This window comes from Flavobacterium sp. YJ01, assembly GCF_029320955.1.
In the GTDB taxonomy this organism is placed as follows: domain Bacteria; phylum Bacteroidota; class Bacteroidia; order Flavobacteriales; family Flavobacteriaceae; genus Flavobacterium.
The window spans coordinates 1441786-1672471 of sequence record NZ_CP119757.1 but is presented as its reverse complement, the minus strand read 5'-3'; the positions used below and the strand labels follow the sequence as shown (position 1 = coordinate 1672471).

Here is a 230686-nt window from a genome sequence, read left to right as displayed (position 1 = left end):
TGATAAAACTGTGTCTTATGAAACTGTCCGCGTGAGGGATAGAAGTGGAAAGCCCACAGCCTGACGAAGGAAGAGCGAGGACTTGCAACGGATAGCCTCCCGATAGCTATCGGGACAGGCATACGCCCAAATTATTGAAATATAGAATTTTAAAAACTTAACATAATTAATGTAAAAAACAATTTTTTATAAAAGTTTTTTATCTACTTTAGCATAACAGAACGGAACAGAACGGTATGCTGAAAGAAGAAGAAAAATTTGAGTTTATAATGAATCACGAAAGTGATATTCCGAAGTACCAGCAGTTGGTGGACGGAATCACAAATTCGATTGCGGAGAATATTTTACAAAAAGGAGATTTATTGCCGTCTGTGAATGTCATCTGCAAAACGTATCAACTTTCGAGAGACACGGTTTTTAAGGCGTATTCGATTTTAAAGGATCAAAAAGTAATCGATTCTGTACCGAACAAAGGTTATTATGTGGCGGGAGAAACCAGAAAAGTGCTTTTAGTTTTAGATACGTTTAAGGCTTATAAAGAGGTTTTGTATCATTCGGTTGTGAATAATCTGCCTGATAATGTGATTATTGATGTGCAGTTTCATCATTATAATATTGATGTTTTTAAAACAATCATTAACAACGGAATCGGGAAGTATTCTAAATATGTGATTATGAATTTTGATCATGCAGCTATTGCTCCGACTTTGTCGGCAATTTCGAATGATAAACTGCTTTTGATTGATTGGAATATTCAGGCTAAAAAGACAAATAATTATGTTTTTCAGGATTTCGGAAAAGCGTTTTATGAGTCTTTGACAGAGGCGGTGGATTTGTTTAAAAAATATAAAAAGATACATTTTATTTATCCAGATTTCACGAATCATCCATGGGAAACAGTGGAGTTTTTTAAGAAATTTTGTGCCGATTTTGGTTTTGAATATGAGGTTATTACCGATCCAAAAAAGTTCAATATCGAAAAAGGAATTGCTTATATCAGTGTAAGCGACAGGATTTTAGGGCACTTTTTAGAACAGTGCAAAGAAAAAGATTTCGAACCTGGAAAAGACGTTGGATTTTTATCATACAACGAAACTCCGATGAAGAAATTTATATATAAAGGAATTTCAGTCGTATCAACTGATTTTAAAGAAATAGGAACCAAAGCAGCGGCATTTATTACGCACGATGAAGAAACGAAGTGTTATGTGCCGACAAAATTAATAATAAGAGAATCATTATAGTATGTATTATATCGGATATGATATTGGAAGTTCTTCTGTCAAGGCAGCCTTGGTAGAAGCTGAAACGGGTAAAAAAGTGATCGTTTTGAATGAACCGCAGAACGAAATGGAAATCCTTTCAATTCACCCAGATTGGGCAGAGCAAGATCCTGAAATTTGGTGGCAGCACATTTGTACGGCAACGAAAAGAGCAATTAAAGAAGCGAATATCGACGCTTCTAAAATTCAGGGAATTGGCATTTCGTACCAAATGCATGGATTAGTAATTGTGGATAAAGACGGAAATGCACTTCGTAACTCTATTATTTGGTGCGATAGCCGTGCGGTTGAAATTGGAAATAAGGCTTTCGCCGAAATTGGAGAAGAAAAATGCATGTCGCATTTATTGAATTCGCCAGGAAATTTTACAGCTTCAAAGCTAAAATGGGTGAAAGAAAACGAACCTGAAGTTTACAATAAAATTGCTAAATATATGCTTCCGGGAGATTACATCGCATTGAAGTTGACAGGCGAAGTAACGACAACTAAAAACGGTTTGTCTGAAGGAATGCTTTGGGATTATAAAGAAAATAAAGTAGCCGATTGGCTTTTAGAATATTACGGAATTGATACTTCATTGACGCCGAAAATTGTAGAAAATTTTACGAATCAAGGAGTTGTTACAGAAAAAGCTTCGGCAGAATCTGGTCTTCCGGCTGGAATTCCGATCGTGTACAGAGCAGGAGATCAACCAAATAATGCGTTGTCATTAAATGTGCTTCGTCCAGGAGAAGTTGCGGCAACAGGTGGTACATCAGGCGTTTTCTATGCTGTTACAGAAACAAATTCAGGAAAAAGTACTCGTGTAAACAACTTTGTTCATGTGAATTACACGGAATCAAATCCGAGAGTTGGAAAATTACTGAATATAAATGGAGCAGGAATCCAATACCGATGGATGCGAAACAATATCGGAAATGAGTCGTATGAAGAAATGAATGAAAAAGCATCTCAGATAAATGTAGGTTCGCAAGGATTGGTTGTCATTCCGTTTGGAAATGGAGCCGAAAGAATGTTCAATAATAAAAATATTGGATCTCATATTTTAAACCTGAATTTTAATATTCATACCAACGCGCATTTATTTAGAGCATCTTTGGAAGCAATTGCATTTTCTTTTGTTTACGGAATGGAATGCCTGAAAGATGATAATGCGACGATTAATGTCATTAGAGCTGGAAATGATAATTTATTCCGTTCGGAAATTTTCTCTAATACAGTTGCAACATTAATTGGGCATGAAATAGAAATTTACAATACAACTGGAGCAGTAGGAGCGGCCAGAGCAGTAGGCTTGACAGATGGTGACTTTGAAAAATTTGGATCAGGAATTACAACAAACGATCATGTAATGACCTTTTTGCCTCTGAAAAACAAAGAGGAATACGAAGCGGCATATCAAAAATGGAAAAAAGAATTAGAATTAATATTAACAAATAAATAAAAAAATCAAATGATAGTTTTAGGAGATAAAGAATACTACAAAGGTATTGGCCAAATTAAATTTGAAGGAAAAGAGTCTGACAATCCTTTGGCATTTAAATATTACAATCCAGACCAAGTTGTGGCTGGAAAAACAATGCGTGAGCACTTTAAATTTGCAATTGCTTACTGGCATACTTTCTGTGGACAAGGTAGCGATCCATTCGGGCCAGGAACGCAACAATTTGCTTGGGACGCTTCATCAGATCCTTATCAAGCTGCAAAAGATAAAGCAGATGCTGCTTTTGAATTCATCAGCAAAATGGGATTCGATTATTTCTGTTTTCACGATTACGATTTGATTGCTGAAGGAGCAACTTTCGCAGAATCAGAAAAACGTTTGGCTTTTATTACAGATTATTTAAAACAGAAAAAAGCAGAATCTGGAATTAAATTGCTTTGGGGAACTTCAAACTGTTTCTCAAATCCAAGATTCATGAACGGAGCAGCTACAAATCCTGATTTTAATGTTGTGGCAAGAGCTGGAGGACAAGTAAAATTAGCGCTTGATGCAACAATTGCTTTAGGTGGAGAAAATTACGTATTCTGGGGAGGTAGAGAAGGTTATATGTCTTTACTAAATACAGATATGGGAAGAGAATTAGACCACATGGCACAATTTTTAGCAATGTCTAGAGACTATGCAAGATCTCAAGGTTTTAAAGGAACTTTCTTTATCGAGCCAAAACCAATGGAGCCATCAAAACACCAATACGATTTTGACTCTGCAACTGCAATTGGATTCTTAAAAAACTATGGTTTAGACAAAGATTTTAAAATCAATATCGAAGTTAACCACGCGACATTGGCACAACATACTTTTCAACACGAATTAGAAGTGGCTGCAAAAGCTGGAATGTTAGGAAGTATCGATGCTAACAGAGGTGATTACCAAAACGGATGGGATACAGATCAATTTCCAAATAACATCCAAGAAACTACTGAAGCAATGTTAGTTTTCTTAAAAGCTGGAGGATTGCAAGGCGGAGGAGTTAACTTTGATGCTAAAATCAGAAGAAACTCTACAGATTTAGAAGATGTTTTCTTAGCGCACATTGGTGGAGCTGATACTTTTGCAAGAGCTTTATTGACTGCCGATAAAATCATAACTTCTTCTCCTTACGAAAAATTAAGAACAGAAAGATACAGTTCATTCGATTCTGGAAAAGGAAAAGATTTTGCTGATGGAAAATTAAATCTTAAAGATCTTTATACTATCGCTCACGAAAATGGAGAATTAAATCTTCAAAGCGGTAAACAAGAATTGTTTGAAAATATCATCAATCAATACATTTAATTGATTTAGATTAATTAAACACATAGAAACATAGATTTTGATTTGTTGAAAAGAGATGAAAGAAAATCTAGATTTTCACACATAGCTATGTGTATTTAAACTAGTGAAACGCCTTTTATAGATGAAGTGAATCTATGTTTCTATGTGTTTAAATTTTTTTTAGTGAGAAACTATCTGAAAATAAATTATGATATGATAGTTATAAAACGTTTTTAAATAAAAACTTCGAAAATGTGTATTAAGATTATGGCTTTTTTACATTGAGATTTACGAAAAATAGATTGAAGGTTTAGTTACTATTTTTTGAAAATCGAAACGAATAAAAAGTCAGTTTGATAAAATAATAAGTGAGTATTTTTTATTGAAGGTTTTTTGAAGAGCAGAATCAATCGAAATGCACATTTTTCACTCACTACAAGATGCAGAGAACTTTGTCAAAGTTTAAAACTTTGACAAAGTTTTTTTTCGCAAAACCACTTTTAACTTAAACCAAAAAACTTATGAAATTTTTTATTGACACTGCTAATCTTCATGATATTGAAGAAGCGCAGGCTTTAGGCGTTTTAGATGGTGTAACCACGAATCCGTCTTTAATGGCAAAAGAAGGTATTACAGGAAAAGAAAATATCCTGAAACATTATTTAAATATTTGCAATATTGTTGATGGAGATGTTTCTGCCGAAGTAATCTCGACTGATTTTGAGGGAATGATTAAAGAAGGAGAAGAATTAGCCACTTTGCATCCTCAAATCGTGGTTAAATTACCAATGATTGGTGACGGTGTAAAAGCCTGTAAATACTTTTCTTCAAAAGGAATTCGCACAAATGTTACATTAGTTTTTTCTGCGGGACAAGCTTTATTAGCGGCTAAAGCTGGCGCGACTTATGTTTCTCCATTTTTAGGACGTTTAGATGATGTTTCTACTGATGGAATGCATTTAATTGCTGAAATCAGAGAAATCTACGATAACTACAATTACCAAACGCAAATACTTTCTGCTTCAGTAAGGCATACCATGCATATTGTAAATTGTGCCAAAGTTGGATCAGATGTTATGACAGGACCGCTTTCTGCAATAAAAGGTCTGCTAAAACATCCTTTAACTGATATTGGACTAAAACAATTTGTTGAAGATGCTAAAAAGATGAATTTATAGTTTTAGAATTCTTTTTTTAAGAATAATTTTTAAATCCCCTCAAGCAATTTTGAGGGGATTTTTTTTGAAATATAAGCAACCGATTGTTTCTTTAATGACTTTGTAAGAAATATATTGTTTAGAGTTTAGTTGCTTGATTTTTAGAAGATAAGCGTCTTACTGCCTTATTTTACAAGGGATGATGATAAATTTGCATTTATTGTTGATATTATCATTTTACGATAACGTTTTAGTGAATTTCTAAAAAATTATAAATTTTAACTTTTTATGTTTTTTTTAAGAATTTGAAGTAATCTATTTATTATCTCTAACGTTTTCGCTCTTCGGAATCTTGTTTTTGATGATTGTTTAATGTTTTTTGATTTTAAATGTTTAAAATGTTTTTTTTGAACGATGTTTTTTTGAAATTGATAAAAAAAATTAACGCAACCGATTGTGTGTTGTTGTTTTTTACATATATTTGTTTTGACAATAAGGGTATAAGTCGTTTGAATTTGCAGTAAATAAAAATGACATAACTCTATAAACAAGAAACTAACTAAACCATACTATTAACTAATTAAACCAATTATTTATGACTAACTTTTTAATTACTAAAAGCAGATCTAAATACTTTAAGAATTTAGGGTTCTTAATTCTCATGCTGGTATTTTCTGCTGCGGTAAATGCGCAAATTACTGTTTCGGGTACTGTATCTGATAGTAGCGGACCAATACCTGGTGTAAATATTATCGTTAAAGGAACCAAAACAAGTACAGTATCTAATTTTGACGGAACATATACGCTTACTTCTATTCCTGCCAACAGCACTTTAGTTTTTAGTTTCATCGGTTATAAACCGTATGAAATTGCAGTAAACAATAAAACTAAAATTGATGCTTTGTTAGAAGAAAATCTAAACGACTTAAAAGAGGTTGTTGTTATTGGATATGGAACGGCGAAAAGAGCAGATTTAACAGGAGCTATTTCTTCTATATCAAGTTCGGCTGTTACACAATCTGTTGCTACAACGATCGATCAGGTTTTGCAAGGTAGAGCGGCGGGTGTACAAATACAGCAAAATACCGGTACTCCTGGAGGAAGTTCTTCTGTGCGTATTCGTGGTATCAGTTCTATTACTGGCTCAAACGAACCAATTTATGTAATTGATGGTGTAATTATAGATGGTAATTCGGGTTCTATAAATATAAATCCGCTTGCAGGAATTAACCCAAATGATATTGCTTCCATCGATATTTTGAAAGATGCTTCGGCAACTGCAATTTATGGTTCTAGAGCTGCAAACGGGGTAATTATAGTGACAACCAAAACAGGAAAAAAAGGAGATTTAACCTTAAACTTTGATAGTTATGTAGGTTGGCAGCAGATGCCAAAACAATTGCAAGTCCTAAATCTTAGAGAATATGGAACACTAAAAAATACTCGTGCAGATTTAGGAATTGTACAACGTGATAATACTTTTATTAGACCAGAATTATTAGGAGAAGGAACAAACTGGCAAGACGAATTATTTCAAGTAGGTTTAATTCAAAATTACAATTTATCTGCTTCTGGAGGTTCTGATACTACTACTTACGCATTAGGAATGTCTTATTTTGATCAAGAAGGAACGGTAATTGGATCTTCTTTTGATCGTCTAACTCTTAGAGGCGTAATTGATTCTCAGGTTAAAAAATGGTTTAAGGTTGGAGTGAACATGAATTTATCTAAAACAAACCAAGTTACTACAGTTACAGATGATTCGGTAATTTTAATCGCTTTGAAGCAAACGCCAAACGTAGCGGCAAGAAATGCAGATGGATCTTTTGACGGACCAGATACAACTGAATTTGTTCAAACCAATCCGTTAGGAATTGCGATGTTGAAAGATAATTACGGAAAAGATTATAGTTTTAGAGGAAATGCTTATGCAGAAATTAGTTTTACAAAAGACTTAAAACTTAGAACACAATACTCTTTAGATTTAGGTTTTGGAAATAGATATACTTTTAATCCGTCATACACTTTTGGAGCTTTATCAAATGAAGTTAGAGAGGGATCAAGAACAAAATCTACTAGCGAAAACTGGATTTGGACCAATACGCTGACTTATAATAAAGTATTTGGAAAACATAATGTGAATGCAATGTTTACTCAAGAGCTTCAGGAAAGAAATTGGGAAAATCTTTATGGCTACCGTTCAGGTTATTTAACAAATGGGGCAACAGATTTAAATGCAGGAGATCCTACAACAGCTAGAAACTCAAATGCAAGTTCAACAAATTCGCTTAGTTCTTATCTTGGAAGATTAACTTATTCGTTTAATGATAGATATTTTTTAACGGGAACAATCAGAAGAGATGGATCTTCTCAATTTGCTGACGGAAATAAATGGGATTGGTTTCCATCTGCTTCTTTAGCGTGGAAAATCTCAAACGAAGGATTTTTAAAAGACAACACCGTTATTAATAACCTAAAATTACGTGCAGGTTGGGGAATTACCGGAAATTCAAGCGTGCCTAACAATGCTTATACTTCTGTTTACGGAACTTCTGCAACCAATTGGGGAAGCGGTCAGATTGCAACCAATACGGCGAATCCAGATTTGAGATGGGAAAAATCGAACCAAACCAATATTGGTTTAGATTTTGGATTCTTCAATAATAGAGTCGAAATTACAACAGATGTGTATTACAAGAAAACAGACGATTTATTATTAAGATTATCACTTCCTGCCTATGTAGGTACAACAGGACAAGGTTCTACAGCTCCGCCTTATGCAAATATTGGTTCTCTTGAAAATAAAGGTTTTGAGTTTTCTATTAATACAATCAACATGGAGAGAAAAGATTTTCTTTGGAAAACAAACTTCAATATCTCTATGAATAGATTTAAAGTCTTGAAATTAAATTCAGAATCAGGAGTTTACGATCAGACTTTACAGCAAGGTTCAGATGTAACAGTTGTTACGCGCAGTGCAGTTGGTCAGACATTAGGACAGTTTTATGGTTATAAAGTAATTGGACGTTTTGAAAAAGCAACAGATTTCTATTATAAAGATGCAACAGGAACCGTAAAACCAACAGCGTTGCCAGAAGGAATGGTAATTGGGGAAAACGGAGTTTGGATTGGAGATTATATGTTTGAAGATGTAAATAAAGATGGTGTAATCAACGAAAAAGATGCTGGATATATCGGAGATCCTAATCCAGATTTTACTTTCGGTTTTACCAATAATTTCTCATTCAAAGGTTTTGACGTAGCAATTATGTTTACAGGATCTTACGGAAATGATGTTTTAAACTATCAAAGACGCTGGTTAGAAAATCCTCGAGAAAATACCAATTTATTAAAATCGGCTTTAGGATATGCGCAATTAGAATTAATTGATCCGAACGGGCCAAACGATTATCGTAACGTTCAAATCGTTGGCGGAGATCCTTATATGCCAAGAATCGGAGCTTCATCAGCATCATCTGCTTCTAACTATCGTTTGAGCAACAGATTTGTAGAAGACGGATCTTTCGTTAGGCTAAAAAATATTTCAATCGGATATAATCTTCCGAAAGATTTATATTCTAAATACGGAATCTCAAACATCAAAGTATACTCAAATATGCAGAATGTTTTGACTTTTACAAAGTATAAAGGATATGATCCAGAGGTTGGTGCAATCAATCAAAACCAACTTTTAAATGGTATTGATAACGGACGTTATCCTTCACCTATGGTAACTACACTTGGATTAACTGTTAATTTCTAAAAACTGCACAATGAAAACAAAGAAAATATTTTACACGGCTCTAATTATTGCATTGCCATTTGTTTGGACAAGTTGCAGTGATCTTTTAGAAGTTGAACCAAATGATGTCATTACAAAAGAAAATTTTTATAAAACAGAATCTGATTTTCAGGCGGCAACAGGACCATTATACAATAAGGTTTGGTTCGATTTTAATGATAAATTTTATTACGGTTTAGGAGATGGTCGAGGAGCAAATATGTATGCGCCTTTCTCAGACTACGTTTATCCATTTACCGATTTAACAGAAACAGGATTAACAGGACCTTTGGTTTCGGCTTGGGGATCATTATATAATGTTGTACAGCAATCGAATAACGTTATTATCGGAATTTCTGGAAGTTCAATGAGCGATGCTATTAAAAACAAATATATTGCCGAAGCTCGTTTTATGAGAGGAACTGCCTATTGGTATTTGGCTTCATTATGGGGAGACGTAATTATCTCGACAGATCCAAGAGAATTGGTTAAAAATCCGATTGTGAATAAAAATCCGCTAAAAGATGTCTACGAATTTTCTATCCGCGATTTAGAATTTGCAGCAAAATACCTTCCTGAATCTGCTGGACAAGCGGGGCGTTTAACAAGATACAGCGCATTCGGAATGTTGTCTCGTGTTTATTTATCATTTTCAGGAATCAGCGATAATCCAAACAGCGGAACTAGAAATCAGCAATATCTTGATTTAGCAAAAAAAGCGGCAGAAAAAGTAATGTCTTCTGGTCCATATAGTTTGATGGCTAATTATGAAGATATATTTATGATTGACAATAACAATAATCCAGAATCGATGTTTGCGCTGCAATGGGTTCCAAATGGAGATTTTGGAGTAAACAATACGCAACAAGCTTATTTTGCATTAGGTTCTGATATTACTGGAGATGATGCCGCTTGGGGATATTGGACAAGAGCATCGTATGATGTTTTAAAAGAATACGAATCAAAAGACCTTCGCCGAAGAGCGACATGGATGGCTGATGATGATTTTTATCCAGAAATTAATAAGTCCAACGGCGGATATACAGTAAATCATAGTAAAGAATTTGTAAACGTTAAAAAAGGAGTTGTAGGATCCACAAAAGACAACTCAAAAATTACCCGTATGAATTCTGCCTTGAATACCAATATGCTACGCTTGGCTGAAGTTTATTTAAATTATGCAGAAGCCGCTTTAGGAAACAATACTTCCACTTCAGATGCTTTAGCTTTAGAGGGCATAAACAAATTGCGTACACGTGCAGGTCTTACTCCAAAAACATCTTTAACTTATGCTGATATTATACATGAAAGAAGAGTAGAATTGGCTATGGAAGGACAATATTGGTATGATTTGGTACGAAGAGCTTATTACAAACAGCAGGAAGTAATTAACTATGTAACGGGACAAGACAGAGGTGTAATTCAACCTATTCTTTATGATGCTGCTACTAATACAGTTTCTATAGATCCGGCAAGAAGCAGTAGTCCGCGTGCCATTGGAGTTATCGATGCGACAATTTTCCTTCTTCCTTACCCAGAATCTGAGTTGGTTCAGAATCCATTATTGAGAGAGAATCCTGTTCCGTATCAGTTTACAGAAGAGAAAATTAAAGACTTATTCTAGTTTCATAAATAAAAAACTAAAAGACATAAATATGAAATATATTTTAAATAAAAAGTATTGGGCACCAATTGCAATTTTAAGCATGATGGTTTTCGGTATGTTGTTTACTTCTTGCGACAACAACGATTCAGAGGGAGCAACAATTACGATCACAAGAGTATTTTTAGAAGACGTAAATTCGACTGTACCAGATAGAGAAGTTACTTTTGCCCGTTTAGGACAGCTATTGCGTATTGAAGGCTCAGGATTTACAGGTTTAAAGAAAGTATACATAAACGGATATTCGACCTATTTTAATGTTGTTTTTGTATCTAATAATTCGATGTTGGTAAGTGTTTCAGCAGATACGCCAATTTTAGAAGCAGATCCATCAGTTAGAAATACAATTCGTTTTGTAAATGACAATAGCGAAACCACATTTAAATTTGAAATTCGTTCAGGAAAACCTGCTATTTCAAGCATTTCGAATACAATGCCAAATCCAGGCGAAACGATTACCGTGTCAGGAAGTGGCTTAACAGAAGTCAGTAAAGTAGTTTTTCCAGGAAATGTTGAAGTAACATCAGGAATTACATCTGATGAAGATGGCGAATTCTTTATAGTTACAGTTCCAAATGGCGTTTCAGATAATGGAGGTTCATTATTTGTTCAAACTTCAAACGGAGGTGTTTATTCTCCAGCATATTTTAACTGCAAAAGAGGAATTATTTTAGATTTTGATGGAAGAGGAACTCAAGGATCTTGGAGTACAGCTACAATTCCGGGTATGATTGCACCAGCAGATCTTGAATCAGCTACAATTGGTACAGGAAATGCTTCGCACGGTAAATATGTACCACATCGTCCTGCACGACTTGCTTCTATCGCCCCAGCAACTGGACGAGCAACAGAAGCTTGGACAGCTGGAACAGGCGTAGATAACTGGAGAACGCAATTAACTCCTTTTATTCCTGCTAGTACACCTCTTGATAAAGTAGCGTTTCAGTTTGATATCTATGTGCCAGATGCGTGGAAAGATTCTGGTTACTTAAAAATATGTACAGTCAATAATTTTAATGCAGGTACATGGGCAGGAGGAGTTTACAATTACATTCCGTGGCTCGTTGATGGAAAATCAGTCGCTTTTCAGACTACAGGATGGATAACTGTAACCATTCCGTTAAATAAATTTTATCAGTGGTCTAAAGAAGCAGCTACTTTCGAAACTGTTCTGACTTACCGTGAAACTACAACGTATCAAAATTTTGGAATTTGGTTTGAAAATGCCGATGTAAAAATGAAAGACGTTCTAGGAACAGAAAGCGCAGTAGAATTTCCATCAAAAGCAACTTCTGTAAAAGTGTATACAGACAACTGGAGAATTGTACCATTAGATACGCCAGTTTACAACGATTTTAACTAACACAGCCACAAAATGAAATACAAATATATCATACCAATAATTGCTTCATCACTAATGATTTTGTCATCATGCGATGATAATTTGATGGAGTGGGGAAAAGACCCAGAACACGGAGAAATAACAGGCGCAGAGCTTCCATTAGCTTTAGTAGAAAAAATTAGCCGTTATGAGCCATTAAAAGTATATTCTGATTTTTCTTTAGGAAACGGAATCGGAATTAGTTTATACATGAGCGATGCCAATTATAGAAAAATCGTAAATGAAAATTTTGATGAGGTTACACCGGGTTACGAAATGAAGCACGGTGCAATGGTAAATGCTAAAGGAGAAATTAATTTTACTAATGTTGATGCTTTTATCGCTGCTACAAAGAGTGCTGGACTAAAAGTTTTCGGACATACTTTAATTTGGCATTCCAATCAAAATGCAAGTTATTTAAACGGAATAATTGCACCAACGGTAATTCCAGGCTCAAGCGGAACTAATATTTTAGACTTAGCTCCTATAAAAGATGGAACCTTTACGGGTTGGGCAAGATATAATGCAGGAAAAGGAATTACAACTGTTGCTAATTCTGGATTAACCAGTACATCAGCAGCCGTTCAATTGGCATCTAGTGCCACATCTTCCGCTGCTTATAATTTACAGCTGATATCTCCAAATGTGCCAATTGTGGCAGGACATAATTATGAGATTTCATTTTATATTAAATCTGATGTTACTGGGAAAGGACGTATTTCATTTAATGCTTCTTTAAATGCTCAATATCCATTTAAAGATTGGATGAATACTGGAACTGGAACTGAAGCTTTCACAACAACTTCTTCTTGGCAACAAGTTAAAATTAAATTGGCTCCAGGCGATTTTAAAACAGGAAGCACAACGTTTCAGTTTAATTTAGATTTAGGATATTTACCAAACGTAACCTATTTAATTGATGCAAATACCTTAGCTGTTGTAGATCTTGATGCTTCAACTGGACCAGTTAATTTAGTTTCTAACGGAACATTTAATTCTGGAATAACTGGTTGGAGCAGAGCAAATGGTGCAGCAGATGCTTTGAGCGCAGGAACTGGAGCGGCAAATGTTTACGAAGGAAGCGGATCAATGAAAGTGGTAAATGCTACAAGTACTGCAACAGAACAATGGAGAACTCAAGTTCAGACTACTTTTACTTCTGCATTAGTAGCAGGAAAAAGTTATACAATTTCGTATATGATTCGATCTGAAGCAGCTGGTTCAGTAAGATGCTCAACGACACCATCATCATTAGCAAATTATCAAGGAGATCAAACTACAACGACTACTTGGAAACAAGTAGAATGGAAAATCACTGCAAAAGGTGGAGAAACTGGTTTTGGTTTCGATTTAGGAGGAGCTGCTGGAACCTATTATATCGACAATGTTTTAGTAACCGACGGAACATCATCTGGCGGAGGAGCAACAGCACCAATTACAATTGAAAAAACAGATGCTGAGAAAACTAAAATTATTGGTGATGCCATGACCGATTGGATTTCTAAAATGATGACACATTACAAAACTGGAGTTTTTGCTTGGGATGTTGTAAATGAGCCAATGAAAGAAGATGGAACTTTAAGAAACGGAACTGAAGGCGACACCGCAACAGACTATTTCTCTTGGGTAAAATATCTTGGAAAAGATTACGCTGTAACAGCTTTCAAATTGGCACGTCAATACGGAAATGCAACCGATAAATTGTTTATTAACGATTATAACTTAGAATCGAGATTAGACAAATGCGACGGAATAATCGAATATGTAAAATATATTGAAAGCAAAGGAGCAACGGTTGACGGAATCGGAACGCAGATGCACATTGGTTTAACGACTGATAAAGATAAAATTGTTCAGATGTTCCAAAAATTGGCAGCTTCAGGAAAATTAATTAAAATCTCAGAGTTAGATATTAGATTAGGAACTGCAACGCCAACAGTAGCACAACAAGCTTCACAAGCAGAAATGTATCAATACGTAATCGATATGTACAAAAAATACATTCCTGTTCCGCAACAGTACGGAATTACAATTTGGGGCGTTTCTGATAATGCAAAAGAACATGAATACTGGCTTCCAAATGAATCTCCAAATCTTTGGGATGCAAACTATGTTCGTAAACATGCATACAAAGGTGCAGCAGACGGACTTGCAGGAAAAGATGTAAGTTTAGGATTTTCGGGTGAGTTAGTAAAACCTTAATAAATTAAAATCTGTTGAGTAGCAAAAAAGCTTTGTCAAAGTTCTAAATTTTGACAAAGCTGCTTTGTTTATTTTTACTATTAAAACAAAAAAGTATGTTTCATATTCTCAAAAAAAGTTTTCTTCTAATTGCCTTATTTTTAATGCATTTTGGGTTTTCTCAAAACATACCTCATCTTCAAAAAAAAGGAAATAAAACACAATTAATTGTAAACCAAAAACCATTTTTGATACGCGGCGGAGAATTAGGAAATTCTTCAGCAACAAGTATGGAAAGCATGGAAACGATTTGGCAAAAATTGGTTGACATGAACCTCAACACCGTTCTTACACCAATTTATTGGGAATTGATAGAACCTGAAGAAGGAAAATTTGAATTCCAGTTAGTAGACGATTTGATTCTTCGAGCGAGAAAAGAAAATTTAAAATTGGTTTTTCTTTGGTTTGGATCTTGGAAAAATAGTATGTCGAGTCATGCGCCGGCTTGGGTAAAATTAAACCAGAAAAAATACCCGAGAGTAAAAGACGACAAAAATAAAAGTCATGAAATTGTAACGCCTTTCAGCGAAAATAACCTGCAAGCCGATTTGAATGCTTTCAAAAAATTAATTAATCATATTAAAGAATTCGATCAAAAAGAGCAAACGGTAATTATGATTCAAGTTGAAAATGAAATCGGAATGCTGCCAACTGCACGCGATTATCATCCTTTGGCAAATGAAGCTTTTAAAAAAGAAGTTCCAAAAGAATTGTTGCAATATCTTCAAAAAAATAAAGAAAAATTGGTTCCAGAATTTTTAGAAATATGGAAGAAAAACGGATTTAAAACATCAGGAAACTGGGAAGAAGTTTTTGGAAAAGGACTTCATACAGATGAAATTTTCATGGCTTGGTATTTTTCAGAATTCACAAACAAAATTGCAAAAGCAGGAAAAGACATTTATCCAATTCCAATGTTTGTAAATGCAGCACTAAATGCACCCGAAAAAAAGCCTGGACAATATCCTAGCGCAGGTCCGTTACCGCATCTTATGGATGTTTGGAAAGCCGCGGGAAATGCTGTAGATTTTTTAGCGCCAGATTTTTACAATCCGTCTTTCAAACAATGGAATGATTTATTTACGCGTCAAGGCGATCCGCTTTTTATTCCCGAACATCGTTTTGATGAAACCGCGCCATTTAAAGGTTTGTATGCAATTGGTCATTACGAAGCAATTGGTTTTTCGCCATTTTCTATTGAATCTGTTACCGATGCAAAAAAAGAACCTTTGGGCAAAATCTATGATTTGATAAAACAATTAACACCAACAATTGAATCATATAAAGGACAAGGAAAAATCGACGGCGTTCTTTTAGACAAAGAAAATAATACGGAAATCATAAAAATGGGCAATTACGAATTCACTTTCAAACATGATTATACTTTAAATTGGTCGGATGGAGCAAAAGCTGAGGTTTGGCCAATGTCAAGCGCGATTATTATTGAAATTGCTAAAGATGAATTTTATATTGCAGGTTCCGGAATTGTGGTGACTTTTAAAACTTTAAAAGAAAATCTAAATGCTGGAATTTTAAAAACCGATCAAGGTAGATTTGAAAATGAAGTTTGGAAAACGATAAGACATTTCAACGGAGATCAAACGCATCAAGGAAGACATTTAAGAATTTCTGTTGGCGATTACGAAATCCAAAAAATAAAATTATATAGTTACGAGTAGTTTTTTTGCCACGAATTTCACGAATTGGCACTAATTTTTTTGCAGTTGTCATTAATTTCACAAATTAAAAAATTCGTGAGATTGTAATGTTACAGACAAAATATGAATTAGTGCCAATTCGTGAAATTCGCGGCGAAAAAAAACGTGGCAAAAAAAACGTATTAAAATGAAAAAAATAATATTAGCATTTTTAATAACCTTTAGCGTCAGCGCGCAAATAAAATTGCCGAGATTAATAAGCGACGGAATGATTTTGCAGCGCGATACCAAAGTCAATATTTGGGGTTGGGCATCGGCAAATGAAAATATTGAACTCGATTTTAAAGGAAAAAAGTACAATACAACAACATCTGAAGAAGGAAAATGGTCGATTCAGCTTCCGTCACAAAAAGCGGGCGGATCTTACGAAATGACTTTAAAAGCAACCAATATAATTGTGCTGAAAAATATTCTTTTCGGTGACGTTTGGCTTTGTTCTGGACAATCTAATATGGAACTTCCGATGGATAGATTGAAAGACAAATACAAAGATGTAATTGCGAAATCGGAGAATTCGAATATTAGACAATTTTTAGTTCCAGATGAATATTATTTTGAAAAAGAAAGAAATGATTTTTCGTCAGGCGAATGGATTTCGGCAAATCCAAACAACGTTTTGCAATTTACTGGCGTTGGTTATTTTTTCGCAACAGAAATTTACGAAAAGTATAAAATTCCAATCGGATTAATAAATAGTGCTTTGGGCGGTTCTCCAGCTGAATCTTGGATTAACGAAGAGGGAATTAAAAAGTTTCCAGACTATTATCAAGAATATCTGAAATTTAAAGACGGGAAACTCGAAAAACAAATCGATGAAAATGATCGAAAAGTAAGTTCAGATTGGCATAAATTAGTAAATCAAACCGATTTGGGTTTACAAAATAAATGGAAAAACACAAACGATATTTCCGATTGGAAAACAATGAAAATTCCAGGTTATTGGGCTGATGGAGAACTTGGAAATGTAAACGGTTCTGTTTGGTTTAAAAAAGAGTTTGTTTTAGAAAAAGTAAAAGAAAATGAAGCAAAATTAATTTTAGGACGAATTGTAGATGCCGATTCTGTTTTTGTAAACGGAAATTTTGTGGGAACAACTTCGTATCAATACCCGCCGAGAATTTATTCTTTCAATGCTGGTTTTTTAAAAGAGGGAAAAAACGAAATTACTGTTCGTGTCATTAACAATTCTGGAAGAGGCGGTTTCGTAGCCGATAAACCTTACGAGTTAGTTATTGGCGATAAAACAATCGATTTAAAAGGAAATTGGAACTATAAATTAGGTTCGAAAATGAATCCCCTTCCTGGACAAACATTTGTAAGATGGAAACCCGTTGGACTTTATAATGCAATGATTTCGCCTTTAAAAAATTATCCGTTAAAAGGTGTTTTATGGTATCAAGGCGAATCGAACACCAAAAAACCTTCAGAATATTTTTCTTTAATGGAAACTTTAATTGATACATGGCGCACGCAACTCGATCAAGAAAAATTGCCATTTTTAATTGTTCAACTCACAAATTACATGGATCCAAAATCGGAGCCTGTAGAAAGCAGTTGGGCGGCTTTGAGACAACAACAATCCAATTTATTAAAAGTTGAAAATACAGGATTGGCAGTGACAATAGATTTGGGCGAATGGAATGATATTCATCCTTTAAACAAATATGATGTTGGAAAAAGATTGGCACTTCAAGCAAGAAAATTCGTTTATGGCGAAAAAAAATTAATTGCTTCTGGCCCAATTTTTAAATCAATGGAAAAGAAAGAAGATCAGCTTATTTTGAGTTTTGCTGAAATTGGAACTGGATTAATAAACAAAGGAGGAAATATTTTAAACGGTTTTGCAGTTGCGGGTTCAGATGGAAAATTTGTCTGGGCGAAAGCAATTATTGAAGGCAATAAAATTATTGTTTGGAATAATGATGTCCGAAATCCAGTAAAAGTTCGTTATGCTTGGGCAGATAATCCTAATAATGCTAATTTATACAATAAAGAAAATTTGCCTGCTTCGCCTTTTGAGGCAGAGTTGAAGTAGTTACAAAGATTTTCTGTAGAGACGCACCGCAGTGCTTCTACATCTAGTATATCGATAAACATTGTGTTAGACGCACTGCGGTGCGTCTCTACGATAAACAGACATAAAATCAAATCTGTGATATTTTAGCCCAATTTTGTCATTTCGAGGAACGAGAAATCACACTAGAAGATCGAGAAAGATTTTCGCTTTTTCTTTGCGGACTTGCGCGTGTGATTTCTCGTTCCTCGAAATGACAAACTTTTGACCTTAAACTTTAAATTCCAAAAATCACTTCAAATTCTCCATCAACATATTCAAAAAGGCTTTAACTGCTTTTTTCTCATACACTTCTTTCAAGGAAATAAGCATTGCAGTTCGTGTCATATTTTGCCCTTTTATTGGAATCGCATGTAAATCTTTTTCGTTTTCAATTGTTGTTTTGGTCAAGATTGTGTGCCATTTTCCTGTTTTAATTAATTCTAATAAAGTTGGAATATCATTGATTTCAATCGTAACTTTCGGATTGAGATTATCCTTTTTAAAAGCTTTATTTATAAATTGTGTTGTGCTAAAACCGCTAGAAGGAAGCGCGAGAGGCAACGAACTCACTTCACTCAAAGAAATGCTTTTTTTATTGGTGAATGAAGTTTCAGCTGAGATAACCAAAGCCATTGGAGACGTAAATAATTCTCTGTATTTGAAATGTTCCTCTGAAGCGATTTCTTCAAAAGTCAGAATTACATCGAGCTCAAAATGATTCAGTTTCTGGATTAATTCCTGAGAAGTTCCAAAAACAATTTCAAATTGAATTTTAGGATATTCTGAACTAAATAAAATCAGCGCTTTAGTAACCACGTGGCGCAATGCATAAGTTACACCGATAGCAATTTTTCCAGTTTCAAGATTATTCAGGTCTTTAATAAATTGAAATCCATCTGAAGCTTTATTTACCGATTGCTGCGCGTAAACGGCAAATAAATTTCCAGCTTCGGTTAGTGTAATTCTTTTTCCGATTCTATTAAAGAGAGGAACTTGTAATTCGTCTTCCAACTGTTTAATTTGTTGTGATAGTGTGCTTTGGCTAATATAAAGTGCGGAGGCAGCTTCTGTAAAGTTTAGTAATTCTTTTGCTTTGAGAAAATATTTAAGCTGTCGAAGTTCCATTTCTAAATCGGTTTTATCGATTGATTATATCGAAAAATAAGGTTTTACAAATATAGAAAATCTTAAGAACTTTGTCGTGTTGTAAAATTACAGAAGATAGAAAAATGAAAATCATAGCTTTACAAGAAGGAAATTACGTTGCAAATGCTCAAAAAGAATTTAAACTTTTAACTAAAGAAACATCAGATTCAGGTTTGAAAATGGCAATTCAGCCTTTTGTGGTTATCACTGATAATGATGTTATTTTATTAGATTTTGGTTTAGGATTTGTAAATAACGAAATTCCGTTTATTCATGAAATGCTTCAAAAGAATAATATTAGTCCGAATCAAATAACAAAAGTTTTGGTTTCGCATCTGCATAAAGATCATATAGAAGGAATTGGTTATTTTGAGAACGGCAATTTTGTTCAAAATTTTCCGAATGCGAAGATTTATATTCAGGAACGAGAGATAGATTTTGCTTTAGAACAAATTAATAATCCGTCGTATGTTTTTGAGTTATTAAATCAATTGAAAAAACTTCCTAATGTTGAGTTACTAAATTCAGATAGTGGAAATATAACCAATGAAATTTTCTACGAAGTTTCGGCAGGACATACAAAATTTCATCAAGTTTTCTGGATAAAAGCCGATGATGAAATTGTTTTTTATGGAGCAGACGATTTGCCTCAAAAAATCTATTGGTCAATGCATGTTGCTTACAAGACTGATTTTGACGGAAAACGAGCAAGAGAATCACGCAAAAAATGGGAACAGCAAGCAAAAGACGAAAATTGGAAAGTACTTTTTTATCACGATATGAAAATACCAGTTTTAGAATTATTTGAAGAGAAAATGGAAGAGGCGAGAATATAGAAAAAAGAATATAGATTGAATAACAGGAAAATAAACAGAACGAAGAAAAGAGGAATTGGATTTACGATTCTTTACAAACAATAAAAAGAAAATTCAGATTAATTATTTAGTCTGAATTTTTTTTTTGCACCAAACAATAAAAACAAAACACTTTTTACTTTTTCTTCTAAAGAACTGCGTAGAATAGAAAAAGCCTTAGTAATTTGTGCTTCAACAGTTTTGATAGAAACATCCAAATGTTCTGCAATTTCGATATTGGTCAATCCTTCTTTTTTACTTAGAATAAAAACCTCTTTGCACTTTGGAGGCAGGTTTTGAATTTCTTTGTTGACAGCATTTAAAACACGTTGAAAAGCTTCAGAATCATCTTCCTGAACAATTCCGTTTAATGCATCGTAATATGATTTTTCTAGAGAAAACAAAGATTGATTCTTTCGATATAAATCGATAAACTCATTGTAAACCAATTTATAAAGAAAACTTTTTAACGAATGATCTGTTTTTAATCTCGTGCGCTGTTCCCAAACTTTAATAAAAACGTTCTGAACAATATCTTCTGCGCTGTAAACATTCTTTACCAGACTGTTAGCATAAACACAAAGTTTATGATGATAAGTATCGATGAGATAGGTGTAAGCGGTTTCATCTCCATTTTTTAGAGATTCAATTAATGTGGTATTATCGCTGTAATCATCAATCTTCATAGAAACAAATATATTAATTTATAAATTTTATGGCTCAAAACTGCGCTTATTTTCTTAAAAATGCTCATTTTTTTCATTTTCTATTTGAAATTTATTACAAATAAAAAACAGAATAAAATGCAAATATAATTTATTTACTTTATAAATTCTATAGAATTAATATAGTTTTGTTGAAAGAAAAGACTTGTGAAAAATAAAAAAATCACTAAAATAAAAAAAACTTTATCAAATTGTTAGGGTTTTGTTTTTTGGCTTCGTAATAATATTAAAAATGACCCAAATGACAGCGAAAAAATCAGAGCGATTAATCGTGAAATTTATCACAAATCAGGCTTCTAAAGACGAAATTGAGCAACTGACAGAGTGGTTAAAACAAGACGAAAATCAAATTGTGTTTAAGGATTTTGTAAAAACCAATTACGCAATCGATACGGCCTTGAATACTTTTGATTCTACAGAAGTTAGAAAACAGCTTTCTGAGAGAATTCAAAAAGAAAATAATGTTTTTACAAAAAGAAGATTTTCATCTTACTATAAATATGCAGCGATTTTAATTGTTGCTTTAGGCGGATTTTATTTGTATAAAAATTCTGGTACAGAACAAGTTAAACAAAATGTTATTATTCCGCGAGTAGACGAAATTGTTTTACAATTAGGTAACGGATCTTCTGAAACAATTGATACTTCTGAAGAAAAAAATGTGACCGATAAAGATGGAAATATTATAGGAAAACAAGAAAAAGATAGATTGGTTTATACAAAAGCTTTTGCAGAAGGAGAATTGGTTTATAATACTTTGAAAATTCCTTACGGGAAAAAATTCGAAGTTCAATTATCTGACGGAACGGTGGTGCATTTAAATTCGGGAACATCTTTGCGTTATCCAGTACAATTTGGCAAAAACAAAAATAGACAGGTTTATTTAACGGGCGAGGCTTATTTTGAAGTAAGTAAAGATAAAGCGCATCCGTTTAATGTAAATGCACAAGAGGTTAATGTTGAGGTTTTAGGAACTAAATTCAATGTTGATTCGTATACTAATAATACAAGTACAGATGTTGTTTTGGTTGAAGGTAAAGTTTCACTTTATAAACAGCAAAAAACAAATCAAGTATATCTGACTCCAGGCTTAAAAGGTTCTAATTTAAAAGGTGAAAATGCAATTAAGACAGAGCAAGTAAACCCTGATTATTACACGGCTTGGGTAAAAGGAAGTTTAGTTTTTAAAAATGCTTCTTTTGCTGAGATTATCAAAAAACTAGAGCGTCAATATAATGTGACTTTCATTAATAAAAATAAAACTTTAGGAAAAGAGATTTTTAATGCCCGTTTTGATAACGAACCAATTGAAGTGGTTTTGAAATATTTTAGTGATAGTTATAAAATTGATTATCAAATAGAAAGAGATGAAATTACAATCAGATAAATTAATTAATAATTCACAATTTACAATTCATAATTAAAAACGCCTATGTAACAAAAATCCAAAAATGAAAAGGATCGTTATAAAAAAACCGGAAAATGCGCCAACATTTCCCGGTAGAGTATATGCGGTCAGTTAATTAACCAACCAACATTAAAAAAACATTTTAAAAGTATGAAAAAACTCTTGAACAAAATCAGGTTTGATAAGCCTTTTTTGAAATTTGATTTGAAAATGAAATTGACCACATTATTTCTCCTAACCGCCTTAAGCGTAATGCATGCCGGAACTAGTTATTCTCAAAAAAATAAGATTTCTTTTAATGTCAGTAATATGACTGTTGCAAAAGTTATCGAAAGACTAGAGTATACTACAGATTATAGATTTGTTTACAATGTAAGATCTGTCGATTTAAATAGAGTAATCGACGTAAATGCAAGTGAAACTTCGATTGACGTAATTTTGAATAAAATTTTTAATAATACCAGTACCGATTTTAAAGTGTCTGGAAACCATATTATTTTGATGCCAAAAAAACTTGCAGCTGACAAAACAGCTGAAGTTAAAAAACCTGAGGCAGATTTTATTGTAAAAGGTAGAGTTACAGATGCAAAAGGAATGCCTTTAGTAGGTGCAGCCGTTGCAGATAATGGTTCTGGAAGAGGTGTAAACACTGATTTTAACGGAGAATATCAAATTATTGCAGTAAGCAGCGAAACGACTTTAGCATTTTCTTATTTAGGATATGTTAGACAAGAAATAAAAGTTGATGGCAGAAGTGTTATCAATGTTGTTTTAAAAGAAGACGTACAGGAATTAGAAGGTGTAGTTTTAAAAACAGGTTATCAAGATATTACTGCAGAAAAAGCAACAGGATCTTTCTCTAGTTTGAAAGCAACAGATTTTAAAGAACAACGTCTAAGTGGTTTAGATAAAATTTTGGAAGGACGTATTGTTGGATATCAGGATGGAAAAATCCGTGGAACGACTTCTATGGCAGCTGGTTCAGCAGTACCTTTGTATGTTATTGATGGTTTTCCTGTTGAAAATACAAGATTAACTCCTTACGCTTCTATAGAAGAAAATCTTCCGAGTCTTAACTTAGAAGATATTGAGACAATTACAGTTTTAAAAGATGCGGCAGCTTCTTCTATTTACGGTGCACGTGCTGCTAACGGAGTTATAGTAATTACTACTAAAAAAGCAAAAGCAGGAAAAACTAATATTTCGTTTTCAAGCAACTTGACAGTTACTCCTTATAGAAATTATACAGCAAACCTTACTGACTCTGGAGATATTATTGATTTAGAAAGAGGATGGGCAGCTGGAAATCCTAATTTAAAAACGGCAAATTCGGCTACTTATGCGCAATCATTGCTAAATAATGCAGCATTTACAAGTTTAGGAATGCAGACTATTTTGAATGGTTATGCCGGAAAAACTTCAATGGCAGAAATGAACAGCCGTTTGGATGCACTTGGTGCTCAAGGTTACAAATACTATGATGATATTGCCAAATATGCAAAACGTGATCAATATTTTCTACAGCACAATCTAAGTTTAGGAAAAGCAACAGAAACGAATACGTTCAATGCTTCTTTAACTTACAAAAGCAATCAGCTGGAAGATATCAATACTGAAAATGAAACAGTTGGTCTTAATTTGAAAAACTCAACACAAATTAACAGCTGGCTGTCTTTGGATTTAGGAAGTTACACTAGTTTTGGAAAAGGGGATACGCAGAGTTATTTTGCTTCAGCACCTGGATTTAAATATCAGCCATACAATCAATTGGTAAACAACGACGGAACAAATTTTGTTTCTACAGCTGCATCTCGTTATAATAATTTTACACTTCAGTCGATGCAGACTTATGGTCTTTACAACATGGACATTACTCCGATGGATGAGTTGGGAAGAAATGGTATCGAAAATAAAAATTTCTTGAACAGAACATACGCTAAATTTAATGTGAAATTCAGTAAAGCATTTACATACAATGCCATGTTCCAATACGAATTTGCTTCAGATCGTGCAAGTCAGTTATATGGTAGAGATTCTTATTATGTAAGAAACAAAGTAAATGGTCTGGTTACAATTGCTAACAACAAAGCAGTTTATAATTTGCCTTACGGAGATATTATAAAAGAAACGAATCAGTTTTCTAATGCTTATAATTTCCGTCAGCAGTTAAACTTCAATCAGACTTTTGCTGAAAAGCATGATTTTTCTGCTATAGCAGGTATGGAAATTCGTCATTCAAAACAAGAGTATAGTGATAACACTCGTTATGGTTATGATGCACAAGCTTTATCGTTTACAAATATTAATCAAGCCGATTTATTAAAAGTATATGGAGCTGTTTTCGGAGGTTATATGTCACAAAACGAATTTGCATTAGAAAAAGAATTGCAGAACCGTTATGTTTCAGTTTACTCAACAGGAGGATATACTTACGATAGAAGATATACGCTTTCTGGAAGTGTACGTTGGGATCGTTCTAATCTTTGGGGAACAGACAGTAAATATCAAAACAAACCTATTTGGTCTGTTGGTGCGGGCTGGAATATTAACAATGAATCATTTTTTAATGTTGATTGGGTAGATGCGCTTAAACTTCGCGGTTCTTATGGTATTGGAGGAAATATTGCAAAAGATACTGCGCCATATTTAACTGCTTTTTACAGTGCTAATCCAAATGTTGGAGGAACGCAGGGAAGTGTTGGCAGACGACCAAATCCTGAATTATCTTGGGAAAAAACAACTACAACAAACATTGGTTTAGACTTTTCATTCTTTAAAAGTAGATTAAGCGGAACCTTAGATTTATATAATAAAAAAGGTCAGGATTTGTTAGCTAGCAGCCAAGGAATTCCAACAGAAGGATTTGGATATTCAACCTATACACTTAATAACGGAGAAATGACCAATAAAGGTATCGAAGTTAGTTTAAGAGGAACATTGGTAAAAACACCTTCATTTTCTTGGGATGCTTCTGTTTTGTATGCCTATAATAAAAACGTAGTTGATTATGTAAATGTAAAAGCTCCGGTATATTATCTTCAATTAGATTATCCTATGTCATTTCCAAGAGTTGGAACAAGTTTTAACTCTATTTATGGATACAAATGGGCTGGGTTAAGTAATACAGGAGTTCCTCAAGTTTATGATGCTTCGGGAACAGCAGTAAAATACAATCCAGGACAGATAGATGCTATTAAAGATTTTGGATCGACAGTTCCTACACACAGCGGTTCTTTCCATACTTCTGCTAATTATAAAAACTTCTCCCTTTCTGCTCTTTTCATTTATGAGTTAGGACATAAAGTAAGAAACACATTCCTTCCAATGTTGGCTAACAATTACAATGGAGCAATTGGAGGTTATGTAACAGATATTACAGTAGTAAACAATCATATTGCAGATCGTTGGAAACAGCCAGGAGACGAGGCTTTTACAAATGTTCCTAGAGTTGTATATGAGTACGAATCAGAATTTAATTCAGAATCCCGTACTATTTATTCGTATGCAGATATTAATATTTTGGATGCTTCAAATGTAAGATTAAGTAATGTTTCATTGGCGTATCAAATGCCAAGTGCCATTATTAAGAAAGTAAAATTAGACGGAGTACGTTTTAATTTAAACGCAGAAAACGTATATACTTTTGCTAAAAGCAGAGATGCTAAGTATATGTTAGGCGGTTTCACCTCTCCAAGTTTTGTTTTGGGAGTAAATGTTAATTTCTAATTTATAAAGACTAAACGATGAAAAATATATATAAAAAAGTTGCGTGCTTATTAGCTTTAGGATTGACTTTTGCATCTTGCGACGATTATTTGAGCGATGTTCCTAAAGGTGCAAAATCGCCAGAAACATTAGCAGATTATGAAGCTTTTTTGCGTGACGAATACAATACGAGATTAGATATTTTAGGAGCTTCACAATTGCTGAATGACCAATTTATAACGGCAGCTACTTTAACCAGCAATAGATTGTATAATGCCAACTATATGTGGGACGAAAATGCTGATCGTATTGCATTAAAAGTATCAGATGAAACTGCTTATTATGGGACTTATGCTGGAATTGCGGCCTTTAATCTAATTATTGAAAATGCATTAACAGCAACTAAAGCCACTGAGCAAGAACAAAGAGTGGTTTGGGCAGAAGCGAAAATAATGCGTGCCATGAACTTTTTTTATGTGACTAATTTTTATGCAGATACTTATGTTGCTTCAACAGCTTCAACAAAATTATCAGTGCCGTTAATTACGAGTGCCAATATTAATGCACCAAGTAAACAAGTTACAATTCAAGAAATGTATGATTTTATTTTGAATGAAGTTAAAGAGGCTCTGCCTTACTTGCCAAAGGTCTCTCAAACAGCATTACATCCAAATTTAGGTGCAGCTTATGCATTTTATTCAAGAGTTTATCAGCAAATGAATAATTATACAGAGGCTTTAAAATATGCTGATTTAGCATTGGCAGAAAATAATCAATTGTATGACTGGGTTGCTTTTTATAATACAAATAAAGCCATTATAGATGTGCCTAATTCGTATACAACATCAGTATCGCCAATGGGCTATACGTATAATGAAAATTATTTTTTCAGACACGGTTCAAGCCGTTCTTTAGGTAGAGAAACAAGTATACCGGTAGAAAGAGCAGCACGCTTTGAGACCGGAGATGCACGTTTAAAGTCACGTTGGAAAATAAGAACAGTAGGTGCTGATACTTATTATTATTCGATATTGTCAGGGATGTATAATTTTGCCGGAATCACAACTGTTGAAGTTTATTTAATCAAAGCGGAGTGTTTGGCACGTGATAATAAAATCAGTGAGGCTTTGGCAATTTTAAATGCAGTTCGTAAAACCCGTATTCTTCCCGCTTCTTATCAGGATATTGCGACAACAGATAAAACAACAGCATTAAATGCTATTTTCAGAACAAAAAATAATGAGCTTCTTAATACATTAACTCCTTATGCAGATGCTCGTCGTCTAAATGCAGAGGGCATTTATAAATTTAGTTTAACAAAAGTAGCAAACGGAACTACCTACACGTTAAAATCAGATTCTCATTTATGGACGTCGCCTTTCCCGCAAGGAGCAACGCAAAATCCAGGAAACGGAACAATTACACAAAACGTAGCTAAATAATAATTCAAAAGCTTCCTGATTAGAATTTTCCGAAAGGGAAGCTTTTTTAAAATATCAATCGAAAATGAATACAATTAAATATAAAATATTAGGATTATGCATCTGCTTGTTTGCAGTTTCAAACAGTAGTATTGCACAAAAGAAAAAAGGAGTAACAACAGCTGCAACTTCATATACTATTGAAGGAAATATTTCTGGTCTTGAAGAAGGAACAGCTGTAAAATTAATTCCTGGAGGAACTCATTCTTCTGAATTGCCTGTTGCCGAAACAACTTTAAAAGATGGGAAATTTACTTTCGCAGGAAAATTAAATGAACCAAGATATTTCTATATATCGTTTGGAAAAAACAAAGGAAGTATTCCTGTAATGGCAGAAAATGCAAAAATAAAAGTTACAGCAATAGGGAATGTTTCAACAGACGAAGGACAGTGGATTAAATTTAAAGATGTAGTGGTTACAGGTTCAAAATCACATGATTTTTATAAAAAAGAAACTGCTTTTAAAGACGAGTTAGACAAAGATTATGTTGCTTATCACGTAGGAATTGATGAATTAAGCAATAAAGTTGGAAAAGCAAGAAAAGAAGGAAACAAAAAAGTGTTAGATTCTCTTTACAGTACAGAACAATGGAAAACTTTTGAAACAGCAGAAAAAGCATTTTTTACAAAAGTAGAAAAAACAACAAAAGATGTAATTGCGAAACACAAAGCAACTTGGTGGGGGCCATTTTTTATGTTGACAAATTACAGCTATTTCACACCAGACCAACAACCGATGTTCGATCAATTTTCAGAAGTGGCAAAGAAAAGCTACTATGGAAAAGTTTTACAAAAAGATTTGTTTCCTGTATCTCTAATAGGAACAAGTGTTGCAAATTTCAATTTGAAAGATAAAGATGGAAAAGCATACACAGCAAAAGAAATCGTGGCTGGAAAAAAATATATTCTAATTGATTTCTGGGCTTCTTGGTGTGGACCATGCCGTAAAGAAATTCCAAACCTGAAAACAGCTTATGCAGAATATGCAGGTAAAGGTTTTGAAATTTTGAGTATCTCAATTGATAAAGATGAAAAAGCTTGGCAAAAAGCTTTAGGACAAGAAAACATGCAATGGCATAATCTTTTAGATGATGATAAAGTAAGTAAATCATTTAATGTAAAAGCAATTCCAGCAACGTATTTAGTGGATAGTAAAGGTGTAATTATCGGAGACAATTTAAGAGGTGCAGAATTGGAAGCGAAATTAAAAGAGCTTTTAAAATCGTAATTAAGTTTTCAGTGACGGTTTTCAGTCACAGTCGAAAATTAGAACTGAAAACCTAAACTGAAAAACAAATAAAAAAATAACAATAAAAAATATCAACATGAAAAGTACAATCTTAAAATCAGGTTTATCTGCACTGGCGCTAATGACCGTGCTGAATTCTTGTTCAAAGAAAGAAGAAGGATTTACAATTAACGGTACCATTGCCGGATTAGATAAAGGAATGGTTTATCTGGAAAACACAGATGAAAAAGGAAACAAAAAAATCGCAGATTCTGCAGTAATACAAAAAGACGGAACTTTTACTCTTAGCGGAAAAGTCTCAGAACCTTTATTGCATACCATTAAATTAAAAGGAGAAGAATATGGTGCTTATTTCCTTTTATCTAATGACGATATAAAAGTAGAAGCTAAAAAAGATTCTATTTATAAAGCGAAAGTTATTGGAGCAACTCAAAATGATATTTACAAATCATATTATGATAATGAGTTCAAAAAAATACAATCAGTTGCAGGTCCAATTTATAAATTATCTGATTCCTTAACGCAAAGCGGAAAAGTAAAATTGACGCCAGAACAACAAACAATGATGGATAAAAAATGGAAAGATCTTGGCGCTTTCGCGGATGATTTAACAGACAAATTCATTAGAAAAAATAAAGACAATTTAGGAGGCGCATTAGTAATCGATGACCGAATTGTTTCTTACGGAACTCCAGAAAAAGTAAAAGAATATTACGCAATTTTATCTCCAGAAATTCAGAAATCATTCTACGGAAAAAAATTAAAAGCAACAATCGATCTTAACGACAAAACGGCTATCGGTGCAGCAGCTTTGGATTTTTCTCAAACCGATGTAAACGGAAAAGTGGTAAAATTATCAGATTACAAAGGCAAATATGTTTTGGTAGATTTTTGGGCATCTTGGTGCGGACCATGTCGTAAAGAAAACCCGAATGTAGTTGTGGCTTACAAAACATATCACGATAAAGGATTTGATGTTTTGGGAGTTTCTTTAGATGATAAAAAGAACCTTTGGGAGAAAGCAATCGAAAAAGACGGTCTGACTTGGACACATGTTTCAGATTTAAAAGGATGGCAAAACGAAGCAGCAGTTTTATACGGCGTAAAAATGGTGCCAACAAACTACTTAATTGGACCTGACGGAAAAATCGTTGCCAAAAACCTTAGAGAAGCTGAACTGCAATCTAAATTGAAAGAAATTTTCAGTAAGTCGTAAAACCTAATTTTTTAACACATAGAAACATAGATTTTTTAGGCTTGAATTAAAGATTAAAATGAGAAATATATTTCTCACACATAGCAAAACTATGTTTGTTTTAATTAGTGAAACGCCTTTTTAGATCCTTTTAATTCTATGTCTCTATGTGTTAAAATCATATAATTTCAATCAAAAAATGAAAAAATACATCTATCTGGGCTTTTGCTCACTAGCTTTCTGCGCCCTAATTTCAGCGCAGAATAAATCGGTTAACTTTAAGAAAATCAAAGAATTGGGTGGGATAGAAGAATATCTTTACCAGCCAAACGGAATGAGTGTTCTGCTGCTGCAAGACAATGCCTCGCCTGTTGCAACGGTGCAGATTGTTTATCGTGTGGGTTCTAAACACGAAGTATTGGGAAACACGGGATCAACGCATCTTTTGGAACATTTAATGTTTAAAGGCACGCCGACTTTCAACAAAAAAAATGGAAATACAATCACTGATGTGCTGCAAAATACTGGAGCGCAACTGAATGCCACAACTTGGTATGACAGAACCAATTATTATGAAACGCTTCCGAGCGATAAAATCGAATTGGCACTTCAAATTGAAGCCGACAGAATGCGAAATTCTCTTCTGACGAAAGAAGATAAGGAAGCCGAAATGACGGTAGTGAGAAATGAATTCGAAAGAGGAGAAAACAATCCGAACAGTCTGTTGGACAAAGAAATATGGGCTTCGGCTTACATCGCGCATCCGTACCATCATTCGACAATCGGTTGGAAATCGGATATTGAAAAAGCGCCGATTGAGGTTCTAAAGAATTTCTACAATACCTATTATTGGCCAGATAACGCAACTTTAACTATTATCGGCGATTTCAAAAAAGAGAACGTTTTTGAATTGATTGAAAAGTATTTCGGAAAAATTACCAAAGCGCCGCACACAATGCCTCAGCCTTACACGGAAGAGCCTCAGCAATATGGACCGCGTAAAATTACAGTTAGAAAACCGGGAGAATTGGGCGTTGTAAATAAAGCCTACAAAATTCCAGGAGCTCTTCACGAAGATCTTCCAGCTTTAGGAATTCTGGCGCAGATTATCGGAAATGGACCTTCTGCAATTCTGAACAAAACTTTTGTTGACACTCGTTTAGGAATTTATTCATACGCAAGCGCAACAGAATTTAAAGAAGTTGGACTTTTTACAATCGGCGTAGGATTTCCGACGACTTCAAAACATGAAGATATTGATGCCAAAATCAGTGAAGTTGTTGCAAAAATTCAAAAAGAAGGCGTAACTCAAGATGAGGTAAATCGTGTTGTAGCAAAAATTAGTGCGCAGACTATTTTAGCCCGCGATGGTTCTGGCGTAATTGCATCTGCTCTAAACGAAGCAATTGCAGCAGGCGACTGGACAGATTATATTACAGGAGTTGACCGTTTGAAAAAAGTAACTCCAGCTGACGTTCTGCGTGTAGCCAATAAATATCTGGTTGAAGACCAAAGCACAACAGGATATTTTATTCCGAAACAGGCTGGAAACCAGAATAGAGATACTGCTAAAGCGAATAATTTTATTGAAGAAAACGGACCGTTTTATTACAGACATCCAGAAAGCGGACAGGTTCACGAAGAAAGTTCAGCAGCAACTATTTCATTAGAAGAAAAAAATAATTCAGAAACTGCTTTTGATGATACTACAATCGAAAAATCAACTTCAGCTTTCAAAAGAGAAAAAGTTTCAGGAATTGATGTGGTTTCGGTAAAAACTTCGGCGAAAGATTTTGTGACTGTTGCAGCGAGCATTTCACTTGGAAATTATGCAAGCGAAACTAAAAATGATGTTATTCCAGCTTTAACGGCTTCGATGCTTTCAAAAGGAACAACGCTTAATGACAAATTCAAATTCTCAGAAAAACTGCAGAAATTGGGAGTTACCTTAAATGTAAATGCTTCAACTTTTAAAATCAATATCGGATTTAAATGTCTGAAGAAAGATCTGGATCAGGTTATTGCTTTATTTGCGGAAGAATTAAGAAATCCGCTTTTTGATGCGAAAGAATTTGAAAACCTAAAACAGCAGTTTATCGGAAACACGCAGCAAAGCCTGAACGATCCTGGCGAAAGAGGCGATATTGCTTTATCGCAGGCTATTTATCCAAAAACAAATCCGAATTACAGTTTAAGCGTTGAAGACAATATCGAAAATATCAAAAAAGCAACTTTGGAAGAAGTGAAAGCTTTCCATAAAAAATATTTCGGAACGGCTTCTATGCGTCTGGTAATTGTTGGCGATACAGACGGAGCAAATCTAAATGCGTCATTAAAAAAATCATTCAAAAACTGGAATGGCGGCGTTACAGAAAAACTGAAATTTGAGGAAGCCTCAAAAGCCGCATCAAAAATAGAAGTGGTTACGATTCCAGAAAAGCCAAGCGCAGAACTGTATATCGGACAATTTACAGGTTTAAAAAGAGCCGATGCTGATTATATTCCGTTTTATATCGGAAATTACACTCTAGGCGCTGGATTTGCAGGACGTTTGATGCAGACAGTTCGCGATAATGACGGACTTACTTATAATATTTCATCTGGTTTGGGAGGAAATATCGAAACTGGAGGCTACTGGTTTGTAAATGCTTCTTTTAATCCAAATTTATTCCAAAAAGGGCTTGACGCAACTATGGTTCAGATTGATAAATGGGTAAAAGATGGAATTACGGCATCTGAATTGGAAAACAAGAAAACCAATCTAATTGGAAGTTTTAAAGTCGGAATGTCAACGACAAACGGAATGGCAAGAACAATTCTGAATTTTATCGAAAGAGGTTTAGAGCCAAATTATATCGAACAATATCCAAATGATATCCAAAAAGCAACTTTGCAGCAGGTAAATGATGCGATTAAGAAATATGTGAAATTGGATAAAATGATTGTTATCAAATCGGGTTCTTTGGATAAAGACGGGAATCCTTTAAAGTAAAGTGTTTAATCTCAATTTTAAGTCCTAGTACAAAGTTTTAAACTTTGGCAAAATTACTGAGACTGAAAACTGCGACTACAAACTAAAAAAAGTCTTTTCATTTCATTTTAAAATCTGAATTAGTAAGCCAAATTTTATAGGAAAGACTTTCAAGAGCTGTCGGCAAGCAGCTCTTTTTTTTAAATCAAACTCAAAAAAACAATGAAAAAAACTATCATAACATTGCTGTTTTTGATCTCCGTAAGTATGTTTGGACAAATGTACAATCCGGTAAAGTGGTCAACATCGGTAGAGAAAATCTCAGACAAAGAATATGTTTTAAAAGCGCAAGCTGTGATTCAATCGGGCTGGCATTTGTACGGACAATACATTGAAGAAGGCGGACCTTCGAGAACTGCTTTTACATTTAAAAATACTAAGAAGAACTTCGAATTAGTTGGAAAAACAACTGAAGAAAAAGGACATGAAGTGGTCGATAAAATCTTCGACATGAAAATTAAGTATTTTGAAGATAAAGCACTTTTTACGCAAAAAATAAAATTTACTGATGCTGTTTCGAATGTTGCAGGAGAAGTTGAATTTATGGTTTGTGATGACAGTAATTGTTTGCCGCCGACTTCGGAAGAATTAACGTTTAAAATTCCAACTGAAAAAAAAGTGGCTTCCGCCGAAGAAACTGCCCTTGCAAAGGAAGATTCGACAATTACAGAAGAAAAAATAGTTGCTCAAACGGAAGAAAAAGCGCTAAATAAAGTGGTTCATTCAACAAAGAAAAATGAATCGAGAGGATTACTTACTATTTTTATTTTAGCTTTTTTATCGGGATTTGCGGCATTATTAACGCCTTGCGTTTTCCCAATGATTCCGATGACGGTAAGTTATTTTACCAAACAAAGTAAAACCAAAGCGGCAGGAATTAGAAATGCTATGATTTACGGAATTTCGATTGTAGTTATTTATGTTTTACTAGGATCAATTGTAACGGCTGTTTTTGGAGCAGATTCGCTAAATGCACTTTCAACAAACGTCTGGTTCAATCTGATTTTCTTTATTTTATTGGTCGTTTTTGCTTGTTCTTTTTTAGGAGCTTTCGAAATTGTACTGCCAAGTTCTTTAGCAAATAAAGTCGATTCACAAGCCGATAGAGGAGGATTAATTGGGATTTTCTTCATGGCATTGGCTTTAGCAATTGTATCGTTTTCTTGCACAGGACCAATTGTCGGAACATTATTGGTTGAAGCGGCATCAAAAGGAGGAATAGCTCCAATCGTTGGTATGTTAGGATTTTCGATTGCCATTGCATTGCCGTTTTCGTTATTTGCCGCTTTTCCAGGTTGGTTAAATGCATTGCCAAAATCTGGCGGATGGCTAAATACGGTAAAAGTAGTTTTAGGATTTTTAGAATTAGCGTTGGCTTTTAAATTTTTATCGAATGCCGATTTGGTTTTGCAATTGCATTGGTTAGAAAGAGAAGTTTTCTTAGCGATCTGGATTTCCGTTTTTGGAATGCTGGCTTTTTATTTATTTGGAAAGATTACTTTGCCGCACGATTCTCCTTTAAATCATATTTCTGTCGGAAGATTAGGTTTCGGATTATTGGTTTTAACTTTTACTATTTATCTAATTCCGGGACTTTGGGGTGCACCTTTAAAATTAATCAGCGGATTTCCTCCTCCAATGCATTATAGCGAATCTCCAGATGGATTGGGCGGTTCTAAAGTTTCGAATGAAAGTTCTAATTCAGCACTTCCTGAAGGAGCAGAACATGGTCCGCAAAACATTATTACTTTTCATGATTATGATAAAGGAATGGAATATGCGAAAAAAGAAGGAAAACCAGTTTTACTTGATTTTACAGGCTATGCCTGTGTGAATTGCCGAAAAATGGAAGAATTAGTTTGGTCAGATCCAAAAGTTTTAAATACTCTAAATAATGATGTTGTTTTGATTTCGCTTTATGTTGATGATAAAAAAGAACTTCCGGATAGCGAACAATATACTTCTGAAACTACAGGAAAAAGAATTAAAACAATCGGAAATAAATGGAGCGATTTGCAGATTAAAACCTATAAAGCAAACGCACAGCCGTTTTATGTAATTGTAGATCATAAAAGCGAAAGTTTAACTGAGCCGTCTGCTTATAATCCAAATATAGAGGAATATTATAACTGGCTTCAAAGCGGAATCAAGAATTTTAAAAAATAGATTTTTTTTAATGTTAAATGAAATGGAAGCTACTTTGAAAACAAGCAAATTAGAACAGTATTTCTCAGAATTTAGAGAAAATACAATTGGCACAAATCATAGTTTTGAATCGATTTATGGAACTCAAAATCTATTATACGCCGATTGGATTGCCAGCGGAAGACTTTATTTTCCGATTGAAGATATAATGTTGCGAAAAATAGGTCCGATGATTGCTAATACGCATTCATTTTCGAGCCAGACCGGAAAAGCATCAACTTACGCGTATCAATATGCAAGACAGTTAATTAAAAAACACGTCAATGCATCTGATACAGATTGTTTAGTTGTAACTGGAACTGGAATGACAGCGGCTTTAAACAAATTGCAACGCATTATGGGATTGCGTTCTGAAGATAATATTTATAACGTAAAATTGCATTTTGATGACGAAAGACCAGTTGTTTTTATAACGCATATGGAACATCATTCTAATCAAGTTCCATGGTATGAAACTATTGCCGATGTTGTGGTTTTGCCTTGTGGCGAAAACAATTTGGTTGATCCGAAAATACTTTCAGAAGAACTTAAAAAATACGAAAGCAGGAAATTAAAAATTGGTTCGTTTACGGCTTGTTCCAATGTCACTGGAATTATTACGCCATATCATGAACTGGCTAAAATAATGCATCAAAATGGCGGTTATTGTTTTGTAGATTTTGCCGCTTCTGCACCTTATGTTCAGATCAATATGCATCCAGAAAATGAAGAAGAACAATTGGATGCCATTTTCTTTTCTCCACATAAATTTTTGGGAGGACCCGGAACTTGCGGAATTTTAATTTTCAATGAAAAACTCTATAAATCTGATTTTCCAGATAATCCTGGTGGAGGAAATGTAAAATGTACAAATCCTTGGGGAGGATTTCATTATAGTGATGCAATAGAAGTAAAAGAAGATGGTGGAACGCCGGGTTTTTTGCAAGTAATGCGAACTGCTTTGTGTTTGGAATTGAAAGATAAAATGAGTATTGAAAATATGAAAAATCGAGAAAAAGAATTGCTAAATCTTTGTTTTTCAGAATTGAAAAAAATACAAGGTTTACATCTTTTAGGCGATTTAGAAACAGAAAGAATTGGCTGTGTTTCTTTCATTGTAGAAAATATTCATTACAATCTTATTGTACGTTTGCTAAATGATCGTTTCGGAATTCAGGTTCGTGGCGGTTGGTCCTGCGCAAGTACGTATGCACATTTTTTGTTGCAAATAGATGAAGAAAAATCAGCTGAAATTACAAATGGAATTCTTCAAAAAAACTTAACAGAAAAACCAGGCTGGGTGAGAGTTTCACTTCATCCGACAATGACCAACGAAGAGCTTTTGTTTATTTGTAATGCTGTAAATGAGGTTGTTATAAATATTGAAAATTGGAAAAAAGCGTACCAATATAATTCCGTAACCAATGAATTTGACAATCTTTTAATAACGGAAACGATTGAAGAGGATGTGAAAGAATGGTTTGTATTATAAATAGATAAAAAAAGAGTAAACCTCCAAAAAGTGGAAGTTTACTCTTTTTAAAATTATTGAGTTTGTGAATTAGTATTCTAAATATAGACTTGTGCGTTTTCTTTCTTTAAAGGTTTTAGTCCTAAATTTTGAAACATCTGCATATCTTCAGATATTCCAGGATTTGGAGTTACCAATAAGGTTTCGCGTTCTCCAGTAAAAATAGAATTGGCGCCAGCCATAAAACACCACGCTTGTTCTTCTTCGGTCATTTCGATGCGTCCAGCGCTTAGTCTAACTATAGATGCGGGCATAATTATACGTGCTGTAGCAATCATTCGCACCATATCCCAAAGAAGCACTTTTGGATTGTTTTCTAATGGAGTTCCTTTTACTCTAGCTAATGCATTGACAGGCACAGATTCTGGATGAATTGGCATTGTAGCTAAAGTTGTAAGCATTGAAACTCTATCGGCAGAGGTTTCGCCAAGACCAATAATTCCGCCCGAACAGACTGTGATTCCAGCTTTTCTCACATTATGTATAGTGTCAAGACGCTGATCAAATTTGCGTGTACTAATTATTTCATCGTAATAGCTTTCTGAAGTATCCAAATTATGATTGTAAGCATATAGTCCCGCTTCTTGCAGGCGAATAGCTTGTTCTTCAGTAAGCATTCCTAAAGTGCAGCAGACTTCTAAGCCAAGATTATTGACACCTTTTACCATTTCAATAACACGATCGAAATCTTTATTATTTCGCACTTCGCGCCAAGCGGCAGCCATACAAAAACGCGACGAACCGTTTTCTTTTGCTTTTTGAGCGTGTTCAATTACGGTTTCTGTCGGCAAAAGAGACTGTACTTTTATATCGGTATGGTAACGAGCTGCTTGTCCGCAATAAGAACAATCTTCAGGACAACCGCCAGTTTTTACAGAAAGTAGGGTACATACTTGTATTTCTGAAGGTTTATGCCATTTTCGGTGTATAGTTGCCGCGTTATAAACTAATTCTAATAAAGGCCGATCGTAAATAGCCTGAATTTCTTCTTTACTCCAATCGTGTCTTATTTCGTTCATTTTTCTATTCTTTAATTTTGAGATTTTTTTGTCGATGATCAAAAGTAATCTCTTGCTTTTTATTGAAAATGAACCGCTTTTTAGATTGTGGATAGTCCGGTTGGGATTTTGATTTTAATTTGAACGAAATTTGTTGAGGTAATGAAGTGATTTAAAAGATTACATTATAAAAAAAACTCCAAAATCTATTTGAGTTTGGAGGCCTGTTTTTTTATCCTAATTTCAAATCATACCTTTCTTCGTTAAATGTTTTTCCCCATTCTTGAACTTCTGTAGATTCAGTAAGTTCAAATCCAGCTATTTTATACATTTGAAGTGCTTTATCTTGTAAACTAGTCGTTAGGAGAAATACATTTTTGAACTTTTTATCTTTACAGAAATCTACAGCTTCTGTCAAAAGTTTTTTTCCAATTCCTAATCCTCTAAATGAAGGATCTAAAAGAAACCATCTCAATTGTGCTTCTGTTTTAGATTGGTGCTGAATGGCGATGCAACCGACAATTTTGTTATTGTATTCTGCCATCCAGATTCTGTCGTTTTCTGGTGAATGATTTTCTAAGAATTTGTAAAAAGTTTTAATAACATATTTTTCAAAATCACTTGAAAAATTGGATTCATTGCCGTAAATAAATCCATGTAAATAAATGATGTAGCCAATATCTCCAGGCTTAATTTCATGACGATACGTAATGTCGCTTCGAGTAGGTTTGCTTTCAGATAAAAGGTTTTTTACAGTCAGCATTGAATTTACGAGATTCTTTTTTTCAAAGAAATTCAGTTTTTCGATTTGATCCTCAATTTTTTTATCAACTTTTGAATGTAACGAATTCAATAATTCTTTTCCAGAATTACTCAGTTCAATATTAATTGCACGTTTGTCTTCTTGCGAGGCAACTTTTAGAATAATATTTTCTTTTAAAAAATGTTTTAAAATTCGGCTTACGTAGCCTTTGTCAAGTTTTAAAATTTCAGTTATTTTTTGTGCTGTAATGTTTTCGCTTTCGCTGATTTCGTAAAGGATTCGGACTTCGGTTAAAGAATAATCGCTATCAAGATAATGCTGACTTAATATGTCTAAATGAGAAGTATAAAAGCGATTGAAACTTCTGATTGTTGAAGTTATAGTTTTCATAATTTTAAAATATTGCTTGATGCAAATATATAAAATTAGTTGCTTTTGTCAACTATGTTTTTTTAGTTTTAGAAATTTTTAAAATAATATTTTCTTATTTTCCTTTAAGTAAATTAATACTTACTGTAGCGATTTCAGAATCTGGAAAGCGCTTAAAAATAGATCTATCAGGAAATAATCCTGCTTCTGCGGCAATAGAATTAAAAACATCTATTTCAACAATATATTGATCAGAAAAGCCATGTGTAGCATCGTAAGCTGTCGCGGGTGTTTTTCCTAAATTGGTGGCTGTTAGATTTGGATTTATGGTATGCAATTCAATTAAAAGCAAACCGAATTTATAGACATAAGGCGACCATTTTTGTAAATGTTCTAAAAGATTATCTTCAACCATATTATTGCTAATTCTTTTTCCTTTGTAAGCAAATGCACCAGTAGATTTGCTGATTCTGTTATAATTAATTTGTTGCGGTTCTTGCCAGATTCGATTATGATCTAAAAAAGTTCTCACGTTGAGTAAATCTTTCAAATCAATATTGTAATTTTCTTTCAAATCGTGCGCTAATAGATCAGGTCTTCCAATATCTCCCCAAATTACTTTTGCCCAAATATCTGCTTTTATGAGATTTGCTCTGGTTACCTTTAGTGCGGTTTGATTATAATCTGCACCAACTAAAAACAACGGATATTCATCAAGCATTTTGCCTCGCAAAGTTTGCCTGTCAATAACTTCAAAAATGTGCTGTAAAAAGGCGCCGTTTCCGCAGCCCATATCTAGAATTCCTTTTGGTTGTTGGTCGATTGGTAAGTTAAAAAGTTTGATAAGAATTTCATCGACAACTTTAAAATAAGTATCATGAGCGCCACCACTTCCCCAAACGTTCATCTCGCGATCAACATGAATTTCGTTTTCTCCTTCTCTAGTTTTTAAAGTATCAGGATTGCCAAAAATCAATTCTTCGATTTTAGCAAAAGTTGGAAGATAAGAAACTGTAACACCATATGCGCTTGCTCTTTTGGCAAAAAACAAACCCGCTTCTGTAAACTGATAATTGCCTTTTTTTTCCAGAAACCAGCCAAGATGCACAAAAAAGTCTAATATTTTTTTGAAATTTTCTGGAAATTTATGGAATTCTTCAGGTCTGAAAGAAGTTTCCATAAAATACTTGTGAAACATTCCATTCATTGCCAGACGCACAATTGTTGGTCCGATTAAATAGCCTTCAGTGTGTTTTAAAATCTGATGTTGAATATTGGTTGTCGATAAATCATCTGAACTTTCAATTCCATATCCCTTTTTATATTTTTCAAAAATAAGATTCAGTTTTTCAAAAGGAGTATCTTCAAACAAACGCGGATGAAACTGAACCGACATTTGAAGCAGTTCGACAACATCTTCGTACAGATGAAACAATGAAAAAGCTATTTCTGTTTTTTCATTTACTGAAATTGTAATTTCTTGTGCTTTATTATCTACTTCATAATCCAAAAATCCCTGAGAAGCTAGAACTCTCAATCCGACATTTAAATAGCCTTCATTTGCTTTAAAAGCTGTTGTAAGTTCTGATAATTTTGTTTTTTCTTTTTTTAAAATAAACTTTAAGACTAATTTATTTTTTAGAGCTATTGCTACTGGAGCAACAACTAATCCGTCAAGATGTCTGAAAATGGAACTTAAAAGTTGTGATTTATCGTTCATAATACAAGAATGAAGGTTACCTTAAAAATAATGATTTTTTTTAAGTTCGCTGTTAAAATATATCTTGGATTATGATTTTTGAGGGAAGTAATTTTTAGCTTTTTAGAAACGAGATTTTAGAATTAAAATTTTTAATTTTTTATTCTAAAGTTTTTTGACTTGAGCTCTCGGTTGAAAATGGTCATATTTAATGTCTTTAAGAATCGTTTTTAATAAAAAAAAACCTCAATAAAAATATTGAGGTTTTAAATTCTTGCGGAGAAAGAGGGATTCGAACAAAACCTTAACATCCCGCTTTTATACTGCATTTCTAATATTTTCTAACTACTGCGCCACGATTCTGCCATCAGGATTTTCGCTATTTTTATAAATATTGAAACTTCTAGATTGGTTTAAATCCGTTTAAATTGACGTTATAATTCTGAATTAATTTAAAGACAAAGGTACATTTTTTTATGATAAATAGTTTTATGTAATTTTGAAGCTGTTTAAGTTAATAAATTGAGCAATCGTTTATAGTAAATTTGTAGCAAAAAAGGTTTTCATTCCATCTGTAATCGTAAAGCTTGACAACTGAGATCTTTTTTTAGGCTTTTTTACAAACTAGTACTGTTTTTTTTTAGGGTCTGGGTTAAGAATCAGAACTATAGCCCTTTATCCAATATTTGTAAAAATATAAATTTTCAAAAAATATTGGAAAAAAATAAAATTATAATTGCTTTATACAGCGAATATAGCAGCCAGGAACTCTTTCTCCTTCCCAATAATCACATTTTAGACCGCTATTATCGGATTCAAGAGTGAAAAATATATTTGCCTTATTTTGCTCTGCGGACTTTGTGGTAGTCCACCATCCGCTACGATAACCAAAATCCTGACTTGGTGAAAAGCCGCCTCTTGAGAAGTCACACGGGCATGCATTAAATTGACTTGAGTTATTTCCTGCAATTGCTTTCCATTTATCATTCATCAGCTTATTAGGGGCTTTGGCATCGCCGCCCAGATAATTTACAAGAAGTTTGTAATCATCAACAGAAGGAATAATCCATCCTTTTGGAGCTAAACCTCGTTTATCATTTACGGCAAAGGTATTATATTGATAGCCACAATTTGACTGTTCTTTAAAATCTTGCAAATCCATATAAGCAGGCTTACCTTGAGTTAAATAATCTATCCATTGCTCTTTTGTTTTTGCCTGCGGTATAGGATCTCCATTTTGAAATCTTGTAACTTTAATATTTTGTGTTGACCACTCTTGATTACCAATCTTTACTGAGGTAATTATTTCGGATGAAGCGTTGTAAATTTCTTTTAAAATACCTGAATTTGTTGAATTGCAGCTAAAAATAAAATTTGTTGGGTTAATGTTGTTACTTCGTTTTAAACATTCCTTAACTGCGATTTCATCTGCTTGCTCCTTAGTTATACCTGTTCCCCATCCGAAAGCTGTTCCATTTTTTGCATCGACGGTTCTATAAGCTGCGCATCCGGTTCCTGAATAACTAAGAACGATAGTGCAGTTTCCTCCCTTTTTTACGCATTCATCGACAGCTTTTTTTTCAGCTTCCGCTAATGTTTGATAATCATTTGACCATCCATAATAAAAGCCATTGTTTCTATCGATAGCAAGTGCACCAAATTTTGTGGCTGTTTTTATTGATGTTGTTGCCTTTACGTTTTTTTTTACTTGAGCCGACGTACACAACGTTATAATTAATAATAACAGCATAAGAGGATTTTTTTTCATTTTAAATTACTTTTTTTGTGATTAATTTTTTATAAAATGTAAGGAAAATTGTTTGTTTTCAATTACTTAGAAACTTTATGAAGATACTGAAAATTTAAAGTTAATATGAGTAGTTCGTTTAAATTTTATAGTAATAAATTTAAAATTTCCACATTCTTAAATAATAGACGTATATAAATTTATGTATATTGAAAATTCTTTAACTTGTTTTTAAATTCTTTTAAAGATGCTTATAAAGCACCTTCGTCTGCAAATGAATAATAGGGTTGAAGATGGATTTTAAAGAAGCGGACGGAAGCGACAAGTAACTTCATCTAATCATGAAAAATTAAATTGATTGTGAAACTCTTTAATTGTCAAATTTCCAAGTGTGGAATGTCTCCTTATAGTGTTGTAGAAATTTTCTATATAGTTATGAATTGACTTTCTGGCTTGTTTTCTGTTTTTGCATTTATGACGATATATTAATTCTGTTTTTAGTGTTTTGAAAAACTCTCCGCCACTGCATTATCATAGCAGTTTCCTTTCCAGTTCATGCTCTGCTTGATCTGGATGTTTTTTGATAGTGCGCAAAAAAAGATTCTGCAGGAATATTGGATTCCCCAGTCCGAATGAAATATAAGGGCCTGGTATAAAACTAAAGGCCGATTAATCATGGCTTTTCTTAAAGCCGCGAAGCTGGTGTCGATTGCTTTCAGGGTTTCGCTTAATGACCAGCCTATAACTTTTCGGTCAAACAGGTCTATGACTTTGATTTTAAAGTCTATGCAATTGTTTTAAGTGATTAATTAGATTTTCTGCATCTTTGCTTAATTTTTTCTCTACATCAATTTTTATGAAATCATTTTTTCGAATAATAATGATCTTATGCTGTCTTAATTTTAGATTTAAGCAGATAATTGTAAGTATGAATATAATTAATGCAACTATTCCTGATTTTTCTGTAAAGTTGGAGATATTAAAAAATACAATTGCAATTAATAAAGCGGTATAATTTGAAAAGTATGTTTTTCTTTTAATAAATCTAATTTTACTGATGTTTTTTAAATGAATAGTTTTCTTTTGATTTAAAATAATCAGTCTTACTTTATCATTATAAATTTCTCCAAAATCGTTCTGATAAATATGCTGCATAATGATTGTAATTAGTTTTTACTGCAGTTTTATACAAAATTGGAGAATATTTTGTAGCAACTGGTTTTAAACATTTTATATTTTATTAATTGTCTGCATTAGGAAAGATTATTTAATACTTCTAAATCATTTACATTTATAGTTCAATTACTGGCTTTTTCGCCAGTAATTGAATTCTATATTTATTTAGTCGGTTATTGGTGGTAATAACCGGCTTTCAGATTATTGATAAATGATTCAATTTACCCTCAGCAGAATAAAATTAGGAATCATAAACTTCCCCCAAAAAAGTTTATCAACAATTACAAATTTGATAATGTTTGTTGGTTTTTATAGAACTATAAAGAAGTAAGATATTCTTTATCGTGAAATTACTTCCTTTTAAAGACTTTGCTAGGTCTTTTTGATTAAATCTAAAGAGGGGATGGAATTGGAAACCAGCAAAGACATATTTTTTGTAGATGGGACAGTGATAATGCTGATGAAATTTTCTAAAATCAGTCGAGTAAAAAAGGTAGGTTAAATGTTATTTTAAAAAAAATTAAAGATTATACTCTATAAGTTCTTTTAATTCCCTAAATACAAATGGCTTTTTTAAAAATTGCTTTACTCCTAAACTGACCCCCATTGCTTTATCTTTCGACTCTATTTCTGCTGAAAGGAATATAACAGGTGTACTAGCATAATCAGATTCAATATGCTGCTCCATAAAACCATAGCCATCAAGTTTGGGCATCATAATATCGCAAAGTATAATATCAGGTTGAAATTCTTTTACTTTCTTTAATCCATCCCTTCCGTCTTCTGCCTCACAAACAATGTGTCCAACAAAAGAAAGCAATTCGCAAATTGTAATTCGTAATGTTTCTTCATCATCAATGATTAATATTTTCGCCATATTCCTTTTACTTTTTTCTTTGGTAGTTTCAGTTCTATGCAGACTTGTGAATTAAATACGAGGAACGACTTCTTTTGGATTATTAGAAAATCCAAATAATCAAAGAACTCCTTTAAAAAAATTAAGAATACATATTTTTTTCTAGTGTATTAATAAATTTAAATATAGCGTATAAAGTATTGGAGTGTGAGGGGTATAGTAACTAATTGCATTTAGGAATAAACTAATATCTGAAAATTTATATTGGTTTATTCTTAAATGCTACGTAAACTTAGAGTAATAATTTAAAAATACAAAAGAAAAAGTTAAATTATTGCTTTTCAATTGTAATAATTATATCACAAATTTTGTTTGAATTTTGTATAACATAGTTGTAAAATGTTAGATTTTTATAGGTTTTGATGAGAAAAATAGAATAGAACACGTATTTTAAAGGTCTTTTAGATAATAAGATGCCTTGTTTTAAAAGCAGCTTTATAGATCTAAATAAGAGATTTGTTGTAGTAAATCCATGCGGATTCGTATGGAATTCAGAAAATATAGATTAAAATTTCTCTTATCATGAAATTTAAAAACGAATTATTAAGATAAGCTTGATAAGTTTTAATTACGATAGGAAAAAATACACTGTTATAATTTATGCTTTGAATAGGCTGCTTTTATTTTTTTTTAATGAATAAGTAAATTGTTAAACACTTTCTGTTTCTATAGATTTTATGAAATCCCGAGGAGTAGTATTAAGATATAATTTAAAACTTGTGGAAAAATAAGATAATGAACTAAATCCGGTTTGGTCAACTATGTATTTGATATTTCTTTCGCCGGAATGAATTAGTTTAACAGCATAGTCGAGTCTAAATTCTCTGATATATTGACTTGCATTTTTATGAGTTAATTTACGTACTCTTTTGTCGAGGGTGGATTTGCTGATGGCAAGATCTCTGGCAAGCTCATTCATGTCAATATTGGTTTTCATTTTTTGAATTAAAATTTCGTTTAATGAAGTAATGAAATCTTTTTCAGAGAGCTTAATTGTAATTTTAGAAAATGGATCTGGGCTGAATTTTTTTTCAATGTTGTTTTTAAGAAAGATTAGATTGTTGATTTTATAGATTAATTCTTGAACTTTGAAAGGTTTTATAATAAAATCAGTAACGCCATTTTTGAGCTGTTTAAATTTTAAATCGTCGTCAATATTGGCAGTAATCATAATAAAGGGAATTACATTAAAGTTATTGTTTTTGCGAATTTTAAAAAACAGTTCCTCTCCATTTAAATTAGGCATCAGCATATCACAAATGATTATATCAGGTATATTTTTATTCAAATAAAACAGAGCTTCCACGCTGTCTTTGAAAAATAGGACATCAAAATTATTTAATTTTAATATTTCTGAGATCGTGGATCCCAGTACTATATCATCTTCAATTATAGTTATTTTAGTTGCTTGTTTTGTCATCGGTTTAATTTATTTTAAATCATTACGGTTATTTTTTAGATTATCAGTATTATTTTGAAAATAAAACATAAAATGTAATACTTTTAGTTTCTTATTTGAAAAATTGATAAAAAGAGATGAAAAAACTACTGTCGCATATTTCTAAAATCAATAATCATCTATTGGAATGCTCTACAATAGATGACGCTTTAAATTTGTGCATTAGAGATATTGGTTTAGAACATAACATGGATAGATGTTACATTCTAAAAAATAAAAATAATAGCGATCTGTTAGGTTTTGATTATGCTTACGCTTACGAATGGTGTAACAATGGTATAACATCTTATATTCATCATTTTGATCTGAGCAAAAGTCTTATAAATGCTTTATTTTCTCTGGATACAATTTTATCCAGAGATAAATTGAGGTTTGGGATAGGTAAAGATATTGATAATAACTTATTAAAAAAGATTTTCGAAATACGCGGTGTTAAATCTTATTTTTTTGCGCCAATTTTTTACGACAATGTATTCTGGGGTTGGATTGGACTTGAAGACTGCACCAATGAACGGATTTGGGAAGAGGATGAAATTTCGGTGTTACAGACCATCATAAAAAGCTTAGGAATTCGTCTTAGCCAAATTGCAACTGAGTCAAAATTAGAGAGAACTATAGAAAATTTTAATTTTTTTATGTCAAGCTCAAGTCAAGCGATGTGGGAATTTGATATTGAAACTAAAAAAACAAATTTTAGTTTGAATTGGTTCGGAATTATAGGATATACTTCTGAGGAAATTCATGAAATTCCTAATTTCTGGGAAAAAATTTTTTCTGCAGCTGATTATGACAAGATTTTTAATGATTTTAAAAAATTTGTATCTGGAAAATTGGAGCGCTTTGAAGGAAACACACAAATTATTCATAAGAATGGACACTCTATTTCAGCACGATACTCGGGTTTGCTAAAACTAAATAAAAATGGAATTCCCAAAAAAGTTATAGGGACATATATGGATATTAGCGAACTGGTAGAAAAAGAGAAACAAGTGCTATTGTCTGAAGCAAAATTTAGGTTTATTGCCGAAAATACCACAGACTTAATCTGCCAGCATTCAAAAGAAGGAAATTTACTTTATGTCTCCAGTTTGTCTAATGACATAATAGGGTATAAGTTTGAAGAGTTGATTAATAAATCTCCTTGGGATTTTATTCATCAAAAAGACTTGGATAATATTAGGAAATATTATCATTCGATTGTCAAAAATAAGGAAATTGAAACCATCACATTTCGGCTTAGGAAAAATGATGGCACCTATATCTGGCTGGAAACGGCAACAAAAGTGATGATGGATTCAGAAAAAAATATTATAGGATTTCAAACTTCCAGTAGAGATATAACCAAGCGTATAAAAGCTGATAAAGAAATGAAAGCGGCCTTTTTAAAAGAAAGGGAGTTCAATGAATTAAAATCTAACTTTGTTTCTATTGCTTCACATCAATTCAGAACTCCATTGACTGTTATTTATTCTAATGCTGAACTTTTAGAGTTAAAGATAAATCATCATGAAAAAGGTCTTTCCAATGATTGCAATGTTATTATTTCTAGAATAAAAAATGAGGTGGAGAGAATGACTGAACTAATGAATAATATTTTAGTCTTTGGAAAACAGGAAGCAAAAAAAATTGAAAAAATAATCCAACCAATAGATCTTAATGAGTTTATTGAAACGCTTACAAAGACCTATTTTAATAAGGATGACGGTGCAAAAATCAAAGTAACAAAGAAAGGAGTAAAGAGAATCCTTTTTACTGATGAGTCATTAATTGTCCATATCCTTACAAATGTCATCAATAATGCATTTAAATACTCAGAGGGAAAACCAGATCCGGAACTGATTATTAGTTACCTAGAAAATACAATTGAGATACAGGTCATTGATTATGGTATGGGAATACCTAAAAAAGATATTCCAAATTTATTTACTTCATTTTTCAGAGCTTCTAATACCAGCTCAATAATTGGTTCTGGATTAGGCTTAGTTATTGTAAAACAGTTTACGGAATTTTTAAACGGGACTGTAGAATTAAAAACCAAAGAAAATTTTGGAACAACAATTAAATTGACATTTCCTTATGAACACCAATAAAATTCTACTTGTAGACGATGAGCCAAATGTTAGAGAAACCATAAAGGAACTTTTGGTTTTTAAAAATTATGATGTCAGAACTGTGGCAAATGGGCGGGAAGCTCTGGATATGCTAGAATATTGGATGCCGGATTTAATTCTATGCGATATGGTTATGCCAGTTATGAATGGGACTGAACTGCATGAAAATATTAGAAACAATAAATCTTGGAGTATCATTCCTTTTATTTTTTTATCGGCAAAAAATGAAATTGATTTAATACAGCAATGTATGCTGGATGGAGCGGATGGGTTTCTAACTAAACCATTTAAAATAAATGAATTAACGCTTATAGTTGTCGCAGGTCTTGAAAGATTTGAAAAAAAACAAAACATCAGAAATAATTTACAGATATTTAAAAAAAAAAGACTTTCTCAGTTAAGTAAATACTGATCTTGATTTAATTTATTTCAGGACAAGTTAGTAGAATTACAGAGGTTTACCGTTCTTAAATTTTCTTTTGAAATAATATCCGAAGCTGTTATTTTAATTCTATACCATTTTTTTTTAAACAGTGCGTACTATTTTAGTTTTCGGAATGGTGTTTTTATTTATTTGTTCCTGTAAATAAACGGTTGAGGAATTTTACTATTATTAAATATATTAAATCAAATTATGAACAAAATTGTTTCACAGAATATCAGGACCATAAGGGAAATGAAAAATCTTACCAGAGATTTTGTCGCTGGTGAATTGGACATGACTTATAGTGGTTACGGTAAAATTGAAAGAGGTGAAATTGATATAACAATTTCTAAAATATCCAAACTGGCAGATATTTTTGGAATTTCAATTTCTGATTTATTATTTTTTGACGTATCATATTTTTTTAATAATGATGCAGAGGATAAATTTGATGGACAATCTGGAAGTGTCAGTAATTCTGGTGTAAAAACCTTGAGAATGCCAAACAGTAGAGTTTTGGATTTTCAGGTAAAAAAAGTTAAAAATAACGGAGAACTTTAAGTTGTAAGTTTAAGGAAAACCACTGAAAAAATGAGGCGGTTTTTTGCTATTGATTTGGAAGATGAAAGAGACTGTTCATGATAGAGCAGTCTCTTTTTTTATTCGCTTGGCTTAAGATCCTATTGCTTGATAGATAAAGCCAATTTTTTGCATTTCTGTTTTGTTTAGTATGTTTCTTCCATCAAAAACAAAAGCAGGTTTCTGCATGGCTTTATAGATTCTCTGCCAGTCATAATCAACAAATTCTTCCCATTCCGTAAGCACAGCTATAGCATGAGCTCCTAGGCAAGCATCATAAGGATTTTCAAAAGATTTTGTACTTTTTGCATTTTCTGCAGCTGATCTGGTTTCTAAATAATCCAAGTCAGCTAAAATTTTCTTTTGGTTTACTTTAGGATCGTAAACACAAATACGAGCCTGCTCATTTATTAAATCGTCTGCTATATAAATGGCTGCAGATTCTCTCGTATCATTAGTGTCTTTTTTAAAGGCCCAGCCTAAAAAAGTAATTTTCTTGCCTGCAACGGTGTTGTAAAGTGTTTTTACAATTCTGTCGGAAAATCTTTTTTTCTGATGGTCATTCATTATAATTACCTGTTCCCAGTAATCTGCTGTTTCATTCAATCCATAGGATTTAGCAATATAAACTAAGTTCAAAATGTCTTTTTTGAAGCAAGAGCCACCAAATCCAACTGAGGCTTTAAGAAATTTTGATCCAATTCTGGAATCCATTCCTATAGCCCGAGCGACTTCGTTTATATCGGCTCCTGTTTTTTCACAGAGTTCAGATAAAGCATTGATCGATGATATTCGCTGTGCTAAAAATGCATTGGCAGTCAATTTTGATAATTCTGATGACCATACATTTGTAGTTACTATTTTGTCCTGCGGGACCCAGTTTGCATATATATCGACTAAGGTTTGTATGGCTTTTTGCCCTTCAGGTGTGTGATCGCCTCCAATTAAAATGCGGTCGGGATTCAACAAGTCAGAAATTGCGGTTCCTTCGGCAAGAAATTCAGGATTAGATAAAATTTGGAATTGGACACCATTACCTGTATTATCAAGAATACTCTTAATAGCTTCAGCAGTTCGTACAGGAAGTGTTGACTTTTCTACTACGATTTTATTGTCTTTTGCCACTTTTGCAATTTGTCTGGCGCATAATTCAATGTATTTTAAATCTGCCGCCATTCCTTTTCCTTTTCCATAATTTTTTGTGGGAGTGTTTACAGAGATGAATATAATTTGAGCTTCTTCGATTGCCTTTTCCACGTCATTTGAAAAAAACAAGTTTTTCCCTCTTGTTTCTGCTACAACACTACTTAATCCAGGTTCAAATATTGGTATATTATCTGTATTTTCATCATTCCAGGCATCAATTCGTTCCTGATTTAAATCGACTACTGTAATTTTGAGGTGGGGGCATTTTTGTGCTATAACTGCCATGGTAGGTCCGCCGACATATCCGGCTCCAATGCAGCATATTTTAGTGATTTCCATTTGATCTGTTTTATAGTTTTTAAATTATTCTGAAAGGATATTTTCCTGATTATTTAATGTGCTATTTTTTTTAATAAGGAGTAGTTTCTTTCGATGAGTAGCTTTTTACCACTGTATTTATGAAAGAGTCAATCGTTTTATTTTCTTACTCTCGAAGTAATAACGATGCATCATTTTAAAGCTTATAAAAGTAATTTCTGTCGTATTTTTTTTGCTTCCTTTAAAGAGTTATATGTTCCAAAATTTGGTTTTATTGTCTTTCATAGTTTCTGTGTTGCCCTTTCGTTTGTAGTAATTTTGTTGCTGTAGAGTTTTAGTTTTTTGATTCTTTGGAAGAAGAAAATGATGAGATTTGGAATGCTATTTCCAAGTGTTTTCTGCAAGAATTATCAACTCTGTATTTTGTCATTTAGAATATTTTTTAGGTAGTTAAAATGTAATTATCTACGGGGAACCCTTGTTCAATTTATTTTTTAATTGTTTTCTGCATGTTTTACCTACGTTCATACAAAAACAGTTTTTCTATATTTTAATCTAAACCAATTATGAAAACAGGAATAACATTTAGTGCCTTTGATCTGCTTCATGCGGGTCATATTAAAATGCTGGAAGAAGCAAAATTAAATTGTGATTATCTTATTGTTGGACTGCAGACTGATCCAACTCTTGACCGACCAGAGAAGAACAAACCGAGTCAGTCAGTTGTAGAACGTTACATCCAGCTCAAAGGATGCAAATTTGTAGATGAAATAGTTCCGTATGCTACAGAACAAGATTTAAAGGATATCCTACAGTCTTTTCAAATTGATGTTCGTTTTTTAGGAGACGAATATAAAGACAGAGATTTTACAGGTAGAGCTTATTGTGAAGAAAAAGGAATAGAGTTCTATTTTAACACACGACATCATCGTTTTTCAAGCAGCGGTCTTCGCAGAGAAGTTTTTCAATTGGAACTTTTAAACGGAAATAAATGATTGCAGCAAGTAATATCGTTCATGTTGTTTTAACGGGGGGAGTAGGCAGCAGATTATGGCCTCTTTCCCGTAAAACAAAACCAAAACAGTATCTTGATTTGTTTGACGGATGCTCCCTTTTGGAAATGACAATTGACAGAAATAAAAGCATCGCCAATAGATTAATCATTGTTGGCAACGTAGAAAATCATTCGTTGAGCTGTAAAGTGATGGAGAAATTTTCTCTTGAGCATTCGCATATTGTTGAGGCTGCGCCGAGAAATACCGCTGCAGCGATTGCTTTTGCCGCTTTTCAGTCTAAAGAAGAAGATGTTTTAATTGTTACGCCTTCAGATCATATTATTAATGGAGAAGAAGAGTATTTGGTAGCACTAAAACAAGCAGTCGAAATTGCAGAGAATAATTATCTAGTCACTTTTGGCATCAAGCCATCAAAGCCTGAAACTGGATATGGTTACATTGAGTTTGAAGGAAATCATGTATTGGCTTTTCATGAAAAACCTAGTTTAGATAAGGCTTCAGATTTTTTAGACCAAGGCAATTTTTATTGGAACAGTGGTCTTTTTTGTTTTAAAGCGGGAGTCTTTCTTCAGGAACTTCAAAAGCAGGAACCAGAAGTTTACAGCAGGGCAAGAACAGCTTGGGAAGCCAATGATTCAGGATTTTTAGATTTTGATTTGTCTATGCAGATTCCTTCCATTAGTATTGATTATGCTGTTATGGAACGCAGTTCTAATATAAAAGTTGTGGCTTCACAGTTTGACTGGTCAGATCTTGGATCGTTTGAATCAGTTTATGATTATTTAGTGAAAAAAGGGCATCAAGCTGACGCTAACGGAAATATTCTAATTGGATCAGCCATACACACTTCTTTTATTGGAGTAGAAAACTGCCTTTTAGTTCATACTCCCGATGCTTTTTTGGTAGTAAAAAAAGAAAATTCTCAAGAGGTAAAACAAGTTTATCAAGAATTGGAAGCTGCTAATTCTCCACTGCTTTAGAATATAAGCAGCAGTTAAAAACAAAATTATTACAACATCAAAAATATTATGACCAATACACCAAAAATAGCTTTAATAACCGGAGTTACAGGACAGGACGGCGCTTACTTAAGTGAATTTTTACTTAAAAAAAATTACATAGTTCACGGACTTAAAAGACGCTCTTCTTTATTTAATACAGACCGAATCGATCATTTATACCAGGATCCGCATGTAGACAATCAGCGTTTTATACTTCATTACGGTGAGATGACTGACAGCACCAATTTAATTCGTCTGATTCAGGAAATACAGCCAGATGAGATTTATAATCTTGCAGCGATGAGCCATGTTCAGGTATCTTTTGAAGTGCCAGAGTACACGGGTAACGCTGACGGATTAGGAACTTTAAGAATTTTAGATGCTGTTCGTTTATTAGGATTGGAAAAAAAGACGCGTATTTATCAGGCTTCTACATCTGAATTGTATGGAAAAGTGCAGGAAGTGCCTCAGACAGAAAAGACACCATTTTATCCACGTTCTCCTTATGCAGTGGCAAAAATGTATGCCTACTGGATTACAGTGAATTACAGAGAAGCTTATGGTATGTATGCCTGCAACGGAATTCTATTTAATCATGAATCGCCAATTCGCGGTGAAACTTTTGTAACCAGAAAAATTACCCGTGCAGTATCGCGCATTGCGTTAGGATTACAGGAAAAGTTTTATTTAGGAAATCTGGATGCCCAAAGAGACTGGGGACACGCCAAGGATTATGTACGTATGATGTGGATGATTCTTCAAGCCGATGAACCAGAAGATTGGGTAATTGCTACAGGAACAACTACAACAGTTCGTGATTTTGTTAAGATGAGTTTTGCTTATGTTGGGGTGGAAATTGAATTTAAAGGTAGCGGTGTTGATGAAAAAGCTTACGTAGCTGCATGTAATAATCCTGATTTTCAAATAGAAATCGGAAAAGAAATCTTAGCGGTAAATCCTCGTTATTTCCGTCCTACAGAGGTGGAATTACTAATTGGAGATGCGACAAAAGCGAACACAAAATTAGGATGGGTGCCTGAATATAATTTACAGGATTTAGTAAATGATATGATGCAGTCTGATATAAAAATAATGCAGAAAGACCATCATTTAGAAGAAGCAGGATATCAAACAATGAACTACTACGAGTAAAATGAATATAGATAAAACTTCCAAAATATACATTGCAGGTCATCGCGGCATGGTCGGATCTGCAGTATGGAGAGCGTTGGAAAACGAAGGTTATCAAAATTTAATCGGACAGTCAAGTAGTGAGTTGGATCTACGTGACCAACAGGCGGTTCAGGCATTTTTTGAAAAAGAGAAACCGAAGGCAGTTATAGATGCAGCGGCAAAAGTGGGAGGGATTTTGGCAAACAATAATTATCCCTATCAATTTATTATGGAGAACATGCAGATTCAGAATAATTTAATTGATACTGCTTTAAAGTCAGGAATAGAGAAATTTATTTTTCTTGGCAGTTCTTGTATTTATCCTAAAATAGCACCACAGCCTATTCAGGAAGATTATTTATTAACAGCAGCATTGGAGCCAACTAATGAATGGTATGCTCTGGCTAAAATTTCGGGCATCAAAGCTTGTCAGGCTGTTCGTAAAGAATTTGATAAAGACTATGTAAGCCTAATGCCTACTAATTTGTATGGGATTCATGATAATTTTGATTTAAAAAGCTCGCATGTTTTACCTGCTATGATCAGAAAATTTCATGAAGCTAAGGAAAATGATCATGCAGCAGTAACACTTTGGGGAACAGGCAATCCTATGAGAGAGTTCCTTCATGCAGACGATATGGCCAAAGCTGTAGTGTTTGCCTTAGAAAACAGACTTCCGGATTATTTATACAATGTTGGATCTGGACAAGATTTAAGTATCAAAGAACTGGCATTGATGATTCAAAGCATTGTAGGACATAAAGGTAAAATTATCTGGGATGATTCTATGCCTGATGGTACACCTCGAAAATTGATGGATAGTTCAAAAATGCAACAGTTAGGTTGGAAACAACAGATTCATCTTAAAGATGGAATTGCAAAAACTTACGAATGGTTTTTGGCCAATGCTGAAAATATAAAAGAAGTTTCAATCGGCCTGTAATTGAATTATGTGTTTCGTTTAGCTGTTCCTTATAAATTATGAGAATACATTTTAAAATAAAGAATTAAAATAAAAGTGAAAACTAATCATTTTCCGTTCTTAAACCGCCTCAAATCACTTGAATACGCATGAATATTTTAGTATAAATTCAATTTAACAATTAAAAGTTATGGATGCAAACAGAGTAATGGTTTATGATAAATTTCATTATTTCTCAAGGTTCTTGAAATATGAGTTTAAGGATATCAATTTTGTTGCCGGGCATAAAGCAGATATTCTTTATGGGCATGAAATGACAGATGATCTTTCATTAGTAGTTTTTGTTTTTTATTCGGAGAATGATTTGATTGATCTTTTAAGGATTAATTCATACGGAATTCCAGTATTGGTCTGTAATCATTGCCCGCAGTTCCTCAATAAATTTAAAAACATACAAAACATTGAAGTGTTAGAATGTCTGGATACAAAAAGGGGATTTAGAAATGATCTTAGACTGCATTTTGAGGAAAAATTTAGTTTGGTTGATGAACAGTCAATATGTAAATAGAACAGCGTACAGCTTTATTTTTTAGGTAAAAATTAGAAAAAATGAACAAGCTAAAAGAGAGAAAGAGAATCAGCATCAGTGATTTGAAAGCAGTAAACAAAAATTTAGAAAGTTTTGCTTTCAGAGTATCACATGATCTGCTTTCGCCGGTTAATGCTTTAAAAATGCTGGTTTCTTTAATTGAAGAAGAAACTAAGGAAGAAAGCACAATGGAATATATCCGAATGATAAAAGACCGCGTAGTTCATCTAGACCAGACGATTCGAAACAATCTAAAAAACTCAAAAGCCGATTATCCAGAACTTCAGATTACTAAAATTCCACTTGAAAAAACGGTTGCAGACGCAGCTGAAATTTTTTCTAATGAAATAAAAACTTTAGGAATTCATTTTCAAGTAAACATTAAAGAACAAGAAGCCTTTTTTTCAGATAGATTCAGATTAAATACGGTATTGGAAAATTTGATTGGCAATGCTGTAAAATATCATAATAAAGAAGTTGTTGGAAAAGTGATAGTTGTAGAAGGTTGTTCAGATGGCAACACGCTTAAAATTTCTGTATCAGATAATGGGATTGGCATTGCCGAGATGAATCAGGACAGAGTATTTGATAAATTTTTCAGAGAATCCAATAATTCTGAAGGATACGGAATAGGATTGCATATTGTAAAACAAACTGTTGAAGCTTTGGAAGGTACTATTAATGTGAAGTCTGCTCAAGGAAGAGGCAGCTGTTTTATTTTAGAATTAAGAAACTTTAAAAATCAAAATTAATACTTTAAAAGGGAATGAAACAGTTGTTGTATATAGCGCCAGTGATAATTGATTTTGAAAAATTAAATGGGGTGTCTAAAAAAATACTAAATCAGTATAAGGTTTTTAGTAAATCTTATAATGTCACGCTAATCTCTTATGGCCCAGACTGTCTTTATTATCTGAATAATAGTTTTTTTGAAACGATTCCTTTAGAAAATACCAATCGAAGACTTAAAATGTATTCTTTTATTGATAAAACACTTTCGGTAAACAATTACAGTTTTATTTACACCAGATACCATTTGTGTGATTTTTTGTTTCTCAATTCCCTGAGAATCTTAAGTAAAAAAAAGAGCAAAATCGTTATTGAAATCCCTACGTTTCCTTACAAGCAAGAACTGCTGAAATGGAAGGGAGGAGCAATGCGTTATTTCATGGATGCTTCTTCTAATTTTTTGCTGAGACTTTATGTTGGTCGAATTGTAACGTATTCTAATGATCATAAGATTTTCGGTATAAAAACCATAAATACCATGAATGGAGTTATTTATGAAAATGTTCTTCCTGTAGAGAAGAGAATTTACAATGCCAATGAAATACATTTAATTTCGGTATCTCTTACCATGAGTTGTCATGGTTATGACAGGTTAATTGAAGGATTAAAGGAGTATTACCAACTTGGAGGCGATATTAATATTGTCTACCATTTAGTTGGAGAGGGAGATGAAATCAAAAAGTATCAGGAATTAGTGGCGAAATACGGCATTGAAAAACATGTTTTATTTTACGGTTTCAAAAGCGGCAGTGATTTAGATGATCTTTATGAAAAGGCAGATATTGCTGTAAATTCAATTGCAATACATCGAATTGGTTTAGAGACAGAAAGTACAATAAAATCAAAGGAATATGCCGCTAAAGGACTGCCTATGATTTCTTCTTATGTTGTGGATGCTTTTTCAATTCAAGACAATGAAAAATATGTACATCAGATAAGTCCTGATGAAAGTCCTGTTAACATTTACGGACTTATAGAATTTTACAAAAAAATGTACCAGAATAGAGATCGTAATATTTCGGAAGAAATCAGGTCAGCCTCTCAAAAAAGATGTGACATGTCTGTTACGCTTCAAGGTGTTGTTGAGTATTTTAACGCAGCAGTTTAAGTTTGAAAAATCATAATTATATTACAATTGGATTAGCGCTGCTGGGTATAATAGAAAGTTATTATATCTATAACCAGCCAATTGCCAGGAAAGGTCTGGAATTACTGTTCCTAATTCCTTTGTTTTTTACCGTATGCATATCCATTTACGGCAGTACAATACTTCGGTATCATAAGCAGGGAATAGGACTTAAAATTTATTACAGCATTGTCGTTGTTCGATATCTTATTCAGCCTTTTCTGATCACGCTTTCAGACGGAAAATTGAATTTTAGGATGCCTGAAGCCAAAGCTGATTCGTATGATATTGCAGTGCTTATTTATGGAATTGAATTATTTATTGCTTGTATTGTCATAAAAAAATGGTTTCCTATTTACATTAAAAAATATCGGAAGAACGATATTTCACATAGACAGCTGCCACTAAATTCTTATGGAAAACGAGTGCTGCTTGTTTATTTTTTATTCCTTTTAGTTCGTTTTAATTCCTGGATGCCGGGGCTTAATATATTAGCATTAAAAGAATCAGTTTCTAAAGTGGCAGTTGTATTTGATGCTACGATTTTTAATAGTATAAAAATCTTCATTTTCATTCTATTGCTTGCTGAGGCAAAAAAATATGCTAGAAACAAAGCTGGTTTTCAGTTGTATTTTGGCTTAGGTGTTATTGCTGCCATCTTTAATTTTATCTCTTATTTTGGGAGCAACCGTTCACTGATATACGAAACAGCGATTGCTACAATTACCATTTTGATTGTAAGTTATCCGCAGTTAAAAACAAAGATTTTGGCAATATTACTTCCGTTTGCCATTGTTATTATGGTTTTGTCTTATGCAAATAAACAATTTGCAGAAGATAATGCAGGTACTTTAGAAAGTGGCGATTCCAACGTGGTAGTTTCCAATTTTATTGAAGAGTATGCCAATGGTTTATGGACTGTTGCGCGGTCTTATCAGGCTTCGATAGGCATCAGTGCCGCAAAGTCGAATGAAGCTTTGATTAAAGATTTTTCAGATGGACTCTCAGGTTTATCAGATTTACCAGGATTTAAGACTTTATCCAATAGTCTGAAAGAACTGCGTTCTTCTTCGGATGTTTTTAAAGATTCATTAAAACAAAGAGATGACAGGGGACAGATGCTGTCGCTTTCAGGAGGTTTTTTAATTATAGGAGGCAATCTACTGGGCTGGCCGGCTCTGATTTTAGGGAATTATATTATGATTATGCTTTTAGTAAGAATGGAAGCCGCCTCTAAAGTCGTTCAGGATCTGTACTATAAATACATGTACATCTGGATGTCCATTCTTATGGGATTAGTTCATTGTTATTGTCTGCAGACCATTATTTTCTGCTGGAGTAAATACATACTTTTTTATTGGCTTGTCTTGTGGGTAAATCGAATCGAAGTTTTAAAACGAAACAAATATAGGAGAGCAGAGTCTCGTGTAGGGAATCTAAATTATAACTGGACAGCTGGGTCTATTGTCTAAAAAAATGAAAAACAGTAAAAAAAGAGTACTCATTGTAGTCAATACACAATTTCCATATGGGAAATCAGAAGATTTTTTATCCAATGAATTAGAATACGCGGCTGGTTTTGACGAAATAGTATGTTTTCCGATTTTAGTTTATGGCGCTAAGACGTTTGAGGATATTATTTATAAGAAGCCCAAAGAGTCCGTAACATTTTACAACAGTGCTCTTTCTTATAAAAGCAAATCAAGAATAGTGAAACTCCTTTTTTTGACTTGCACTAATTCAAAATTTTATAAAGAATTATGGCTTTTGATGCAGACAAATCGATTGACATTAAGAAATATTAAGCAGCTGTTTATCTTTTTGTTTATTGCGAACAATGCTTTAAATGATTTAGAAAAAGTTGTTAAGGAGAAGTACAAAAATTGCGATGTAGTATTATATTCTTACTGGATGTACATTAGTGCTTTTGTAATTATTACATTAAAAAAGAAGTTTCAAAAGACAATCCATTTTGAAAAAAAAATCACACGCTGTCATCGATTTGACCTCTACGAATATGCTAATGCAGGCCGTTATCTGCCCATGAGAGAATACATTTTGTCTGAGATGGATGAAATACATTCGATTTCAAAAGATGGTGTATCCTATTTAAATAAAGAGTTTCCACAATACAACGATAAATTAAAATTATCAAGATTAGGTTCTTTAGATAAAGGCATCAAGATTTTTCCAAAAAGCGAAACACTTCATCTTGTTTCCTGCTCCTGGACGCGTCCCGTTAAAAGAGTATCCGCTATTTTGGAAGCAGTTTCAAAGATTTTTGTAAAGATAGAATGGGTACATTATGGCGATGGAGAAGAATTTGAAAAGATAAGTAAAATGGCAGCTCAGATCGACAATCCTTCAGTAGCTGTAAAATTGATGGGCGCTTACAGTAACGAAAAAATACTTGCGGAATATGCCAATAAAACCTATGATGTTTTTATCAACGTAAGCGAAAATGAAGGCGTTCCGGTTTCTATTATGGAAGCAATGTCTTTTGGAAAAATTATAATCGCAACAAATGTTGGTGGAACGGCAGAGATTGTAGAAAATGGAGTCAATGGTTTTTTACTCGATAAAGATTTTACTAACGAAGAACTGGTTCTTGTACTGACCAAAATAGCCTTATTAGAAGCCGAAGAATTCAATGAGATGTGCAGGCAGTCCAGAAGAATTTGGGAAGAAAGATGTAATGCAGAGGCCAATTATCAAAAATTTTATCAGCAGCTTAAAGTGAATTCTGTACAATGAAAAGAAATACCATAAATATTAATCTGCAGCCTGTAAACAATCAAGGTTCCGGAATTGCTCTGTTTGCCAATAAATTAATAGCCGAATTAGAAAAAAGTAAATTATATAAAATTTTCGGCAGTTTTAATTTTGTGAGAGGGGTCAAAAAAAATGAATTAGAAAGATTCTCCTTTCCAGTAAAATATTCATCAGTTCCCGCTAAAGTTGTGTATTCGAGATTAATAAAAAAAGCACTGCCTTTTTATTACCACAATATGATGCACGGCGAGTCAGATATTAATTTGTTCCTGACTTATAAAATTCCGAGAGTCAGTTACAGCGGTATTGTAATCAGTACAATTCATGATTTAATACCCTTAAGAGTCGCTACAGAAAATGACCAGATACAAATAGATTACAGAAATGATATTGATTATGCAATCCGCCATTCTGATTATTTGATAACAATATCGGAGGCCTCTAAAAAAGACATTCTGGAAGAGTTTTTATACAACAAAAATAAAATTTTTGTCATTCCTAATGGTGTTGATTTTGAGTTGTACAACAATGAAATAGAACAAGAACACTTAACAAAAGTCAAAGAAAAATATCAGTTGCCCAATAAGTTTGTGGTATATCTTGGAGGAATACGCATCCATAAAAATGTAGGTAATTTGATTCGAGCTTACGCTTTGCTTTCTGAAGATATAAGAGCAGAAGTCAGTTTAGTGATTACTCAGGGAAATGAAGATTTGAAAAAGCTGGCAGCTAATCTTAACATAGAAGAGCAGGTTTTTTTTACACCTTACATCGATGAACAAGACAAGCCGGCGGTTTATAAATTGGCTTTGACAATGGCATTTATATCGTCTTACGAAGGTTTTGGTCTGCCCATTATAGAAGCCATGGCTGCAGGAACTCCTGTTATTACTTCTAACGTTTCGTCTATGCCAGAAGTTGCTGGCGATGCAGCAGTACTAGTAGATCCATTTGAAATTGAGGAAACTAAATATGCTTTAGAGCGAATTATAGGAGATGCCGATTTTAGAAAAAAGCTGATTGAGTCTGGTTATGAAAATGCCAAAAAATACAGTTGGACGCATTCAGGTGAAGAATTAGTAAAATTATGTAATACCATATTAAAGCAGCAGTTATGATTCATCTGATTAAAAAAGCAGTACGGTTAAGCTTCAGCCTGCCTAAAACGATCTATTTTAATTTCTGTTTGTTTGAACCTAAAATAGCTATTAAGCTTCCCATTTTGGTAGATTATAGAACTAAGTTCTGTTCGCTATACAGGAATACAGTTGTATTAAATGAAACCCCAAGATTTGGAATGATTAAAATAGGCTGGGGAGAAGGCGCGGTTGGAAATGAGTGCAATCGCTTTAGCTACTGGACTATTAAAAAAGAATGTAAAGTTGCTTTTGTAGGTAGCGCTCATTTTGCAAGAGGAGTATCGTTAAGAGCGGATAACGGTGGACAAATCGTTTTTGGAAAAAACTTTACAGCAAATCAGAATTTCTTCTGTGCTAGCAATACGACTATAACTTTTGGAGATAATGTACTGGCAGGCTGGAATATTCATATTCGGGATGGCGATGGACACCACATTTTTGACCAAGATAAAAATATCATCAATACCAACAGGCCAATTTCGATAGGAAGCAAAGTCTGGATAGGAAGTTATGCGACTGTTCTTAAAGGAGTGGCAATTCCAGACAGCAGCATAGTGGCTTTAGGCTCTATTGTAACAAAATCCTTTTCGGAACCTAACATAATTATTGGCGGCATACCGGCAGTAATGGTTAAGGAGAATGTTCGTTGGGAGAAGTAATCTTATAAAAAAACATAATTTTTAATGACAACAAACAGAACCCGAAGTTCTATAAAAAATTCTGCAGCAGCTTTAATAGGCCAGTTGATCACGATAATTTTAAATTTTGCAGTCCGTACTATATTTATAAAAACTTTAGGAGCGGCTTATTTAGGAATTAATGGATTATTTACCAATATTCTTTCGGTGCTGTCTTTCGCAGAGATTGGATTTGGAACAGCAATTATTTATGCCATGTATGCGCCGTTGGCCGAAAACGATGTAATTCAGGTTTCAAAACTAATGAATTATTTTTCTAAGGTTTATGAAATCATTGGTACAATCATATTTGTTACGGGTTTATTTTTAATTCCTTTTTTACATTTCTTTATCAATGATTTATCAGAATTGCCAAAGGAACTCCCCTCTTTATGGATTATCTATCTGCTCTATTTATTTAATACTTCTATAAGCTATTTTTTTAATTATAAAAGATCATTAATAATTGCCAGCCAGAATGGACATATAGATTCATTAAATCAGCTTTACTTCAATATTATCAAGGGAACTTTACAAATTGCAGTCCTATTTTTATTCCATGATTTTTTAAGTTTTCTGATCATTCAGATTCTGTGCACTTTTTTAGGGAATTATTCTATATCTAAAAAAGCAGACAAGTTATTTCCTTATCTGATCTATTATAAGCATAAAAAAATTGAGAGAAGAGATAAGATTGCCTTGAGACGAAATGTATTTGCGATGTCATTCAGTAAATTAGGTTCTGTTGTCATTACAGGAGTGGATGATTTATTAATCTCAAAATTTGTTGGAATAGTGGCCATGGGGATTTATTCTAACTATTTATTGCTGACCAATACCATTAGAATTGTTTTCATGCAGATGTTGCTGCCAATAACAGCAAGTGTTGGAAATTATGTGGCAGAAAAATCAGATGATGAATCGCATACTTTTTTTAAAAAATTATTTTTTATCAATGCCTATTTTGCTATTTGCTGTTTTATAGCCCTGAGCACATTGGTTAATCCATTTATCCATTTAATTTGGGGAAAACAATACGTTTTTTCTACATTAATAACCTTTCTGATCACATTCAATTTCTATCTGGATAGAATGAGAACTACTTCTCAGATTTTTATAGACGCCAAAGGTTTATTTTGGCCCATTAAATGGAAATCCTTATTTGAAGCAATTATCAATTTATTCTTTTCGTTTTTCTTTTTATTAGTCTTAAAATGGGGAATCGAATCTATAATTATCGCTACAATAATAAGTAATCTAACTACAAATATATGGTGGGAACCCTATGTGGTTTTTAAATATGGTTTCCAAAAAAAAGTCTTTCCGTATTACATTATGCTGGTCAAGTATACTGTTATTCTGGCTTCTTCATATCTAACAGTAAATTATTTGCAGGGTTTTCTTCCGGATAGTTTTTCAGGTTTTTTGGGAAAGGCAGTCATTGCTTTAGTAATTCCAAACATCATTATTGTTCTGGTTTACTTTAAGACAGATGAACTGAAATATTTTATCGCTTTAATACAAAATATAATAAATAAAAAACTATGATCAATAGGCTGTTTTTAAAACTGGCATTTCATATTCTTAAGACCTTTTTGAAGCCTTTTGACGGTAGAATGCCGAGGTTTTATATGAAGGGCTATAACTTCATTTTGAAAATGGTGGGAGTAAAAATGAATGGCCTTCCAAGGTATATTTCAACTCAGGTAAGATTTGATGATTTTAATAAAATCTATTTATCGGAACGTGTGGTCATCTCCGAAAAAGTGATTCTGCTGACACATGATTATTCCTTAACTACTGGTCTTATTGCATTGAATAAAAAGCCTGCGACAGATCTTGCTTTCAAAAAAGAAATCCATATCGGCAGAAATGTATTCATAGGAATGGGGGCTATCATCATGCCTGGAACTATTATTCACGACAATGTGGTAATAGGGGCAGGTAGCGTAGTAAGAGGAACCATTTATTCTGATGCCATTGTTATTGGAAACCCAGGGCAGATAATCGGGAAATTAACTGAGAAAGCCATTAAATGGGAGCAGCAAATCGAGAGTTCATTAATACAGAGAGATAGAATATAAACATATGAAGATACTTATTATTGGTCCATTTCCCAAGCCTATTAACGGTTGTTCGTTAGCTAATCAAGTCCTCTTAAAGCAGCTAGAACTGAAAAAAGAAATTTCGGTAGATATTATAAATACGAGTTCAAAAAATATTTCTTCAGAAAATGTAGGACGTTTTTCATTTGGTAAAGTTTTTTCCTTTTTAAAGGTCTATAAAAAAACAAGAACAATTTCTAAATCGGATATAGTTTATACAACACCGGGACAAACTTTTTTTGGGATTGTAAAATATATGCCTTTTTACTTTTACTGTTTAATGACAAGCAGACCTTACATTATTCATATTCACGGAAATCATCTGGGTAATGAATATAAATCTTTAAAGGGATTGAAAAAAAGGGCCTTTGCATTCTTTATACGAAGAGCTGCCGCAGGAATTGTTCTTTCGGAATCTTTAAAAACCAATTTTGACGGACTGTTGAATCCAAAGAAAGTTTTTATAGTCGAGAATTTTGCTCAGGATAGTTTAGTTCAGAAAGCTGCAGTAGTAAAGCCCAAAGATAAATTAAGGCTACTTTATTTGAGTAACCTAATGGAGGAAAAAGGAATCTTAGACTTTTTAGACAGCTTAATTTTGTTGAAAAATGCGGGAGTTGCTTTTGAAGCTGACATCGCAGGTAAAATTGAAGATGAATCAGAGGTTATTATAAATAATAAATTTCAGGAACTCCTTGGCTTTATTAAATACCATGGGGTTGTATCGGGGCAGAGCAAGATCGATCTGTTGGAAGGATCTAATGTTTTTGTTTTACCAACCTATTATCGTATGGAAGGACAGCCGATTTCATTAATCGAAGCTATGGCAACCGGAAATATAATCGTTACTACCAAATTTTCTGGAATACCTGATATCATCAGTACAGAAAACGGCTGTTTTGTTCCCTCGAAAAGCCCGGAATGCATATTTAACACGCTGCTGGAAATTAATGGAAAACTGGAAGAATTTGTCGCTAAGTACAGCAGGGTTAACATAAGATATGTACAGTCTTATTTTACGGAAGAAAAGTTCGCAGGTAAAATTTTCAAAGTTATTAAACATATTTAAATCAAATTATTATGAAAAAAGTCCGTTTAGATTTATTCAATTCCCAGTTAGGTCTTGACCGTGGTGCATCTAAAGTAAAAGAGATGCTGTGGTATGTTATAAAGGTTGTTTTTTTTCTTTCGGCAATCCCATATCCTTCAAAGTTTAAAGTGTTCTTACTAAAAGCCTTTGGTGCCAAAGTAGGTAAAGGCTTAGTAATTAAACCCAGAGTGAACATCCATTTCCCTTGGAAGTTAGTTGTAGGAGATAATGTTTGGATTGGTGAGGAAGTATTCTTTTTGAATTTTGAATTGCTGACTATTGGCAATAATGTTTGTATCAGTCAGAAAGTTTTTGTCTGTGGAGGCAACCATGATTATAAAGATCCAACAATGCCCTATAGAAATGGTGTAATAGTGCTGGAGGATGGAAGCTGGGTAGGAGCAGCATCATTTGTTGGTCCCAATGTCAAAATCGGGATTAATACTATTGTTTCAGTTGGTTCAATAGTAACGAAGTCATTACCTGAAAATGGCGTTTTTAGCGGCAACCCTCCTCAATTGGTGAAAGAACGCTGGTAATTTATTTTTAGTGTGCTCTTTCTGGTTCCGGGAGATTTTTAAATAATCATTTTATTTTTAATAGTCAAAAAAGCATCATTTTTTTTAGATGATGAAGATTTCCCCGCGCTATTCTCAACCCATTTTTACAAAGCTATTGCTGCTTCTAAGATTCAAATTAACTTAAAAAAAACATTATGAAAGTTTCTATCATTACTATTTGTTACAATAGAAAAGAGACCATTGCAAATTGTATAGAGAGTGTTTTGTCACAAGATTATCCCAATGTAGAATATATTATTATAGACGGAAATTCAACTGACGGCACAAACGAAATCATTCAATCTTATAAAGAGAGAATAAGCACCTACATATCTGAACCGGATAAGGGAATGTATGATGCCATTAATAAAGGATTAAAAATCGCAACTGGAGACGTTATCGGATTGATGCATTCTGATGATGCGTTTTATGATAGTGAGGTTGTCTCGAAAATTGTTACCATGTTTAAAATGTTTCCATCCCGTGATGGAGTTTATGGTGATGGAATTTATGTAACAAATGATAGTGAAGAAAAAATTGTAAGAAATAGAATAGGAGGGGCTTACAATTATAAAAAAATAAAATCCGGCTGGTTGCCACTCCATCCTACAGTGTATCTGCGAAAAAGTATTATTGAAAAACTAGGCTATTATGACCTTGATTTCAAAATAGCGTCGGATACGGAGTTCCTGCTGCGTTATTTATTTAAAAGCAGAATAAAGCTGGCCTATCTTAATACTTATTTAGTAAAAATGAAAATGGGCGGTCTAAGCACATCCCGAAGCAGGGCATTTGAAGTTCTTTATGAGGATTACCGTATTTACAGACATCATGGTCTACCAGCCTTTACTGCAGTATTTAAGAAAAAGCTAAGGGCATTAAAACAATATTTGAATTTAGAACCTATTGCTTAGACTTTTTTCTGTAATGCAAAATAGTAATCACAAAAGTAACAGAAGAGCCATTACAACAGTATTGTTTTTAATCTGCACAGCAGCTATTTTTTATTATTCATGGTTGCCTTCTTCCAATTTAAGAACCGAAACTTATTTACCACAATTTATAATAGAATGGACTAATGAATATCTCAATCTGCGTACAGCAGTTCCTTTTCTGTTATTAGGTTTTTTTTGTGAAACAGGCTGGGAATCAGTTGCCGTTTACAAAGAAAGGAATTTTCTTTTTGCAGGGAGAAATACGATTATAATCTGCACAGTGATTGTTTGTCTGGCAGAAGCGGGACAGTTTTTTATATCAGACAGGCATCCGGATTTTATGGATATCATTTTTGGAATAGCCGGAGGTATCTTCGGTGGGACAGTTGCTGTATCATTCAGGAAGTTAAATCATTATTTTTTTTATAGAAATGCGTAACAGACATAAATTTACTTTTATTTTTTGCAGTATTTTATCTGATATTGCTGCGGTAGTTATAAGTATATCATTATTCTTTTATTTTGCCGAAGAAACAGATGTACAATGGACTTGGTCTTTTGTCAATAATAGTCATTTAATTGCAGCGGCAGGATGGTTATTGACCACTTTATATTTTAATCTATATCGTCTGGATACTGTTTTCAGTCTGCCTATTTTTTATCGCAACAGCTGGCGTGTTTTTTTATGTCAGTTTATATTTTGGCAAAGCTATATTGTTTTTTTTGAGGGCTTAAAAAGATATCAGCTGACTATAGGAGCTAGTATGCTGCAGTTTACTTTTCTGCTTTTTTATCTTTTGCTATCGAGGGTTATTTTCACTTTCGTTTTAAACAATATAAAAAAATGGGTTAAAAAACCTTTTGTTGTTGCTATTTATGGGTTTAATTCAACAAGCATTCAATTGGCATCTAAATTAGAAAGTAATTCTTATTTTTTTAATTTCCTTGGAATCATTAATGACCTTGAAGATCATAATTTAAGAGATAAATCATCTTTTAACGGAGAGCTCATAAATGCCATTCACAAATCATCAGAAAGAGGAATTCAGGAATTATACATTGTTGTAAAAACGGAGTTTATAGATGATTTGAATACTTATTTCGAGTTGGCTGACAGATACTGCATCCGATTAAAATTTGTTCCGGATTTATCTGATATTTCTAAACATTCGTTCAGCAGTACCAGTTACGAAAACTTCCATATTATTCGACCCAGATATGAACCGCTTCAAAATGCTTATAATAGACTCATTAAGAGGGTTTTTGATGTTGTTTTCAGTCTGCTGGTCATCATTTTTATCCTATCGTGGCTGTACCCTGTTCTTGCATTTATTATAAAAAAACAAAGTAAAGGACCTGTTTTGTTCAAACAGCTTCGTACAGGCAAAAAAAATCAGTCTTTTTACTGCTACAAATTTAGAAGCATGGCTGTAAATACAGAAAGTGACAGCCTGCAGGCCAAAAAAGGAGATATGCGGGTAACGCCAATAGGCAGGTTTATAAGAAGAACCAGTTTGGATGAACTTCCCCAGTTTTTCAATGTTTTATTGGGCGATATGAGTGTAGTAGGGCCGCGTCCCCATATGCTCAAACATACTGAAGATTATAATAATCAGATCAATGATTTTATGGTGCGTCATTTTGTAAAACCAGGAATTACGGGTTTGGCCCAAATATCAGGACACAGAGGAGAAACTAAAAAAGTTTCTGATATGAAGCGCAGAGTAAAAGCCGATATAGATTATCTGCAAAACTGGAGTATGATAAAAGACTTGAAAATTTGTCTGCTTACCGTTGTATTAACCCTTAAAGGGGATGAAAATGCATTTTAACCTAAAAACTAAATAATTATGAATGTAACCTATTATGTTGCCGGATTTCTTTCAGGTATCTGTATTGCCGGTTTTTTTATTGGTAAAGAATTATACCGCTATTACATTAAAGATAAAGTTCAGACGAAACAGTTAAACCGATTGGCTAAACTGAATGATAAAATGAAAGCAAAGAGAACAGCCCAGTATGAATCAGGAGAACTGTCCAATTCTTTGTAATTTCTTTTACTTTTCTAGTGTTTTATACAGAGCATAATCCTAATGCCTTAAATTTTAAAGTTTATTCCAAATACAATGAATCGATTACTATATATAATACTTAGTAGTATTTTATTTTTTTCCTGTGCTTCCAGAAAAGATATTATTTATTTTCAGGATGCCGGTAATTATACATCAGTTGCAACAAATTTGAAACCTGTTACTATTGAACCCAATGATATTCTCAGTATCAGAATCGGAGCACTAGTCCCTGAAACGGCACTGGCATACAACATTCAAACCCCAAGTACAGTTGGCGTAAGCAGCACCCTAGATATTTTGAAAGTACAGGGCTATCTGGTTTCTCCTGATAAAACAATTGTATTGCCAATTTTAGGAGAGATAAACACTGCAGGTCTGTCTGTAAAAGATCTGGAAACAAAACTTAAATCTGAACTCGAAAAAGGAGCACATTTAGTGAACCCTTCTGTAGCAGTGCGTATTTTGAATGCAAAAGTGACGGTTTTGGGAGAAGTAAAATCACCGGGAACTTATTCCTTTTTAGAACAGTCCATTTCTATTCCGCAGGCTCTTGGTTATGCCGGTGATTTGACTATAAACGGGAAAAGAAATGACATTCTGCTGATTAGGGAATCTGAAGGAAAAAGAACCATCACGCATGTTGATTTAACAACAGCAGAATGGATGAATAAGGATCAATATCAGGTTCATCAAAATGATATTCTAGTCGTTAATCCGAATGATGCTAAAGTAAAAACGGCAGGTTATATAGGGAATGCAAGCACCATATTGACTATTGCATCCTTAATTCTAAGCTCTATAATATTAATTACAAGATAAATCAAATCATGAATACGGATAAAAATGAATATTTCGATTTTATTGAAGAAAATAACCCGGTAGATTTAAAACAAATTATAAATAAATATTTAAAGTACTGGCCAGCCTTTGTATTATCGATACTTATTTCTTTATTCAGCGCTTTTGTTTATTTAAGATATGCAAATGTTGTATACAAGTCTGAGGCTAAAATTAAATTGTTGAATGATAAAGAAAATTCAAATTTCACATTAGATGTTTCTAAATTATTTAATAAATCCACCATTAACTTAGAGAACGAGATTGCATTGCTCAAATCAGTTCATCTCTCAGAACAGGTAGTCAAAAATTTGAAGTTGAATGTAGAATATTACTATAATTCGAGAGTAACATCTAAACAGATTTTTAATCCGCCTTTTATAGTGAGTTATCGTGATGGCGCATCCAACTTGAGACGCGCATTGAATTATACCATAACTGTAACGGCATCAGGATATACTGTTTTAGATATTACATCTGGAGAAAGTGTCGAGATAAAAGGATATATATCAGAGAAAAACATACCTCATTTGCCCATAAGTATAAAACCGGCTCCCGGGGCTGTAATGGAAAAAAATATCAATAAGAGTTTTAATGTTACCTTAAAAACGCTTCATAAAACAGCTTTGGAATTAAGTGATGCTTTTGAAGTGGATGCTGAAGGAAAAGACAGCGATATATTATCAATCTCCTTAAAAGGCACAAACGGACCACAGTCAGAATCCGTTATCAACAATTTGATTTATGTTTATGAAGCCGACGGTATCACAGACAAAAAAGAAGTCTCCAGAAGAACTATTAATTTTGCCGATGATCGATTTGTATACCTGAGAAGGGAACTTGATTCTATAGAAAGTTCTAAAAAGAATTATAAAAAGAATAATAAGCTTAGTTTTATTCAGGAAGATGCGGGTTCAAGTATTCTGCAAAAAACAGCTAAAGAACAGACTTCATTTGATATAGAATCACAATTGTTACTAGCAGATCTGCTGAGAAATAGCATAGAATCTCAAAAAGCATTCGAACTTTTGCCCGCAGATATAGGAATACAAAATTTAATAATCAATCAATTGGTTGCGGATTATAATACAGCGGTTTTATCGTATCAAAAATTTCAGACCAGTGCAGGAAATAATAATCCTTCAGTACAGTTGTTGGTAACTACGCTCACGAATTTAAAAAACAATATTATCAATTCTGTAAAAGGCTATAAACAGCAGTTAAGAACAACGCTTGTTCAGAGTGAATCTGCCCAGAAAGAGGCAGAAGGAAGTTTTGCTTCTCTTCCAGAAAAGGAAAAAGTACTGAGAAGTATTGAACGCCAGCAGAATTTAAAAGAAAGTTTGTATTTATTGCTGCTTCAAAAAAGGGAAGAAGCTTCTATAAATTTGGCTGTTACCATACCTAATACTAAGATTATAGATTATGCCATAACAGATATTCAACCTATTTCCCCGCAAAGAAACAAGATTGTATTAATTGCATTTTTTATAGGATTTTGTATTCCGTTCAGCATTTTATTTACACTCTTTAAATTAGATAATAAAATATATACAGCTGCAGATGTTGAAAACACAAATACTGTACTGCCTATTTTAGCAGAGCTTCCTTCATTAAAGGATGATAAAGACGCTATTATGCAGAGTTTGGAAGCTTTTAGAACCTTGGCCAATAACACCAATTTTATTACACCTTATACTGAAGATCAACTTGGAAAAGTATTATTTGTCACGTCATCTATAAAAGGCGAAGGAAAAACGTTCGTTTCTTATAATTTAGCGGCAGCTTATGCACATCTTGATAAAAAAGTAATAATTATAGGAGCTGATTTTAGAAATCCACAGTTGCATAAACATTTAAACAATACAACAAAAGAGAGTCAGGGATTCAGCAATTATCTGCATGATGGTACTATTCAATGGGAAAATTTATTGTGCAGTAACGAAGATGCTGAATTTCCATTTGATATTTTACTTTCGGGAATTATCCCTCCAAATCCAACATTATTATTATCCAATCAGCGTTTTGAGCACTTTATTTATCAGGTAAAAAAAGTATACGACATCATTATTTTTGATACGCCGCCAACCTTATTAGTGAGTGACACTCTTATGATTTCAAAATATGCCGATACTACTTTATTTGTGTTGCGTTCCGGAGTAACACAAAAGAATTTAATAGCTTATTCAAACAAGCTGCATAAAGATCAAAAATTGGTCAATATGGGCTATGTAGTAAATGATATTGATTTTAGTTCTGGTTACGGTTACAGCTATAATTACGGATATGGCTATGGCTACGGAAAAGAAATCAAAAAAGAAACAAGACTACAGAAGCTGAAGAAAAAAATATTCTAATGCCGAAGTTAGATTAAAGATAATCATGATAATTAACCAAGATTACACCACAACAACCACGATCATAAAATTTAAATTTGTTTAAATTTTTAAAAGCTGTTCCATTGAGAACAGCTTTTTTTTGTTTTTTATTTCAGAAAGATACTATTATTAAGCAGTAAATACTCCATTTTCTTTTTATTTGGAATCTGAAGTTTTACGGTTTTGAATTGATTAATTTCTGTTTTGCTATGGATGTCCGATCCTGTAAAATCATATAAATTGTTTTCAAGTAATTCCATTGCTTTTTTCTGAATTATTTTACCATAATATCCTGTTAAAGAAAGCAGATTCAGTTGAAAAAAAACACCAAATTCCTTTAGTTTTTCATATTTAGCGATAGAATTATGAAGATACAGATAGCGTTCCGGATGGGCAAGAATGATTTTGTAGTTTTTAATTTTTATTTCAAAAAGCATCTCATACAAATTAAACGGACTTGAAAATAGTGGAAATTCAAGCAGCACAAAATTATCGTGAATGCATAAAAGTTCTTCTTCTTTCACTTTTGCAATCAGAAAAGAGTCCAGCATATATTCACTTGCATAATTTTTTAAAAACTCTTTGTTTGTCTTATCCTTTGTAGCGTTCTCGAAAGCAGTTTTTATAATCGGGCTGGTATTATTCCATTTTGAATTGAAAGTGTGAGGTGTTGCAATACCTTGGTGAATGTTTAATTCTTTCATTGCTGCAATAAGTCCTGTAGTTTCCTGAATTGTTTTTGCTCCATCATCGATGCCGGGTAATAAGTGATTGTGGATATCAATATAATTTTCAGGAAGAAGATCTTTTAAATAGTGTTTAGTTTTAATGAACGGAAACATAATTGGAATTTAAGTCTAAATTAATTCTTATGCTTTTAGATTCATAATGCTGGAAGTTTTAATTCAAAACTATAAGTGAATTTTTGTCCTTGATAGTTTTTTTTTCTTTTTTCTTTTAAAAATAAACCTTTTTTTTGCACCATTCGAATAGAAGATAGTTTAATAATAATACCAATTTGCCTATTCTTTGAATGATTATCATCTGGTCTAATTTTTTGAGGATGGGGATGATCTGCAATTCGAACCTCAGTGATGAATAGCTTTGTTTTAAGGAATTAAGTGCAACGTGAAGGCGTAAGCGCCAGGAATCTGCCGCAAAATTTATTTAGGTGAATAATGGACAAAATTCGTCTTAGCTTTTTGTGGCAGAAAAGGTATCACCTCCAAACCTGTGTTGCCACGAGGTTGCCATTAAAACAAAACTGTTAATTTTTAAGTGTTAATATTTTGATTTTTAATAGGTTGTTTTGTTTTTTGCTGCTTTAATTCTTTTAATGATAAATTTAATTGTTTTTCTTGTCAAATTGATTGTTTTGTCCTGTTTTTTACATGTATTGTATCTCGAAATAATTTAGTACTGATTTGTAATTATCCTGAGCAGTAAGGCATGTGTCCATCAGGTATTTATTTACATTGTTCCATTCCTTAAGCCTTCTGTAATAAAATAGTTTCAGCTGTTCGTCTATTATAAATGGAACTATATTGTTGGCCAGGTACTCCTTAAAAATGATTAATCTCCCTACACGGCCGTTTCCATCCTGAAAAGGATGTATAATTTCGAATTTATAATGAAAATCGATAATGTCTTCGATACTTTTATTTTTTATGGCATGGTAATCATACAATAGTTCTTTCATCTTTTGGGAAACTTCTTTAGACGGACAGGTCTCATTGCCTCCCACTTCATTTGGCATTCTTTTGTATTCTCCGACATTAAACCAATCTTTTCCGCTATCAGAAGTTCCTGACTTTAATAAAAAATGGAGTTCTTTAATAATGGATTCTGTAAGCTTGTTATTTGCTTTTTCAATGATAAAATCGATGCATCGAAAGTGGTTAGAAGTTTCAATAATGTCATCTACGTTTACGCTTTCTTTAGATGCACCAATTGAATTGGTTTCAAAAATATACTCGTTTGATCATGAGTTAGCCTGCTCCCTTCAATTTTATTCGAATTGTAAGTTAAATCTATTTGCGTGCGGTGATAAATGCCGCCCTTCATCTTCATGTTTTTTTGTTCTTTCAGGGCATGCAATAAAATATTAACAATTGCTTTTTTATTATCTTTTTGAGGAATTACTACATCTTGAGGAATATTCCACGTTTTACCGGTTAGAAAAGTCCCTTTTAATTTTCCTGTTGAACAGTAATTGCGAGCCATCCTTTCAGAGAGATTTAGTTTTTTGCAAATTCGACTACTGAAAGATACTTCATGTTTTTATAAATGATTCCGTTATCGGCAAATATAAGCTAAAAATTTTGATAAAGAATATTTTTTTTGCCAATACCAGAAATGTGTTGAACCCAACTGGTTCAAAGTTAATTGCTTAAATATTTTATACTATTAACAACAGCTTCCTTCATTATAAAGTTTATCTAAACCGCCTTAGCTTTTTTGCGGCAAAATTGAAGGCAACTCAAAGGCTTGAAACCGCTGTAAATGCCACTTTTATTTTTGTCGTGAAACTCTGTGCACCAATTCTGCACCCAAATTCAATTTTGCTATTTCAATAATTAAATCATTCACATAACTTTAAATACTAATGCATTAATAGGGAGAAGTATTATTCTTTTTTTGTATTACAAATAGATTAAAAACACTTAATTTTTCTGATTAAGAAGATATAACTTAAGATTTATAGCTAAAAGGTATAAACTCCATAATTCGACTTTGGAGTGAGTTGTAATTTTAAGTTATTTTAGTAAATTTATCTAATCATAACTAATTAAAAAGCAGGACAAATCAATAAATGAAACCAGAACTCACCACTTTAAAAAAACTGCGTGATATGCTCACATTCATGAATCTCCCTGTTTATTCCTATATAGATAGTGATGATTTTGCTATTTTAAAAGTACATGAAATGGGCCTAAAAATGCCTTATATAACGCCAACTTTTAGGCCTGATCATTACACTTTAGTGGTAGTAAAAGAGGGGGAAGGAACTTTTGTATCTGGAAATGAGGTTTTTAAAGTAAGTTCTGGACACGTATTTATAAAGCGTCCTGATATTTACGTTTCCAGTGGATGGACCGAGATGAAGATTGTGTACAATATTTGTTTCCGGAAAGATTTTATTGCGTATTGTCTGCCATTGGGAGTGGAGGAACTATTGGAAATGGATCACTCCAATGGAATAAACTATCTTCTTAATGACAAGGCAATTAGTCGCATGGAAGAGCTATGTCTTGAATTGTATGATTATGCGACTTCTATGGAGCCAATTAAAGATGAAATAATCTCTAATATTCTTATTTATATTCTGCTGCTCATTCAAAAGCATCAAAATGAAATTAATACAGAAGTTTTAAACGAGAAGAATGCTGCCATTGTAACCGCATTTCGCAGTAACATGGATAAAAACTTTACCATGCTCATCTCTGGTGAATGCAGTTCAGTATTTCGAATAAAAGAACATGCAGAATTATTAAACATCAGTGAAAGTAACCTTTCAAAAATTATAAGCAAAAGCTCTGGAAAAACAGTCAACCAATGGATAAACGAAAAACTGATTGATGAAATAACTTATCTTCTTAAAAATACAGAGAAGTCTATGAACGAAATAGCTGAAGTATACGCTTTTCGTGAAGTGAAACAGTTTTACAGTTTTTTTAAAAAACATACTCATAAAAGCGCCATTATGGTAAGAAATGATTTTAATGCCACCCATGGAGAGCACAATCTCATTTATAAAGGTGATGTCGTTCCCATTCGTCCAAACTGGTAACTTTGCGCAAGATATAGATTGAAATTAAGAATTACTATTCTCTTTTCGATATTCTACTGGCGAAAGCCCTGTATGTTTCTTAAAAAATATACTAAAATAAGACAAATATGAGAAACCTAGCATATTAGCAATTTCTTTCATTGAAAATCGCTGGTCCATAATTAAAATTTTAGCTGTGCTCAACGTTTTTTCAGCAATCAATTGTCCACCGGTTTTTCCTGTTTTTTCTTTGAGGATACTCGATAGATAATTTTCGTGAAGCTGCTGCATTTCTGCATAATCTTTAATATAAAGTATTCTGTTAACTTTCCCTTTTAATAATTGATCGTAGTGATATTCCAGGTTTTGTGTAAAATCTTTCAGAATGTCAGGATTTCGGTTTGGAGCGGTATGAATTTTATATCCTTCCCAATATTCCTGTTTAATTTTAAGTAAGAAACGGGTAAGTAAATTTGCACACATTTTTTTTTGAAATGGAGATTCTTTTTGAAGCTGCTGGACAATAAGCAATAGAATCTTTTTTAATTCCTGTCTAAATTCCATTGTGGTTTGTAATGGAACCTGCTTTTCAAATAAAAGAAACGGAAATGTTTTATAATTTTGTATACAGATAGCAGTCCAGAGCTTTATTGTAATCTTTGCCGCTATAGTAAACTATACCCTTAGTTAGCAGTGCTGAACCTATCTTGTCATTTTTTTTCGTCAGCTCCGAAGCTATCAAGACACTATCCGAATATGCAAGGGTTAGCGAAATTCTGAGAATTCTTTTCGAAGCTTCTTCATTGTGTATTGATACTCTCAGAACATTCCAGCTTGTGGTGCTTTCGATTTTAGGACCTCTGGTGTTCGGCATTGCGGTCTTTGACGGATTCCAGCATACCCTGACAGTCTGGCTCGCCAGGTATATAAACATTTATCTCTGGCTTCCCGTTGCAAACATTTTCGGCAGCATTATCGGGAAGATTCAGGAACAGATGCTGAGGCTGGATATCTCACAGATTAATACTTCGGGAGATACTTTTTTCAGCAGGACCGATATCGGATACTTAATTTTCATGATTATAGGAATTGTGGGGTACTTTACTGTGCCTTCCGTGGCCAATTATATCGTGCATGCATCAGGAGGAAGTGCATTGGGACAGAAAGTGACAAGCCTGTTTAGCGGATCAACTTCTACTGTGATTGGTGGTGCTGCCACTGGAGCAGGAATGGTAATGGATTCAATGGGAAATGCAGCAGGCAGAATGAGCCAGAGCATGTCATCTTCAGCAGCTGCGTCACCTTATTTTGAGGAAAAAGGAAATTACATGAGCGAGAAGCTCAAGGGAAACTCTAAAAATTAAAAGCACTCGATTATGTTTAGTAAAATGAAAAATATAGATACTGCTTTTCGTCATATAAGAGGATTTACCATGCTGGTTATCCTTTGCTGCGCTGCCATAACCTCTTATTCTATTTATAAAAGTTTCAGTTCCGTCGCTTTGATGGACGACAAGGTTTATATCCTCGCAAATGGAAAGGCACTTGAGGCATTTGCATCAGACCGTAAGGATAATGTACCTGTTGAAGCAAGGGATCATGTCAGGACATTCCATCAGTTTTTCTTCAGCCTTGACCCAGATGATAAAGTAATTAAAGCCAATGTTACCAAGGCCTTGTATCTGGCTGATAATTCTGTCAAGCGTATATACGATGATCTAAAAGAAAACGGATATTATTCGGGAATTATATCAGGAAATATAAGCCAGACTGTTATTGTAGACAGCGTCCGCATTGATATTAATGAATATCCCTACCGCTTTAAATGCTATGCCCGGCAGAACATCATAAGGACAACAATCATATTGAACAGAAATCTGATTACAGAAGGAACGCTGCGAAATGTTTCAAGGAGCGATAACAATCCGCATGGTTTTCTGATTGAACGCTTCAATACTCTTGAGAACAAAGATCTTGGAACAGTAAATCGAAAGCCATGAGAAGTCTGATGCGAAAACAAAGACAGAATGTAAAGTCTTCAAGGTCATATCTGATGATCAGATTCTGGTGGGTAACAAAAATGAATAGGCTGACTAGAGACCTTTCAAATTCACAGCTTAAGTTTTCAGTAATCATTTTTGCGACCCTTGGAACGATTTTATGTGTTTATAACGCATTGAGCGGTTTTCTGTCAGAAAGTCAAAAATCAATGAACATTGATGCAGTAAAAGTGCTTAAGCCAGCTTATAGTGATAAGGGAGGCCATATGCATTCTCTGGATCTGCCATTTAACAAATATGCTGAGAGATCCAATCTCAGCAGATATATTGACAGTGTGATAAATGCAGCAGACTTAACCGATTTGTCTAAAAATCAAAATTCCAACGCTGAAGATTTTAGCAGCAGTCCAAAGCTCAGGGAAACTAATTCATCTAACTATAAAAAATAAGATTATGGAACATAAAACACTTTTAGCCAGAGAGAAAAAGAATCGCAGTATGATGCTGGTTCTTCCACTGCTTGTTCTTCCATTTATAACCATGCTGTTCTGGGTGCTTGGAGGAGGCAAAGGAACAGAAAATCCAATTTCAACAACTGAAAAAAAAGGATTTAATATGCTGCTTCCAAATCCAAAACTAAAGGAAGATTCCAGTTTGGATAAAATGAGCTATTATGACCAGGCATCAATTGATTCGATAAAACTGCAGGAACAAAAAAAGAAAGATCCTAATTATTCGGTTGTTGCGGAAGATAATGATAATCTTGAATCAAAACGTTTTTTTGATACGGATGGGGTTGCATGGAATGATAAACAAAACGGACTGAAAACAGACTATCTAAAACCAGAGAATGAAAAGAAGATGTACCAGAAACTTGAAGCGCTCAAGAAAGCTATTGCGGAGCCTCCAAAAGAATATCAGAGCGGTCAGGATTTTAATGAATTTCAGTACCAGAAAATGCCTCACGGTGAATCAGCCGAGTTGAAAAATCTTGAACAGCTCATGGCAGCCATGAGTGCGCCTTCTGAGCCTGATCCTGAACTTGCCCAGCTTGGCGGTATGCTGGAAAATATTCTGGATATCCAGCACCCAGAACGTGTACAGGAAAAACTGCGTCAGAACTCAAAGCTTCAAAAAGGAAAAGTTTTTTCAGTGAACAGAAAAGCTGAAGAGCAAAACCTGAGCTCTCTTCAGACCAACAAAGTAAATTATGAGCAGTCAGCAAATTCATTTTATTCGCTTGATGGTGAAATCAAAGATGAACAAAATCAGAACGCAGTTGAGGCAGCGGTTCATGAAACGCAGACGATTGTCAACGGTTCTATCGTAAAAATCAGACTTGCAAGTGACGTTTTTATCAATGGTGTACTAATTCCAAAAAACAGTTTCGTTTTTGGGACAGCGTCACTTAAGGGAGAAAGGCTTGAAATAAAGATCAATACCATAAAATACCAGAATTCCATTTTCCCGGTTGAACTATCCGTCTTTGATATAGACGGCATTAAAGGCATTTACATTCCTGGAACTATAAACAGGGATGTAGCAAAAGCATCCGCTGACGGGTCCATGCAGAGTATTGGACTGGCAGGAGTCAGTGATTCTTGGGGAGCCAAGGCGGCAGGAATGGGAGTGGAGGCAGCCAAATCACTTTTAAGCAGGAAAGTTAAGCTGATAAAAGTAGCAGTCAAGGCAGGTTACAAAGTGCTTCTCTACGATGAAAAAGAAAAGAATGAACAATAACTTTAAACTAAAAGAAAATGAAAAATTTAAAGACACTAATTATCACATTTATTTTTCTGGCTGGTTTTTCAGTTTCTGCACAGTATGATGCTAAAGCCGAATTTAATAATATACAGCTTAGCTATTCAAAAACCACCAGCATTTTATTTCCGTACGCGGTAAAAAGCCTGGATGTCGGAAGCCGTGATGTTCTGGTGCAGAAAGCTAAAGGAGTGGAAAATATACTGCTTCTTAAAGCTGGAAAGCAGAATTTTCCGCAGACTAACCTGACTGTTGTAACATCTGACGGCAATCTTTACAGTTTCATTTTAAATTTTGATGATCTGTGTCCAACATTAAATGTGGATGCACGATTACGAATTGGCGAGGATAAATCGCTGCTGTTTTCCCTTGAGAACGAAAACCAGAAAGAAATAAAAGAATATGCCCTGCTTGCTTTATCCAAGAAAAATAAGGTAAGCGGACTGGGCTCAAAAAATGCAGAAATTGAATTTAAGGTTGACGGCATTTTTATTCATCAGGACGTGATGTATTTCAGAGTGTTTTTAGGGAATGATTCCAGAATTAATTACGATGTGGATCAGCTTCGTTTTTTTATCCGAGACCAGAAAAAATCCAAAAGAACTGCAGCTCAGGAAATAGAACTGACACCGCTTTTATGCACCGGAGAATTTAGCAGGATTTCCGACAAATCACAAACTACAGTAGTATTTGCGATATCTAAATTTACGATACCGGAAAAGAAGAAATTCACAATGCAGGTCTTTGAGAAAAATGGAGGCAGGAATCTTGTACTTAATATAAAAAACAGGCACCTGGTAAATCTTGAAATACTGGGTAACTTATAATCAGTACTAATTTTAAATGTGAATATTATGAACGAGAAAAATGTACAGTATCTGAAAGACCAGTTAAAATATACTGGATTCGGAGAAACTTTTGATACTGAATTAAGAGAGAATATCCAGAAAGGGGATAAGGACTTTAAATTGATGCATACCGGTATTATGAACAATGGTGTCCCTAACAAAGATACAGTAACCGTTGAACTGAATTTTAAAAAGTCCGACCAGAGCGATATGTATTTTTTCAATAGCTATCAGGTTAATCTCCAGAAAGAGGATAATAAGCCGGGATTGGAACAGACTTTTTATATTAATAATGATAATACCAGCATCACTCTTAAAGAGGCGTATAATTTGATGGAGGGCAGATCGGTCAATAAGGATTTAAAGAATAAGGACGGTGAAGCCTATAATTGCTGGATTCGTATGGACTTCAAAGAAAGTGACGACCGTGGAAATTTCAAACTTCAGCATTATCATCAGAACTATGGATATGATCTGGAAGCTTCGCTGGAAAAGCATTCTATAAAAGAACTGCTGACGCCGCAGTACAAGGAAGATCTTATGAACTCTCTGAAAAAAGGCAATCTGCAGTCCGTAACTTTTGTGGTGGGAGGAGAGGAGAGAAAACAGTTTGTGGAAGCTAATCCCCAGTTTAAGACTATTAAGGTTTATGATTCTTCTCTGCAGAGAATAAATGACCGTGAAAGCAAGAACGAGAAGCAGTCGCAGTCCAAAGGAAAGAGCGCAGACCTGGCTGACAATTCCGATGAGACCTCTCAGAAAGAAAAAAAAAGTAATTCCCGTTCAAAAAAAGCGGGCAGATCGGTTTAAGGTGCTTAAATAAATTAAAACTGAGTTATGTCTTCTGAAAACAATCGAGTAGAAAATGAGATAAAAGTCTGGCAGTCCAAGGAAGAAAAATTAAAATTTTTATTTCAGAACAGCCCGCAGGTAGAACGCTCTTTTGGCATAGAGAAACTGAAATTTTTTAAGATGCTCCTTTTTAAATATAAAAAGACGAAAGCCGTAGATGAAAAAATAACTCTAAGGTTTCTTAAGCATGAATTTAATAAATTGAAGCATCAAGTCTATCCTAATATCATCCTCCGGCTTTTAAATGAAGTGCTTAGTTCTGTTGTTTTTGAAAGGATAGATAAACAGGATTATCTTAAAGATCTGGAATTAAACAAGAAAACTTTAGAGGAACAGCTTATAAAAAGCGGTTTTCATGTGGCTTATGGCAAAGTATTGGAGCATATGCAGGAGCAGCAGTTAAATTTTTCTATTACTGTTTCTTATCACATCTCAGAGAATGAAAGACTTGAACATTCACTTCAATTTGTAAAAGATTCGCAGGGGGCTTACCAATTTGATGGATTCAGATCAATTCTTTATACAGATTCGTCGCCATCCAGACGCTGTACACATTACTTTAAGAATGAGAAAACTGAGGGCTTCAGCGCTGCAGAAGCATACGAAATGCTTGCGGGAAGAGCAGTCCTAAAAGTCGGAACTTGGAAACAGTTTAACTTCAACGACAGGGATCTTAATGACAATTATAGAATACATGAGTTTCCAGAATCGTATGGATACAATTTAAGCGAAGCTTTAAGGGCTGTTCCTCTTAAAAATGATGACTATGAGACATTCGAATCCCTGGCCGATTCTTTGAAAAAGGGGAGGAGGGAAGAAGTTCTTCTTATGATACAAGGGAGAGAAATGAAGGTTTTTTTGGAAGCAAATCCGCGCTTTAAAACCTTGAATTTTTATAACGACAGGATGCAGAAACTTAGTCTGGCGGAAATTAAAAACGGCTGTAAAATTAGTCCGCTGCTAAAGCCGCAGCAAAATATTGAGTCGCAGACCGCAAAAAAATCTCATCATGTGTGATGTTTATTTATCTTATACAGTTATGGAAAATCTTAATCTTTTATCGGGATTTTTTCAGGCAATCGAAAATGATTTCAGGATCAGCACAACTCACATTGCTATTTTTGCCGCCCTGCTTCAATTTCGTGCAAGCAAAGATTTTGTAAATCCTATTCAGGCTTACAGCATAGAAATCCAGAGTATTGCTAAGATCATGTCTCACAAAACCTATCAAAAATGTATGCGTGAATTGGATGAGTACGGTTATTTGATTTATGTGCCTACAAAGAATAAGAAGAGAAGGAGCAGTATTTATTTTCACTTGGAATAAGTTGTACTGTAAAAATTGAAAGTAGACAGAGTTTTGTTTTAAAATAGATGATCAAATATTATAATGAGTAAAACCAAAATTTTATGGAAGAATTTATAACGAAAGATGATTTAAGACAGTTCGGGCTTTTCATGGCCGATACAGTGCGTACTGCTGTTGCGGAAGCATTTCAGCCAAAAAATTTTGAGCGGGAATCTGAGTGGCTGAAAAGTAAAGCTGTCCGTAGGCTGCTTGATATTTCTGCAGGCTCGGTGCAGAATCTTAGAACCTCGCAAAAAGTACGTTTTAAAAAGGTGCTTGGATCTTATTATTATAACAGGGAAGATATTCAAAAACTCTTTAGCGATGACAAAGATTAATAGATTAAAAGAAAGCCATATAATGAGTTTTTTGTGTATGTACGCTAATGATCCCAAACTAAATGTTTGGCACCTGTCAATTTTGACAGCTATACTAGGGTTAGGATACAGGCAGGGGCAGAGGAGGAGAATAAAAGTAAGTCGCAGTAAAATTATGGAGTTATCCCATGTGAACACTCTGCCAACTTATCATAAGTATTTTAAACAACTTCAGGATTTAGGATACGTTAAGTATAGCCCTTCGTATCATCCTGGCTATAGGAGCGAAGTAAAACTATGTAAAAAGAGGCTATCCTAGAATATTTGAGATAGCCTCTTTTAAGTTTGAATATGTCTTAAAAATATTTATCAAGAAGAAATGTTGTATTTTTTCTTGATTGCCTGGATTTCTTTTTCCAGTCTACTGAGAACTGCCAAGTCCGGCTTAGACATTTTAGGCTCAGTTTTATTGAGTTTTTTATTTAGAATTGACATTTCACGGCCGATTGTTGCCTGCTCGGTTATGGCGTATGCTTCAGTCTGTTTTACTGATGCGTGGCCCAGTAGTTCTTTAACTACATTTATAGGAACATTATTGTTTAATGTAACGGTGCTTCCAAAAGTGCGGCGCGCGATGTGAGTATTTAAAGTAAATGGAAATCCGCATAAAACTGCCACTTCTTTCAAGTATTCATTCATTTTCTGATTGGATGAGACAGGCAGTACCGTTCCGCGCTGAATGCATAGCTTATGTTCTTTATATTTCTCAATGATTTTAAGTGCCTGAGGGAGCAGCGGGACATTGGTTGTTGAGTTTGTTTTCTGTCTTTCGGACATAATCCAAAGGTTTCCGTCAATGCCTTCTTTGATATCACTTTTCTTTAATTGGTAAGCGTCTATGTAAGCAAGTCCAGTGTAACATTGGAATACAAATACGTCCCTGACAACATTAAGCCTGTCAGTGGTGAAATAATGCCTTTCCAGTTCATACAGTTCCTGAGTGGTAAGCGGTTTCTTTACCAGTTTTGTTTTTCGCCCCTTAAAGTTCTTAAAAGGATCCTTTGTGATTAATTCCTTATCAATCGCGCGGATTACGATCTTTTTGAAATTTGCAATGTATTTTAGTGTAGTGTTATTGCTGCAGTCGCGCACTGTTCTAAGATAAAACTCAAAGTCCTTGACAAACTCAAGATTCAAATCCGCAAATTCAACATCCTCTTTTTTAAACTTGAATTTAATAAAAGCTGTCAAATGGTTTTTAGTAATTGTAAACCTGTCAAGAGTGCCTTTTGCATACCCTTTTCCCAGAAGCGCCTTCATTTCGTCATTGTGCTTTTGAAATTCTTCAAGGACTTTAACTCTTGGTGCTATTCTTCCCAATAAGTGATCCATAATTTTTTCAACAGTTAGCGGTTTACCGCTGTACATAATTTCTGTTTTAATTTCATGGACTTTAAAAGTCAATGAATCCAGAAAGAAATTTAAGGATTTTGCATCTTCTTTACCGCCGACTGCACGTTCATTCTTTTGGTCCCATCTAGAGATGTCCCATTTTCGCTTAGTTGATGTTTCTTTGCTGATTCCGTCTACAGTCACTCTTAAGTGAACTGCTCTAATTTTACTTCCTTTGTGGGCGGTTTTTAAAAAAAATGCCATCCCAAAACTGTTTTCTAACATAATTCAGTCTTTTAGATTAATAAATGTAGAATTATAGCGTCAAAAAAACAAGTCGTTAACCTCCTTAACCCCTTTGTTTATAAGGGATGTTTCCAATTTCTGTGGCAAAATTTTCATCGTGGATTTTTTGCCACGATTTTGCCACAGAGATTTTGTTAGGTTTTAAAAAATTTGAAAAGCAGTGTAAATGAAAAAAGCCTGCTAATCTTACGATTTGCAGGCTTTACCACGTTTTTTTGCGGGTTTTTGAAAAGATTGAAAAACTTTCGTTTTGGCTTCTTTCACCCTTTTTGTGGGGAGAGCAGGATTCGAACTTTAAGCTTGAAACCGCTGTCAATGCCACTTTTATTTATGTCTTGAACCTCTGTGCACCGATTTTGCACCAAATTCAATTTTTACTATTTCAATATTAAATCATGCACAAAACTTTAAAAATTAACGAATTAACATGCAGTTCTATTATTCTTTGTGTTTAACAAATATATTATAAATTTTTTAAATACAGGGCTGCCATAAATTTTGGCTTTTTGAAGACTTTTGAAAAGTTTCCTTTTAAGTCAACCGCGGTGAAAGAGGGATTCGAACAAAAATTCTGCGTCCCGCTTTTATACTGCATTTCTAATATTTTTTCTGTTTTGCGCCACGATTCTGCCACGGACTTTTTATGCGTTTTTATGCATTTTGAAAAGTTCCGGAGCAAATTATCCGTTTAAATTTAAGTTGTAATTCTTAATTGATTCTAATACAAAAGTAAACCTTTTTATTACAAACTGCGACAAATATTTTATTACCTTTTAAGTAATTTAAATAGAATTGAATTATATTGGCTTTTTGTGTCAGAAAGAAGATTCATTTCAGTTCAAGTAGATAATTCGTTTTTCTTAATTTTCATTGAGGCCACCTTAACTTTTTGTCGCAGAAATAGTATCAAGTCCAGTAAAGGTTTTTCCAGATTTGTCTACACCTACCACCACTCTACCAGCAGGCTCACCATCTAAATGGAACTGAATATTTTTGGAATCTTTCCACCATACTCCAAACGTATGGTAATCTTCATTCCAATTTACATCTTTCAACGGATTTACGTCTAGTAAACCACTTTGATTGAAGTTTCCATAATTTCTAATTTCTCCTGGCGTTTTTCCCGAATCAGCATGAAAATATTGTGGATTCATTTGGGTGGGAAAATTGGGTTGATAACCGCATGATGGTTTTGAATTATTCTCAATAATGTCTGTTAGATAAATTAGGCAATATGGTTGACTTTCTTTTGACAAGAAAAAGACAAAGAATGAGCGCTCAGTCTTTTTCAAGTTTCCAAGTTCTAACCCAATCCACTTTCATGGTATTGATACTATTATCATTCAGATCTGATTTTGAAGCTAATCCGCCTAACCACGTTTCATCAGCCGTCCATAAATCAAAAATGATTTCTAAATCTCTAGTAAACTCGCGATCGGTATAGGTTTTTCCAGATTTGTCTACACCTACCACCACGCTACCAGCAGGCTCACCATCTAAATAGAACTGAATATTTTTGGAATCTTTCCACCATACTCCAAACGTATGGTAATCTTCATTCCATTTTACATCTTTCAACGGATTTACGTCTAGTAAACCACTTTGATTGAAGTTTCCATAATTTCTAATTTCTCCTGGCGTTTTTCCCGAATCAGCATGAAAATATTGTGAATTCATTTGGGTGGGAAAATTGGGTTGACAACCGCATGATGGTTTTGAATTATTCTCAATAATGTCGATTTCATTCCTATTATAAGAGTCTCCATTGTTTAACCAATAGGTATTATATGCAGAAATATGAGCCGATTTTATTCTTGCTTCAGTATACATTGGATAGCTAATTTTAGTTCTTGAATGTATTCTAGCAGTTTGAAACCATCTTCCATCAGGATTACTCTCGTTTAAAGTTGCTTTTATCCATAAATTACCATCAGTAACACCAGAGTTGCTATTTGATGTTGACATGAAAACGGGTATACCGTAATTCCATGTAGATTTATACCATTTTGTAGCATCCCAAGCTGTAAATTCATCAGACATGTCTTCCTGCTTCACCCATTTCATGTCAGATGGAGTTGTATTTGTAATTGAAACAAATGAAGGATAATTTGGATCTATGTTTTTGAAATCTTCTGCAGTGAGGCCTTTAATTAGGGTATTAATCGTTATGTTTACTTTTGCAGTTGCTTTGTCTCCATTTTTATCTGTTAAGGTATACGAAAAACTATCGGATCCGTAAAAATTTATTTTTGGAACATATTCAAAAATACCGTCTTTAACTTCTATTACAGTACCGTTGCTAGCAGTAGATAATAGGCTATAATCATCTCCTTTACCTCCATCTTGACCGATATTATCATTTAAAGAAACATTTACCTGATTGGAAGTTCCAGTGCTGCTGTTTTCATCAACAACAAGGACATCGTCTTGAGCTGTAGGTTTGGAGTAATCAGGAATAATGTCTGACTCAGAACTATTGCTGCTACAACTACATAGATACACTAGAGATGTTATAGCTATAAGTAAAAATTTTGTTTTTTCTGTAAGGGCGTGTTTAAAAATCATTTTATTTAATTTAACTAATTAATCCTAAAAGGATATTTTTTTATTGTTGAAAATATAAGAATTTCGCTTCGTATTTTAGGATTATTATATTTATAGTTTAGTAGTACAAAATTGGTTTTGTTAATTTTAAGCACTTTTTGACAAATGAATGAAGTGCTATTTTTTAAGTAGTTTAGAATTTCGCTATTTTATTTTAAAACCAAATTGTCTTTAACCTCTTAGTTCTAATTACCGAATCAGAGCTATGTGGTTAAAGACCAATTTAGAAATTATTCTTTTATTAATTTTCCAGAACCTGCATCTGTAGCGATGATATAGGTTCCTTTAGATAAATCCGATACATTTAATGAACTAGTTGCTGCTGTTTCTTTTACTAGGGCACCTGACATACTTAAGACTTTATAAGTTTTAGTTTCTAAGTCAGCATTAAAAGTAACTACTTCAGTAGCTGGATTTGGGTAAAAAGCGACAGTGTTTCTGTTTGTTTTTTTTGTACTTAAAGTTTCCGTTACACCTACTACGTAATTTACATAATTTTGATCGGTTGAAGGATTAGATCCAACAATTTGCAGAATATAATTATATCCTTGTACATAGCCAGGAGTTTCAGCTATAGGTAATGTGCCAGTAGGTAAACTGATAACAACAGTTGCGGCTCCATTGGTAAAGTCTGCTGCGGATAAAGTTTTTAAAACAGTTAAATTATCTGAACCCCAACCCAATGGTGCTATTCCGAAACCAGATCTAGAGAAATTTATATATATAGTATTACCAACTGAAGGATTAGTAGCGTCAAAATTAGTAATTTCAATAGTTATTGTTTTGGCAGTTGTATTATCAAAAGTATAGTTAGGAATTCCGCCCCAGGCATAACCAGCAAAGCTACCTGGCTTAGAAACATAGGTATTGCCTCCGTTCATTGTTGTAGAATAATAAACTTGTGCAGTCAAATTTGTAGTGCTTATACTTAAGCCAAACATAATTAATAATAATGTAATTTTTTTCATGGTTTTTTTGTTTTAGTTGTTAATATTTTGAGAAAAGCATGGCGTATATGCTTTTATTCTTTCGTAAGATTATTGTTTAAATTTTCTTTTAAGTAAATTTGTTACTCGACAAAAACTAGACTATAATGAAAGTAAACTACTATTTATATAAACATTTCCCATGAATTATAAGTTTTTTTATTATACTCGTTAAACGCTTGAAAAAATCATGCAAATAGTTCTTAGTTAAGGGGAAGGGGATAACTAAATGGTTCTGGACAGAAAGTATTGAGTGTTTTACTTTTTAATAAACTTTGCTGCCCCTATTTTCTTGTTTTCTTTTAAAAAAACGATATAATAAATCCCTTCTGAAAGTGAACTCACATTAATTCTAGCACTACTAAGGATTTCTTTTTTTACTAATTTCCCAGCACCATCATATATCATTGCAGTCGAGTTTGATTCGTTTGCATACGTATTTTTGATTGTTAGGGTGTCAATAACTGGATTAGGATAAATTGTTATTGTATTGTCGTTTTCGAAAGTTTTTGGATCTACTGATAACAGATTAGTACTAAAATTATATACTTGTAATGCTACTGAACTCACATGACCACCTGTGTCAGGTAATTGTACTGCTATTTGATTATTTGCAGTAACAAGATTATAAGGCACTGGAATTTCTAGAACGCCAAAAAATCGATCTCTTTCTGCTTGGTCATAACCGCGGAAGTTAGTTGGCACAGGGATAATAGTATTGTTCACTTTGACAATCGGACTTAAAGATTGTCCATGATCTCTTCCTAAACCAATTCTTAATACGGCATCTCCATAAGTGCTTTTCTGAACGCCATTTACACTAAAATTAATAGGCTGATTTGCGCTAATAGGTTGCAAATAGGTCGTTGCAAAATATTTAGTTTCGTCGCAAGTTTCATTAATTGTTATGGCATTGGCAAAGGTATACTCTAAAATAATAGTTGATTCGGCACCTAGTGTAACTGATGTTAGTGGTGATGGCACAGTACTTTCTTCTAGTGTAGCGAAGTTATTTATAAGAGTTAATTGTTTTTTGTTAATGCTTGTAATGGCAGTATTGTTGATGTTAAAAAGGTTTAAGTTTACTTTAGTTGCTTGGAAGTTTAAATTGTTTAGAATCACATAAGCCTTATTACCATCGATATAGGTATTGGTTAAAACATCTAAATTATCCGTCTTACTATATACTCGTGTACCTTTAACATTTTTCCATAATTGATAAAATTTTACCAAGTCCGTATAAACCCATTGTCCGGTATAACTCGCTGGTTCATTTGCTTTTCGCATCAAACGATGAGAATATGGAACTCCATTATACATTCCCCATTCCGCTTTGGTAACTACAAATGGAATAGCAAAATCAATAGTATTGGGTCTTTCAAGAAAAGCCATTAATTGGGAATTCATGGCTTTTAAAATCAACCAATCTCTATAAGAACTCCATTGACTGTTATTGTAATCATGAGTTTGAGCTCCGTATTCTGAGATTACATAGGGTTTAGTAACACCAAATTTCATTACGCTATACTGGTCCATCATATCAAAAGTAGCCTCAATATTGCTCCCGGAACGCAATTGTTTTTTTCCGTTATTGATCGATGAAAAATCATAAAGGTGTAAAGACCAAAAATCCATTTTGCTTCCGGCAACGTCCATAAATAATTTATCGCGATTGTTCCAACGCTGAAAATTTCCTACTTCAAATTCAGGAAAGGCATTGGTGTAACCCCCGATTTTAGCGTTTGGGACCTGTACTCTAATGGCATCAGCAACACCATTATGAAAGTCGGCTATATCTTTTATCGATTTAGTGTATTCTTTTAATCCTCCTAAAAGGTCATAATCAGGTTCGTTTATTACTTCAACATAAGTGGGTTTCTTTTGCCCTGTAATTCCATCACCACTAAATGCGTTGATGTAACGCCCCATATATTCACCCGTTGCAGTGGCATTGGCTAAATACCAGCCAGAATTAGTGGGTTGATGATCTGTTCCAGTCCAAAACGGATGCAATTGAGCACATAAAACTAAACTCTTTCTATTTTCGTATTGATGAAGGTTGGTTTTTTGGGCATATTGACTTTTACTGTAATTTCCTAGAGAAGTGATTTGAGTAGGATTCGCAAAACCAGGTCTGGCAGGATCTTGATTTAATTGATTTTTTAATACATAAGTAATTCCTCCTGTATCTCTTCCTAGGTACACATCTAGGCCATTTAAAAATTCATTTCTTAAATCGGGCGAAACATTATCGCCATCCCATTCAGTTTCTGTTTGATTGGCATGCGTTGTTATGAATTTTGAACGATCAAAAGTAGAGATGCCTCCTACGGAATGTTTCACGTTAAGTTTTAGATTTACATTTACTTGCGCATAAGTAGGAAAGGCACACGCTAGTAGTATGGCGTAACGAAACACTATTCGTTTGTTTCTTTTCATGGTATTTTGAGAGTATAAAAATAGCTTGTATTAGAAAGTCTGTTTGAAAGCAAGGGCAGTAAATAGGTAAATTATTTACTGCCCCTTGCACTTATTTGTTTAAAATTATCATTACTAGTTACGGTCTTAATTTAGCTTCACTAACAGTAATGTCATCGATATAGAATTTTAAAGCAGAGGAGTTACCTTGGTTGTCACTTCTAAGCATAAAACTATAATCAGCAGTTGTATTGATTTTTACTAGTGCAGAACTGTAAACCCATTTTCCAACTGCAAAATCTGCTGAGAATCCAGGGTTTGGACCTATTCCCCAGTCTGTATTTGGAGTAAAGTATAATCTTAGATCAGGAACAGAGGCTTTGTCACCTAAGCTTTCTACATAAACCCATGATCCCATAGAATAGGTTTTGCCAGCAGTAAGTCTAAAAGTTCCTTTATCGCCACCATGATTATAACCTAAAATCATACCGCCACGAGCATCTATTTGAACGGACAAGCTTTTTTTGCCGCCATGTGCTTTTGTACTTGTAACCGCCGATGTAAATTTGTTCCACGGAGCTCCCCAGCCAAGATATACCCAGTCAGCACTAGTTGAAGTTTCAAAACCATAATCAAAAGTAGTTGAAGCTAAAATATTAACGGATTTGAAAGATACAGCAACATCTGTAAATGAACTAGCAAAAACAGCATCTGCAGTGGTTAACGATCCTTTTGTGTATGATACAGTAATAATGTCGTCGTTGTACAAGGTTTGCCCAGCTAATTTTAAAAGAACAATATTACCTTCAGTTGGGCTTATTGTCGCACTAGAAATAGTTACAGGTAGCGTAGCACCAGATTTGTTTTTTAATGTAACAGAAAAATCAGATGCTTTTAATGTTTCAGCATTCATTTCTCTACTGTAATTCAGAGCTATATTTCCTTGATCGTCTATTACTTGAGCGTCATCCATGGTAACTGGGTCAGTCGATGGAATTACGTTGATAAAATCTTTAAGCATTACTGTTGCTTCACCAAATGGGCGAGGGGTATTGGCTTTGATAGTAAATCCAAATGTTCCTAGTTTTTTATATCTTACATCTACTGTTTTAGTATCAGTTGTTGATGTCGCAGGATCTCCTCCGTCGATAGTCCAAAGATAGGCTTCTGGTTCCCCTTCAGTAATCAAAGTATATCTAATCGTTCTTCCTGCTAGTACTTCATTTTTTGCACCATTAACTACATTTAGTTCTGCTCCTAAAGTACCGTCTGTATTTAAATAATTTGCTTTAACAACAATGCTTATTGGAGCTAAAACGGTTACTACTATCGTAGTATCTAATACTTTGGCAACAGGATTTGTGCTTCCTGTAGTATAAGCTTCTCCTTTAAAAACTTGATGTAATTTTACTTCATGTTTTCCAACAACGTTAAATATAGCTTTAACATTCTGTTCCGTTGAAGTAACGTCATTGTCAGAATCTACAATGTCAACAACGCCTTCTGGAAAAGTCCAAAGTCTTGACTCAACCCCCGCTGAAATATCTCCAAAGGTTTCGTGGCTACCTACCCTAATTTTATTTCCATAGTCCATTTGTGAACTAACAATAATTCTGCTGTTGGCCGCATTCAAATCGATAGAATCATAAATGTCACTACATGAATATAACCCTATTGCAACAAGAAATAGTGCAATTACTATTTTAAGTTTTGTTTTCATAATTTAAGTGGTATTGAAATTAGTTGTTTAATTGACTATTTGTTTGTCTCTCAACCGATGGTATAGGGAAATAATCATTTTTAGCTGGAGTATAAGTTACAGCAGCATTCTTGAAATCATCCCTGATTCTTTCTATAATATACAATGGTGCTTTGTTAGCTATAGTTGTAAAATTTTTCACTCTCCAATTTTCATCTGCAAGTAATTCAGTGAAAACAGATTTTGCAATTCCCCATCGTACTAAGTCTTTCCATCTATGACCTTCAAAAGCCAATTCAAGCGGTCTTTCTACTCTATGAATATGTGTTAAAACATTTTCTTTTGTAGGAGGTACTAAAGGTTGATTACCATGTACTTCTTTGCTTATATGTAATTGTGGAAACGTATTACTATTTGTTGCTAAATATTGTTTTAATGTAATTACACCCGCACGAGTTCTAACAAAATCAATATACTTAATAGCTTCATTTACATCGCCAGTGCTGTTAAGAACTGCTTCAGCATACATTAAATAAATATCTGCCAATCTAATTTGCCTGCAGTTAATTCCGCTTCTAGAGTTTCCGTCCTCGTTAGCCAAATGATACCAGTTAGTATATTTCTTAACATAGGCACTTTGACCATAACCCCAACCTTTTAATTCAGCTACATTTCTTAAATAATATTGTCCTTCAAGATTTTTTGGGGCAATAGTAGCAGTAAGACGTTTAGACTGTAAATTAGTAGTGTTTATTGGATTTGTGACATCTACCGCATCATTAGTGTATAATTCGTGTAAGAAATAAGAAGGCAATATCGTATTAAATCCACCATAATTTAATTGCGCTAGCCCTACAGCTAAATTTGAAGCTTCTGCTCCAGCTGCATAAGGTGTGTCGTCAACATTACTTCCGTTAGCACCTGGATTTTCAGTTGCACTATAGGCAACTTCAAGAATTGACTCACTATTAAATTCGTGCTCTTCATCAAAATTATCCATGATATTCGCAGTCAGGCTATAAACACCTGAATCAATTACACTTTTAAATTCAGTCGCAGCTGGTCCCCATTGTTTGTCAAATAAATATACTTTTCCAAGTATAGAAGTAGCGGTACCCCAAGTAACTCTACCTAAGTCTTTACCAGACCATGTTTCTGGCAGATTGGCTTTAGCAAATTCCAAATCAGGAATGATAATTTGGCTATTAACCTCTGCGATTGAGCTAAATTTTACATTAAAATCTGCTTTTGTTTGCGGAACTTCTGTATGAATAACAGCTCCTCCATAAGTATTAGCTACTAAGAAATAGAAGAAAGCTCTTAAGGTACGGGCTTGGCCTTCAATACTTTCTTTTTCACCGGCAGCAAAAATACTTGGGTCAGCAGATTGAATTTTTTCTATTACTTGATTGGCTCTAAATATTCCAGTGTACAAATTTGCCCATTTGTTAGTGACCGCTTCACTGGCATCGTTAAAAGTGAAATTTCTGTAAGCATAGGGTCTGTACCAAGATTCAGTACCCCCTAAGTCTGCCATAATTTCATCTTCAATTAGGCCATTACCGCTTATTGATTGAAATTGTAAAGCCCCATAAACTGTAGTTAAGGCTGACTGAAAATCTTTTGTAGTTTTCCAAAAAGTTTGATTTGTAATTGTATTTGGATTTACCTGAGTCAAAAAATCCTCATCATTACAACCTGAAGTAAGTAAAACAGTGCATATCGCTAATGATGCTAGTTTTACTTTTATATTTATTTTTCTATGTATCATTTTAATTTAATTTTAAGTTGTTAAAATTTAACCTGTAAACCAAGCACAAATCTTCTCGAAACAGGATAACTACCGCTATCTACACCACGTGTACTGATTCCATTTCCACCAACTTCAGGATCGTAACCAGTATATTTTGTAAAAGTGAAAGGGTTCATACCTGTAACATACAATCTTATTTTACTTATTCCGTACTGAGTCATAAGCAATTCAGGTAATGAATAACCTAAAGTTAAATTACGAATTCTGAAGTAGGTACCATCTTCTAACCAATAATCAGAACTTGCTCTAACGTTATTGTGATAAGCATTTCCTCTGTCTGAAGGCACATCAGAAGTAGGGTTCTCAGGAGACCACATAGAATATTGGTCTAAATGTCTCCCTTGTGTGTATGCAAAATATCTTGAACCATTGAATAATTTAGCTCCGTAAGAAAAATAAGTCTGAATTCCAAAATCGAAACTTTTGTACGTTAGATCTAAATTCAACCCTGATTCAAATTTTGCCTGACCAGAACCCGCATATACACGGTCATCGTCAGTGATTTTATTGTCACCATTTTGATCAATGTAGCGCATATCACCCAAAATTGCACTTGGTTCTATTTTTTTGTACTCAAGTAAAGTTGCGTCGTCTTTTATAACACCTGCATTTTCTAGTAAAAAGTAAGCGCCAGCTTCATGACCTACTGCAAAGAATGTAGTAAAATCTACAGCATTCCCTAATGAATTGGTAGGACGTCCGTTACCATAACCTCTTTCAATGCCATCAAGGTTAGTTATTTCATTTACGTTTTTAGTAAAAGTTCCAGAAATATTATATTTGAGACCATTTCCCATTTGGTTTTTATAGCTCATTGCTAGCTCAATACCTTTGTTAGTCATATTTCCAGCATTGACAATGATTGGGCTATACACATCGACTGCGTTGGGATTGTACGTACCACCAGACGCAGGAGTTTGCTGAGGCAATAACATATCTTTTTTGTCATTCTTGTAGATATCAGCAGTAAAAGTTAACTTGTTTTGAAACATAGCTAAATCCAATCCAATATTATTTGAAATACTTGTTTCCCATTTTACATCTGGATTAGAGAAACGTCTTTGTATAGCTCCATTTGCTAATGACTGATCTGAACCAAATAAGTAATTTACACCTGACTCAATTTGACCCGCATACGTATATGGAGGGATACTTTGGTTACCTAACTGAGCATAACTTGCCCTTAATTTTAAGCTGTTTACTACTTTGTTGATAGCACCATCCTTGAAAAATTTTTCTTCAGATATATTCCAACCAGCAGAAACACCCGGGAAAGTACCGTACCTGTTATCAGGTCCAAAGTTTGAGGAACCATCTCGTCTAATACTAGCTGATATTAAATAACGATCATTGTAGTTATATTGTACTCTACCTAATAAACCACTAATGCTATTTGTGTAATCATAACTTGTTGGTTTTGTTCCTGCCTGACCTGAACCTAAAGAAGGCGTTTCATTGCTTAATAAACCAATTACACCTACACCAACTTGTTTCGAATTGTATTCTTCGCGTGAGGCTACTCCAGTAAAGTTCAAAGAATGTTTACCTAAATTTAATTTATAATCCAGGATGTTTTCTATAGTAGATCTGTCTGTAAAAGTGTAATCTTCGTTCAATAATGCATCCGCTCTTGAGGCAGTTGCATTATATGAGCCATCAAGACCATATACCAATACTTGTGGACGGAAAAAAGACCTTCTATAATCCCAATTACTTTTACCTATATTTAATTTATAGGTTAAGTTTTTTACTATTTCATATTGTAAATTAACGGCAATATTGCTTGATGTAACTTTTCTTTTGTCAACATTTTGTAATTCTCTTGCCAAATAGCCATAATAAATAGCATTTTCTACAGGATAATCAACACTAGACCCGGATCCCTGTACATCGCTTAATGGAATTTGCCATGGTCTTTGTCCAATAGCATATTCATATAAAGACCATGGTTCTTGCGTTCTATTTTCTACAGTCATCCCCATACTTACAAACGCTTTGAATTTACCTTTTGTAAATTGACCATTAATGCGGTTACTTAATCTATCAAAATCAGAGTTAATTAAAACTCCTTCTTGGTTATAATAATTTGAATTAAAATTCAATGTTAAATCCTGTGTTCCACCAGAAACACCTAGTCCGTAATTAGTAATTAAAGCATTGTTGTTTTGTACGTCGCCAACGTAGTCACTATCATAGTCTAAAAGTTCTGGTGTTGTAATAAAAAAAGTTGGTAACTGGCTAGACAACATTGCCTTTGTTGTATAATCCTCAAACAATTGCTGCTGAGTATTCATTAAAGGTGTACCTGAAGTAATATTTTGGATACCCGAATAAGCATTGAAATCTATACTAATTTTTCCCTTTTTACCTCTTTTAGTAGTAATCAAGATAACACCATTTGAGGCTCTAGTACCATAAACGGAGGCAGCAGCACCATCTTTTAATACGTCTAATGATTCAATTTGATCAGGTGAGATATTTGGGTTGCTTTGATAAGGAATTCCATCCACTACATACAATGGTTCTAATGAACCTGTCAATGAACCAACTCCTCTAATTTGGATATTAGTTGCTTCACCAGGACGCCCACTAGCAGCCTGAACGTTAACCCCAGCAATTTGGCCTTGTAATGATTCTCCAACATCTGCTACTGGAGCTTTCGCAATAAGGTCTGCCTTTACGGTAGCAACAGCACCTGTAACCTCTTTTTTCTTTTGAGTTCCATAACCTACGACCACAACTTCATTTAAAATTTGCGTATCAGGCTGCATCTGAATGTCTAACTTTTTAGTAGTGCCAACAGTTCTTGTGAGTGTTCTGTATCCCATAAATGAGAAAACTAAGGTTTGTTTTTCACTCACCTCCATTTCATAGCTTCCATCCATATCTGTAGAGGTACTAGTTGTAGATCCCTGGATTTTAATTGTTACCCCTGGTATTGGTAGCCCACTTTCATCTTTTACTTTTCCAGTAAGTTTGTTTTGTGCACTCACATCGAATGCACAAAGAAACAAGAGAAAAAACATTATAAGGAATGTCTTTTTCCAAAAGTTATACTCTTTTTTCATAAAGTTTTGGTAGTTAAATTAATTGACGGTTAGTTTTTTTTTTTTTTTTTTTTGATAATGAAATTTTAGTCCGGATTTTTTATTGATTTCGTATTTTATCGATTGCTAAATTACTTAAATGACATTATCAATGGTTTTTTTTAAACTAGATATAAACTGAACAGACATGCATTTTTTTTAGTAAAATAAGGCGTTTAACAACTGAACTAACTAAACTAGACACAACTATATCTTGACAAAACTCAATTTTTGATAAAATACTGCTTATATAGTACTATTTTGTCTGGATTTTTTCAGTTAAAGAATAACTAAAAATAAACTCGTAAAATTAAATTTGGTTTTTATATAAATCTTTGATGAATTCAGGTTAATTTTCAGAATTGAGGTTGTTTTATAGTTATTAGTATTAAGTTTATATGCGTTTTGCAGTTGATTTTGGATTTTATTTTTATGCCAAGATTCTGCGTTAGATTATTTCCTCATATAGTTGACGCACATTAAAAAGATTTTAATTGCTAAAAGGTAAAAAGACAGTATATATCAGTTTAATTTGGATTATTTGTCTCCTATTGTGTAGTATGGATTAAAGTGAAGCAATAAAATCGGCTAAATTTTCATTTCTATCCAGCTTAAACTTTTTGCGTAAACGGTATCTTGAGGTGTGTACGCTTTCGAAAGAGATACCTAATAGAGAGGACATATCCTTGCTGGAAAAATTAAGCTTTACCAAAGCACATATTTTGAGATCAGTTTGCCCCAGATCTGGATATTTCTCTTTAAGGTTTTTATAAAAACTTTGGTTCACGGCAGTAAATCGGGCTTCGAATTCTTTCCAGTTACTTGCAGAAGAACCTTGAATAGTTTTTAGCATATTGTTTATAGAGGTGCTGTCAATATTCTCTTTGTTTTCGGTAATGCTTTTCTTTAGTTTTTCTATAAATTCCTCTTTTTCAATTAGCTGTAAGGCAGATGACGTGAGTTCCTTATTTTTTAATTCTAAAATCTCACTATTTTTTATCAGCTCTAACTCCTGTTTTTTTGCTAATAATTCTTTTTCGGCAAGATGCTTTCTGCGAATGTTTTTAAACAGCTGATGCCCGTAGATTATTAAAAATAGAATTACAATTATCATGATTGTCGATTTGAGAAACCAAATATTTTCTTCGCTTTCCAGTTCTTTTATATGCTGTTCTTTTAATAGTTCTTTTTCCTTTTGCTTTTGAATGCGGTATTTGTCATTTATTTCAAATAAGTGCTGATTGTTCTTGCTTTTTCGGCCAAATATTTTATTATTCAATGTCATAGCTTCATTTGCATGAAAATAAGCAAGTTTGTACTTGTTGCTTTTAGAGTAAACTGTGGCCAGAGCAGTATGATCCATTAATTTATAATTCGCATGGCTTTTGTATATTTTGGATAAGGCTAATGATTTTTCTAAATAAATTTCGCTCTGAGTATAATCTCCTTTCATTTTATATACATTTCCTAATAAAGAATTGATAATAATAAGGTAGGATTTGTCGTTTTTTTCAAAATAATTTTTTGCCTCTAGTAATTTTGAAATAGCGGCATCAAACTTTTTATCAGTAGCGGCAAGAAAACCAGCTTCGGCCTCGATATAGCCATTGTTGGCTTTGTTTTTTGTTTTTTGTTTGGAGATATAGCAGCTATCAAGGTAAATTTTGGCCATTTTGTAATTCCCATTTACACGATAAAAATTTACTAATGCAAAATAATCGCTCACAATGTATCCGTTATCCATTTCATTTGCAGCAACGAGTTTTTCTTTTAATTTATGAGAAAGGGTAAAATATTTTAAGGCTTCATCATCCCGTTGGTAAAAACTATAAAGCCAGCCCAAAGCATGGTATATAGTGGCTTTGGAGAAATCGTCTTTAGATTGGTCAGCAAGTAATAATGCTTTCCAGTACAAATCGTAGGAATTTCCATAATCGACACTATGTCCGTATAAATCGGCAAGTTCGCTTATGCTGTGTATTAAGTTGAAAGTGTCTTTTTCTATCTTATATTTTTCAATACTTTTTTTGTAATAATAAATGGCTTTTTTCGAGTCAATATATTTTATGGCTTTGGCTTTTCGGAGGTACTCATTTTCTTTATATGTTTTCTGGGCGGTTGTCGAAAATGAAAAAAAGAGTACAATAAGTAGAGTAAAATACTTTTTTAAATTCAAAGAATGAATGAATTCAAATTTCTTTGGTTTTTTTCTTTTTACGGGTGCTTGTCGGTTAAATAGGAATTTCATAAATCTTGATGATTAAATTTATATGAAAAAAATGTAAGTTAATGGGGTTTGCTTATAGTATTGTACTTAATAACAAGTGCAATATAAAAATTGTCTAGTTTATTTTGTGTGCAATACCTCTCGATTTTAGCAATGTTCAGTTTATGTCTAGTTGCTTATATGTTACTATATCTCTTATTATCACCATATTTGCTAATGCTGTTTATTCATAAAAAATAAAAGGTTTTTATATGTATTGTGCTATTTAAATCTATTTAAATTATGATATATATAATTTTATATTAAAAGACAAATTTGTTGCGAAATGAATTTGTGAAATAAATATACTAACGATCATTGTTGCTTAATGTAATCCGATACTTAATTTTTTATTTGGATTGTCTATTTGATTATTCTGTCATGTTCAGAATAAAAGAATAATGAAACTCAATAAAAAAACACAAATAGTTAAAAGAGAAACAATCTCTTTATAGTTAATTAAAAAAACATAGAGTGAAAAAGAATTTAAAAAAGAAGAGGTATAATGTACTGAAAAAGATTTCTTACGGAAGTATATTGTGTATGGCTTTATATGGTTGTACAGCTTCAAAAACAGACGGGACTAGTTCTGATTTTAATTTTGACTGGAGGTTTAAATTGGAAAGAGCAGAACAGGCGGGTGTGAATAACTGGGAAGAAATTAATTTACCGCATGATTGGAGTGCCACTTTTAGTTTTGACTCTATTAAAGGAGAAGGAGCTACTGGATATAAAGTAGGTGGAATTGGTTTGTATGAAAAAGATTTTTCACTAGGTAAAGAATCCAATACCTTACATTATATTCTTTTTGATGGAATTTATAATAACAGCGAAGTTTGGTTAAATGATCAAAAGCTGGGTGAGCATCCTTATGGATATTCTCCATTTTATTATGACATCACTCCTTATATAGGTGATAATAAAAATACGGTGAAAGTAAAGGTAGATCATTCAAGATACGCTGACAGCCGCTGGTATACAGGTTCGGGAATTTATAGAAATGTAAAATTAATTGCCAAAAACAAATTGCACGTTCCTATTTGGGGTACTTATATCACAACTCCTGCAGTTACAAAAGAAAAAAGTGAAGTAAATGTAGAAGTTAAAGTAAAGAATGCTTTTGATACGACTCAGGATTTTGAAGTAGTTGCCGAAATTCTAGACGCTACTAATAAGAAGGTAGCAGAAGAAACGACGAAACTTAGCTTGAATGCAGGAAAAGAAAAAGAACTAGCGCTAAGAACAACTATTGCAAATCCTGCTTTATGGGATGTGAATTCTCCCAACCTTTATCATGCAAAAATCACGATTCGACAAAATGGACGATCGGTTGATGAAACGATTACGACTTTTGGTGTGCGTACTATAAAGTTTGATGTTAACACTGGTTTTTATTTGAATGGCAAAAACATGAAAATAAAAGGAGTGTGTTTGCATCATGATGGAGGATTGGTTGGTGCTGCTGTGCCTAAGGATGTTTGGAGAAGACGTTTTGTGAAGTTGAAAGAAGCAGGAGTAAACGCGATTCGTATTTCTCATAATCCAGGATCGGCAGAATTTATCGATTTGTGTGACGAGATGGGATTTCTGGTTCAAGATGAGTTTTTTGACGAATGGGATAATCCAAAAGACAAACGCTTGAATATGAAAGAGAAGTCGGTAGATTACATTACACGTGGTTATGGCGAACATTTTCAGGACTGGGCAGAACGTGATTTAAAAAACACGATGTTACGCGACCGAAATCATGCTTCAATTTTTCAGTGGAGCATTGGTAACGAAATAGAGTGGACATATCAAAGATCAGTTGATGCAACGGGTTTCTTTAATATGAATTGGGATGGTAATTATTTCTGGTCTATTCCACCTATTGGTCCAGAAGAAATTAAGAGAAGGTATGAAACCAGTCCAAAAGAAAAATACAATATTGGTGAAACAGCTCATAAATTGGCAAAATGGACGAGAGAAATGGATACAACCCGATATGTTATTGCAAATTCCATATTGCCATCGGTTAGTCATATAAACGGTTTTGGAGATGCAGTAGATATTTTGGGCTACAGTTACCGTCGCGTAATGTATGACTACGGACATAAAAACTATCCAAATAAAATTATAATGGGTACTGAGAATTTGGTACAATGGCATGAATGGAAAGCCATATTGGATCGTCCGTTTGTATCTGGAACTTTTTTATGGACTGGAATTGACTATTTGGGAGAATCTAACAAAAGATGGCCAAAAAAAGGAACTGACAGCGGTATGCTTGATTTTGCGGGATTTGAAAAGCCTTCTTACCACATGATGAAGTCGCTATGGAATGATGCACCTGAATTATACATTGCTACCCAAACAGAAGAAAAATCAAATTATAAAGTTGATGAAAAAACAGGGCAGCCTGTTGAAAAGAAAAAAGGTGCCTGGGAAACAGCGCTATGGGTTTGGCAAGATGTAAATGAACATTGGGAGTATGCAAACGGTACTAGAACAATAGTAGAAATTTATTCCAATTGTGATGAAGTAGAATTGTTTTTGAATGAAGTGTCTCTTGGGAAGAAAAAATTGGCAGATTTTGAAGATCATATTTACAAGTGGTCTGTTCCGTATCAGAAAGGTACACTTTACGCTAAAGGCACTCATAAAGGAAAAACTGTTCAAACGAAATTAATAACGCCTTCAAAACCCCATGCTATTAAGTTGACAACGGATAGAACATTGATAAATGCAGACGGTTATCAAGTGGCTCACATTGTAGCTCAAGTTGTTGATGCTGATGGTAATCCAATAAAAACTTTTAATCCTGAGATTAGCTTTACGGTTGAAGGAAAAGCTAAAGTTCTAGGGATTGATAATGGAGCTGTGGGTAATGTACAGGATTTTCAGTCTAATAAAATTGTCTTGAGTCAAGGAAGATGCCTATTTATTATACAATCCAAAAAAGACCAATCTTCAAACATTAGTATAAAAGCTAAAACAAGCAATCTAGAAAGCAATACAATAAAAATTACTCAAAAATAAACTAATTAAAAAAAACGATACGTATGAATACTACAACAAGAACAGTAATGATGGGCATGCTCTCTTTAGGGTTGGCATTTACATCGGCTACAGCTCAGTCTAAAAAAGAGGAGAAAGAGCTTAGAGAATTGGCTATAAAATATCAAGACAAATATGGTATTAAAGATGTTGATCATTTAAGTGCGGCTACTAAAAGAGCCTTAAAATGGGATCAATCTTTAGGAAACGAATGGTTTATTGAATTTGGTGAACCACAAACCTTAAAAGGTGATTTGGCTTATGAAGAGGGAGTAGTGCGTCGTGATCCAAGTGGAATTATCCAGGAAAACGGCAAGTATTATGTGTGGTATTCTAAAAGCACCGGACCTACTGAAGGTTTTGGTGGGGATATGGAAAATAAAAAAGTATTTCCGTGGGATCGATGTGATATTTGGTACGCTACTTCTACAGATGGTTGGACTTGGAAAGAAGAAGGCATAGCAGTGGCAAGAGGGAAAAAAGGTTCTTACGATGATCGTTCGGTTTTTACTGTTGAAATCATGAAATGGGATGGAAAATATTATTTATGCTACCAAACTGTCGAAGGAATATACAATGTACGTGTAAAAGAAAAAGTAGGTATGGCTTGGTCAACTTCGCCAGATGGTCCTTGGACAAAATTGGATGCTCCAGTGTTGGCCCCAGCTGAAAATGGTATATGGAAAGGTACGGAAGACAACCGTTTTCTGGTAGAGAAAAAAGGGGATTTTGATAGTCATAAAACACACGACCCTTGTATTTTGCCTTATAAAGGAAAATTCTATTTGTATTACAAAGGGGAACAAATGGGAGAAGAAATGACTTTCGGTGGTCGTCAAATTCGTCATGGGGTTGCTATAGCAGATAATCCTCTTGGCCCTTATGTAAAATCACCTTATAACCCAATTAGTAATAGTGGTCACGAAATTTGTGTATGGCCTTATAATGGCGGAATTGCTTCCTTAATCACGACCGATGGACCTGAAAAAAACACGATACAGTGGTCACCTGACGGAATCAATTTTGAAATCAAAGCTTCTATAAAAGATGCTCCACATGCCATTGGTATAAACAGAACTGCCGATAATGAAAAAGAGCCAACCGAAGCTTTGCGTTGGGGACTCACTCATAAATACAACAACTGGAATTATCAAAGTATCATGCGTTTCTCATCGGAAAGAAAAACAACTCACGTGGCTCCAGGTGAAAAATCAGTTAAAGGAAAAGAAGAGAAAGCTGAAAACATGCATAAATAATAATAATATTAAAATAAAAATAAATTGAAAGCAACTAGATATGAAGGTAATAAAACCTTTTCAGTAATTGATAAAGAAATTGTAGCACCTGCTGAAGGTGAAGTACGAATTAAAGTTGCCTATGTAGGAGTATGTGGAACCGATGTACACATTTACCACGGAATGATGGACAAACGCGTAAGTATTCCAGAAACAATCGGGCATGAAATGTCAGGTGTGGTAGATGCAGTTGGAGAAGGCGTTACGGATTTTGAGGTGGGAGACAAAATTGTAGTGCGTCCTTTAGATGATAGAAAAGTAAAAGCATCTGATAAAGGTTTCAATCACATTTGTGAAGAGTTGAAGTTTATCGGAATTGATAGTGAAGGTGCGATGCAACAATATTGGAATGTGCCCACTTTCGTCCTTCATAAATTAAAAGCTTCTACAGATTTAAAATTAGCGGCACTAATTGAACCGCTTTCTGTAGCAACACACGATGTTCGCAGAAGTGGATTGGTAAGAGGAGAAACAGCAGTCGTTTTAGGAGGAGGCCCAATCGGACTATTAGTAGCCATGGTAGCTAAAGAAGTAGGGGCGCAGGTTATTATTTCAGAAGTAAATCCAAATCGTATTGCAAAAGCAAAAGAACTTGGTTTTGACGCTGTAAGTCCAATTGAGGTCGATTTAGTTGAATATGTAAAGAGCAAAACGGAAAACCGCAGAGCTGATGTTGTATTTGAAGTAGCTGGTGTACAGCCCGCTTTAGATATCATGTGTGAGGTAGCTGGTATTCGTGGGCGAATTGTAATGGTAGCTATACACGGGGTTAAAAAAGAAGTGGATTTGTTTAAATTTTTCTGGAAAGAATTAAACTTAATCGGAGCGCGTGTTTACGAGAAAGAAGATTATGAAAAGTCAATTGAATTGATCACTGCCAACGAATTGCCTTTTGAACAAATGATTACCGATGTACAACCGTTAAGTAATATTCAACAGGTTTTTGAAAACATCGACAAAAATCCAGAAGGATTAAAAGTATTGATGGACTGCCAATTGTAATCCGTTAGTGTAATTATTAAAAACGTCTGTTCGAGTGTTTTTTGTGGAGTGAAAAGGAGCAAGAAATGTATCGGGAATCGTTTTTAATACTAAGAATAAATAATTTAAAAAAAAAAGATAATGAGTGTTTTAGATACATTTAGTTTAAAAGGAAAAGTAGCCTTGGTAACAGGTTGCAAAAGAGGAATTGGAAAAGCAATGGCTATTGGTTTAGCGCAAGCTGGTGCTGACGTGATTGGAGTAAGTGCTTCATTAGAAACAGAAGGAAGTGCAGTTGAAAAAGAAGTAACTGCTTTAGGAAGAAAGTTTAAAGGATACGCTTGTGACTTTAGTAATAGAGAGTCTTTGTATGCCTTTATTGAAGCTGTCAAAGCTGACTTTCCTCAGATTGATATTTTAGTAAACAATGCAGGAACTATTCTTAGAGCGCCAGCAGCAGAGCACCCAGATGAAATGTGGGACAAAGTAGTCGAAGTAAATCAAAATGCACAATTTATCTTGACTAGAGAAATTGGTAAAGATATGGTTGGTCGAGGAAGTGGCAAAGTAGTATTTACAGCTTCTTTATTAACATTCCAAGGTGGAATTACAGTTCCAGGATACGCTGCCAGTAAAGGAGCTATCGGTCAATTAACAATGGCTTTTGCTAACGAATGGGCAGGTAAAGGTGTAAATGTAAACGCTATTGCTCCAGGATATATTGATACTGATAATACAGAAGCCTTGCGTAATGACCCAATTCGTTCTGCATCTATTTTATCAAGAATACCAGCAGGTCGTTGGGGTAAACCAGAAGATTTTGCTGGACCAACTGTTTTCTTATGCTCTGAAGCAGCGTCTTACATGCACGGTACAACGATGCTTGTTGATGGTGGCTGGATGGGACGTTAATATTAATATTTAAAATTGGAGTAAAATGGCTGAAATTAAAGAATACCAATTATTTATAAACGGAGAGTGGAGAACTTCTACTTCTGGAGAAACAATTGACGTTTTAAGTCCCGCAACTGAAGAAGTGGTGGCAAGAGTACAAAACGGTACTGCTGAAGAAGCTTTAGAAACTTTAGCTTTTGCAGATAAAGCTCAAAAAGAGTGGAAGAAAAAACCTGCCAGAGAAAGAGCAGAGTTACTATATAAATTCTCGAACGAAATTAAAGCAAATGCTGAATACCTAGCACAATTAATTGTAAAAGAGCAAGGTAAATTATTAAAGGTAGCTCGTTTTGAAGTAGCGGTAGCTTCATCTTTTATCGAGTATGCTTGTGAAGGCGCTCGTAGAATCGAAGGAGATATTATTCCTTCTGATAATGCCAATGAGCAAATTTGGATTCAGAAAGTGCCTCGTGGCGTAATCGTTGCCATCACGGCTTGGAACTTTCCTTTTGCTTTAGCGGCTCGTAAATTAGGACCGGCTTTGATTGCAGGAAACAGTATTGTTATTAAACCAACTTCTGAAACTCCTTTGTCTACTTTAGAGTTAGGAAATATTGCCAATAAAGTAGGTATTCCTGCGGGGGTTATCAACATTCTTACAGGTCCAGGTAGAGCTATGGGGAATGCTTTGGTAAAAAGCCCAATCACTAAAATGGTTACCATGACAGGTTCTACACCTGTAGGTCAGGATATTGCTCGTAATGCAGCAGATAACTTAACGCACGTTCAATTAGAATTAGGAGGAAAAGCACCTTTTATCGTTTTTGCTGATGCTGATATCGATGCGGCTGTAGATGCTGCCTTACATTCGCGTTTTGACAACTGTGGTCAAGTGTGTACTTGTAACGAACGTATGTATTTGCACGAGGATATCTATGATGTTTTTATGGAAAAATTCATTCCAAAAGTAAAAGCGTTAAAAGTAGGTGATCCAATGTTGGAAGAAACAGATATGGGACCAAAAGTAAACGCTGCGGAATTGAAAGCAATGGAACATTTAGTTGCTGTGAGTGTCAAAGAAGGAGCAACCGTTGCCACTGGTGGAAACAAACCAACGGGTGCTGGATTTGAAAAGGGATATTGGTTTGAACCAACTGTTTTGACCAATGTTACGCAAGACATGACTATTGTTCACGAAGAGTCTTTTGGACCAATTTTACCTGTTTTAAAATTCAAAACTTTTGAAGAAGTTATTGGTTTTGCCAATGATTGTGAATATGGTTTGGCTGCGATGGTTTTTACCAATGACATGAACACGATTATGAAATGTAATGACGAATTAGAGTACGGAGAAATTTATGTAAACCGTGGTCATGGTGAGCAGCACCAAGGCTTCCACAACGGATATAAATTATCTGGTTCTGGTGGTGAAGATGGTAAATATGGTTTTGAACAATATTTAGAAAAGAAAACATTTTACATTAGACATAAAGCTTAGTTAATACACAATTATTATGAAAATTACCCCCTATTTAAAACTTGCAACGTTTCTTTGTTTAACAATCGCTACAACTTGCTTGGCTCAGACTAAGGTTACTAAAACAACTCGCCCCAACGTAGTTTTAATTTACCTTGATGATTTGGGTTATGGAGACTTAAGCTGTTATGGTGCTACTGCATTGCAAACACCAAATATTGATAAGTTGGCCAATGGGGGGATACTTTTCAAAAATGGTTACGCGACCTCTGCTACTTGTACTCCAAGTAGGTATGGAATCTTAACAGGGGTGTATCCTTGGCGTAATAAAGATGCCAAAATTTTACCAGGAACAGCTCCTTTGTTGATTTCTACCGAGCAAGAAACAATTGCAAAGGTTTTTCAGTCAAAAGGATATGAAACTGCCGTTATCGGAAAATGGCATTTAGGTTTAGGAACAGGAAATGTGAACTGGAATGCACACATTTCTCCTGGACCCAATGAAGTAGGTTTTGATTATTCACATATTATGGCGGCAACGCAAGATCGAGTGCCTACGGTTTATATTGAGAATGGAAATGTGGTTGGCTTAGATCCTAAAGATCCAATTGAAGTTAATTACCATAAGAATTTCCCAGGAGAACCTACAGCAATTGAAAATCCTGAATTACTAAAAATGAAATGGCACCATGGACATAACAATAGTATTGTCAATGGAATTCCTAGAATTGGTTTTATGAAAGGGGGACAATCTGCAAAATGGTCAGACGTAGATATGGCGGATCATTTTTTAGCAAAAGCGACCACTTATGTAAAAGAACACAAAAACAAACCTTTCTTTTTGTACTATGCTTTACAAGAACCTCATGTTCCTAGAACACCGCATCCTCGTTTTGTAGGTAAATCGGGTATGGGACCACGTGGCGATGTAATCCTTGAGGCCGATTGGATAATTGGTCAATTTGTAGCAAGTTTAGAAGCAGAAGGAATGTTAGAGAATACTTTGATTGTTTTTTCTAGTGATAATGGACCAGTTTTAAATGATGGATATGAAGATGATGCGGTTGAAAAATTAGGAAATCATGACCCCAAAGGAGGTTTAAGAGGAGGCAAATACAGTCTGTTAGATGCGGGTGCTCATGTTCCTTTCATCACGTATTGGAAAGGAACGATTAAGCCAAAAGTATCCGATGCCTTAGTGTGTCAAATGGATTTGATGGCTTCATTGGCAACCTTAATTGATGCAAAGGCAAGTCCAACGGATAGTCAAGATATTTTGCCTGTTTTTTTAGGAAAAAGTGATAAAGGAAGAACTTCTTTGATACTTGAAGCGAATACAAAAACATTACTGAGAAAGGGAGATTGGTTGATGATTCCACCTTATGAAGGTCCCGCTGTAATAGCCGACGTTCAGATTGAAACTGGAATGGAAAAAAGTTATCAATTATACAATGTAAAAAAAGATCCCGCTCAGAAAAATAATGTAGCAAAATCAAATCCGAAGAAATTATCAGAAATGGTGAAGGATTTTGAAAAAATGCGGGGCGATGCTTATTCTGGTGTTCAACAACTTGAGTTAAAGTAGCGCATAATTATAAAAATAGATGAAGTTTTTTAGTAAATACATTTCGAATATAATCCTTTGCGCTTGTTTAATAGCAGCATCAACGGTGAAAAGTCAGCACCAAAAATGGTTTGACGAATCATTGTCTTTTGAAAAAAGGGTTGATTTGTTGCTGAATGCAATGACTATTGATGAGAAATGTGGTCAATTTACTTCAGATACCCCTGCAATTCCTCGTTTAGGAGTTCCTGAATACAATTGGTGGAACGAAGCACTTCACGGTGTTGCCCGAAATGGAAAAGCCACTATTTTTCCGCAAGGTATTGCGATGGGCGCTACTTTTAATCCTAGTTTGATTAAAGAAGTGGCGAACGCTATTTCGGATGAAGCAAGAGCCAAGTTTCAAGTTTCAAAATCAATTGGAAATAGGGGTATTTATGCGGGATTGACTTTTTGGTCGCCCAATATCAATATTTTCAGAGACCCTCGTTGGGGTCGAGGTCAAGAAACCTATGGTGAAGATCCTTTTTTGACTTCCAAAATTGGAGTTGCTTTTGTAGAAGGTTTACAAGGTAAGGATCCTAAGTATTTTAAAACCACCGCTTGCGCAAAACATTTTGCCGTACACTCTGGACCGGAAGCATTGCGTCATAGTTTTAATGCCAATCCTTCCAAATTAGATTTGTACGAAACTTATTTACCAGCCTTTAAGTCATTGGTACAAGAAGGGAAAGTACAAGGAATCATGGGGGCTTACAATGCTGTTTATGGTGATCCTGCCAATGCAAGCAAGCTTTTGATGGATGACATCTTAAAAAAGCAATGGGGATTTGAGGGTTATATCGTATCTGATTGTGGTGCTCTAGTGGACATTATGAAAGGACACAAAAAAGTAAAAACTGTGGAGGAAGCCGCTGCACTTGCTTTAAAAACAGGAGTGAATTTGAACTGTGGTTGGGTCTATAAAAATATAAAATCGGCGCTGGATAAAGGATTAATTACCGAAGAGTTGATTAATGAGCGTTTGAAAAAACTGTTTTTAATTCGTTTTCAATTAGGTTTTTTTGACAAAGACGAAAGCAATCCATACAATACCATTGGTATTGAAGTAATCAACTCCGATGCGCATAAAGCAGTTGCCAGAAAAGCATCGCAGCAATCCATTGTACTGTTGAAAAATAAGGACAATGTATTGCCTTTGGATAAAAATATTAAAACCTTATATGTTACAGGTTCGTTCGCGGCTTCAACAGATATATTGTTGGCCAATTATTATGGATCTGCGCCCAATATGGTGACCGTTTTAGAAGGAATTACCGAGAAGGTATCTTTAGGAACTTCTGTAGAATATCGTTTGGGAGTATTGCCTTTTCAAAATAATTTAAACCCATTGAACTGGGCGGTGCAAGTGCCCAAAACAGTTGATGCAACAGTATTAGTAGCGGGTATTTCAAACGAAATTGAAGGAGAAGAAGTGGATGCTATTGCTTCGGAACACAAAGGAGACCGTAAAGATTTAAAATTACCGCAAAGTCAAATTGATTATATAAAAGCAGTAAGTAAAAACAAAAAAGGACCGCTTATCTTGGTTTTAGGAACAGGAAGTCCCGTTTCATTAGACGAAGTAGAACCTTATGTTGATGCTATTGTTTTGATGTGGTATCCAGGTGAACAAGGAGGAAATGCCGTGGCTGATGTCATTTTTGGCGATGTAGCACCTTCTGGTCACTTGCCAATTACCTTTCCAAAAAATGTGGAGCAGCTGCCTCCTTTTGATGATTATAGCATGAAAGGCAGAACCTATAAATACATGACCGAAGAACCGATGTATCCGTTTGGTTTTGGACTTTCGTACAGCACTTTAGAAATTAAAAATCCTAGCTCCTCAGAGACAATTATCAAAAAAGGAAAAAGGATTTCAGTGTCTGTAGATGTAAAAAATAGTGGGGACAAAGATTATGAAGATGTGATTCAAATGTACTTAGTACCCGAAGACACCAAAGACTTTTTGCCTTTCTATGCCTTAAAAAGTTTCCAAAGAGTACCATTAAATAAAGGAGAAACTAAAAAGCTAACATTTAACCTGACTGAAGAAGATTTAAAACAAACCAATTTAGAGGGTGAAAAAACATGGATCAAAGGAAATTATAAATTGCTAATTTCGAATGCATTACCAAGTCACAGAAGCGCCAATTTAGGAGCTGCAAAACCAGCAGAAATAAAGATAAAATTAAAATAACAAATTAAGTAACAGATGAATACTGCAATTAAAAATGTAAAAGTGCAATTATTTAAGGTGCCGTTACCTGAAATTTTAAATGATGCAAAACACGGAGATCATTCTCATTTTGAATTGGTTACCACTACAATTACACTTGAAGATGGTTCAGAAGGTACAGGATATACCTATACTGGCGGTAAAGGTGGTTACGCGATCAAAGCAATGGTAGAGCATGATTTTGCTTCGGTATTGGTGGGAAAAGATGGAACTGATATTGATGGAATTTACGACTTCATGGAATGGCACGTACATTATGTAGGTCGTGGCGGTATTGCTTCATTTGCTATTTCAACGATTGATATTGCGCTTTGGGACATTAAATGTAAAAAAGCAGGCCAGCCACTTTGGAAAATGGCAGGTGGTGAAGGCAATACGTGTAAAGCGTATTGTGGTGGAATCGATTTGCAATTTCCAATTGAAAAGCTTTTGCGCAACATGCAAGGCTACATGGATGCTGGATTTAGAGCGGTGAAAATTAAAATTGGACGTGAGAATCTTGAAGAGGATCTACAACGTATCAAAGCAGTGCGTGAATTTGTTGGTCCGGACGTAACTTTTATGGTCGATGCTAATTATTCCATGTCTAAAGAAAAAGCAATTCGCGCCATTGAAGGTTTCAAACAATACGATATTACTTGGTTTGAAGAACCAATCATCCCAGACGATTACAAAGGCTACGGCGAAATCGTTGATAAAACTGGATTTCCTTTAGCAATGGGCGAAAACTTACACACCATTCACGAATTTGAATACGCTTTTGACCAAGCAAAATTGTCTTTTATTCAGCCTGATGCTTCCAATTGTGGTGGAATTACAGGATGGTTAGCAGCGGCTAGATTAGCCGATAAACACAATATTCCTGCTTGCTCTCACGGAATGCAAGAACTACATGTAAGTTTGGTTTCTTCGCAACCCAATTCAGGTTGGTTAGAAGTACACAGTTTCCCTATAGACGAATATACTACACGTCCTTTGGTGGTAGAAAATCACAGAGCAGTAGCACCGGATTATCCCGGCACGGGTGTGATATTCAATTGGGAGAAATTAGCACCTTATAAAATGTAAATAATGTGAAGCCTAAAACGAAAGTAGACAGTCATCTTATGTTTTCATCAACTAGGAATCGGATTAAATAAAGAAAGTCGTTCGAACTTGACAGAGAGTTGCTAACTTTTGATCATAAAAACTGAATTCAATTGCCTTTAGCTTTAGCTAAAGGTTCAATTTAATTAATTAAAATGGCTTTAGCCGAAATTAGATTTTGATTAAACCCTCAATATTATCATGCAATTGAGAATAGTGTTTAAAAAGTCATCCTCAAAAATCTAATATAAATAGAACTAAAAGGAAGTTAGATAAAATCGTTTCGATTAAAAAGATTTGTTATCGAAATGTTTATTAAATCGATTTTAATCTTTGAATCAGTGGCAAAACAAAATAGTAGCTTAATTGAAAGTATAATATTGACTAGCAACTACTATTTGTAATAAAGTATTTGTATAAAAAAAAATAAAAAATGGAAGTAACTAAATCAAAATTCGGAACGCATCATAACAATGAAGTAACGCAATATACTTTGTCCAATGACAACGGAATGGTTGTAAAAATAATGGATTTTGGAGCGACAATAACTTCAATTACAGTGCCTAACAGCGATGGAAGTCATGACGAACTGGTATGTGGTTTTGAGAAGTTTGAAAGTTATTTTTCAGAAGAATACAAGAATAATGCACCTTATTTTGGATCAGTTGTCGGAAGATATTCATCGCAAATTAAGGATTCTAAATTTACTTTAAACGGAAAAGAATATTTGTTAGCCGCTAATTGTGGTAACAACAATTTACATGGAGGTGCAGTAGGTTTTGATAAGAAAATGTGGGAAAGCGAAATCCAAATGAACGGAGACAAAGTAGGGGTGAAAATGTCCCTATTAAGTACTGATTTAGAAGAAGGTTTTCCCGGAAATGTTAAAGTTTTTTGTTTTTATAGTTTGGACAATGACAATGTGTTGAGTGTCCGTTATCTAGCAAGTACAGATGCGGACACACCATTGTCGCTTACCAACCACACGTATTTTAATTTATCGGGTTTTACCAATTCGATTGAAAATCATACTGTGACTGTGGAGGCTGCAAAGAAGTTAGAAATAGACCATACCGGTGCTGCAACGGGTAAAGTAGTAGACTTAGAAGGGCAAGTAGATGATTTAAGATTTACACAAAAAATTGTTGACTTACATGCTAAAATGAATGATGGTTTTGAACATTACTTCATTTTTGATAAAAATAATTTTGAACTTGAACAAGTGGCTGAATTTCAATGTGCAGAAAAGAATCGTTCTTTAACCGTATTTACTTCAGAACCAGGAATGCTTTTTTATACAGGAAAATACACTTCGGATGCATTGCAGCGCGAGACTGGCGAGCAGTACGGAAAATATAGAGGTTTTTGTTGTGAAACACATCGTTATCCAAACGGTATGAACATCAGTAATTCACCAAAATCAATTACCAAAAAGGAAGAAGATTTTCAAAGTGAAACGATTTTTAAATTTTCCTTTTAAAAATTTAATTAACAACCAAAAAAAATAAATACATGACTGAAGGAATGTTTTTGGCAATTTTCGCCGGATTGATGTTAGGGCTTTATGCGCTACCAGAAAAATTTACAAAAGATTTTAAATATGAGAACACCTGGAGTTTATTCTTCTTGTTGACCATGTTTGTAGTTCCCATTATTGCCTCTGCATCGCTAATTACGGGTTTTTCGGAAATCTTTTTGAACATGCCAACTGAAATTTTGGTCAAAATGGCTCTAGCTAGTTTCTTATGGGGAACAGGAGTAATGATGTGGGGAAAAGCCATTAATCACATTGGTTTGTCTTTAGGTTTTTCTTTGTTTATCGGAACGATTATTTTGGTAGGATCCTTATTGCCTTTCGTTGTAGAGGGATTGCCCCCAACAAATAAATTAACACTTATTCTATCAGGACTTTTTGTAGTACTGATTGGGGTTTTTGCCAATGGTCAAGCAGGTCTTATTAGAGAAAAATTTGAAAAATCAACTGGAAAAGACGGCGCTCCTGAAAAAGGATCTATGGCTACTGGTATTATAATCGCTGTTGTAGGAGGATTATTGGCTACTGGATTTAGTTATGCCAATGCTGTCGGAAGACCTTATTTACATGAAGCTTGTCAAGCACATGGAAATGCCGAATGGATTACCGCTGTTGCAGTAATGTTTCCCATTTTCATTAGTGGAGGTGTAGTAATGACCGCTTATTTTATCGGACAATTGTCTACTAAAAAAGCGTGGGTAAATTTTAAAACTCCTGCTTTCTCTCAAAACTTCATATTAATTTTAGTAATGGCTGTTTTTCACTATGCAGCTTCAGCATTGTTTGCGTATGCCGCTTTTAAATTAGGAAGTAGCGGGAATACTGTTGGTTATGCCATATTCAATACCTCATGTGTGGTTACCGCTATTATGAGTGGTATTGTAACAGGAGAGTGGCGTAATGCCTCAGACAAAGCGAGAAATTTTTTGTATGTGGGTTTGGCTTGTATGGTAATCGGAATTGTGATTGTTGCTTTTGGAAATGGCGTAGCATAATTTAAGAGAAGCAATCATCAATGTAATTAACAGATTTTGATATTCAAAACGAAGTGTTTTTATCTCTTTTTTTGAAAATCAGTTTTATGAATTTGTTTTAATACTGTAAAGCAATGGAAAGAAAGTTAGTGAAATGTATTACTTTTTTTATAAGTTTATTTTGGATTTTAGGCAGTTACGCACAACCCAATACGACTTTGTCACTTGAAGATTCAAGTCAGCAAATGCTTGATTTAAGTGGTTATAAATGGCGATTTAAAATGATGGCACCCGGTGAAGGTGTGAAAAAAGGGCTTCATAAGTTACCTGCAGAAGATATTGAAACCTTAGTATGGAACAACGCCAAAGTGCCAGGAGATGTCTATACTGATTTATGGAAAGCAGGAGTAATTGAGGATCCGCATTTTGGAAGAAATAGTGTCAAAGCCCAATGGGTACAACAATATGAGTGGTGGTATGCTTTGCAATTCAGTATAACAGAAGGTATCGAAAACCAGATGGTAGATCTTGTTTTTGAAAGTGTTGATTACAGTTGTGAAGTCTGGCTAAATGGTCATTACTTAGGAAAGCATGAAGGGGTATTTTCTCCATTTTCTTTCAATGTCAACGACTACTTAAGAATTCATAAATGGGATTTCCTCAAAGGACGAAATATGTTGGTCGTAAAACTGGATACACCTCCTCAAGTGAATGCTTTTGTAGCGGGTAAAAAAACACCTTGGTTTGGCGATTATTGGAGAGATATTACTCCAATCGGAATTGTAGGGCCCGTAAAATTGATACGTACGGGTAAGATTCGTTTTAAAGATGTGTATGCCAATAATAAAATTAATAAAGATGGCTCAGCAGATGTAAGTCTTGAAATTACGGTGGAAAATACCAATCCAGTAGCCAAAGAATGTTCTTTTGAAGCAGTGCTGAATGGTAAAAACTTTAAAATGAAGGAAGAGAAAGTTGTTTTAAAAAAAACGATTTCCCCTGGAACGCATAAAGTAATTCAAAAAATACATCTAAAGGATGCTAAGTTATGGTGGCCTTGGGATTTAGGAGATCAAAATTTATATATCGCAAAAATAGCCATTAAAGATGGTAAACTAAATCAGGATGTTAACGAAACTACTTTTGGCATTCGTGAGGTGACTTCCAAATGGAATCCTGGTTTTGTAAAGGATGTCGATGTTAGTTTTCCGCGTTCGACTTATATAAATGGAAAGTTTCATTTCATTCGTTCGGCTTGTTGGGGTGGACCGCCAAATATTTTTGTGGGTCGCACAGAAATAAGCGATTACAAAGAGTTGATTCGTTTGGCTAAAGAAATGAATATGAATAACATTCGGATTTTCGGATGGCATCCTCCAGAAATTCCTGAGTTTTATCGATATTGTGATGAAATGGGTATGACCGTTTGGCAAGACATCATTCCGCTAGGAACAGGTAATATTCCATCGGATGAGAAAAACTTAGCTGAAATTTTTAACGAAGGAGTGAAGGTCGTTGTGGCTCGTAGAAATCATCCTTCATTAATCATGATGGAAGGTGGAGAAGAAATGATGTTCCGTACCCGTGATCCAAAATTCGGGCGACAGTTTTTGGAGCGTTTAGGTGATTCCTTGCAAGCTCATGTGAACTTGCCGTATGTCCCCGATTCACCAATGACGGATCATGTAGGACAACAAGCGGGATTTAAACCAAAAGAAGCGGTTCATGCTTTGCGTTATTTTTATGAAATGGGACGATGGTTGCACGAAGATTGGTACCAAACAAATGCAAACGGATTTCCAATTGTTCCTGAATTTGCTATTACCTCTGTGCCATCGGTAGAGAGTTTGAAAAAATTTATTCCTGAAAATGAAATGTGGCCTCCGGGATTGAGCTGGGGTCACCACTGGGCCGATTTGACGCATTTGCGTATGCAAAACTGGGATGTCTTTAATAGTGAAATGAAAGGTTCGTTGGAAGAGTTTGTCAATGCAACGCAAGATGCACAAGGAATTATTTTCCAAAACGGAATCGAACATTTCCGACGTGACAAACCAAGTTTAAGTGGTATTGCATTGTGCCATTATATCACTTATGGTCCTGATATGAAATGGGCGATTGTAGATAATTACAGAAAACCAAAAAACTCCTATTATTTTGTTCAAAAGGCTTATCAGCCCTTATTGGTAAATTTTGAATTCAAAAAACGCCGTTGGGATACTAAAGAAGCTTTTATTGGAAATATTTGGATCATTAATGATTTTTATAAAGAATATAAAGACTGTAAGGTGAAGTTTGAAATGAAAGATGACTCGGGTGCGGTGATTTCAACCAAAAATTTTGAAGTGTCAAAAATTGAGGAAAATAGTGCCAAATCGTTTTTTCCTATAAATGAAAAAGTACTGAAAACGGTAAAGTCAAAGTTCTTTGTCAATCTGGAACTGACTGATAAATTAGGAAAAGTAATCTCTAAAAATGATTATTTCTTTTTAATAGGCGACCAAAAAGAAGCCACAAAATATTTCAATGAATGGCAAAAACTGCGTTTAAAAGAAGAAAATGATAATGGAGGTTATGGTTCTTACTATCATTATTTCAAAGAGTTTACAGGCGAAGATGGAAAGAGATATGAAAGTCAAATTCAAAACCCTAGAGCTACTGGTTTTGAGAATGATAAAAATAATTAAGACTAACGATTTCCACTTTATAATATTATGAATAGAAAATTGCTTCAAGAAAAGATGAAATCTAAAAGGAGCACTCAGATTGAATTTAAAAGTAAATATAGTTGAAAAAACAAAAACGCTGACAGAGGAACTTTAAAATCCTACTATAAGCGTTTTTTTATAAGCTAGAAAAAAGATGCTAATCAAAACGAGCGAAATTTTTCAGCTTTCTTATGTATTTTTTATAATGCTTTTTTCGGTTTTAATCCACAGCTAACTTAGGACCTCGTTACCCCATATCTACTGGAATTTCTCCCGCTGCAGGTTCATATTTTCCATCAACATTTACTTCGTTCCATTCAAAGCTATTGTTTATAGAAAATGAAATAGTAATCGTTACATCTTTTGTCTCATTTACTGTAATAGCTAAAGCTTTATCAAATTTACTTGTCAGGACGCAAGAACCTTCTGGAATTGGAGAAGTTTGGTAAATTGGGTTTGGAACCGTTATGGCTCCTGCTGGTGCTTGACCATCAATAACAGTCCATAAAGCTTCAAAACCCCAATAACATTGTAGTTTATTAGCTTTTATAACTACGTTTTTACCATTTATGGTATAATTATCAATATAAGTGTTATAACCTAAAAAGCTTGTCAATATTGCATCGTATTCGGCATCATTGTAAAGTGCTTTTACTTTTCCATTTTGATAAGAAGCAGATATACGAAGCCACTCATAATTTCCCTTTTTAATATCTTTTAAAGGGATTTTTAAAAACATTTCTTCGTCTTTCACAAAATTTTCTTTGCTAAAATCAATAGCTTTTTCACCTCCTTGGTTGTTTCTTCACCTTTGTAAATAACTTCACCTTGTCCTATTAAAGTATTCGCAGTAGGGGATAGTTCTAAATAGTGAGCACTCATTTCATTCATTATAGGTGTTTGTGCCGCATTTCCTTGTGCTATAACCGAAGGGTTTCCTAAGTTGTCTAATCGAACCTGATTTTCATCAAATTTTAATTTTACAATCAAGTTGGCATTTGTTTCTGCAGTAGCATCATCTGACGAACTGCAAGAGGTAAGCGCCAGTAAAAAGGATGCAAAAAGTAGTAGGTTAATTTTTTTCATTTTTTTGATTTTGGGATTAATCGATAAAGATATTTTTTTAAAAAACTTCTAGCAAACTTTCCTGAAATTTTTCGAAATAAAATCTATGTTTCTATATGTTATAATCTTTTTTTATATTTTCTATATTTCAATAGTAGTGCCGACATCCTCTAGATGGTATTTTTTTCTAAATACTAAAGGCGAGCATTTCATGAATTTTTGAAACTGACGATAAAAAAAAGGCAAACTTTCATACCCACATTCATAGGCAATTTCGCTTACCTGTTTTTTGGTTTCAATTAGTTGTTTGCAAATTAAATTGATGCGGTACTCATTCACGAAAGTGAAAAATGACTTTCCTAAGTTTTTTTTGAAAAAGCGACAAAAGGTTTCTTCATTCATGTGCACTAAATCGGCAATTTCATTCAGACGAATTTTCTGATTGTAATTTTCTTGTATATAATTATAAATCAGATTTATTCGGTCATTTGCTTTACTGTTTAGATTAGGTACAAAACCGTCTGAACTAAGGGTTTCCACCTCTTTTATTTTGCTTAGTTCTTCTAAAAGTAGAAGTAAGGCAAGTAGTTTTTCTAGTGGTTTTTGGGTAATGATTTTTTGCAGCCGCTCGAGAATCACATCGTTTTCAATAGTGCGGAAAGAGAGTCCTTTTGAAGCATCTGATAATATCCTTTTTATAGAATGAAATTCTTTTTTCTCCAACCAATTTTCGCCCAAAACGCTATCGTCCCATTGCAATACAATCGATTGAACTCCGCCTTTTAGGTTATCATGATTTTTCCAATAATGCGGCAAATTTGTACCTAACAATACAAAATCCCTTTTTTTAAACTCCTGAACGCTATTACCAACAAAACGGGTACCTTCTCCTTTTACAATATAAGTAAGTTCATATTCAGGATGAAAATGCCAAGGTGTTTCAAAATTTTCAGCCTCATATACAAATGCGTTAAAAGAACTTTCTACCGAAGAGGGTACTTTTTCAAATAGTGCTTTCATTTTTTTTCTTCAAATATATTCAATATTGATTAGTAAAAGAAGCTTATTTAAAATTTTAGGTCAATATAAGGTATTAATTGTGCAATATTGGTACTGTGACTAATGACTATAGTATATACTTTTAACTTTTATAAAAAGATAAACTTTAAAAGTATTCTATGAGCATCAATTGTAAAGCAGCTATTGCAAAAGGAGATGGAACATTTTCTATAGAGACCATTACAGTAAATGATCCGCAAGGGGATGAGGTGATAGTAGCCATTAAAGCGGCAGGTTTGTGTCATACCGATTATGACTCCTTAAATTGGGGAAAACCAATTGTAATGGGGCATGAAGGAGCAGGAATTGTTACTGCAGTTGGGACAAATGTAAAAAGTGTACAAGTAGGTGATGCAGTGATTTTGAATTGGGCAACTCCTTGTGGAAAATGCTTTCAATGCGAGCATGAGAATGAACACATTTGCGAAAATAATTCGCCTGTAGTAGCAGGAGGAAATGGGTACACCCCCGGACATGCCCATTTGGAAGGAACAACTCTGAATGGAGTGCCAATCATTCGCTCCTTTAATATAGGAACGCTTGCTGAATATACTCTGGTAAAAGAATCGGCAGTAGTTAAAAATCCAATTCAAAACATGTCTTTTTCGGCAGCAAGTATCGTAAGTTGTGGCGTTATGACGGGTTTTGGATCTGCTGTAAATACGGCTCAGGTTACCGAAAATTCATCAGCTGTTGTGCTTGGAACAGGAGGAGTTGGTTTGAATGTAATTCAAGGATTAAAAGTGTCGAAAGCTTGTAAAATCATTGCGATTGATATCAATCAAGAGCGATTGAATATGGCGGTTGAATTTGGTGCGACTCATACCATTTTGGCCGATAAGAATGACAAAGGACTGTTACAAGCGGCTCAAAAGGTAAAAGAAATGACAGCTGGTCGTGGTGCCGATTACGCTTTTGAGTGTACTGCAATTCCAGCTTTGGGCGCTGCACCGTTGGCAATGGTTCGAAATGCTGGCACTGCTGTTCAAGTTAGCGGAATCGAACAAGAGGTTTTGATTGATATGGCCTTATTCGAATGGGATAAAAAATACATCAATCCGTTGTACGGAAAATGCAATCCGCAAAAAGATTTCCCTAAAATTATCGAACATTATCGAAAAGGAGAAATCAAATTAGACGAGATGATTACTAAAACGTATCCTCTGGAAGAATTGCAACAAGCCTTAGACGATATGTTGGCTGGAAAAAATGCAAAAGGTGTAATTACTTTTTAATTTTAGAAATGATGTCAAAATTTAGAACAACCGAAATATCCAATCCAGAATTTGAGAGCAATAACCTTCGATTCATTACGGTTAAAACCCCTAATCTGAATGGGCGAGGTGACATCTGTGTTTTTGTACCGCCTTTTGAAGATTTAAAAGACCTTCCTATTGTAACGCTAATGCATGGGGTGTATGGTAGTGCTTGGATTTGGGCGCACAAAGCAGGAGTACATTTTACAGCTTTAAAAATGATGGAAGAAGGATTGATAAAACCGATGGTAATTGCGATGCCTTCGGATGGATTATGGGGAGACGGTTCGGCATATTTACCGCACAACAATGCCCATTATGAAAAATGGATTGTCGAAGATGTGATTGATGCCGTGAGAGAAAACATCGATTGCACCAGCGAAAAATCCAAATTGTTTATCTCGGGGCTTTCGATGGGCGGGTATGGCGCTTTGCGTTTGGGAGCCAAATTTCCAGAGCGTTACCAAGCCATTACGGGACATTCTTCGATGACCAATAAAAATCAAATGCATCTTTTTGTTGAAGAAAACGAGAGCAATTTCAATCAATTTGACCCCATTAACGAAGACGTTTTAAGTTTGATTATAAAAAATAAAAAGCAATTGCCACCCATACGTTTTGATTGTGGCAAAGAGGATTTACTCATCGAATACAATCGGAATCTGCATAAAGGTTTAACAGATGCCAATATAAACCATCAATACCAAGAATTTGAAGGCGCACACGAATGGCCATACTGGCAAGAACACATCAAAGACAGTTTGTTGTTTTTTAATGGGTTCTAAAAACTGAAAATAGACTTAAGAAGCTGAGTTTAATGATCAGTATGAAAAGTTTAGTACTAATAAATAATGTTAGTTAATGTTCCTGCAAGGTCTTTTTCGAGACGTTGTAGGTGTGTTGTCATCAGCATTTAAAACGTACCAGGTTGAAAAAAAAGATACTAATAAAAATATAAAAGATGAAAAATAGTGAGTTTAACGATCCATTTGAAGAAGCACGTGTAAACCAAGGTTTTGGAGAAATGGACGATCAAAATGATCCTGTAACCATGCTATTGCGTCACAAAGATGTGCGCAAAGGAGCTCACGACTGGAAAACCTTTCAATCAGGGGCGGTACCAGGTCGTATTGTGATTCCTTCAGAAGTGAACATCAGAACAACACGTCAGATTCCGTTTGAAGTAGATCCGCCGCAACATAAAGACTTTAGAGCTATTTTGGATCCTTGGTTCAAAAGACCTTTAGAGGAAGAATACCAAGCCAAATTAAAAGAGCAAATTAGTGCTTTAGTTGATGAGGTTTTAGCCAAAGATTCGGTAGATGTAATCAGTGAATTTTCATTAAAACTACAGTCAAGAGCCTTGACTTTATTACTAAATACGCCTTATGAAGAAGCTGACTTATGGATTTCATGGGGAACTCACGTTTTTCGTAGTGAAGGAGAAGCCTTAGATGGTGCTAAAGCGGCTATTTTGTATGATTATATCGATGGCCGAATTGATGAAGCCATTGCCAAGAATGGAGAAGATTTGTATTCAGTATTACTGAATGCTGTAGTTGATGGCAAAAAATTAACAAAAGAAGAAGTGAAAGGCGTGATGATTTTGACGTTTGCAGGTGGCCGTGATACGGTAATCAATGCGGTGTCAAATTCCATTGCTTATTTTGCAGAGCACCCAAAGTCATTAGATCGTTTGCGTGTAGAACCCGAAATAAGAAACAAAGCTATTGAAGAGTTGATTCGCTATTTTGCGCCATTAACTCAGATGGGAAGAGTAGCCAAAACTGATTCTGCTGTTTGTGAACATGCTATAAAAGCAGATACAAGAGCTTCTTTGTGTTGGGCGTCTGCAAATCGAGATGCCACTGTTTTTGAAAATCCAAATGAAGTGGTTTTAGATCGTAAAATGAACCCGCATTTGAGCTTCGGATTCGGGACACACAACTGTTTGGGAGCAACCCACGCTCGTACAATTATGAAAATAGCGGTGGAAGTATTAACGGAAAAAGTGAGCACTATGGAAATTGTGAGTGCCGAAGAAAATATCGAAGATTTAGGTGATTTCAAACGTAAAGTTGGCTTTCACCGCTTACAAGTAAAATTTAATTAATTAAAAAAATAAAGAAAATGGCAAAAATAACTTTTATCACTAGCGATGATGAAACAATAACTTTAGAAGGAACATCGGGTAGCGTAATGGCACTTGCAGTTGACAATGGTATCAAAGGAATCGATGGTGATTGCGGAGGGGTATGTTCGTGTGCTACTTGTCACGTACATGTTTTACCAGAACATGTTTCAAAAACGGGAACCGCTAGCGAAATTGAAACGGATATGCTAGAATTAGATGATGATGCGGATGAATTCAGCCGTTTGTGTTGTCAATTAGAAATTACCGAAGCGTTGGACGGAGTAGTGCTTCGTGTGGCTAAATAATTAAAAAATGTTGTATGTCTGAAACTAAGAAACCAATTTGTGTGATTATAGGAGCGAGCCATGGCGGCGTAAATTGTGCTACGGCTTTACGAAAAGAAGGCTGGGAAGGCGACATATTGCTTTTTGATGCCGATCCTGTGTTGCCATACCATCGCCCACCCTTGTCTAAGGCCTATTTGACAAGTGATGATGGTATTGATAAGAATGTTTTAAAATCAGCAGAAAGCTACCAAAAAGAAGACATCACCTTGAATTTGGGGGTAAAGGTGGTCGCAATACATGCAAAAGAGCAAACCATTACTTTGGAAGACGGAACGCAACAGTCTTATGATCAATTGGTTTTGGCTACGGGAGCAAGACCAATTGTACCGCCAATTGAAGGATTAGCAACTGCTCAAAATGTATTTCCTTTGCGTACCGCTGCGCACGTTGCTTCTATCAAAAAGGGCATCAATGCGAGCGCTACCAAACGTGTTGTTGTGATTGGTGGAGGTTATATCGGACTAGAAACGGCTGCTTCCTTAAAAAAATTAGGTGCTCAGGTGGTGGTATTGGAACGTGAATCTCGAATTTTAGCACGAGTGACTGCTCCAGAAATGTCTAGTTTTTTTCATGAGTTGCATCATCAAAATGGGGTAGAAGTGCTTACGGCTAAAAATGTAAGCGCAATTGAAAATAATGACGCTTCAAACGTAGTGGTTTGTACCGATGGTTCTCGTTATCCAGCGGATATGATTATTGTGGGTGTAGGTATTTTGGTAAATAAAGAATTGGCAGAACAAGCAGGAATCAAAATTGAAAATGGGATAATAGTCAATGAAAAGGCGCAAACCAGTGAGGCCAATATTTATGCAATTGGTGATTGTACGTATCATTTTAACCCGCATTACAACCGCTTTATCCGTTTAGAATCGGTTCAAAATGCCGTAGATCAGTCCAAAATCGCGGCTGCTGCAATATGTGGAGGTGCTTCGGTTTACGACACCATTCCATGGTTTTGGTCGGATCAGTACGATCTCAAATTACAAATGGTTGGTCTGTCACAAGGCTATACCGAGGTCGTGGTTAGAAAAGAAGATAAGCCCAATAGTTTTTCAGTTTGGTACTTTAATGAAGATACTTTATTGTCCGTAGATGCGGTTAATAATGCCAAGGCTTATGTATTAGGTACAAAAGCTATTAAGCAGAAAATTAAAATTGATAAATGGAAATTATTTGATAGTACCTCTATTTTAAAGTTAGATACTATTGTAGCGGACTAGATTGGAACTAAAAAAGCGAATATTCAAAAAAATAAAACGAGTTATAAAGTAGAAAAGAGACTGTGAATAAAATAATTTTATCACAATCTCTTTTTATATTTAGATATAATTATTTTAACTTCGAAATAATTTCAATAACTTCTTTAACTTTTTCAGTTAATTCCTTAAAATCTTTATTTGCCACAATCTCTTTAGTTATTAATTGGGATCCCATTCCTACACAAGTTACTCCAGCGTTAAACCATGAAGTCAGATTTTCAGCTGTTGGATGTACTCCTCCAGTTGGCATAATAGATGTCCAAGGTTGTGGACCTTTAATTCCTTTTATAAATTCAGGTCCATAAATATCGCCCGGAAAAAGTTTAACGATTTCGCAACCTAATTCTTCTGCTTTTGTTATTTCTGTAAGTGTTCCGCACCCAGGAGACCATAAAACTTTGCGTCGGTTACAAACTATTACAATATCCTCACGTAATACTGGAGTTACAATAAAATTTGCGCCAAGTTGCATGTATAACGAGGCAGCTGCAGCATCGGTTACGGAGCCAACCCCCATTATCATTCCAGGTAATTCTTTAATTGCATACTTGGTAAGTTCGCCAAAAATTTCGTGCGCAAAATCGCCACGAGCTGTAAATTCCAGCAAACGTGCACCACCATCATAACACGCTTTTAAAATATTCTTACTTAATTCGATATCATTACTGAAAAATAGTGGAATCATTCCAGTATTTTTCATCGCTTGAGCTACTTCAATTCGGGTATATTGTGCCATATTTATATTATCTTGATACTTTTCCTGTAAAATCACCTCCAATTAATTTTTCAACTTCTTCAAGTGTTACTAAGTTATAGTCGCCTGCAATAGTATGTTTCAGACAGCAGGCTGCTACAGCAAAATTAAGGGCTCTTTGTTTGTTTAGTGGTTCTTCATTTAATCCATAAATTAAGCCTCCCATAAAAGCATCACCACTTCCAACACGATCTACAACCGGAGTTACATCTTGAACGTCTGCATCATAAATTGTATTTCCATCGTATAAAATTCCTCCTATACGTTGATGAGAAGCACTTACAGAATAGCGCAATGTGGTTGCCATAAATTTTAACGACGGAATTAGTTTAAAAATGGTATCATACAGCACGGGCAGTGATTCCTGATTTTGATAATCCGGATTCATTTGTGGTAGGCCCAGCATGAAATTTGCAGTGTCTAGATCTCCTAAAATTACGTTGCAATATTGCAGAATTTTAGGCATAACTTCTTTTGGATGTTTACCATATTTCCAAAGTTTTGATCTGTAGTTTAAATCACAAGAAATTGTTAAGCCCATATCTTTTGCAATTTCCAAAGCCTCAACACAAGCCTCAGCGGCACTTTCAGATAGGGAAGGAGTAATGCCACTCCAGTGAAACCAAGTGGCATCTTTTAGAATTTCTTTCCAGTCAATCATTCCTTTTTTTAAAGTTGACATTCCACTATTTTCGCGATCGTAAACAATATTACTGGCTCTTGTACTAGTTCCTGTTTCTAGAAAATAAATCCCAATTCGATCACCATCCAAGAGCACATTCTGACAGCCGACATTAAGTTTTCTCATCTCTTTTAGTGCACAATTACCTAATTCATTATTTGGTAATCGTGTAATATATTCTGTATTCAGACCATAATTTGCCAGAGATACAGAAACATTAAATTCTCCACCGCCATAAGTAGCTTTATACGATTCTGCTTGTGAGAACCTTAAATGTCTTTCCGTTGAAAGACGCAGTAAAATTTCACCGAAAGTGACTATTTTTGTCATTTTAATTTATAGTTTAATTATTTGCTTTTTAAATTAATAATCAATGTACTAGAATCAATATCAACAGGATCTTTAGTGTTCAATGGTCGAATTATAGCCAATAATGAATATCCAGATTTTGGTTCAAGTTTTTTATCTATTCTCATATCGTATTCTAAATTAGCATAACCAGTGTAGGCAATGAATTTAGTTTCTTTAATTAGTTTTCCTTCAGGATCGGATAGTTTTAGTAGTATTTCACGATCTTCAATGGCCTTATATTGTATTGGGATTTTTAAAATTGTTTTAGAAACTAAGTTTATAATAGCCACGTGAAAAAGAATTTGTTCATTAAAAAGAGGGATAACCGGTTCGTTGTTAGAAGACGGAATTGGCATATTAGCCTCTACCAATTTATAAGCGCGTACCCAATCATAATAAACGGTATTTTTTGTTGGATCTGCTAATTCAGCATCATTTGGCAACTCAATCCAAGGAAAAGGGTAGGTTTCTGATACCAGACGCATGTGCATTGGTCTGTCAAACGGTTTTTTGTTTATTTCGGAATAAAATTTTTGATGTTTTGGTTCACCATTATTGTAGTAATAACTTGCTGTTTGTTCATCGCGCCACCATCCACCATACACATTAAAATTTTCAGAAGATAATTCCGCATTTTGAAAAACAACTTGAGGAGCGCGGTAATCATGAACCTCTCCATTGCAGTCTGTGTACCAATAATGAGAGTTAGAATGCATTCCATTGGCAAAATAACTGCCTTCAAAAGGTCCATTTCTGCCAATAGATTCATGAATATCCCATTCTAAACTGTATTTGTCACACTCTTTTAGACTTTTCGTTTTTCCATTGGTAGAAAACCAAAAAGTAGCCGACATAGTGGTAGCCGCAGCCTTAATTCGGGATTCATAGTACCCAAATAACACTGTTTTTTTGGAGACAACCGCTCCGCCTGCGATAGTAAATTTTTCTTCCCCGTTGGCGTTTTTGATAAGGGTGTCTTTTTTCATTTTTTCCCCTTTAATTTGTAAAAAACCATCTTTTACGGAAACCTGAGAAGCCAGAAACAAGCCAGGAACTCTGCCTTTCCATTGCGGATGGTAATCAAACCATTTGGTTGTATCAATTTGCGTTCCGTTAAACTCATCTGAAAGCTCGGGATTTAGAACCCATCTTTTCCCCAAGGGCGGTTCTGGAGGACCAGATGTTATCGTTTGAGATTGAACCCAATGTAAATTAGCAAACGCCAATAGTATCATTATTCTTTTTATAGACATCATTTATATTTTTAGGATAATTGTGTTTTTTAATCTAGTTGTTAAATGATTCACGGAGTAGTATAAACTTGGTTTACCTTTAAATTTTTTGCAGTATAAGTCTCGCCATTTCTCCATCGAACGGTGATGCTTTTAATTGTTTCGTCATCACCTAGACCAAAATGTACGGTATTCAATAAACTTTGCGAAAATACTTCTCCTGATGATCCTACTCTTTTGGTATAGCTTTTAGAGGGTGTAGTGACCGTTACAGTAGCAGACATCGGATCAATATGATGCAAATCGGAATAATTTACGCGAACTAGCACATAGTTTTTATTCTGGATCAAACTATTGTCATACAGATACCATTTTCCATAATTATCGCTTCCGTTTAGTAAATCGATATTTCCGTCAAGGTTAAAATCAAAAGCTTGCCCCATATCCCCATGTCCAGGATCATTAGGGTCATGAGCATTATGAAGCGTTGTAGTTTCAAATTGCCCCTTTCCGTTATTTAGCAAAAGCCAATCACTCACGCTCGATTTCAAAAAGCCAAACCTATATACGAACAAATCAATATGACTGTCATTATTAAAATCGGCTGCAACCACCCCTTGATTATTTCCTCCCAAAGGTACATTCCACTTGGTGGTAACATCGGTAAAATGATTATTGTCGTTTCTAAATAATACATCCTGAACATTTCTGTTTTGCGGTGTCCATTCTGGATGTACAGATTGAACTCCATCAATAGATATTCTAATTTCCCAATAGATATTGCCGTTTCTAACAGATTCCAATCGCCATTTGTTGTTGCCTAAATAACCAAGATACCAACCATTTTCTTTTCTTTCATTCGGCCATCCTTTGGCCATTTCTGGGGTTACTTTTATGGTGTCCTTTTCCTGAACGTCCAGGATCTCTTTTTTGGAAGCGCCTAAGTGCAAAGGAAATCCATCATTATACATACGATACCATAAAAATATACCCGATAAGGTAATGTGACCCGGAGCCTCAAAGTCGATGCTGGTAATGCCTTTGTTGCCTTCGTCTCGCATATCCATACGTTTGGTAATAGGGTTGTAATCCAAAGATTTATTGGCTATTTCGTAGCTAGGTTTTCCTCTACTTAAATAAATATCCATGTCTCCATCATTGTCAATATCTATTTCGCATGCCCCGGTAATCAAATCTGTTTTTTGAAGATTTTCGGGTACCCATTGCTTGGTAACATCAGTAAAGGTTAAATCGCCATTGCCAACCCAAACCGATATAGGCGAAAACAGAATTAAGTCGTCTTTTTGATCTCCATTAATATCCGTCACTAAAACGCGTTCGGCATTGGCACCTTCAATTGCTTTACTATGTGCAATCTTGAAATGACCATTTCCTATGTTTGTGTATATAATTTGTTGACTTCCGGAACTACTATTAATTCCTTCGGCATTGATAAGTAATAAATCCAAATCGCCATCCAAATCCATATCGATCCATCGAACTGCTCTACCGCGTGAGCCGTGTGTAATTCCGGCTTCGATCGAAACTTCTGTAAATTTTCCATTGTCATTGCGTAGTAAATGAGGCGGTTGTGGGTCAGTTCCATTACCACCGCCTTGTGCAATAATAATATCCACATCGCCATCATTGTCATAGTCGCCGACTGCAGAACCGTGTATGTCCCATTGCTTGAGTATTTCGGAATGTTCTTGAACTTTGTTGTTTCCGAGATTCCAAAAAAGTTTGGCAGGCACTTTGTCGTGGTTGTTTAAAACAAAATCATACAAACCATCATTATTCAAATCACCCACCGATGGACCGCCGTATTTCCAAGTATATTCTGTCTTTAATCCAGATTCATCCGAAATGTCTTTAAATTGCGGGATAGCTGGAATGTCTGTAGCGTTAAATTTTATATCCAAAAGGGTGATCTCACCACCTTGTTTGAGTATTTTAATTTTCTTTTCTCCCTCTGTTTTAAAATCGACTAATGCGTTTACAGTAACAATACCAGCGTTCGGAATATCAATATTGTCTACCAAAATTTGGCTATCACAAACTAAGGATAAGTTAGAATAGTTATTTTTGGAATCTACTTTCAGGTGGACTATCCGTTCCGTTTTTCCTTCTACTGTATATTGGATTTCTACCGGTTCGTTATGAACAGCTATAGGAGTTTTTAATGTTTGATTAGTGGTACTCGAGCAGCTATTTAATAAAAGTGAAAGAGTTAGGGTCAGGAGTGTTTGGTGGGTTAGATTGATGAATTTCATTTTATTCTTTAATAATTTTTTGAGTAACAGTAGTGCCATCTTCCCAATTGATTTGTGCAAAATACATTCCAGCGCTTAAGTTTTTGGTAGCAATAGTAGCATTGGTATTATTGATTTTTTCAACCAACAATTTAGTTCCGCTCAAACTGTAAATTTGAACAGTGCTTATGTTTTTTTCTGATTTTACTTGAATAGAATCTTTAAAAGGATTTGGAAATAGCATCAATTTTTTTTCTTCAATCTTGGCATCTTGTTTCCCTAAATTTGGATCGGTCACAGGTTTGTAAATTCGAATCCAATCGATATTGAAATTATGATTGTCAAAATTTGTAATTTCTTCATCAGTAGGAGTACGTCCTTTACAGGCATTCCAGTTTTGATCTTCCATATTAATAATGATATCCATTTCTTTTACCAGTCCCGTGCGTGTAGCGGCAGTTCTTGGAGTAGCTGTTGAGGTATAGTTTAATGGGTCTATTCCGTCTTTGCCGTTCACAGTATCTAGATTGTCCATTACCTTGACTAATTGACCATCCAAGTAGTATTCTAACCGAGTTGGACTAGCCCAGTACACACCAAGACGAATCCATTTGTCTGTCCAATAGGTTTTTGTAGCTCCCGTGTACCATGTGCTGGCATCGGTAGGCTGATAATCCAAAAACGGACTTCTAATAAATACATGGTGACTTAAATGCAAACGTTGTGCTAGCCAATCATTTCTAGTTGCTTTTCCGCCGTATGCTTCCAGGATATCGATTTCTTGGGTGTCATCTGGACTAAGCATCCAAATATCAGAAGCCATAACTGCATTTGCGATTTTAAAACGCGCTTCTACATATACAGGGTACTTTACCCTTGTTTTCGATGTAATGCAGCCCGCTCTTGTAGCCGCCATAGTCCAGCTTTCGGCAATATTATCTCCATCACAATCTACAGTAAAAGTCTTAGTTTCATTTGCCTGTCTAGTTGCAAAAACATGCAGATTTCCTCCGCTAACGGTAGTATTCTCATACCTCCATTTTGTAGGCCCTGGACCATCCCAAGTGTTGTGATAAAAGTTAGTCCACTTTCCGCCAATCGTTGCTTGATTAGTGGACGCTTCATAGGTGTAATTAAAATCATCAGACTGTGGCTGAATTTTCCAAATTTTTCCTGTTCCAGCATTTGCAGGAACGGGAATGCCATTCCAATCTTGACTGTATAAAAACGGAGACATACATAAAGTAAGCAGTACAATTAATTTTAGTTTCATTATTCTTTGTTTAAATAATTATAATCTTTTTTTGGTCCCGCAATTTACTTTTTCAAAGTGTAGGTCAATGTTTAGGGGACTAGATATAAACTGAACAATAGGAATAATTTGTACAAAATGAATTAAAGGTTTTCAGTGTAAAACTGGATTGCTACTGGTTACCTTGCCATAGAGGAATTTTATATCTTTAGAGTTAGTAGCTTATAATAAGTCTTTATTTAAAATCAATAGTATTCTAAACACCTATACTTTTAATGTAATATAATAAGATTAAAAAAATTAGTTGTCGCAATAGTGATGAAGTACTGAAGATTTGACGGTATAGGCAAGTTGTTGTTTTTATGAAAGAAATAATTGCAGAAATAATGTTAAAAACAATTGGATCAAGAATAGCTCCAGCTTCTTCATGCAAAATATTTAATAGCTAATAATTTATCACATTGCTAAAATTTATAAAATGACTTTCGTCACTTCAATGAAGTGATTTTTAGAGAAGAAGCACGTATATTTAATTGCCCATTTAAGGTAATGCTTTTAGGCTGGAAACCTTTCTTTGTTTCAATTTGTTCAATAAGTATTTTAGCAGCTTCTTCACCAATTTCCCTTGCAGGTTGCGAAACAGAAGTCAGTGGAGGCTCAATTATAGTTGCCATTTGTGAATCGGTAAAACCAACAAAAGCAATGTCATTTGGTATAGAAAATCCATTTTTCTTAAAAACTTGCATGGCTCCAATAGTTACCGGATCATTTGCTCCAAAGATAGCGTCAGGAATATTTCCTGAGTCTATTATATTTTGCGCCGCTTTTTGACCATCGGCTAATGTGAATCCCGTAGCTACAATTTGATTTTTATTATAGCTCAATTGGTATTTTTGGTGAGCGTCTAAAAACCCTCTTAGACGCTCATTTGTCAATGAAACGCCATCCCTACCTTTGAGATGTACAATATTCTTGCAACCTTGATTAATCAAATGCTCGGTGGCAAAAAAGGCCCATTTGTAATCGTTAAAAACAACTTTAGAACAATTGAGTTGATTGTTTACCCTATTGAAAAGCACGATTGGAAAGCCCGACGCAATTAAATTTTGATAATAATCGGTATTATTGCTTTCACTTGATAATGAAACAATCAAGCCATCAACCATGCTATCTTCTAAGGTTTTGATATTTTTTAATTCAGTTTCAAAACATTCGCTAGACTGAGCAATTAGCACTTGATATCCATTTTCAAACAAAATTTCTTGAACCCCTATGATGACCTCAGGAAAAAATGCATTGATAAACTCAGGTACAATAATACCAATAGTAAAAGAACGCTGTTGCATTAACTTTTTAGCAATAGGATTAGGACGATATCCTAATGCTTTGGCCGTTTTTAAAACCAATGCTTTGGTTTCAGGATTGATATCAGCCTTGTCGTTGAAGGCTCTTGAAACCGTAGAAACTGAAGTGTTCAATTGTTTAGCAATGTCTTTGATGGTAATATATTTCATGCGAATTAAACAACTTGAAAAGATTATTTTACAAATGAAAATGATTAATAGGTTATAAAAGTACAATAATTTTCGGTAACGTTCTCGAAAGATTTAACAAGCTTCGGTAACGTTCTCGGTAGGGTTTGTAAAAAATATAATTTAATTCCATTTATTCAATTCTTACTTTTAATAAAAATTAAAAAAAGGTTATGAAATCGCCTTTTAAGAAAGCTTTGCATATGCAAATAAAATTGGTTAAAAAGCGATTTTATCAATGACCACTAAAAAACAAATTTACTTATATGAAAAACATTGATATTTGGGTGATTCTGATTTTTTCTGCACTCATTTTTGTTTGCGGTTTGGCTTTTTCTAAAACAGGAAAAAACATGAAATCCTATTTTGCTGCTGGAGGCGCCTTGCCTTGGTGGATGAGTGGGTTGTCTTTATTCATGAGTTTTTTCTCGGCAGGAACCTTTGTTGTTTGGGGTTCTATAGCGTACAAAAGTGGTTGGGTAGCTGTAAGTATTCAATGGACTATGGCTATTGCAGGTATCCTTATAGGTTTTTTTATTGCTCCCAAATGGCGTAAAACAAATTCGCTAACCGTAGCCGAATACATAACCAATCGTTATGGTTTTAAAATTCAAAAAACATATACCTATTTATTTCTACTGACTTCATTATTTACCACAGGAGCATTTTTATACCCTGTGGCCAAGATTGTAGAGGTTTCTACAGGGATTCCTATTTATACCAGCATCATCAGTTTAGGGATCTTAATTTTAATCTATACCGCCGTGGGAGGACTTTGGGCAGTTATCGTTACCGATGTGTTGCAGTTTGTGGTTTTAACAGCCGTTGTCATAATCATAGTTCCATTGGCTTTTGATAAAATTGGAGGAGTAGGCCAATTCATAGAACTTTCGCCTGATGCTTTTTTCAATTTGGTAAACGAAGAATATTCTATTGCTTTTATAATTGCTTTTGGACTTTATAATTTATTTTTTTTGGCCGGAAACTGGGCTTATGTACAACGTTACACCTCTGTTGCCACACCCAAAGACGCTCAAAAAGTGGGCTGGTTGTTTGGAGCTTTGTATGTGATAAGTCCGTTATTTTGGATGTTACCTCCTATGATTTACCGCATTCTAAACCCAAATCTTGATGGAGTAGAGTCAGAAGGTGCTTATTTATTAATGTGTAAAGAAGTTTTACCAGCGGGAATGCTCGGTTTAATGCTCGTTGGGATGATATTTGCCACTTCTAGTTCGGTAAATACCACTTTAAATATCGCCGCAGGAGTTTTTACCAATGACCTTTTTAAACATTTCAAACCTCAGGCAAGTGACGCTCAATTGATGCGTGTGGGGAAAACGGCTACCGTTGTTTTAGGCTTGATTACCATTGGGGTAGCTTTGGTTGTACCACTTTTAGGAGGTGTTGTCAATTTTGTTTTGAGTTTAGCAGCGGTAACAGGAGGAGCCATGTTTTTGCCTCCGTTGTGGACTATTTTCTCTAAAAAACAAACAGGGACTAGTATGTTATCGGTTACCTTAATCACCTTATTGATTACGGGATTTTTCAAATTTTTAGCTCCACAATTACTAGATATAACCCTGAGTCGTAGTGCCGAAATGATTCTAGGTGTTGCTGTTCCAATGGTATTAATGTTGGTATCAGAATTCTATTTAATCCAAACCAATCCATCCCAAGATACTTATGAAGCTTATGTACAAAAAACAGCTATTGGTGAAAATGTATATGAAGATGATTCGGATGGAAGTAATAAAAAAGGGGGAAGAGTCATTGGAATTGGAGTTGCCTTAACAGGAGCCTTAATACTTTCATTAGAATTTATTTCTACTATTTTAATTTCTATCGTGGTAGGAGTGGGAGCAGCAGTTTGCTTATTGGGCATCTTCATAGTTTATAAAAATAAAGAATAAATACATACGATTTAATTAAGAAAAAAATGCAAGTAGAAAGCTTTAGTTCAAAAGTAAGATCCAATAAAATTACTACAATTCAATCTGATTTAGTCGTTGTTGGCGGAGGATTAGCTGGTGTTTGTGCGGCCATTGCAGCTGCCCGTGAGGGTGTAACTGTAACTCTTGTTCAAGATAGACCTGTTTTGGGTGGTAACGCTTCAAGCGAAGTTCGTTTGTGGACTTTGGGCGCAACTTCACATATGGGAAACAACAACCGTTGGGCTCGTGAGGGCGGTATCATCGATGAGATTTTAGTCGAAAATTTATATCGAAATAAAGAAGGAAATGCACTTATATTTGATACGGTTTTGTTAGAAAAAGTTTCGAATGAGAAAAATTTAACGCTGTTATTAAACACCGCAGTTTATGAGGTAGAAAAAGCGGATACCAAAAACATTAGTCAAGTTACTGCCTTTTGTAGCCAAAACTCAACTACTTATATCCTTAAATCCAATTTATTTTGTGACGCTTCGGGAGATGGAATTGTGGGTTTTCAGGCTGGCGCTGCGTTTAGAATGGGTGCTGAAAAAGTGGAAGAATTTGGAGAGAAATTTGCTCCTGACCAATCCTATGGTGAATTACTAGGACATACCATTTATTTTTACAGTAAAGATACGGGAGCACCAGTAAAATATGTCGCTCCAGAATTTGCCTTAAAAGACATTACCGAAATTCCACGATATAAAAGCTTGAGTGATAAAGATTCGGGTTGTCGTTTGTGGTGGTTGGAATATGGCGGACGAAAAGATACCATTCACGAATCTGAAGACATCAAATGGGAACTATGGAAAGTAGTTTATGGAGTTTGGGATTACATCAAAAACTCGGGTGAATTTCCTGATGCTGCAAATCTAACGTTGGAGTGGGTTGGAACGATTCCTGGTAAACGAGAAAGCCGCCGTTTTGAGGGACATTATATGATCAAACAACAAGATCTAATCGAACAAAATACGTTTGAGGATGCGGTGTCTTTTGGAGGCTGGGCAGTCGATTTACATCCTTCGGATGGGGTCTATGACAGCCGTCCGGGTTGTACCCAATACCATTCTAAAGGGGTATATCAGATTCCGCTACGCACCATGATAAGTCAAAATATAGAGAATTTATTTCTTTCCGGACGTATCATTAGCGCTACTCACGTAGCTTTTGGTTCGACTCGTGTCATGGCAACTTGTGCTCATGCCGCACAGGCTGTTGGATACGGAGCGGCACAATGTGTGAAAAATAATTTGAAACCAGCCCAATTGCTAATTTCTGATAATCTAAAAGAATTGCAACAAACCTTGAGCATCAATGGGCAAAGCATTCCAGGGATAGCCATTGATAAAACTCAAAATTTATTGAAACAAGCAACCATCCAAGCTTCTTCTACTTTAAAATTAAACCAAATAGATTTTGACGGTGAATATACATCTCTAGAAGTGGCGGTTGCTCAATTATTGCCTTTCAAAGCCCATCAAAACTATGGCTTTAAAGTAAAAGTAAAAGCGCAAGAAGCTACCATGCTAACAGTACAATTGCGTACTTCGTCCAAAGCCAGAAATTACACGCCTGATATTATTTTAGAAACGATAGAAATAAAAATTAACCCGGGCGAACAAGAAGTAGCTTTTGAATTTAAAACAGCCACGACTGAAAATCAGTATGCTTTTGTTACTTTTTTATCCAATGACAAACTGAGTATTCAAAGCAGTACAAAACGATATACAGGAGTTCTTTCGGTCTTCAACGGACAAAATAAAGCGGTAAATAATAACGGAAAACAAACGCCTCCTGACAACATCGGAATTGATGCTTTTGAATTTTGGATTCCGTTTCGCAGACCCAAAGGACAGAATATTGCCATGCAAATCGAACCAACCATAGCGTGTTTTGGAGTAGAAAATCTAACCAATGGTTTTGTACGTCCTTATGGCAGTGCCAATGCTTGGTTGGCTGATCTTACTGATACCAAACCAACGCTAAAAGTGGAATGGGAAACCGAAGTAGCACTTTCTGAAATAAAACTATTCTTAGACCCTGATTACGACCACCCCATGGAATCGACCTTAATGGGACATCCCGAAGAAGTGGTTCCGTTTTGTGTGCAGAATTACACCATCAAAGACAGGAGTGGAAAAGTTTTATTCGAAAAAAAAAACAATTGTCAAGCAATTAATACTTGGACTTTCGATTCAAAAATAACAACCAAAGGATTTAGCATCGAATTGGAACAAAGCCATTCAAATGTGCCTGTAGCTGTTTTTGAAATTTTTTGCCAATAACCATTGATAGTAGGGATAGAATAAGTCAGTCTTTTATTTTAAAACTAGAAAGAAACAAAGAATAGAGGAAGCTATTGGTCGGAAATAAACAGGCGTAAATATTGAAAATATGAAAACAAAATTAATTATACTGGTATTTTTAGGCTTTATAGTTTCTAATGCCCAAACAATTTCATTAAATGGAAAATGGAAGTTTAAGGCTTCGAATAGTCTTTCTGAATCAGAATTGTTGCAATCGGATTTTTCTAATTGGGATACTATGCAAGTACCGGGGAATTGGGATACTCACGAAAAATATGCAACTTATGTGGGCAAAGGCTATTATCAAAAAGACTTTAGAGTTCCTCAAAAATGGCAAGGAAAACAAATCAGAGTTCAGTTTGAAGCTGTTTATGAAACCGCTATGGTTTGGGTCAACGGGAAATTACTAGGTAAACATGTTGGAGGCTATTTGCCTTTTGAATTTAACATCGCTCCTTTTCTAAAACTAGGCGAAAGCAATTCGATTATTGTCATGGCTGATAACTCTTACAAACGAGGCGCTTGGTGGGCTTGGGGCGGTATTAGCCGTGAGGTGTGGTTGGTAGCTACTGAAGATTTGCGTTTCGTTTACCAACATATTGCATCCATACCTGATTTTGAAAAAGGAGAAATCAATTTTTCTATAAAATACAAGGTGGAAAATAATGGTACCAATAGTGCCACAGCTCAAATTCTACCCAAAATTAAAGGGATTGATGTAGCTCCTGTTTCGGTAAAAATAAACCGAAATGCAACCGCTATTGCTGAAATAAAATTCAAACGCAAACTAGCTGATTTTAAATTTTGGCATTTTGATAGTCCTAATTTGTACCAATTGACGAGCGAACTGCAAGTAGAGGGAAAAAAAATGGATGTTACCGAAGATAATTTTGGTATTCGAAAGTTTGAAGTTCGTGGCGAACAGTTTTATTTGAACAATCAAGCGGTACGTATGAATGGAGTCAATCGGGTACACGACCATCCTAAATACGGCAATACCGAGCCAGATGGATTGATTAAAAAAGACATGAAAGACATTCAGTCTTTAGGTTGTACGTTCTCGAGATTGATGCATGCGCCTTTGTCCAAAAACCTTTTGGATTATTGTGACAAAAATGGTTTTCTATTAGTTGAAGAAATTCCGGTTTGGGGCGATGATGACCCTCAATCGTTTCCAAATAATCCAGTAACCAAAAAATGGATGGCCGATATGATCGAAAGAGATTTTAATCATCCCTCAGTGGTGGCTTGGAGTGTGGGGAACGAATTACGGGATGCTGTAGCAGACTGGGACGAAAAAGCTTTGACTAAAGACCAATACGATTATGTAAATGAGATGCTCGATTATGTGGCTAGTTTAGATACTACCCGCCTCAAAACCTATGTTACCATTACGTCTTATCGTAAGGGAGAAATTGGCACCGAACCTTACGAAAAAGTCGATTTTATTTCGATGAATAGCTATGGAAATGCTCCCGTATTGGCGCAAAAAACACATGAAAAATTCCAAGGCAAACCCATTTTTGTTTCTGAAATTGGATTAAGCCAGATTGGTAATGAACCCAATTCGGAACTGCGTAAAGAATTGGTGACTTATATCAAGGAATTAAAACAATTTCCTTGGATTTCGGGTGTATCGCTATGGAGTTACAATGATTATAGAAGTAATTACAAAGGCACACCCACATCGGGTTATAGAGAATGGGGAATTGTAGATGCTTTTCGAAAAAAGAAAAAGAAAGCGTATGCACAATTGAAAGCCCTTTATAAAGAATGGGAAGAATAATTTAAACAAAAACTATTAAACAGTTTACAAACTCAATAAAATACAAATGATGTTAGCTATTTTAAATAAAAACCGAATTACGACCACAATTTCTATCGGATTAGTTACTTTATTTTTAGCCACTTCTTGTGGAAGTTCGAAGCAAAAAGAGATTGTCGGTTATCCATGGGATATTCCACAAACCAAACCAAACCGAGCTTTGAGTGCGGCTATGGAGCGTTTGTATGACAATTATTTAACTCCAAGACCGGAGGATAACGAACTCTTTTCGAGTTTTAAATATACAGAACTCAAAGGATTTGATTATCATAATGGAGACGGAACAATCTCAAGACGTGACCCTTCCAAAATTATTTTCGAAAATGGAAAATACTATGTTTGGTACACTAAAAGAGATACAGAAACAGCTCCTGTAGGTGCTAGTAGAGCTAGTGAAAGTACCGAAAACATTCCCTCAACCGATTGGGATTTATGTGAAATATGGTACGCTACCAGTAAAGATGGCTTGTCTTGGGAAGAACAGGGCGTGGCAATCGAAAGACCTTTACTGCCACAAGTAGGATGGCGCTCAGTAGCGACTCCTGATATTTTAAAATGGGAAGGAAAATTTTATTTGTATTACCAAGGGTTTATGGAAGCCAGCGGAAAAAAAGGAGATCATTGTCCTGTGACTGCTTCATACTCTGATTCACCAGATGGCCCATGGATAGCGGCAAATAAAATAATTGTCGAAAATGGTGATAAAGGGACTTGGGATCAATTTTCTATTCATGATCCGTATCCTTTATTGTATAAAGGTAAAATCTACTTGTATTTTAAGGCGGCTTATGGTGATCGGCCTGATTATTTAGTTGGGAATGGCTTGGCTATGGCCGATAATCCTTTGGGACCATTCACTAAGCATCCTTTGAATCCTTTATTCAATTCAGGTCACGAAACCGCTTTGTTTCCTTTTAAAGAGGGTATTGCTGCCCTGATTACAAGTAACGGAAATGAAAGCAACACTATCCAATATGCAAAGGATGGAGTCAATTTTAATATTGCTTCGGTTTCGGCTTTGCTGCCTACTGCTGCGGGGGCTTATGTACCCGATGCTTTTACAAGTAACGGCAACGGACGTGGTATAAGTTGGGGATTATGTCATTTTACAGATATGGGTGGTCCTAATAAAAACTATAGTATTCTAGGTCGTTTTGATTGTGATTTAAGTTTAGATATCTATGACCCGAAAATGAAAAACACGAATCTCTTTTTGAAACCAGAAGTATATTTTTCGCAAAAACTTTCAGTAGAGCAATTGGAACGGATAAAAAAGGATAAAAACTAAATCCAGCATGCAAAAGCTCACATTATTGATCCAATTAGCGTTGGATACTGATCTATAGTTAATCTCCAACGCTACTAATGCTCAAGATTTCAAATGTTGTATTTTTTTCGAGAAAAGTAAATTTAGTTTGAAATTTTTGAGCTTTATTGTTTTATGACCTTTTGGGAAATTGTAGTGCCATCTTCCCAGTTAATTTTTGCAATATACATTCCAGCGCTTAAGTTTTTAGTAGCAATAGTAGCATTGGTATTATTGATTTTTTCAACCAACAATTTAGTTCCGCTTAAACTGTAAATTTGGACAGTGCTTATGTTTTTTTCTGAATTTATTTGAATAGAATCTTTAAAAGGATTTGGAAATAGCATCAATTTTTTTTCTTCAATCTTGGCATCTTGTTTCCCTAAATTTGGATCGGTCACAGGTTTGTAAATTCGAATCCAATCGATATTGAAATTATGATTGTCAAAATTTGTAATTTCTTCATCAGTAGGAGTACGTCCTTTACAGGCATTCCAGTTTTGATCTTCCATATTAATAATGATATCCATTTCTTTTACCAGTCCCGTGCGTGTAGCGGCAGTTCTTGGAGTAGCTGTTGAGGTATAATTTAATGGGTCTATTCCGTCTTTGCCGTTCACAGTATCTAGATTGTCCATTACCTTGACTAATTGACCATCCAAGTAGTATTCTAACCGAGTTGGACTAGCCCAGTACACACCAAGACGAATCCATTTGTCTGTCCAATAGGTTTTTGTAGCTCCCGTGTACCATGTGCTGGCATCGGTAGGCTGATAATCCAAAAACGGACTTCTAATAAATACATGGTGACTTAAATGCAAACGTTGTGCTAGCCAATCATTTCTAGTTGCTTTTCCGCCGTATGCTTCCAGGATATCGATTTCTTGGGTGTCATCTGGACTAAGCATCCAAATATCAGAAGCCATAACTGCATTTGCGATTTTAAAACGCGCTTCTACATATACAGGGTACTTTACCCTTGTTTTCGATGTAATGCAGCCCGCTCTTGTAGCCGCCATAGTCCAGCTTTCGGCAACATTATCTCCATCACAATCTACAGTAAAAGTCTTAGTTTCATTTGCCTGTCTAGTTGCAAAAACATGCAGATTTCCTCCGCTAACGGTAGTATTCTCATACCTCCATTTTGTAGGCCCTGGACCATCCCAAGTGTTGTGATAAAAGTTAGTCCACTTTCCGCCAATCGTTGCTTGATTAGTGGACGCTTTATAGGTGTAATTAAAATCATCAGACTGTGGCTGAATTTTCCAAATTTTTCCTGTTCCAGCATTTGCAGGAACGGGAATACCATTCCAATCTTGACAGTATAAAAATGGAGACATACATAAAGTAAGCAGTACAATTAATTTTAGTTTCATTATTCTTTGTTTAAATAATTATAATCTTTTTTTGGTCCCGCAATTTACTTTTTCAAGGTGTAAGTGAATGTTTACGGGACTAGATATAAACTGAACAATAGTAACAATTAGAAAAATATCTCAGCAATACTGTAGAACAGGATCATCATTTATCAACTTTTGCAAGCAGGATGGAGTTTGTAGGTTAAAATATTTTTTTTTGATTATATTTCTTAAATGTACCTGAACTGCCTGATGATTATATATTAAAATCCAAAGGGAAATTTCTGGCTAATATTTGTCAAGACATTTCTATATAAAAGTGGCAGATACTGGATATGACGGTTTCAAGGAATTGCAGCAACAGTACAATACGCTCCAAACGATGACGGACTATATGATGTGGAGGATCTTTTTATTCGCCGATCAATACTTCACTCGTTATATGATGGGAACAAGTGGAAAAGATGGAATGAGGTCTATTGCCATCACGTCAATTTTAGATGTGTGAAGCTGTAATTATAACATTTTCATGAAAGTTATCTGCTTTTTAGATTTAATCTCTTGTTCGAAATAGATACAGTGAATATGCTGCTATTCGCGAGATGCTTTTAAATAAAGTAATGTATAATAGTTTTGAATCTAAACTTGTTAGCACTTGATTTTGCTTACTTTCTATTTTCCAAAAAATCATGTGCCATCATTTTGCTGCAATTCTAAAACGAGTGATTGCTATAATATTTTTGATGTTTAGTAATGTTTCGAACTTAGGGATTCAAGTAGTTGTTTTATAGTGTATTAGGTGGTGTATTGAATGTGCGTGCACCGATTCTGCACCAAGAGTCAAACATCTATTTTCAATATTTTATCCGTTCAAAAATGTCCAATATACATTCGAAGATGCGCTTATCAATTATTGATTGTTTTAATTTTTTATTTTAATCAACAGATTTTATTAAAGTTTTTCCACAAAATTTTGATGGTTTATTGCCATTAGAAACGCTTTTAAATTTTTGGTGAAATTGCAGGCAACCCAAAAAAAATATGTTTTAATTTTTGATTAGGTTGGGGCTTATATGGCCTGTTGGGTTTAAATGATCTAAAAAAGAGGAAGCAATCCCTTATTTTACTAATTCATTTTATTTAAGTTTTCAATATGATACTGAATGTTAAAGTTTAAGCAGTTTTAAATCAAAAAGTATATACAAAACATGTCTTAGGATTTGAAGATTCTAAAAGTTAATCAGTACTGTGCAAGTTTTAACAGGCAGTATTATAGACCTCCATTAAAGAAGCATACCAATTATTTGTGCAATGGTTTTCGATGTGCCTTTTTTATTTGAGCAGCAGTTTAACCCAGTCACGTTTTTCAGCGATTTTTTCGGTGCCGCCAAAATTTGATTTGAGCAGTTCCCTGATTTGAAATTTTGTCTTGTTCCTGATGCTTTTATCCCAAAGAGCAAAATCATAAATATGAATCTGATCGGCATTGGTGTTTATGACCAATGCAAGCCTTGAGGTCAGATCTTTATATTTTTTTATTTCATTAAAAATATCCCGGCTCGGAACCACTATCAGCACATTTTCCCAGTTCAGATATTCTTTGGAAATATCATTTCTTTCAAGCAGACCCAAGGATTCAAATAAAGCCGTTATTTTTTGTCTGTTCAGCCGGTTAATTTTTTCATCTATGCTTTTTAGAGCATCCTGAAGCGACTCTTTATCAATAGCATTCATTTTCATCGGTTTAATTCAAAATAAAATTAATTCAAAATGTCTTTTCTTATTTGGTGAAAACCAGTAGAATGATTCTAAATTTTATTAACGAAAAAAAACAGCAGCTAGATTCCCCTGTTAAAATTTAAAGAGATTTATATGGTGCTGATATCGTTTGCATTCAAAGCTTTGATTTGGATAAGCCCCGCAATTTCTGAATCAGGCCAATTCATATCCTCAATTTTACGATTGGAATAACAGTAATTAAGTTTTAAATTTGCGGATATGACAAAACTGATCAACTTAAAAATATTCGCGCATTTTTTCCGCTCCTCCTCGGCAGGCGGCATTTTTTTGATAACATCCCTGCTGGTGTCTTTGGCCATTGCCAATTCTGGCTGGTCGGAAGGTTTTAAAGGGATCCTTAACTTTGAACTGGGATTCAATACAGCCTGGATTCATTTAAAATATCCTGTAGGGCTTTGGATCAATGACGGGCTGATGGCGGTTTTCTTCCTGATGGTCGGTCTGGAGATTAAACGGGAGGTAATAGAAGGGGAGCTTTCCACCTTTTCACATGCGGTTCTGCCTGTCCTTGCCGCGGCGGGAGGGGTAGCGGTCCCTGCCCTGATTTACGCATTTTTTAATGCTTCGGATCCCCAAACAGCTAAAGGCTGGGGCATTCCTATGGCTACGGATATCGCCTTTGCACTTGGAATTTTATCGCTTTTGGGCAGCAGAGTGCCTTCTGGGCTGAAGATTTTTCTGGCCGCCCTTGCAATTGTCGATGATTTGATTGCAATTTTAGTGATAGCCTTATTCTATTCCTCGGAGCTGAACTTTATGTATCTGGGCTATGCGGGAGCATTGCTGGTTTTATTGGTCATTTTTAACCGCTCAGGTATTAAAAACCTGCTGTTTTACCTGCTCCCGGGGATATTGATCTGGTATTTTATACATCATTCCGGGGTCCATGCGACCATAGCCGGAGTATTGGTGGCGATGACCATACCAACCAATGAAGACGATACCGAGTCGCCGCTTGAAAAACTGGAGCATTTCCTTGCGTGTCCTGTCAATTTTCTGATTATGCCTGTCTTTGCGCTTGCCAATACCAATATAACCTTTGAACCTGCTATGTTGCAGGGGCTTTTCAGCAGTCTGGGCCTTGGGATAGTCCTGGGTCTTTTTTTGGGCAAGCCTGTCGGGATTTTTATCATGTCCTGGCTGTCGGTAAAGCTGAAAATAGCCGCACTGCCCGAATCTGTCACCTGGGTGCATGTGCTAGGACTTGGACTGCTGGGAGGAATAGGCTTTACGATGTCGATATTTATTGCTTTACTGTCTTTTAACGATGCGGTGCTGCAGAACGAAGCCAAATTTGCCATACTGGCAGCTTCCACGGCGGCGGGCATCACAGGCTTCTCCATTCTGCGGCTGTACAGCAGAAAACAGAAAATGAGATTTTAGGGAGCTTAGTGTTTGCGGAAGAGTTCCACATCATTTACCGATAAGCGTTCATTGAGCCATTTCTGCAGTTTTTCGCTGTCTGTTTTGGAAAGGTCTTTTGATGCGTCATAGATAACAGCCGTTACCGAAGTAATGCTGTCTTTAGGGCTTACAAGGGTATTTCTGCTGATGGATAATGAATTGACTGCAGGATAGAGCGCACGGGTTTCTTTGAGGATCTGGCGGCTGTCAAATTGGTTTCTGGCCAGTTCTTTCTCCAGCTGCATGATCCTGACATCTTTCAGGTTCATTTCATTTTCGCTGCTTTTGATCTGGTTCAGAATATCTCCCTTCAGGGCATTGAAACGGTCGGTACTGTCCTGCCTAATGAGCAGCTGGGTGCCGGCCAGGTATTTGTTCCGGCTGAGTCTTCCGGCAAGGTCTTTTATTTCTGCTTCAGAAAAGCGTTTTGAGAGGAATGCCAGTTCGAGCCTTTTGTTTTTAGGGTTGAAGTCCGTCTTTCTGTACACGATGGTATATCCTTTGGCGGAAAACTCATTTTCAATAAAAAGATCCGCATTTTTTTTGAACTGCTGTTCCCTGTAAAGCGAATAGGCAAGATAGCTGCTGGGCACCAGCATAACAGTGATTAGAAAGGCGATGGTGTATTTGACCCTTTTCTGATGGCTTTCATCTATCTGCTTTACGGCAGGGTAGTTCAGGTATTTTATAATCAGAAAGGTTGCGATACCTATAAAGACACAGTTGATGCTGTAGAGGTAGAAAGCCCCCAGGAAAAATTTCCACTGTCCGGTAGCAAGTCCGTAACCTGCCGTACAGAGCGGCGGCATAAGTGCTGTTGCAATGGCCACACCGGGAATCGGGTTCCCTTTTTCGGACCTGGTCACGGCAATAACCCCCACAAGGCCTCCAAAGAAGGCTATTAGGATATCGTAAATATTGGGAGAGGTTCTGGCCAGCAGTTCGGACTGCACATCCTTAAAGGGGCTCAGGTAAAAATAAAGGGTGGATACCGCCAGACTTACAGCAGTTGCCGTAAGCAGGTTATTAAGTGATTTCTTCAGCAGTGAGAAGTCATAGATGCCCAAAGCAAACCCGGCGCCTACTATCGGCCCCATCAAAGGGGATATCAGCATGGCTCCGATAATCACCGCGGTGGAGTTTACATTGAGCCCGACCGAGGCGACGATTATGGCGCAGGCCAGAATCCAGAGATTGGCACCTTTGAAGGTGATGTTTTTCTTAACGGCTTCGAGTGTTTTTGCCCTGTCGTCCTCCCCTTCATGAAGGTTCAGCAAATCTGTTAGTATTCTCATAATCTTAAAATTCAAAAGTTTGCGTTTTCTTAATTGCGGCATGCATTACTAAGATAAGGCTAATTTTGCTAATTGGAAACAGAATAGGAAAAAGATAGAGCCAGGGACGCCTGATCTGCCAAAGTGCGGTTGAAGCCCTATTCGAAAATCATTGATTTGAGCCTGTTGCGGTAGGATTCCAGAACGTCTGATTTTGTTATGAAGCCGTAATATTTTCCGTTTTTGAGCACCGGAAGAAAGACCTTGCCGCTTTTCTCAAATTTTTTCATCACCGTTTCCATGCTGTCAAAAAGATGCACGGGCTGCACGGGCTGTGTCATGATATCCTTGACCAGAATGCTTTCTGTTTTGAGATTATCGAAAATCACTTCCCTTATGTCATTGAAGTAAACCAGTCCCCGAAGCTCATTCTCATTATCGACGGCTGCAAAAATCACCTGGTCGGAATGTGCCAGAAGCCCGGCGACGTCTGCAAGCGGCTGATCGGGTTCCACGGTCAGATAATCTTTTTTTATCAGGTCTTCAATCTCTAGGGTGCAGAGGATATTAGAATCCTTATTGCTTGTAAAGGCATTTCCTTTTCTGGCCAGGTTTTTTACATCGAGGGAGTGCTTTTCAAAACGTTTGGAAACGGCAAAACTTACCGAGGCGACAATCATCAGGGGAATCATCAGATCGTATCCTCCGGTTATTTCCGCAATAAGGAAAATGGCGGTCAGCGGCGCATGAAAAAGACCGCTGAGAATCCCGGCCATACCCACCAGGGTAAAATTGCCCACAGGCAGATCGGTAAGACCGGAGAGGTTTAAAAGTTTTGAGAAGAAATAACCGGCATATGAGCCAAGGAAGAGGGAAGGGGCAAAATTCCCCCCGTTGCCGCCGCTTCCCAATGTTATGCCTGAGGCAAAAGCTTTGAGCAGCATGGAAGCCCCGACAAAGCCCAGCAGCATCCAGTCATTGGACGCCAAATCCGAGAACAGCGTGTTTTCCAGCAGCCTTCCGGGATCCTTATCAGCAAGAGTTTTGATGCTTTCATATCCTTCTCCGAAAAGGGTGGGAAATATAAAGATCATGAGACCCAGAATGCAGGCGCCGATAAGTGCTTTTTTATAGGGGCCGTATTTTAAATGCGCAAAGGCATGTTCGGTCCTTAAAAAATTGCGGGCGTAGAATACCGCTGTAAAGCCTGTGAAAAGCCCCATCAAAACATAGAAGGGAATATTATGGTAGTCAAAGGTCTGTTTTTCGCGGAAAGCCAGCAGTATGTTTTCATTCAGGACGATTGCGGAAACCAGCGCACCTGTGGCCGCGGCAATCATTATGGGGGTAAAAGCCGAAATGGTCACATCGACAAGCAGCACCTCGATGGCAAAAAGCACCCCTGCGATGGGGGCATTGAATGCGGCGGCAATGCCTGCTGCCACCCCGCATCCAATCAGCAGCGTGCGCTCCTGATAGCTCAGCCTGAACTGCTGGGCATAATTGGAACCGAATGCGGCGCCCGTGATCACGATAGGGCTTTCCAATCCGGCAGACCCTCCAAGTCCGACGGTCAGCGAGCTGGTGATAATCTGGGCATACATCTGCTTTTTAGGGATAATGCTGGCTTTTCTAGCCACTATATACAAAATCTGTGAAGTCCCCTTTTCCAGGGTCCCGCCCAATGCTTTTTTCACTACCAGAACAGTAAGCAGGATTCCAACAACAGGCAGTATGCTGTTAAGGAAACTCAATTTTAATGTTCCGTTGATGTAGGTTGCAAATGAATATACCCAGTGGGCAAAAGCCTTTAGAAAGATTACCGCAAAGGATGCGGTAATGCCGATAAGAACACTTGAGAGAAATATAAACTGTTTGCGGGAGAGCTGCCGCTGTCCGAGCATCAATACCTGTTTTGCTTTGATGAGCTGCTTTTTGAACATTGTCCTGGATGGAATTGTGTGGAAATACAAAGATAAACCAGAAGGGTGGTTATGCCCGGAATAAAATGTTAATGTAATGCCAATTTTGAATGTCTTTCTCTAAAATGCCTTTAAAATCATTTGCGCTGGAGCGCTGGATTTACCCATTTATAAAAGCATTCCTGCCTCAAGAAGTTGCTGCCTGGGTTTATGAAAAAAAAACGCCTTCATTTTACTATGAAAGCGTTTTATGTAAAAATCAGACAATAAAGATGTTGGCGATATCGACCACCTGCTGGGTGGTAAGCGGTTCGTCATAGGCTTCAGATCCTGCCGCGGCTCCAAATGCAGAGGCCGTGTTGAACCCTGCCTGCATCGTGATACCTTCTCCATCATACACAGCCTGTGTCGCAGCCGGCATTCCTGCACCTCTCTCAGAATTGGAAATCCATCCTTTAAGACCTCTGAGCCTTCTGACTTCTGAAGCATGGCGCGCTTCAACAGAATGGATCTGCAAGGCAGCGGTCAATAAATCGGGTGCTGTTATCAAGTTGGCCGCCTGGCCTTTGTAGGCCCTTACACCGGTATCCTCAAAAGCCTGCGCTAACGCTAAAAAGGTAGGGTAATCATTGAAAGGATCAAAAGCTCCTCCTACTGTAAAATCGAAAGTAGGTTTTGGAACAAAATTGGCACTTGCCGTTCCTCCCAGTCCTGCAATCAAAAACTTGACATGGTCGGATTCATGATCTGCAATCTGCTGGAAAACTTTCAGATCCCGTCCGCCGTTTTCAGAGGCAGGGATCACCCCTGAATCCAGTGCCATAGCATAAAATTCATTTTCAAGATATTCCAGAGTCAATGCAAACTGGAGTGCCCCGATAGGAGTTGCCGGAGTTGCTGTAATGTCTTTAGCAAAAGCTTTGCTGGTAAGAGCTGATAATCCGAAAGGGATTGATGCCATGGCTAGATTTTTTCCGATATTCCCAAACTGCGAAAAGCTGTCCCTGCGGGTGCCGGTGCTTTTCATCAAATTATCATCGGTAAAAGTTTCTATAAATTTTAAGATATTCATAATTTCTAAGTTTTAGCAGTTAGTATTAAGGAAGGTATTTGGCCGTGAATTTTGTAGTAATAAAGTTCGCGGCAATCGGCAGGATCTTAGAAGGATCTTTTGCGTCATCCAGACCTGTTGACATATTGACAATATCATCTCCGGCGAAATCTTTTGAATTGGGATTGATCAGGCTTCTTATTGCGGCGGCATGTCTGGCCTCTACAGAAACAATTTTTCCGGCCAGCAATAGGTAGTCAGCCGTTTTTATCAATCTGCCGGCTCCGTTGTAGGCGGCCACTCCCGTATCCTCAAGCGCCTTTGCAGTGGCCAGTACCTCAGTGCGGCTGTTGAAATTCAAGGAACCGTAATTAAAGGCTAAAGAGGGAAGCAGCTGAGAGCCCGGATTGGGAAGCGCTCCGGTCAATGCCGCTTTAAAGAAATCCCTGTGCACCACTTCATGGTGGTACAGATCTGTTAAAACTTCACGTTCCAAACTGCTGAAAACCGTATTGAAGTTTGAGGCATTCACCACTTTAGTGTAAAAATCTGCTTCTAATTGTTCAAGGGCGTAGGCATATGTAAGCACGCCGAAATCCCCTGACCCTAAATCAAATACACCGTTTCGTATTCCCGGAAGTGAAGTGTCCTCCATGTTATCGTCATTATCATTGTCGCTGCATCCGGCCAAAACCAAACCTGCTGTAGCTAATGTGAGACCGCTGATTTTCAGGAAATTCCTTCTGCTGTCAAGTGAAGGGTTTACCTGCTGAATTTTAACTTCGTTTTTCATAATCTAGGTTTTTTATTAAGGTTAATAACATAATCATATTATGTTATTAACGAAATTTTATAAGATGCGGTTTTAATTTGGGGCTGTTTTTTAATAAAAAAAAATTGGCAAAAAAAATTGGCAAAAAAAATTATAAAAAGTAAATATTTTTTTTTGGGGATAAACACCAGTTTTTAAAGCCTGTGTGTTTTTTATGCCTATTTTTTCGCGATTATTCCTTTTTGTGGTAAAACCATAAAGCAGTTTGCAGCGTAGATGACTTTATAACTTAAAAAAAAATGTAATTATGAAAACTAGAAAATTTTTAGCCTTGGCAGTCTTAACATTGGGATTCGGATTTACGATGAACGCCCAGAAAACCGTGATGGTGGGAGGGGCAGCAATGTATCCAAATAAAAACATAATAGAAAATGCAGTCAACTCTAAGGACCATACCACACTTGTGGCGGCGGTAAAAGCGGCGGGACTGGTAGAGACGCTTCAGGGAAAAGGCCCTTTCACCGTATTTGCACCCACCAATGAAGCCTTCGGCAAACTTCCTGCAGGAACAGTAGACAATTTACTGAAACCGGAAAACATGAAAATGCTGCAGACTATTCTGACCTATCATGTGGTTGCAGGAAAGATGAACAGTTCCGATATTGCAAAAGCGATAAAAGCAGGAAAAGGAAAAGCAGTGCTGAAAACAGTAAGCGGCGGTACGCTGACGGCCTGGATGGAGGGTAAGGATTTATATATCAGCGACGAGAACGGCAATAAGTCTAAGGTTACCATAGCGGACGTAAACCAGTCAAACGGTGTAATCCATGTGGTTGATGCTGTCCTGCTTCCAAAGATGTAATACTGTAAAGAGATTGTATGCGATAAGCCCCTTTTTTTAAAGGGGCTTTTTTATGCTTTTCAGTGTTTGGATTTCCCGGCGAAAATAAGTGAAGGCTTACGGCATTTAAATGGTAATGTTTTTTTAATTTTATACAGTTCTAAAGCCTGCACTGGAGATCATGTCTCTTATCTGAAAAGGTAGAAATCAAAAAAGAAATATCAATTGAAATATTTTTATTTTATAATCCGACTGACTCGTTTTCCAGCAGGTATTCTTTCCTTATTTTCTGGTTCATTTTACTTAGCACCGAAGTGAATAGATAATCGGACTCTTCAGGTCTGGTTTCTTTTAGGATTTTAGCTTTTACCAGAGAAAAATAGATATGTTCGGCCGGCAGCTCTTTTTCAATCTGAGAAAGAATCTGCAGCGCCTGCTGCGTTTTTCCAATTTTAGCCAGACAAAAACAATAGTTCAGTCTTGCAATAGGAGACAGGCAGACCTGCTGCATGATTTCATGTAATTTCACAATATCAAGCCAGTCATTTTGTGTTAGCTCCGCAATGGACATGTACCTGCTGATAATAACCGCTTCAAGATAAAAACGGTTTAAGGTTTTGGGTTTTTTAAGATAATGAAAGCCTAAAGCGATCAGTTCCGTATTCCATTTTTCGCGGTCCTGGCTGAAAAAAGAAATGAGCCTGCCATTGACAACCCGGGCTGCACTTCTTGCGGCATGAAAGCAGAAAAGGGCCAGCAGACTGCCTGTAGAGCCATACTTATAGCGGCCGTATAAAAGTTTAGCCAGAGCCATTGCGTCCAGGCATAAATCTTCATTGAAAACCCCTTGGGCCTTTTCATCAAAACAGTCATAGCCTATATTAAAAACAGCATAAAATATTTCTTCTGCCCTGGCGATATCTTCCCTGACGGCTGCTATTGAATCCAGTTCGACAGTTTTGCCCTTAAATTGGGACTGGATGTTTTTCTTTGTCCTGGCAATGCTTTTGTAAACTGCTTCTTTACCCATCAAGGTGCAGCGGCTTATTTCAGATATGCTTAACCCAAAAATATCCTTAAGAGCAAAGAGTATTTTGGCTTGGCTGGAAATATTTTCTACAGCAGATATAAAGAGAACGGTCTGGAGCCGCAGGTCAGTCTGGCAGCTTTCCGCCGCATAACCTTCCATATGTTGCGCAGAAAAACTGTTTATTTCTTTATCCTTTTTGATCTGGTTCAGCAGGTCATTTCGGGCAACGATGAAAAGCCAGTTTTCCATATTTTTCAGGATGGTATTCTGGCTGCGTATTTTTAAGGATTTTAATAAGGAATTATGAATGGCATCCTCAATTTCAGAAATATAATCTGCACCAAACTGATTTAATAACGCTGCAAACAGCTTTCCGTATAATGCCCGATAATTCCTTTCTTCCCCGAAAAACATTTCATTGCCCATATTCTTCCATTTCCATTATCTGGCGGATTTCGGTAGTGCCTCCGTAAAGATGGGCAGGACATTCCTTGGCCAGTTCGACAGCCGTTTTTAAATCGTCTGCCTGCAGTAAATAATAGCCGCCGATAATTTCTTTGGATTCCAGATGAGGCCCGTCTTTGATGATGCAGTCTTTCCCGCTGATCAAAACACTTTTTTCCTGCAGTCCGTCGCCTGAAATCAAATGTCCTGCCGCGGCTAATCTCTCTGCCCAATTCATATGCGCATCAGCCAGCTGCTGCATTTCTTTTGATGAGAGCTCATTTAGTTTTTCAATGTCTTCATGAAGTAATAATAGGAACTTTTTCATAATAAATTATTTTTAAAATTTCATTAAAGACATCTGGGTGTTCCGGTTTTGGACATTTATTTAATTTTTTTTCAAAATAAACAGCGATTTGGATCCTTGTGTGTGATGCATTTAAAAATTTCAGCTGCGGTAACGCTGCATCTGAATTCAAAAAAAACTGTAATAAAACTAATGAGATTTTTTTAAATCTCATTAGTTTTTATGCTTTAGTTATGAATCTGCTTTTAAATTTCTTTTTATAGTACTGTTTAAATCGGAACAGTAAGTCCAATATGATGAAATGGCAGGAAATTTTGCTTTTGCGCCGCAGAAAAAAGCTTTAAGTTTTTGACGCAAAATTGAGAGAAGATTTTACGCTGTTCGAATTGGAGTAAAGTAGAGTCTGCACTTAATGAATTAAGCCCCATGAGAATAGCTTAAAAGTTTCAAAAAGGGAGTTTTTTGTAAGAAATAATTCTTTTTTTAATAGCGTTGATCAATGTAAGGGGAATCAAGAGTTTAGAAGTTCTTTATGGCCGCCATAATATCCTTTCGCTGCTGCTGCAGCGAATATTGTTTGGTCAGGAAAAAGGCGGCCTTGTTTTCCATGGCAAAATTCCTGTCCAGATCACTTGAGGATGTCGTATATATGATAACCGGTATATCCTTCAGGTCCGGATCCATTTTAATGTGCTGCAAGAAGGTACGCCCGTCCATTATGGGCATATTGAGGTCCAGAAAAATCAAATCCGGCTTTGTAAAGTTTTCAGATTTAAGTTTTTCAAAGGCATCTGCGCCATTTATGGCTTGCTGCAGTACAATTGAGGGATGGTCTTCGGCCAGCAGTTCAGCAAAGATTTCGCGGTCGTCTGGATCATCATCAATTAAAAAAATGGTCGTCATATGTATAATAATGGAGTGTAAATATACTATTTTCCCTCCTAATTTTTTATCATCCCCCATTTTTTTCGCGCAGTGCAGGCATAATAATAGTAAAAACAGTGCCTGAGCCTTCCTGCGATGCGGCAGTAATTTCACCATTATGGTTCTGCATGATCTTGCGGCACATGGCAAGGCCGATTCCGGTGCCTGAATACTGGTCGTTTCCATGCAGGCGCTGGAAGATATTGAAAATCTGTTCGGCGTACTGCTGTGAGAATCCAATGCCGTTATCGCGCACTTCTATTTTGATATAGGGAAGTTCCAGATCCAGTGCATGCAGCCTGAGTTGAGCTTCTGGAACAGGCTGTGCGTTAATGCTGATTTCGGGCCTGGTGCCGGGCTTGGTATATTTCAGGGCATTGGAGAGCAGATTGCCGAAAAGCTGTGACATCTGAAGCGGTATGGCCTGCACGAGGGGAAGCTGCCCGATGCTTACCTGGGCATTTTTCTGTTCGATGACCAGTTCAAAATCTGCCAATATTTCGCTGAGCACTGTATTGAGGTTTACCGGTACAAATTGATGTGAAATATGGGTGAGCTTTGAAAACTGCAGCACATCCTTAATGAGGTTCTCCATCCTTCTGGAAGAAGAGCTGATCTTGTCGATATAAGTATTTACCTTCTCGGGGTTCTTTCCCAGATTGTTCTGCAGCAGATCGGTAAAAACGCTGATTTTTCTTATGGGTTCCTGCAGGTCGTGGGAGGCGATATAGGCAAACTGCGAAAGCTCGCGGTTGTTGGCCTCGAGTTCGGCATTTTTAGTCTGCAGCTCGGCGGTCTGCTCCTTTACCTTGAAGGTAAGCTCCTGCTGGAGTTCCTTTTCTTTGGTCACGTCCTGCGCCGTGCCGCTGAGTGATTTTACCACATCATCCTTGCCGTACTGCACCTGGGCGTTGGCATGGATAATGCGCTGCTGTCCTGTTATTTTGTTTACAATCTGAAATTCATAATCATAAAATTGTTCGGCCGAACCGCTGAGGGCCTCTTCCAGGGCCGCGGCAACTTTATGCCTGTAGGGTTCGCTGATGCGCTGCAGGAACTCTTCCCGGTCTGCGGTGCCGGCGCTTAAACCGAGCCACTCCTTAAAACGGTCCGAACAGGTAATGGTTTTAGATTCGGCATCGAGCGTCCATGTGGAGAGTTCGGCCAGTTCAATAGCCCCTGCGAGCGCCATCCTTGTCTCTTCGAGTTTTTTGGTGGCGATGACCTGATCGGTAACGTCAATGGCAATGTCCATAACCCCGTAAATCGTGCCTTTGGAGTCGCGGATCGGGGTATAGGTAAACTCAAAATAATAGGTGCTGATTTTTCCGTTGAGCTTCAGGTCCGCCGGTACGGAATGGCCGTAATAGGTTTCGCCTGTACGGTAGACCTGCTGCAGGATATCCATAAAAGGCTGCCCCCTTAATTCGGGAACAGCTTCTTCCATGGGAAGCCCTATCACGGAGCTGTCCTTGCCCCAGTATCCAATCATTATATCATTGGCAATTTCGATCTTCATATCCAGTCCTGTAAAGAGGCAGATCCCCACGGGGGACTGCTCGATCATCGAGGTGAGCTGGTTCTGGCTTTCAATAACGGCCTGGCGCACGGAAATTATTTCATCGATGTCCATGCAGAACCCGGCGTAGCCGCCGTACTGTCCGTCGGCATCATAAAAAGGGTCGCCGGCGGCGCGGCACCAGATCAGCTGCCCATTGTTTTTCCTTGCCCGGAAAAGCACATCGAAATGGCTTTTCTGCTCCAGTGCCTTAAGGTATGCTTCTTTGGTTTTTTTATAGTCCTGCTCGGCAATGACCCAGGTCCATTTTCCCTCCAGCAGTTCCTGGTAGGGCACCCCTGTGAAATCAATAAGGGTTTTGTTGAAGTAGGTAAACATTCCCTGCGGATTGGAAAGCCATAACCCGGTAGGGGAGCTGTCGGTTACATTTGAAAAATGGCGGTCTGCCTCCCGCTTGGTCATCTCAAGACGTGACTGTGCCTGCTCAAGGGCCAGACGGCTGTTTTCCTTCTCGGTGATGTCGGCGACCGTTCCGGAGAACATCGGTGCTTTTGCTTCGGAATTGATGATGCGTGCCGCTGATATGGCAATTTGGTGTATGCTTCCGTCGTCCCAAATAACCCTTGGGGCATAGTTAAAGGTGCCATTTTCCATGCCGCTTTTGATGGCGGCGGTTCTCAGATGCAGGTCATCGGGATGCACGTATTTGAGGAAATCCTTCCTTCCCAGGCCGGGTTTAAAATTTCCAGAGAGGATCCTGCTGAATTCAGCGGAATACTCAAGGGTATCAGCGGCATAATCCACGCTGAAAAGTCCCAAACCCATGCTCTGTATGGTAAGATCGGTGAGCTGTCTTGATTTTTGAAGCTCTTGGGCTGCTTTGCGGTGCTGGGTGATATCCTGCAGGATGCCGTTAAAGCGGTATGCGGTTTTAGTATTGTCAAACCATGCCTTTCCAAGGGCATGCACAATCCGCGGTATTTTGGTAATGGGGTGGATGATGGTATACTCAATATCGTATCGCCCGCCTGATTCATATCGGAGTGCATAATTAATTGATTCAGTGACACGCTGACGGTCCTTCTCTGCGACTGCCCCCAGGGCATGTTCGAGTTTCACCTGCTGATCGGCTTTGAGCCCGAACCAGTCCTTGAGCCTTGCATTTGAAGAAAAGCGCCGTGTCCTTGGATCCAGGTCATAAGTCCCAAATTCGGCGGCGTTGATGGCAAATTCCAGCTCGTCGCTGCTTTGCTGCAGATGAAGTCTGCTGTTTACTTTTTCAGTGGTTTCATTGCAGATTACCAATACACCCTTGATCTGGCGGCGGTCGTCCCTTATCGGGCTATAGCTGAAAGTCCAGTATACGTCTTCCATTTTGCCGTTTCGGAATATTGGCAGCAGCAGGTCGTCGTACCAGATGCTTTCTCCCGTTGACAGCACTTTTTGAATCAGCGGATGGATAAAATCCCATATTTCAGGCCAGCAGTCCACGGCTTTCTGTCCCATGGCTTTGGGATGTCTGCCCTCATTTCCGAAACTGGGACGATAGGCATCATTGTAGAACTGTATCAGCTGATCACCCCAATAGAGAAACATCGGAAATTTTGAGGACACGATTGTGGCAATGGTGTTTTTGAGGTTCTCCGGCCAGGTGTCCGGAGTGCCCAAAGTATGGCTTTCCCAGTCAATATTTTCAATTAGCTCGGCGGCTTCACCTCCATTTTGAAGAAAGTAAAAGTCTGAAGTATTTGGGTCTTGATTCAATTTTCTAGTTTTAGGAAGGGCTGCTGCATACAGGATAACAGTTTTGGTTTTGTAAAAGTAAGCAATTTTATTTTTTGTTGCGGTTCCGATGGAACGGACTTCGTCATCCGGTATGCTGTTTCTGCCTAACAGCCAGCGTAAAAAAATAGTTTTTGTCTTGCGTAAAATTAATTTTTCCGCTGTGGCAGCTTTTATACAATTTTTATGAAAAATTTTAAAATTGTCACTTTTAAGGCTTTAGTTTTTCAACTGCATTTGCGGCATAAAACTTTAGTTAAATAATGCCAAACACTACATCTTCATACTGCAAGGGCATTTTTAAGGTTTTGTCTGTGGGAAGCCGGAGCCGACTATTTTTTTAAACCATTTTTTTTGGATTCTTTTGCAAAGGCAGGGAATTGGCTGGCGGCCTTTTTCAGGGCGGCACTCTGTCCTTTCAAAAAAGCATAGGTTTCCATGGCAAGAAGCACTTTAGGATCATGGTGCTGCTGCGGATAACAGCCCCAGACAGCCAGTGTACAAAAAAGGAACAGTAGGGTTCTCATAGTCTGCAGTTCTAATTTAAAACCAAAAGAAAACAGATAGGCAAGGATGAAAAATCCTATAAAAACGCAAAAATAATCTTCACGGCAGCATTTTTTTTATATAATTCCAAAATAGAGTTGTAAAATTTCCACATCTGGCAGCCAGCGTCCATTTGCTGCAGAAAATCGCCGTACCTTTAAGGGCGGCTGTATAGGTGATTTATCTTTTTTTGCCTGCCGCGCCAAACCGCATCGGACTAAAAACCGTATTTAACTGCAGTCGAGGAGCTTAAAAATGTATGCGCCATGTTATATAGAAGTATTCTGCTTATCGATGATGACCGTGAAGATGCCGAGCTGTTTATGGAAGCGGTAGACCAGCTCAATAAAAACATACTGCTGCGATGGGAGAGCAGTCCGCAGACTGCCTTGGAAGAACTCAGGGGGTCTGATAAGCTGCCCGAACTGATTTTTCTAGATTATAATATGCCCAGAATCAATGGGCTGGAGCTGCTGGTCTCTTTAAAAAATGACGCAAGGCTGAAGGATATTCCTGTAGTGATGATCTCGACCCCCTCAGCGGATTTCATGAAGAGCAAAATCGGGCAGCATAACATCCTTGCCTATATCAGCAAGCCCAACAGTTTTGGCGAGCTTCTTTCCCAGCTGGATTCGCTTTTGCAGCCAAAGCCATTTTGATGTTTCGAGCAAGAAAAAAAATAGAAAGCCGCAACAGATTTTACCTGAAGTTCAGCGGGCGGATTCGTACAATATAAATAAAGCAGATGTGTTTTTTACAGTGCTGATCCCGGAGTAAGGCTTAGGCGCCAGTATTCCACAATGTTTTTTATCATGGCTTGATAGACTGAGAAGTCTTCTTCTTTCCTAAAGTATCCCTGTACTTGGCAGCGGTACGCCCTGAGTACATTTTCCGGGTTTTTCGAGGTGGAAAGAAAGATGTAAGGAGTACATTTCTCGCGGATTTCCGCCAGGGCAAGTATCTGTTCGCGGAGTTCAAAGCCATTAATCTTGGGCATATTGATATCTGACAAAATAAGGAAAGGCCTCACCTTCGAATTGGAAAGGTAAGAAAGGGCATCCATTGGGTCTTCAATGAATTTTATTTTGTTGGGATAGTCCAGGCTTTCAAAAATATCCTTAAGGAAGAGCCTGTCATCCTCGTCATCTTCGATTATTATTATTTCTCCGTTTCTTCTCATGTCTTAAAGATACGCTTTAAATTAAGTAATTTAGCTTTGTCCAGTTTTGATTTTCCATTGTGAGGGCTAAACGTTTTTAAAATTCTGCCTCCCTAAAATTAAATCATTTCCTTATTTTTTTTCTTACAGTAAATTTTATTTTTCTTACTAAATTAACATGTGCGGTAAAATGCTGCTTGTCTTTTTTTAACAGTACCCGGTGCTGTGGCTGCGGTCTTAATTGCTATATTTGATAGGAGAATTACAACTACCCTAACATACAGATCTTTCACAATGGAAAAAGCAATACAATTAAAGGTGAGAAAAGATTTGGACCCGCACCAGCAGCTCACCGTGATCAAGCTCAAAGGGAGCCTGATTTCGAAAGGCTATACCGAGATCATTCATATCCTGGACCAGGACGAGGAGTATCATCTCAATACCTTTGAAACGGATCTGGAGAAGCGCGGTGAAGCCCGGCAGTATATAACGGCCTTTATCGATCAGGAAAACCTTGCCGATGCGATTACCTTAAAGTAATGCGGCTTTGGCAGGCATTGGAATCCAGAGCCCGCCGTCCGGGAGGACGGCGGGCTTTCGGGCTTTGATTTCACTGCATAAAAAAAGCCGATATGCTTATCGGCTTATAATTTTGGGTTTTCTTTTTTTCATGCGCTCCTTTATCTGATATAAGTTTTGGCTCAGCAGCTGCAGGATCTGTCTGTGATGTCTGGAGGGCTTGTTTTTCAGTCCCCTGCACTGCAGGATTTCCATACGGCTGAGTGAAATTTCGATGGTTTCCATGGACTTATCGCAGAACTTTGCCGAGAGTATCAGCGAATCTTTTCTAACATAATACTCATTGGTAAACACGCAATGCCCCAAGTCGTCGCCCTCGGCCATAAAATCTTTTACTTCTTCAATAACGGAAATGCTGAGCTGCCCATCGCGGAACGACAGCCCGAAAAAGCGCTTTTTGTCGTTTGCATATCTTTTCTGCGCCTTTTCGATTTCAAGGCGCAGGTCGCGGAGTTTTTTCTTGCGAAGCAAGTCCCTTTTCTTTTTCACAAAATGGTCGTGCGCTTCGCAGAGGTTTTCGGGGCAGACATACAAAGGACATGAAAGGTCTTTTTTGAAATACCGCAGCAGTTCGAGATAATCCTCCCAAACGGGGACATCTGAAATTTTGTAATGGTTTCGGATGACGGTCTTCACCGCCTGCCAGTTGCGGCGGATGTTCTGCCGTGATGCGCAGAGGTAATACTGCAACAGGTTCAGCTGTCGGGATTTTAAAAGGGTTTCTGCAACAGGGTCGGATAAAAGCGATGAAAACAATAAGTGCGGTGCAATGTCATATACCGAAGTCTTGAAGCCGTTGCGTTTTAAGATCGGAAGCACTTTCATCTGCGGATAAACCTTGAAGGGATTGATATAGAATCTGGAATTGCGGATGAAATCCTTTGGCTTTATTTCAAGCGGGGAATAGAATTTCCATGCATCAAGGTTACTGGAAAACACATTGGTGCTGCGTGCGAGCGTGCGAACGTCACCTTTGGGGTTTATCCAATGCTGCATGACTTCCTTATGGAAATAGGAGGGTGCGAAATTCTTTTTCATGTGCTTGTGGGAAATGTCCATGCGCACCACCTGAAACCCCGCACAGCGCTCGATAACGGCGAAATATTCTGTTTCCTTAAAATGTACCTGATTATAAGGCATCATTTTGAGTCTGCCTGCGCAGGCAGGGCAGGAAGTGAACTTGGCGCAGGTGCTTGGACAGGAGGGTTTCCAAACGTGGGCGCAGTCCAGGCAGTAGAACCTGCTGCGGGACAACACACCCCATTTGAGAAAAATAGTCTGCTCTGCCCAAGTAAATACCTCTTCTCTAATAGGCGCAAGCGAGGCGCTCAGCGCCGTCAGCTGCTTTTCGATGATGGTTTTGGGTGTCATAGGTCAAAGAGTGTCAGGGCGGTCTGCGCCGCAGGTTTTACGTCTTTTTTTACGGTTGGAACAGGTTCGGTTTTGACAGGCGCAGCAGGGATTTCGGGCTGCGTAAAAAGGTCGGACGGTGCAGGGGTCTGCACCACGGCTCTGCACGCAATCGGCGCAGGCGTGCCGATAGAATCATCGGTGTAGTACTTTACTGCCATGTCGAAGATTTCCTGATTGTCAAAGGCGCACAAGCCTGTTTTTTTTACCTCGCCGAAGATATAATGGATGCAGCTTTCGAGGTTCTTGGATGCTTTGGCAAAGTGCGGCGCAAAGGCGGTATCGCCCTGCGCCAAAGTGCTGAGGTATTTCTCTATGGCATTTTTAAAATTTTCAGAAGCTTTCATAAGAATAGATTTAAGGTTGGAAATTTCTATTCAAAGAGCCTAGAATAGAGCTCATAACAATATTCCTCGAAGCAGAGCCAGCAGACAAAGGTGTAATGCGGGGCTTGAAATCGGTTTTCGATCGGCTCGCCGATAGCTTCTTCCAGTTCAGTACGTATATTTTCAAGGTCATCGATATGTTCGATGTAAAACGCTTTGCAGTCCGTGTTGTAGATAAATTCTGAAATCATGCCGCTCACGCATCCTCCCTGCTGCAAATCAAGGAAAAAGGATTTGAGCTTTTCTCTGCGTTTTCCGCTGTAGGAAGTAATGCTTTTTAGGATAATTTCATTAAAGGCATCGCTTACACGGTACCCACTGTAATTTGATCTTTCTAAGGCTTTCATACTATTTCATTTAGGCGTGTGTAAAAATTTAATGGAGATAACAATTAGAAGGGCAGGTCGTCAGGCTCTTCGTTTTTATTGTCCTTTTTAGCCGCAGGTACTGCTTTTGTGCTCTGCGTCTGGGGGAATACAAGGATTTTAATATCCGATGTGTGAAAGGTCAAAGCGCCGTGCGCGCGGGCGTCATTTCCGATATAGACATTCAGCCCGATGCGCCCGAAGAGCTGTACGAGCGTTCCTTTTTTGAGCCACTGCGCCAGTCCCGACCTGAGCCAGTAAGAACAGTCGATATAGGTTACAATCTTTTTGACCTCTGTGCTTCCTTTGGGTTTATAGCTGTCGTTGACTGCTATGGAGAAGTTTACCACCTCACGGTTTTCTTTTACTTTAAAAACGGAGGCATCTTTTACAATTCGTCCTGTGATTTCCATGACATAAAATTTTTAGTGAATACTTATTTCAGATTTCTTCCTCCGTCGTCCGCAACGCAAATTTTTCAAAAGAAAAAACGGGAAAAAAGAAAGCAGAAGAAAAGTGGCTAGATACCGAGCCGGAGTGCTATAAGTCCCGAAGGGCGGCCAGGAGCCGTTATGCGCATGCAGGTGAGGGCGGGCACTACTTTGGCTGCCCTTTTAACCCGTTTTGAATTGAAAATTAACCTCTCTTTTTTCTGTTTTTGAGATCCGCCTGAGAATAGCTATCTTAGCGGTGAAGAAGAAAAAACAAACAGCAGCAGACCCCTAAAAACAATATGGGACCAGACCAGCATATCAGACTCTCACAGCTCACCGGCCAGATCCAGGATACGATCCATTCCCGCTTTAAGGGACAGACGTACTGGGTAGTGGCAGATATCACCAACCATTCCTTCAAGGCCGATAAAAAGATCCATTACTTTGAACTGGTGGAGAAATCAGAGAAAGGCAGTACGATCACTGCTAAAATAATGGGCAAGAGCTGGGGAGCAGGAGCACTAAAGATCCTTGATTTTGAAAACAGCACCGGACAGCGTTTTACCAACAATCTTCATGTTCTTGTTCAGGTTAGCGTGGATTTCCATCCGCTGTACGGTCTTTCGGTAAACCTTCTGGATATCGACAGCAATTTCATGCTCGGCATTCTGGAACAGCAGCGCAACGCCACTCTTGCAAGGCTTGTTAAAGAGAATGATTTCATACAGAAAGAAGGAGAGTTTTACTCCACGCTGAACAGCCGTCTGAAGCTTCCTGCGATAATTCAGAGGGTTGCGGTGATTTCCTCAAGCAGTTCTGCCGGAAATGAGGATTTCCGCCATACGATGCAGCATAACGATTTTGGCTATGTTTTTCAGATTGATGATTATCATACCGTTGTTCAGGGGGACAATAATGCCAAACTGTTCCTAAACAAGCTTATTGATGTCTACAACACTGGAATTGCTTATGATGCCATTGTCATCACAAGGGGAGGCGGATCGCAGTCTGATTTTTTGATTTTCGACAATTACAATATCGGAAGGGCAGTGGCAAAATTCCCGATCCCTGTGATAACCGGCATCGGGCACCAGAAAAATGTCAGCATTACCGACCTGATGGCCCATACCCATACCAAAACACCAACCAAGGCGGCGGAGTTTATCATAGCGCACAACCGCAGTTTCGAGCAGCATATACTGTCACTGCAAAGGATAATAGTTATTAAATCGCAGCAGCTTTTCCTTGGGTATTATAAAGAACTCAGCGGACTTAAAAGCACGGTTACCCATAATGCGAAACAACTGATTGCCGTGCAGAAAGAAGAACTCATGCTTACCCATCAGCATATTGTCCGGACCAGCAGGGACATACTGGCGGAGAAAAAGCAAAACCTGCTGCTGACTGCGCAGAAAACACTGCAGCGACCACAGAGCATCATCCAGCAGGAAAACAGCAATCTTCAGCATTTAAAAGCGAACCTGAAGATCTTTACCAGCCAGTACCTGCGAAGCCGCAGACTCCAATTGGAGGACCACCATAAAACTATAAAGCTGCTCTCCCCGCAGAATGTGCTCAGCAGAGGATATGCCGTGATCCGAAAAAACAATAAAATTGTAAACGGAGCAGGGAGCATAAAGGAAGGCGAAGAGATTGAAATAGTAACAAAAGATGCCGTACTGAAAAGTACGGTCAACGAAAAAATAGAATATGATGGAAAACACACTGACTTATGAGGCTGCAGCCAAAGAGCTGGCCCTGATCGCCAAAGAGATGGAAGACGAAACCATCTCTGTGGATGAACTGGCTGCCAAAGTAAAAAGGGCATCTGAACTGATAGAGTTCTGCCAGGCAAAACTAAAATCGACCGAAACTGAAGTGGCTAAAATTATCAGCGGTATGGAGAATACCAAGGAGTAAAATAGGATGCGGCATACTAAAATGCAGCTTTAAGGCGTTATAGTTTAAGTTATACTCCGATGAAAACGCATGCCTGTGATGGAAAGTTTCAGGTACTGCCTATTATACGCCGATACAAGACAAAGCCCATTGCTGTTTGAAACAATGGGCTTTTGTATAAAAAATGATTTAAGTACCGATACAGCAATACCGCTCTGATGAGCCGGTTTTTACCATTCTTCCTTTTTACTGTCTGTATTTTTATCATTAAAAATACGGCTATCCTCATTTTCAGCAAAGCCGTTCTGCTGCTCCTGGTCTGCAAATGGATCAGGAGCATTTTTTAAGTTTTCGTGGATATTTAAAAGTGCAGCAGGGGAAGAACCTTCCAGCTCAACATCTGATGCGGCAGTTAGGAAACGAAACGAAAAGTCAATGGGTTTCTCTTTTCCCATTTCAAAAAAATGCACAGTGTACTGGTTTTTCTCCCTATCTACGGCAAGCACTTTCCCTTTGTTCCAGACAGGATGCATTACAAGATCCCCTTCAATGAACTCGGTATCTTCACTGTTTTTTGAAGCCGCCGCCGATGACTGCGCCGCCTGGAGGATTTCTGCTGACAGTTTTCCTTTACGCACATAAAATTCTTCCTTGATTTCAAAGAGGAACCTTGAAGGGTACTTGCTCAGCCCTGTGGTGAAATTAAAGCCTTCCGAATCGGTCATGTAAAACCTTTTCTCGGCTCTTGTAACGGCAACGTACATCAGTCTTCTTTCCTCTTCAATAGCACGTTTTCGTCTTTCCTTTATGGAAAGGGCGCTTGGCAGGACCCCTTCGGTAAAACCGCATAGGAACACATAGGGAAATTCAAGCCCTTTGGAGATGTGGATGGTCATCAGGCGTACCTTATCCTGATTTTCCGTGTCTTTGTCCAGATCGGTATAGAGTGCAATTTCCTGCAGGTATTCGACAATATTTACAGGGCCGTTGTTTTCTTTTTCCAGCAGCAGCATGGAGCTTACCAGCTCTTTTATATTTTCCAGCCTGTCCTCATCGCCGTCTTTTCGGTAGAGTTCGGATAGTCCGCTTTTATCGAGTATGATCTTGACCAGATCAGAAATGGAATTTGTCTGGGCATCTGTTTTCAGCTCTTCAACCAGAGCCAGGAAATCCGCAGCTCCTTTTTTATTGAGCTCTTTATCCTCAATATTATTTTGCAGCGCCTGAAGCAGGGACAGGTTCTGTTCGCCTGCCAGAAGGCTGAGCCTTTCGAGGAACTTTTTCCCCAGCCCGCGGGAAGGGTGGTTGTGAATGCGCAGAAAAGAGAAATTATCGCCCTGGACGATAAGCCTTAAAAAGGAAAGCACATCTTTGATTTCCTTTCTTTCAAAGAAACGCACGCCACCAAATATGGCGTAGGGAATATTTTCTTTGATCAGTGCCTGCTCGATATTTCTGGAGAGATGGTTGGAACGGTATAAAATGGTAATATCAGAGTAAGCGGCATTTTCCGTTTTAAGGATTTCCTTGATTTCGGAAGCCACCCAGAAGGTTTCCTCAAAGTCATTTTTTCCATGGAAATGCACCACTTCAACTCCTTCGGGATTATCCGTGACCATATCCTTGTCCACCCTTACCTTGTTGTTTTTGATAATATGGTTGCCTACTTTGAGGATGTTTGGCGTAGAGCGGTAGTTCTGGTTCATGATAATGGTTTTCGTGTCAGGAAACATCCTGTCGAATTCCACCAGGTATTCGGGTTTCGCACCGCGCCACTCATAGATCGTCTGGTCGGGATCCCCTACCAGAAACAGGTTCTGGTGCACACGCGAGAGCATTTCCACCAGATGGAACTGGCTGTCGGAGCTGTCCTGCGCCTCATCGACCTGTATGTAATGCAGCATTTGCTGCCATTTGAAAAGCACATCAGGATTGCTGTCGAGTATGAAAGCCGTAAAATGGATCAGGTCATCAAAATCCAGCGCATAATTGCGCTTCTGCTTGTCGAGGTATTTCTGATACACGCGGCTGGAGAGCGATTCCTTTTCATCGGGCCCAAAGCTTTTATTCTCGAGCATGTACCCCAGATAATCGGAGGTGCTTTTCTGTTTGGAGATAAAGCGGAGCACCTGTTTGAAAGTGAGGTTTTTCGAATTGATGTCCAGTTCGTTGAACACCTCCCTTAAAATGGTTTTCTGGTCTTCGGCATCCAGTATGATAAAATTTTTCGGGTAATGGATTTTATTTATTTCCTCACGCAGAAACCGTACGCAGAAACCGTGATAGGTTGTGATGAAGCTGACATCAAAAAGATCGCCAATGAGCGCCTTGACGCGCCTTTTCATTTCCTGTGCCGCTTTATTGGTAAAGGTCACGCAGAGGATATTGGAGGAATTGATTCCCAGCCTGTCCACAATGTAGGCAAAGCGGGAGGTAAGGGCCTTTGTTTTTCCTGAGCCGGCTCCTGCAATAACGCGCACATAACCTTCTGTGGTTTTCACGGCTTGGAGCTGGCTGGGATTAAGGTTTTCTAGAATCGGATCGTTCATTTTTAAACGGAATGTTTTTGATCTCTATTTATTTTTAAAGCAGAGGGGCAGATCAAAGAGTCTGCAGCACAAATTTATGGAATTAACTCAAAAGAAGGGTAAGAAGCAATTGTTATATTCAGGATGATTACCTATCGGTTAATTAGAAAGCATTTATCTTAAAATAAAATCCTGAAGAGCATCATTTGACTGCTTAATCAAAAAAATGCCCTTCAGGATTCTTTTACCTATTTTCGTTTTTACTTTTTATAAAGCAGTTATTACTATGAATGATAATTAAGTTTTTTGAAACTTAAAGCTGTGATAGTTTTGAAGGGTCTGTTGCCTCTTCAATGCTTTTTCCCTGCGGATTTTGATGCTTACCATTCCCTTTTTCATCATGCCAGGGACCGTCTTTCAAGCGAACGGTTTCTGAGGCGCTTTCTCTAGAAGGAGAATTATCATTCAAGTGCTCAGCTACTTCTTCCACAGTAGTGCCTGCTGCCCTTACGGCATCTTTTAATATCTCCTCAGGGACATTTAACTTTTCAGCCCACTGCTGGATTTCAGCCTGCTGTGAAATATCAATATGAGCGTTCTGCTCTTGTCCGTTATTATGTAGATTTTCCATGATTTTTAAATTTAATAGTGAATTCCAAAGTTAACATGACAGAAAAATAAAGCTGTTATATTTTAATCCCCTATTATTATAGGATTGCTATGGTTTTCAGTCGGTTAGAAAGGAGTCGTTATTTTATATTTCCCTGACCTGACGAAAGGTAAGGTTGATTCTGGGCAGTACGGGACGGGCCGTCTTAGGCACCTGGTGCTCCCAGTAGGTATTGGTGCTGCCTGCCATGAGAAGAAAGGTTCCGTGGTGCAGCGGAATCTCGATTGGCGCCATATTTTTGAGTACTTTATGACGCAGGCGGAACAGACGCGTTTCTCCGAAAGTCACAGAAGCGATGTTCATATTCTTATTGCTCGATGAGGTCTTGTCGCTGTGCCATCCCACACCATCGGTGCCATCTCTGTACAAATTGAGCAGTACGCCGTTAAAGTTTATGCGGGTTTCCTTTTCCACGCGCTCCCTGATCTGGAGCAGTTCCAAAGGCCAATCCGGATTTGATTTACGTTCAGGCCTGCTGCTGTCCCCGTACCACGAGATCATGCGGGGAGCTGTAACCACTTTGTCATACATGGGCATTTCATATTCCCTCCACGGTGTGCCGTGGTATAAAACATTGTAGTAATGATCGGATTCGGTTTTGCTGAAGAAATTATCAATTAGCAGCAGGTCGGCATCAGGGACGTCAAATATTCTCCTGCCGCCGTTGCCTGATGAAAAAATTTCGGTGTCATCAAAAAGCATCATGTTCTTTATTTTTTTAGTTCATACTCAGTGCAGGCTTAAAGCCTAAAGCCGAAGAAGCCTGTTAATTGCTCATTTTAAGCCTTGGAATATTGATTTCATGTTCCTGCGGATAGGGAGCGCGATGGGTCATGCTCACATCTTCGCGTATTCTCTGCTGCGCCCTGTATTTCCAGTCGTTCTCCTGTTCATAGCGCGGATCTGGTATAAAGGGCATTTTAGCCATCTTGGTAACCGTTATGGTGGGGAAATGGTAATCCACTTCCACACTGCCCAGCAGCAGGTAGCATCCTCCTCCCTGAAAAGGATACATGGCCAGGCTGTCGGTAAAATGCGCCGTATCAAAAAGCTGCCCTTCAGCATCTATCCAGGTGCCGAAATACATAGCGCCCATCTTTGTGGGCACATGCTTGCGGGAGATCAGATAAGCCAGCATTCGGACCTGTTTTTTATGATGGTCCAAAAGGTCTTTTGCCATGACACTTCCCCTGAAAGGAGTCTGAAGCAGATCAAAAGGGGAACAGGAGACCGGAAAGCCCAGCAGTTCAATCTCATCAAAGGCATCTTCAAAAGGGGAGCGTTCCAGCTGCGGCAGTACAAATTCCTTTACAGGCTCATGAAGCAGCATCGGTGCGCGGTTCTCGGGCTTGAAGTTTACCAGAATTAGACGGGCAATGACCAGCAGCTGGTTTTTTGTTTTCCCGGTGAACCGGAATGCGCCGATGAAAATCAGAATCTGTATGGCTTCAATTCCAATGGGTATGCGGTTGATAAAATCCTCCAGTGACTTGTAAAGCCCATTTTTTTCCCGTTCCTGCTGGATCAAAACAGCTGTTTTGGATTCAAGGCTCTGCAGGTGCATGAACCCCAGATAGACATCGGAACCATACAAAGTGGTTTCCAACTGGCTTTTGTTCACGCAGGGATTGTGCACTGCCGCCCCTGACATCTTCGCTTCGTGGACATACACTTCGGTTCGGTAGAAACCACCCTGATTGTTGATTACCGCCACCATAAATTCGATTGGATAATGCACTTTCAGATACAGGCTCTGGTAGCTTTCCACGGCATAGGAGGCTGAGTGTGCCTTGCAGAACGAATATCCGGCAAAGGACTCGATCTGGCGGTATATTTCCTGGCTGAGCGCCAAGGGGTGCCCCTGGGCCGCGCAGGATGCAAAAAAATTGTCTTTTACTTTCTGCAATGCGGCTTTGGAGCGTCCTTTTCCAGACATGGCACGGCGCAGAATGTCCCCGTCGGCTGCAGGAAGCCCGCCGTAATGCAGGGCAATTTTAATGACATCTTCCTGATATACCATAATGCCGTAGGTTTCCCCGAGCTGCTGCTCGAACACCGGATGGAAGTATTCAAACCTGTCGGGATGATTGTGCCTGAAGATATATTCCTTCATCATTCCCGATTGCGCGACCCCCGGGCGTATGATGGAGGAGGCTGCCACAAGGGTTTTATAATTGTCACATTTCAGACGCCGCAGCAGCCCTCTCATGGCAGGGCTCTCGATATAAAAACAGCCTATGGTTTTTCCCATTGAAAGAAAGCTGTTGCAGCTGGCTTCATCTTTTGAAATCGAGGTGTCACGGATGTTGAGCCTTATGCCTCGGTTTTTCTCAATCAGTTTTACGCTGTCATCAATATGGCCGATCCCGCGCTGGCTCAGGATATCAAACTTTTCAAGCCCGATATCTTCGGCGGTATGCATGTCAAAAAGCACGATGGGAAACCCCTTTGGAGGCATTTCCAGCACGGAATAGTTGGTGATGGGCTCTTCGGAAATCAGGATGCCGCAGGAATGCATGCTTCTCTGGTTGGGATATTTCTCCAGCATCATGCCGTACTGCTGCACTTCACGGACGACTTCGTTTGCCGGATGCAGGGTCATCGGGTTTTTGGCAAGCGCATCGAGTTCTTCCTTAGGAAGCCCAAAAACCTTGCCTACCTCGCGAAAAATAGAACGATATTTGAATTCTACATTGGTGCCGCAGAATGCCACATGGTCATATCCGTAACGCGAGAAAATGTATTCCAGAATTATGTCACGTTCCTTCCAGCTCCAGTCAATGTCAAAATCGGGAGGACTTTTGCGGTTCAGGTTCAAAAAACGCTCAAAATACAGATCCAGTTCCAAAGGACATATATCGGTAATCCCAAGGCAGTAGGCGATGATGCTGTTGGCGCCGCTGCCACGCCCAATGTGCAGAAACCTCTGAGAATTGCTGAATCGGATGATATCCCAGGTGATTAAAAAATAGCCGCTGAATTCCAGCTGGTCAATTACCTTGAGCTCTCGGAACATTCTTGATTTTGCTTCTGCATTATTTTTTCCATAGCGCCATTCGAGCCCCTTCTGGGCAAGGGTGGTCAGAAGCTGCAAGTCATCCTTTTTGTTATTGGTGTAGTATTTCTTGTTTTTCGGCGTTTTGAAATCAAATTCAAAATTGCACTGCTCAATAATCATTTCCGTATTGGAAATGATCTGCGGGTATCCTTCATAACATTTCAGGATCCTGCCCAGATCCACCATCACTTCTGTTTTCCTGCAGTAATCGGGATTGCCGAGTCGTGAAAGAATTACATTCAGGTCGACGGCCCGCAGTATCTTGTGCAGCTTGTATTCCGTTTTGGTGCGGAAGGTAACAGGCTGGAGCACGACCATCTTGTCTATTTGGTTCTTCCAGTCACTGAGAATCAGTACAGGGGTCTGTTCAGGACGAATCCCGATAAACTCATGTTCTTTTAAAACTGCGGGCACATTCTCCAGAGGATAAATCACAAAAACATTTTCAAAGTCCGGAGCGGACAAAGTAAGCGGGGCATTCTCAAAATTATGCCGGGTCAGAAAGCGGTTCATCTCAGCAAGGCCCGCCGCATTTTTTGCCAGCCCGATATAGCGAAGCTGATGCTCTGACCGGAATTCTATTCCGACAATAGGCTTGATACCTGCAGCCTGGCATCCTTTTATGAAATCATATATCCCTGTTACGGTATTAATATCAGTGAGTGCCATAGCCCTGACACCCAAGGCGGCTGCCTTGGATATCAGCTCTTCAAGCGGTATGGTGCCATAACGCAGGGAGTGGAAGGAATGGCAGTTGAGATACATGATTTATTTTTTACGTTTTAAGATTTCGTCTTTGGTATTCGGCTTAAAGGAAGCACCGGCGCAGCGCATCACCGCATCAAAACCGTAACGGTTTTTCATCCGGTCCATAGCCTGGTAGAGCGCCAGCATTTCCTGGGTATCGTTAAACAGGTCAATCTGATAGGTTCCCCGCACCAGTCCGCTGAAACGCACCCCAATCAGGCGCAGGCGCATCCGGCGCTGGTAGAGTTTGTCAAAAAGATCCATTGCGGTCTGGGTCAGCAGATGGTCAGCCGAAGTGTACTGCACCCTGCACTGCTTGGTTTCTGTATCAAAGTTGGCATACCGGATCTTGACCGTAACCGTTGAGGTGAGCCACTGCTCGGAGCGCAGCTGATACGAAAGCTTCTCGACCATACCCAGGATAACCCTTCCAAGCTTGTCGATGTCGATTGTATCCTGTGAAAAAGTATGCTCGGTGGAAATCGACTTTCTTTCGGTATACGGTTCCACGGGGTTGTTGTCAATGCCATTGGCTTTTTTCCAGAGTTCAATGCCGTTCTGGCCGATCATGCGCTGGAGCGCTTCGGCTGGCATTTCAGAAAGGGTCTTAATGGTGCGTATGCCGATTCGGGATAAGAGCTGGAAGGTTTTATCGCCCACCATCGGTATTTTCCGAACTGAGAGCGGGTTTAAAAAAGACTGCACCAGATGCTCCGGGATCTCCAGGTTCTGTTTCTGTTTTCCTTCACCTGTTCCGATCTTCGATACCGTTTTATTGATGGAAAGGGCAAAGGTGAGGGGAAGGCCGGTTTCCTTTGTGATGCGCTGCGCCAGCTCATCGGTCCACTTGTAGCTTCCGTAGAATTTATCCATTCCGGTGATGTCAAGATAAAATTCATCAATAGAGGCCTTTTCCACCACAGGGGCTTTCTCCTGAATGATTTCGGTAACGTCATGGGAGAGCCTTGAATAGAGTTCCATATCGCCTTTCATAACCTTGGCCTGAGGACAAAGCCTGAGCGCCATCTGGATGGGCATTGCCGAACGCACCCCGAAACGGCGCGCCTCATAGGAGCAGGAAGCCACAACGCCGCGCTCGCCCCCGCCGATAATCAGCGGAATCCCTTTAAGCTCTGAATTGGTAAGCCTTTCGCAGGAGACGAAAAAGGTGTTCATGTCAATGTGTACAATAGCCCGGTTCATAATCTTTATCATTTATACCTGTCAAAATTAGCACAGATGGTAACAATTTTTAAAAATATTATGTTCTAAATAATAACAAAAAATCAAAACACTGATTTTACGGGCGGTCTGGATTATGCTGCAATTAAGCAGAAAGACTTTATTCAGAATTTACGGCAGGTATTTATTTTGGATTTTTTTAAACCAGCGCCGCCAGCATATTTTGATTTTTCCAAACAGGCATTTCAGCCCACAGAAATCATCATTTTTTTGAAAGTTTTTTCTTTTAGAAAAAAAGAATTATCTTTACAGTTACCACCAAAAAATGTAATTCTATTTTCAATAGTCTAAGACCTAAGTTTTTTTAACCACTGCGGCTTTCAGATCTATTTTTACCTGCCGCAATATAAATTTAAAACTATGTCACAAAAGCAGAATTGGGAGAAGATTATTTATCTGGCTGAAGATGACGAAGATGACAGACTGCTGTTTGCTGATGCAGTCGAAGAATTAAACCTGCCCATTTTGGTAGTGCAGACGGCAGACGGCTGCGAACTGCTGGAAACCCTTGAAAAGGCGAAGCATCTTCCTGAAACGATATTTCTGGATATCAATATGCCCCGAAAAACGGATTTGAATGCCTTAAAGAAATTCGAAACGGCGGTAGCGATTTCAAAAATATAAAGATTATCATGATATCCACCAGCAGCAGTGCGATGCATATCCGGACCGCCTATAATCTAGGGGCGGATTATTATGCCGTAAAACCGCCTACCTTTATGGAATTGAAAGATCTTTTAAAAGGGATTTTGGACAGGGACCTTAAGAGCTTAAGAAAAGAGATGGAAAAAAAACTTCCAGCCTGCTAAAGATAAAAATAATGATGAGGGATCTGAATGCTTGCGGATTTTTAATCATACAAGATCTTACAGGACAGGGCTTTATTCTTCAGGGGCAGTTTCTTTTTCAGTAATTCCCTGATTGGGCATGGTGCGTTTGATGTGCAGGTAAAAATCCTTGAGATGCCACCAGGCCGGGCATCTCTCTACAGGACCGTTGAAATTACGGATGCCGATGTAGCAGCTCTTCAAAAAAAGCTGCGTATCTGTAATCTTTGCCCAGGGCTTCCATTCCACCTCAAGGGGAGGAGGAAACGCTTCAAAATGTCTTTTTATATCTTCGTAATTCATGCTGCAAAAATAATCCAAAATCATATATCAGACAAGGCCGGCATTGCTTTTACAGCCCGCCGGGCTTCTGTTTTCGATCAGGGTTTTCACTATTCTGGAGCCCAGCCCTTTGCCCGTATTTGCCTGTACTTTTTTGCCAGAATGATTTGGTTTTATATCGTTAAGGCCAAAGCGTGCTGCTTTTTTTTTTAAAGGACGTATAAATACCATTTGTACGCCGCCAGATCCGGAGAATGATTAAATCAAATTGTCAAAAGAATGGGCTTAAGCCTTAAAAAGATGTAATTCTAAAAGGATATACTGTAAGTGATCTGCCTTAGGTTTTGGTAAATTTGCTATATACTGGTAAAGGTAAACAGCAATTTAATCAGTCAGAAAAAAAACAGGGGACCGGCGGGGTTCGTCTGAAGGTTCTGTACAATGATTTAGTTAGTTACCGCATACCATTTCAGGCACCCGCCGGCTGTCAGAAAGCTCCTTGAATTTTGAGGGGCTTTTTTTGTCGGCGGACGTGTGCTATAAACTTTATGCGCATCAAAGAAAATCAGAAAACTGCAATTCTTTCATTTTTTTTATTTTAGTATTGTATTTATTTCAAGTGCAATTATTGGATTATCAGTGATTTAGTGCTGTGTATTTTGTAAGAGCTGTATTTTAATTTTATAACGCAGCGGGGAAAAGCTGTGTTAAATTTGAAGTTTATACGAATAAAATTTAATTATTATGAAAACAACATACTCATCCACTGTTCCTAAGGAATTAAGCGGCGGCCTGATCATTTTTGCAGGAGTTGCGTTTTTCTTTTTACTCATGGAGTTTTTGAATCTCTCCCATGTATTTTATCTGCGTTTATTGAATGTGTTTTTTATATTTTACGGCGTAAACAGGATTTTAAACATTAACCTTTCCCAAGGACAGAATAATTTTCTTTTTAATGCGGTATCAGCCATGATTACTTCGTTTATAGGCGTAGTGCTTAGTCTTGCTGCACTTATGATGTACAGTTATGCCCGGGGAGGTGACCATTACGTTGAATCCTTGTCCCAGACCTTTATGTTCGGAGCGGAACCTTCGGTTCCCATCTATATCCTTTGCCTTTTATTTGAAGGAAGCGCCTCGTGCATTGTGGTGACACTTGTTCTGATGCTCTGCAGAAACAGCAGGTTTAGAGCCGATTAAATATTTTGTTTTCAATTTGCGGCCTTTCATTGAAACAAGGATCTTTTTCTGCACATACGGAAGGATTTAATTTATTGATTTTTAATTATGTAAGCATTCTGTCAAAAAAAATAGGTCTTTCTTTACCAGCTGGCTATTTTATAAAACAGGAATGCAGGATGTTCCAATTATGAAAAACCTGATTTTAAAGCTGTAAGCTTTTTAAATCATGGGGCAGTATTTTTACGTTTTCTTTAAAATTATAAAATCACAGCGGAATGAAACTATTTAAAAGCAATAAAAAGCACATTATCGACCGTGCACAGCAATCACAGAAGAGAAAAGGAGCTATAATAAATGCAATGGTCATTTCAATAGTATTCTTTATTGCCGTGCTGCTGGTTTCAGTAATAGTGTAATGGCGGTCTATTTAAAAAAAAACTTGCTGATTTTTAGATTTTACCATAAACTTTTGTAATAAAACACTGAAATTATGTAAGAATATAAGCAGGTTTTCTTTTAACTTGGGATTTCAAACTAAAAAAATATATTGTTATGAAAATCAATTTTAAATCTGGGTTTGCAATTCTGCTGGTGCTTGCAGGGCTTTCCATTTCGTGTAAAAAAAATGAGACAGTTCCTGCTGAAACCAATGATACTTATGCAGACAGCTCTGCTGTTGTGGCTGATACCATCAGTACGGTTCCAGCCGATACTGTTGGGACCGATACCTCTAAAACCATGACTCCGCCGCCAGCAAAGTAGGTTCTTAATTAAAATAAATGGTGATTATTAATTCGAAAAGCCTGCAGAAATATAATTTCTGCAGGCTTTTTAATTTTTTCCAGCTTAGCCATTGCCTTGTAAATATTTGTATACAGTTTCGAACCTAAGCTCCTTAGGCCTTAATTTTACTATGCTTATCGTTTCCTAAAACTGCAAGTGCCACGATTTTGCCATAAAACTTGAATTAGTGGCTTTTGTAATTTTTTGCCTTTGTCTAATATATATGAACCTAAAATAGTTTAAGATTTGAATTTACTGAATTGTTTATTTTTCAGAATGCAATTTGCCATGATTCAGTCACAAAATTTATATTGGTCAAATATCTACAAATACCATGAATTTCTCTGGTAAAAAAGTATTCATTCTGTTAGATGTGCACCTAAAACCGAAAAGACTTTAGTTTGAAGTTTAAATGTTAAAGCTATCTCATTAAATTTCTTAGTTTAATACTTCTGATTTTGTTTATCGTATATTTTGGGCAATCATTCCAGTTTCAGAAATGATAAATGTCTGCTTCTCGAAAATTTTTTCCATTATCAGCCACACCTTGTCAACAATCGAGAAAATCCTGTTCTGATTTTGGTCCTGAACTGTTAATAAACCGGTAAAGGCAATACTTTTTATTTTGTGGATGCCGTCCTGAAGATGCAAATCTGCAGTCTTGTACTCATGCAGTCGAGTTGCTGTTTCAAACGGTTTCTGATTGTTGAGGAATTCTTTGAATGCCATTATTTCATCAAATAGGTTGCTTTTGGTCCCTTGTGCCTTTTTAATAAAGATAATATACTGCTGGCTTTCGCTGAGCTCAATTACTTTACCATCAAGTCCCAGTGCGGCAATGTTTGTGACTACGGGGCGTCTTATGTTTATTTTTATGTTGATCCCCAGATCAAAAAAGTGTACTGTCTCCTGTCGTTTTTTTTCCTTTGCACCGGCTTCTCTAAGCTGGACAATTAAGATGTTATTGTATTTGGCGAATTGCTGCGCATCGGGGGTATAGCCGCTTTTTGATACTATAATTCCTCGTTTTATTTCAGTATCATTAATGATGGCCAAGAGCTTCATTACGGTGTCTTTGGTAACTTTTTTATCCCAGTATTTGCATTCTATTGCTGTCCAATAAGTTCCGGTGTCATCTGTTTCAGATGTCAATACGTCAATCTGATGCTTCACTCCGGACTTTCCGGTTATTTTGCAGTCTTTTCCATATCCCTCAATGTGTATTTGATATTCCTGTCCTAGAGTTTCATAAATATATTTTGTGACCGATTCGTATTTTCTCCAGTCAAGTTCCTTTTGGTCTTTCATTTAGCTCAGTATTTTATAAGTCTGCCGTTAATGCTGCTTGAAAACAAGTAAAGATATGAATTTTGAGCCATCTCTGCGGTTCTTTTCAGACACGAGAATAACCTGGCATTTGTATTTAGATCAAAAAATGATCTGTAAGCAGGGTTTTCTTATGTGTATTTTCTTATATTAAAATTGTTTGTTTTTGTGTTGTACAACCAATTAAACTTTAAAAGCATGGCACTTAAATCTGGACCGAAAAGAATTGCAGATTCCACGGGCAAGCCTAACAGACGTCAGCATGACAACAAAAGCACGCCAGGAAACACCTCTTCGCTGAAGCCGTCTAAAAGTTCGGGAAAAAGAAAATCTGCGACTGTCTGCCCTGGCATATTTCAGCAGTTTTGATGTAGAAAACCTATCAGAATCCTGATGGTTTTTTTTATGCGTATCATTAAATTTCAAAATCATGAGCGACGAAAGACATTCAAGCCGGAGGGTGGAAATGCAACGTTTGGAGTGCCAATCTGCACTGGTTTCATTAAAAGGCAGCGTTAAATTTTAACATTAGAGTTGAAAAAGAATAATTATGCCAGAATGACACTTAATTAATGTTAAAAAAATATTAATGTCATTATTGTCAGTTTCTTAATATAAAGAATTAAAATTCTGATTCCTAATTTGTTAACACTTTTTTAATAAAATAATAGTAAAAAATTACTTGAATTTTCAGCATTGGCATGACAGTTGGATGTCATATGCTGTTATGAAGAAAACTGCCACAAAGACTTCCCAAATCTGAGGCTTGTTATGTGAATTATTAAAAAGAAGATTCACTTAATACGGGTGCAAAAATAGTAATTTGTTTTTCTCCTGCAAACTTTTTGACAAATTTCTTTTTCGGAGCTGTTCAATGCCGGTCGAATTTGAACTTTTAAAAATACAGATGTGTATGAGAACAATTAAAAAATTAGTATTAGAATGAAGGAGAACCAAACCAAAACCAAGAAAGTAAAAAGACCTCCGATTGACCCGAAAGTCAAGCTGAAGCTCTGGCTTAAGTCGGGAGGGAGGTGCCAGTACCGCGGCTGCAACGAGATTTTATTTGAAGACAGCCTGACCTTTAAGGATCTAAATAAATCCTATATAGCCCATATTTACGGTTACGCCCCGGGTTCGGCCAGATATGATGCGATGAAGTCTCCGGAGCTGGAGACTGATTTTTCCAATTTAATGCTGATGTGCGACGCCTGCCACAGAAAAATCGACAGGGAGGAGAAGGATGAGCACCCTGCTGGGCTTCTTCTGGAAATGAAGCAGGAACATGAGCAGAGAATCGAGTATCTGACCGGTATTGACGGCACTTTCAGGACACGTCTGATTCTGTACAATGCTAAAATCGGAAAATTCAATCCTCCGATGGATGCCGGTGCCATGCGCCGGATGATTGTGCAGAAAAACTGTTTTCCTCATAAGGAAACTGTACATCTGGGACCGGATAATACGGTGGTGGAAGACAGCGAAGGGCTGTACTGGGAGTATGAGAGCAGGTCGTTGGAAACTTATTTTGAGAAGAAAATCCAGCCGTACCTTAATTCTTCGGCTGAGCATTTTTCGGTATTTCCTTTTGCTCCGATGCCGCTGCTGGTAAAACTTGGGGTTTTGCTCGGCGATAAGTACAAAGTGGACACCTATCAGTACCACAGGGAACCGCAGGGCTGGCAGTGGAATGATACGTCAGATTTCGGCGATTTCACCCTGAAGGAGCCATCGTCCAAAAGCGGAACTGCGGTATTAAATATTTCATTCAGCGCCGATATCAGTGATGAGAGAATTCTGGATGTTTTTCCTGAGCAGGATGTTTCGATCTGGAAGCTTACCATCGATGATCCCAGACTTGATTTCTTAAAAAGCGCCGATATTCTGCCTAAGTTAAGAATAGCGGCACGGCATGCCTTGAACCGGATAAAGCAGGAGCACGGACATCACGGCGAGCTTCATGTTTTTCCGGCAATGCCTGTTTCGGCGGCGGTTGAATTCGGGAGATCGTGGATGCCTAAAGTGGACCTGCCTCTGGTGTTATACGATGGAAGGGACAAATTTTTAAAAACAATAGAAATCAAAAGAGCGTAAGAAGATGAATGAGATCAGAAAAGAGTACCTAGCTTCCATTTTAGAGAAAATGGGACAGGTTTTAGATATTACCCCGACCCAGCACAAGGAAGCTGTGGCAAAATATGAGGCAGTGGCAAATTACTTAAAAGGGGATGAGACCATTGCACAGTATGACCTGCACATGTACCCGCAGGGATCCTTCGGGTTGGGAACAGTGACAAAACCTGATTCGGATGTGGATGAGCTTGACATTGATCTGGTCTGCGAACTGAAAAGGGGAACCCATCAGATTTTTACCCAGAAGAGATTAAAGAACCTGATCGGGGACAGACTGCTTTCGGGCATGTATAAAGATATGGTCTGCAGGCCTGACGGGAGAAGATGCTGGCGTATTGATTATGCCGAGTCCACCAGATTCCATCTGGATGTTCTGGCTGCTATTCCGGACTCTACTCCCTCGATCACGGGCCTGCCGGAGATTAAGGATTATTCCAACACGGCTATCAGCATTACAGATAAGGAGCATCCCGACTATGAGTTCTACAGCAGAGGCTGGCCTAAATCCAACCCTCTGGGCTACAGGGAGTGGTTTAAGGCGCAGATGCTGGTGCAGCTTAATGAGGGAAGGCGTATGTTCTCGGCAAAAAACAATGTCAAGATTGACGATGTGCCGGATTACGAAATTAAAACGCCGCTGCAGCGTGCGATCCAGCTGATGAAAAGGCACCGCAACCAGATGTTTTCAGAAAGCAGTTCGCTCAGCTATGATGACAAGCCGATCAGCATTATCATAACCACTCTGGCAGCAAGAGCTTACGGTAATGAGGCTAACCTCTATGATGCTCTTATGAATATATTGGAGGGTATGCCTGGTTATATAAAGAGAAAAAACATTGGAGGAAAAACCGTGACCTGGATCGAAAATCCTGTGGACCATCGTGAAAATTTTGCAGACAAATGGGAGGAGCATCCGGTAAGGGAACTGAATTTCTATCTCTGGCTGGATGAGGCGAAGAGATTCTTCTCAAAGCTGCTTTCTGCCGACACGATACAGAATCTAAATGAATCGATGCGCCGATCCATGGGGGATAAGCTGGTAACAAAAACGCTTTCTGAATTCGGCGAATCCGCCAGAATGGCACGTGAGTCGGGAAGACTGGGTTTTGTGGCTGGTTCTGGCATTATTACCGAATCAGCGGATAAAAAGATTCCAAACCATACCTTCCATGGCAATAAAGAATAAGACGCGCTTTATCTCCATACCGACGCAGGCCAGATTTCTTAAGGAAAGTTTTCCGGATTCAAAAATCAGCACTTATATGGGAACACGGCTGGAGTGGGTTGGCTATTTAACGCCCACTCCGTTCAGCAGGTCTTATAAGGTGAAAATCGACTATCTCCTGGGTAAATCTCCCGATATTTACATCCTTGAGCCTAAAAAACTCAGGATGCCTGCCGGAGAAAGAGTGCTCAAGCATGTTTATAACCAGAAAACCCAGCAGCTCTGCCTGTTCTATCCTGACGGGATTCAGTGGAACAGAGGCAGATTACTGTCAGACACCATACTGATGTGGGCATCCGAATGGCTGTTTTTTTATGAAATCTGGCTGGAAACAGGCGAATGGAAAGGGGGAGGGACATCCCATTAAGAAAAATTAAAACTCAAAAATTAACCAATATAACTAGAAAAATTATGGCTGAATACAGAATATCAGGAATCTGGACAGATGATAAAGGGGGAATAACCCATTATGCTGTTCATGAAAGAATTAAAAACAGAGATGGAAAAGGATACACCATCAATAAAGCAATTAAAAAATCAAAAGCGGAAACTATTACGCTGGTGGAGAGTAAAAACAATACTGTTAAAACCTTTATGTGGAAATACAAAGAAGCCATGTGGCAGGGCGGAGAAGATGTGCATGTGGTCAATGGCGCAAGCGGAAAGTTTTTAAGAAGCAACCATGATAGTACGGTTCAGGATAACCTTCGGCATTTAATTGATTACAGCTGGATCTATTAGGGGGGCGATGTTTTAAGAACAGTGCTGTAATTTATGATCTAAAGGAGATGCCTGAGCGTGGCGATAACACAGAAGCCTGCCGTTAAAATAACGGCGGGCTTTTTAATTGCTATGCAGTGCTGCTTTTCAGAGAAGTTCTCCATTGTCAGTAATGAATAATACTAATCAGCAGTTGAGATAATCAATGGCATCAATGTCATGGAGTTTTAGTGCTTGGACGATTTTGGAGCCAAACCTCCTGCCAATATCCAATGGTGTGGCGTTAACTGATATCAATTGTTGTGCTAATTAATAATGCACCAAGCGACAATTTTAATTGCTGTACATAACAGTTGACTTATATCCTAACACTTCCATAAAAAACCGAGAAAAAGGAAAGAAGAGAATCAGTGGCAGGAATTAAGATGAGAGAGTACTATACTTCTCAACGGGCTGAGAAGCAGAGCAGGGCCGTTGTGTGCATGTAGCAGATATAATTAATTATTTTGTTTGCTCCCGAAGTCGCTTAAAATAATCTAAGTTTGAACTTGTCTTAAAAACAGGTATTTATACTTAACAGCTGCTGTTTTAAATATATAACTTTACAAAAAAAATATCTAGATTACGAATTACTTTTTATGAAATTTTGTTGAATTAAAATAAAGTAAAATTTTTGGAAAAATGAGAAATTGCTATGAGTTTAAATTTCGTTTAATTCAGCTATTTCGTAAGTAGATTTCTAATCAATTAAGGACAACCATAAAATAATTCTAAAAAACGAAGGTATTTTTAAAATTTTATACTATGATAATAAAATTACTTAAAGCCTACAACGGCGATTGTATTCACTTAACTTATGTTGACAGTAATGGTGTGTCTAAAAACATTATAATTGACGGAGGAACTTCGACAACATATACTTTTAAAGATAGCAAAGGAAAAATAGCAGATGGGGATTTAAAGAAGACAATAGATGCAATTAAACCTCAAAAAATTGATCTGCTGATATTATCACATATTGATGACGACCATATAGACGGTTTTTTAAAATGGTTTGGTAATGATTCTGATGCATGCAAATCAATAGGAGAAATTTGGTTCAATTCTGGCTCTACGATAAAAAAGTATTTAAATGACGAAAAAGCTATCGTTAGCAATATAGAATTTAGATTTACCGAAGGAACTAACACAAGCGTTCCCCAAGCGGTAAATTTTGAAAAATATATTAGCGGAAATGGTATTTGGAACCAGCAGATTATTAGTGCTGGAAAAGTATTTATCTTTGATGATTTGAACTTTCACATTTTATCGCCAAATAACGATAAACTTGAAAAACTGCTTGATAATTGGCAGCAAAAGGCTCCAGAATCCGTTAATACAGCAAGAATTAATGATTACTCAAAGACAATAACTGAACTGATTGCCACTGATAATTTTTCGGAAGACACGGATCCTTACAATGGAAGCTCAATTGCATTTATATTAACAAAAGATAAGTTAAACTATATTTTTTTAGGTGATGCTCATCCATCATTGATTATTAATGAGTTAAAGGTTTTTAATCAAGATAAAACCAGACTTAAGGCTGAATATTTAAAACTCTCTCATCACGGAAGTAAAAAAAATAATCCTGTCGAATTATTTAAACTCATCGATACAGATAAGTATTTAATCAGCACGAATGGTGATATGCACGGGCATCCAGATAAGATAACAATAGCAAGAATAATTAGTGTCAATCCAAAAGCAGAGTTTTATTTTAATTATCCAGAACTAATAAACAAGATAATACTAGAAAAAGATAGAAAGGACTTTCCACAAGTTAAGTATCTGGAGTCCGAAAAAATTTAAAAGATAAAAAAATGGAATGTACTTTAGAACGCTTTACAGTAAAAGTTGCAGATGGCAGCGGCTGCCTATTCCAACCTTTAGATAGCGATTATAGTTATGTTCTTACAGCAAAGCATGTAGTGGAAGGAGTTGATGATTTAATAATAGTCAGGCAAGTTCTTTCTACTCATGGTGAGGTTGAGAACCAAAGAATAGAGGTTTTGGAGAGACCATATTTTAATTCAGATCCTAGTAAAGACGTCGCAATAATTAAGGTCAGAAAGGTAGAAGGATTGGAGTTGCTTTTACGCTCAGATCAGTATCTAAATGAAAAAGAAGGATATAGTTTGTGCGGGCATCCAGAATCTAGAGCACATGAGGGATTCTCCTTTAGAAGCAACAATTTAGTTATCAACAATTCTACAGAGTTTAATTACATTGAAGGGGAAGTTGAAAAAAATGTTACTCATTCTGAAGTTATAGGTCAGTCAGGCGGAGGAATTATAAAGAAAGAAGAGACATGTTTTTTACTAGCTGGAATACAGATAAGAATGGTTGCCCGTGATAATGTTGAATCTCTATCAAGGATTGTTTTTGCTCCACTGTCTTTTTTTGATGAAATTATTGCAGAAAACAACGAAAAGCTATCAGCCTTGTTTCCTCCATATTTTGCTTCTTTAGAGATTATTCATGAAGAGGTATTTCCATTAACAGGAATATTATTGACACCTCAAAAGGAGGAATTGTTGAAAAATCAGTTAAAAATAATCGCAAAAAATTTATGTGAAGTATTTCGGGTGCAGGATGTCTTAGATTTTTATAAAGATTCAATTATTGCTAATGGAACAGATAAATCGTATGTTTCACATAAGCAACTTTGGATCGCATTTTTAGAATTAATCTCAATAAACCAGTTGTCAATTTTTGATAGAGACTTGACCTTTGAAGATCTTAGGGCTATAAGAAAAAAGCATAATCTAATTTTCATTGATTGCAATAATTGGGTTAAAAAACTTGATTTAATCATGAAGTCAGATCTGTCTTCTGTTGATTCAGGAGGCTACATTGTTGTCAGCAGCACGAAAGATACTAAACCTACTACGGTGGAACTCGATACTGATTATGTTCAGGATATTTGCAGTGTTCCAGCTGAACAAATGTTGATTAGCAGTTCTGTAACTAAAGTTGCGGAAGATTTAAAAATAATACATATTTATAAGTTTCAAAAACATATAATTGAAAATTTTAATTCTTTCAGAAATATTAACGTAAGTAATGTAAAACAAACTATAATTGATGAAACAAGAGGTATTATTTAAGAAATTTAGTAAAAATGCGCTTGATGATGAATTGAGAGCAAGCTTTAAAGATATAGTTTTTTTTGAGTTAGGAGAAATCATTTTTGGAGGCAGTGTAATAGTGGCATTTGTACAATTCGATACAGAAGATAATTTGAAAATAGAGTGGAAGGATTTTAACAATTTTGTTACGGCTCAGTATCTTTCAAATATTAAAGATGAGTATTCAAAATGGAATTTTTACGTATTTTATCTAAGTGGCGAGAAGATATCAAGGGAGCTCAAATATGAGATAGAGAACAATAAATTTAGCAGCAGAAAAATTATCTGCGAAGAAATTAATTCAGAAATTGACCAGGCATTGATCAATAAAATTATCTCAGAATATATTGTTAATGACAGTATAGATTTTAGTCTCGATAATGAGTATTCAGATATATTTTCAAAGGATTTGTTAATTGAAAAAGCACTTGGAGATTTAGTAAGTGGAGTGGGAAAAAATCTTAAGGAACAAGATTTATCAGATGTATTAGCCAAACTAGAAAAAGAGATGAACAATGAAAATTAAAAAAGTAGAAATACAGGCTTTTAGAGCCTATGACAATGTCGAGAATGGGACTTTTGATTTTCAGAGAAAAGATGGTGAGTATGCGGATTTTGTGTCGCTTTACGCACCAAACGGTTTTGGTAAAACATCGTTTTACGATGCAATTGAATATGGCTATACAAAGAATATAGACAGATTTCTTAAGAACTTTAAAATAAACCAAGATAGTGCGAAGTCAGAAAAAAATCTTAATAAAAATGATAAGCAGTATATTCTAAGAAATAAGTATTCTCATGAATCGTTGTCTAGTTATGTTAAAATCTTAGTTTCTAATTCCAGTAAACCACTATTTAGGGAAATACCTGTTCCGGCAAGGAAAGGAGCGGCTGATTTTAAGTTTGACGATAAAGAAACCGAAAATAGGTATTTTAGAGAAGTAATATTATCTCAGGACTGGATTAGCGGTTTTTTAAAGGAAAGCAAACCCGAAGACCGTTACAAAACTTTTATGGAATATTTTGGAGATAAGGAACTTGATAAATATTATAATATTTTAAAAGATCTCATTGAGATTAATTCAAAAAAGATTAAGGTACTGGCCTCAGAACTGAATGGTATTCAGATATACTTAAAATTTGATGGAGATAAGGAAATTCTAAATAAAATAAACAACAAAATTGATTCATTGAATGAGACGGCTATTTTTTTTACAAAGATAGATTCTCAGTCTTCAGATTTTGATATATTGAATATTACAAATGATATATCTGAAAGGCTTAATAATATTGACTTTGAAATAGCTGGACTTAATGAAAAGATTTCAAGTTTGGATAATTTAATTAGCGGAAACGACCAGATAATAAGTTTTAGCAAATACAAAGATGATTTAAAGATTTTAGGTGACGCTTTATTAGAGCAACAGAATTTAAATTTAACGAAGATAATTTTTGAAGATTTAAGAAAAAAAGAAGCAGAAATAAACTCAATTCAAATTTACGTAAGAGACTTAAAACTTAGAACTGATAAGAAGGAAAGGATTTCTGGTCTTATCGAAAAGTATGATGAGGTAAGACTCAAAATTGGCGTTAAAGATAAAGAGGCTGAAGAAGCAGAGGATGCACTTAGAAAAATTAGAGAAGATATAAGTACAAAAAAAAATAAAGAATCCGAACTGGAGCTACAGACCAACAATACCCAGAATCAGATTACTGCAATAAATGAAATAATTCTAGAGATACCTGAAATAAATAAAAAAATTACCAACAGTGAGGAAAACATCAGAAAAAATAGCATAGAGTTAGAATTAAATTCTGCTGCTTTAATTAAACATGGAAAGAATGTTGAAGAAATAAAATTGTATTTAGATGATTTAAAAAAATCTTTGTCTAATATTAGTAATAAAGATTATCCATCTGAATTTGATATAAACTTTATTAAATATGCAACTGTAATCAAGGAAATCAATAGGATTGAGCAGGAATTGCAAATCTCAAATAGGCACTTTGATTCTATCAAAAAGGATATTGTCGAGCAGGAAAAACTCCAGACTGAACTGCAGAATTTTCTTTCGGCTGGACTTGCAATCGTCAATGATTCTAAATATGAGAGATGTCCGCTATGCGAACATAAATATGAGTCTTATCAAGTTCTTGCAGAAAAAATATCAAATAATGTTCTGCTTACCAAGATCATAAATGATTTATTGAGTAAAAGAAATGATGCTCAAGAAAAAATTAATGTTTTAACGAATGATCTTGTAAAGGACAAGGATAAGCTTATAAAATTAATTGAAAAAGATATTTCTAACAGTGAATTAGCACTGATCGATTTAAATAGAAAAAGTCTTAAATGTAAAAATGATCTTACTAAACTAAATAATGATATAGAAAAAGATAATGGAGTTTTAATCTTTAATAAGAACCTTCTTTTAAATAAATCGGCAGAGGATTTTATAAAATGGACAGTAGATGAAATAAAAAAATTAAGTGCCCAGGTTGAGAAATTTATCGCTGAATTAAATCTAATTAGAAAAGACATACAATCAGCTACATCAGAGCGTGAGAATACAGCTTTAAAAATTGATTTATGCAGAAAAGATAAAACAGAATTAGAAGAAGACGGTGCCTATGTTGAGGTTCGAGACTACTTTAAGGAAAATTATCCCGAAGGAGAAATTACGGTTACTAATTTGGATAAACAGATAAAAGAAGATTTAAAAAGAAATCAAGAATATAGTGATAGTATCAAAAAGATTGAAGAATCAATTGCCGAGATCCAGAAAAAGCTAATCGGATTTGATGAAGAAGCGGTGAATCAAAATCTTCAACTGGTCAAAGAATTAATTAATGAACTGAAAATTCGAATAAACTTATATGAATCTAATGCTGCAAAAGTACTAGATCTTAGTTTTGACGAGATTGAATTAGAAAATTATCCAAAGATTGTTGCGGTGGCCAGAAAAGAAAATGATGATAAAATTTTTAAGTATAAAGAGGAGATAAAGGATATTAAGATTTTATCTGATCTAAAGGATAATGTTGTGCCTTACCTCAAATATGAAGAATCTAGGCAAAATGAATCGGTAATAAAGAAAAGGATAAGTATCTTAAAAGATAAAATTGGAAAAAAACTGACAGAAGAGCTAAAAAAAGTTTCGAAACATATCGAGTTGCAAATTAAATCATTCTTTTTTGAACCACTTATAAACGATCTATACAAAAGAATTGATCCCCACCCTGACTATAAAAAAGTAAAATTTATTCCGGATTTTAATGATTCAAAACCAAAATTGAATGTTTGTGTTTACATGGAAAATGCCCAAAGCAATTTTATTATTCCAAATTTATACTTTAGTCATGCTCAATTAAACATTTTAAGCCTATGTATTTTTTTGGCTAAAGCATTAAATGCCAAAGATGACAGCGGTAATTCAATAGATTGTATTTTTGTAGATGATCCGATACAGTCAATGGACAGTATAAATATTTTGTCAACAATAGATCTGCTTAGAAGTATTGTTGTGAATCAGAAGAAACAGATAATTTTGTCAACTCATGATGAAAATTTTCATAATTTATTAAAAAAGAAAATACCTGCCAGTTTATTTAAAGCAAAATATCTAGAACTGGAGACTTTTGGGAAACTAAGAATGGATTAAAAAGTTTTTGCAGAGTCAGCATTGACAAGGTTTTATATTGTTGTTATGCTTTCGGAAGAAATTATCATGCACAAATAGACAATATTCAAAATTTGCGGAACTTGCATATAATTAGTATTCTGAGTTATATTTATATTATAATTCGGTGATAATTTAAAAAGTAAGAAGATACAGAAAAAGTATTATTAAATTTTACATGAAATGGAAGACTCGATATTTAAAGATGCTCCAAAATTTATTTCTCAGCGATTTTCATCTATAAACAGATATGTATGGAATTCATTTTTTCCTGAAAATTTATTGAATAAAGAGCTAAGAAAAATTGAATCAGAGAAAAAAAGGAAAGAGGAATTAAGAAGGCTGAAAGGTATAGTTAATGAGGCTTCAATAGTAATTCTTATATTCATTTTGAAAAAGTTTTTTAAGGAAGGAACGGAGGCAGCAATCAAAGCGGTAGATACATTTCAAGATATAGGAATTAAAGATGGCTTTCAGATTGGTTCGAAGCATTTTAAAGAAAGAAATGAGAATGTTTTGGAAGGGTACAGACTAGCTGATTTGCTTGTAGAAAAAATTGAAGATCCAGATCTTCTGGATCTGATTAATAATTCAAGGTATGTTACTCAAATTATTGAAAAATATCGTAAAATAATTTACCCTGAAAGATAATGGATAATTATTTATTTGATCAGAAAAAAGCTAAGCAGAATTTGCAGACTTTTTTTAAAAGCGAGAAGTCAAAATTAACAAGTTTTGGAAATGCAGTCAATCAAACATTCGAAGCATATGTTTTCGCTAAGGTTATTGAGTATTATAAAACAGCTGGTTATTCTATAAGAATTGTCAATCCTAAAGTAAATGGGAAAGAAGTTTTCAGATTGAAATTTTCGACTAGAGGAGCTCCTAATAAATATTCATATGCAATAATCACACTTGATGAATATTCATTTCAGCTCAGGCACCAGCTTAGAATAACTACATCTGCATATGTTCGTGGGCAAAAGAATAATGCCAATATCTGTTGCGATATATCTTTAATTGAAGACAATGATCTTCTATATTTTACATCAGATGATGCAGTGCCAAATGAATGGTTACTTAGTTTTGGAGAAGTAAAGCATATGTCAGCTTTTGCAGAGCTAGTCGCTAGTTTTGTAGGGTTAGTTCATGAACTTCAGCCAAGCAGACTCAAAAAGATAAGAAGTAAAAAATATCAATCAATCCACTTGGCTCCGTTTCTTTATGTAAGTGGTATTTTGAATCCCACTGCAAGAGGAATTTTACAAAGCATTCAGCGTAGAAAATATGATATAGACCTATATTCATTTGATAATCCGATGAAATAGTCACAATGCCAATTTGTTTTTATATTTATTGTTCCTACAAATTTTATATATAAGCAATATTGTGTATTAAAGAGGTTACGCTGATAGTGAATTCTACTGTTATTTTTTTGTGGAGAAGAAGGTCCTAAATATTCTTTTTTTCCTTATTATACAAGAGCTGTCCTATTTCTTCTTTCTGATAGCCAAATGGGACAAGGCAGGGTCATGCAAAAGACGCTCCATTTCTGAATTAACTATTTCGGAGATATCTTCTTTTATCTGCAGATAATTACGTTCAATAATTGTATTGTTTATAATGCGCACAGGGCTGATTCCCTGATATGCGTCTTCTTCTTTTTTTAGCTGCTCATGATTATTGATTATCTCGGAATGGAATGTTTTGAGTTCAATTTTGCAGTCCGGATTATCAGCTGTAATGCCGACAAATTCACCAGAGCTCAAACAGGAAATCTTAGAAGCAGGCACAGCAGCTTCCAGCTGTTTTGATCTGCTGATGGAGGTATCTGAGCTGTTTATGGAAATGCTCTCACGGTCCTGCATTATTTTTCCAAAACGTTCTGACAGCTGTTTTGCAGTATCGCCGTTCACCTGTCCACTGATGATATTTCCCGTGATATTGAGTATGACGTCTGCCTGTTCTCGGCCATAATCTTTGCGTAGCTGGCTGAAATCCTGAATCCCAAGACAAGTGCTTACCTTATTGCTTCTGGCCGTGGCTATCAGGCTGTCTATATTATTAAGATAGATAGTCGGGAATTCGTCAAATATGAGGCTGCTTTTGATTCTCTCTTTCTGGTTCACCTGCTTGATGAGCCTGCTTACATAAAGCGAGAGAACGGCGCCATAGGTTTGTATTTTTAGCGGGTTGTTTCCCATGCAGACTATCTTTGGATCTTTGGGATTATTGATGTCGAGCGTGAAGTCATTCCCAGAGAGTACATAGTAAAGCTGCGCACTGGAGAGCCTTGCCATAGATATCTTGGCAGAAGCTATTTGCCCCTCCAGTTGCTCCATAACATTTTGGAGGTAGGCACTAACAAATGGATCTATCAAAATCTCTATCTCTTTTTCAGTTCTTAGCAAGCTAAAAAGACTGTTGTATTCAACCTGCATCAACTCAATTACATGAGGCAGGGTGCAGAACGCGCCGTTATTGTATTTACGCAGATACCATATTACAGCAGTAAGAAAATTGATAGGAGATTCAACGAAAAAGTCTCCCTGCTTTTTTATCCATTCACGGTTTAATCCCAAAAGAATAGTGCGTGCTGATTCAGCTGCATCTGTTATGTCGTCCATTGATTTCGGATCAAGAGGATTGCATCTGTGCGTGCGGCTCAGGTCATCAAAATTAATGACGTAAAATTTAGGTTCCACCTTGTATAAATGCTTGTTCTGAAGCCAAGTGTTATAGGCTATTATGCTGAGGTCGTCAAACTTAAAATCATATACAAACATTGAGAAGCCTTTACGGATGTGCTGGGTTATAATGTGGCGGATCACAAAATAGGATTTTCCAGAACCCGGTGTTCCTGCTACCAAGATTCCCCGAAAAGGATTTATGATATTAATCCAGCTTTTTCGGACTTTGTTTTTTAATCTGTAATGTGCCGGCAGATTAATGGAATATTCATTTTCAAGAAGCCTTTCTTCCTGCGGAAATGTTTCATTTTCACGGTTGAAAATATCCTTATGGCTGAGATTTCTTCTTATGATTCTCGACAAAAGTGTTCCGCCTGCGAGCATGAGCAGATATCCAAAGACAGTACAGAGCACATAAAGAACCAGATTTTTTTCAGGAGTGGCTGGAATGATCAGAAAAAAATAGCTCAAAAAATAAGCGATCAGTCCCAAAACCATATAATAAAATGCAATTTTGAACACCAGCTTTTCATTTTTACTGCCCTTTGCCCCAAGCAGGGAAATGCATAAAAATCCCAAAGAAATCAGCTTAGATAAATGAAAATAATCAAAGAGCCCGGTGCGCAAAATATTCCCCAGCAGTTTATCCCCAAAACTGCCTGCAAGTCCCCATATTTTAAACACATTATATCCGTAATAATAGAAATGAAGACCTAACAATATCATGCTGATAAGCCTTGTCATATCTAAAATTTTTCTAAGTGCCTGTTCATTTTCACCTGTCTGCATAGTCTTAGTTTTTTAGTTAGTAATCTTAATGCCCTTTTCCTTTTTTTCGTTTCTTTCTTCTTTTCAGCTGAGAGGGAACAAAATCAGCAGAAAACTCGGGCTGGAGCACCGAATCAATTATTTTCTGCAGCTCGCCAACAGAAATAAATGAAGACTGAGATGGTTTATTTTTTAATGTATTATCCTCAAGAATTTTAACGGCGTTTCTGCCAGTGTTAAAATCTTTGACACCGCAGCGTTCTTCTATGCCAGAAGCTGAGTAAGTTTTTCCTAGAGAGCTTCCGTTAAATACACATTTTGTTTTATGGTCTATGTAGGTTAAGCCATAAAGGATCTCCTGTTCATTTCTTCGTTCAGCAGTTTTAATTCCATCTCGAATAAGAATTCTGTCGAGATCAGAAACTGACTTTATCCTGTTCTGTATAAAGGCGAGATCAACCGCATTTTTTACTCTCTTTAAATGGGAATTTCTCCCAATCTTATTTGCCGCAAATTTTATTTCGAGATAAGCAAGGGTAGGTTTCATGTAAAAGCTGCTGGCTTTTAAGGGAACACCCACAGGCTGTCTCTTATCGTTCAGAATCTGGTACGCCAGACCTTTATGGAGAAACATTCTTGAATCTTTACTTCCCTGCACGGCGGTAACATTGTAGAGATTCAAGACTGCATTTAATTCTCCTATTGTGGTATATTTATAATTAGGAATTACTGCGTTTAATACAGCAGCAATTGCTTTTTTAGTTTCAGCTTTTCCATACTTTAAAACACTGCCTTGCGCAGGTTTTATATTTAGTATTTTTTCCTGTTGTCTGCCCAGTGCAGGAACCAGATTGAATGCCTTTTCAATTTCTTTACGGGCTGTTTCAGACTGGTTCCTGCCTATGTTCTGCATGTCAATTCTCTTTCCGTCGGACTTCACTTTTACAGACACTATATGGATGTGCGGATGTCCCGCATCATGATGCTGGTAGACCAGATACGGCTGAAATCCAAACCCGATTTTTTCCATATAAGATTGTGCAATTTCCATCAGCTTACTCTTTGAAATATTGCTTTCAGAGGAATCGAAATTTAGTGATATGTGCACACTTCCGCGCTTGACATTTGTATTTAATTCCAGCTGTTTTAAAAGAAGTTTAAGCCTTGATTCTTTGTGAAGTTCAGAGGCTGCTGCAGGATAATTTCCTTCTCCTATGAGTTCTGCTTTTCCTGCTTCCATCTTATTTTCATTATAATTGAAGATGTTTCTGACTGATGATCCCGTGTTTATGACTGCAACCATTTTTCAGCAAGATTTCGGATAGTCATTCTAATATCTTCAATAGAATTGAACAGTATTTTTTTATCTGTTTCAAAACCCAGAATCCACATTTTGAAATCAGAAGTCTGTGAAAGCGAGTGCAGTTTTTTCACTGCCTGATTAAAATTGTTTCCAATGGGATTCAGATCTGTTCTGAGCCTTGTTAATTCGGATATTAAATCATCAAGAGATTCGTTTCTGTATTTTAAAACAACAGGTTTTTGAAGCAGATTTTTTCGGGCAAAATCACTCAGTTTTGGGCACAGAGACTCTGCAAAATATTTCTGAAGGATCTTATATTCCTGCTCACTGAGCCTGAGATGGAGCCATCTGTTTCTGTTTTTTTTCTCGTCTTTCATCATTTTTCCTTTTCATTTGACATTACAAAACTTCCAGTTTTCACTGCCAGCGAGTTCCGAGCAGAGAGGCAGCAAAATATCGATTGTGATACAACCGGACATCTTGCAGATTGCAGGAACGTGGCAATCTTTCTGAGCCTGAATAAAAAACTCAGACTTCTTTCAAATACTCAGACGAATTTATGCAGGAAAATCCAATGCATCCCATCATAGGTAAATTTTGCTTATGATGCTTTGATGCATCATTGCTAACTTTAGGCTTTGATTTATTAATTTAAAAATGCTGAAATTATGAGTGCAAAGAATTATGCAGCCAAGGTGTTTGATACTGTATTGAGCATCCCTGGAATGAGTGAGCCGGTGAAGATTGATTTGAAAATTTCACGCAAAAATGTACTGCTTTTATCCCACTTTATAGAAAGGGGATTGCTGCTGGAAAAGGATGAAGGTAGTCTCATGGGAAGCATAGCACAGGACGAAATTACCGAACTAAAAAACATCTCGCAGGAATGCCTTCAAAAGGCTGGCCTTGTCGAACTCAATCAAAAGCTTTTGACTTTTATCGAAGACGGTAAGGTATAAATAGGAGAAACTGAAAAAACTCGAAAATGCTTTATGGATTTTTAATCTGTAGAGCATTTTTTTATTATTTAAGAGTTAAAAATGAAACTGGTATAGTTTTGATGTTTTTTGGTTTGTTTTTGATGTTTTTTCTTTCAATTTGCTGATTTACATTTGTTTTATATTAAAATAAAATTTGCCGAAGACATGGAAAACTCTAGAATTAACAACAATATAGTTTCTATCGTTAGCTTTTTATTTATACTACTATTTGTGTACGCAGCTGTAAATAAATTATTTGAGTTTGAAACTTTTAGGGTGCAGCTAGCACAGTCACCGCTTATAAGTGTTTTTGCGGCATGGGTTTCTATTTTAGTGCCTTTAATAGAGTTACTTATATCGTTGATGCTTTTATTTCCTAAGTCACGTTTTGCAGGACTTTATGCAGCGCTATGCCTGATGACTATGTTTACTGCTTATATTTTTATAGTGCTACATTTCAGCTCCTTTGTGCCATGTTCATGTGGCGGAATCCTAGAAAAGATGTCCTGGAATGTTCACCTTGTTTTTAATTTCTTTTTTATCATTCTCGCTTTAACTGGTCTACGGTTTTATGATGATTATCAAACAAGAATAAATTCAAATATTACAAAGGCATCCAAGTTAAAAAGGGCTGGACTAATAATGTTTTTCAGCATAAGTGTTGTAATTGTTTTGTTCCTAAGCTCAGAAGAGATCATTCACAAAAATAATCCATTTATTCGGCGATACATTAAAAAGACTATTAAAGCGGTTTATAATAAAGATTTAAAATTTAACTCGTATTATTTTGCAGGCGTTAGTGGAAGTAAAATTTATCTGGGGAATTTAACGGATCCTTTTGGAGTACTAAGCATAGACACTCTTCAGAATATGAGTGCAGAACATAGAATTAAATTTATTGATGATGGAGAGCCTTTTCGTAAGATTTTTGCAAAGGTGAAGCCACCCTATTTTTATCTGATAGATGGTACCGTTCCAATTGTTTACAAAGGGAATATCAAAGATTGGAAAGTAACAGGTAAAATAAAAGATATTCCACGTTTCACAGCTGCCGAACCAATAGACAGTGTAAGTCTGTTCTTACGAAATAATACAGGTCCCAATTCAGGCCATCAGTTAGGCATATATAGCGAAAGTTTTAAACCAAATACGAAATACTTTCCTGCACTTTTGCAGAAGCAGATTGACGGTATTTTCGATACAGACGGGATGCTGCTTTATAACAATGATCTCCATGAAATGATATACGTCTATTATTATCGAAACGAGTTTATAATTTCCGATAAGAAAGGAAACTTTAAGAGAAGACATACAATCGATACGATCAGCAGAGCCATGATAAAAGTTTCGGATTTAAAAGAGCATACTGAGCGCCGTTTAAGTTCCCCGCCATTTTTTGTAAATGCACTATCAGCCACTATTAAAAACCTGTTGTTTATACATTCGAAAGTTCCGGGACGCTATGAGGATGATCAGATTTGGAAGAGAGCATCAGTGGTTGATGTATATGATATTAACAAGGGAATTTATCTACTGAGTTTTCCTCTTTTTACAGAAAATAATCAAAAAATAAAAGATATGCGTGCAACTAATACGCATCTATACATTCTCAGCGGTAATAATCTAGATATCTATTCCTTTAGGGGAATCTTGAAAGAACAGCTGAAAGAATAGTAAATTATAATATACCAGCGCTGGTTGCAGGAAAGAGATCAACACCTGCTAAAAAAGTAGATCGATGTTTAATTTAATATTAACTATTATGAAAAAGACATTTTTAAAATCGACCATGCCTTTTACTGCTGCGGTAGTATTAGGAATTTCAGGTGCGTTCTTCACCACCTCTATGCAAAGTGCATCGAAATTAGCACCTCGTGACGGTTATATCAACAGCCTGTCAGGTGTCTGTGATGTCCAAGTGCAATGTTCTGACAATAGCAATAATCCAATTTGTAAAGCAAATGGACAGACTGCTTTTGGTAAAGCGAATAATTGTGGGGAGACACTTTATATGCCATAATTAATTTAAACAATCATTAAAAGCAATGCAGTTCTAAATGAACTGCATTGTATATTTTATTATCCACGATTTTCAATCCATTCAAACGCCTTTTCATTTTTAAGAAAGTGATTGAACCACTGCAGTATTCTAATTGAAAGATCCTTTTGGTTGTATGGATCCGAAAATGAATGTTCTTCTTCTGGATAAAGGAGCATTATATTGTTTTTCTCAAGACGATGCATTGCAAGATAAAGTTCAATACTTTGATGCCAGTCAACCTGCTGGTCATTTTTTCCACTCCAAAAAAGAAGCGGTTTGTTGATGTTTTCTACATTGTTCAGCGGCGAATTATTTAAATAAGTAAGAGGCATTTCATAAGCAGAAACTCCTAATCTAAACTGTCCAATATTAAACTTTATCATATGGGGTTTTCCGGTACGCCAGTTAATCGCATGGTAGAAACTGTTCAGATCTATCGGGGCAGCACCAGCAACCGAAGCTGCAAATATATCAGTCTTACCTGAAATGTATGCAGTCTCATAGCCTCCAAAAGAATGTCCCATAAGTCCGGGTTAGCGAAATTCTGAGAATTCTCTTCGAAGCTTCTTCATTGTGTATTGATACTCTCAGAACATTTCAGCTTGTAGTGCTGTCCATCTTAGGGCCACTGGTATTTGGAATCGCAGTCTTTGACGGATTCCAGCATACCCTGACGGTCTGGCTTGCCAGGTATATAAACATTTATCTCTGGCTTCCCGTTGCCAACATTTTCGGAAGCATTATCGGGAAGATTCAGGAACAGATGCTGAGGCTTGATATCTCACAGATTAATACTGCGGGAGATACTTTTTTCAGCAGGACCGATATCGGCTACTTAATTTTCATGATTATAGGAATTGTGGGGTACTTTACTGTGCCTTCTGTGGCCAATTATATCGTGCATGCATCAGGAGGAAGCGCATTGGGACAGAAAGTGACAAGCCTGTTTGGCGGATCGACTTCCTCAGTGATTGGAGGAGCTGCCACAGGAGCAGGAATGGTAATGGATTCAATGGGAAATGCAGCAGGCAGAATGAGCCAGAGCATGTCATCTTCAGCAGCTGCTTCGCCTTATTTTGAAGAAAAGGGAAATTATATGAGTGACAGGCTCAAAGGAAATTCTAAAAGTTAAATACACTAGATTATGTTTACGAAGATGAAAAATTTAGATACGGCTTTCCGCCATGTCAGGGGATTTACTATGCTGGTCGTTCTTGCTTGCGCTGCCATAACCTGTTATGCATTGTATAAAAGTTTCAGCTCTATTGCTTTAATGGAAGACAAGGTTTACATCCTGGCAAATGGAAAAGCGCTTGAGGCATTTGCATCAGACCGTAAGGATAATGTACCTGTTGAAGCAAGGGATCATGTCAGGACATTCCATCAGTTTTTCTTCAGCCTTGACCCAGATGATAAAGTAATTAAAGCCAATGTTACCAAGGCCCTGTATCTGGCTGATAATTCTGTCAAGCGCATATACGATGATTTAAAAGAAAACGGATATTATTCGGGAATTATATCAGGAAATATCAGCCAGACTGTTATTGTAGACAGCGTAAGCTTTGATATTAATGAATATCCCTACCGCTTTAAGTGCTTTGCCCGGCAGAACATCATAAGGACAACAAGCATATTGAACAGAAATCTGATTACGGAAGGAACGCTTCGAAATGTTTCAAGGAGCGATAATAATCCGCATGGTTTTCTGATTGAACGCTTCAATACTCTTGAGAACAAAGATCTTGGAACAGTAAACAGAAAGCCATGAGAAGTCTGATGCGAAAACAAAGACAGAATGTAAAGTCTTCAAGGTCATATATGATAATCAGATTCTGGTGGGTAAAAAAAATGAATAGGCTGACTAGAGACCTTTCAAATTCACAGCTTAAGTTTTCAGTAATCATTTTTGCGGCCCTTGGAACGATTTTATGTGTTTATAACGCATTGAGCGGTTTTCTGTCAGAAAGTCAAAAATCAATGAACATTGATGCAGTAAAAGTGCTTAAGCATGCTTATGGTGATGAGGTAGGCCATATGCATTCTCTGGATCTGCCATTTAACAAATATGCTGAGAGATCCAATATCAGCAGATATATTGATAGTGTGATAAATGCAGCAGACTTAATCGATTGGTCTAAAAATCAAAATTCCAACGCTGAAGATTTTACCAGCAGTCCGAATCTCAAGGAAACTAATTCATCTAACTATAAAAAAATAAGATTATGGAACATAAAACACTTTCAACCAGAGAGATAAAGAATCGCAGTATGATGCTGGTTCTTCCACTGCTTGTTCTTCCATTTATAACCATGCTGTTCTGGGTGCTTGGAGGAGGCAAAGGAACAGAAAATCCAATTTCAGGAACTGAAAAAAAAGGATTTAATATGCTGCTTCCAAATCCAAAACTAAAGGAAGATTCCAGTTTGGATAAAATGAGCTATTATGACCAGGCATCAATTGATTCTATAAAACTGCAGGAACAAAAAAAGAAAGATCCTAATTATTCGGTTGGTGCGGAAGATAATGATAATCTTGAATCAAAACGTTTTTTTGATACGGATGAGGTTGCATGGAATGATAAACAAAACGGACTGAAAACAGACTATCTAAAACCAGAGAATGAAAAGAAGATGTACCAGAAACTTGAAGCGCTCCAGAAAGCTATTGCGGAGCCTCCAAAAGAATATCAGAGCGGTCAGGATATGAGGGAATTTCAGTACCAGAAAATGCCTGACGGTGAATCAGCCGAGTTAAAAAATCTTGAACAGCTCATGGCAGTCATGAGTGCGCCTTCTGAGCCTGATCCTGAACTTGCCCAGCTTGGCGGCATGCTGGAAAATATTCTGGATATCCAGCACCCAGAACGTGTACAGGAGAAACTGCGTCAGAACTCAAAGCTTCAAAAAGGAAAAGTTTTTTCAGTGAACAGAAAAGCTGAAGAGCAAAACCTGAGCTCTCTTCAGACCAACAAAGTAAATTATGAGCAGTCAGCAAATTCATTTTATTCGCTTGATGGTGAAATCAACGATGAACAAAATCAGAACGCAGTTGAGGCAGCTGTTCATGAAACGCAGACGATTGTCAACGGTTCTATTGTAAAAATCAGACTTGCAAGTGACGTTTTTATCAATGGCGTACTAATTCCAAAAAACAGTTTCGTTTTTGGGACAGCGTCACTTAAGGGAGAAAGGCTTGAAATAAAGATCAATACCATAAAATACCAGAATTCCATTTTCCCGGTTGAACTATCCGTCTTTGATATAGACGGCATTAAAGGCATTTACATTCCTGGAACCATAAACAGGGATGTAGCAAAAGCATCCGCTGACAGGTCCATGCAGAGTATTGGACTGGCAGGAGTCAGTGATTCTTGGGGAGCTCAGGCGGCAGGAATGGGAGTGGAGGCAGCCAAATCACTTTTAAGCAGGAAAGTTAAGCTGATAAAAGTAGCAGTCAAGGCAGGTTACAAAGTGCTTCTCTACGATGAAAAAGAAAAGAATGAACAATAACTTTAAACTAAAAGAAAATGAAAAATTTAGAGACACTAATTATCACATTTATTTTTCTGGCTGGTTTTTCAGTTTCTGCACAGTATGATGCTAAAGCCGAATTTAATAATATACAGCTTAGCTATACAAAAACCACCAGTATTTTATTTCCGTATGCAGTAAAAAGCCTTGATATCGGAAGCCGTGATGTTCTGGTACAGAAAGCAAAGGGAGTTGAAAATATCCTGCTTCTTAAAGCTGGCAAGCAGAATTTTCCACAGACTAACCTGACTGTTGTAACTTCCGACGGTAATCTTTACAGTTTCATTTTAAATTTTGATGATCTGTGTCCTACATTAAATGTGGATGCACGGTTACGAATTGGTGACGATAAATCGCTGCTGTTTTCCCTTGAGAACGAAAACCAGAAAGAAATAAAAGAATATGCCCTGTTTGCTCTATCCAAGAAAAATAAGGTAAGCGGACTGGGTTCAAAAAATGCAGAAATTGAGTTTAAGGTTGACGGCATTTTTATTCATCAGGACGTGATGTATTTCAGATTGGTTTTAGGGAATGATTCCAGAATTAATTACGATGTGGACCAACTTCGTTTTTTTATCCGAGACCAGAAAAAATCCAAAAGAACTGCAGCTCAGGAAATAGAAATGACACCGCTTTTATGCACCGGAGAATTTAGCAGGATTTCCGATAAATCTGAAACTACAGTAGTTTTTGCCATAGCTAAATTTACGATACCGGAAAAGAAGAAATTCACAATGCAGGTCTTTGAGAAAAATGGAGGCAGGCATCTGGAACTTAACATAAAAAACAGGCACCTGGTTAATCTTGAAATACTGGGTAACCTATAATCAGTACTAATTTTAAATGTGAATATCATGAACGAGAAAAATGTACAGTATCTGAAAGACCAGTTAAAATATACTGGATTCGGAGAAACTTTTGATGCTGAATTAAGAGAGAATATTCAGAAGGGGGATAAGGATTTTAAATTAATGCATACCGGTATTATGAACAATGGTGTCCCTAACAAAGATACAGTCACTGTTGAACTGAATTTTAAAAAGTCCGACCAGAGCGATATGTATTTTTTCAATTCCTATCAGGTTAATCTACAAAAAGAGGATAATAAGCCGGGATTGGAACAGATTTTTTATATTAACAATGATAATACCAGCATCACTCTCAAAGAGGCGTATAATTTGATGGAGGGCAGATCGGTCAATAAGGATTTAAAGAATAAGGACGGTGAAGCCTATAATTGCTGGATTCGTATGGACTTCAAAGAAAGTGACGACCGTGGAAATTTCAAGCTTCAGCATTATCATCAGAACTATGGATATGATCTGGAAGCTTCGCTGGAAAAGCATTCGATAAAAGAACTTCTGACACCTCAGTACAAGGAAGATTTGATGAACTCTCTGAAAAAAGGCAATCTACAGTCCGTAACTTTTGTGGTAGGAGGAGAGGAGAGAAAACAGTTTGTGGAAGCTAATCCCCAGTTTAAGACTATTAAGGTTTATGATTCTTCTCTGCAGAGAATAAATGACCGTGAAAGCAAGAACGAGAAGCAGTCGCAGTCCAAAGGAAAGAGCGCAGACCTGGCTGACAATTCCGATGAGACCTCTCAGAAAGAAAAAAAAATTAATTCCCGTTCAAAAAAAGCGGGCAGATCGGTTTAAGGTGCTTAAATAAATTAAAACTGAGTTATGTCTTCTGAAAACAATCGAGTAGAAAATGAGATAAAAGTGTGGCAGTCCAAGGAAGAAAAATTAAAATTTCTATTTCAGAACAGCCCTAATATAGAACGCTCTTGTGGCATAGAGAAACTGAAATTTTTTAAGATGTTACTTTTTAAATATGAAAAGACGAAAGCTGTAGATGAAAAAATAACTCTCAGGTTTCTTAAGCATGAATATAACAAATTGAAGCATCAAGTCTATCCCAATATCATTGTTAGGCTTGTAAATGGAGCGCTTAGTGCTGTTGTTTTTGAAAGGATAGATAAACAGGATTATCTTAAAGATCTGGAATTAAACAAGAAAACTTTAGAGGAACAGTTGATAAAATGCGGTTTTCATGAGGCTTATGGCAAAGTATTGGCGAATATGAAGGAACAGCTGTTAAATTTTACTGTTCCTGTTTCTTATCACATCTCAGAGAATGAAAGACTTGAACATTCACTTCAATTTGTAAAAGATGCGCAGGGGGCTTACCAATTTGATGGATTCAGATCAATTCTTTATACAGATTCGTCGCCATCCAGCCGATGTACACATTACTTTAAGAATGAAAAATCTGAGGGCTTCAGCGCAGCTGAAGCATACGAAATGCTTGCAGGAAGAGCAGTTCTAAAAAGCGGAACCTGGAAACAGTTTAGCTTCAACGACAGGGATCTTAATGACAATTATAGGATGCATGAATTTCCAGAATCGTATGGATACAATGTAAGCAATGCTTTAAGGACTGTTCCTCTTAAAAATGATGACTATGAGACATTCGAATCCCTGGTCGATTCTTTGAAAAAGGGGAAGAGGGAAGAAGTTGCTTTTATGATACAAGGGAGAGAAATGAAGGTTTTTTTGGAAGCAAATCCACGGTTTAAAACCTTGAATTTTTATAATGACAGAATGCAGAAACTTAGTCTGGGAGAAATTAAAAGCGGCTGTAAAATTAGCCCGCTGCTGAAACCACAGCACAATATTGAGACTCAGACCGCAAAAAAATCTCATCATATGTGATGTTTATTTATCTTATAGAGTTATGGAAGATTTTAAGCTTTTATCGGGATTTTTTCAGGCAATTGAAAATGATTTCAGAATCAGCACAACTCACATTGCAATTTTTGCCGCCCTGCTTCAATTTCGCGCAAACAGGAATTTTATAAATCCAATTCAGGCATACAGTATTGAAATCCAGAATATCGCTAAGGTTGTATCTCCAAAAACTTATCATAAATGCATGCGCGAATTAGATGATTACGGTTATCTTATTTATGTCCCGACAAAGAATAAGAACAAAAGAAGCAGTGTTTATTTTTATTTGGAGTAAGCTTTGCGGCAATTTTTTTGGAATGACGATGATCTTTTTAAGTATATGATTTAATTTTTTGTAACGCATTAAGCCGGTATTTTATGGAAGAACTTATAACAAAAGACGATTTAAGGCAGTTTGGACTGTTAATGACCGATACAATCCGTAATGCGGTTTCGGAAGCTTTTAATGCAGAAAATATTGAAAGGGAATCTGAGTGGCTGAAAAGTAAGGCTGTCCGCAGGATGCTCGACATTTCTGCCGGATCTGTTCAGACTCTTAGAACATCACAAAAAGTACGTTTTAAGAAAGTGCTTGGATCCTATTATTACAATAGAGAAGATATTCAAAAACTTTTTAGGGATGAAAAAGACTAAGAAATTAAAAGAAAGCAATATCATGGAATATCTTTCAGTTTATATTGCTGATCCAAAGCTTAATGTGTGGCATTTGTCAATTTTAACGGCAATATTAGGATTGGGTTACAGACAGGGGCAGGGTAGGAGGATACAAGTCAGCCGAAGTAAAATTATGGAAATGGCGCATGTAAATACACTACCCACTTATCACAAATATTTTAAACAGCTGCAGGAATTAGGTTATATTAAATACAGCCCGTCTTATCATCCGGGTTATAAAAGTGTAGTTAAACTATATAAAAAGAGGCTATCTCAGAATTGTTGAGATAGCCTCTTTGATTTTAATTACCATCTGAAAGCAAGTTTCAAGAAGTTATGTTGTATTTCTTTTTAATTGCCTGGATTTCTTTTTCAAGTCTTCCGAGAACCGCTAAGTCCGGTTTTGAAATCTTGGAAGCGTTTTTGTTCAGCTTTTTATTCAGAATTGACATTTCACGACCGATTGTAGCCTGCTCAGTTATAGCATATGCCTCAGTCTGTTTTACCGATGCATGACCCAGCAGTTCTTTAACTACATTAATAGGGACGTTGTTATTTAATGTCACAGTGCTTCCAAATGTACGGCGGGCCATATGCGTGTTTAATGTAAAAGGAAAGCCACACAAGACTGCCACCTCTTTTAGATACTCATTCATTTTCTGGTTGGATGAAACAGGAAGCACGGTTCCGCGCTGGATACACAGCGGGTGCTCTTTATATTTTTCAACTATTTTCAGTGCTTGGGGAAGAAGAGGGACATTAAATGATGAGTTTGTTTTCTGCCTTTCGGACATAATCCATAGATTTCCATCAATGCCTTCTTTGATATCCGTTTTCTTTAATTGATAAGCGTCTATGTAAGCCAGGCCAGTGTAGCATTGGAAGACAAATACATCCCTTACTACGTTGAGCCTGTCAGTTGTGAAATAATGACTTTCAAGTTCGTACAATTCCTGTGCGGTGAGTGGTTTTTTTACCAGTTTCGTTTTACGTCCCTTAAAGTTCTTAAATGGGTCCTTGGTGATTAACTCCTTATCAATGGCGCGGATTACAATCTTTTTGAAATTTGCAATGTATTTGAGGGTGGTGTTGTTGCTGCAGTCGCGTACAGTTCTAAGGTAAAACTCGAAATCCTTTACAAACTCAAGATTCAAATCCGCAAATTCAAGATCGTGCTTTTTAAGCTTGAATTTTATAAACGCAGTCAAATGGTTTTTAGTAATGGTAAACCGGTCAAGGGTGCCTTTTGCATAGCCTTTTCCAAGAAGCGCCTCCATTTCATCATTATGCTTTTGAAATTCCTCGAGCACCTTGATCTTCGGCGCTGTCCTGCCGAGAACCTCGTCCATAATTTTCTCAGCGGTTATGAGTTTGCCGCTGTACATCATTTCGGTTTTGATTTCATTGATTTTTAAAGTCAGCGAATCCAAAAAGAAGTTCAGCGACTTTGCATCTTCCTTTGAGCCGACCGCTCTTTCGAACCTTTGATCCCATCGTGTACTATCCCATTTTCTTTTGGTTGAGCTTTCCTTACGGATACCGTCAACAGTTATTCTGAAATACACAATCCATTCTTTACTTTCTATTTTGGGTCTTTTTAAAAAGAATCCCAAACCAAAACTGCTTTCCAACATAATCCTACTTTTTAAATTAATAAATGTAGAATAATATTACTGCCAAATCAAGTCGTTAATCTCGTTAACCCCCTGTAGTATAAGGGATTTTTGCTGTTTCTGGTGCACTTTTCAGCGCGCCGGAAAGTGCACCGATTCTGCACCTTTAATTTTGTGAGGATTTATAAATATTGAAAACAGGCCTAAAATAAAAAAAACCTGCAAATCCTTGAATTTGCAGGTCTTCAGACATTTTTTTTGGCTTTTTGAAAAGAATGAAAACTTTAAGTTTTCCGCCTTTTAGGCCTTTCCGTGGGGAGAGCAGTACTCGAACCCATGAGGTATCTTTTTAATATTTTAAAGATGCTAATATTTGGATGTTTTTTAAATTAATAGTTCTTACAAATTCGTGTATTGGTTAGACTCCATTTTAGTGATAAAGTGATGCATTTTTATATTTACTTTTAATTAATTGAATTTCTTTTTCAAGTTTCTCAAGAGTGGTTAAATCTTCTTGAGAAATCTCATTTGTATGCTGAGTGAGTTTTTGATTTAGTATGGACATTTCTCTTCCTATAGTTGTCTGCTCTGTTATGGCATAAGCTTCTGTCTGTTTAACAGAGGAGTGCCCGAGCAGTTCTTTGACCACGTTAATTGGGACATTATTGTTTAAGGTTACCGTGCTTCCAAATGTACGGCGCGCCATATGGGTATTAAGTGGAAAAGGAAAACCGCATAATACGGCAATTTCTTTAAGGTAGCCATTCATTTTCTGATTGGAATAAACAGGCAGCAGAGTCCCTCGTTTGATGCAGAGAGGATGATCTTTATATTTTTCAAGAATTCTGGCAGCATGAGGCAGTAGCGGAATCTTTGCAGTTGAATTAGTTTTCTGCCGCTCAGAGATGATCCAGGGTTTTCCATCCACTCCGTCTTTTATATCAGCACTTGTGAGCTGGTAGGCATCAATGTATGCAAGTCCTGTGTAGCATTGGAATACAAAAATGTCGCGTACTGTACTGAGTCTTTCTATTGAAAACTGATGGGCTTCCAATTCAGCCAATTCTTTTGCAGAGATAGGCTTTTTTACAATTTTAGTTTTTTTGCCTTTAAAGCTTTTAAAAGGGTCTTTTTCAATAATTTCTTTATCAAGTGCACGAATGACAATTTTTTTGAAGTTGGCAATGTATTTAAGGGTTGTATTATTGCTGCATTTGCGGACAGACCGCAGGTAAAACTCTAAATCTTTTACAAATTCAAGATCTAGATCTGCAAATTCAAAATCATCAGCATTATACTTGAATTTTATAAAATTGGACACGTGGTTTTTGGTTATGTTAAACCTTTCCAAGGTTGCGCCCGTGTAACCATTGCCAACCAACGCCTCCAATTCATCATTATGTTTCTGAAATTCTTCAAGCACTTTTACTCTCGGCGTTATTCTTCCCATCACGTGGTCCATGATTTTTTGAGACGTTATTGGTTTTCCGCTGTAGAGTATCTCTGTTTTAATATCGTGGATTTTTGAGGTGAGCGAGTCAAGAAAAAAATTAAGTGACTTTGCGTCTTCTTTTGTGCCGACGGCTCTTTCAGTTTTCTGGTTCCATCGCTCCAGATCCCATTGGCGTCTTGTAGATGCTTCTTTAGGAATGCCGTCAACGGTAATCCTGAAATAAACGGTTCTAATTTTACTCTCATGTCGGGGAACTTTCAAGAAGAAAATTAACCCAAAGCTGTTCTCTAGCATAATTCAATTTATTAGATTAGTAAATGTAGAATTATAACCTTATTTAAACAAGATGTAAATGTGCTTAACCCCTTTGATATCGGGACTTAAGATAAAATCTTGTGGCACACTTTTAAAATCTTAGCCTGCGCCACGAATGCGCCACGAAGATTTTGTCTGTTTTTGAAAATATTGAAAAGCGGTATAAAAGAAGAAACCCTGCAAATCGTTTGATTTGCAGGGTTTTCCGTGAATTTTAGCCTTTTTTGTAAACTTTGAAAAGTCTCTTTTTAAGCTCTCAGCGGAGAAAGAGGTTCCTCCTTGATTTATTAAAACCCTAGTAAATACTAGGCTTCATATGCTATTTAAGAACGGGCACAGAAAAAAAGTGTACCTCGAAATTTTGAACAATTTCTTTAAACGAAAATAGGATAAAACAGTTTAATTATACAAAAAAATTATGGAATTTCTAGAGATTTAAAAATCTATAGTTGCTATTTATTTGTCAATTGATGTATTTTGAAGGTATCCTTAAAGCATTATTATGGGGCTTTTGAGTAATCGTAGTTGTTATGATGTCAATCTATTTCAAAATTCTTTTTGTATGATGAATGGGAATTCTTTACAAATGCAAGATATTTTGTTTAGCAAATAAAACCTGATTTCAATTTACTATAATATTCTTTTCTGATTATCCAGTAGATGTTTGTATCTCCAATTATTCGTGATTCTAAATTAATACAGACTGTGCTTCTTAAGAAAGTTTATATTTATCTGCAGATTTAGATGCAATTCAAGCTGTTTAAGGCATTATAATCAAGTTATCTGCCATCTGTCTTTCCTAATTTACGGCTACTTTTCCATCCATTTTACAAAACAATACTTATTCCGAAAATCTTCGGAATTTCAGGATAATATATGTTGTTGTAAATGAGGAAAGATAAAGTTAGACTTCGTTAAAAAGAAATAAGTTACTAAACTGTAAATTTTACAATTTTAGCAGGATTACCTGCAACAACGGCGTTATCTGGAATGTCTTTGTTTACGACTGAACCAGCTCCAATAATAACATTATTTCCAATACTGACGCCCATTAAGATAACTGAGTTTCCTCCAATCCAAACATTATTACCAATTTTAACTGGTTTTGAAATCCCTTGCATTGTAATTCTATCAAAAGAAGTCAAAGGATGAGAAACTGCAAAAATACCTGTATTAGGACCTATCATGCAGTTATCGCCGATTTCAACTCTGGCCATATCTAAAATTGTAACATTATAATTAGTAAGAAAATTATTTCCAACATGTATATTAAATCCCATATCACAATTAAATCCCGGTTTAATAGATAAATCAGATCCAGCAGAACCAAAAAGACTTCTGAGTTTTATTTCTCTAATTTTACTTGAGGCTCGTGGAACAGAATCTATCTCCTCCAAAAGCATTGATGCCTTAGTTAGATAATGCTGAATTAAGCAGTCCTTCATATCGTAAATCTCGCCGCTCATCATTTTTTTAAATTCTAGATCATCAAATTCGGTGTCGTTTTTCATTTTTAAACAATTTTAGTTAAGCAAGGCTTCAGCTTTACATCAGATGAACATCCTTGTTGAATTTCCTTATTATTTTTGAATCAGCAAATTTAATTATCAGCTGAGGATTACGCTTTACTATTAAGGTCATAGATATTGATGAATTAGACTAGAAAATAAAGAAAGAGAAAATGAATAGAAATTATACTTACTACAAAAGGGCCGAGACATATGTTGTCCGCCATTCCTTCTGTTTCTGAGTGCTGGAATTTGAACATATATAATAATTTGTACAACGTTATTTCAGTTCATATAATTCAAGATTCAATCACATGAGTTTTTGAAACGCAAGACAATTGACTGAAAATGTTTGTATTATCACACTTAGGAAGATTATTAAAAGGGCTCTGCAGTATTTAATAAATGCTACATATTGAGCTGTAATATCAAAAGATCTGGACGGATTGATAAAGCTTATAATAATTTTTTAGGCTAATTTTACGTCGAAATAAAATATAACTTTCTTAAAAACAAAAAATTTAAAATATATAATTGCCGGGCCTCAAAAAACGAGTAATTTTATATAAATACAACGATTATGAAAGCAACCAAGGTTCCCGGGCAGCTTATTGATGCACCTTACTATAATAATTTTGTAAAACTTGATTCTGTCAATATTATAGAATCTTGTACGCATATCCGTGACAAGAAAGGTGCCATGTTTTTACAAGATCATATGCTCCTATTTGTACTCGAAGGCACAAAGCATATTACTTATGGAAATAAGACTTACACTATTGAAAAAAACCAAATGGTTCTTTTAAAGAAAAATATAAGTTTTGATTATCATAAGACCGGTAATTTCGAGAACAAGGATTGTTATGATTGTCTGATGTTTTTTTTAAAGGACGAATTTATTTTAGATTTTATAAAAATGACCGAAATAAAAGAGGTGCCTACTGAAGAAATGGCCAGAGTAACAGTCCGAACGGTGCAGGAGCCACTTCGCTCCTTTGTTTTGTCGATCAAGCCTTATTTTAATGATCCAGATAAAATAGATTCTGGTCTGGTTAGATTAAAGATGCTGGAGCTGCTTTATGATCTTGCAAGTACGGACCGAGCATTATTGCTTCAGTTACTGCAGTTAAAGCAGCAGGCTATAAGCGATATTACACAAATCCTTGAAGAGAATTTAACAAGTCCTTTGACTCTTGAAGATTTCGCTTACTTATCTGGCAGAAGTTTATCGAGTTTTAAAAGAGATTTTAGTGCAATATATAAAACAGCCCCAGCAAAATGGATCAGGGAAAAGAGGCTTAACCATGCGCAAAATTTACTAACTGTAACAGAACTGCCCATTACTGATGTTTGTTACGAATCTGGATTTGAGAGTCCTGCGCATTTTTCAAGACTTTATAAAAAGTATTTTGGAGTATCTCCTTCGAGTGCTAGAATTACATCAAAATAATTTATTACATCACCATTTTTTACAATGGCAGATTTAACATCTGCTTTTTCCTTTTTCTTGACATTTTCGGTCCTCAATAATTTAGTATTTATTATCACAGTGCGCATTAGCGGCATGTTATTTTTTTATACCTGTTGATTTTATGAAATTTACAGACACATGTATGAACTGAATTATCATATTATATGGACTTCAGAGACAATCCTCTCTTAATATCATAAAGTAATTTTGTAGCAGCTAAATTACTTTATATGAAAAAAAATAATTCAAGAAGAGAGTTTATTCAGAAGGCTGCACTTGCCGGTACTGGACTTTTTGTTGCTAATAATGTCGCATTTGCAGAAACTATCAATGAGACGCCAATAGCTGAAAAGAAAAATTTGAAATCAAAGGGTTTTGCCGCGAGAGACAGTAGTGGTAAACTTTCCGCATGGGAATTTGAACGCCGTCAGGTAGGTGATGATGAAATTGTAATTGATATTAAATTTTCCGGAGTCTGCCACAGCGATATCCATACGGTGCGTGGAGAGTGGGGCAGTCAGCAGTATCCTCTTGTACCTGGGCACGAAATTGCAGGTATTGTCTCTGCGGTAGGAATTAATGTTCGAGGTTTCAAAGTTGGAGATAAAGCAGGAGTTGGATGTATGGTAGACAGTTGCGGGACCTGCGACAGCTGTATTGAAGGACAAGAGCAGCACTGCGACAAAGGAGCTACCGTGATGACCTACGGAACTGCTAGCAAGCAGTCTCCGACTGGAATAACGCAGGGTGGTTATTCAAATAATATTGTGGTAAAAGAAAGTTTTGCTATAAAAATCCCTGAAAATCTTCCTTTAAAAGAAGCTGCGCCATTGTTGTGTGCTGGCGTTACTACGTATTCTCCATTAATGAAAGTAGAAGTTAACAGTGGTATGAAAATTGGTGTTGCCGGAATAGGCGGCCTTGGACATATGGCAGTTAAAATTGCAGTTTCGAAAGGTGCTGAAGTATTAGCTTTTACTACTTCTTCTGAGAAAGTTGATGATATAAAAGCTTTTGGAGCTAAAGAAGTTGTGGTTGTCGATTCTATCGATAAACTGGCTGCTTACAAAGGGACCTTGGATTTTATGATCAGCAGCATACCCGCGAGCTATGATCTGGGAGCCTATGTTTCTCTAGTAAAACCTGGCGGCACCTACACACAGGTTGGACTGCCTGCCAAAGATCTGTCCTTCAACAATTTTTCCTTTGTAGCTAATGGTGTCAATTTTAATGGTTCACTTATCGGCGGGATTCCAGAAACTCAGGAAGTAATCAATTACTGTGCAATAAAGAAAATATATCCTACTGTTGAGACAATTGATCCTGCTGAAATAAATGAAGTTTATGAAAAGATTATTGCAAAACAGGCTAGATACCGCTACGTAATTGATGCTGAAAAATTCTAAGATTCTATAATAATTAAATTAATAAGTATAATGAAAAATGAAAAATTAGCCTTGATTACCGGGGCGTCTAATGGTATTGGATACGAACTGGCCAAAATATTTGCTCAGAATAATTTTGATTTAATTCTAGTTGCACGAGGCCAGAAAAAGCTAGATGAAACCAAGAAAGAACTTGAAAAATTTAAGGTAAAGGTGCATACATATGCAGCTGACTTAAGCAGTTTCGATGATATTGTTTCATTAAAAAGTTGGAGTACAGATGCGGGCCATCAGATTGATGTATTAGTTTTAAACGCAGGACAGGGTTACGGAGGAGATTTTATACATTCAACACTGCTTGAAAGAGAGCTGGAACTGATCCGTTTAAATGTTGACTCAGTTGTGCATATGTCAAAACTTTTTATCAAAGACATGGTGCAGAAAAACAAGGGTAAGGTTCTTATTACTTCCTCGGTCTCAGGTACGGCTCCTATCCCTTTTGAAGCTGTTTATGGTGCAAGTAAAGCATTTATTAATTCTTTTTTTTATGCACTGCGTAATGAAATCAGAACCAGCAATGTGTCAATGACCCTGCTGATGCCCGGAGCCACTGAGACGAACTTTTTTAAAAATGCAGGACAGGCAGATACAACTGTCGGTTCAATGAAAAAAGACGATCCTGCAGAGGTGGCGCAGAGGGCTTACTACGCATTGATGTCGCATCACGAATATGTCTATGGCAGCGACGATACCGAATACATGGGAGATGTGCTTAACAGGCTGCAGAGTGAGTCGCAGAAGGCACAGAGGCACAGGATTATCTCAGAACCTGAATCCGCAAAAAAATAAAAAGTAACAGCCTTTAAAGAGAAGTAAAATGAATAATATAAAAGATACAGTAACTGTAATCACTGGAGCCTCATCAGGTATTGGGGCTGAAAGTGCTAGATATATAGCCTCACAGGGAGGGATTGTTGTGCTTATAGCACGAAATGAACAAAAGCTGATAAAACTTGCTGATGAAATTACAGCTCAGGGCGGCAGAGCAGTTTACATGACTGCAGATGTAAGCAGTGCAGATGAAATGCAGCATGTGCAAACTTTCTGCAGAGAAAAATATGGAAAAGTAGATAATCTGGTGAACAATGCTGGTTTAATGCTTTTTTCCTACTGGAAAGATGCTGTGCTTGCTGATTGGAATAAAATGGTGGATGTTAATATTAAAGGATATTTAAATGGGATTGCCGCGTTTCTTCCTGGTATGGTTGAGAATAATTCAGGGACAATTGTAAACATGTCTTCGGTTGTCGGCATGCGTACCGGTGAAGGTGCCGGTGTTTACAGTGCTACTAAATTCTTTATTGCCGGGATGACTGAAAGCCTGCGTAAAGAAGTAGGGACAAAACATAATATACAGGTAGCAATGGTAAGTCCAGGTACTATAGATACAGGATGGGCAGACAAAGTTACTGACGAGAACGGAAGCATATTAGCCAAAGAGGTTAATAGCCAGGCTTCTATAAAGTCCTCGGCAATAGCCAGCGCCGTTGTTTTTATTCTTAATCAAGAAAAAGGAACATCTGTTAATGATATTACTGTGGCTCCTACTTCTCAAAATTGGTAGTGAAAATCTTAGATTAATAAATAATAAAGCTCAGACTTCGGGCACTGGAGGGACCTGAGTTATGTTGCGGGTTTTTCGCAATAAATGCAATTTTATTATCTTTCTGATAATATAATTTTATAATGTTAAAAAGTATGAAACTTGTTAATAATATTGAAATTCCTGCTATAGGATACGGTACATGGCAGACCCCCAACGACCAGACTACTGTTCTAGGGGTCACCAAAGCGATCGAAGCGGGCTATCGTCATATTGATACCGCGGCTGTATATGGTAATGAAACAGCTATTGGCAGAGCGCTAAAGCAAAGCAGTGTGGATAGGGAAAGTCTTTTTGTCGCCAGTAAGGTTTGGAATACTGAGCGTGGCTATGAAAAAACAAAGAAGGCATTTCGTAAAACACTTCAGGATCTTCAGCTAGATTATCTGGATCTGTACTTAATCCATTGGCCTGCAGCAGGTCATCAGTTTAGGAACTGGCAGGAGCTAAATCTGTATACCTGGCGTGCCCTTGAAGAATTATGCTCTGAGGGTCTGGTAAAATCAATAGGAGTAAGTAATTTTCTGCCTCACCATCTCCAGCCTTTGATTGATGCGGCAGAAATAAAACCAATGGTTAATCAAATTGAGTATCATCCAGGTTTCAGACAGCAGCAAACAGTGGATTTCTGCAGAATAAATGATATAATTGTCGAGGGATGGAGTCCTCTTGGTACGGGCAGGCTTCTTGAAAACCAAAGTCTGCAGGATATTGCCACCAAATACAACAAGACTGTAGCCCAGCTCTGCATTCGATGGGCATTGCAGAATGAGGTAATTCCGCTTCCAAAATCAATCACACCTAATCGTATAATTGAAAACTTTGAGGTATGGGGATTTGAAATTGATAAAGCAGATATGCAGACAATCGATAAAATGAAGGACATCGGAAGTTCAGGACTCGATCCCGATAAGGTTAACTTTTAAAAAATGAATTTCAATGTAATAATTTAATAGCAGCAGGCACTTCAGCAGCTGCTGTTTTTTTTTCAGCTGGATAATCTTTCATGATTTGCAGCACTTCTTCTAAGTGTGTTTTTATGTGCACGCCATTAGTATAAAAGATACGCCATTGGTGTAATTTCGCTATATTTAATGTGTGATTTCCAGTAAATTTGCATTTAATTCTAGTTTTCAAAAAACAGCGTTGCAGCATTTTTACCGCAAAAAGTAAATGTCTTTCTATTAATAGGAGAAATAATTTAACTTTTTGCGGCATAAAATATGTCAGGTCCACCTGATTTATTTTGTCTTTTTACCTGCTGTTTTATAGCTGATTTCTCCATTCTCAGAAGTAATCTTTTCGTAATAGATGTCGTTAACGCGGTAATAATTTTTACCGTTTATTGAAATTGATTCGGCGCCTTGCGGGAGTTGTGAAATAAATTCGGAATGTTCAAGGCATATTATCTTCTCATCAGGTTTTTCAACTACCTTATAAATATTTGGCTGAATCTGGATGTAGTATACGTCATTCAAATAATAGTAGGATGTCCCTGCGAGAATAAGAGTTGCAAAACCAGGTGGTAAAACATTTACATGAATCCCTACAGGCGGTCTAACAATTGTATAGCCTCCTTGGTAAGGACGGTAATAAATTCCATCAGCATAATGGTAATTTACTCCATTATAAACACTTACTCTGCTGTGAGGAATTGTTTTAGTAACTGTAATTTTTGCTGTTGCCCGGTGCTGAGCATGAACTGTCAGGACTGCTGATAAATTTAGTAATAGAGCGATTAGTGAATTTTTAATTTTCATGATAACGATTTTTATTAATATTTATATTCTTTGATAATAGATTAAGGCTGTCTATCTGCATTTAGATGTCTTTATTATTACAGTTTTTTGAACAATGAACCACTATGAGTTACTGGTTTAGAAACTTAAATGATTTTGTTACTAAGAGCTTTGATACAAAGCAAAAAAAGGCAAATTAAATATTTTGTGAAAAGACAATCTGTTTTAAGCAGGCATATTTAATATTGAAGCGGACAGCTGGTGTTTCTTTTAGACATATTGCGCCCATAAACCTTTATTTTTAATATTTTCAGTTTATAAACGGCCTGTATTCAAAAGAAATTCATGAAATTTGGTTTGAGCACAAATCCAAATCTAATCATACTGGCCTGTTGATTATACTGCAGTAAGTTTTCACCATACCCATGAAAAGCCTGAACCATCATATACAGATTTGAAGTCGGAATTGCTTTGTAAAACAGCTGTGTTTCAATTGATCCTCTCCAGTCCCAGTCAGCTCCTTTTTTTACTATTACCTTTGCGTAAAGTTTTTGAGGAATGAAAATATAAGTGAAAGCAAGATCTCCGTATCCAATGTATTTAGACAGTTTGGGATTATCTGATAACGAGCCGTATGGAATGGTTAGTTTTGCATCAATAATTAATTTTGGACTTACTTCTGCACCCCAGTTAAACGAAATAAAATTCCAGCTTCTTGAAGAGATGCTGTCTTTGCCATTTGACTCATGCTCAAGCATTAAGGAATAATATCCTAATCGTCCTTTTTTATTCATGTAGGGTCTTATAAGGCCAAGGCCGGGATTAAAGTTTATATCGCCGAATGGACTTGATTTCTGATAGACATCCCAAAAAGATTTCTGGGTGTAGGTGAGATAGGAGTATACGTTATCAAATAATGGTTTCTGATTTATTCGATATTTAAAACTTATCTGGAATTTAACATCTGAATTGTTAATTGATGGACCATCTCTGAAAGAAGTACCTGTAATAAAATAATTATCCTTGTGCATACTGAAATTCGGCTGGCTTAAAAAAATAGCAGTTGCCTTTTTTTTTTCGACTGAATCGTTTTGTGCATTTACCCCATTACAGTATAGAAAAAAGAAAAATAGAGATAATAATCTTAAAACTCCCCCTGTATTACAATGCCAAGTACAATTAGCCAGCGAGAAAATGTTTTTTTGAAAATCCAGCACTGATTTTGATAAATGATTTTTATAATCCATGTGAATGTTTCTGAAGGTTATTTTCTTTTTGCAAGGTTTGATGGATTCAGGGTGTATGAAAATCCCATATTAACACCGAATCCAAAAGTGTTAAGACTTCCTGAGCCTCCATTGTTGATATAGTACTTTAAAGGAAGTGCAGCATTTACTTTTAAGCTGGGAGAAAGTCTGTATTCCAGCCCAAAATCATAAAGCAGTGTGATGTATTGGTTTTCGCTGTTTTTTTTTGACACAGAAGTCTGCTTTCTTCTTAATTTAACATCTATCAGGGAATAAAAACCCAGTCCTGCTGAAGAAAAGTATCTCAGAGGCTCTTCATTATTATAATATTTTCTAAAAGTAAGATCGGCGCCGAAAAGAGCATGTGCATTTATGGTATCCCTGCTGACGGTCTGGAGTTTTTCTTTAGTTTTGGTCTTATTGGCGATCGAATAATTTAAATTTAAAACCAGGGCAGTAGTATGGCTGGTGTTTTTTTTTAATGAAATCCCAAGTAAACCTATTGCTGTTTTGTCAATTCCCAGTTTAGCTCCGGTAAGAAAAAAAGGATTATAATTAAATCCTATATCAAAGTTTTTTTTATAGTTAGCCATTTTTACGGCATCTACTTCCTGTGTGGTGTAAACAATAGGCATAAAATAGTTGGTGGTGGTTGTTTTTTTTTTAATCTCTTCTTTTATTTGCTGAAGTTCCAGGTCTTTCGCTGCAATAATTTTAAATTCATATTTCTGCGGGTGCGAATTCACATCATTTTGAGAAAAACCATTTTCTTCGCTAATTAAATAATATGAAGATTTTTCAATACGGTTTACAAAAGAGTTTACATTTATAATCTGCTCATAACAATTAAGAGGGAAGTTATTCTGCTTTTCAATAACGCGGATGTATAAAAAATTATAGTCACTAAAAAGGCCGGAGGATATATATCTGTTATTTAAAGCATGAAATTTAATATCTGCTGCAGATACTTCAACTACTATTACTCCTTTTGGGTTTTTTGCTTTCTTCTCAAAAACTGTTTCGCTGTAACAGACTGTGCCGGGATTATTATATTGATGTACCGTCTGAGCTGCCAAAGGTGAAATACTGATACAAAAAATCAGCAAAAAGAGCAAATTCGATTTAATTTCACAACTGTGTAAAATCTTAATGTTAGGCTTTAATAAATAATTTAAGCTGATGGGTGATTTAAGCATTGGTATAAGTTTCTTTTAAAATGAATCACAACTTGTCAATAGTTTTGAATAATGGAGGCGCAAAAAGTGTTTTCTTTTTGGGCCGCCCGTGTTAAGCCAGTAGAACATATGGTATATATACCGCCGGATTCCAGCTTCATCTGAGTTTTATAATGCGCATTTTTGGATAATCTGCTCTGACGATATTTTATCCAGTAGTATCCATTTTCAACCTCGATAAAAGCGGTTGCCTGTTTATACGCTAACTCTTTGTTTACTTTTAGTCCATTTCCTTGAAGAGTTATTATCTGGCTGTCTCTTGAAAGATTTATAAATCGGATCAGAGATTTTCCTATGGGAGGTGCGGCCCAGGTGTCCTTGAATCCTAAGAAAAATATTTTTTTGGATGAATCTTCCAAAGCAAAAAGGCTCATATTTTCATTTGTATTGAGAGAAAGACTGTTTACAGCTAATACAGATCCATTATCGTTAATGGCAGTGATCCTGTTGGCTCCAATAAATAAACTAAAATAACCTGTGGGGCATGAATATTTCGAAGCTGATTTTTTGAGTTCTTCCGAGTTGAATAAAAAAGACAGATTGCTGGATTTTTGTATTAAATTGGTAAAGTTTACGTGCGGCATTTCAGTACAATCTTGACCGTAATATAAAGCACTATTATAAGCATAGGAATGATATTGTGAGTTATTTGAACAAGAGTACGATATCATGCAAAAAAGAAAATAAGTTAACCTGTATTTAGTAAAAAAAATATTCATGTTTCATTTCGCATTATTCAATTTTTTGTAAGCTCTATTAATTATTGTATATTGAATTACATCAATTAATGCAGTTTTAGCGGTGAACATTAATTGTTTAAACTTAAATTTTTAGGCATTAATATTTTAAGAAAATATCAGTGGTTTGTGTTTTTAATACTATAAAGTGTTAGTATTAAGAGACCACTGATATTATTCTGCTGATAAAAAGTTTAAAACTTCTTAAAGCAGTTACTCCTGAGCTTCGGGAGTGAGCTGTTTTTTCGGACTCGGAGGCAGCAGTATAATTCCTATATTAAAAAAGCCTCCTGATTCAGAATCGAATTTGTGTTTGCTGCCGGCCAGATCTTCAAACTGATACATACGCATGGTGCTGATTCCTCCCGAAGCTTCAATCAATAAAGTTTTTGTAAGCTGGTAATTAACAAACGGGCCTATGTTGGCTCGTGCATAATTGAACCGGTCCATTTCAGTATCACTTGAAAAACTTTTTGAGCTTGCATTAAAGTTCGCCCCGTTTACTGCTGCCCTGAAACCAAGCCCGATTTTGTTCTCCGGGCCGGTCTGGTAAACGTAATTGGCAAATATCGGCAGATAGATATTCAATGCATGCCTGTCTTTTTTGTATTGGTACTGAATACTTGGAAACAGCAGCGGTTTTCCAAACCGCATGGTATATATTAATCCTGCCCCTCCAATTACATTATCGTTAAATTTCTTGGTAACCATGGCATTTCCCTGAACAATAAAATCATGCCAGGAAAGTTTATCTTTAAAATCACTGGCCAGTGTTGGAGAGAGGCGGCCTATGAATGTCCATTTTTCATTAAACCGGTAAATGTAGGTAAAGGAATAACTTATTTTATGAAATGTCATCTCGTTTTTTGAAGATAGGGCATCATTGTAAATGGCAGTTTCTACAATTCCGTACTGAAGCCCGTTAACTAAAATAGTTTTCTTGTCCTGGAGCATTTTAGGAAAACTTACAAAGGCACCTGCTTCGCTGAAAGCGGCTTTATTTCCGCCGGCATCATCTTTGAATTTCACTTTGGGATAACTTAAGAATTCTAATCCTGCAAGTTTTAGGTCTTGTGCCCTGCTCTGAAAACAGAGCAGTAACAGACTTATCGATACTATTTGTTTTATTGACTTTGTCATATTGTTATTCATTATTAATATATTTCACAGCTGTATAACAGCATGCTGTAAACTCATTGTTTATTAGAAATTCCTATCGGGATGTTTTGAATTTGATTTGAACCGCACTATCAATTTTTCTACAATCATATATACAGCAGGAACAAGAAACAGCGTGAGTAAAAAAGAACTTGTAAGTCCCCCGATCAGAACCCATGCCATCCCGTTTTTGAATTCAGAACCTGGACTTTGAGAAAGTGCCAGGGGAAGCATTCCTAATATCATTGCGAAAGTTGTCATAATAATTGGACGAAGCCTTTCTTTCCCTGCCTCTATTAAGGCCTCTTTGGCGCTGAAGCCTTTCTCTTTAAGATGATTGGCAAAGTCCACGATAAGAATGCCATTTTTAGTTACAAGTCCCAACAGCATAATTATTCCTATAATAGTAAAAATGGTCAGCTGGTTCATTGTCAGGGCTATGGCAAGCAGCGCTCCAATCAGGGCTACAGGCACCGAAAAAATAACCACAAAAGGGTAGACCAGACTTTCATAAAGACTTACCATTACCATATATACAAGAAGTATGGCTATGATCAATGCAATACCTAAACTCATAAAGGCATCTTTTTGATTTTTGGAGTCCCCTTGAAAATCCACTTCGATACCGGCAGGATAGCCAGCCTTATGCACAGCTGCCTGAATATCCTGTACAATGGTTCCCGAAGGACGTCCAACGGCTGCGGAAGTTATTGTTATAGAATTTTGTCTGTCACTTCTCTGCAGGATCGACTGTCCCACTACTTCTTCTACATCAGCAACCTGCCAGAGTTTTATTAACTGCCCCTTACTGCCGTTTAGAGAAAGATTTCTGATCGCTTCAATATCCTGCTTGTCGGTCTGGCTGATTTCTACATTTATTTTATAGATATTATCTCCCTGCATGAATTCTGTATCGTCATTTCCGTTAAAGGCCAGCTGGATGCTCTGGGCAACGTCAGGAAGAGTAAGTCCCAGTTTTGCTATGCGATCTCTCTGCGGAGTTATTTTAATCTGTTTTACAGTTCCTTTGGTGCTGTAACGCACGTAATCAGTCCCAGCTGTCTGCATTACAACTTGTTTAATTTTTGCGGCTGCGCTGTAAAGACTGTTAATATCGGTTCCTTTTACAACAACCTGGATCGGTGCATTTACACCTCCTGTGATGCTTGTTGGAATTACAGTTACCTGAAGTCCTGGTATCTTCTCAATTTCATTTCTGGCCGTGACTCCAAATTGATCCGCTGTAAAATCACGTTTAGTTTTATCAATGAGCGTTACTGAAAGTTCCGCAAGGTTTTCGCCGTCCCCTTTTGCTCCTGTCTGGGTTCCGACCAGCGTATAAACATTTTTGACCTCTGGGTGTTTCAGCATCAGCTGCTCGGCCTGCTTTACAAGGAGGTTAGTCTGGCGAATCGGGGTATCTGCAGCTGTTTCCAATTGTATGGCCAGTTCGCCACGGTCGCTGTCCCCCGCAAAAGATGATCCTATAAATCCTGAAGGAACAAGAGAAACGGAACCGGCAATTAATAATATAACCAGTATAAATAGATAACGTTTGTTTTGCAGCACCCATTTCAGAAGCTCACCATAGGTGTTTTTAAAATTTTCAAGCAGATTCTCAAAACCAAGGATTATGCGTCCCCATAATGTCTGCTTTGTCAGATGTTCGAGTCGGGCAAAGCGTGAAGCCATCAGCGGTGTTAAAGTGAAGGCTACCAATAAACTCATTAGTGTGGAAACCACCACCACAACAGCAAATTCTCGTAGTATTCCTCCGATAAGACCTCCTGCAAAAGCCATTGGCAGGAACACCACTACGTCTACAAGTGTAATGGCCAGAGCTGTAAATCCAATTTCATTACGGCCGTCAAGTGCTGCTTGTTCTTTTTTCTTGCCCATTTCCATATGTCGGAAGATATTTTCCAAAACCACTATACTGTCATCCACCAGGATTCCAATCACTAATGAAAGTGCTAAGAGGGTCATAAGATTTAATGAAAATCCCATAGCGTACATGACAATGAATGTAGGGATCATCGCTGAGGGTATAGCGACCATTACAAAGAAGGAACTTCGCAGACTGTGCAGAAACAGCAGCATGACCAGACCAACAATGATCACGGCCATAAACAGGTCATGCATCACTGCATCTGCCGAACTGAGCGTATATATGGACTGATCTGAAGCAATCTCATAATTAAATCCTTGTGCTTTATAAGTTTTTTTTAGCTCATTGAGCTTGTCTTTTACCTGCTGGCTTACATCTACGGCATTCGCATCATTGGTTTTGAATATCTGTATGCCGACTCCCGGTTTATTATTCATACGGTTCAGCGTAGTTGTTTTCTGCTGCGCATCGCTAACTGCCGCTACATCAGATAGTAATACACGGCTTCCCGAACCATTGTCCTTGAGTACAATCTCCGATAATGGACTTACCTGCTTATAGTCGCCGTTGATGGTAATGGATAAATTCTCTTTTTCACCCGATATGTTTCCTCCGGGTATGGAAATACTGTTGGCAGCAACAGTCTGAAAAACTTGTTTTGCAGATAGGCCATACATTTGGAGTTTACTGTTATCCAGCAGAATTTTTATTTCTCTTGGCTGTCCACCTATGATATTGATCTGACCTACACCCTTTACACTGCTCAGCTTTGGCTTTATGTCCTTGTCAATTAAAAGATAGAGGTCCTTTGAAGAGATGTTCCCTGTTGCAGAAATATTCAATATGGCAAAATTATCGGTGCTCAGACGGTTGACCACAGGGTCATCAATGTTATCGGGCAGTGTAGATTTTATTTGATTGATAGCTCTTTCAATGTCCTGCTGCGCCTGGACATCTGAAACCCCAGATTTCAGGGCAACCTGAATCGAAGATACATTTTGAAGTGAGCTTGAGGTTACCCTGTCAATTCCTTCTACAGTACTTACTGCTTCTTCAATTGGTTTGGAAATTTTATTTTGGATTTCCTCAGGGGATGCCCCGGGAAGCACAGTTCTAATACTGATATTACCTGTTTCAAAGGTAGGCAGCAGATTGTAATTCAGGCTGGTGTAACCTAAAATCCCAAAGAGTATAAGCGCTGTAAACGCGGTAATTATAAGCAGGGGACGTTTTATGGATAGTTCTGTTAATGTCATTGCTGATATTATTTTATAATGTTTATAGTACTGCCTGCTCGTAAATTAATCTGGCCGGTGGTAATAACTCTGTCACCTTCGTTTAAACCTGAAAGTACTTCAACAAGGTCGTTTTGTATAATGCCCGTTTTAATTATTTTAGTGACGGCTTTTCCATTACTTTCAATAAATACATAGGGGTCTTTGCTGTCATTGATAAGTGAAGATTTAGGAATCTGCAAGGCTTCTTTTTTAGAAACAATGTTAAATGAAACTTGGACATCTGTACCTCCTTTAAGCAGAATGCCTTTTTTCTCTGAGATAAGTAGATCTATTTGATAATTGTGATTGCTGTCAGACACTGAGCTGATATAATTAATTTTTCCCTTGAAGGTTTCTTCTCCGAACAAGGGCGAGGTAATTACAGCTGATTCTCCAGTTTTTAATTTATAGCTCATCTGCTGATCTACAAAAACGGTAACTTTAACTGCTGCCGTATTGCTTATAGTTGCAATAGGGCTGCCGGGGCTGACAAACTCCCCCTGTTTAATCATATGGGCGGAGACTGCGCCGCTCAGAGGCGAAATGATTATGGAGTTTCGGATCTGCTGCTGGATCAGCCGTATCTGTATTTCTGAATTTTCAAGTTTATTTACAGCGTTATCGAATTCATTTTTAGCAGTGAGCATATTTACCTGAAGTCCGGCATTGTTTTCAAAGAGATCTCTGGCGCGGTTGTAATCGTCAAGTTTTTTGGTCTTGTTAATCGCTGCAAGGTTTCTTTCTATCTGTGCATTTTTTAAATTTATTTGCAGTATGCGTGTATCAAGCCTCCCGATAACCTGTCCCTTCTTTAACTCCTTGCCCAGATATAAATCCAACAGGGCGATCATACCGCTGTTTTGTGCATACAGCATGACCTGGTCCAAAGGCTCAATTGTTGCGGGATATTGATCATTGGTTTTCAAAGGGGAGATCTTTGCAGTCATAACTGATACGGCCACAGGGATATCTGTCCTGTCCACGGGTCTGGCGGACTCATTGATTTTCTTTTTGTTGCCTGCAAGGACAATAATTATAGGTAAAATTACCACTAAGCAGAACGATGCCAGTATAATCAAATTCCTTTTTTTTTGATTTGGATTTTTCATACGTTGTAGATTTAATTTTCTGTAATAAATTGTATTTAAAGTTTAACGGATCTGGCTCATAAAGCTTAGAAGCGATCCTTTTGATTTTTGGTAATCCATCTGGCTGATCATAAGATTGTATAAACTATTGATGTAATTACTTTGGGATTCCTTATATGCCAGATCGTCATTAAGGTAGTCTGTGAGATTTGTAACCCCTCTCTGGTATTGATAATCGGTGACATCCAGTAATTTTTTTGCCAGCACCATATTATCCTTACTGCTCATGTAAGAGCTGTACGCAGTGCCCATCGCTGTTTTTGCATTGTCAAAACGTAATTCCAAGTTTTGTTTATTGATTTTAAAATTCAGCTCTTCATTTTTAAGTTTTAACTTTTCTTCCTGAACTTCGCTTTTTCGTTTAAAACCGCTGAAAATTGGTACATTAAGCGAAAGACCTACATAAGAGAAAGCACTCCAATTGTTAAAACTGTTGGAAAAATCATTATTCAGCGCCTGCTGTCCAAAACGCCCCACTGCAGATAAAGTGGGAATAAAAGAAGCTTGTTTGGTCTTCAGGCTGTATTTCTGAAGTTCCAGTGACTGTTCACCTATCGCGGTTTCGGTCAGATTATCCAATACTAGATTTTCATCAAAATTTCCCGCGGCCAGAAGCTCATAGTTAACGGTAGGAACTATATCAAAATTCTCTTCTGCATCCATACCCATGGAATTTTTCAGTATGTTCAGGGCCAGTATTTCTTTGGTTTGCGAATCTTGGATCTGATAGGTTGTCGTATTGAGGTTTACCTGTACTCTGTCAACATCTTTTTCCAGTACTGTTCCTTTCTCGTATTGATATCGAAGTACTTTAACCATCTGTTCATATTTCTGCTGGTTGGATTTGAGTATGTGCAGTTTTTCTCTGTATATTAATACCTGGTAGTAAGCTGTTCCGGTATTATAAATCAATAATTCCTGATTTTGTTTCTGCTGCAGAACACTTATCTCAGCATAGGGCTTGGCGGCTTTGATCCCGGTTATTTTAGATTGGTCATAAATGATCTGCTTTACATCTACGGCTGTGTTGGTATTATACTTGGTGCCAAAAGTAATTTCTGATGGATCCGGGCCCAGGATTCCAGCAGGCAGCACATTGGTCTGGAGCTGAATGTTATTGAGCATAGTGGCAGAACCAGATACCTGGGGAAGATATTCCGAAAGGCTCTGCCATGATTTTGCTTTTGCTATGGCAACATTATTTTGCTGCACAAAAAGAGAAGGATGATTCTTTAATGTATAATCAATACATTGCTGCAATGTAAATTCTTTCTGCGCATGGACCTTAAAGGCAAGAAATAAGATTAAAATTTGTTTTTTCATTATCATTTTTTTTCGTAGAAGCATTAATTTTGATGCAAATTAAACGTTGCTCAAGCAGTGGTAAAAGCGCTTTCTGCTCTAAACGGGCAAAATTTGAAGTGAAGCGGGCGGGATATAGTTTAGTGGAAATCATGCTCAGAGACCCTGAAGATTTCAGATAAAGCTCAAGATTAACGCTGTGTTCTTTTCGAGATTGGTTTTGGTTGGTTGAGAATTCATTTTGCCTGTTTTAAGACTGCCACGGGAGCAGGGCGGGAGTAATGTTATAAATTTGTAATAGTTAAAGTGTTTTTAAAATAAAAAATAGAAACTGTTATGCCCTTAATTTTAAATGTGAAAAAAAACATGCAGTTCCAAAAGATTGACTGGAAACTCGGAGCGCTTTCATCTATTCTTTTCTCCATGATAGCATTCTCATTGTTTCTTATCAGAATGGATGAGATTCGATGGAATGACACACTGCTTGTTGTGACATTTACATTTTTATATTGCTTTTTATGCTGGCTGATCCACAGCTCCCTTTTAAAAAGGAACAATCAATTAAAATTTGACAATAAGCAGAAAAGATATGCTGCGCTGAGCATTATGGCAGCTGGTTTTTTAATTTTTGGATTTGATCTGATCTGCGGTTTTTTTTCAGATAGAATTATCTTATTTAATCAATTCTCTTATCAGATTCACGGTCCTAAAAAATATTTTGGGATGCTTTTGAGAGCAGAACTCCTTAGCTGCCTGTATTATTTTATTTTGTATTATACACATATCCTGCGCGAAAAACAGCAGCATGCAATAGAAATTGCAAAATTGAAACAGGCGCAATTGGAAGCTAATCTGTCTTCTTTAAAGGAACAGCTGAGCCCGCATTTCCTATTCAACACACTCAGTACACTCAGTACACTGACTCGGGAAGAAAATGTAAAAAATTATGTATCGGAATTAGCCAGTGTATACCAGTATGTTGTACTCTACGAAAAGAAAAATAAAGCTTCATTGAAAGAAGAGCTTAAATTTATCGAATCATATCTTTATATTTTAAAGACAAGAATGGAAAATGCTATTATGATCTGTATAAACGTAGATGAAAATATGAAAAAGACAGTTCTGCCTCCTTTAACGCTGCAGCTTCTGATCGAAAATGCAATCAAGCATAATATTGCCTCCATGGCAAGACCCCTTAAGATTGATATTTACATTAAGGATGAAGAATTTTTGGTTGTATCCAATAATTTTCAGCCTAAGATTTCAGTACAGCATTCTACAGGAATTGGTTTGGATAATATCATGCAGCGTTATAATTTGCTGTTTAGCCGTGATATACATATAATAAACAATGCCAATGAGTTTACTGTAATGCTCCCAATTATAAGACCATGAAAATACTAATTATAGAAGATGAAATAAAAACGGCCAAGGAACTGCAGAGAATCCTGCTTTGCTTTAAGGGCTTTGATATCGAGATTTTAGCAATTATAGACAGCGTTGAGGAGAGCCTGCTGTACCTTAATAACAACCCGCACCCGGATCTTATATTCTCTGATATTCAGCTGGCTGATGGTTTATGTTTTGAAATATTCAATAAAATTTCCGTCAAGAGCCCTGTTATATTCTGCACTGCTTTTGACAGTTATATGATGGAGGCATTTGATGTCAACGCAGTAAGCTACATTTTGAAACCTGTCTCGGTTCAGAGTGTAGAGGCAGCTCTGCAGAAATTCAGACTTATGCAGGAAGCCTTTGAACCGGAAAAAGCAGCCCGCACTATAAGTGCACTTGGACAGCAGATGAAGTCTAATTATAAAATAACACTTCTGGTTGAACAGCGTGAAAGAATTGTACCTTTAAAAGTAAATGATATAGCTTTTTTTTACCTTGATAAGAAAAATGTGGTAAAGATTACGACATTAAACAGCCAGCGCTATTTTATGGCCTCCAGTTTAGATGAGGTGGAAGGTACTATTAGCCATCAGCAGTTTTACAGAGCAAACCGCCAGTTCCTCATTAACAGGGATGCTGTTGAATCAGTAGAGCGGTATTTTTCAAGAAAACTGGTAGCTAAGTTATCTGCTGAAGTACCGGAGATTATTATAATCAGCAAGGCAAAAGCCAGTGATTTTCTCAGATGGCTTGAGGGAGGGTTTGAAGCTGGATAATTAAATTTATAAATTTAGATTTTCTAATCAAAGTTCAGCAGATAATCTATTTTTTAAAATTATGCAGGAAGTTATCGGCATTGGGTTTATGCTGTATTTTTGCTGACCCGGACAAAAAATAAAAACCTTTTTTCAAATGCGCAATGAAAACTTTAAGCTGCTTATATGATCAATGAAAATGAATTAAAAGAAGGAATAATTGAACATTAAAATGGGATGATCGAATTGAGCAGGTTTTACTTTAATTGCTATGAATGCTTCGTTTGGAAAAACGAATATAGTTTTTTGAGCGATAAATAATGGATGTTTTTCGGATTTATTTAAATTTTTGGTTTAATATATTTTCCGATATTTAAACGGGTAGAAAAAACAAATGGTATCCTGCAGCCAATTTGAACATCGAATCAGCAGGTCTTGGTTTTGCTGATTATTGGTTGTTCTTTGAAACGATTTACCAAGCTTGCTGTGGTAGATTGTAACTATTTGTTTTTAAGTAATTTTTGATAATGTGGGGTTTTATAGTGCGGAGGAAGAGGTTCCGCTTTGAATTATTAAAAACGCTAGTAAATAATGGGCTTAATATATTATTTAAGAATAGGTACAGAAAAAAAGTGTACCTTGATTTTTAGCCAATTTCTGTAGCCAAATATTGATTGAATTATAGCTTTTGAACTTTTCTTAAGGATTATTGTGAAGACTCTTGATTAATGATAGTCATTTAAGGTGTCAAGATACTTTGTTTATCCGTTCTGTGGGAATATTTAGCGAATTATAGATGCGGCTACGATATACAAACCAAAAACTGTAGATTAATGTAAAGGTGCATTTTTGCACCCGTACATTATGTTAGAATAATTTACGCGGGGTATTTTCGCTTAAAAATTACAACTAACTCTTTTGGATAAGATAAAATCAAGTCCACTTTTCCCTGCTTAATATAAAATAATGTTTATAATACTTAAAGTATTATTCACGATTTAAGTTTCATGAAATATTGGTGAAATTTTAAATTATTGAAATGTACTTTTTATTTTCTTTTAAAATAGGACAAATTTAATAGCAAAAATTTAAAAATCTAAATTAAACTGATTTATCACATTTAAATCTAGTTCTTCATCCTCATATTTACCAGATAAATAATCTTTTTCAAATGAAGCATCCTTTCTAATTCTTAAATCAAATAAACTTTTTATTTTAGTCATTCCAAATTTATTCTTTCGAGCTATTATAATTTGATCTCTTCTGAATAATCTATTACCTGGATTAATAAAAGACGAATTATGGGACGCTATAATTAACTGAGCATTTTTCGGATTATTTCGTTTCGAATTAAAAAGTCTAATAATACCCTTGCAAAGTTCTGGATGAAGCCTGGAATCAAATTCATCGATTATTAAAACTGTTCCATTTAAAAGAGTATCGACTAATGGACCTGCTAAAGCAAAAAACTTTCTTGTTCCCAAAGATTCATTAGAATTTAAATCGAAAAATTCGTCACTTACAATTTCTTTTTTTTCGTTATATACATCATGCTTCGTACGTACAATATTATTCTCGGGATTATTTTTTAAAATAATTTTTTGAAGTTCCTTTGGTATGTCTGATTTGGCTAAGAGGTCTTCCGTGGCTACTCTCTCTACTGTAAGTTCTTTAAATCCTAAATTTGCACTTCTTAAAAGGGTATTTATAAAACCATTTGATGTGTTATCAGTTAACATTCTTGCAGTGAACTCACTTGACCCAAGATCATCCATGCCGTTAAGGAAATTAATATTTCTAAATTCTTTCATGATTGAAGTTGCAAGTGAGTCATTAAATTGTGCGCATACAGACAAAAACAGAGCATTCTCTCTAGTAATTTCAAAAAGCTTTTCATTTGTTTTGTCTATTTTTTTTCCTCTTATTATATCTTGAAATTCTCTTTTAAAAAGTACATATTCTTTCGTTTTTATTTGATAGTATAAATATTCAGAATGTACCCTTTTAGTATCTACTTCAAATCCATATCTGTATTTTGTGCTATCTATTATAAATTCTAGCTCAAAAGAACTTGGTTTATTTAGTGTTTCTGTTGACAACTTAAATCTTTCTACCATAATCTCCTCTCCTGAAGTTGAATCTTTTGAAGATGTTAAAACAAATCGCTTCATAAAATTTAAAGCCCCGAAAAGATTACTTTTTCCGCTAGCATTTGCTCCATATATTATTAGGCTTTTTAAAAGGCATAAATCATTATTGATTGGTGAATCAAAAATATTGTCCTCTCTGTATTCAGTTAGAGAAGATGCAGAAAAGCTTATAGATGTATTTTCCTTAAAAGATAAAAAATTACAAACCGAAAATTTTACGAGCATTACTTGTATAAATAAAGTTAATTTAAAGCAAAAATACGAAAATATGAGAGAATTACGTAAAAAAGATCAAAAAAAAATCCAACCATAAAATATATTATTGTATGTTTGCACGAAATAATCTCATTTATGTTTAAAAAAAAATAGTAACATAATGTTTTTGAAAGCAAAATAATCGATTAAATCGCGTAAAATCCGATAAAATGCATATTTAAAACATGTATTAGGTATTGAATAATTACAGATATAACATACTAAAATCGTCAAATCCTTTATGTCGTGAAGTTAAGGGAATATTGTTTAACACTAAATTGAAAAAAGATGGCAACAAATCCACCTAAAGACAATTCTAGAAAAGGAGCTGTAAAAGACAGAACTCAATTTCAAAACCCAAAAACAGGTTTATGGACTAAAAGAGATTCTGAAACTGGTCAGTTTATGGATGTCAAAACTTCAAGTTCTGCTCCTTTTAAAGGGATAACCAAAGAAAAATAACACCAAAAAAATCAATGAAGAAGGTTAATAGCTTTTTCAATACAAATGAGAATGATATGAATACGTAAAAGAAGAGTTTGACAATAAATCTTAGTACCAAAGATTACATAGTTCACTTTTATTTGTATCAATCAACTTAAAAACTAAATTTAACTAACCAAAAAAGAGATAAAATGGCAAGAGATTATGCTGAATTAATAAAGAGAATAAATTTAAGAAGCAATCCTGATTCTTATGCAAGAACAGTTATGTTTTCCGAAAATAAATTAGGATCGAAGCTTTACAAAAGTCTAAGTGTAGATTACGACGTTACAAAATATGTAAAACAAGCAATGCAGGGAGTAGCTCCTGAATATACACGAAATAGTAAATTGGCAGCTGATCAAATAGAAGCTCATCTTAAAAAAAGTCATGGAAAGGAAGTTCATTTTGAAAGACAGGGTTCAGTAATGACTAATACTCATATTCTAAAAGATAATGATGTTGATTTAGTGCAGATTACTAATAAATCAAGTAAAATTGATCATCATAGATTAAAAAAAGCTTTAGAAAAACCTGCCCAATTGAATAGTCTAGAAATAAAAAATCTTAAAAAACACTTTGATGATTTTCGTGCATATGGAGGAAATCAATTATCTGATTTAGGTCTTTTAAGAAAAAAATCAGAAGAAATTCTTATTTCAACTTACAAAGAAGTAGACATTACTAAAGAAAATTGCATTTATGTTAAAGTCTCGTCGCCTAAAAGAGATGTAGATGTGGTAACTGCTACCTACTATAAAGGAATCGATTACATGAAAACTAATAAAGACTATAGAAGGGGTATACAAATCTACAATAAAAAAACCGATAGTATTGGAGATGTTGATTATCCATTTTGGAGTATCCAACGAATTAATGAAAGAAGCATACTGACTAGTGGACGACTAAAAAACATGATTCGATTTCTAAAAAATGTGAAATACGATTGTGAAAATGTAGATAACAAGGGAAGTATTAGAAGCTTTCATATTAATGCAATATGCTATAACATCAACGTAAATAGATATCAATATGACCATTATTTAGATTTAGTTTCGGTTTTAAACGATGAAATTACCCATATTCTAAGTGATAAATCATATAGAGATAAAATAATGTCAGTAGATGGTACAGAAAGTATTTTTGAAGTTAACTGTAATGAAAAACTTGTTGAATTAGAGTTTTTGCGTCAAGAAATTGATTCAATTTTAGCTGATTTATCAAATCAAAATTTACTAATTGGTTAAATTATATGATAATGCTAAAAATGACAAAATTAACAAAATGGTTTTCTACAAACATTTGGATAATAAAATGGAGTAGTTATATCTTAAATACAGTATCAATTATTATTGTATTATTATGGCTTTTTAAATCAATGATAGAAGATAATCTTAAAATCAAGTTTATTATTGATTTAGAGGCTTTATTTGCTGTAACCACTGGATTGCTGGTTGTAATAAATCAAATTTTAAGAAAATTGCTTAAGGATGCAGAGTATTCTCCTGCCTATGCTTTAGCTGTAGGGTATGTTAACAATTTCATTGCACCAGTTATTACGCAATTGAAGGAGGATGGTGTTAAAAATCCAAAATTATGCATTTATCGACCTTTTCATTTCGATGAACTAACTTCTGAAAATGTTGACAGAGTAAAAGCAGATTTAGTTCATAAAAAATACGAATTAACAGAAATAAATTTAAAATTAAAAGGTGCCAGAGCAAGAGATATACTAACTCTAAATAAAAAAGCAAAAGTACATTCATACTTTGATTTTCCAAATACACTACTTTCATTATACGGATATGTAGATTATAAAATTGAAAGTAAAGCAAATACAAACGTTGAGAAAATAAAGAATGATCTTATTGCTGACTTAATAGAACAGTTTTATCTTAAGATTGATGAACTGATTAAGTCAAAAAGCTTGAAGAATAACATTTCTTACTGTGATAGGAAACTTAGTTCTTTGTAAATAATTATTCAAAGTTTCAACAAAAAGCCTCGATCTTAAGAAAATCGAGGTTTTCAATAGTTGACTTTGGCTGTTCACTTCAACTAAGTTAGAAAGTATCGTCAGAGAGTATAGTAAATTCTTTTTAATTAGAAATTCATACATTTTCGTTAGCTGTGTTCTGCAGTAAAAATCTATAAATATATATTATAATAAGTCAGGCTTATTAGAAGAAATTAAATTTCTGTCTTCTTGAATTAAATTTAAAATTAGATAATGTGAAACAGAAGCTCTAGAAACTAAATGATTAATTTTTATAATACCATTTTATGATTGCAAAAAGTGCAATTTGTTTTGGAGCATACTTTTGTGGTGGAATGTTTATCATTTTTTTATTGTGGAGAAATATGTAGTTATCATTTTATTTTTCGTAATATCTCCGAATATTAATGATAATATTCGTTCTGAATTATGAAAGGTTTGGAAATAAATTTATACCTACGCAAAATCTTTGCGTACTTCTTGAAAATCTTTGAAATGTAAATAAAAAGATCAATAAACAGTTTTTACAAAATTTTTATGGAACAACAACCTTTAAATGAAAATGTTTCGCAAGCTGATTTAACCCAAATATTTCAAGCGATAGATATATTGAACAAGCAATTGAACGATACGGCCGTTGAGATCTTTACAAATGAAACACAAAGAAAATTACTTTCCAAACCAAGTCATTTTATGTTTTCAATTGTTCACAGAGCAATAGAATTAAATAGAGGATTTAAAGCTCTAACCGAATCCAACAACTGGATAACCGCAATAAACTTGTTAAGGCTTCAAGCAGATAACTGCATGAGATTGTACGCTATGAGTTTGGTTGCAGATCGATTGGATTTTTATAATCGAATTCAAAATGGAGAACATATTAGAAATATAAAAGATGCGGAAGGTAATAAAATGACTGATTTATATTTATCTCAAAAATTAGACACCATTTATCCTGGATTTAGATTGTTATATGAAAACACAAGTGGATTTATTCATTTTTCAAGTGAACACATAAAATTGAATACTGACAGAGTAGACAATGGTGAGGAGTTTATGATGTACATAAGATTAGGTGAGACGACGGAATTTTCGATAAATAAAAAAGTAGACTATGCTTTTAATATGTTTGTTGTAAGTAAAGAGTTGTCTAAACTTCTAAAGGGTTATAAATTGCATATGATAGATTTTATGAAACAATTTGATTAAAAAAGAGACTATTCGAGCTTTTCGGACAACGTCTTTTATGCGCTGTAAAGAGTAAAAGAAAACGGGTATTTATACGGTGGTTTTATAATTTGTAAAATAACTATTTTTCAAATATAAATTATCGATTATGGAAAATCCGAAGAATGCACTTAAAGTAGTCTCAATCCCGCTATAGTAATAAAACGTTAACTGAAAATCATACCTCAGATTGATGATCAAACATTCATTAAAAAAGTAATATTTATGGCATTAGATTATGAAAAAAGGTTACAAAATCTCAGAAATAGACGATATGACGAAGATCTAAATGAATCTGCGCTTACCAAGTCATTTAGCGCATCTGATATTCCTAAAAATGTAAAATACCTTATGGAATCGATGCAGCGCTTAGGAAATAAATATAACGATAGAACTAAAGAAGCTGCGAGTAGAGTCAAAAATCATTTAGAACAGAATTTTAGCCTGCACTTCGGACGTGACTATCGAAATCAAGGTTCAGTAATGACTGATACTAATATAAGAGTTCACAGTGATT

At 36.1% G+C, this 230686-nt stretch carries 190 protein-coding genes (1 of these 190 cut by a window edge); 118 read left to right on the top strand and 72 right to left on the bottom strand.

What is annotated here, in order from left to right:
* The first annotated feature begins 236 nt into the window (after nt 1-236).
* The 10 genes from P0R33_RS07360 (at nt 237) to P0R33_RS07315 (ending at nt 18017) form a co-directional block, all read left to right on the top strand.
* Complete coding sequence (locus P0R33_RS07360; RefSeq protein ID WP_276174839.1) at nt 237-1244, top strand: GntR family transcriptional regulator; 1008 nt, start codon at nt 237-239, stop codon at nt 1242-1244.
* A gap of 1 nt (nt 1245) precedes the next feature.
* Nucleotides 1246-2727 carry an FGGY-family carbohydrate kinase gene (locus P0R33_RS07355; protein WP_276174838.1) on the top strand — a complete coding sequence of 494 codons (1482 nt, stop codon included), beginning with the start codon at nt 1246-1248 and terminating at the stop codon, nt 2725-2727.
* 9 nt (nt 2728-2736) lie between these two features.
* Nucleotides 2737-4062, top strand: coding sequence for a xylose isomerase (gene xylA, locus P0R33_RS07350; protein ID WP_276174837.1), 1326 nt, complete (start codon nt 2737-2739; stop codon nt 4060-4062).
* Nucleotides 4063-4562: 500 nt separating this feature from the next.
* Nucleotides 4563-5219, top strand: a complete 657-nt coding sequence (fsa, locus tag P0R33_RS07345) for a fructose-6-phosphate aldolase (RefSeq protein ID WP_276174836.1) — start codon at nt 4563-4565, stop codon at nt 5217-5219.
* A gap of 574 nt (nt 5220-5793) precedes the next feature.
* Complete coding sequence (locus P0R33_RS07340; protein ID WP_276174835.1) at nt 5794-8961, top strand: TonB-dependent receptor; 3168 nt, start codon at nt 5794-5796, stop codon at nt 8959-8961.
* A gap of 10 nt (nt 8962-8971) precedes the next feature.
* On the top strand, nt 8972-10603 hold the full coding sequence (locus P0R33_RS07335) for a RagB/SusD family nutrient uptake outer membrane protein (RefSeq protein ID WP_276174834.1): 1632 nt from the start codon (nt 8972-8974) through the stop codon (nt 10601-10603).
* 31 nt (nt 10604-10634) lie between these two features.
* The gene (locus P0R33_RS07330) at nt 10635-12005 is read left to right on the top strand and encodes a glycan-binding surface protein (protein ID WP_276174833.1); all 1371 of its coding nucleotides are present in this window, start codon (nt 10635-10637) and stop codon (nt 12003-12005) included.
* Between the two features lie 12 nt (nt 12006-12017).
* The gene (locus P0R33_RS07325) at nt 12018-14225 is read left to right on the top strand and encodes an endo-1,4-beta-xylanase (RefSeq protein ID WP_276174832.1); all 2208 of its coding nucleotides are present in this window, start codon (nt 12018-12020) and stop codon (nt 14223-14225) included.
* A 95-nt stretch (nt 14226-14320) separates the two neighbouring features.
* On the top strand, nt 14321-15943 hold the full coding sequence (locus P0R33_RS07320; RefSeq protein WP_276174831.1) for a DUF5597 domain-containing protein: 1623 nt from the start codon (nt 14321-14323) through the stop codon (nt 15941-15943).
* A 166-nt stretch (nt 15944-16109) separates the two neighbouring features.
* Complete coding sequence (locus P0R33_RS07315; protein WP_276174830.1) at nt 16110-18017, top strand: sialate O-acetylesterase; 1908 nt, start codon at nt 16110-16112, stop codon at nt 18015-18017.
* 270 nt (nt 18018-18287) lie between these two features.
* Here the strand turns inward: P0R33_RS07315 and P0R33_RS07310 are convergent, their stop codons facing one another.
* Nucleotides 18288-19163: a LysR substrate-binding domain-containing protein gene (locus P0R33_RS07310; RefSeq protein ID WP_276174829.1), complete on the bottom strand. Its 876-nt coding sequence runs from the start codon at nt 19161-19163 to the stop codon at nt 18288-18290.
* A 104-nt stretch (nt 19164-19267) separates the two neighbouring features.
* On the opposite strand from P0R33_RS07310, the gene P0R33_RS07305 reads away from it, so the two are divergent.
* Complete coding sequence (locus P0R33_RS07305) at nt 19268-20020, top strand: MBL fold metallo-hydrolase (protein ID WP_276174828.1); 753 nt, start codon at nt 19268-19270, stop codon at nt 20018-20020.
* 98 nt (nt 20021-20118) lie between these two features.
* Here the strand turns inward: P0R33_RS07305 and P0R33_RS07300 are convergent, their stop codons facing one another.
* Nucleotides 20119-20724, bottom strand: coding sequence for an RNA polymerase sigma-70 factor (locus P0R33_RS07300; RefSeq protein ID WP_276174827.1), 606 nt, complete (start codon nt 20722-20724; stop codon nt 20119-20121).
* A 280-nt stretch (nt 20725-21004) separates the two neighbouring features.
* Between P0R33_RS07300 and P0R33_RS07295 the strand changes: the two genes are divergently transcribed.
* The 8 genes from P0R33_RS07295 (at nt 21005) to P0R33_RS07260 (ending at nt 36508) form a co-directional block, all read left to right on the top strand.
* The gene (locus tag P0R33_RS07295; protein ID WP_276174826.1) at nt 21005-22150 is read left to right on the top strand and encodes a FecR family protein; all 1146 of its coding nucleotides are present in this window, start codon (nt 21005-21007) and stop codon (nt 22148-22150) included.
* Nucleotides 22151-22321: 171 nt separating this feature from the next.
* Nucleotides 22322-25897: a SusC/RagA family TonB-linked outer membrane protein gene (locus tag P0R33_RS07290; protein ID WP_276174825.1), complete on the top strand. Its 3576-nt coding sequence runs from the start codon at nt 22322-22324 to the stop codon at nt 25895-25897.
* 17 nt (nt 25898-25914) lie between these two features.
* Nucleotides 25915-27318, top strand: coding sequence for a RagB/SusD family nutrient uptake outer membrane protein (locus tag P0R33_RS07285; RefSeq protein ID WP_276174824.1), 1404 nt, complete (start codon nt 25915-25917; stop codon nt 27316-27318).
* A gap of 64 nt (nt 27319-27382) precedes the next feature.
* Nucleotides 27383-28585 carry a TlpA disulfide reductase family protein gene (locus P0R33_RS07280; protein WP_276174823.1) on the top strand — a complete coding sequence of 401 codons (1203 nt, stop codon included), beginning with the start codon at nt 27383-27385 and terminating at the stop codon, nt 28583-28585.
* A gap of 97 nt (nt 28586-28682) precedes the next feature.
* Nucleotides 28683-29822, top strand: coding sequence for a TlpA disulfide reductase family protein (locus tag P0R33_RS07275; protein WP_276174822.1), 1140 nt, complete (start codon nt 28683-28685; stop codon nt 29820-29822).
* Between the two features lie 178 nt (nt 29823-30000).
* Nucleotides 30001-32793, top strand: a complete 2793-nt coding sequence (locus P0R33_RS07270; RefSeq protein ID WP_276174821.1) for a pitrilysin family protein — start codon at nt 30001-30003, stop codon at nt 32791-32793.
* Between the two features lie 201 nt (nt 32794-32994).
* Nucleotides 32995-34998 (top strand): thioredoxin family protein, encoded by a 2004-nt coding sequence (locus P0R33_RS07265; RefSeq protein ID WP_276174820.1) that lies wholly within the window; start codon nt 32995-32997, stop codon nt 34996-34998.
* Between the two features lie 22 nt (nt 34999-35020).
* Nucleotides 35021-36508 carry an aminotransferase class V-fold PLP-dependent enzyme gene (locus P0R33_RS07260; protein ID WP_276174819.1) on the top strand — a complete coding sequence of 496 codons (1488 nt, stop codon included), beginning with the start codon at nt 35021-35023 and terminating at the stop codon, nt 36506-36508.
* A gap of 77 nt (nt 36509-36585) precedes the next feature.
* Here P0R33_RS07260 and bioB read toward each other — a convergent pair whose 3' ends face one another.
* The 7 genes from bioB to P0R33_RS07225 form a co-directional block, all read right to left on the bottom strand.
* Complete coding sequence (bioB, locus tag P0R33_RS07255) at nt 36586-37566, bottom strand: biotin synthase BioB (RefSeq protein ID WP_276174818.1); 981 nt, start codon at nt 37564-37566, stop codon at nt 36586-36588.
* A gap of 211 nt (nt 37567-37777) precedes the next feature.
* Complete coding sequence (locus P0R33_RS07250; RefSeq protein ID WP_276174817.1) at nt 37778-38698, bottom strand: bifunctional helix-turn-helix transcriptional regulator/GNAT family N-acetyltransferase; 921 nt, start codon at nt 38696-38698, stop codon at nt 37778-37780.
* A 94-nt stretch (nt 38699-38792) separates the two neighbouring features.
* Nucleotides 38793-40397, bottom strand: a complete 1605-nt coding sequence (locus P0R33_RS07245; RefSeq protein WP_276174816.1) for a class I SAM-dependent methyltransferase — start codon at nt 40395-40397, stop codon at nt 38793-38795.
* Between the two features lie 709 nt (nt 40398-41106).
* Nucleotides 41107-42144, bottom strand: a complete 1038-nt coding sequence (locus tag P0R33_RS07240; RefSeq protein ID WP_276174815.1) for an FISUMP domain-containing protein — start codon at nt 42142-42144, stop codon at nt 41107-41109.
* A 756-nt stretch (nt 42145-42900) separates the two neighbouring features.
* Nucleotides 42901-43278: a hypothetical protein gene (locus P0R33_RS07235; protein ID WP_276174814.1), complete on the bottom strand. Its 378-nt coding sequence runs from the start codon at nt 43276-43278 to the stop codon at nt 42901-42903.
* A 541-nt stretch (nt 43279-43819) separates the two neighbouring features.
* Nucleotides 43820-44176 carry a response regulator gene (locus P0R33_RS07230; protein WP_276174813.1) on the bottom strand — a complete coding sequence of 119 codons (357 nt, stop codon included), beginning with the start codon at nt 44174-44176 and terminating at the stop codon, nt 43820-43822.
* A 688-nt stretch (nt 44177-44864) separates the two neighbouring features.
* On the bottom strand, nt 44865-45635 hold the full coding sequence (locus P0R33_RS07225) for a response regulator transcription factor (RefSeq protein ID WP_276174812.1): 771 nt from the start codon (nt 45633-45635) through the stop codon (nt 44865-44867).
* A gap of 116 nt (nt 45636-45751) precedes the next feature.
* Between P0R33_RS07225 and P0R33_RS07220 the strand changes: the two genes are divergently transcribed.
* The 3 genes from P0R33_RS07220 (at nt 45752) to P0R33_RS07210 (ending at nt 48770) form a co-directional block, all read left to right on the top strand.
* The gene (locus tag P0R33_RS07220; protein ID WP_276174811.1) at nt 45752-47764 is read left to right on the top strand and encodes a PAS domain S-box protein; all 2013 of its coding nucleotides are present in this window, start codon (nt 45752-45754) and stop codon (nt 47762-47764) included.
* Complete coding sequence (locus P0R33_RS07215; protein WP_276174810.1) at nt 47751-48197, top strand: response regulator; 447 nt, start codon at nt 47751-47753, stop codon at nt 48195-48197. Before P0R33_RS07220 ends, P0R33_RS07215 begins: the two co-directional genes overlap by 14 nt.
* A gap of 264 nt (nt 48198-48461) precedes the next feature.
* A complete protein-coding gene (locus tag P0R33_RS07210; RefSeq protein ID WP_276174809.1) occupies nt 48462-48770 on the top strand; it encodes a helix-turn-helix transcriptional regulator in 309 nt (102 codons plus the stop codon).
* Between the two features lie 111 nt (nt 48771-48881).
* Here P0R33_RS07210 and P0R33_RS07205 read toward each other — a convergent pair whose 3' ends face one another.
* The gene (locus P0R33_RS07205; protein ID WP_276174808.1) at nt 48882-50273 is read right to left on the bottom strand and encodes a UDP-glucose 6-dehydrogenase; all 1392 of its coding nucleotides are present in this window, start codon (nt 50271-50273) and stop codon (nt 48882-48884) included.
* A 545-nt stretch (nt 50274-50818) separates the two neighbouring features.
* Between P0R33_RS07205 and P0R33_RS07200 the strand changes: the two genes are divergently transcribed.
* The 21 genes from P0R33_RS07200 to P0R33_RS07100 all read left to right on the top strand — a co-directional run bounded on the left by P0R33_RS07200 (nt 50819) and on the right by P0R33_RS07100 (nt 71412).
* Nucleotides 50819-51247, top strand: coding sequence for an adenylyltransferase/cytidyltransferase family protein (locus tag P0R33_RS07200; protein WP_276174807.1), 429 nt, complete (start codon nt 50819-50821; stop codon nt 51245-51247).
* Nucleotides 51244-52248: a mannose-1-phosphate guanylyltransferase gene (locus P0R33_RS07195; RefSeq protein WP_276174806.1), complete on the top strand. Its 1005-nt coding sequence runs from the start codon at nt 51244-51246 to the stop codon at nt 52246-52248. Before P0R33_RS07200 ends, P0R33_RS07195 begins: the two co-directional genes overlap by 4 nt.
* A 48-nt stretch (nt 52249-52296) precedes the next feature.
* Nucleotides 52297-53421: a GDP-mannose 4,6-dehydratase gene (gene gmd, locus P0R33_RS07190; RefSeq protein WP_179002438.1), complete on the top strand. Its 1125-nt coding sequence runs from the start codon at nt 52297-52299 to the stop codon at nt 53419-53421.
* A 7-nt stretch (nt 53422-53428) separates the two neighbouring features.
* On the top strand, nt 53429-54385 hold the full coding sequence (locus P0R33_RS07185) for a GDP-L-fucose synthase (protein WP_276175697.1): 957 nt from the start codon (nt 53429-53431) through the stop codon (nt 54383-54385).
* A 169-nt stretch (nt 54386-54554) separates the two neighbouring features.
* Nucleotides 54555-54932 carry a hypothetical protein gene (locus P0R33_RS07180; protein ID WP_179002436.1) on the top strand — a complete coding sequence of 126 codons (378 nt, stop codon included), beginning with the start codon at nt 54555-54557 and terminating at the stop codon, nt 54930-54932.
* Nucleotides 54933-54973: 41 nt separating this feature from the next.
* On the top strand, nt 54974-55705 hold the full coding sequence (locus tag P0R33_RS07175; protein WP_276174805.1) for a HAMP domain-containing sensor histidine kinase: 732 nt from the start codon (nt 54974-54976) through the stop codon (nt 55703-55705).
* A 14-nt stretch (nt 55706-55719) separates the two neighbouring features.
* Nucleotides 55720-56850, top strand: a complete 1131-nt coding sequence (locus tag P0R33_RS07170; protein ID WP_276174804.1) for a glycosyltransferase — start codon at nt 55720-55722, stop codon at nt 56848-56850.
* A gap of 2 nt (nt 56851-56852) precedes the next feature.
* Entirely contained in the window at nt 56853-58340 is a 1488-nt protein-coding gene (locus P0R33_RS07165; protein ID WP_276174803.1) for a hypothetical protein, read from the top strand.
* 4 nt (nt 58341-58344) lie between these two features.
* Nucleotides 58345-59622, top strand: coding sequence for a glycosyltransferase (locus tag P0R33_RS07160; protein ID WP_276174802.1), 1278 nt, complete (start codon nt 58345-58347; stop codon nt 59620-59622).
* Complete coding sequence (locus tag P0R33_RS07155; protein WP_276174801.1) at nt 59619-60758, top strand: glycosyltransferase family 1 protein; 1140 nt, start codon at nt 59619-59621, stop codon at nt 60756-60758. Before P0R33_RS07160 ends, P0R33_RS07155 begins: the two co-directional genes overlap by 4 nt.
* A complete protein-coding gene (locus tag P0R33_RS07150; protein ID WP_276174800.1) occupies nt 60755-61438 on the top strand; it encodes an acyltransferase in 684 nt (227 codons plus the stop codon). Before P0R33_RS07155 ends, P0R33_RS07150 begins: the two co-directional genes overlap by 4 nt.
* Nucleotides 61439-61462: 24 nt before the next feature.
* On the top strand, nt 61463-63004 hold the full coding sequence (locus P0R33_RS07145; protein ID WP_276174799.1) for a hypothetical protein: 1542 nt from the start codon (nt 61463-61465) through the stop codon (nt 63002-63004).
* The gene (locus P0R33_RS07140) at nt 63001-63540 is read left to right on the top strand and encodes an acyltransferase (protein WP_276174798.1); all 540 of its coding nucleotides are present in this window, start codon (nt 63001-63003) and stop codon (nt 63538-63540) included. The genes P0R33_RS07145 and P0R33_RS07140 overlap by 4 nt, the downstream gene beginning before the upstream one ends.
* Nucleotides 63541-63544: 4 nt before the next feature.
* Entirely contained in the window at nt 63545-64630 is a 1086-nt protein-coding gene (locus P0R33_RS07135; protein WP_276174797.1) for a glycosyltransferase family 4 protein, read from the top strand.
* A gap of 11 nt (nt 64631-64641) precedes the next feature.
* Complete coding sequence (locus P0R33_RS07130; protein ID WP_276174796.1) at nt 64642-65190, top strand: WcaF family extracellular polysaccharide biosynthesis acetyltransferase; 549 nt, start codon at nt 64642-64644, stop codon at nt 65188-65190.
* A gap of 176 nt (nt 65191-65366) precedes the next feature.
* On the top strand, nt 65367-66125 hold the full coding sequence (locus P0R33_RS07125; protein WP_276174795.1) for a glycosyltransferase family 2 protein: 759 nt from the start codon (nt 65367-65369) through the stop codon (nt 66123-66125).
* Between the two features lie 13 nt (nt 66126-66138).
* Nucleotides 66139-66585: a VanZ family protein gene (locus P0R33_RS07120; RefSeq protein ID WP_276174794.1), complete on the top strand. Its 447-nt coding sequence runs from the start codon at nt 66139-66141 to the stop codon at nt 66583-66585.
* A complete protein-coding gene (locus tag P0R33_RS07115; RefSeq protein ID WP_276174793.1) occupies nt 66578-67978 on the top strand; it encodes an exopolysaccharide biosynthesis polyprenyl glycosylphosphotransferase in 1401 nt (466 codons plus the stop codon). The genes P0R33_RS07120 and P0R33_RS07115 overlap by 8 nt, the downstream gene beginning before the upstream one ends.
* An 18-nt stretch (nt 67979-67996) precedes the next feature.
* Entirely contained in the window at nt 67997-68197 is a 201-nt protein-coding gene (locus P0R33_RS07110; protein ID WP_276174792.1) for a hypothetical protein, read from the top strand.
* A gap of 75 nt (nt 68198-68272) precedes the next feature.
* Complete coding sequence (locus P0R33_RS07105) at nt 68273-69037, top strand: polysaccharide biosynthesis/export family protein (RefSeq protein WP_276174791.1); 765 nt, start codon at nt 68273-68275, stop codon at nt 69035-69037.
* Between the two features lie 8 nt (nt 69038-69045).
* Complete coding sequence (locus P0R33_RS07100; protein WP_276174790.1) at nt 69046-71412, top strand: tyrosine-protein kinase family protein; 2367 nt, start codon at nt 69046-69048, stop codon at nt 71410-71412.
* 128 nt (nt 71413-71540) lie between these two features.
* Here P0R33_RS07100 and P0R33_RS07095 read toward each other — a convergent pair whose 3' ends face one another.
* The 3 genes from P0R33_RS07095 to P0R33_RS07085 all read right to left on the bottom strand — a co-directional run bounded on the left by P0R33_RS07095 (nt 71541) and on the right by P0R33_RS07085 (nt 73656).
* Nucleotides 71541-72275, bottom strand: coding sequence for a CpsB/CapC family capsule biosynthesis tyrosine phosphatase (locus P0R33_RS07095; RefSeq protein WP_276174789.1), 735 nt, complete (start codon nt 72273-72275; stop codon nt 71541-71543).
* Between the two features lie 545 nt (nt 72276-72820).
* The gene (locus tag P0R33_RS07090) at nt 72821-73270 is read right to left on the bottom strand and encodes a Fic family protein (RefSeq protein WP_276175696.1); all 450 of its coding nucleotides are present in this window, start codon (nt 73268-73270) and stop codon (nt 72821-72823) included.
* Nucleotides 73271-73359: 89 nt separating this feature from the next.
* Nucleotides 73360-73656 (bottom strand): hypothetical protein, encoded by a 297-nt coding sequence (locus P0R33_RS07085; protein WP_276174788.1) that lies wholly within the window; start codon nt 73654-73656, stop codon nt 73360-73362.
* A 589-nt stretch (nt 73657-74245) separates the two neighbouring features.
* Here P0R33_RS07085 and P0R33_RS07080 point away from each other — a divergent pair.
* On the top strand, nt 74246-75223 hold the full coding sequence (locus tag P0R33_RS07080) for a helix-turn-helix domain-containing protein (protein ID WP_276174787.1): 978 nt from the start codon (nt 74246-74248) through the stop codon (nt 75221-75223).
* A gap of 24 nt (nt 75224-75247) precedes the next feature.
* On the opposite strand, the gene P0R33_RS07075 is transcribed toward P0R33_RS07080, so the two are convergent.
* Entirely contained in the window at nt 75248-75766 is a 519-nt protein-coding gene (locus tag P0R33_RS07075) for an AraC family transcriptional regulator (protein ID WP_276174786.1), read from the bottom strand.
* 431 nt (nt 75767-76197) lie between these two features.
* On the opposite strand from P0R33_RS07075, the gene P0R33_RS07070 reads away from it, so the two are divergent.
* The 9 genes from P0R33_RS07070 (at nt 76198) to P0R33_RS07030 (ending at nt 82349) form a co-directional block, all read left to right on the top strand.
* A complete protein-coding gene (locus P0R33_RS07070; protein WP_276174193.1) occupies nt 76198-76566 on the top strand; it encodes a hypothetical protein in 369 nt (122 codons plus the stop codon).
* A 12-nt stretch (nt 76567-76578) separates the two neighbouring features.
* Nucleotides 76579-77202, top strand: a complete 624-nt coding sequence (gene traK / locus P0R33_RS07065) for a conjugative transposon protein TraK (protein WP_276174192.1) — start codon at nt 76579-76581, stop codon at nt 77200-77202.
* A gap of 80 nt (nt 77203-77282) precedes the next feature.
* The gene (locus P0R33_RS07060; RefSeq protein ID WP_276174191.1) at nt 77283-77651 is read left to right on the top strand and encodes a hypothetical protein; all 369 of its coding nucleotides are present in this window, start codon (nt 77283-77285) and stop codon (nt 77649-77651) included.
* 4 nt (nt 77652-77655) lie between these two features.
* Entirely contained in the window at nt 77656-78942 is a 1287-nt protein-coding gene (gene traM, locus P0R33_RS07055; RefSeq protein ID WP_276174190.1) for a conjugative transposon protein TraM, read from the top strand.
* A gap of 17 nt (nt 78943-78959) precedes the next feature.
* The gene (gene traN, locus P0R33_RS07050) at nt 78960-79790 is read left to right on the top strand and encodes a conjugative transposon protein TraN (protein ID WP_276174189.1); all 831 of its coding nucleotides are present in this window, start codon (nt 78960-78962) and stop codon (nt 79788-79790) included.
* A gap of 27 nt (nt 79791-79817) precedes the next feature.
* Nucleotides 79818-80621 carry a hypothetical protein gene (locus P0R33_RS07045; protein ID WP_276174785.1) on the top strand — a complete coding sequence of 268 codons (804 nt, stop codon included), beginning with the start codon at nt 79818-79820 and terminating at the stop codon, nt 80619-80621.
* 27 nt (nt 80622-80648) lie between these two features.
* A complete protein-coding gene (locus tag P0R33_RS07040; protein ID WP_276174784.1) occupies nt 80649-81680 on the top strand; it encodes a hypothetical protein in 1032 nt (343 codons plus the stop codon).
* 22 nt (nt 81681-81702) lie between these two features.
* Nucleotides 81703-81990 carry a hypothetical protein gene (locus P0R33_RS07035; RefSeq protein ID WP_276174783.1) on the top strand — a complete coding sequence of 96 codons (288 nt, stop codon included), beginning with the start codon at nt 81703-81705 and terminating at the stop codon, nt 81988-81990.
* A gap of 83 nt (nt 81991-82073) precedes the next feature.
* Nucleotides 82074-82349: a DNA-binding protein gene (locus P0R33_RS07030; protein ID WP_276174782.1), complete on the top strand. Its 276-nt coding sequence runs from the start codon at nt 82074-82076 to the stop codon at nt 82347-82349.
* Nucleotides 82350-82697: 348 nt separating this feature from the next.
* Here the strand turns inward: P0R33_RS07030 and P0R33_RS07025 are convergent, their stop codons facing one another.
* The 9 genes from P0R33_RS07025 to P0R33_RS06985 all read right to left on the bottom strand — a co-directional run bounded on the left by P0R33_RS07025 (nt 82698) and on the right by P0R33_RS06985 (nt 98880).
* The gene (locus P0R33_RS07025; RefSeq protein WP_276174781.1) at nt 82698-84005 is read right to left on the bottom strand and encodes a site-specific integrase; all 1308 of its coding nucleotides are present in this window, start codon (nt 84003-84005) and stop codon (nt 82698-82700) included.
* A gap of 902 nt (nt 84006-84907) precedes the next feature.
* A complete protein-coding gene (locus tag P0R33_RS07020; RefSeq protein WP_144219267.1) occupies nt 84908-85180 on the bottom strand; it encodes a hypothetical protein in 273 nt (90 codons plus the stop codon).
* 124 nt (nt 85181-85304) lie between these two features.
* Nucleotides 85305-86591, bottom strand: coding sequence for an Ig-like domain-containing protein (locus tag P0R33_RS07015; RefSeq protein WP_276174780.1), 1287 nt, complete (start codon nt 86589-86591; stop codon nt 85305-85307).
* A gap of 269 nt (nt 86592-86860) precedes the next feature.
* Entirely contained in the window at nt 86861-87598 is a 738-nt protein-coding gene (locus P0R33_RS07010) for a T9SS type A sorting domain-containing protein (protein WP_276174779.1), read from the bottom strand.
* Nucleotides 87599-87874: 276 nt separating this feature from the next.
* Nucleotides 87875-90055, bottom strand: coding sequence for a T9SS type A sorting domain-containing protein (locus tag P0R33_RS07005; RefSeq protein WP_144219270.1), 2181 nt, complete (start codon nt 90053-90055; stop codon nt 87875-87877).
* Between the two features lie 118 nt (nt 90056-90173).
* The gene (locus P0R33_RS07000; protein WP_276174778.1) at nt 90174-91754 is read right to left on the bottom strand and encodes a hypothetical protein; all 1581 of its coding nucleotides are present in this window, start codon (nt 91752-91754) and stop codon (nt 90174-90176) included.
* Nucleotides 91755-91773: 19 nt separating this feature from the next.
* On the bottom strand, nt 91774-93504 hold the full coding sequence (locus P0R33_RS06995) for a RagB/SusD family nutrient uptake outer membrane protein (protein WP_276174777.1): 1731 nt from the start codon (nt 93502-93504) through the stop codon (nt 91774-91776).
* A gap of 20 nt (nt 93505-93524) precedes the next feature.
* Nucleotides 93525-96572, bottom strand: a complete 3048-nt coding sequence (locus tag P0R33_RS06990; RefSeq protein ID WP_222104893.1) for a TonB-dependent receptor — start codon at nt 96570-96572, stop codon at nt 93525-93527.
* A 625-nt stretch (nt 96573-97197) separates the two neighbouring features.
* Nucleotides 97198-98880, bottom strand: coding sequence for a tetratricopeptide repeat protein (locus P0R33_RS06985; RefSeq protein WP_144219274.1), 1683 nt, complete (start codon nt 98878-98880; stop codon nt 97198-97200).
* Between the two features lie 492 nt (nt 98881-99372).
* Between P0R33_RS06985 and P0R33_RS06980 the strand changes: the two genes are divergently transcribed.
* The 11 genes from P0R33_RS06980 (at nt 99373) to P0R33_RS06930 (ending at nt 116704) form a co-directional block, all read left to right on the top strand.
* A complete protein-coding gene (locus P0R33_RS06980) occupies nt 99373-101916 on the top strand; it encodes a sugar-binding domain-containing protein (RefSeq protein WP_223704646.1) in 2544 nt (847 codons plus the stop codon).
* A 23-nt stretch (nt 101917-101939) separates the two neighbouring features.
* Complete coding sequence (locus P0R33_RS06975) at nt 101940-103190, top strand: glycosyl hydrolase (RefSeq protein ID WP_223704647.1); 1251 nt, start codon at nt 101940-101942, stop codon at nt 103188-103190.
* A gap of 24 nt (nt 103191-103214) precedes the next feature.
* Nucleotides 103215-104231, top strand: coding sequence for an alcohol dehydrogenase catalytic domain-containing protein (locus tag P0R33_RS06970; RefSeq protein ID WP_144219275.1), 1017 nt, complete (start codon nt 103215-103217; stop codon nt 104229-104231).
* Nucleotides 104232-104351: 120 nt separating this feature from the next.
* Entirely contained in the window at nt 104352-105122 is a 771-nt protein-coding gene (locus tag P0R33_RS06965) for an SDR family NAD(P)-dependent oxidoreductase (protein ID WP_144219276.1), read from the top strand.
* A gap of 25 nt (nt 105123-105147) precedes the next feature.
* Nucleotides 105148-106602, top strand: a complete 1455-nt coding sequence (gene aldA / locus P0R33_RS06960; RefSeq protein WP_144219277.1) for an aldehyde dehydrogenase — start codon at nt 105148-105150, stop codon at nt 106600-106602.
* 16 nt (nt 106603-106618) lie between these two features.
* Nucleotides 106619-108166 (top strand): arylsulfatase, encoded by a 1548-nt coding sequence (locus P0R33_RS06955; RefSeq protein ID WP_276174776.1) that lies wholly within the window; start codon nt 106619-106621, stop codon nt 108164-108166.
* Nucleotides 108167-108251: 85 nt separating this feature from the next.
* Nucleotides 108252-110384 carry a glycoside hydrolase family 3 C-terminal domain-containing protein gene (locus P0R33_RS06950; RefSeq protein ID WP_276174775.1) on the top strand — a complete coding sequence of 711 codons (2133 nt, stop codon included), beginning with the start codon at nt 108252-108254 and terminating at the stop codon, nt 110382-110384.
* 15 nt (nt 110385-110399) lie between these two features.
* A complete protein-coding gene (locus P0R33_RS06945; protein WP_144219280.1) occupies nt 110400-111491 on the top strand; it encodes a mandelate racemase/muconate lactonizing enzyme family protein in 1092 nt (363 codons plus the stop codon).
* A gap of 451 nt (nt 111492-111942) precedes the next feature.
* On the top strand, nt 111943-112989 hold the full coding sequence (locus P0R33_RS06940; protein ID WP_144219281.1) for an aldose epimerase family protein: 1047 nt from the start codon (nt 111943-111945) through the stop codon (nt 112987-112989).
* Between the two features lie 32 nt (nt 112990-113021).
* Nucleotides 113022-114038 carry an L-rhamnose/proton symporter RhaT gene (locus P0R33_RS06935; protein ID WP_144219282.1) on the top strand — a complete coding sequence of 339 codons (1017 nt, stop codon included), beginning with the start codon at nt 113022-113024 and terminating at the stop codon, nt 114036-114038.
* Nucleotides 114039-114151: 113 nt separating this feature from the next.
* Complete coding sequence (locus tag P0R33_RS06930; protein WP_276174774.1) at nt 114152-116704, top strand: sugar-binding domain-containing protein; 2553 nt, start codon at nt 114152-114154, stop codon at nt 116702-116704.
* A gap of 268 nt (nt 116705-116972) precedes the next feature.
* On the opposite strand, the gene P0R33_RS06925 is transcribed toward P0R33_RS06930, so the two are convergent.
* From P0R33_RS06925 to P0R33_RS06915, 3 genes are all read right to left on the bottom strand, one after another.
* Complete coding sequence (locus P0R33_RS06925) at nt 116973-117464, bottom strand: hypothetical protein (protein ID WP_223704650.1); 492 nt, start codon at nt 117462-117464, stop codon at nt 116973-116975.
* An 11-nt stretch (nt 117465-117475) separates the two neighbouring features.
* Nucleotides 117476-117811, bottom strand: coding sequence for a hypothetical protein (locus P0R33_RS06920; RefSeq protein WP_223704651.1), 336 nt, complete (start codon nt 117809-117811; stop codon nt 117476-117478).
* Between the two features lie 120 nt (nt 117812-117931).
* On the bottom strand, nt 117932-118810 hold the full coding sequence (locus P0R33_RS06915) for an AraC family transcriptional regulator (RefSeq protein WP_144221583.1): 879 nt from the start codon (nt 118808-118810) through the stop codon (nt 117932-117934).
* A gap of 158 nt (nt 118811-118968) precedes the next feature.
* Here P0R33_RS06915 and P0R33_RS06910 point away from each other — a divergent pair, with 158 nt between their 5' ends.
* From P0R33_RS06910 to P0R33_RS06890, 5 genes are all read left to right on the top strand, one after another.
* On the top strand, nt 118969-120084 hold the full coding sequence (locus P0R33_RS06910) for a Zn-dependent alcohol dehydrogenase (protein WP_144219286.1): 1116 nt from the start codon (nt 118969-118971) through the stop codon (nt 120082-120084).
* A gap of 11 nt (nt 120085-120095) precedes the next feature.
* Entirely contained in the window at nt 120096-120890 is a 795-nt protein-coding gene (locus P0R33_RS06905) for an alpha/beta hydrolase-fold protein (RefSeq protein ID WP_144219287.1), read from the top strand.
* Nucleotides 120891-121066: 176 nt separating this feature from the next.
* On the top strand, nt 121067-122218 hold the full coding sequence (locus P0R33_RS06900) for a cytochrome P450 (RefSeq protein ID WP_276174773.1): 1152 nt from the start codon (nt 121067-121069) through the stop codon (nt 122216-122218).
* Between the two features lie 86 nt (nt 122219-122304).
* Nucleotides 122305-122544 (top strand): 2Fe-2S iron-sulfur cluster-binding protein, encoded by a 240-nt coding sequence (locus P0R33_RS06895; RefSeq protein ID WP_276174772.1) that lies wholly within the window; start codon nt 122305-122307, stop codon nt 122542-122544.
* Nucleotides 122545-122558: 14 nt separating this feature from the next.
* Nucleotides 122559-123806: an FAD-dependent oxidoreductase gene (locus tag P0R33_RS06890; RefSeq protein ID WP_144219290.1), complete on the top strand. Its 1248-nt coding sequence runs from the start codon at nt 122559-122561 to the stop codon at nt 123804-123806.
* Nucleotides 123807-123915: 109 nt separating this feature from the next.
* Here P0R33_RS06890 and P0R33_RS06885 read toward each other — a convergent pair whose 3' ends face one another.
* The 6 genes from P0R33_RS06885 to P0R33_RS06860 all read right to left on the bottom strand — a co-directional run bounded on the left by P0R33_RS06885 (nt 123916) and on the right by P0R33_RS06860 (nt 131882).
* Complete coding sequence (locus tag P0R33_RS06885) at nt 123916-124581, bottom strand: bifunctional 4-hydroxy-2-oxoglutarate aldolase/2-dehydro-3-deoxy-phosphogluconate aldolase (RefSeq protein ID WP_276174771.1); 666 nt, start codon at nt 124579-124581, stop codon at nt 123916-123918.
* 7 nt (nt 124582-124588) lie between these two features.
* A complete protein-coding gene (locus tag P0R33_RS06880) occupies nt 124589-125611 on the bottom strand; it encodes a sugar kinase (RefSeq protein WP_144219292.1) in 1023 nt (340 codons plus the stop codon).
* A gap of 17 nt (nt 125612-125628) precedes the next feature.
* On the bottom strand, nt 125629-126885 hold the full coding sequence (locus P0R33_RS06875) for a beta-porphyranase D (protein WP_223704652.1): 1257 nt from the start codon (nt 126883-126885) through the stop codon (nt 125629-125631).
* Nucleotides 126886-126935: 50 nt separating this feature from the next.
* Nucleotides 126936-129137 carry a CRTAC1 family protein gene (locus tag P0R33_RS06870; protein WP_223704653.1) on the bottom strand — a complete coding sequence of 734 codons (2202 nt, stop codon included), beginning with the start codon at nt 129135-129137 and terminating at the stop codon, nt 126936-126938.
* A 1-nt stretch (nt 129138) separates the two neighbouring features.
* Nucleotides 129139-130389 (bottom strand): T9SS type A sorting domain-containing protein, encoded by a 1251-nt coding sequence (locus P0R33_RS06865; protein WP_144219295.1) that lies wholly within the window; start codon nt 130387-130389, stop codon nt 129139-129141.
* Nucleotides 130390-130856: 467 nt separating this feature from the next.
* Complete coding sequence (locus P0R33_RS06860; protein WP_144219296.1) at nt 130857-131882, bottom strand: LacI family DNA-binding transcriptional regulator; 1026 nt, start codon at nt 131880-131882, stop codon at nt 130857-130859.
* A gap of 284 nt (nt 131883-132166) precedes the next feature.
* Here P0R33_RS06860 and P0R33_RS06855 point away from each other — a divergent pair, with 284 nt between their 5' ends.
* The 4 genes from P0R33_RS06855 to P0R33_RS06840 all read left to right on the top strand — a co-directional run bounded on the left by P0R33_RS06855 (nt 132167) and on the right by P0R33_RS06840 (nt 139253).
* Nucleotides 132167-133813 carry a sodium:solute symporter family protein gene (locus P0R33_RS06855; RefSeq protein ID WP_144219297.1) on the top strand — a complete coding sequence of 549 codons (1647 nt, stop codon included), beginning with the start codon at nt 132167-132169 and terminating at the stop codon, nt 133811-133813.
* A gap of 26 nt (nt 133814-133839) precedes the next feature.
* Nucleotides 133840-136119, top strand: coding sequence for an FAD-dependent oxidoreductase (locus tag P0R33_RS06850; RefSeq protein ID WP_276174770.1), 2280 nt, complete (start codon nt 133840-133842; stop codon nt 136117-136119).
* Nucleotides 136120-136228: 109 nt separating this feature from the next.
* Nucleotides 136229-137926 carry a glycoside hydrolase family 2 TIM barrel-domain containing protein gene (locus P0R33_RS06845; protein WP_144219298.1) on the top strand — a complete coding sequence of 566 codons (1698 nt, stop codon included), beginning with the start codon at nt 136229-136231 and terminating at the stop codon, nt 137924-137926.
* A gap of 49 nt (nt 137927-137975) precedes the next feature.
* Nucleotides 137976-139253 carry a family 43 glycosylhydrolase gene (locus P0R33_RS06840; protein ID WP_144219842.1) on the top strand — a complete coding sequence of 426 codons (1278 nt, stop codon included), beginning with the start codon at nt 137976-137978 and terminating at the stop codon, nt 139251-139253.
* 143 nt (nt 139254-139396) lie between these two features.
* Here the strand turns inward: P0R33_RS06840 and P0R33_RS06835 are convergent, their stop codons facing one another.
* Entirely contained in the window at nt 139397-140647 is a 1251-nt protein-coding gene (locus P0R33_RS06835; protein ID WP_276174769.1) for a T9SS type A sorting domain-containing protein, read from the bottom strand.
* Between the two features lie 1314 nt (nt 140648-141961).
* Complete coding sequence (locus P0R33_RS06830) at nt 141962-142363, bottom strand: hypothetical protein (RefSeq protein WP_179005218.1); 402 nt, start codon at nt 142361-142363, stop codon at nt 141962-141964.
* A 264-nt stretch (nt 142364-142627) separates the two neighbouring features.
* Here P0R33_RS06830 and nhaA point away from each other — a divergent pair, with 264 nt between their 5' ends.
* Nucleotides 142628-143812 (top strand): Na+/H+ antiporter NhaA, encoded by a 1185-nt coding sequence (gene nhaA, locus P0R33_RS06825; RefSeq protein WP_179005220.1) that lies wholly within the window; start codon nt 142628-142630, stop codon nt 143810-143812.
* Nucleotides 143813-143817: 5 nt separating this feature from the next.
* Here nhaA and P0R33_RS06820 read toward each other — a convergent pair whose 3' ends face one another.
* From P0R33_RS06820 to P0R33_RS06805, 4 genes are all read right to left on the bottom strand, one after another.
* Nucleotides 143818-145128 (bottom strand): DUF389 domain-containing protein, encoded by a 1311-nt coding sequence (locus P0R33_RS06820; protein ID WP_179005222.1) that lies wholly within the window; start codon nt 145126-145128, stop codon nt 143818-143820.
* Between the two features lie 137 nt (nt 145129-145265).
* Entirely contained in the window at nt 145266-147050 is a 1785-nt protein-coding gene (locus tag P0R33_RS06815) for a chloride channel protein (protein ID WP_179005224.1), read from the bottom strand.
* A gap of 238 nt (nt 147051-147288) precedes the next feature.
* Nucleotides 147289-148101: a ferritin-like domain-containing protein gene (locus P0R33_RS06810; RefSeq protein WP_179005227.1), complete on the bottom strand. Its 813-nt coding sequence runs from the start codon at nt 148099-148101 to the stop codon at nt 147289-147291.
* A gap of 25 nt (nt 148102-148126) precedes the next feature.
* The gene (locus P0R33_RS06805) at nt 148127-148873 is read right to left on the bottom strand and encodes a ferritin-like domain-containing protein (protein WP_179005229.1); all 747 of its coding nucleotides are present in this window, start codon (nt 148871-148873) and stop codon (nt 148127-148129) included.
* A gap of 286 nt (nt 148874-149159) precedes the next feature.
* On the opposite strand from P0R33_RS06805, the gene P0R33_RS06800 reads away from it, so the two are divergent.
* Nucleotides 149160-149714: a fasciclin domain-containing protein gene (locus P0R33_RS06800; protein ID WP_179005231.1), complete on the top strand. Its 555-nt coding sequence runs from the start codon at nt 149160-149162 to the stop codon at nt 149712-149714.
* Between the two features lie 220 nt (nt 149715-149934).
* On the opposite strand, the gene P0R33_RS06795 is transcribed toward P0R33_RS06800, so the two are convergent.
* The 5 genes from P0R33_RS06795 to P0R33_RS06775 form a co-directional block, all read right to left on the bottom strand.
* On the bottom strand, nt 149935-151149 hold the full coding sequence (locus P0R33_RS06795) for a DUF6596 domain-containing protein (protein WP_179005233.1): 1215 nt from the start codon (nt 151147-151149) through the stop codon (nt 149935-149937).
* On the bottom strand, nt 151139-151495 hold the full coding sequence (locus P0R33_RS06790; RefSeq protein WP_179005235.1) for a YciI family protein: 357 nt from the start codon (nt 151493-151495) through the stop codon (nt 151139-151141). Before P0R33_RS06790 ends, P0R33_RS06795 begins: the two co-directional genes overlap by 11 nt.
* Nucleotides 151496-151993: 498 nt before the next feature.
* On the bottom strand, nt 151994-152437 hold the full coding sequence (locus P0R33_RS06785; protein WP_223704583.1) for a response regulator: 444 nt from the start codon (nt 152435-152437) through the stop codon (nt 151994-151996).
* Complete coding sequence (locus P0R33_RS06780) at nt 152427-155681, bottom strand: PAS domain S-box protein (RefSeq protein WP_179005237.1); 3255 nt, start codon at nt 155679-155681, stop codon at nt 152427-152429. Before P0R33_RS06780 ends, P0R33_RS06785 begins: the two co-directional genes overlap by 11 nt.
* 350 nt (nt 155682-156031) lie before the next feature.
* On the bottom strand, nt 156032-156226 hold the full coding sequence (locus P0R33_RS06775) for a hypothetical protein (protein ID WP_179005239.1): 195 nt from the start codon (nt 156224-156226) through the stop codon (nt 156032-156034).
* Between the two features lie 285 nt (nt 156227-156511).
* On the opposite strand from P0R33_RS06775, the gene P0R33_RS06770 reads away from it, so the two are divergent.
* Nucleotides 156512-156904: a response regulator gene (locus P0R33_RS06770; protein ID WP_179005241.1), complete on the top strand. Its 393-nt coding sequence runs from the start codon at nt 156512-156514 to the stop codon at nt 156902-156904.
* Nucleotides 156905-156999: 95 nt separating this feature from the next.
* Here the strand turns inward: P0R33_RS06770 and P0R33_RS06765 are convergent, their stop codons facing one another.
* Nucleotides 157000-157425, bottom strand: coding sequence for a response regulator (locus P0R33_RS06765; protein ID WP_179005243.1), 426 nt, complete (start codon nt 157423-157425; stop codon nt 157000-157002).
* 273 nt (nt 157426-157698) lie between these two features.
* Between P0R33_RS06765 and P0R33_RS06760 the strand changes: the two genes are divergently transcribed.
* Nucleotides 157699-157944: a hypothetical protein gene (locus P0R33_RS06760; protein WP_149207808.1), complete on the top strand. Its 246-nt coding sequence runs from the start codon at nt 157699-157701 to the stop codon at nt 157942-157944.
* A gap of 96 nt (nt 157945-158040) precedes the next feature.
* Here the strand turns inward: P0R33_RS06760 and P0R33_RS06755 are convergent, their stop codons facing one another.
* The 4 genes from P0R33_RS06755 to P0R33_RS06740 are packed head-to-tail and all read right to left on the bottom strand — an operon-like array spanning nt 158041 to nt 160557.
* Entirely contained in the window at nt 158041-159354 is a 1314-nt protein-coding gene (locus P0R33_RS06755; RefSeq protein WP_276174768.1) for a PcfJ domain-containing protein, read from the bottom strand.
* On the bottom strand, nt 159351-159740 hold the full coding sequence (locus P0R33_RS06750) for a Cas9 inhibitor AcrIIA9 family protein (RefSeq protein ID WP_179005247.1): 390 nt from the start codon (nt 159738-159740) through the stop codon (nt 159351-159353). The genes P0R33_RS06755 and P0R33_RS06750 overlap by 4 nt, the downstream gene beginning before the upstream one ends.
* 26 nt (nt 159741-159766) lie before the next feature.
* A complete protein-coding gene (locus P0R33_RS06745) occupies nt 159767-160126 on the bottom strand; it encodes a hypothetical protein (protein WP_179005249.1) in 360 nt (119 codons plus the stop codon).
* A 44-nt stretch (nt 160127-160170) separates the two neighbouring features.
* Nucleotides 160171-160557, bottom strand: a complete 387-nt coding sequence (locus P0R33_RS06740) for a single-stranded DNA-binding protein (protein ID WP_179005252.1) — start codon at nt 160555-160557, stop codon at nt 160171-160173.
* A gap of 320 nt (nt 160558-160877) precedes the next feature.
* Here P0R33_RS06740 and xseA point away from each other — a divergent pair, with 320 nt between their 5' ends.
* Both xseA and xseB read left to right on the top strand, forming a co-directional pair.
* Nucleotides 160878-162314, top strand: a complete 1437-nt coding sequence (gene xseA / locus P0R33_RS06735) for an exodeoxyribonuclease VII large subunit (RefSeq protein ID WP_179005254.1) — start codon at nt 160878-160880, stop codon at nt 162312-162314.
* Entirely contained in the window at nt 162292-162498 is a 207-nt protein-coding gene (gene xseB, locus P0R33_RS06730; RefSeq protein WP_179006308.1) for an exodeoxyribonuclease VII small subunit, read from the top strand. Before xseA ends, xseB begins: the two co-directional genes overlap by 23 nt.
* Nucleotides 162499-162707: 209 nt before the next feature.
* On the opposite strand, the gene P0R33_RS06725 is transcribed toward xseB, so the two are convergent.
* The 5 genes from P0R33_RS06725 to dinB all read right to left on the bottom strand — a co-directional run bounded on the left by P0R33_RS06725 (nt 162708) and on the right by dinB (nt 170683).
* Entirely contained in the window at nt 162708-165026 is a 2319-nt protein-coding gene (locus P0R33_RS06725; RefSeq protein WP_179005256.1) for a UvrD-helicase domain-containing protein, read from the bottom strand.
* A 292-nt stretch (nt 165027-165318) separates the two neighbouring features.
* Nucleotides 165319-165636 carry a DUF3606 domain-containing protein gene (locus P0R33_RS06720; protein ID WP_179005258.1) on the bottom strand — a complete coding sequence of 106 codons (318 nt, stop codon included), beginning with the start codon at nt 165634-165636 and terminating at the stop codon, nt 165319-165321.
* Between the two features lie 123 nt (nt 165637-165759).
* Entirely contained in the window at nt 165760-166380 is a 621-nt protein-coding gene (locus tag P0R33_RS06715) for an alpha-ketoglutarate-dependent dioxygenase AlkB (RefSeq protein ID WP_179005260.1), read from the bottom strand.
* Between the two features lie 61 nt (nt 166381-166441).
* Nucleotides 166442-169498 (bottom strand): DNA polymerase III subunit alpha, encoded by a 3057-nt coding sequence (dnaE, locus tag P0R33_RS06710; protein WP_276174767.1) that lies wholly within the window; start codon nt 169496-169498, stop codon nt 166442-166444.
* 3 nt (nt 169499-169501) lie between these two features.
* Nucleotides 169502-170683 (bottom strand): DNA polymerase IV, encoded by a 1182-nt coding sequence (gene dinB / locus P0R33_RS06705; protein ID WP_179005264.1) that lies wholly within the window; start codon nt 170681-170683, stop codon nt 169502-169504.
* Between the two features lie 399 nt (nt 170684-171082).
* Here dinB and P0R33_RS06700 point away from each other — a divergent pair, with 399 nt between their 5' ends.
* The gene (locus P0R33_RS06700; protein WP_256871165.1) at nt 171083-171346 is read left to right on the top strand and encodes a hypothetical protein; all 264 of its coding nucleotides are present in this window, start codon (nt 171083-171085) and stop codon (nt 171344-171346) included.
* A 257-nt stretch (nt 171347-171603) separates the two neighbouring features.
* Here the strand turns inward: P0R33_RS06700 and P0R33_RS06695 are convergent, their stop codons facing one another.
* Nucleotides 171604-171852, bottom strand: coding sequence for a hypothetical protein (locus P0R33_RS06695; RefSeq protein ID WP_179005266.1), 249 nt, complete (start codon nt 171850-171852; stop codon nt 171604-171606).
* A gap of 723 nt (nt 171853-172575) precedes the next feature.
* Here P0R33_RS06695 and P0R33_RS06690 point away from each other — a divergent pair.
* The 3 genes from P0R33_RS06690 (at nt 172576) to P0R33_RS06680 (ending at nt 173775) form a co-directional block, all read left to right on the top strand.
* Nucleotides 172576-173031, top strand: a complete 456-nt coding sequence (locus tag P0R33_RS06690; RefSeq protein WP_179005268.1) for a hypothetical protein — start codon at nt 172576-172578, stop codon at nt 173029-173031.
* A 257-nt stretch (nt 173032-173288) separates the two neighbouring features.
* The gene (locus P0R33_RS06685; protein ID WP_179005270.1) at nt 173289-173429 is read left to right on the top strand and encodes a hypothetical protein; all 141 of its coding nucleotides are present in this window, start codon (nt 173289-173291) and stop codon (nt 173427-173429) included.
* Nucleotides 173430-173565: 136 nt separating this feature from the next.
* Nucleotides 173566-173775: a hypothetical protein gene (locus P0R33_RS06680; RefSeq protein WP_179005272.1), complete on the top strand. Its 210-nt coding sequence runs from the start codon at nt 173566-173568 to the stop codon at nt 173773-173775.
* 483 nt (nt 173776-174258) lie between these two features.
* Here the strand turns inward: P0R33_RS06680 and P0R33_RS06675 are convergent, their stop codons facing one another.
* Nucleotides 174259-175104 (bottom strand): restriction endonuclease, encoded by an 846-nt coding sequence (locus tag P0R33_RS06675; RefSeq protein ID WP_179005274.1) that lies wholly within the window; start codon nt 175102-175104, stop codon nt 174259-174261.
* A gap of 960 nt (nt 175105-176064) precedes the next feature.
* Here P0R33_RS06675 and P0R33_RS06670 point away from each other — a divergent pair.
* The 10 genes from P0R33_RS06670 to P0R33_RS06625 all read left to right on the top strand — a co-directional run bounded on the left by P0R33_RS06670 (nt 176065) and on the right by P0R33_RS06625 (nt 187378).
* Nucleotides 176065-177216 (top strand): SAVED domain-containing protein, encoded by a 1152-nt coding sequence (locus P0R33_RS06670; protein WP_179005276.1) that lies wholly within the window; start codon nt 176065-176067, stop codon nt 177214-177216.
* A gap of 4 nt (nt 177217-177220) precedes the next feature.
* Nucleotides 177221-178441, top strand: coding sequence for a nucleotidyltransferase (locus tag P0R33_RS06665; RefSeq protein ID WP_179005278.1), 1221 nt, complete (start codon nt 177221-177223; stop codon nt 178439-178441).
* Nucleotides 178425-178847 carry a hypothetical protein gene (locus P0R33_RS06660; protein WP_179005280.1) on the top strand — a complete coding sequence of 141 codons (423 nt, stop codon included), beginning with the start codon at nt 178425-178427 and terminating at the stop codon, nt 178845-178847. Before P0R33_RS06665 ends, P0R33_RS06660 begins: the two co-directional genes overlap by 17 nt.
* Before the next feature lie 44 nt (nt 178848-178891).
* A complete protein-coding gene (locus tag P0R33_RS06655) occupies nt 178892-179221 on the top strand; it encodes a DUF3892 domain-containing protein (protein WP_179005282.1) in 330 nt (109 codons plus the stop codon).
* Nucleotides 179222-180004: 783 nt separating this feature from the next.
* Entirely contained in the window at nt 180005-181051 is a 1047-nt protein-coding gene (locus tag P0R33_RS06650; protein WP_179005284.1) for a Zn-dependent hydrolase, read from the top strand.
* Between the two features lie 11 nt (nt 181052-181062).
* Nucleotides 181063-182349: an ABC-three component system protein gene (locus P0R33_RS06645; protein ID WP_179005286.1), complete on the top strand. Its 1287-nt coding sequence runs from the start codon at nt 181063-181065 to the stop codon at nt 182347-182349.
* Nucleotides 182327-182896: an ABC-three component system middle component 1 gene (locus tag P0R33_RS06640; protein ID WP_179005288.1), complete on the top strand. Its 570-nt coding sequence runs from the start codon at nt 182327-182329 to the stop codon at nt 182894-182896. Before P0R33_RS06645 ends, P0R33_RS06640 begins: the two co-directional genes overlap by 23 nt.
* Nucleotides 182886-186032, top strand: coding sequence for a hypothetical protein (locus tag P0R33_RS06635; RefSeq protein ID WP_179005290.1), 3147 nt, complete (start codon nt 182886-182888; stop codon nt 186030-186032). The genes P0R33_RS06640 and P0R33_RS06635 overlap by 11 nt, the downstream gene beginning before the upstream one ends.
* A 201-nt stretch (nt 186033-186233) precedes the next feature.
* Nucleotides 186234-186701: a hypothetical protein gene (locus P0R33_RS06630; protein ID WP_179005292.1), complete on the top strand. Its 468-nt coding sequence runs from the start codon at nt 186234-186236 to the stop codon at nt 186699-186701.
* Entirely contained in the window at nt 186701-187378 is a 678-nt protein-coding gene (locus tag P0R33_RS06625) for a hypothetical protein (protein WP_179005294.1), read from the top strand. The genes P0R33_RS06630 and P0R33_RS06625 overlap by 1 nt, the downstream gene beginning before the upstream one ends.
* Before the next feature lie 162 nt (nt 187379-187540).
* Here the strand turns inward: P0R33_RS06625 and mobC are convergent, their stop codons facing one another.
* From mobC to P0R33_RS06610, 3 genes are read right to left on the bottom strand one after another with little or no spacing between them, the layout of a single operon-like run.
* Nucleotides 187541-189529: a conjugal transfer protein MobC gene (gene mobC, locus P0R33_RS06620; RefSeq protein WP_179005296.1), complete on the bottom strand. Its 1989-nt coding sequence runs from the start codon at nt 189527-189529 to the stop codon at nt 187541-187543.
* A 25-nt stretch (nt 189530-189554) separates the two neighbouring features.
* Complete coding sequence (locus P0R33_RS06615) at nt 189555-190811, bottom strand: relaxase/mobilization nuclease domain-containing protein (protein ID WP_179005298.1); 1257 nt, start codon at nt 190809-190811, stop codon at nt 189555-189557.
* Entirely contained in the window at nt 190796-191188 is a 393-nt protein-coding gene (locus P0R33_RS06610; RefSeq protein ID WP_179005299.1) for a plasmid mobilization relaxosome protein MobC, read from the bottom strand. Before P0R33_RS06610 ends, P0R33_RS06615 begins: the two co-directional genes overlap by 16 nt.
* 291 nt (nt 191189-191479) lie before the next feature.
* Between P0R33_RS06610 and P0R33_RS06605 the strand changes: the two genes are divergently transcribed.
* From P0R33_RS06605 to P0R33_RS06595, 3 genes are all read left to right on the top strand, one after another.
* Nucleotides 191480-191770, top strand: a complete 291-nt coding sequence (locus tag P0R33_RS06605; RefSeq protein WP_179005301.1) for a hypothetical protein — start codon at nt 191480-191482, stop codon at nt 191768-191770.
* Nucleotides 191771-191956: 186 nt separating this feature from the next.
* Complete coding sequence (locus P0R33_RS06600; RefSeq protein WP_179005303.1) at nt 191957-193465, top strand: MauE/DoxX family redox-associated membrane protein; 1509 nt, start codon at nt 191957-191959, stop codon at nt 193463-193465.
* An 88-nt stretch (nt 193466-193553) separates the two neighbouring features.
* On the top strand, nt 193554-193811 hold the full coding sequence (locus P0R33_RS06595) for a hypothetical protein (RefSeq protein WP_276174195.1): 258 nt from the start codon (nt 193554-193556) through the stop codon (nt 193809-193811).
* 59 nt (nt 193812-193870) lie between these two features.
* On the opposite strand, the gene P0R33_RS06590 is transcribed toward P0R33_RS06595, so the two are convergent.
* Complete coding sequence (locus P0R33_RS06590; protein WP_276174766.1) at nt 193871-194356, bottom strand: prolyl oligopeptidase family serine peptidase; 486 nt, start codon at nt 194354-194356, stop codon at nt 193871-193873.
* Between the two features lie 239 nt (nt 194357-194595).
* Between P0R33_RS06590 and P0R33_RS06585 the strand changes: the two genes are divergently transcribed.
* From P0R33_RS06585 to P0R33_RS06540, 10 genes are all read left to right on the top strand, one after another.
* On the top strand, nt 194596-194964 hold the full coding sequence (locus P0R33_RS06585; protein ID WP_276174765.1) for a hypothetical protein: 369 nt from the start codon (nt 194596-194598) through the stop codon (nt 194962-194964).
* 24 nt (nt 194965-194988) lie between these two features.
* Complete coding sequence (traK, locus tag P0R33_RS06580; protein ID WP_256871167.1) at nt 194989-195600, top strand: conjugative transposon protein TraK; 612 nt, start codon at nt 194989-194991, stop codon at nt 195598-195600.
* A gap of 80 nt (nt 195601-195680) precedes the next feature.
* Nucleotides 195681-196088, top strand: coding sequence for a hypothetical protein (locus tag P0R33_RS06575; protein ID WP_179005343.1), 408 nt, complete (start codon nt 195681-195683; stop codon nt 196086-196088).
* On the top strand, nt 196055-197341 hold the full coding sequence (traM, locus tag P0R33_RS06570; RefSeq protein ID WP_179005346.1) for a conjugative transposon protein TraM: 1287 nt from the start codon (nt 196055-196057) through the stop codon (nt 197339-197341). The genes P0R33_RS06575 and traM (P0R33_RS06570) overlap by 34 nt, the downstream gene beginning before the upstream one ends.
* 17 nt (nt 197342-197358) lie before the next feature.
* Nucleotides 197359-198189 carry a conjugative transposon protein TraN gene (gene traN / locus P0R33_RS06565; protein ID WP_179005348.1) on the top strand — a complete coding sequence of 277 codons (831 nt, stop codon included), beginning with the start codon at nt 197359-197361 and terminating at the stop codon, nt 198187-198189.
* A gap of 27 nt (nt 198190-198216) precedes the next feature.
* Nucleotides 198217-199020 (top strand): hypothetical protein, encoded by an 804-nt coding sequence (locus tag P0R33_RS06560; protein WP_256871168.1) that lies wholly within the window; start codon nt 198217-198219, stop codon nt 199018-199020.
* Between the two features lie 27 nt (nt 199021-199047).
* The gene (locus tag P0R33_RS06555) at nt 199048-200079 is read left to right on the top strand and encodes a hypothetical protein (protein WP_179005350.1); all 1032 of its coding nucleotides are present in this window, start codon (nt 199048-199050) and stop codon (nt 200077-200079) included.
* Between the two features lie 22 nt (nt 200080-200101).
* Complete coding sequence (locus tag P0R33_RS06550; protein WP_179005352.1) at nt 200102-200389, top strand: hypothetical protein; 288 nt, start codon at nt 200102-200104, stop codon at nt 200387-200389.
* A gap of 83 nt (nt 200390-200472) precedes the next feature.
* Nucleotides 200473-200748: a hypothetical protein gene (locus tag P0R33_RS06545; RefSeq protein ID WP_056253946.1), complete on the top strand. Its 276-nt coding sequence runs from the start codon at nt 200473-200475 to the stop codon at nt 200746-200748.
* Nucleotides 200735-201055, top strand: a complete 321-nt coding sequence (locus tag P0R33_RS06540; RefSeq protein ID WP_256871169.1) for a hypothetical protein — start codon at nt 200735-200737, stop codon at nt 201053-201055. Before P0R33_RS06545 ends, P0R33_RS06540 begins: the two co-directional genes overlap by 14 nt.
* A gap of 40 nt (nt 201056-201095) precedes the next feature.
* Here the strand turns inward: P0R33_RS06540 and P0R33_RS06535 are convergent, their stop codons facing one another.
* The 3 genes from P0R33_RS06535 to P0R33_RS06525 form a co-directional block, all read right to left on the bottom strand.
* Nucleotides 201096-202403, bottom strand: a complete 1308-nt coding sequence (locus P0R33_RS06535) for a site-specific integrase (RefSeq protein WP_179005354.1) — start codon at nt 202401-202403, stop codon at nt 201096-201098.
* Nucleotides 202404-202812: 409 nt separating this feature from the next.
* Nucleotides 202813-204129 carry a site-specific integrase gene (locus P0R33_RS06530; RefSeq protein WP_276174764.1) on the bottom strand — a complete coding sequence of 439 codons (1317 nt, stop codon included), beginning with the start codon at nt 204127-204129 and terminating at the stop codon, nt 202813-202815.
* A 953-nt stretch (nt 204130-205082) separates the two neighbouring features.
* Nucleotides 205083-205661 carry a sugar O-acetyltransferase gene (locus P0R33_RS06525; RefSeq protein WP_276174763.1) on the bottom strand — a complete coding sequence of 193 codons (579 nt, stop codon included), beginning with the start codon at nt 205659-205661 and terminating at the stop codon, nt 205083-205085.
* Between the two features lie 577 nt (nt 205662-206238).
* Here P0R33_RS06525 and P0R33_RS06520 point away from each other — a divergent pair.
* The 5 genes from P0R33_RS06520 (at nt 206239) to P0R33_RS06500 (ending at nt 211103) form a co-directional block, all read left to right on the top strand.
* The gene (locus P0R33_RS06520; RefSeq protein WP_276174762.1) at nt 206239-207108 is read left to right on the top strand and encodes an AraC family transcriptional regulator; all 870 of its coding nucleotides are present in this window, start codon (nt 206239-206241) and stop codon (nt 207106-207108) included.
* A gap of 251 nt (nt 207109-207359) precedes the next feature.
* Nucleotides 207360-208535, top strand: coding sequence for an NAD(P)-dependent alcohol dehydrogenase (locus P0R33_RS06515; protein ID WP_276174761.1), 1176 nt, complete (start codon nt 207360-207362; stop codon nt 208533-208535).
* A 30-nt stretch (nt 208536-208565) separates the two neighbouring features.
* A complete protein-coding gene (locus P0R33_RS06510; RefSeq protein WP_276174760.1) occupies nt 208566-209363 on the top strand; it encodes an SDR family NAD(P)-dependent oxidoreductase in 798 nt (265 codons plus the stop codon).
* 28 nt (nt 209364-209391) lie between these two features.
* A complete protein-coding gene (locus P0R33_RS06505; protein WP_276174759.1) occupies nt 209392-210138 on the top strand; it encodes an SDR family oxidoreductase in 747 nt (248 codons plus the stop codon).
* A gap of 134 nt (nt 210139-210272) precedes the next feature.
* Entirely contained in the window at nt 210273-211103 is an 831-nt protein-coding gene (locus tag P0R33_RS06500; protein ID WP_276174758.1) for an aldo/keto reductase, read from the top strand.
* A 10-nt stretch (nt 211104-211113) separates the two neighbouring features.
* Here P0R33_RS06500 and P0R33_RS06495 read toward each other — a convergent pair whose 3' ends face one another.
* The 9 genes from P0R33_RS06495 to P0R33_RS06455 all read right to left on the bottom strand — a co-directional run bounded on the left by P0R33_RS06495 (nt 211114) and on the right by P0R33_RS06455 (nt 221929).
* Nucleotides 211114-211395, bottom strand: a complete 282-nt coding sequence (locus P0R33_RS06495) for a hypothetical protein (RefSeq protein ID WP_276174757.1) — start codon at nt 211393-211395, stop codon at nt 211114-211116.
* Nucleotides 211396-211418: 23 nt separating this feature from the next.
* Nucleotides 211419-211937 (bottom strand): DUF6515 family protein, encoded by a 519-nt coding sequence (locus tag P0R33_RS06490; protein WP_276174756.1) that lies wholly within the window; start codon nt 211935-211937, stop codon nt 211419-211421.
* Nucleotides 211938-212248: 311 nt separating this feature from the next.
* Nucleotides 212249-213163: a phospholipase A gene (locus P0R33_RS06485; RefSeq protein ID WP_276174755.1), complete on the bottom strand. Its 915-nt coding sequence runs from the start codon at nt 213161-213163 to the stop codon at nt 212249-212251.
* Nucleotides 213164-213180: 17 nt separating this feature from the next.
* Complete coding sequence (locus P0R33_RS06480; protein ID WP_276174754.1) at nt 213181-214269, bottom strand: hypothetical protein; 1089 nt, start codon at nt 214267-214269, stop codon at nt 213181-213183.
* A 125-nt stretch (nt 214270-214394) separates the two neighbouring features.
* Complete coding sequence (locus P0R33_RS06475) at nt 214395-215069, bottom strand: DUF4397 domain-containing protein (protein WP_276174753.1); 675 nt, start codon at nt 215067-215069, stop codon at nt 214395-214397.
* A 279-nt stretch (nt 215070-215348) separates the two neighbouring features.
* Nucleotides 215349-216275, bottom strand: a complete 927-nt coding sequence (locus P0R33_RS06470) for a DUF6268 family outer membrane beta-barrel protein (RefSeq protein WP_276174752.1) — start codon at nt 216273-216275, stop codon at nt 215349-215351.
* A gap of 63 nt (nt 216276-216338) precedes the next feature.
* Nucleotides 216339-219437: an efflux RND transporter permease subunit gene (locus P0R33_RS06465; protein WP_276174751.1), complete on the bottom strand. Its 3099-nt coding sequence runs from the start codon at nt 219435-219437 to the stop codon at nt 216339-216341.
* Between the two features lie 8 nt (nt 219438-219445).
* Nucleotides 219446-220567 (bottom strand): efflux RND transporter periplasmic adaptor subunit, encoded by a 1122-nt coding sequence (locus tag P0R33_RS06460; protein ID WP_276174750.1) that lies wholly within the window; start codon nt 220565-220567, stop codon nt 219446-219448.
* 42 nt (nt 220568-220609) lie between these two features.
* Nucleotides 220610-221929: a TolC family protein gene (locus P0R33_RS06455; protein ID WP_276174749.1), complete on the bottom strand. Its 1320-nt coding sequence runs from the start codon at nt 221927-221929 to the stop codon at nt 220610-220612.
* 345 nt (nt 221930-222274) lie between these two features.
* Here P0R33_RS06455 and P0R33_RS06450 point away from each other — a divergent pair, with 345 nt between their 5' ends.
* A complete protein-coding gene (locus P0R33_RS06450; protein WP_276174748.1) occupies nt 222275-223303 on the top strand; it encodes a histidine kinase in 1029 nt (342 codons plus the stop codon).
* On the top strand, nt 223300-224079 hold the full coding sequence (locus P0R33_RS06445) for a LytTR family DNA-binding domain-containing protein (protein ID WP_276174747.1): 780 nt from the start codon (nt 223300-223302) through the stop codon (nt 224077-224079). Before P0R33_RS06450 ends, P0R33_RS06445 begins: the two co-directional genes overlap by 4 nt.
* A gap of 1067 nt (nt 224080-225146) precedes the next feature.
* On the opposite strand, the gene P0R33_RS06440 is transcribed toward P0R33_RS06445, so the two are convergent.
* Nucleotides 225147-226433, bottom strand: coding sequence for an ATP-binding protein (locus P0R33_RS06440; protein ID WP_276174746.1), 1287 nt, complete (start codon nt 226431-226433; stop codon nt 225147-225149).
* A 318-nt stretch (nt 226434-226751) separates the two neighbouring features.
* Here P0R33_RS06440 and P0R33_RS06435 point away from each other — a divergent pair, with 318 nt between their 5' ends.
* The 5 genes from P0R33_RS06435 to P0R33_RS06415 all read left to right on the top strand — a co-directional run.
* Entirely contained in the window at nt 226752-226925 is a 174-nt protein-coding gene (locus P0R33_RS06435; protein WP_276174745.1) for a hypothetical protein, read from the top strand.
* Between the two features lie 173 nt (nt 226926-227098).
* A complete protein-coding gene (locus P0R33_RS06430) occupies nt 227099-228193 on the top strand; it encodes a hypothetical protein (RefSeq protein ID WP_276174744.1) in 1095 nt (364 codons plus the stop codon).
* A 20-nt stretch (nt 228194-228213) separates the two neighbouring features.
* Complete coding sequence (locus P0R33_RS06425) at nt 228214-228921, top strand: STING domain-containing protein (protein WP_276174743.1); 708 nt, start codon at nt 228214-228216, stop codon at nt 228919-228921.
* A gap of 558 nt (nt 228922-229479) precedes the next feature.
* Nucleotides 229480-230151 (top strand): hypothetical protein, encoded by a 672-nt coding sequence (locus P0R33_RS06420; RefSeq protein WP_276174742.1) that lies wholly within the window; start codon nt 229480-229482, stop codon nt 230149-230151.
* A 369-nt stretch (nt 230152-230520) separates the two neighbouring features.
* Nucleotides 230521-230686, top strand: partial view of a hypothetical protein gene (locus P0R33_RS06415; protein WP_276174741.1) — the 5' end (the start) only. The gene runs 728 nt beyond the window's last position; only the first 166 of its 894 coding nucleotides appear in the window; its start codon is at nt 230521-230523; its stop codon lies off the right edge, out of view.

What these genes read in the sequence shown, in the direction of transcription:
- P0R33_RS07360 (WP_276174839.1), top strand. Translation starts at nt 237, where the DNA reads ATGCTGAAAGAAGAAGAAAAATTTGAGTTTATAATGAATCACGAAAGT.
- P0R33_RS07355 (WP_276174838.1), top strand. Translation starts at nt 1,246, where the DNA reads ATGTATTATATCGGATATGATATTGGAAGTTCTTCTGTCAAGGCAGCC.
- xylA (WP_276174837.1), top strand. Translation starts at nt 2,737, where the DNA reads ATGATAGTTTTAGGAGATAAAGAATACTACAAAGGTATTGGCCAAATT.
- fsa (WP_276174836.1), top strand. Translation starts at nt 4,563, where the DNA reads ATGAAATTTTTTATTGACACTGCTAATCTTCATGATATTGAAGAAGCG.
- P0R33_RS07340 (WP_276174835.1), top strand. Translation starts at nt 5,794, where the DNA reads ATGACTAACTTTTTAATTACTAAAAGCAGATCTAAATACTTTAAGAAT.
- P0R33_RS07335 (WP_276174834.1), top strand. Translation starts at nt 8,972, where the DNA reads ATGAAAACAAAGAAAATATTTTACACGGCTCTAATTATTGCATTGCCA.
- P0R33_RS07330 (WP_276174833.1), top strand. Translation starts at nt 10,635, where the DNA reads ATGAAATATATTTTAAATAAAAAGTATTGGGCACCAATTGCAATTTTA.
- P0R33_RS07325 (WP_276174832.1), top strand. Translation starts at nt 12,018, where the DNA reads ATGAAATACAAATATATCATACCAATAATTGCTTCATCACTAATGATT.
- P0R33_RS07320 (WP_276174831.1), top strand. Translation starts at nt 14,321, where the DNA reads ATGTTTCATATTCTCAAAAAAAGTTTTCTTCTAATTGCCTTATTTTTA.
- P0R33_RS07315 (WP_276174830.1), top strand. Translation starts at nt 16,110, where the DNA reads ATGAAAAAAATAATATTAGCATTTTTAATAACCTTTAGCGTCAGCGCG.
- P0R33_RS07310 (WP_276174829.1), bottom strand. Translation starts at nt 19,163, where the DNA reads ATGGAACTTCGACAGCTTAAATATTTTCTCAAAGCAAAAGAATTACTA.
- P0R33_RS07305 (WP_276174828.1), top strand. Translation starts at nt 19,268, where the DNA reads ATGAAAATCATAGCTTTACAAGAAGGAAATTACGTTGCAAATGCTCAA.
- P0R33_RS07300 (WP_276174827.1), bottom strand. Translation starts at nt 20,724, where the DNA reads ATGAAGATTGATGATTACAGCGATAATACCACATTAATTGAATCTCTA.
- P0R33_RS07295 (WP_276174826.1), top strand. Translation starts at nt 21,005, where the DNA reads ATGACAGCGAAAAAATCAGAGCGATTAATCGTGAAATTTATCACAAAT.
- P0R33_RS07290 (WP_276174825.1), top strand. Translation starts at nt 22,322, where the DNA reads ATGAAAAAACTCTTGAACAAAATCAGGTTTGATAAGCCTTTTTTGAAA.
- P0R33_RS07285 (WP_276174824.1), top strand. Translation starts at nt 25,915, where the DNA reads ATGAAAAATATATATAAAAAAGTTGCGTGCTTATTAGCTTTAGGATTG.
- P0R33_RS07280 (WP_276174823.1), top strand. Translation starts at nt 27,383, where the DNA reads ATGAATACAATTAAATATAAAATATTAGGATTATGCATCTGCTTGTTT.
- P0R33_RS07275 (WP_276174822.1), top strand. Translation starts at nt 28,683, where the DNA reads ATGAAAAGTACAATCTTAAAATCAGGTTTATCTGCACTGGCGCTAATG.
- P0R33_RS07270 (WP_276174821.1), top strand. Translation starts at nt 30,001, where the DNA reads ATGAAAAAATACATCTATCTGGGCTTTTGCTCACTAGCTTTCTGCGCC.
- P0R33_RS07265 (WP_276174820.1), top strand. Translation starts at nt 32,995, where the DNA reads ATGAAAAAAACTATCATAACATTGCTGTTTTTGATCTCCGTAAGTATG.
- P0R33_RS07260 (WP_276174819.1), top strand. Translation starts at nt 35,021, where the DNA reads ATGGAAGCTACTTTGAAAACAAGCAAATTAGAACAGTATTTCTCAGAA.
- bioB (WP_276174818.1), bottom strand. Translation starts at nt 37,566, where the DNA reads ATGAACGAAATAAGACACGATTGGAGTAAAGAAGAAATTCAGGCTATT.
- P0R33_RS07250 (WP_276174817.1), bottom strand. Translation starts at nt 38,698, where the DNA reads ATGAAAACTATAACTTCAACAATCAGAAGTTTCAATCGCTTTTATACT.
- P0R33_RS07245 (WP_276174816.1), bottom strand. Translation starts at nt 40,397, where the DNA reads ATGAACGATAAATCACAACTTTTAAGTTCCATTTTCAGACATCTTGAC.
- P0R33_RS07240 (WP_276174815.1), bottom strand. Translation starts at nt 42,144, where the DNA reads ATGAAAAAAAATCCTCTTATGCTGTTATTATTAATTATAACGTTGTGT.
- P0R33_RS07235 (WP_276174814.1), bottom strand. Translation starts at nt 43,278, where the DNA reads ATGCAGCATATTTATCAGAACGATTTTGGAGAAATTTATAATGATAAA.
- P0R33_RS07230 (WP_276174813.1), bottom strand. Translation starts at nt 44,176, where the DNA reads ATGGCGAAAATATTAATCATTGATGATGAAGAAACATTACGAATTACA.
- P0R33_RS07225 (WP_276174812.1), bottom strand. Translation starts at nt 45,635, where the DNA reads ATGACAAAACAAGCAACTAAAATAACTATAATTGAAGATGATATAGTA.
- P0R33_RS07220 (WP_276174811.1), top strand. Translation starts at nt 45,752, where the DNA reads ATGAAAAAACTACTGTCGCATATTTCTAAAATCAATAATCATCTATTG.
- P0R33_RS07215 (WP_276174810.1), top strand. Translation starts at nt 47,751, where the DNA reads ATGAACACCAATAAAATTCTACTTGTAGACGATGAGCCAAATGTTAGA.
- P0R33_RS07210 (WP_276174809.1), top strand. Translation starts at nt 48,462, where the DNA reads ATGAAAAATCTTACCAGAGATTTTGTCGCTGGTGAATTGGACATGACT.
- P0R33_RS07205 (WP_276174808.1), bottom strand. Translation starts at nt 50,273, where the DNA reads ATGGAAATCACTAAAATATGCTGCATTGGAGCCGGATATGTCGGCGGA.
- P0R33_RS07200 (WP_276174807.1), top strand. Translation starts at nt 50,819, where the DNA reads ATGAAAACAGGAATAACATTTAGTGCCTTTGATCTGCTTCATGCGGGT.
- P0R33_RS07195 (WP_276174806.1), top strand. Translation starts at nt 51,244, where the DNA reads ATGATTGCAGCAAGTAATATCGTTCATGTTGTTTTAACGGGGGGAGTA.
- gmd (WP_179002438.1), top strand. Translation starts at nt 52,297, where the DNA reads ATGACCAATACACCAAAAATAGCTTTAATAACCGGAGTTACAGGACAG.
- P0R33_RS07180 (WP_179002436.1), top strand. Translation starts at nt 54,555, where the DNA reads ATGGATGCAAACAGAGTAATGGTTTATGATAAATTTCATTATTTCTCA.
- P0R33_RS07175 (WP_276174805.1), top strand. Translation starts at nt 54,974, where the DNA reads ATGAACAAGCTAAAAGAGAGAAAGAGAATCAGCATCAGTGATTTGAAA.
- P0R33_RS07170 (WP_276174804.1), top strand. Translation starts at nt 55,720, where the DNA reads ATGAAACAGTTGTTGTATATAGCGCCAGTGATAATTGATTTTGAAAAA.
- P0R33_RS07160 (WP_276174802.1), top strand. Translation starts at nt 58,345, where the DNA reads ATGAAAAACAGTAAAAAAAGAGTACTCATTGTAGTCAATACACAATTT.
- P0R33_RS07155 (WP_276174801.1), top strand. Translation starts at nt 59,619, where the DNA reads ATGAAAAGAAATACCATAAATATTAATCTGCAGCCTGTAAACAATCAA.
- P0R33_RS07150 (WP_276174800.1), top strand. Translation starts at nt 60,755, where the DNA reads ATGATTCATCTGATTAAAAAAGCAGTACGGTTAAGCTTCAGCCTGCCT.
- P0R33_RS07145 (WP_276174799.1), top strand. Translation starts at nt 61,463, where the DNA reads ATGACAACAAACAGAACCCGAAGTTCTATAAAAAATTCTGCAGCAGCT.
- P0R33_RS07140 (WP_276174798.1), top strand. Translation starts at nt 63,001, where the DNA reads ATGATCAATAGGCTGTTTTTAAAACTGGCATTTCATATTCTTAAGACC.
- P0R33_RS07135 (WP_276174797.1), top strand. Translation starts at nt 63,545, where the DNA reads ATGAAGATACTTATTATTGGTCCATTTCCCAAGCCTATTAACGGTTGT.
- P0R33_RS07130 (WP_276174796.1), top strand. Translation starts at nt 64,642, where the DNA reads ATGAAAAAAGTCCGTTTAGATTTATTCAATTCCCAGTTAGGTCTTGAC.
- P0R33_RS07125 (WP_276174795.1), top strand. Translation starts at nt 65,367, where the DNA reads ATGAAAGTTTCTATCATTACTATTTGTTACAATAGAAAAGAGACCATT.
- P0R33_RS07120 (WP_276174794.1), top strand. Translation starts at nt 66,139, where the DNA reads ATGCAAAATAGTAATCACAAAAGTAACAGAAGAGCCATTACAACAGTA.
- P0R33_RS07115 (WP_276174793.1), top strand. Translation starts at nt 66,578, where the DNA reads ATGCGTAACAGACATAAATTTACTTTTATTTTTTGCAGTATTTTATCT.
- P0R33_RS07110 (WP_276174792.1), top strand. Translation starts at nt 67,997, where the DNA reads ATGAATGTAACCTATTATGTTGCCGGATTTCTTTCAGGTATCTGTATT.
- P0R33_RS07105 (WP_276174791.1), top strand. Translation starts at nt 68,273, where the DNA reads ATGAATCGATTACTATATATAATACTTAGTAGTATTTTATTTTTTTCC.
- P0R33_RS07100 (WP_276174790.1), top strand. Translation starts at nt 69,046, where the DNA reads ATGAATACGGATAAAAATGAATATTTCGATTTTATTGAAGAAAATAAC.
- P0R33_RS07095 (WP_276174789.1), bottom strand. Translation starts at nt 72,275, where the DNA reads ATGTTTCCGTTCATTAAAACTAAACACTATTTAAAAGATCTTCTTCCT.
- P0R33_RS07085 (WP_276174788.1), bottom strand. Translation starts at nt 73,656, where the DNA reads ATGGCTCGCAATTACTGTTCAACAGGAAAATTAAAAGGGACTTTTCTA.
- P0R33_RS07080 (WP_276174787.1), top strand. Translation starts at nt 74,246, where the DNA reads ATGAAACCAGAACTCACCACTTTAAAAAAACTGCGTGATATGCTCACA.
- P0R33_RS07075 (WP_276174786.1), bottom strand. Translation starts at nt 75,766, where the DNA reads ATGGAATTTAGACAGGAATTAAAAAAGATTCTATTGCTTATTGTCCAG.
- P0R33_RS07070 (WP_276174193.1), top strand. Translation starts at nt 76,198, where the DNA reads ATGCTGAGGCTGGATATCTCACAGATTAATACTTCGGGAGATACTTTT.
- traK (WP_276174192.1), top strand. Translation starts at nt 76,579, where the DNA reads ATGTTTAGTAAAATGAAAAATATAGATACTGCTTTTCGTCATATAAGA.
- P0R33_RS07060 (WP_276174191.1), top strand. Translation starts at nt 77,283, where the DNA reads ATGAATAGGCTGACTAGAGACCTTTCAAATTCACAGCTTAAGTTTTCA.
- traM (WP_276174190.1), top strand. Translation starts at nt 77,656, where the DNA reads ATGGAACATAAAACACTTTTAGCCAGAGAGAAAAAGAATCGCAGTATG.
- traN (WP_276174189.1), top strand. Translation starts at nt 78,960, where the DNA reads ATGAAAAATTTAAAGACACTAATTATCACATTTATTTTTCTGGCTGGT.
- P0R33_RS07045 (WP_276174785.1), top strand. Translation starts at nt 79,818, where the DNA reads ATGAACGAGAAAAATGTACAGTATCTGAAAGACCAGTTAAAATATACT.
- P0R33_RS07040 (WP_276174784.1), top strand. Translation starts at nt 80,649, where the DNA reads ATGTCTTCTGAAAACAATCGAGTAGAAAATGAGATAAAAGTCTGGCAG.
- P0R33_RS07035 (WP_276174783.1), top strand. Translation starts at nt 81,703, where the DNA reads ATGGAAAATCTTAATCTTTTATCGGGATTTTTTCAGGCAATCGAAAAT.
- P0R33_RS07030 (WP_276174782.1), top strand. Translation starts at nt 82,074, where the DNA reads ATGGAAGAATTTATAACGAAAGATGATTTAAGACAGTTCGGGCTTTTC.
- P0R33_RS07025 (WP_276174781.1), bottom strand. Translation starts at nt 84,005, where the DNA reads ATGTTAGAAAACAGTTTTGGGATGGCATTTTTTTTAAAAACCGCCCAC.
- P0R33_RS07020 (WP_144219267.1), bottom strand. Translation starts at nt 85,180, where the DNA reads ATGAATCCACAATATTTTCATGCTGATTCGGGAAAAACGCCAGGAGAA.
- P0R33_RS07015 (WP_276174780.1), bottom strand. Translation starts at nt 86,591, where the DNA reads ATGATTTTTAAACACGCCCTTACAGAAAAAACAAAATTTTTACTTATA.
- P0R33_RS07010 (WP_276174779.1), bottom strand. Translation starts at nt 87,598, where the DNA reads ATGAAAAAAATTACATTATTATTAATTATGTTTGGCTTAAGTATAAGC.
- P0R33_RS07005 (WP_144219270.1), bottom strand. Translation starts at nt 90,055, where the DNA reads ATGAAAAGAAACAAACGAATAGTGTTTCGTTACGCCATACTACTAGCG.
- P0R33_RS07000 (WP_276174778.1), bottom strand. Translation starts at nt 91,754, where the DNA reads ATGAAAACAAAACTTAAAATAGTAATTGCACTATTTCTTGTTGCAATA.
- P0R33_RS06995 (WP_276174777.1), bottom strand. Translation starts at nt 93,504, where the DNA reads ATGATACATAGAAAAATAAATATAAAAGTAAAACTAGCATCATTAGCG.
- P0R33_RS06990 (WP_222104893.1), bottom strand. Translation starts at nt 96,572, where the DNA reads ATGTTTTTTCTCTTGTTTCTTTGTGCATTCGATGTGAGTGCACAAAAC.
- P0R33_RS06985 (WP_144219274.1), bottom strand. Translation starts at nt 98,880, where the DNA reads ATGAAATTCCTATTTAACCGACAAGCACCCGTAAAAAGAAAAAAACCA.
- P0R33_RS06975 (WP_223704647.1), top strand. Translation starts at nt 101,940, where the DNA reads ATGAATACTACAACAAGAACAGTAATGATGGGCATGCTCTCTTTAGGG.
- P0R33_RS06965 (WP_144219276.1), top strand. Translation starts at nt 104,352, where the DNA reads ATGAGTGTTTTAGATACATTTAGTTTAAAAGGAAAAGTAGCCTTGGTA.
- aldA (WP_144219277.1), top strand. Translation starts at nt 105,148, where the DNA reads ATGGCTGAAATTAAAGAATACCAATTATTTATAAACGGAGAGTGGAGA.
- P0R33_RS06955 (WP_276174776.1), top strand. Translation starts at nt 106,619, where the DNA reads ATGAAAATTACCCCCTATTTAAAACTTGCAACGTTTCTTTGTTTAACA.
- P0R33_RS06945 (WP_144219280.1), top strand. Translation starts at nt 110,400, where the DNA reads ATGAATACTGCAATTAAAAATGTAAAAGTGCAATTATTTAAGGTGCCG.
- P0R33_RS06940 (WP_144219281.1), top strand. Translation starts at nt 111,943, where the DNA reads ATGGAAGTAACTAAATCAAAATTCGGAACGCATCATAACAATGAAGTA.
- P0R33_RS06935 (WP_144219282.1), top strand. Translation starts at nt 113,022, where the DNA reads ATGACTGAAGGAATGTTTTTGGCAATTTTCGCCGGATTGATGTTAGGG.
- P0R33_RS06930 (WP_276174774.1), top strand. Translation starts at nt 114,152, where the DNA reads ATGGAAAGAAAGTTAGTGAAATGTATTACTTTTTTTATAAGTTTATTT.
- P0R33_RS06925 (WP_223704650.1), bottom strand. Translation starts at nt 117,464, where the DNA reads ATGTTTTTAAAAATCCCTTTAAAAGATATTAAAAAGGGAAATTATGAG.
- P0R33_RS06920 (WP_223704651.1), bottom strand. Translation starts at nt 117,811, where the DNA reads ATGAAAAAAATTAACCTACTACTTTTTGCATCCTTTTTACTGGCGCTT.
- P0R33_RS06915 (WP_144221583.1), bottom strand. Translation starts at nt 118,810, where the DNA reads ATGAAAGCACTATTTGAAAAAGTACCCTCTTCGGTAGAAAGTTCTTTT.
- P0R33_RS06910 (WP_144219286.1), top strand. Translation starts at nt 118,969, where the DNA reads ATGAGCATCAATTGTAAAGCAGCTATTGCAAAAGGAGATGGAACATTT.
- P0R33_RS06905 (WP_144219287.1), top strand. Translation starts at nt 120,096, where the DNA reads ATGTCAAAATTTAGAACAACCGAAATATCCAATCCAGAATTTGAGAGC.
- P0R33_RS06900 (WP_276174773.1), top strand. Translation starts at nt 121,067, where the DNA reads ATGAAAAATAGTGAGTTTAACGATCCATTTGAAGAAGCACGTGTAAAC.
- P0R33_RS06895 (WP_276174772.1), top strand. Translation starts at nt 122,305, where the DNA reads ATGGCACTTGCAGTTGACAATGGTATCAAAGGAATCGATGGTGATTGC.
- P0R33_RS06890 (WP_144219290.1), top strand. Translation starts at nt 122,559, where the DNA reads ATGTCTGAAACTAAGAAACCAATTTGTGTGATTATAGGAGCGAGCCAT.
- P0R33_RS06885 (WP_276174771.1), bottom strand. Translation starts at nt 124,581, where the DNA reads ATGGCACAATATACCCGAATTGAAGTAGCTCAAGCGATGAAAAATACT.
- P0R33_RS06880 (WP_144219292.1), bottom strand. Translation starts at nt 125,611, where the DNA reads ATGACAAAAATAGTCACTTTCGGTGAAATTTTACTGCGTCTTTCAACG.
- P0R33_RS06875 (WP_223704652.1), bottom strand. Translation starts at nt 126,885, where the DNA reads ATGTCTATAAAAAGAATAATGATACTATTGGCGTTTGCTAATTTACAT.
- P0R33_RS06870 (WP_223704653.1), bottom strand. Translation starts at nt 129,137, where the DNA reads ATGAAATTCATCAATCTAACCCACCAAACACTCCTGACCCTAACTCTT.
- P0R33_RS06865 (WP_144219295.1), bottom strand. Translation starts at nt 130,389, where the DNA reads ATGAAACTAAAATTAATTGTACTGCTTACTTTATGTATGTCTCCGTTT.
- P0R33_RS06860 (WP_144219296.1), bottom strand. Translation starts at nt 131,882, where the DNA reads ATGAAATATATTACCATCAAAGACATTGCTAAACAATTGAACACTTCA.
- P0R33_RS06855 (WP_144219297.1), top strand. Translation starts at nt 132,167, where the DNA reads ATGAAAAACATTGATATTTGGGTGATTCTGATTTTTTCTGCACTCATT.
- P0R33_RS06850 (WP_276174770.1), top strand. Translation starts at nt 133,840, where the DNA reads ATGCAAGTAGAAAGCTTTAGTTCAAAAGTAAGATCCAATAAAATTACT.
- P0R33_RS06845 (WP_144219298.1), top strand. Translation starts at nt 136,229, where the DNA reads ATGAAAACAAAATTAATTATACTGGTATTTTTAGGCTTTATAGTTTCT.
- P0R33_RS06840 (WP_144219842.1), top strand. Translation starts at nt 137,976, where the DNA reads ATGTTAGCTATTTTAAATAAAAACCGAATTACGACCACAATTTCTATC.
- P0R33_RS06835 (WP_276174769.1), bottom strand. Translation starts at nt 140,647, where the DNA reads ATGAAACTAAAATTAATTGTACTGCTTACTTTATGTATGTCTCCATTT.
- P0R33_RS06830 (WP_179005218.1), bottom strand. Translation starts at nt 142,363, where the DNA reads ATGAATGCTATTGATAAAGAGTCGCTTCAGGATGCTCTAAAAAGCATA.
- nhaA (WP_179005220.1), top strand. Translation starts at nt 142,628, where the DNA reads ATGACAAAACTGATCAACTTAAAAATATTCGCGCATTTTTTCCGCTCC.
- P0R33_RS06820 (WP_179005222.1), bottom strand. Translation starts at nt 145,128, where the DNA reads ATGAGAATACTAACAGATTTGCTGAACCTTCATGAAGGGGAGGACGAC.
- P0R33_RS06815 (WP_179005224.1), bottom strand. Translation starts at nt 147,050, where the DNA reads ATGTTCAAAAAGCAGCTCATCAAAGCAAAACAGGTATTGATGCTCGGA.
- P0R33_RS06810 (WP_179005227.1), bottom strand. Translation starts at nt 148,101, where the DNA reads ATGAATATCTTAAAATTTATAGAAACTTTTACCGATGATAATTTGATG.
- P0R33_RS06805 (WP_179005229.1), bottom strand. Translation starts at nt 148,873, where the DNA reads ATGAAAAACGAAGTTAAAATTCAGCAGGTAAACCCTTCACTTGACAGC.
- P0R33_RS06800 (WP_179005231.1), top strand. Translation starts at nt 149,160, where the DNA reads ATGAAAACTAGAAAATTTTTAGCCTTGGCAGTCTTAACATTGGGATTC.
- P0R33_RS06795 (WP_179005233.1), bottom strand. Translation starts at nt 151,149, where the DNA reads ATGGGCAATGAAATGTTTTTCGGGGAAGAAAGGAATTATCGGGCATTA.
- P0R33_RS06790 (WP_179005235.1), bottom strand. Translation starts at nt 151,495, where the DNA reads ATGAAAAAGTTCCTATTATTACTTCATGAAGACATTGAAAAACTAAAT.
- P0R33_RS06785 (WP_223704583.1), bottom strand. Translation starts at nt 152,437, where the DNA reads ATGGGGGATGATAAAAAATTAGGAGGGAAAATAGTATATTTACACTCC.
- P0R33_RS06775 (WP_179005239.1), bottom strand. Translation starts at nt 156,226, where the DNA reads ATGAGAACCCTACTGTTCCTTTTTTGTACACTGGCTGTCTGGGGCTGT.
- P0R33_RS06770 (WP_179005241.1), top strand. Translation starts at nt 156,512, where the DNA reads ATGTTATATAGAAGTATTCTGCTTATCGATGATGACCGTGAAGATGCC.
- P0R33_RS06765 (WP_179005243.1), bottom strand. Translation starts at nt 157,425, where the DNA reads ATGAGAAGAAACGGAGAAATAATAATAATCGAAGATGACGAGGATGAC.
- P0R33_RS06760 (WP_149207808.1), top strand. Translation starts at nt 157,699, where the DNA reads ATGGAAAAAGCAATACAATTAAAGGTGAGAAAAGATTTGGACCCGCAC.
- P0R33_RS06755 (WP_276174768.1), bottom strand. Translation starts at nt 159,354, where the DNA reads ATGACACCCAAAACCATCATCGAAAAGCAGCTGACGGCGCTGAGCGCC.
- P0R33_RS06750 (WP_179005247.1), bottom strand. Translation starts at nt 159,740, where the DNA reads ATGAAAGCTTCTGAAAATTTTAAAAATGCCATAGAGAAATACCTCAGC.
- P0R33_RS06745 (WP_179005249.1), bottom strand. Translation starts at nt 160,126, where the DNA reads ATGAAAGCCTTAGAAAGATCAAATTACAGTGGGTACCGTGTAAGCGAT.
- P0R33_RS06740 (WP_179005252.1), bottom strand. Translation starts at nt 160,557, where the DNA reads ATGGAAATCACAGGACGAATTGTAAAAGATGCCTCCGTTTTTAAAGTA.
- xseA (WP_179005254.1), top strand. Translation starts at nt 160,878, where the DNA reads ATGGGACCAGACCAGCATATCAGACTCTCACAGCTCACCGGCCAGATC.
- xseB (WP_179006308.1), top strand. Translation starts at nt 162,292, where the DNA reads ATGGAAAACACACTGACTTATGAGGCTGCAGCCAAAGAGCTGGCCCTG.
- P0R33_RS06725 (WP_179005256.1), bottom strand. Translation starts at nt 165,026, where the DNA reads ATGAACGATCCGATTCTAGAAAACCTTAATCCCAGCCAGCTCCAAGCC.
- P0R33_RS06720 (WP_179005258.1), bottom strand. Translation starts at nt 165,636, where the DNA reads ATGGAAAATCTACATAATAACGGACAAGAGCAGAACGCTCATATTGAT.
- P0R33_RS06715 (WP_179005260.1), bottom strand. Translation starts at nt 166,380, where the DNA reads ATGATGCTTTTTGATGACACCGAAATTTTTTCATCAGGCAACGGCGGC.
- dnaE (WP_276174767.1), bottom strand. Translation starts at nt 169,498, where the DNA reads ATGTATCTCAACTGCCATTCCTTCCACTCCCTGCGTTATGGCACCATA.
- dinB (WP_179005264.1), bottom strand. Translation starts at nt 170,683, where the DNA reads ATGAACCGGGCTATTGTACACATTGACATGAACACCTTTTTCGTCTCC.
- P0R33_RS06700 (WP_256871165.1), top strand. Translation starts at nt 171,083, where the DNA reads ATGTCACAAAAGCAGAATTGGGAGAAGATTATTTATCTGGCTGAAGAT.
- P0R33_RS06695 (WP_179005266.1), bottom strand. Translation starts at nt 171,852, where the DNA reads ATGAATTACGAAGATATAAAAAGACATTTTGAAGCGTTTCCTCCTCCC.
- P0R33_RS06690 (WP_179005268.1), top strand. Translation starts at nt 172,576, where the DNA reads ATGAAAACAACATACTCATCCACTGTTCCTAAGGAATTAAGCGGCGGC.
- P0R33_RS06685 (WP_179005270.1), top strand. Translation starts at nt 173,289, where the DNA reads ATGAAACTATTTAAAAGCAATAAAAAGCACATTATCGACCGTGCACAG.
- P0R33_RS06680 (WP_179005272.1), top strand. Translation starts at nt 173,566, where the DNA reads ATGAAAATCAATTTTAAATCTGGGTTTGCAATTCTGCTGGTGCTTGCA.
- P0R33_RS06675 (WP_179005274.1), bottom strand. Translation starts at nt 175,104, where the DNA reads ATGAAAGACCAAAAGGAACTTGACTGGAGAAAATACGAATCGGTCACA.
- P0R33_RS06670 (WP_179005276.1), top strand. Translation starts at nt 176,065, where the DNA reads ATGAAGGAGAACCAAACCAAAACCAAGAAAGTAAAAAGACCTCCGATT.
- P0R33_RS06665 (WP_179005278.1), top strand. Translation starts at nt 177,221, where the DNA reads ATGAATGAGATCAGAAAAGAGTACCTAGCTTCCATTTTAGAGAAAATG.
- P0R33_RS06660 (WP_179005280.1), top strand. Translation starts at nt 178,425, where the DNA reads ATGGCAATAAAGAATAAGACGCGCTTTATCTCCATACCGACGCAGGCC.
- P0R33_RS06655 (WP_179005282.1), top strand. Translation starts at nt 178,892, where the DNA reads ATGGCTGAATACAGAATATCAGGAATCTGGACAGATGATAAAGGGGGA.
- P0R33_RS06650 (WP_179005284.1), top strand. Translation starts at nt 180,005, where the DNA reads ATGATAATAAAATTACTTAAAGCCTACAACGGCGATTGTATTCACTTA.
- P0R33_RS06645 (WP_179005286.1), top strand. Translation starts at nt 181,063, where the DNA reads ATGGAATGTACTTTAGAACGCTTTACAGTAAAAGTTGCAGATGGCAGC.
- P0R33_RS06640 (WP_179005288.1), top strand. Translation starts at nt 182,327, where the DNA reads ATGAAACAAGAGGTATTATTTAAGAAATTTAGTAAAAATGCGCTTGAT.
- P0R33_RS06635 (WP_179005290.1), top strand. Translation starts at nt 182,886, where the DNA reads ATGAAAATTAAAAAAGTAGAAATACAGGCTTTTAGAGCCTATGACAAT.
- P0R33_RS06630 (WP_179005292.1), top strand. Translation starts at nt 186,234, where the DNA reads ATGGAAGACTCGATATTTAAAGATGCTCCAAAATTTATTTCTCAGCGA.
- P0R33_RS06625 (WP_179005294.1), top strand. Translation starts at nt 186,701, where the DNA reads ATGGATAATTATTTATTTGATCAGAAAAAAGCTAAGCAGAATTTGCAG.
- mobC (WP_179005296.1), bottom strand. Translation starts at nt 189,529, where the DNA reads ATGCAGACAGGTGAAAATGAACAGGCACTTAGAAAAATTTTAGATATG.
- P0R33_RS06615 (WP_179005298.1), bottom strand. Translation starts at nt 190,811, where the DNA reads ATGGTTGCAGTCATAAACACGGGATCATCAGTCAGAAACATCTTCAAT.
- P0R33_RS06610 (WP_179005299.1), bottom strand. Translation starts at nt 191,188, where the DNA reads ATGAAAGACGAGAAAAAAAACAGAAACAGATGGCTCCATCTCAGGCTC.
- P0R33_RS06605 (WP_179005301.1), top strand. Translation starts at nt 191,480, where the DNA reads ATGAGTGCAAAGAATTATGCAGCCAAGGTGTTTGATACTGTATTGAGC.
- P0R33_RS06600 (WP_179005303.1), top strand. Translation starts at nt 191,957, where the DNA reads ATGGAAAACTCTAGAATTAACAACAATATAGTTTCTATCGTTAGCTTT.
- P0R33_RS06595 (WP_276174195.1), top strand. Translation starts at nt 193,554, where the DNA reads ATGAAAAAGACATTTTTAAAATCGACCATGCCTTTTACTGCTGCGGTA.
- P0R33_RS06590 (WP_276174766.1), bottom strand. Translation starts at nt 194,356, where the DNA reads ATGGGACATTCTTTTGGAGGCTATGAGACTGCATACATTTCAGGTAAG.
- P0R33_RS06585 (WP_276174765.1), top strand. Translation starts at nt 194,596, where the DNA reads ATGCTGAGGCTTGATATCTCACAGATTAATACTGCGGGAGATACTTTT.
- traK (WP_256871167.1), top strand. Translation starts at nt 194,989, where the DNA reads ATGAAAAATTTAGATACGGCTTTCCGCCATGTCAGGGGATTTACTATG.
- P0R33_RS06575 (WP_179005343.1), top strand. Translation starts at nt 195,681, where the DNA reads ATGAATAGGCTGACTAGAGACCTTTCAAATTCACAGCTTAAGTTTTCA.
- traM (WP_179005346.1), top strand. Translation starts at nt 196,055, where the DNA reads ATGGAACATAAAACACTTTCAACCAGAGAGATAAAGAATCGCAGTATG.
- traN (WP_179005348.1), top strand. Translation starts at nt 197,359, where the DNA reads ATGAAAAATTTAGAGACACTAATTATCACATTTATTTTTCTGGCTGGT.
- P0R33_RS06560 (WP_256871168.1), top strand. Translation starts at nt 198,217, where the DNA reads ATGAACGAGAAAAATGTACAGTATCTGAAAGACCAGTTAAAATATACT.
- P0R33_RS06555 (WP_179005350.1), top strand. Translation starts at nt 199,048, where the DNA reads ATGTCTTCTGAAAACAATCGAGTAGAAAATGAGATAAAAGTGTGGCAG.
- P0R33_RS06550 (WP_179005352.1), top strand. Translation starts at nt 200,102, where the DNA reads ATGGAAGATTTTAAGCTTTTATCGGGATTTTTTCAGGCAATTGAAAAT.
- P0R33_RS06545 (WP_056253946.1), top strand. Translation starts at nt 200,473, where the DNA reads ATGGAAGAACTTATAACAAAAGACGATTTAAGGCAGTTTGGACTGTTA.
- P0R33_RS06540 (WP_256871169.1), top strand. Translation starts at nt 200,735, where the DNA reads ATGAAAAAGACTAAGAAATTAAAAGAAAGCAATATCATGGAATATCTT.
- P0R33_RS06535 (WP_179005354.1), bottom strand. Translation starts at nt 202,403, where the DNA reads ATGTTGGAAAGCAGTTTTGGTTTGGGATTCTTTTTAAAAAGACCCAAA.
- P0R33_RS06530 (WP_276174764.1), bottom strand. Translation starts at nt 204,129, where the DNA reads ATGCTAGAGAACAGCTTTGGGTTAATTTTCTTCTTGAAAGTTCCCCGA.
- P0R33_RS06525 (WP_276174763.1), bottom strand. Translation starts at nt 205,661, where the DNA reads ATGAAAAACGACACCGAATTTGATGATCTAGAATTTAAAAAAATGATG.
- P0R33_RS06520 (WP_276174762.1), top strand. Translation starts at nt 206,239, where the DNA reads ATGAAAGCAACCAAGGTTCCCGGGCAGCTTATTGATGCACCTTACTAT.
- P0R33_RS06515 (WP_276174761.1), top strand. Translation starts at nt 207,360, where the DNA reads ATGAAAAAAAATAATTCAAGAAGAGAGTTTATTCAGAAGGCTGCACTT.
- P0R33_RS06510 (WP_276174760.1), top strand. Translation starts at nt 208,566, where the DNA reads ATGAAAAATGAAAAATTAGCCTTGATTACCGGGGCGTCTAATGGTATT.
- P0R33_RS06505 (WP_276174759.1), top strand. Translation starts at nt 209,392, where the DNA reads ATGAATAATATAAAAGATACAGTAACTGTAATCACTGGAGCCTCATCA.
- P0R33_RS06500 (WP_276174758.1), top strand. Translation starts at nt 210,273, where the DNA reads ATGAAACTTGTTAATAATATTGAAATTCCTGCTATAGGATACGGTACA.
- P0R33_RS06495 (WP_276174757.1), bottom strand. Translation starts at nt 211,395, where the DNA reads ATGCCGCAAAAAGTTAAATTATTTCTCCTATTAATAGAAAGACATTTA.
- P0R33_RS06490 (WP_276174756.1), bottom strand. Translation starts at nt 211,937, where the DNA reads ATGAAAATTAAAAATTCACTAATCGCTCTATTACTAAATTTATCAGCA.
- P0R33_RS06485 (WP_276174755.1), bottom strand. Translation starts at nt 213,163, where the DNA reads ATGGATTATAAAAATCATTTATCAAAATCAGTGCTGGATTTTCAAAAA.
- P0R33_RS06475 (WP_276174753.1), bottom strand. Translation starts at nt 215,069, where the DNA reads ATGATATCGTACTCTTGTTCAAATAACTCACAATATCATTCCTATGCT.
- P0R33_RS06470 (WP_276174752.1), bottom strand. Translation starts at nt 216,275, where the DNA reads ATGACAAAGTCAATAAAACAAATAGTATCGATAAGTCTGTTACTGCTC.
- P0R33_RS06465 (WP_276174751.1), bottom strand. Translation starts at nt 219,437, where the DNA reads ATGACATTAACAGAACTATCCATAAAACGTCCCCTGCTTATAATTACC.
- P0R33_RS06460 (WP_276174750.1), bottom strand. Translation starts at nt 220,567, where the DNA reads ATGAAAAATCCAAATCAAAAAAAAAGGAATTTGATTATACTGGCATCG.
- P0R33_RS06455 (WP_276174749.1), bottom strand. Translation starts at nt 221,929, where the DNA reads ATGAAAAAACAAATTTTAATCTTATTTCTTGCCTTTAAGGTCCATGCG.
- P0R33_RS06450 (WP_276174748.1), top strand. Translation starts at nt 222,275, where the DNA reads ATGCAGTTCCAAAAGATTGACTGGAAACTCGGAGCGCTTTCATCTATT.
- P0R33_RS06445 (WP_276174747.1), top strand. Translation starts at nt 223,300, where the DNA reads ATGAAAATACTAATTATAGAAGATGAAATAAAAACGGCCAAGGAACTG.
- P0R33_RS06440 (WP_276174746.1), bottom strand. Translation starts at nt 226,433, where the DNA reads ATGCTCGTAAAATTTTCGGTTTGTAATTTTTTATCTTTTAAGGAAAAT.
- P0R33_RS06435 (WP_276174745.1), top strand. Translation starts at nt 226,752, where the DNA reads ATGGCAACAAATCCACCTAAAGACAATTCTAGAAAAGGAGCTGTAAAA.
- P0R33_RS06430 (WP_276174744.1), top strand. Translation starts at nt 227,099, where the DNA reads ATGGCAAGAGATTATGCTGAATTAATAAAGAGAATAAATTTAAGAAGC.
- P0R33_RS06425 (WP_276174743.1), top strand. Translation starts at nt 228,214, where the DNA reads ATGACAAAATTAACAAAATGGTTTTCTACAAACATTTGGATAATAAAA.
- P0R33_RS06420 (WP_276174742.1), top strand. Translation starts at nt 229,480, where the DNA reads ATGGAACAACAACCTTTAAATGAAAATGTTTCGCAAGCTGATTTAACC.